This is a genomic window from Spongiimicrobium sp. 3-5 (assembly GCF_046557915.1).
GTDB lineage: Bacteria > Bacteroidota > Bacteroidia > Flavobacteriales > Flavobacteriaceae > JBHEBG01.
The window spans coordinates 403,701-603,942 of record NZ_JBHEBG010000003.1; the positions used below are offsets into that span (position 1 = coordinate 403,701).

At 40.1% G+C, this 200,242-nt stretch carries 190 protein-coding genes, 1 tRNA gene and 1 other RNA gene (1 of these 192 running past the window's edge); 74 read left to right on the plus strand and 118 right to left on the minus strand.

Features of this window, described 5'->3' with window-relative positions; translation table 11 throughout:
- The 4 genes in view from ACEQ81_RS13315 to ACEQ81_RS13330 are tightly spaced (at most 11 nt apart) and all read left to right on the plus strand, a layout consistent with a single transcriptional unit that may run on beyond the window.
- On the plus strand, positions 1-427 hold the end of the coding sequence (locus ACEQ81_RS13315; RefSeq protein WP_411031396.1) for an ABC transporter permease. Its footprint begins 908 nt before the window's first position; 427 of the gene's 1,335 nt are visible here — the last part of the coding sequence; its start codon lies off the left edge, out of view; its stop codon occupies positions 425-427.
- Between the two features lies 1 nt (position 428).
- Positions 429-1,307: a mechanosensitive ion channel family protein gene (locus ACEQ81_RS13320; RefSeq protein ID WP_411031397.1), complete on the plus strand. Its 879-nt coding sequence runs from the start codon at positions 429-431 to the stop codon at positions 1,305-1,307.
- A 10-nt stretch (positions 1,308-1,317) separates the two neighbouring features.
- Positions 1,318-2,187 carry a DUF6268 family outer membrane beta-barrel protein gene (locus tag ACEQ81_RS13325; protein ID WP_411031398.1) on the plus strand — a complete coding sequence of 290 codons (870 nt, stop codon included), beginning with the start codon at positions 1,318-1,320 and terminating at the stop codon, positions 2,185-2,187.
- Positions 2,188-2,198: 11 nt separating this feature from the next.
- Complete coding sequence (locus tag ACEQ81_RS13330; RefSeq protein ID WP_411031399.1) at positions 2,199-3,362, plus strand: sigma-54-dependent transcriptional regulator; 1,164 nt, start codon at positions 2,199-2,201, stop codon at positions 3,360-3,362.
- Positions 3,363-3,366: 4 nt separating this feature from the next.
- On the opposite strand, the gene ACEQ81_RS13335 is transcribed toward ACEQ81_RS13330, so the two are convergent.
- A complete protein-coding gene (locus tag ACEQ81_RS13335) occupies positions 3,367-4,056 on the minus strand; it encodes a hypothetical protein (protein ID WP_411031400.1) in 690 nt (229 codons plus the stop codon).
- A gap of 198 nt (positions 4,057-4,254) precedes the next feature.
- Here ACEQ81_RS13335 and ACEQ81_RS13340 point away from each other — a divergent pair, with 198 nt between their 5' ends.
- The 4 genes from ACEQ81_RS13340 (at position 4,255) to ACEQ81_RS13355 (ending at position 8,681) form a co-directional block, all read left to right on the plus strand.
- A complete protein-coding gene (locus ACEQ81_RS13340) occupies positions 4,255-5,148 on the plus strand; it encodes a PPK2 family polyphosphate kinase (RefSeq protein ID WP_411031401.1) in 894 nt (297 codons plus the stop codon).
- Positions 5,145-6,539 (plus strand): M20/M25/M40 family metallo-hydrolase, encoded by a 1,395-nt coding sequence (locus ACEQ81_RS13345; protein WP_411031402.1) that lies wholly within the window; start codon positions 5,145-5,147, stop codon positions 6,537-6,539. The genes ACEQ81_RS13340 and ACEQ81_RS13345 overlap by 4 nt, the downstream gene beginning before the upstream one ends.
- A 152-nt stretch (positions 6,540-6,691) precedes the next feature.
- A complete protein-coding gene (locus ACEQ81_RS13350) occupies positions 6,692-7,612 on the plus strand; it encodes a M23 family metallopeptidase (RefSeq protein ID WP_411031403.1) in 921 nt (306 codons plus the stop codon).
- Between the two features lie 136 nt (positions 7,613-7,748).
- Entirely contained in the window at positions 7,749-8,681 is a 933-nt protein-coding gene (locus ACEQ81_RS13355) for a peptidylprolyl isomerase (protein ID WP_411031404.1), read from the plus strand.
- Positions 8,682-9,323: 642 nt separating this feature from the next.
- Here ACEQ81_RS13355 and ACEQ81_RS13360 read toward each other — a convergent pair.
- Both ACEQ81_RS13360 and ACEQ81_RS13365 read right to left on the minus strand, forming a co-directional pair.
- A complete protein-coding gene (locus ACEQ81_RS13360) occupies positions 9,324-9,518 on the minus strand; it encodes a cold-shock protein (RefSeq protein ID WP_411031405.1) in 195 nt (64 codons plus the stop codon).
- A 272-nt stretch (positions 9,519-9,790) separates the two neighbouring features.
- A complete protein-coding gene (locus tag ACEQ81_RS13365) occupies positions 9,791-10,429 on the minus strand; it encodes a peroxiredoxin (protein ID WP_411031406.1) in 639 nt (212 codons plus the stop codon).
- A 311-nt stretch (positions 10,430-10,740) separates the two neighbouring features.
- On the opposite strand from ACEQ81_RS13365, the gene ACEQ81_RS13370 reads away from it, so the two are divergent.
- Entirely contained in the window at positions 10,741-11,286 is a 546-nt protein-coding gene (locus ACEQ81_RS13370; RefSeq protein WP_411031407.1) for a YfiT family bacillithiol transferase, read from the plus strand.
- 35 nt (positions 11,287-11,321) lie between these two features.
- On the opposite strand, the gene ACEQ81_RS13375 is transcribed toward ACEQ81_RS13370, so the two are convergent.
- From ACEQ81_RS13375 to ACEQ81_RS13405, 7 genes are all read right to left on the minus strand, one after another.
- Entirely contained in the window at positions 11,322-11,849 is a 528-nt protein-coding gene (locus ACEQ81_RS13375; RefSeq protein WP_411031408.1) for a GNAT family N-acetyltransferase, read from the minus strand.
- 5 nt (positions 11,850-11,854) lie between these two features.
- Positions 11,855-12,175 (minus strand): cupin domain-containing protein, encoded by a 321-nt coding sequence (locus tag ACEQ81_RS13380; protein WP_411031409.1) that lies wholly within the window; start codon positions 12,173-12,175, stop codon positions 11,855-11,857.
- Positions 12,176-12,185: 10 nt separating this feature from the next.
- Entirely contained in the window at positions 12,186-12,545 is a 360-nt protein-coding gene (locus ACEQ81_RS13385) for a nuclear transport factor 2 family protein (RefSeq protein ID WP_411031410.1), read from the minus strand.
- Between the two features lie 22 nt (positions 12,546-12,567).
- Entirely contained in the window at positions 12,568-13,128 is a 561-nt protein-coding gene (locus ACEQ81_RS13390; RefSeq protein WP_411031411.1) for a thioredoxin family protein, read from the minus strand.
- A gap of 130 nt (positions 13,129-13,258) precedes the next feature.
- Positions 13,259-15,784: a M14 family zinc carboxypeptidase gene (locus tag ACEQ81_RS13395; protein ID WP_411031412.1), complete on the minus strand. Its 2,526-nt coding sequence runs from the start codon at positions 15,782-15,784 to the stop codon at positions 13,259-13,261.
- 83 nt (positions 15,785-15,867) lie between these two features.
- The gene (locus tag ACEQ81_RS13400) at positions 15,868-16,239 is read right to left on the minus strand and encodes a PUR family DNA/RNA-binding protein (protein ID WP_411031413.1); all 372 of its coding nucleotides are present in this window, start codon (positions 16,237-16,239) and stop codon (positions 15,868-15,870) included.
- A gap of 79 nt (positions 16,240-16,318) precedes the next feature.
- A complete protein-coding gene (locus tag ACEQ81_RS13405; protein ID WP_411031414.1) occupies positions 16,319-18,073 on the minus strand; it encodes an ABC transporter ATP-binding protein in 1,755 nt (584 codons plus the stop codon).
- 178 nt (positions 18,074-18,251) lie between these two features.
- On the opposite strand from ACEQ81_RS13405, the gene nusB reads away from it, so the two are divergent.
- From nusB to ACEQ81_RS13425, 4 genes are all read left to right on the plus strand, one after another.
- Positions 18,252-19,199, plus strand: coding sequence for a transcription antitermination factor NusB (gene nusB / locus ACEQ81_RS13410; RefSeq protein WP_411031415.1), 948 nt, complete (start codon positions 18,252-18,254; stop codon positions 19,197-19,199).
- A 131-nt stretch (positions 19,200-19,330) separates the two neighbouring features.
- Positions 19,331-19,804 (plus strand): DUF1573 domain-containing protein, encoded by a 474-nt coding sequence (locus ACEQ81_RS13415; protein ID WP_411031582.1) that lies wholly within the window; start codon positions 19,331-19,333, stop codon positions 19,802-19,804.
- 5 nt (positions 19,805-19,809) lie between these two features.
- Positions 19,810-20,100 (plus strand): preprotein translocase subunit YajC, encoded by a 291-nt coding sequence (gene yajC / locus ACEQ81_RS13420; RefSeq protein WP_411031416.1) that lies wholly within the window; start codon positions 19,810-19,812, stop codon positions 20,098-20,100.
- A 106-nt stretch (positions 20,101-20,206) separates the two neighbouring features.
- Positions 20,207-21,559, plus strand: coding sequence for a Gfo/Idh/MocA family protein (locus tag ACEQ81_RS13425; RefSeq protein ID WP_411031417.1), 1,353 nt, complete (start codon positions 20,207-20,209; stop codon positions 21,557-21,559).
- Here the strand turns inward: ACEQ81_RS13425 and ACEQ81_RS13430 are convergent.
- Positions 21,556-22,149 carry a YdeI/OmpD-associated family protein gene (locus ACEQ81_RS13430; RefSeq protein ID WP_411031418.1) on the minus strand — a complete coding sequence of 198 codons (594 nt, stop codon included), beginning with the start codon at positions 22,147-22,149 and terminating at the stop codon, positions 21,556-21,558. The genes ACEQ81_RS13425 and ACEQ81_RS13430 overlap by 4 nt on opposite strands.
- Before the next feature lie 4 nt (positions 22,150-22,153).
- Entirely contained in the window at positions 22,154-23,383 is a 1,230-nt protein-coding gene (pepT, locus tag ACEQ81_RS13435; protein ID WP_411031419.1) for a peptidase T, read from the minus strand.
- Positions 23,384-23,553: 170 nt separating this feature from the next.
- Here pepT and ACEQ81_RS13440 point away from each other — a divergent pair, with 170 nt between their 5' ends.
- From ACEQ81_RS13440 to ACEQ81_RS13460, 5 genes are all read left to right on the plus strand, one after another.
- A complete protein-coding gene (locus tag ACEQ81_RS13440; RefSeq protein WP_411031583.1) occupies positions 23,554-24,105 on the plus strand; it encodes an RNA polymerase sigma factor in 552 nt (183 codons plus the stop codon).
- Between the two features lie 90 nt (positions 24,106-24,195).
- The gene (locus tag ACEQ81_RS13445) at positions 24,196-25,212 is read left to right on the plus strand and encodes a FecR family protein (RefSeq protein ID WP_411031420.1); all 1,017 of its coding nucleotides are present in this window, start codon (positions 24,196-24,198) and stop codon (positions 25,210-25,212) included.
- Between the two features lie 409 nt (positions 25,213-25,621).
- On the plus strand, positions 25,622-28,459 hold the full coding sequence (locus ACEQ81_RS13450) for a TonB-dependent receptor (protein WP_411031584.1): 2,838 nt from the start codon (positions 25,622-25,624) through the stop codon (positions 28,457-28,459).
- 151 nt (positions 28,460-28,610) lie between these two features.
- Positions 28,611-29,027: a hypothetical protein gene (locus ACEQ81_RS13455; protein WP_411031421.1), complete on the plus strand. Its 417-nt coding sequence runs from the start codon at positions 28,611-28,613 to the stop codon at positions 29,025-29,027.
- Positions 29,028-29,110: 83 nt separating this feature from the next.
- Positions 29,111-30,163 carry a quinone-dependent dihydroorotate dehydrogenase gene (locus ACEQ81_RS13460; protein ID WP_411031422.1) on the plus strand — a complete coding sequence of 351 codons (1,053 nt, stop codon included), beginning with the start codon at positions 29,111-29,113 and terminating at the stop codon, positions 30,161-30,163.
- Here ACEQ81_RS13460 and ACEQ81_RS13465 read toward each other — a convergent pair.
- On the minus strand, positions 30,160-30,576 hold the full coding sequence (locus tag ACEQ81_RS13465) for a Dabb family protein (RefSeq protein WP_411031423.1): 417 nt from the start codon (positions 30,574-30,576) through the stop codon (positions 30,160-30,162). The two genes, ACEQ81_RS13460 and ACEQ81_RS13465, sit on opposite strands and share 4 nt — an antisense overlap.
- Positions 30,577-30,649: 73 nt before the next feature.
- Between ACEQ81_RS13465 and ACEQ81_RS13470 the strand changes: the two genes are divergently transcribed.
- From ACEQ81_RS13470 to guaB, 6 genes are all read left to right on the plus strand, one after another.
- Positions 30,650-31,276, plus strand: coding sequence for a LysE family translocator (locus ACEQ81_RS13470; RefSeq protein ID WP_411031424.1), 627 nt, complete (start codon positions 30,650-30,652; stop codon positions 31,274-31,276).
- A 30-nt stretch (positions 31,277-31,306) separates the two neighbouring features.
- On the plus strand, positions 31,307-32,173 hold the full coding sequence (locus ACEQ81_RS13475) for a hydroxymethylglutaryl-CoA lyase (protein ID WP_411031585.1): 867 nt from the start codon (positions 31,307-31,309) through the stop codon (positions 32,171-32,173).
- A gap of 164 nt (positions 32,174-32,337) precedes the next feature.
- The gene (locus ACEQ81_RS13480; RefSeq protein ID WP_411031425.1) at positions 32,338-33,516 is read left to right on the plus strand and encodes a hypothetical protein; all 1,179 of its coding nucleotides are present in this window, start codon (positions 32,338-32,340) and stop codon (positions 33,514-33,516) included.
- Between the two features lie 97 nt (positions 33,517-33,613).
- On the plus strand, positions 33,614-34,150 hold the full coding sequence (locus ACEQ81_RS13485) for an FMN-binding protein (protein ID WP_411031426.1): 537 nt from the start codon (positions 33,614-33,616) through the stop codon (positions 34,148-34,150).
- The gene (locus ACEQ81_RS13490; protein ID WP_411031427.1) at positions 34,150-34,650 is read left to right on the plus strand and encodes a hypothetical protein; all 501 of its coding nucleotides are present in this window, start codon (positions 34,150-34,152) and stop codon (positions 34,648-34,650) included. The genes ACEQ81_RS13485 and ACEQ81_RS13490 overlap by 1 nt, the downstream gene beginning before the upstream one ends.
- Positions 34,651-34,717: 67 nt before the next feature.
- Positions 34,718-36,190 carry an IMP dehydrogenase gene (gene guaB, locus ACEQ81_RS13495; protein WP_411031428.1) on the plus strand — a complete coding sequence of 491 codons (1,473 nt, stop codon included), beginning with the start codon at positions 34,718-34,720 and terminating at the stop codon, positions 36,188-36,190.
- A 38-nt stretch (positions 36,191-36,228) separates the two neighbouring features.
- Here the strand turns inward: guaB and ACEQ81_RS13500 are convergent, their stop codons facing one another.
- Positions 36,229-36,753 carry a thioredoxin family protein gene (locus tag ACEQ81_RS13500; protein WP_411031429.1) on the minus strand — a complete coding sequence of 175 codons (525 nt, stop codon included), beginning with the start codon at positions 36,751-36,753 and terminating at the stop codon, positions 36,229-36,231.
- 58 nt (positions 36,754-36,811) lie between these two features.
- Positions 36,812-38,053 carry a diaminopimelate decarboxylase gene (gene lysA, locus ACEQ81_RS13505; protein WP_411031430.1) on the minus strand — a complete coding sequence of 414 codons (1,242 nt, stop codon included), beginning with the start codon at positions 38,051-38,053 and terminating at the stop codon, positions 36,812-36,814.
- A 159-nt stretch (positions 38,054-38,212) separates the two neighbouring features.
- Here lysA and ACEQ81_RS13510 point away from each other — a divergent pair, with 159 nt between their 5' ends.
- Positions 38,213-38,851 (plus strand): LON peptidase substrate-binding domain-containing protein, encoded by a 639-nt coding sequence (locus tag ACEQ81_RS13510; RefSeq protein ID WP_411031431.1) that lies wholly within the window; start codon positions 38,213-38,215, stop codon positions 38,849-38,851.
- A gap of 109 nt (positions 38,852-38,960) precedes the next feature.
- Positions 38,961-40,154 (plus strand): ADP-forming succinate--CoA ligase subunit beta, encoded by a 1,194-nt coding sequence (gene sucC / locus ACEQ81_RS13515; RefSeq protein WP_411031432.1) that lies wholly within the window; start codon positions 38,961-38,963, stop codon positions 40,152-40,154.
- A gap of 152 nt (positions 40,155-40,306) precedes the next feature.
- Here the strand turns inward: sucC and ACEQ81_RS13520 are convergent, their stop codons facing one another.
- The gene (locus ACEQ81_RS13520; protein ID WP_411031433.1) at positions 40,307-40,672 is read right to left on the minus strand and encodes a DUF1456 family protein; all 366 of its coding nucleotides are present in this window, start codon (positions 40,670-40,672) and stop codon (positions 40,307-40,309) included.
- A 141-nt stretch (positions 40,673-40,813) separates the two neighbouring features.
- On the opposite strand from ACEQ81_RS13520, the gene ACEQ81_RS13525 reads away from it, so the two are divergent.
- Positions 40,814-41,215: a TerB family tellurite resistance protein gene (locus tag ACEQ81_RS13525; protein WP_411031434.1), complete on the plus strand. Its 402-nt coding sequence runs from the start codon at positions 40,814-40,816 to the stop codon at positions 41,213-41,215.
- 131 nt (positions 41,216-41,346) lie between these two features.
- Positions 41,347-41,772, plus strand: coding sequence for an Hsp20/alpha crystallin family protein (locus ACEQ81_RS13530; RefSeq protein ID WP_411031435.1), 426 nt, complete (start codon positions 41,347-41,349; stop codon positions 41,770-41,772).
- Between the two features lie 100 nt (positions 41,773-41,872).
- On the opposite strand, the gene uvrB is transcribed toward ACEQ81_RS13530, so the two are convergent.
- The 5 genes from uvrB to ACEQ81_RS13555 all read right to left on the minus strand — a co-directional run bounded on the left by uvrB (position 41,873) and on the right by ACEQ81_RS13555 (position 50,285).
- Entirely contained in the window at positions 41,873-43,861 is a 1,989-nt protein-coding gene (uvrB, locus tag ACEQ81_RS13535) for an excinuclease ABC subunit UvrB (protein ID WP_411031436.1), read from the minus strand.
- Between the two features lie 61 nt (positions 43,862-43,922).
- Positions 43,923-45,659, minus strand: a complete 1,737-nt coding sequence (locus tag ACEQ81_RS13540) for a T9SS type B sorting domain-containing protein (RefSeq protein ID WP_411031437.1) — start codon at positions 45,657-45,659, stop codon at positions 43,923-43,925.
- Between the two features lie 124 nt (positions 45,660-45,783).
- Positions 45,784-48,501 carry a T9SS type B sorting domain-containing protein gene (locus tag ACEQ81_RS13545; protein WP_411031438.1) on the minus strand — a complete coding sequence of 906 codons (2,718 nt, stop codon included), beginning with the start codon at positions 48,499-48,501 and terminating at the stop codon, positions 45,784-45,786.
- A 29-nt stretch (positions 48,502-48,530) separates the two neighbouring features.
- The gene (locus ACEQ81_RS13550) at positions 48,531-49,364 is read right to left on the minus strand and encodes an ABC transporter permease (RefSeq protein ID WP_411031439.1); all 834 of its coding nucleotides are present in this window, start codon (positions 49,362-49,364) and stop codon (positions 48,531-48,533) included.
- Between the two features lie 12 nt (positions 49,365-49,376).
- Positions 49,377-50,285: an ABC transporter ATP-binding protein gene (locus ACEQ81_RS13555; protein WP_411031440.1), complete on the minus strand. Its 909-nt coding sequence runs from the start codon at positions 50,283-50,285 to the stop codon at positions 49,377-49,379.
- Between the two features lie 88 nt (positions 50,286-50,373).
- Here ACEQ81_RS13555 and ACEQ81_RS13560 point away from each other — a divergent pair, with 88 nt between their 5' ends.
- A complete protein-coding gene (locus tag ACEQ81_RS13560; protein ID WP_411031441.1) occupies positions 50,374-51,456 on the plus strand; it encodes a hypothetical protein in 1,083 nt (360 codons plus the stop codon).
- Positions 51,457-51,490: 34 nt separating this feature from the next.
- Here the strand turns inward: ACEQ81_RS13560 and ACEQ81_RS13565 are convergent, their stop codons facing one another.
- The 6 genes from ACEQ81_RS13565 to ACEQ81_RS13590 form a co-directional block, all read right to left on the minus strand.
- A complete protein-coding gene (locus ACEQ81_RS13565; protein WP_411031442.1) occupies positions 51,491-52,549 on the minus strand; it encodes a nucleoid-associated protein in 1,059 nt (352 codons plus the stop codon).
- A gap of 82 nt (positions 52,550-52,631) precedes the next feature.
- Positions 52,632-53,126 (minus strand): IS1096 element passenger TnpR family protein, encoded by a 495-nt coding sequence (locus ACEQ81_RS13570; protein WP_411031443.1) that lies wholly within the window; start codon positions 53,124-53,126, stop codon positions 52,632-52,634.
- Positions 53,127-53,154: 28 nt separating this feature from the next.
- Positions 53,155-54,189: a COX15/CtaA family protein gene (locus ACEQ81_RS13575; protein ID WP_411031444.1), complete on the minus strand. Its 1,035-nt coding sequence runs from the start codon at positions 54,187-54,189 to the stop codon at positions 53,155-53,157.
- A gap of 56 nt (positions 54,190-54,245) precedes the next feature.
- Positions 54,246-55,679 carry a CCA tRNA nucleotidyltransferase gene (locus tag ACEQ81_RS13580; protein WP_411031445.1) on the minus strand — a complete coding sequence of 478 codons (1,434 nt, stop codon included), beginning with the start codon at positions 55,677-55,679 and terminating at the stop codon, positions 54,246-54,248.
- A gap of 1 nt (position 55,680) precedes the next feature.
- Positions 55,681-56,241 (minus strand): L-threonylcarbamoyladenylate synthase, encoded by a 561-nt coding sequence (locus tag ACEQ81_RS13585; protein ID WP_411031446.1) that lies wholly within the window; start codon positions 56,239-56,241, stop codon positions 55,681-55,683.
- 48 nt (positions 56,242-56,289) lie between these two features.
- A complete protein-coding gene (locus ACEQ81_RS13590; protein ID WP_411031447.1) occupies positions 56,290-57,108 on the minus strand; it encodes a hypothetical protein in 819 nt (272 codons plus the stop codon).
- A 119-nt stretch (positions 57,109-57,227) separates the two neighbouring features.
- Between ACEQ81_RS13590 and ACEQ81_RS13595 the strand changes: the two genes are divergently transcribed.
- Positions 57,228-58,046 carry a glycosyltransferase family 2 protein gene (locus ACEQ81_RS13595; RefSeq protein ID WP_411031448.1) on the plus strand — a complete coding sequence of 273 codons (819 nt, stop codon included), beginning with the start codon at positions 57,228-57,230 and terminating at the stop codon, positions 58,044-58,046.
- Here the strand turns inward: ACEQ81_RS13595 and ACEQ81_RS13600 are convergent.
- Together ACEQ81_RS13600 and ACEQ81_RS13605 are read right to left on the minus strand one after the other, a co-directional pair.
- A complete protein-coding gene (locus tag ACEQ81_RS13600; RefSeq protein WP_411031449.1) occupies positions 58,028-58,822 on the minus strand; it encodes a glycosyltransferase family 2 protein in 795 nt (264 codons plus the stop codon). The genes ACEQ81_RS13595 and ACEQ81_RS13600 overlap by 19 nt on opposite strands.
- 279 nt (positions 58,823-59,101) lie before the next feature.
- Positions 59,102-59,917, minus strand: a complete 816-nt coding sequence (locus tag ACEQ81_RS13605; protein WP_411031450.1) for a 2,3,4,5-tetrahydropyridine-2,6-dicarboxylate N-succinyltransferase — start codon at positions 59,915-59,917, stop codon at positions 59,102-59,104.
- A 102-nt stretch (positions 59,918-60,019) separates the two neighbouring features.
- On the opposite strand from ACEQ81_RS13605, the gene ruvX reads away from it, so the two are divergent.
- Genes ruvX through ACEQ81_RS13620 form a run of 3 tightly spaced genes read left to right on the plus strand, consistent with a single transcriptional unit; the run spans position 60,020 to position 61,505 of the window.
- On the plus strand, positions 60,020-60,430 hold the full coding sequence (gene ruvX / locus ACEQ81_RS13610; RefSeq protein WP_411031451.1) for a Holliday junction resolvase RuvX: 411 nt from the start codon (positions 60,020-60,022) through the stop codon (positions 60,428-60,430).
- Between the two features lie 4 nt (positions 60,431-60,434).
- Positions 60,435-61,025, plus strand: a complete 591-nt coding sequence (gene def, locus ACEQ81_RS13615) for a peptide deformylase (RefSeq protein ID WP_411031452.1) — start codon at positions 60,435-60,437, stop codon at positions 61,023-61,025.
- A 57-nt stretch (positions 61,026-61,082) separates the two neighbouring features.
- Positions 61,083-61,505, plus strand: a complete 423-nt coding sequence (locus ACEQ81_RS13620) for a DUF5606 domain-containing protein (protein ID WP_411031453.1) — start codon at positions 61,083-61,085, stop codon at positions 61,503-61,505.
- A gap of 30 nt (positions 61,506-61,535) precedes the next feature.
- On the opposite strand, the gene ACEQ81_RS13625 is transcribed toward ACEQ81_RS13620, so the two are convergent.
- From ACEQ81_RS13625 to ACEQ81_RS13640, 4 genes are all read right to left on the minus strand, one after another.
- Positions 61,536-63,152: a family 20 glycosylhydrolase gene (locus ACEQ81_RS13625; protein WP_411031454.1), complete on the minus strand. Its 1,617-nt coding sequence runs from the start codon at positions 63,150-63,152 to the stop codon at positions 61,536-61,538.
- Positions 63,153-63,160: 8 nt separating this feature from the next.
- Positions 63,161-63,805 (minus strand): GDSL-type esterase/lipase family protein, encoded by a 645-nt coding sequence (locus tag ACEQ81_RS13630; RefSeq protein WP_411031455.1) that lies wholly within the window; start codon positions 63,803-63,805, stop codon positions 63,161-63,163.
- Positions 63,806-63,994: 189 nt separating this feature from the next.
- Positions 63,995-64,879 (minus strand): alpha/beta hydrolase, encoded by an 885-nt coding sequence (locus ACEQ81_RS13635; RefSeq protein WP_411031456.1) that lies wholly within the window; start codon positions 64,877-64,879, stop codon positions 63,995-63,997.
- 21 nt (positions 64,880-64,900) lie between these two features.
- Positions 64,901-65,506, minus strand: coding sequence for a carboxymuconolactone decarboxylase family protein (locus ACEQ81_RS13640; protein WP_411031457.1), 606 nt, complete (start codon positions 65,504-65,506; stop codon positions 64,901-64,903).
- Positions 65,507-65,580: 74 nt separating this feature from the next.
- On the opposite strand from ACEQ81_RS13640, the gene mazG reads away from it, so the two are divergent.
- From mazG to ACEQ81_RS13665, 5 genes are all read left to right on the plus strand, one after another.
- Positions 65,581-66,354, plus strand: coding sequence for a nucleoside triphosphate pyrophosphohydrolase (gene mazG, locus ACEQ81_RS13645; protein WP_411031458.1), 774 nt, complete (start codon positions 65,581-65,583; stop codon positions 66,352-66,354).
- A 140-nt stretch (positions 66,355-66,494) separates the two neighbouring features.
- The gene (locus ACEQ81_RS13650; RefSeq protein WP_411031459.1) at positions 66,495-67,865 is read left to right on the plus strand and encodes an MATE family efflux transporter; all 1,371 of its coding nucleotides are present in this window, start codon (positions 66,495-66,497) and stop codon (positions 67,863-67,865) included.
- 8 nt (positions 67,866-67,873) lie between these two features.
- The gene (locus tag ACEQ81_RS13655) at positions 67,874-68,101 is read left to right on the plus strand and encodes a hypothetical protein (RefSeq protein WP_411031460.1); all 228 of its coding nucleotides are present in this window, start codon (positions 67,874-67,876) and stop codon (positions 68,099-68,101) included.
- Positions 68,102-68,106: 5 nt separating this feature from the next.
- Positions 68,107-68,676, plus strand: a complete 570-nt coding sequence (locus ACEQ81_RS13660) for a phosphatase PAP2 family protein (protein WP_411031461.1) — start codon at positions 68,107-68,109, stop codon at positions 68,674-68,676.
- Positions 68,673-70,331: an ArnT family glycosyltransferase gene (locus tag ACEQ81_RS13665; protein WP_411031462.1), complete on the plus strand. Its 1,659-nt coding sequence runs from the start codon at positions 68,673-68,675 to the stop codon at positions 70,329-70,331. Before ACEQ81_RS13660 ends, ACEQ81_RS13665 begins: the two co-directional genes overlap by 4 nt.
- Positions 70,332-70,333: 2 nt before the next feature.
- On the opposite strand, the gene ACEQ81_RS13670 is transcribed toward ACEQ81_RS13665, so the two are convergent.
- The 5 genes from ACEQ81_RS13670 to ACEQ81_RS13690 form a co-directional block, all read right to left on the minus strand.
- A complete protein-coding gene (locus tag ACEQ81_RS13670) occupies positions 70,334-71,197 on the minus strand; it encodes a lysylphosphatidylglycerol synthase transmembrane domain-containing protein (protein ID WP_411031463.1) in 864 nt (287 codons plus the stop codon).
- Positions 71,184-72,140 carry a glycosyltransferase family 2 protein gene (locus tag ACEQ81_RS13675; protein WP_411031464.1) on the minus strand — a complete coding sequence of 319 codons (957 nt, stop codon included), beginning with the start codon at positions 72,138-72,140 and terminating at the stop codon, positions 71,184-71,186. Before ACEQ81_RS13675 ends, ACEQ81_RS13670 begins: the two co-directional genes overlap by 14 nt.
- A 103-nt stretch (positions 72,141-72,243) precedes the next feature.
- The gene (gene meaB, locus ACEQ81_RS13680; protein ID WP_411031465.1) at positions 72,244-73,302 is read right to left on the minus strand and encodes a methylmalonyl Co-A mutase-associated GTPase MeaB; all 1,059 of its coding nucleotides are present in this window, start codon (positions 73,300-73,302) and stop codon (positions 72,244-72,246) included.
- A gap of 2 nt (positions 73,303-73,304) precedes the next feature.
- A complete protein-coding gene (locus ACEQ81_RS13685) occupies positions 73,305-73,865 on the minus strand; it encodes a DUF2911 domain-containing protein (RefSeq protein WP_411031466.1) in 561 nt (186 codons plus the stop codon).
- Between the two features lie 27 nt (positions 73,866-73,892).
- Positions 73,893-74,801, minus strand: coding sequence for an aldose epimerase family protein (locus ACEQ81_RS13690; RefSeq protein WP_411031467.1), 909 nt, complete (start codon positions 74,799-74,801; stop codon positions 73,893-73,895).
- A 108-nt stretch (positions 74,802-74,909) separates the two neighbouring features.
- Here ACEQ81_RS13690 and ACEQ81_RS13695 point away from each other — a divergent pair, with 108 nt between their 5' ends.
- The 3 genes from ACEQ81_RS13695 to ACEQ81_RS13705 are packed head-to-tail and all read left to right on the plus strand — an operon-like array spanning position 74,910 to position 77,443.
- Entirely contained in the window at positions 74,910-75,452 is a 543-nt protein-coding gene (locus ACEQ81_RS13695; protein WP_411031468.1) for an RNA polymerase sigma factor, read from the plus strand.
- Positions 75,436-76,014: a hypothetical protein gene (locus ACEQ81_RS13700; protein ID WP_411031469.1), complete on the plus strand. Its 579-nt coding sequence runs from the start codon at positions 75,436-75,438 to the stop codon at positions 76,012-76,014. The genes ACEQ81_RS13695 and ACEQ81_RS13700 overlap by 17 nt, the downstream gene beginning before the upstream one ends.
- A complete protein-coding gene (locus tag ACEQ81_RS13705; RefSeq protein WP_411031470.1) occupies positions 75,998-77,443 on the plus strand; it encodes a hypothetical protein in 1,446 nt (481 codons plus the stop codon). Before ACEQ81_RS13700 ends, ACEQ81_RS13705 begins: the two co-directional genes overlap by 17 nt.
- Here the strand turns inward: ACEQ81_RS13705 and ACEQ81_RS13710 are convergent, their stop codons facing one another.
- Positions 77,444-78,172: a sugar-binding protein gene (locus tag ACEQ81_RS13710; RefSeq protein ID WP_411031471.1), complete on the minus strand. Its 729-nt coding sequence runs from the start codon at positions 78,170-78,172 to the stop codon at positions 77,444-77,446.
- Positions 78,173-78,209: 37 nt separating this feature from the next.
- On the minus strand, positions 78,210-78,896 hold the full coding sequence (gene msrA / locus ACEQ81_RS13715; RefSeq protein ID WP_411031472.1) for a peptide-methionine (S)-S-oxide reductase MsrA: 687 nt from the start codon (positions 78,894-78,896) through the stop codon (positions 78,210-78,212).
- A gap of 130 nt (positions 78,897-79,026) precedes the next feature.
- Between msrA and ACEQ81_RS13720 the strand changes: the two genes are divergently transcribed.
- The 3 genes from ACEQ81_RS13720 (at position 79,027) to ACEQ81_RS13730 (ending at position 80,809) form a co-directional block, all read left to right on the plus strand.
- A complete protein-coding gene (locus tag ACEQ81_RS13720; RefSeq protein WP_411031473.1) occupies positions 79,027-79,707 on the plus strand; it encodes a peptidoglycan DD-metalloendopeptidase family protein in 681 nt (226 codons plus the stop codon).
- Between the two features lie 187 nt (positions 79,708-79,894).
- Positions 79,895-80,113, plus strand: a complete 219-nt coding sequence (locus tag ACEQ81_RS13725; RefSeq protein ID WP_411031474.1) for a hypothetical protein — start codon at positions 79,895-79,897, stop codon at positions 80,111-80,113.
- 477 nt (positions 80,114-80,590) lie between these two features.
- The gene (locus ACEQ81_RS13730; protein ID WP_411031475.1) at positions 80,591-80,809 is read left to right on the plus strand and encodes a hypothetical protein; all 219 of its coding nucleotides are present in this window, start codon (positions 80,591-80,593) and stop codon (positions 80,807-80,809) included.
- A gap of 92 nt (positions 80,810-80,901) precedes the next feature.
- On the opposite strand, the gene ACEQ81_RS13735 is transcribed toward ACEQ81_RS13730, so the two are convergent.
- On the minus strand, positions 80,902-81,594 hold the full coding sequence (locus ACEQ81_RS13735; protein WP_411031476.1) for an arylesterase: 693 nt from the start codon (positions 81,592-81,594) through the stop codon (positions 80,902-80,904).
- A gap of 75 nt (positions 81,595-81,669) precedes the next feature.
- Between ACEQ81_RS13735 and ACEQ81_RS13740 the strand changes: the two genes are divergently transcribed.
- Both ACEQ81_RS13740 and ACEQ81_RS13745 read left to right on the plus strand, forming a co-directional pair.
- Positions 81,670-82,359, plus strand: a complete 690-nt coding sequence (locus ACEQ81_RS13740; RefSeq protein ID WP_411031477.1) for an ABC transporter ATP-binding protein — start codon at positions 81,670-81,672, stop codon at positions 82,357-82,359.
- Positions 82,360-82,409: 50 nt separating this feature from the next.
- Positions 82,410-84,911: an ABC transporter permease gene (locus ACEQ81_RS13745; protein WP_411031586.1), complete on the plus strand. Its 2,502-nt coding sequence runs from the start codon at positions 82,410-82,412 to the stop codon at positions 84,909-84,911.
- A gap of 19 nt (positions 84,912-84,930) precedes the next feature.
- Here ACEQ81_RS13745 and ACEQ81_RS13750 read toward each other — a convergent pair whose 3' ends face one another.
- The 3 genes from ACEQ81_RS13750 to ACEQ81_RS13760 all read right to left on the minus strand — a co-directional run bounded on the left by ACEQ81_RS13750 (position 84,931) and on the right by ACEQ81_RS13760 (position 86,503).
- Positions 84,931-85,329, minus strand: coding sequence for a DoxX family protein (locus tag ACEQ81_RS13750; RefSeq protein ID WP_411031478.1), 399 nt, complete (start codon positions 85,327-85,329; stop codon positions 84,931-84,933).
- 15 nt (positions 85,330-85,344) lie between these two features.
- Positions 85,345-85,797, minus strand: a complete 453-nt coding sequence (locus ACEQ81_RS13755; RefSeq protein WP_411031479.1) for a carboxymuconolactone decarboxylase family protein — start codon at positions 85,795-85,797, stop codon at positions 85,345-85,347.
- 136 nt (positions 85,798-85,933) lie between these two features.
- On the minus strand, positions 85,934-86,503 hold the full coding sequence (locus ACEQ81_RS13760) for a Crp/Fnr family transcriptional regulator (protein ID WP_411031480.1): 570 nt from the start codon (positions 86,501-86,503) through the stop codon (positions 85,934-85,936).
- Positions 86,504-86,866: 363 nt separating this feature from the next.
- Between ACEQ81_RS13760 and ACEQ81_RS13765 the strand changes: the two genes are divergently transcribed.
- Positions 86,867-87,085 (plus strand): hypothetical protein, encoded by a 219-nt coding sequence (locus tag ACEQ81_RS13765; protein ID WP_411031475.1) that lies wholly within the window; start codon positions 86,867-86,869, stop codon positions 87,083-87,085.
- Positions 87,086-87,097: 12 nt separating this feature from the next.
- On the opposite strand, the gene ACEQ81_RS13770 is transcribed toward ACEQ81_RS13765, so the two are convergent.
- From ACEQ81_RS13770 to ACEQ81_RS13815, 10 genes are all read right to left on the minus strand, one after another.
- Positions 87,098-88,687 (minus strand): amidohydrolase family protein, encoded by a 1,590-nt coding sequence (locus ACEQ81_RS13770; RefSeq protein WP_411031481.1) that lies wholly within the window; start codon positions 88,685-88,687, stop codon positions 87,098-87,100.
- 53 nt (positions 88,688-88,740) lie between these two features.
- On the minus strand, positions 88,741-91,254 hold the full coding sequence (locus tag ACEQ81_RS13775) for a M14 family zinc carboxypeptidase (RefSeq protein ID WP_411031482.1): 2,514 nt from the start codon (positions 91,252-91,254) through the stop codon (positions 88,741-88,743).
- A gap of 126 nt (positions 91,255-91,380) precedes the next feature.
- Positions 91,381-92,601: a sensor histidine kinase gene (locus tag ACEQ81_RS13780; protein ID WP_411031483.1), complete on the minus strand. Its 1,221-nt coding sequence runs from the start codon at positions 92,599-92,601 to the stop codon at positions 91,381-91,383.
- A 172-nt stretch (positions 92,602-92,773) separates the two neighbouring features.
- Positions 92,774-96,136 (minus strand): preprotein translocase subunit SecA, encoded by a 3,363-nt coding sequence (secA, locus tag ACEQ81_RS13785; RefSeq protein ID WP_411031484.1) that lies wholly within the window; start codon positions 96,134-96,136, stop codon positions 92,774-92,776.
- A gap of 225 nt (positions 96,137-96,361) precedes the next feature.
- Positions 96,362-96,586, minus strand: a complete 225-nt coding sequence (locus ACEQ81_RS13790) for a DUF2795 domain-containing protein (RefSeq protein ID WP_013551418.1) — start codon at positions 96,584-96,586, stop codon at positions 96,362-96,364.
- A gap of 137 nt (positions 96,587-96,723) precedes the next feature.
- On the minus strand, positions 96,724-97,299 hold the full coding sequence (locus ACEQ81_RS13795) for a cob(I)yrinic acid a,c-diamide adenosyltransferase (protein WP_411031485.1): 576 nt from the start codon (positions 97,297-97,299) through the stop codon (positions 96,724-96,726).
- Positions 97,296-97,448, minus strand: coding sequence for a hypothetical protein (locus ACEQ81_RS13800; protein ID WP_411031486.1), 153 nt, complete (start codon positions 97,446-97,448; stop codon positions 97,296-97,298). The genes ACEQ81_RS13795 and ACEQ81_RS13800 overlap by 4 nt, the downstream gene beginning before the upstream one ends.
- Before the next feature lie 30 nt (positions 97,449-97,478).
- Positions 97,479-97,982 (minus strand): hypothetical protein, encoded by a 504-nt coding sequence (locus ACEQ81_RS13805; RefSeq protein ID WP_411031487.1) that lies wholly within the window; start codon positions 97,980-97,982, stop codon positions 97,479-97,481.
- Positions 97,983-97,992: 10 nt separating this feature from the next.
- Positions 97,993-99,873: an ABC-F family ATP-binding cassette domain-containing protein gene (locus ACEQ81_RS13810; RefSeq protein ID WP_411031488.1), complete on the minus strand. Its 1,881-nt coding sequence runs from the start codon at positions 99,871-99,873 to the stop codon at positions 97,993-97,995.
- A gap of 17 nt (positions 99,874-99,890) precedes the next feature.
- A complete protein-coding gene (locus ACEQ81_RS13815; protein WP_411031489.1) occupies positions 99,891-101,072 on the minus strand; it encodes a DUF4105 domain-containing protein in 1,182 nt (393 codons plus the stop codon).
- 109 nt (positions 101,073-101,181) lie between these two features.
- Between ACEQ81_RS13815 and ACEQ81_RS13820 the strand changes: the two genes are divergently transcribed.
- Both ACEQ81_RS13820 and ACEQ81_RS13825 read left to right on the plus strand, forming a co-directional pair.
- Positions 101,182-101,934 (plus strand): CDP-alcohol phosphatidyltransferase family protein, encoded by a 753-nt coding sequence (locus ACEQ81_RS13820; protein ID WP_411031490.1) that lies wholly within the window; start codon positions 101,182-101,184, stop codon positions 101,932-101,934.
- 30 nt (positions 101,935-101,964) lie between these two features.
- Positions 101,965-103,362 (plus strand): short-chain fatty acid transporter, encoded by a 1,398-nt coding sequence (locus tag ACEQ81_RS13825; RefSeq protein ID WP_411031491.1) that lies wholly within the window; start codon positions 101,965-101,967, stop codon positions 103,360-103,362.
- A 21-nt stretch (positions 103,363-103,383) separates the two neighbouring features.
- Here the strand turns inward: ACEQ81_RS13825 and lptB are convergent, their stop codons facing one another.
- The 4 genes from lptB to ACEQ81_RS13845 form a co-directional block, all read right to left on the minus strand.
- Entirely contained in the window at positions 103,384-104,124 is a 741-nt protein-coding gene (gene lptB, locus ACEQ81_RS13830) for an LPS export ABC transporter ATP-binding protein (RefSeq protein WP_411031492.1), read from the minus strand.
- Between the two features lie 64 nt (positions 104,125-104,188).
- Positions 104,189-104,539, minus strand: a complete 351-nt coding sequence (locus ACEQ81_RS13835) for a carboxymuconolactone decarboxylase family protein (RefSeq protein WP_411031493.1) — start codon at positions 104,537-104,539, stop codon at positions 104,189-104,191.
- On the minus strand, positions 104,523-105,359 hold the full coding sequence (gene tatC, locus ACEQ81_RS13840; protein WP_411031494.1) for a twin-arginine translocase subunit TatC: 837 nt from the start codon (positions 105,357-105,359) through the stop codon (positions 104,523-104,525). Before tatC ends, ACEQ81_RS13835 begins: the two co-directional genes overlap by 17 nt.
- A complete protein-coding gene (locus tag ACEQ81_RS13845; RefSeq protein WP_411031495.1) occupies positions 105,359-106,324 on the minus strand; it encodes an SIS domain-containing protein in 966 nt (321 codons plus the stop codon). The genes tatC and ACEQ81_RS13845 overlap by 1 nt, the downstream gene beginning before the upstream one ends.
- 209 nt (positions 106,325-106,533) lie before the next feature.
- Between ACEQ81_RS13845 and ACEQ81_RS13850 the strand changes: the two genes are divergently transcribed.
- On the plus strand, positions 106,534-108,735 hold the full coding sequence (locus ACEQ81_RS13850) for a RecQ family ATP-dependent DNA helicase (protein WP_411031496.1): 2,202 nt from the start codon (positions 106,534-106,536) through the stop codon (positions 108,733-108,735).
- Positions 108,736-108,813: 78 nt separating this feature from the next.
- Here the strand turns inward: ACEQ81_RS13850 and ACEQ81_RS13855 are convergent, their stop codons facing one another.
- The 3 genes from ACEQ81_RS13855 to ACEQ81_RS13865 are packed head-to-tail and all read right to left on the minus strand — an operon-like array spanning position 108,814 to position 109,795.
- Positions 108,814-109,116 carry a CCC motif membrane protein gene (locus ACEQ81_RS13855; RefSeq protein WP_411031497.1) on the minus strand — a complete coding sequence of 101 codons (303 nt, stop codon included), beginning with the start codon at positions 109,114-109,116 and terminating at the stop codon, positions 108,814-108,816.
- 29 nt (positions 109,117-109,145) lie between these two features.
- Positions 109,146-109,481 carry a CCC motif membrane protein gene (locus tag ACEQ81_RS13860; RefSeq protein WP_411031498.1) on the minus strand — a complete coding sequence of 112 codons (336 nt, stop codon included), beginning with the start codon at positions 109,479-109,481 and terminating at the stop codon, positions 109,146-109,148.
- A 14-nt stretch (positions 109,482-109,495) separates the two neighbouring features.
- Positions 109,496-109,795, minus strand: coding sequence for a DUF2752 domain-containing protein (locus ACEQ81_RS13865; RefSeq protein WP_411031499.1), 300 nt, complete (start codon positions 109,793-109,795; stop codon positions 109,496-109,498).
- Positions 109,796-109,844: 49 nt separating this feature from the next.
- Between ACEQ81_RS13865 and ACEQ81_RS13870 the strand changes: the two genes are divergently transcribed.
- Positions 109,845-110,033: a hypothetical protein gene (locus ACEQ81_RS13870; RefSeq protein WP_411031500.1), complete on the plus strand. Its 189-nt coding sequence runs from the start codon at positions 109,845-109,847 to the stop codon at positions 110,031-110,033.
- On the plus strand, positions 110,026-110,574 hold the full coding sequence (locus tag ACEQ81_RS13875; protein WP_411031587.1) for a Smr/MutS family protein: 549 nt from the start codon (positions 110,026-110,028) through the stop codon (positions 110,572-110,574). The genes ACEQ81_RS13870 and ACEQ81_RS13875 overlap by 8 nt, the downstream gene beginning before the upstream one ends.
- Here ACEQ81_RS13875 and ACEQ81_RS13880 read toward each other — a convergent pair.
- The gene (locus ACEQ81_RS13880; protein ID WP_411031501.1) at positions 110,571-111,086 is read right to left on the minus strand and encodes a hypothetical protein; all 516 of its coding nucleotides are present in this window, start codon (positions 111,084-111,086) and stop codon (positions 110,571-110,573) included. The two genes, ACEQ81_RS13875 and ACEQ81_RS13880, sit on opposite strands and share 4 nt — an antisense overlap.
- A gap of 114 nt (positions 111,087-111,200) precedes the next feature.
- On the opposite strand from ACEQ81_RS13880, the gene ACEQ81_RS13885 reads away from it, so the two are divergent.
- Positions 111,201-112,349 (plus strand): cysteine desulfurase family protein, encoded by a 1,149-nt coding sequence (locus ACEQ81_RS13885; RefSeq protein WP_411031502.1) that lies wholly within the window; start codon positions 111,201-111,203, stop codon positions 112,347-112,349.
- Here the strand turns inward: ACEQ81_RS13885 and ACEQ81_RS13890 are convergent.
- The 3 genes from ACEQ81_RS13890 to ACEQ81_RS13900 are packed head-to-tail and all read right to left on the minus strand — an operon-like array spanning position 112,346 to position 117,174.
- A complete protein-coding gene (locus ACEQ81_RS13890) occupies positions 112,346-112,999 on the minus strand; it encodes a hypothetical protein (protein ID WP_411031503.1) in 654 nt (217 codons plus the stop codon). The genes ACEQ81_RS13885 and ACEQ81_RS13890 overlap by 4 nt on opposite strands.
- A gap of 10 nt (positions 113,000-113,009) precedes the next feature.
- Complete coding sequence (locus ACEQ81_RS13895) at positions 113,010-115,478, minus strand: carboxypeptidase-like regulatory domain-containing protein (RefSeq protein ID WP_411031504.1); 2,469 nt, start codon at positions 115,476-115,478, stop codon at positions 113,010-113,012.
- Between the two features lie 4 nt (positions 115,479-115,482).
- A complete protein-coding gene (locus ACEQ81_RS13900) occupies positions 115,483-117,174 on the minus strand; it encodes a M23 family metallopeptidase (protein ID WP_411031505.1) in 1,692 nt (563 codons plus the stop codon).
- Between the two features lie 191 nt (positions 117,175-117,365).
- On the opposite strand from ACEQ81_RS13900, the gene ACEQ81_RS13905 reads away from it, so the two are divergent.
- The 4 genes from ACEQ81_RS13905 (at position 117,366) to rny (ending at position 119,749) form a co-directional block, all read left to right on the plus strand.
- Positions 117,366-117,656, plus strand: coding sequence for a hypothetical protein (locus ACEQ81_RS13905; protein ID WP_411031506.1), 291 nt, complete (start codon positions 117,366-117,368; stop codon positions 117,654-117,656).
- 14 nt (positions 117,657-117,670) lie between these two features.
- Positions 117,671-117,967 carry a cell division protein ZapA gene (locus ACEQ81_RS13910; protein WP_411031507.1) on the plus strand — a complete coding sequence of 99 codons (297 nt, stop codon included), beginning with the start codon at positions 117,671-117,673 and terminating at the stop codon, positions 117,965-117,967.
- Between the two features lie 53 nt (positions 117,968-118,020).
- Positions 118,021-118,130, plus strand: a non-coding RNA gene (ssrS, locus tag ACEQ81_RS13915) — 6S RNA.
- 50 nt (positions 118,131-118,180) lie between these two features.
- On the plus strand, positions 118,181-119,749 hold the full coding sequence (rny, locus tag ACEQ81_RS13920) for a ribonuclease Y (RefSeq protein ID WP_411031508.1): 1,569 nt from the start codon (positions 118,181-118,183) through the stop codon (positions 119,747-119,749).
- A 13-nt stretch (positions 119,750-119,762) separates the two neighbouring features.
- Here the strand turns inward: rny and ACEQ81_RS13925 are convergent, their stop codons facing one another.
- From ACEQ81_RS13925 to ACEQ81_RS13995, 15 genes are all read right to left on the minus strand, one after another.
- Positions 119,763-121,031 carry a DEAD/DEAH box helicase gene (locus tag ACEQ81_RS13925; protein ID WP_411031509.1) on the minus strand — a complete coding sequence of 423 codons (1,269 nt, stop codon included), beginning with the start codon at positions 121,029-121,031 and terminating at the stop codon, positions 119,763-119,765.
- A 117-nt stretch (positions 121,032-121,148) separates the two neighbouring features.
- Positions 121,149-122,258 (minus strand): Gfo/Idh/MocA family protein, encoded by a 1,110-nt coding sequence (locus ACEQ81_RS13930; protein ID WP_411031510.1) that lies wholly within the window; start codon positions 122,256-122,258, stop codon positions 121,149-121,151.
- A 41-nt stretch (positions 122,259-122,299) separates the two neighbouring features.
- Positions 122,300-124,522, minus strand: a complete 2,223-nt coding sequence (locus ACEQ81_RS13935) for a M1 family metallopeptidase (RefSeq protein ID WP_411031511.1) — start codon at positions 124,520-124,522, stop codon at positions 122,300-122,302.
- A 178-nt stretch (positions 124,523-124,700) separates the two neighbouring features.
- Entirely contained in the window at positions 124,701-126,932 is a 2,232-nt protein-coding gene (locus ACEQ81_RS13940) for a DUF349 domain-containing protein (protein ID WP_411031512.1), read from the minus strand.
- A 153-nt stretch (positions 126,933-127,085) separates the two neighbouring features.
- Positions 127,086-127,838 carry a shikimate dehydrogenase family protein gene (locus tag ACEQ81_RS13945; RefSeq protein ID WP_411031513.1) on the minus strand — a complete coding sequence of 251 codons (753 nt, stop codon included), beginning with the start codon at positions 127,836-127,838 and terminating at the stop codon, positions 127,086-127,088.
- On the minus strand, positions 127,810-128,829 hold the full coding sequence (locus tag ACEQ81_RS13950) for a DUF368 domain-containing protein (RefSeq protein WP_411031514.1): 1,020 nt from the start codon (positions 128,827-128,829) through the stop codon (positions 127,810-127,812). Before ACEQ81_RS13950 ends, ACEQ81_RS13945 begins: the two co-directional genes overlap by 29 nt.
- Positions 128,830-128,841: 12 nt before the next feature.
- A complete protein-coding gene (locus ACEQ81_RS13955) occupies positions 128,842-129,759 on the minus strand; it encodes a DUF368 domain-containing protein (RefSeq protein ID WP_411031515.1) in 918 nt (305 codons plus the stop codon).
- Between the two features lie 162 nt (positions 129,760-129,921).
- The gene (locus ACEQ81_RS13960; protein ID WP_411031516.1) at positions 129,922-131,316 is read right to left on the minus strand and encodes a tetratricopeptide repeat protein; all 1,395 of its coding nucleotides are present in this window, start codon (positions 131,314-131,316) and stop codon (positions 129,922-129,924) included.
- A 96-nt stretch (positions 131,317-131,412) separates the two neighbouring features.
- Entirely contained in the window at positions 131,413-132,594 is a 1,182-nt protein-coding gene (locus tag ACEQ81_RS13965) for an aspartate aminotransferase family protein (protein ID WP_411031517.1), read from the minus strand.
- A 4-nt stretch (positions 132,595-132,598) separates the two neighbouring features.
- Entirely contained in the window at positions 132,599-134,299 is a 1,701-nt protein-coding gene (locus ACEQ81_RS13970; protein WP_411031518.1) for an OstA-like protein, read from the minus strand.
- Positions 134,300-134,406: 107 nt separating this feature from the next.
- Complete coding sequence (locus tag ACEQ81_RS13975) at positions 134,407-135,678, minus strand: adenylosuccinate synthase (RefSeq protein ID WP_411031519.1); 1,272 nt, start codon at positions 135,676-135,678, stop codon at positions 134,407-134,409.
- Positions 135,679-135,691: 13 nt separating this feature from the next.
- Positions 135,692-136,147, minus strand: a complete 456-nt coding sequence (locus ACEQ81_RS13980; RefSeq protein WP_411031520.1) for a Fur family transcriptional regulator — start codon at positions 136,145-136,147, stop codon at positions 135,692-135,694.
- 42 nt (positions 136,148-136,189) lie between these two features.
- Positions 136,190-138,394, minus strand: coding sequence for a RelA/SpoT family protein (locus tag ACEQ81_RS13985; protein ID WP_411031521.1), 2,205 nt, complete (start codon positions 138,392-138,394; stop codon positions 136,190-136,192).
- A 44-nt stretch (positions 138,395-138,438) separates the two neighbouring features.
- Positions 138,439-139,671: a M48 family metallopeptidase gene (locus ACEQ81_RS13990; RefSeq protein WP_411031522.1), complete on the minus strand. Its 1,233-nt coding sequence runs from the start codon at positions 139,669-139,671 to the stop codon at positions 138,439-138,441.
- A 127-nt stretch (positions 139,672-139,798) separates the two neighbouring features.
- Entirely contained in the window at positions 139,799-140,608 is an 810-nt protein-coding gene (locus ACEQ81_RS13995; protein ID WP_411031523.1) for a TrmH family RNA methyltransferase, read from the minus strand.
- A 77-nt stretch (positions 140,609-140,685) separates the two neighbouring features.
- On the opposite strand from ACEQ81_RS13995, the gene ACEQ81_RS14000 reads away from it, so the two are divergent.
- A complete protein-coding gene (locus tag ACEQ81_RS14000; protein ID WP_411031524.1) occupies positions 140,686-141,492 on the plus strand; it encodes a hypothetical protein in 807 nt (268 codons plus the stop codon).
- 88 nt (positions 141,493-141,580) lie between these two features.
- Here the strand turns inward: ACEQ81_RS14000 and ACEQ81_RS14005 are convergent, their stop codons facing one another.
- Complete coding sequence (locus ACEQ81_RS14005; RefSeq protein ID WP_411031525.1) at positions 141,581-142,648, minus strand: DUF3810 domain-containing protein; 1,068 nt, start codon at positions 142,646-142,648, stop codon at positions 141,581-141,583.
- Positions 142,649-142,814: 166 nt separating this feature from the next.
- Here ACEQ81_RS14005 and ACEQ81_RS14010 point away from each other — a divergent pair, with 166 nt between their 5' ends.
- The gene (locus ACEQ81_RS14010) at positions 142,815-144,275 is read left to right on the plus strand and encodes an aminoacyl-histidine dipeptidase (protein ID WP_411031526.1); all 1,461 of its coding nucleotides are present in this window, start codon (positions 142,815-142,817) and stop codon (positions 144,273-144,275) included.
- 43 nt (positions 144,276-144,318) lie between these two features.
- Here the strand turns inward: ACEQ81_RS14010 and ACEQ81_RS14015 are convergent, their stop codons facing one another.
- The 3 genes from ACEQ81_RS14015 to ACEQ81_RS14025 are packed head-to-tail and all read right to left on the minus strand — an operon-like array spanning position 144,319 to position 147,025.
- Entirely contained in the window at positions 144,319-145,440 is a 1,122-nt protein-coding gene (locus ACEQ81_RS14015; protein WP_411031527.1) for a peptidylprolyl isomerase, read from the minus strand.
- Positions 145,441-145,466: 26 nt separating this feature from the next.
- Positions 145,467-146,012, minus strand: a complete 546-nt coding sequence (gene gldI / locus ACEQ81_RS14020) for a gliding motility-associated peptidyl-prolyl isomerase GldI (protein WP_411031528.1) — start codon at positions 146,010-146,012, stop codon at positions 145,467-145,469.
- A 5-nt stretch (positions 146,013-146,017) separates the two neighbouring features.
- The gene (locus tag ACEQ81_RS14025; RefSeq protein ID WP_411031529.1) at positions 146,018-147,025 is read right to left on the minus strand and encodes a DHH family phosphoesterase; all 1,008 of its coding nucleotides are present in this window, start codon (positions 147,023-147,025) and stop codon (positions 146,018-146,020) included.
- A 214-nt stretch (positions 147,026-147,239) separates the two neighbouring features.
- Here ACEQ81_RS14025 and ACEQ81_RS14030 point away from each other — a divergent pair, with 214 nt between their 5' ends.
- Positions 147,240-147,659: a nucleoside-diphosphate kinase gene (locus ACEQ81_RS14030; RefSeq protein ID WP_411031530.1), complete on the plus strand. Its 420-nt coding sequence runs from the start codon at positions 147,240-147,242 to the stop codon at positions 147,657-147,659.
- A gap of 52 nt (positions 147,660-147,711) precedes the next feature.
- Here ACEQ81_RS14030 and ACEQ81_RS14035 read toward each other — a convergent pair whose 3' ends face one another.
- From ACEQ81_RS14035 to recF, 3 genes are read right to left on the minus strand one after another with little or no spacing between them, the layout of a single operon-like run.
- Complete coding sequence (locus tag ACEQ81_RS14035) at positions 147,712-148,008, minus strand: DUF721 domain-containing protein (protein WP_411031531.1); 297 nt, start codon at positions 148,006-148,008, stop codon at positions 147,712-147,714.
- Positions 148,008-148,427, minus strand: a complete 420-nt coding sequence (locus tag ACEQ81_RS14040; protein ID WP_411031532.1) for a hypothetical protein — start codon at positions 148,425-148,427, stop codon at positions 148,008-148,010. The genes ACEQ81_RS14035 and ACEQ81_RS14040 overlap by 1 nt, the downstream gene beginning before the upstream one ends.
- 1 nt (position 148,428) lies before the next feature.
- Positions 148,429-149,508, minus strand: coding sequence for a DNA replication/repair protein RecF (gene recF, locus ACEQ81_RS14045; RefSeq protein ID WP_411031533.1), 1,080 nt, complete (start codon positions 149,506-149,508; stop codon positions 148,429-148,431).
- A 124-nt stretch (positions 149,509-149,632) separates the two neighbouring features.
- Here recF and ACEQ81_RS14050 point away from each other — a divergent pair, with 124 nt between their 5' ends.
- The 7 genes from ACEQ81_RS14050 (at position 149,633) to ACEQ81_RS14080 (ending at position 155,828) form a co-directional block, all read left to right on the plus strand.
- Positions 149,633-150,400, plus strand: a complete 768-nt coding sequence (locus tag ACEQ81_RS14050; RefSeq protein WP_411031534.1) for a tetratricopeptide repeat protein — start codon at positions 149,633-149,635, stop codon at positions 150,398-150,400.
- A complete protein-coding gene (gene ribH, locus ACEQ81_RS14055) occupies positions 150,400-150,882 on the plus strand; it encodes a 6,7-dimethyl-8-ribityllumazine synthase (RefSeq protein WP_411031535.1) in 483 nt (160 codons plus the stop codon). Before ACEQ81_RS14050 ends, ribH begins: the two co-directional genes overlap by 1 nt.
- 164 nt (positions 150,883-151,046) lie before the next feature.
- Positions 151,047-151,340 carry a hypothetical protein gene (locus ACEQ81_RS14060; protein WP_411031536.1) on the plus strand — a complete coding sequence of 98 codons (294 nt, stop codon included), beginning with the start codon at positions 151,047-151,049 and terminating at the stop codon, positions 151,338-151,340.
- Positions 151,340-153,190, plus strand: a complete 1,851-nt coding sequence (gene mutL / locus ACEQ81_RS14065; protein ID WP_411031537.1) for a DNA mismatch repair endonuclease MutL — start codon at positions 151,340-151,342, stop codon at positions 153,188-153,190. Before ACEQ81_RS14060 ends, mutL begins: the two co-directional genes overlap by 1 nt.
- Entirely contained in the window at positions 153,191-153,934 is a 744-nt protein-coding gene (locus ACEQ81_RS14070) for a rhomboid family intramembrane serine protease (protein WP_411031538.1), read from the plus strand.
- A 1-nt stretch (position 153,935) separates the two neighbouring features.
- Positions 153,936-154,799: a rhomboid family intramembrane serine protease gene (locus ACEQ81_RS14075; protein ID WP_411031539.1), complete on the plus strand. Its 864-nt coding sequence runs from the start codon at positions 153,936-153,938 to the stop codon at positions 154,797-154,799.
- Between the two features lie 3 nt (positions 154,800-154,802).
- A complete protein-coding gene (locus tag ACEQ81_RS14080) occupies positions 154,803-155,828 on the plus strand; it encodes an endonuclease/exonuclease/phosphatase family protein (RefSeq protein ID WP_411031540.1) in 1,026 nt (341 codons plus the stop codon).
- Here ACEQ81_RS14080 and ACEQ81_RS14085 read toward each other — a convergent pair.
- The 12 genes from ACEQ81_RS14085 to udk all read right to left on the minus strand — a co-directional run bounded on the left by ACEQ81_RS14085 (position 155,814) and on the right by udk (position 166,771).
- Entirely contained in the window at positions 155,814-156,128 is a 315-nt protein-coding gene (locus ACEQ81_RS14085; protein ID WP_411031541.1) for a DUF6122 family protein, read from the minus strand. The two genes, ACEQ81_RS14080 and ACEQ81_RS14085, sit on opposite strands and share 15 nt — an antisense overlap.
- A 59-nt stretch (positions 156,129-156,187) precedes the next feature.
- On the minus strand, positions 156,188-156,823 hold the full coding sequence (locus ACEQ81_RS14090) for a WbqC family protein (RefSeq protein WP_411031542.1): 636 nt from the start codon (positions 156,821-156,823) through the stop codon (positions 156,188-156,190).
- Positions 156,824-156,867: 44 nt separating this feature from the next.
- The gene (gene lepB / locus ACEQ81_RS14095) at positions 156,868-158,568 is read right to left on the minus strand and encodes a signal peptidase I (RefSeq protein ID WP_411031543.1); all 1,701 of its coding nucleotides are present in this window, start codon (positions 158,566-158,568) and stop codon (positions 156,868-156,870) included.
- Between the two features lie 133 nt (positions 158,569-158,701).
- A complete protein-coding gene (dapB, locus tag ACEQ81_RS14100; protein ID WP_411031544.1) occupies positions 158,702-159,403 on the minus strand; it encodes a 4-hydroxy-tetrahydrodipicolinate reductase in 702 nt (233 codons plus the stop codon).
- A gap of 3 nt (positions 159,404-159,406) precedes the next feature.
- On the minus strand, positions 159,407-160,036 hold the full coding sequence (locus ACEQ81_RS14105; RefSeq protein ID WP_411031545.1) for a DUF5683 domain-containing protein: 630 nt from the start codon (positions 160,034-160,036) through the stop codon (positions 159,407-159,409).
- Positions 160,029-160,937, minus strand: a complete 909-nt coding sequence (locus tag ACEQ81_RS14110; protein ID WP_411031546.1) for a ParB/RepB/Spo0J family partition protein — start codon at positions 160,935-160,937, stop codon at positions 160,029-160,031. The genes ACEQ81_RS14105 and ACEQ81_RS14110 overlap by 8 nt, the downstream gene beginning before the upstream one ends.
- Positions 160,937-161,710 carry a ParA family protein gene (locus tag ACEQ81_RS14115; protein WP_411031547.1) on the minus strand — a complete coding sequence of 258 codons (774 nt, stop codon included), beginning with the start codon at positions 161,708-161,710 and terminating at the stop codon, positions 160,937-160,939. The genes ACEQ81_RS14110 and ACEQ81_RS14115 overlap by 1 nt, the downstream gene beginning before the upstream one ends.
- A 221-nt stretch (positions 161,711-161,931) precedes the next feature.
- Positions 161,932-162,273 (minus strand): hypothetical protein, encoded by a 342-nt coding sequence (locus ACEQ81_RS14120; RefSeq protein WP_411031548.1) that lies wholly within the window; start codon positions 162,271-162,273, stop codon positions 161,932-161,934.
- Positions 162,274-162,278: 5 nt separating this feature from the next.
- Positions 162,279-164,459 carry a methylmalonyl-CoA mutase gene (gene scpA, locus ACEQ81_RS14125; RefSeq protein WP_411031549.1) on the minus strand — a complete coding sequence of 727 codons (2,181 nt, stop codon included), beginning with the start codon at positions 164,457-164,459 and terminating at the stop codon, positions 162,279-162,281.
- Complete coding sequence (locus ACEQ81_RS14130) at positions 164,452-165,831, minus strand: methylmalonyl-CoA mutase subunit beta (protein WP_411031550.1); 1,380 nt, start codon at positions 165,829-165,831, stop codon at positions 164,452-164,454. Before ACEQ81_RS14130 ends, scpA begins: the two co-directional genes overlap by 8 nt.
- Complete coding sequence (locus ACEQ81_RS14135) at positions 165,824-166,156, minus strand: FtsB family cell division protein (protein WP_411031551.1); 333 nt, start codon at positions 166,154-166,156, stop codon at positions 165,824-165,826. Before ACEQ81_RS14135 ends, ACEQ81_RS14130 begins: the two co-directional genes overlap by 8 nt.
- Before the next feature lie 6 nt (positions 166,157-166,162).
- Positions 166,163-166,771 (minus strand): uridine kinase, encoded by a 609-nt coding sequence (gene udk, locus ACEQ81_RS14140; protein WP_411031552.1) that lies wholly within the window; start codon positions 166,769-166,771, stop codon positions 166,163-166,165.
- 285 nt (positions 166,772-167,056) lie between these two features.
- Here udk and ACEQ81_RS14145 point away from each other — a divergent pair, with 285 nt between their 5' ends.
- Genes ACEQ81_RS14145 through ACEQ81_RS14155 form a run of 3 tightly spaced genes read left to right on the plus strand, consistent with a single transcriptional unit; the run spans position 167,057 to position 170,537 of the window.
- Entirely contained in the window at positions 167,057-167,542 is a 486-nt protein-coding gene (locus tag ACEQ81_RS14145) for a biotin/lipoyl-containing protein (protein ID WP_411031553.1), read from the plus strand.
- Positions 167,543-167,550: 8 nt separating this feature from the next.
- Positions 167,551-168,993, plus strand: a complete 1,443-nt coding sequence (gene accC, locus ACEQ81_RS14150; protein ID WP_411031554.1) for an acetyl-CoA carboxylase biotin carboxylase subunit — start codon at positions 167,551-167,553, stop codon at positions 168,991-168,993.
- A gap of 2 nt (positions 168,994-168,995) precedes the next feature.
- Positions 168,996-170,537 (plus strand): acyl-CoA carboxylase subunit beta, encoded by a 1,542-nt coding sequence (locus tag ACEQ81_RS14155; RefSeq protein ID WP_411031555.1) that lies wholly within the window; start codon positions 168,996-168,998, stop codon positions 170,535-170,537.
- 28 nt (positions 170,538-170,565) lie between these two features.
- Here the strand turns inward: ACEQ81_RS14155 and ACEQ81_RS14160 are convergent, their stop codons facing one another.
- From ACEQ81_RS14160 to nagB, 7 genes are read right to left on the minus strand one after another with little or no spacing between them, the layout of a single operon-like run.
- Positions 170,566-170,922 (minus strand): GIY-YIG nuclease family protein, encoded by a 357-nt coding sequence (locus tag ACEQ81_RS14160; protein ID WP_411031556.1) that lies wholly within the window; start codon positions 170,920-170,922, stop codon positions 170,566-170,568.
- A gap of 56 nt (positions 170,923-170,978) precedes the next feature.
- Positions 170,979-172,055 carry an anhydro-N-acetylmuramic acid kinase gene (locus tag ACEQ81_RS14165; RefSeq protein WP_411031557.1) on the minus strand — a complete coding sequence of 359 codons (1,077 nt, stop codon included), beginning with the start codon at positions 172,053-172,055 and terminating at the stop codon, positions 170,979-170,981.
- A gap of 3 nt (positions 172,056-172,058) precedes the next feature.
- Complete coding sequence (locus ACEQ81_RS14170) at positions 172,059-172,718, minus strand: class I SAM-dependent methyltransferase (RefSeq protein WP_411031558.1); 660 nt, start codon at positions 172,716-172,718, stop codon at positions 172,059-172,061.
- Positions 172,715-174,310: a glycoside hydrolase family 3 protein gene (locus ACEQ81_RS14175; protein ID WP_411031559.1), complete on the minus strand. Its 1,596-nt coding sequence runs from the start codon at positions 174,308-174,310 to the stop codon at positions 172,715-172,717. Before ACEQ81_RS14175 ends, ACEQ81_RS14170 begins: the two co-directional genes overlap by 4 nt.
- A complete protein-coding gene (locus ACEQ81_RS14180; protein WP_411031560.1) occupies positions 174,303-175,577 on the minus strand; it encodes an MFS transporter in 1,275 nt (424 codons plus the stop codon). The genes ACEQ81_RS14175 and ACEQ81_RS14180 overlap by 8 nt, the downstream gene beginning before the upstream one ends.
- A complete protein-coding gene (locus tag ACEQ81_RS14185; RefSeq protein WP_411031561.1) occupies positions 175,561-177,099 on the minus strand; it encodes a glycoside hydrolase family 10 protein in 1,539 nt (512 codons plus the stop codon). Before ACEQ81_RS14185 ends, ACEQ81_RS14180 begins: the two co-directional genes overlap by 17 nt.
- 60 nt (positions 177,100-177,159) lie before the next feature.
- Positions 177,160-179,103, minus strand: coding sequence for a glucosamine-6-phosphate deaminase (gene nagB, locus ACEQ81_RS14190; protein WP_411031562.1), 1,944 nt, complete (start codon positions 179,101-179,103; stop codon positions 177,160-177,162).
- Positions 179,104-179,281: 178 nt separating this feature from the next.
- Here nagB and ACEQ81_RS14195 point away from each other — a divergent pair, with 178 nt between their 5' ends.
- Positions 179,282-180,031, plus strand: coding sequence for a DeoR/GlpR family DNA-binding transcription regulator (locus ACEQ81_RS14195; RefSeq protein WP_411031563.1), 750 nt, complete (start codon positions 179,282-179,284; stop codon positions 180,029-180,031).
- 2 nt (positions 180,032-180,033) lie between these two features.
- Positions 180,034-180,849: an N-acetylmuramic acid 6-phosphate etherase gene (gene murQ, locus ACEQ81_RS14200; protein ID WP_411031564.1), complete on the plus strand. Its 816-nt coding sequence runs from the start codon at positions 180,034-180,036 to the stop codon at positions 180,847-180,849.
- A gap of 1 nt (position 180,850) precedes the next feature.
- Here the strand turns inward: murQ and ACEQ81_RS14205 are convergent, their stop codons facing one another.
- Positions 180,851-181,255, minus strand: coding sequence for a c-type cytochrome (locus ACEQ81_RS14205; protein WP_411031565.1), 405 nt, complete (start codon positions 181,253-181,255; stop codon positions 180,851-180,853).
- A gap of 32 nt (positions 181,256-181,287) precedes the next feature.
- Positions 181,288-182,409 (minus strand): PQQ-dependent sugar dehydrogenase, encoded by a 1,122-nt coding sequence (locus ACEQ81_RS14210; protein ID WP_411031566.1) that lies wholly within the window; start codon positions 182,407-182,409, stop codon positions 181,288-181,290.
- A 137-nt stretch (positions 182,410-182,546) separates the two neighbouring features.
- Between ACEQ81_RS14210 and ACEQ81_RS14215 the strand changes: the two genes are divergently transcribed.
- Entirely contained in the window at positions 182,547-190,907 is an 8,361-nt protein-coding gene (locus ACEQ81_RS14215) for a T9SS type B sorting domain-containing protein (RefSeq protein ID WP_411031567.1), read from the plus strand.
- A gap of 176 nt (positions 190,908-191,083) precedes the next feature.
- Positions 191,084-191,161, plus strand: a tRNA-Pro gene (locus tag ACEQ81_RS14220).
- Positions 191,162-191,379: 218 nt separating this feature from the next.
- Here the strand turns inward: ACEQ81_RS14220 and ACEQ81_RS14225 are convergent.
- The 10 genes from ACEQ81_RS14225 to ACEQ81_RS14270 form a co-directional block, all read right to left on the minus strand.
- Positions 191,380-192,504, minus strand: a complete 1,125-nt coding sequence (locus ACEQ81_RS14225) for a Fic family protein (protein WP_411031568.1) — start codon at positions 192,502-192,504, stop codon at positions 191,380-191,382.
- Between the two features lie 404 nt (positions 192,505-192,908).
- Positions 192,909-194,045, minus strand: a complete 1,137-nt coding sequence (locus tag ACEQ81_RS14230; RefSeq protein ID WP_411031569.1) for a type II secretion system F family protein — start codon at positions 194,043-194,045, stop codon at positions 192,909-192,911.
- Entirely contained in the window at positions 194,045-194,512 is a 468-nt protein-coding gene (locus ACEQ81_RS14235; RefSeq protein ID WP_411031570.1) for a type II secretion system protein J, read from the minus strand. The genes ACEQ81_RS14230 and ACEQ81_RS14235 overlap by 1 nt, the downstream gene beginning before the upstream one ends.
- Positions 194,499-194,840, minus strand: a complete 342-nt coding sequence (locus tag ACEQ81_RS14240) for a hypothetical protein (protein ID WP_411031571.1) — start codon at positions 194,838-194,840, stop codon at positions 194,499-194,501. Before ACEQ81_RS14240 ends, ACEQ81_RS14235 begins: the two co-directional genes overlap by 14 nt.
- Complete coding sequence (locus ACEQ81_RS14245) at positions 194,828-196,108, minus strand: hypothetical protein (RefSeq protein WP_411031572.1); 1,281 nt, start codon at positions 196,106-196,108, stop codon at positions 194,828-194,830. The genes ACEQ81_RS14240 and ACEQ81_RS14245 overlap by 13 nt, the downstream gene beginning before the upstream one ends.
- Entirely contained in the window at positions 196,105-196,569 is a 465-nt protein-coding gene (locus tag ACEQ81_RS14250; protein ID WP_411031573.1) for a hypothetical protein, read from the minus strand. The genes ACEQ81_RS14245 and ACEQ81_RS14250 overlap by 4 nt, the downstream gene beginning before the upstream one ends.
- 78 nt (positions 196,570-196,647) lie before the next feature.
- On the minus strand, positions 196,648-197,340 hold the full coding sequence (locus tag ACEQ81_RS14255) for a hypothetical protein (RefSeq protein WP_411031574.1): 693 nt from the start codon (positions 197,338-197,340) through the stop codon (positions 196,648-196,650).
- 1 nt (position 197,341) lies between these two features.
- Entirely contained in the window at positions 197,342-198,073 is a 732-nt protein-coding gene (locus ACEQ81_RS14260) for a hypothetical protein (RefSeq protein ID WP_411031575.1), read from the minus strand.
- A 326-nt stretch (positions 198,074-198,399) separates the two neighbouring features.
- Positions 198,400-198,837 carry a hypothetical protein gene (locus tag ACEQ81_RS14265; protein ID WP_411031576.1) on the minus strand — a complete coding sequence of 146 codons (438 nt, stop codon included), beginning with the start codon at positions 198,835-198,837 and terminating at the stop codon, positions 198,400-198,402.
- A 1-nt stretch (position 198,838) separates the two neighbouring features.
- The gene (locus ACEQ81_RS14270; protein WP_411031577.1) at positions 198,839-200,197 is read right to left on the minus strand and encodes a M91 family zinc metallopeptidase; all 1,359 of its coding nucleotides are present in this window, start codon (positions 200,195-200,197) and stop codon (positions 198,839-198,841) included.
- Positions 200,198-200,242: the final 45 nt, after the last annotated feature.

A 200,242-nucleotide genomic window follows, 5' to 3' on the forward strand; every position in this document is an offset into this window, starting at 1 on the left:
TATGCTCATTATTTTTTTCATAATCTATTTTATACTTGGCTATCTTATATATAGTTCCATCTATGCGGCCATTGGCGCAGCAGTGGATAATGAAACCGATACCCAACAATTTATATTTCCAATAATTTTACCGCTAATGCTCGCTATTTACGTAGGATTCTTTTCGGTCTTTAGTAACCCACATGGCCCCATAGCTGTTGGTTTCTCGCTGTTTCCGTTAACTTCACCGATTGTGATGCTAATGCGTTTACCAGGAGGTATAGGCGAGGGAGGTGTTCCGCTATGGCAGCTAATAACGTCCATTGCACTATTAATGGGTACTTTTATGGGAATTGTTTGGCTGGCAGCCAAAATTTATAGGGTAGGGATCTTGATGTACGGTAAGAAACCAAGTTATAAGGAGTTGTATAAATGGCTGAAATATTAACATGGAAAAGTTAAAGGGAATTTTTACTGCAATAAAGGAGTTTTTGCTGCTTAAAATATATGATAGCAGTGACATTCATATTACCATTGGCACTTTACTGACCATAATTGTTTCGTTGGTGCTAATTACCTATCTATTGAAACTGGTACGTAAGTTGGTGACGGCCAAACTTCCCGAGGAGGATAAGAACAAGTTTGAGAGTATTTTCGGATTTCTAAAATACCTCTTTTATATACTGGTAGTCATTACCATACTACATTCCTCTGGGGTAAACCTAACCGTACTGCTTACGGCTTCTGCCGCCTTATTTGTTGGGTTGGGTTTTGCCTTGCAATATCTTTTCCAGGACATTATTTCAGGAATTCTGATAATTTTAGACCAATCTTTGCACGTTGGAGATATTATTGAGGTGGAACAAAAGGTAGGGCGTGTTTTTGAAATACGCCTGCGTACCACAAGGGCCCTTACCCGGGACGATAAGGTAATTGTTATCCCAAACCACAAATTTTTAACCGATAGTATTTACAATTATACCCAAAATCATAAGACCACCCGAGAAACTGTTAAGGTAGGTGTGGCCTATGGAAGCGATGTTATGCTGGTAACTAGGATATTGGAGGCTGTTGCTCAAGAGCAAAAAGGCGTTTTAAAGAACCCCAAACCCTTTGTTCTTTTTGATGATTTTGGAGATTCGGCACTACTCTTTTCCTTAAATTTTTATATTTCCGATAGTTTTATCGACCCAAAAATAAAAAGCCAAATTAGATACAAGATCGATGCCCAGTTTAGGGAAGCCGGCGTTACCATACCATTTCCGCAAAGAGATGTGCATTTGTTTCAGCAAACCAATAGTCCTATTGGCCCAGAGGGTAAAAATTGAAAAAGACCATATGATCAAACGTTTTGGGTATTGTATGTTTTTCTTAATGATTGCAGGCAATTGCCTATCCCAAAGCGGTGACATCCTTAGAGCGGAATATACCCTTATCCCAGAAAACGATTCTGGTATACGTACCTCTAGGTATCGTTTTTTGGCCAATGTTCCCATTAAACTTAACGATATAGCCTTTCTGATTGCCGGAGCCGAATACAGCTCCATCAGTTTTGATATTAGCGCGGATTTTCCTTTTGATAGTAGTGTCTTGGAAAAACTAAGAATAATAGATTTAAATGTTGGATATGTTGTAAAATTGCATGAAGATTGGCGTTTTATAGGCATAGTTACACCCAGACTTGCCTCAAATTTTGTTGAAGGATTACAGGGAGACGATTTTAGACTAAACTTTACGGCTACCGTACTGAGTGATAGAAAAGATGTAGAGAAACCATACCGACTGCTGGTTGGCTTAAGTTTCAATAGTGCCACCGGGTTACCGTTTCCGCTCCCCGTTGTTAGCTATCAAAGGAGGTTTCATCCCAATTGGTCCTTTGCCCTAGGGATTCCGCGCACACATATAAGACATCATATTAAAAACCATACGTTTCAATTGGGAGCGTTATTGGACGGTTACTTTGTAAACCTCCAAAATGACATTCTACTTCCCGATGATAACTTTGGGTCGGCCGTTTCCCTTTCTGCAGTTGTTGGCACCCTAGGTTATCAATTTAATTTCACGAAGAATATGTCCCTTTATGGTTTTATGGGATATTCACTTACACAAAAAGGTATTTTGAGGGACGATCAAAGGAATAATGTTTTTTTATTAAATAATGAAGGAAATATCTATTTTAGAACAGGATTTAAAATAGCAATTTTTTAAAGCTAAAGCGCATGTTGAAAATATTGGTGATAGAAGACGAATCCGCAATACGGAGGGTATTGGTAAAAATCCTTAGCGAAGAGAACGATTCCTACGCCGTTAGCGAGGCAGAGGATGGTCTTCGAGGATTGGAAATGATAAAGAAAGAAGATTTTGACCTTGTTTTGTGCGATATAAAAATGCCCAAAATGGACGGGGTAGAGGTATTGGAAGCTGCCAGAGGTTTAAAACCCGAAATTCCCTTTATCATGATTTCCGGTCATGGTGATCTGGATACTGCCGTTAATACCATGCGGTTAGGGGCATTTGATTATATTTCCAAACCTCCGGATTTAAACAGATTATTGACCACAGTTCGCAATGCCTTGGATAGAAAGGAGTTGGTGGTAGAGAACAAGATTTTAAAGAAAAAGGTGAGCAAGAACTATGAAATGGTTGGTGATAGCAAAGAAATATCCAACATTAAGGATATCATAGAAAAGGTTGCCCCAACAGATGCAAGGGTTCTAATAACTGGGGCTAACGGTACCGGAAAAGAACTGGTTGCACATTGGATACATGAAAAAAGTGAACGGAACAAAGCGCCTTTCATAGAAGTAAATTGCGCGGCAATTCCATCCGAACTAATAGAAAGCGAACTGTTTGGCCATGTAAAAGGAGCATTTACTTCTGCGGTAAAGGATAGGGCAGGAAAGTTTGAAGCAGCCAATAGAGGTACTATCTTTTTGGACGAAATTGGTGATATGAGCCTTTCCGCACAGGCGAAGGTCTTAAGGGCCTTACAAGAAAACAAGATATCTCGTGTGGGTACCGACAAGGACATCAAGGTAGATGTACGTGTAGTTGCGGCCACCAATAAGATTTTAAGTACGGAAATAGCCGAGGGCAGGTTCCGCGAAGATTTGTATCACCGCTTGGCCGTAATCCTCATCAAAGTACCTTCGTTAAATGATCGCAGGGACGATATACCTTTGCTTATAGACCATTTTTCCAAAAAAATAGCCACTGAACAAGGTACTGCCCCCAAAGTATTTGCTCCCAAAGCGGTTACACTGCTTAAGGGATATGATTGGACAGGCAACATTAGGGAGTTACGAAACGTTGTAGAACGTTTAATCATCCTTAGTGGAGAAAAGGTCACAGAAGAAGATGTAAAACTTTTTGCCAGCAAATAATGCCTTAATCTGTACAGCCGTTCAGTTTTTTTAATGCTTCGGCAGCAATGGCCTTTGTTCTTAGATTGTAGTATTTTTTTGCTTCGGTAAGGTTGTTTTTTAGCAGTTCTTGCTCACTATTGCCATGTATTTTAGAAGCAAAGCTTAAAGCTTCTTTACAAGGCACCGAGGCAACAACTTCATCCAAGGAATTCTGGAAATTTACCAAGGAATTATCTATTCGTTGATGCAGTGCCTCTAGATTAGGTCGTTTCATGGCCACTTTATCTGCTTTGGAGGCTACCGTATTCATAGCGAGCACATCACTGGCATAATTGCTCTTATGTAGTTCGTGCTCGTCAATGGCCTCTAAACTGCCCAGGGTGTTTTCCAAAGCTCTGTTCAATAAAATTTTACTGCTTTCCAGAGAAGTGGTGCGTGTGGCCTTCTTTAAATTATCCAGTCCTTCGTAGATATTTTTAACGGCATACTCGCAATCGCATGCTTCTAGCTGTTTTCTAGATTTTTCTATGGCATTAAGGGCCTTATAGGCAAAGAATTTAGATGTATTTAAATCATTGGCCTCCAAAGCTCTTATGGTCTGCGATTTTACATAGTCGATGTTAGAACCGGCATAATCACATGCGTTGTTAAACCCAAACAAGGTATGTGAGAAGAAAAGTAGTACGCAAAAAGAGGTGTTTATTATCTTCATGGCATAATGTGTTGATTAAGGACCGTTTGGGTTTTGGGAATAGTAAATATAGCAAGCGAAGTCTAGCGTCCCACATTTTTTCGATAAAATACCGCTAGAATAAGGGTTTATGAGATAAATTGACCGCTTCCAAGGATTAACGGTCAGTTTTTTTTAACAAAAATGCCATAAAACATCAAAATATTATATATTCAACATATGAACAAAATAGATAGTATAGATATAACTCCTTATAAAGTAACGGGTAAAATCAACCTTGCCAAACGCGATACCCTAGAAGATCTGGGCACTTCCGATAAGGACTTAAAAAAATCCTTGGAGAAGATCCGTGAAAATCTAGGAGAATTTCAAAATACCCTGTATGCACATGGCAAATATGCGGTTTTAATCTGTATACAAGGGATGGATACTTCTGGTAAGGATAGTCTTATCCGGGAAATCTTTAAAGATTTTAATGCCCGTGGTACTGTGGTACATAGCTTTAAGGTACCTACCGAACTGGAACTAAAGCACGATTATATTTGGAGGCACTATATTGCCCTACCGGCCAAGGGTAAATTTGGGGTTTTTAACCGCACTCACTATGAAAATGTATTGGTAACCCGGGTACATCCAGAGTATATTTTATCCGAGAATATTCCGGGCGTACATAGCGTAGATGATATTGATCAAAATTTTTGGAATAAGCGCTTTGAACAAATCAATGATTTTGAACGTCAAATCTCCGAAAATGGAACCATTATTTTTAAATTCTTTCTTCATCTATCCAAAGAAGAACAACGACAAAGACTTTTAAGAAGGCTTCATTTAAGGGAAAAACATTGGAAGTTTTCCCCTGCAGACCTTAAGGAACGGAAGTTGTGGAACAAATACTTACAGTGCTATGAGGAAGCCATCAATAATACATCACCGGCACATGCCCCCTGGTATATAATTCCGGCAGATAACAAAAAGGCCTCACGGGTAATAGTTACCTCCATATTGCTAGAAGAGTTAAAAAAATACAAAGATATTAAGGAACCCGAATTGGATGACAAAATAAAAGCTAATTTAGAGGATTATATAGATCAGCTTGAAAAAGAAAAAGAATGAACAAACTATTTTTACTACTGCTGTTGACAGTGGCCCAGGCCTTTCCTCAAACCCAAGATGAAACACAGATAAAAGCTATTTACGATGCTGCCCTTACACAAGGTAAGGCATATGACTGGCTAAATCATCTTTCCAATCAAATAGGAGGTAGACTTTCCGGCTCCGTACAAGCGGAGCAGGCTATAGATTATACCAAGGCCCAATTAGATTCCCTTGGATTGGATCGTGTTTGGTTACAGCCGGTTATGGTGCCAAAATGGGTACGCGGCAACCCAGAATTTGCGTATATAGAAAGTGCACCCGGTATTACCAACAATGTGCCTATCTGCGCTTTGGGAGGCTCCGTGGCAACACCCATAGGAGGCATTAAGGCCAATGTGGTTGAAGTAAGCAGTATTGAGGAACTTAAGTACTTGGGAAAGGATAAGTTAAGCGGAAAGATAGTCTTCTTCAACAGGCCTATGGATCCTAAATTTATAAGCACCTTCGATGCATATTCGGGATGTGTGGACCAACGGTATTCAGGTGCCATGGAAGCTGCCAAATATAATGCCGCAGCAATAATTGTAAGATCTATGAATCTGCGCTTGGATGATTTCCCCCATACGGGTTCCATGTCTTATGGCGACACGCCCGTGACACGGAGGATACCAGCAGCAGCCATTAGTACAAACGCTGCGGAACTACTGAGTACCACTTTAAAATTAAACCCTGAAATCAAATTCTATTTTAAACAAAATTGTCAACAGTTGCCCGATGTAGAATCTTTTAATGTCATCGGTGAAATAAAGGGTAGTACATATCCAAACGAGTATATGACTGTTGGCGGACATTTGGATTCTTGGGACCTTGGAGATGGCTCTCATGATGACGGTGCAGGTTGTGTACAAAGTATGGAAGTGTTACGATTATTAAAAATTACCGGTTATGTGCCCAAGCGTACCATAAGGGTCGTACTTTTTATGAACGAGGAGAATGGCTTACGTGGAGGCAATAAATATGCAGAAGAAGCACTCGCCAAAAATGAAAATCATGTTTTTGCCTTGGAAAGCGACTCTGGAGGCTTTTCGCCAAGAGGTTTTTCGTTAGACTGCTCAGATGCCAATTTTAAGCGGATACAGGAATGGAAGACCTTGTTTGAACCCTATTTGGTACATCTGTTCACCAAGGGTTATAGCGGTGCTGATATTGGGCCACTTAAAAACCCTGATATCGTATTGGCAGGCCTTGTACCGGATTCTCAGCGTTATTTTGATCATCACCATGCTGAGAACGATACGTTTGAACATGTAAATAAAAGAGAATTACAACTAGGTGCCGCTACCATGGCCGGTTTGGTTTACCTCATAGATAATTACGGTGTAGCTCCAACGAAGAAAATTAAGGGATAACATAAATTTTCCTGAGCTGGTTGCGACGGTTTAATTTCTGGAGTGTTGCTCGCCTCTGAATGCAATTTCGTTTGATAATACCCGTATTTTTCTTTCTAACTGTAACAAAATAGATAGCTACGCTTCTTTATTAAAAGCACAACTCTTTTAATATGGAGCAACTTCTTTTTGTTTTTGTACATATTGGGTTACCCATTCTAATAGGTATCTCTATATTTTGGGATAAACCTAGATCGAAAACCGGACTTTTTGCAGCAGCTTTTTTCTACATTGCCTATTTATGGTTTATATACTTATGGGGACAATGGCCAATAGCGATAAGCTATTATTTTAAATACATTGTTCTTGCAATTTTGTCTTCGGCAGTGGTTATAACAATTATGAACTACAAGTATGCGAGACGTACTTTTCCCAAAGGTGTGTTTAAAAACACAAAAAATACAATTCTTTTTCTGTTGGGTCTTTTTTTCTTGGTGCTTGTCGTGGATCTTTATAAAGGACGAAACTACAAGGGCGTGTCTGTGTCTTTAGAGTTTCCATTAAAGAATGGTAGTTACTACATTGCATCGGGCGGTTCAAATAAGGTCATCAACAATCATTATGGCACTTCCGTAACTTCTCAGCATTACGCGCTGGATATCAACAAGATCGGTGCGGCAGGGAAAATATTTCAGGGAATGGAATCCGATAAAAATGAAGGACATTATATTTTTGCGGAACCTTTGTATAGTCCATGTGCAGGTAAAGTGATAGCGCTTAAAACTTCTGTTGAGGATAACATGGGAAGCTCCATGGATGTTAGTGCAGAGAATGGACAAGGAAATTTCATCGCATTGAATTGTGACAATACCATAGTTACCATGGTTCATTTAAAGAAGAAAAGTATTGTGGTTACCTTGGGAGAACAGGTAAAAAAAGGGCAATTGTTGGGCAAAGTAGGGAACTCCGGATTTTCCCAAGAACCCCATCTTCACATACAGGCCGCCCAATACAACATCGATTCCATATTGGTGGGCGTCCCCATGGCATTTAATGAAAGGTTGTTATATAGAAACGAAATCTTTCGAAATTGATCGGAATTCCGCGGATTTTTAGAGCAATGGCAAAACAGGGAAGTTAATTGGATGCCATAACAAAACACAAACTGCTAAATCCTTGGTACTGACAAACAAACCTTTTACCTTTGCGCCTCATTAAAAAAGATACAGTATGCAAGAAGGAATATATGCAAAGTTCCATACGGCCAAAGGGGAGATTTTGGTTAAACTTACCCACGATAAGACGCCTGGAACGGTAGGCAATTTTGTTGCTTTGGCGGAAGGGAATTTGGAGAATGGAAGTAAATCACCAGGAAAACCTTATTATGATGGACTAAATTTTCATCGTGTAATCCCGGATTTTATGGTGCAGGGAGGGTGTCCCCAAGGCACAGGTACAGGAGATCCTGGCTATAAGTTCGATGATGAGTTTCACCCAGAACTAACACATAATGGCCCTGGAGTACTTTCTATGGCCAATGCAGGCCCAGGTACCAATGGAAGTCAATTTTTTATAACCCATATTGCCACGCCTTGGTTAGATAATAAACATACTGTTTTTGGTCATGTAGAAGCAGGTCAAGAGGTAGTGGATGCCATTGTACAGGGCGATGCCTTGGAAACTTTGGAAATTGTTCGTGTTGGTTCAGATGCTGAAGTTTGGGACGCGGTACAGGCTTTTAGAACTTTTGAAAGTTCTAGGGAAAAAAGAATGGCCAAAGAACGCGAGGAACAGGCAAAGGAATTGGATAAAGTAGCTGCTGGTTTTGAAGAAACGGAAAGTGGACTACGTTTTAAGGTTATTCAAAAAGGGGATGGTGCCAAGGCTGGTAAAGGACAGACCGTATCAGTACATTATGCGGGTTCTTTAATTAATGGACAGGAGTTCGATTCTTCTTATAAACGTAACCAACCTATTGATTTTCAGCTTGGGGTAGGGCAAGTAATCCCAGGTTGGGACGAGGGAATAGGCTTACTTCAGGTAGGGGATAAGGCGCGTTTTGTAATTCCTTCGCATTTGGGCTACGGAAGTGCTGGTGCCGGTGGTGTAATCCCTCCAAATGCTACCCTTATTTTTGATGTGGAATTGATGGATGTAAAGTAAATAGGCCAATTAAATAAACCTATACCTTATTAAAAATTAAAAATCGTCTGCAACTTCCCCCTCGCCCCCTGCTAAGGGAGAGTTGCAATTAGACGATTTTTAAATAATTAAGCGACCCCAATTTATGGGGTCGCTTAATATTATCTAGACCTATTGGTACTGGCCAGCAATAAAAATGCATTGAACGCCAATAGAATAAGTAGTATGCTTAAGAAAGTAGTCATAGTAAGTATATAGTCGTTTCCGTGGGGTAGAAACCGGTTCTTTTACTATGTAACAACTGAAAGATTAAAAACCCTACTTTTTTTAACGTTTGGCATTGGATCCGTTTACACTTACCAATAGTAACAAAACATTAAACACCAATAAAATTGCGAGAATACCTAAAAAAGTAATCATGGTCGTCGTTAATTATTTGGGGGAATTATTATGTTTAACCTTTAGATTATATCTGGGAAAAAGGTTGCGTCAAAATTAAACAAAAAGCTAATATCTTATATATTGACAGCTTTGATTTTATTTTTCACGAAGGTAAGACATTTCTTTCAATGCTTCTTTATGTGCAATTGTTTTTTTGAATTAAAAAAGCCCTGACAATAATGTCAAGGCTCTGTTCTATAAAAAAAATTAAAACGTATCTACCTAGTCAACAACTTTCACATTAACGGCGTTCAATCCTTTTTTTCCTTGTTGTAGTTCAAATTCTACAACGTCACCTTCACGTACTTCGTCAATTAAGCCAGAAATGTGTACAAAGTGATCTTCTTCTGAACCTTCTTCTGTGATAAAACCATAACCTTTGGAATCGTTGAAGAATTTTACTGTTCCTTTACTCATAATACTAAAATTAAAATAATTAAATTAAGCGTCAAAGATACTGTTAAAATATTGGAAACAAGGAGTTTTACGTTTTTTTTATTTTAAGCTCCTATTCTCTTGGTTTTATCTTTGGTGGGCCTTTTAACTTATTTAGGGCATCCAAATCTTATTTTTAACCTTTGCCGCTTGGTTTATTGGATAGCATCATCGATTATAAACTGCCGTTTAGTACAGATAAAACCTCCCAATTTCTTGAGAGGTTTTATTATTTAATTTTAAAGATTGCAGCCTTATGCCGTAGGGTCTGGGGTCATACGTAGATAAGGTTTTATCTCCTCCACACCTTTTGTAAAAATCTCTTTGGCTTCGTTGGTGGGGATGGCCGGACTCACCACTACATCTTGCCCATGTTCCCAATTGGCGGGTGTGGCTACCTTATGGTACGCAGTTAACTGCAAGGAATCCACAACGCGCAATAATTCGTAAAAATTACGACCTGTAGAGGCAGGGTAGGTGAGTATTAATTTCACGGTTTTGTCCGGTGCTACAATATATACAGAGCGTACCGTTAGGTTATTGTCGGCGTTAGGATGTATCATATCGTACAGGTTGGCAACTCTTTTGTCCTCATCGGCAATGATTGGAAAGTTTACCGTGGTATGCTGTGTTTCGTTGATATCCTTAATCCATTCTGCGTGGGAAGCGGCACCGTCCACACTTAAAGCGATCATTTTAACATTGCGCTTTGCAAACTCGTCCTTAAACTTTGCAGCGGTTCCAAGTTCCGTGGTACAAACGGGGGTGAAATCGGCCGGATGCGAGAAAAGGATACCCCATCCATCACCTAAATAATCATAAAAATTGAGTGCTCCCATGGAAGTTTCAGCAGTAAAATCAGGCGCTGCGTCGCCCAAGCGTATTGTAGCCATATCTTTTGTTTTTAATTGAAAAATTGTTGTGTTACAAAATTAATCCATTACCTAGGAATCGCACTTTTTTTAGGTTAAAACTCTATTAAAGTTTATCCGTGCTAACACTTATATGGTAATGACTAACTAGCCAAGTCTCTTTTGTGAACCTAAAGCTACCGGGGGAGTTTGTTAACCAGCAGAAGATACGATTTTTTTTATATTTCCTAAGAGTTATGTAACGCAAGCTGCTATTTTGGTGCATGCCCAAAACCACTTACTTTTATAAACTTTATAAGGACATTAAATCTAAACTTTATTATTTTTAGACCATGGAAGACAAAATTTTAGAACAACTACGTTACCCCATAGGGAAGTTTTCGGGGCCATCGGTAATTTCGGAGGACGATATTGTAAAGTGGACCGACGCCTTAGAGGCCTTGCCTGCTCGATTGGAGAAATTGGTGACAGGTCTTTCCCCTGCCCAGCTAGAAACTCCATTTAGACCTGGTGGTTGGACAGTAAGACAACTAGTCCATCATATCTCTGATAGTCATCATAATAGCTATATTAGGTTTAAATGGGCGCTAACGGAAGATACCCCGGTAATAAAGGCTTATGATGAAAAAGCTTGGTCTTCCTTGTTCGACGCCAATATCGCCCCCATAGGTATGTCTCTAGACCATCTTAAGGCTGTACATGCTAAATTGGTATACCTGCTTAGAGGATTGTCCCCGGAGCAGATGGAACGAGAATTTATACACCCAGAGAACAACGAACGTACCTCGTTAAAAGAAAATATCGGCAGATACGCTTGGCATGGAAACCATCACTTTGCCCACATCGAAAATTTGCTTAAGCGCGAAGGTTGGGTATAGCCGAAATTTGTTTTTGAGGTTTTGTCTGGTACAGCTCACAGTACTTTGGAGAGTACAAACATTTTTCTTTCCTCGTCCTTAACATTCAAAAAATGAAGCTCCTTAGCCCCTATTTTTTTAAATCCTATTTTTTGATAGACTTTTAGGGCAGGGCTAGTGGCCATTACATCTAGCCAAAGTGCTTTTTTACCTAATTCCCTGGCGTAATCAAAAACAAAGTCAAAAGCGATCTTACCAATCCCTTGTCCGGAATACGCTTTAAGCAGATATATTTTTTCTAGAAGCAAAGCTTCACCAGAAGAATAGCTGCCTGCGGCACTGTTTTTTATAATCTTAAGTATACCCACGGGCAGATTTGCCTTTTGAATAATAAAATGATCAATATTATCGTCCATATTTTCTTTATGGAGCACTTCCGTGGTAAAACTACTTTCAATATAAGGAGAAGGATCTTGTCTTTTCCAAAGATGTAGGTAATGCTCCCTATATGACCTAGAGCCCACATCAATATACGTGCAAAAGGTTTTTTTTGTTAAAGGTGCAATGGTAATCAAATGTTTCATATTTATTACCGTTTTTCACCACCTTCCGGGCCATAAAAAATGACCCAAGTGGCAAAGTCATCGGTGAAGTTTTCAAACCGATGTTCAACCCCGGCGGGCACAAAGAGAAAATCTCCAGGAGCAAAGGTACAGCGCACACCTCCATTTATAAACTCACCAGTACCAGATACCACAATATAAACCTCATCGCGTGTATGCGGTTGCTGCAGGTCTACCTTAGCGGGTTGGTACATTTCAACCAACAAGGTGCCATGTTCAAAAAGGGTCTTAAAGGGCGATGCAATCTTCGCTAGCCGTAAAAGAGCATCTTTTTTACTTACCTTCATGTTAAGAGTTTTAATTGGTTGGTATCGGTAGATTGTGTAATCTTAAAAAAGAAAGCTTATCCCAATAACCTCTCTGAAATGCTATTTTCCCTTTTGTTACATGGAAGAATCCGCATCCTCTTAATCCTGATGGATCTTTCCATTCCAGTATGGCCCATTCCTTATCTTCAAAGATGTGCTCAACAATGCATGTCATCTCTGCCTGTTCAAACTCTTTTTTAAACATTTCATGTATGGCCTCTTTGCCCTCAACAGGTGTTGTATTTACCTGATGGTTTATGGCATCTTCGTGATAAAGCTCGGCCAACCCTTGGAAGTCGGCTTTATTGAATAGTGAAACCCAGATCTTAATTAACTCTTTTGGTTGCATACCCTCTAAATATAACTAGTTTTTAAAGCTGCGCCCATTTAATATTACAACCAATACTTGGTTTCTGCACCTCATTTATGGGTTGTCCATCCAATAGGGCATTCATTGCATTGCGTAAGTCTTTCCCAGTAACTGGTATTCCATTACCCGGTCTGGAGTCATCTAGTTGGCCTCTATAAACCAAGCTTAAATTGGCGTCGAACAAATAAATATCCGGCGTGCAAGCGGCGTCATAAGCCTTGGCCGTTTCTTGGGTCTCATCATATAAATACGGAAAGGAATATCCCTCCCTTTCTGCAACTACCTTCATTAATTTGGGAGAGTCCTGGGGATAATTTTGAACGTCATTACTAGAAATAGCAATAAAGCCAATGCCTTTCTTCTGGTATTCCTTACCCAATTTTACAATTTCACTGTTTACGTGGATAACAAATGGGCAATGGTTGCAAATAAATAGGATCACGGTGCCTTTGTCTCCTCTTTTTGACTGTAGATTCATTATTTCACCAGAAATTGTATCCAAAAGACTAAAATCTGGAGCTAAAGTGCCCAAGGGCATCATATTACTTGGAGTCATTGCCATTTAAACGCGTTTTATCCCATAAAGTTAGAAAATGTAATGGTGATTAGAAAAATATAAACCTTAAGGGTTTATTAAAAGAAATGGAAAAAACGTTTTACTTCAGAACCTTTCAATGTCAATTTAAAAAGGGTTACATCATTTTGCCAAAAAAAATAGCATTCATCAGCAGTTTGTTGGTGCCGTACCAAAAAGCCCTAAAATTAGTGTTGTCGGTAAAAATTACAACCTTGCCCTTGCCCGATTTTTTTACCTGAAATGGCACGCTGTTTTTAATGAGTTCTAAATTCTCTTCGGATATATAACCGCTCAATAGTGGATTGTTGGTGTATTGAATAGGGTTTTCAAAACTATTTTTCGATGGTTTAATATAAGTGTTGGTATTTCTGAACAAAGCTAGGGTGTTGTCTTTATAACCGTAGTTGATAGGGTGAGAACGGTCTATTTTTGTTTGGAAGATTGCTCCTCCGGTAACCTGCGCCCCTTTAAAATCTTGTTTCTGACCGAAAGAAATGTTTTTGGCGACCAAAGTATCCTTTTTAAACTCTAGTTTCATTATTTCTTCCTTGTTAAACCATTCGGCTACAGTTCTATACCCAATTAAGGTGCCACCGTTTTTTATCCATTGCTTTAGTTTGTCCGTGTTTTTTTTGTTTAAGTCAGTGGTGCCAAAAGAACTGGGAAGTATTATATCGGAATACGACGCCAAATCTACCTCATTCAAATAGCTAACATCTATTTTCGTGATTTTCATATCGTATCTTGTATCGAAAAGGTGCCATATTTCACCGGCGTCATAAGAACGTATACCCTTTCCAACAAGTATAGCGACCTTTTGTTTTTCCACAGGATCAAAATCATTGCTACCCAGATCAATACCCGAGGTAAGCCCAGTCCCAACGGCGGTAATTTGTATTTTGCTGCCATGTGCTACCTGGTTAAGAAATCCATATAGTTTTTCAGGGTCTAATTTTTGGTTTTGAACAGGAATCATAATGGTGCCGTAATCGTACTTCTTTCCCTCCAGGGTAAAGGGCTCCTTGGCTACTTTGGCACGCAACCCCTTGTTAACAATCTTATTAAGGGCTTTTGGGGTATAATACTCATGCCACTCAAAAAGGTAGGCATAATTGCTCTGGCGGTCTACTTTTCCAGAAAGTTCCTTAAATTGAGTTACCTCCTCACCGGCATTGGAAAGGGAGCCTACTTCGGAGTAGTCCATATTAAAGGCTAAGGGAAAGGCCCATGCGGAAATATCATAGAACAAACTATCTGTAAATGTGGTTCTTTTTTCGAACATGGCCTTTATCAATCTATGATTCTTCTGATTGGTGGGCACCACATAGCTACCTCCTTTTACGTATTCTTTTCCTTGGATGATGACGTCATTGGCCAGTTCGTGAAACTTAATTTTATGACGATTCAAAATTTCGGCCAGATGCCACGTTTTGGCTGCGTCTTTCTTATCCCCAAAAACGATGGCCTTGGTTTTGCTTTTGGCGGCCTCGTTGCGCATTTGCGCAAAAAAGTTGTGTTGGTACTCCAATATTTTAGTGCGCATTTGCTTGGCGGCCTCCACAGTAGAGAGTGCCGTTGTAAACTGATTGCGAATGGTAAAGGGAAAAGTTAAGATACCGTTTTCACTCTCTTGGATATGTCCGCGAGAACTCCCCTGTTCGAACAATATGCCAATACCTCCATTAACGTCCGGAAAGGTAGAACCTTTGCCATAGTAATAGTCATCATAATTTTCTTCGGAATAGTACAAAGAGCCAATTTTGTCTAGAGCCGCTGCATGGTATGTAGCAATTTCCTTGGTAAGTTCCTGATTGAGCTTGGGAGTTAACGGATGTACCCGTGTAGGTTCTCCAGGCTGAAAAAAGAAGGAAGAGTTTGTACCCATCTCATGATGGTCCGTTAAGATGTTGGGAAGCCATTTATGAAACGAAGCAATACGTGCCCTACTTTCTGGCAATTGTACGGGTAACCAATCTCTATTCATATCAAACCAATAGTGGTTGGTGCGCCCTCCTGGCCATACTTCGTGATATTCCCTTTCATTTTTATCCGGATTCAAATGAATACTTCTATTGGTATTGGCCCAATAGGCAAAACGCTGTAGTCCATCTGGGTTAAAAGAAGGATCTATCAGAATTATCAGATTATCCAATAACTCTTCAATTTCTGGACCCTCTGCAGCTGCCAAGTAGTAAGCATAGGCCAATGCGGCATTTGCTCCACTGGGTTCGTTACCATGGATGGAAAACCCCTGATAAACCACTAATGGCATAGTGTCTACAGATAAAGAACTACCTGTATTTTCCGTAAGGGCTATATGGCTTTGTCTAAGTTCTTCCAAATTGGCATGATTCTTTGGAGCCGTAACGGTAAGTAGTAATATAGGTCTACCTTCAAAGGTAGCGCCTCTATTTTCTATGATTATCCTATTACTAACCTTGGCCAACGTATGCATATAGAACATCAGCTTATCATGGGTTACATGCCATTCACCAACTTCATGCCCTATTACATCAACTGGTTTCGGAATGTTTTCGTTATACGTAACACCTTCGGGAAGATAATAGCTCAAATCTAAAGTTTCTTGGCCATTGGCCAGATAGGACAAGATTGTAAATGCAAGGAATAGGATATTTCTCATTGTATTGAATTAGTCTAGGGATAAAAATAAAAAACGACCTTTAATTCTAAAGGCCGTTGTAACAATTTTATTTAAAAAAAATTCTAAATGTCGTCAAAATCAACATCGGTAAAACTTTCTGTAGATTTTATCTCACCATTTTCGCTTGGCTCTTCCTTTTTAAAATCTTTTTGGTGTCTTTCGGATATTACTTCCATACCTTTCTCATCGATGATGTAATCCATCATTTCTTCCATAATCTCTTTAAAGGAAACAAAATCCTCTTTGTATAGGTAAATCTTGTGTTTTTTGTAATGGAACGAACCATCATCATGGGTAAATTTTTTGCTTTCCGTAATGGTTAGATAATAATCACCGGCTTTGGTGCTTCTTACATCAAAAAAATAGGTTCTTCTCCCTGCTCGTAAAACTTTGGAGTAAATTTCTTCCTGGTCCCTCGAATCTTTTTCGCTCATGTTGTATAGTGTGTAGTTAGTTTGTTCCTAGTTAATTCCATCAAAAATGTAAAAAAAAAGCGTATCCGGCAACATTTTTCTAGTTTTCTTTCTCAGACAGCTGGTTGATATATAGCTCTTTGTAATAGCCATCAACATTAATTAAATCGTCATGAGAGCCTTCCTGAAGCAAAGTTCCATCCTTCAAAACCAGAATTCTATCGGCGTTTTTTGCCGAGGATACCCGATGGCTGACGATGAGCGTGGTTTTGTTATGCGAAGCGTTTTTAAGGTTGTTCAATATTTCCTCTTCAGTTTCCGTATCTACCGCAGATAGGCAATCATCGAACAAATATATTTGTGGTTCCTTTAGCAGTGCCCTTGCTATGGAAACCCTTTGCTTTTGACCTCCGCTAAGTGTAATGCCCCTTTCTCCCAAAACGGTATCATAGGATTTACTGAACTCTACAATATTGTTGTGTACAGCAGCCTGTTCTGCGGTTGCAAAAATTTCTTCATCGGTGGCATCGGCCTTGCCAAATTTAATATTGTTTTTAATGGTGTCCGAAAACAAGAAAGCATCTTGCGGAACGGCCCCGATACTTTTTCGAAGATCTAAAAGGTTGAGCTTTTTTATGGGAACGTCGTCAATCAGAATAGATCCCGAGTTTATATCATAAAGGCGTGCTATGAGGTCTAGGATTGTGGATTTGCCTGCCCCCGTTTTTCCCAGTATAGCTACCGTTTCCCCTTTCTCTATGGCAAAAGATATGTCGTTTAATGCCGTAATATTGGTGTCTTCGTAGGTAAAAGTTACATTATTGAAGACTATTTTTCCATGGATGGGGGTAGGTTCCTCTGTTTCGTTCTTAATTTCTGGCTGTTCCAACAAAAACTCATTGATCCTTTTTTGTGAAGCTTCGGCCCGTTGAACAATGGAGGTTAACCACCCTACAATAGCTACCGGCCATGTTAACATGTTAACGTATAGTATAAACTCGGCAATAATACCCACGGAGGCTATTTCCCCATCAATATATTGTTTTCCGCCTACATAGATTACAAAGATATTGCTTACCCCTATCAAGAGAATCATGAGTGGAAAGAACCAAGCGTTTACCTTGGCAAGATCCATACTTTTGTCCTTCCCTTCATTCGCCAGAGCTCGTAATTCGGTATTTATCTTTGGTTCTAGATTATAGGCCTTTATTACCGATACTCCCGAGAATGACTCTTGGGTAAAAGTGGATAGGGTAGATAAATATTCTTGCACCTTGGTGCTACGTTTATGGATAATTTTGCTAATCTGGTATATTAAAATAGAAAGTACCGGTAGGGGTAAAAGGGCATAAAAAGCTATGGTGGGTGCTTTTATGAACATTAACGGAATAAGACATGCAAAGAGGGTAAGGGTCTGTATACCGTACATAATGGCTGGGCCGGCATACATACGGACCTGATTTATATCTTCACTTATCCTATTCATTAAGTCTCCCGTCCTATTACGTTTATAAAAATTAAGGCTCAGAAATTGATAGTGGTCAAATACTTCATTCTTTAGGTCGTATTCTATGTAACGCGAGACGTTGATTATTGTTTGTCTCATCAAAAAAGTAAAGAACCCAGAGATTAACGCAGCGCCAACAATAATCAGAATAAACTCCAACAGCATTTCCTTGGCCATGGCCTCAGGGATTTTATCCGCCGCATAGTTTTCTACCACCTCAATCGATTTTTTCACATATGAGGGCATAACCAGCTGAAAAACGCGGGCTATGATGGTGATAATGACCCCAATAAGTAATTTAAACCAATATTTTTTGAAGTACTTGTTTAGATGTTTCAGTTCCCTCATTCGGTCGGATGCTTGTGCTTTTAAACTTTGCGGACAATTTCGCAAAGATATAGGTTTGGGTCCAAACCAAATGTTATAAAACTTATAAGATAAAACTGTCTTGCGGATGAAAGATTGAAAATAGATTACTATTTTTGCGCCTTTAAGTTTAATATAACTAAACTAAAGTTCTTTAAAAATGCTTACAAGAAGGCATATTCGGGTAAAGGTGATGCAATGTATTTATGCACTGACCCAATCGCATGATGACGCTTTGGAAAAACAGGAGAAATTTTTAAAAGTAAGCATCGAGAACATGTATACCCTGTATCTGTTAATGCTTAGCCTATTTAGAGAGTTACATCTAAAGGCCGAAAACCATATAAAGCTCTCTACCAATAAATATATGGCTACGGCTGCCGACAATTATCCCGATGCAGAAAAATTTGTAAATAACCGAGTTCTACTGCAGATATCATCCAATACATTACTTTCCAATCAACTGGCAAAAAGAAAACTTAAGAACTGGTATCTTAATGAAGAGTATGTTAAAATCCTCTACAAGGACATGTTAGATAGCCCTATTTATGACAGTTATATGACGAAACCGGGCAGTTCTTATGAAGAGGATAGAAACTTGGTAATAGACCTTTTTAGAGAAATAATTGCGCCTAACGAAAAATTATACGATTATTTTGAAGATGATAAATTAACATGGATAGACGATATTCCTATCGTTAACACCTATATCTTAAAACAACTTAGAAAAGTAACGGAAAAGGAAAGGGAATCATTTTTTGTCCCAAACCTGCTTAAAGATGAGGAGGACTTGGATTTTGCCAAAAAATTACTGGTAAAAACCCTGTTGAACAACGCCGAGTGGGAAAAAGAAATAGAGGGTAAGACTCCCAATTGGGATAAAGACCGCATTGCCGATATGGACGCCATACTTCTTAAAATGGCAATCTGCGAGTTATTAAACTTTTCCTCAATTCCCGAGAAGGTAACAATTAACGAGTATTTAGAGATTGCAAAAGAGTATTCTACCCCAAAAAGCAGCATTTTTATAAACGGAATTTTAGACAAACTGGTGAAGGAGTACAAAAGTGAAGGAAAACTTAAAAAAGTGGGGAGGGGATTATTATAAACAAATATTCCTTAATTTTACCTGCAATAATGATTTGACGGTTGTAACAAACCATTTCAAATGGCTATTAGATCAACGAAAAAATCGTTCTACTTAGCCACCAATATTGTAAAACAAATAAAACTTTAATGATGAAAAAAGTATTTTTAACCTTAAGTCTAGTTTCTTTAATGGCGTTTGTTTCTTGCAAGGAAAATGCTTCGAGCAAGGTAAATGCATCCAATGTTGAAGTGGCTGCCGAAAGGGACCAAGCCGCAAAAAGCCTTCCTGTAATGAGTTTTGAAAAATCTGAACACGATTTTGGAACCATTGATGCCGGCGATGCCCAAGAAACAATTTTTAAGTTTACCAATACAGGGGATGCCCCGTTGATTATTACAGATGCCAAAAGTAGCTGTGGATGTACTGTACCGGAGTATCCTAAGAACTCACCAGTAGCTCCGGGAGAATCAGGAGAATTAAAAGTAAGATTCAATGGTTCCGGTCAAAATCAGGTGACCAAGACCATTACTGTTACTGCAAACACGGAAAAAGGTTCCGAACTTTTGCGAATAAAAGCTTTTGTAACCCCAAAGAACGCGCAAGCAGCGGGACCCGTAAAATAATTTAAATGCAAGATTTAGGATCGTTCCTTCCATTACTTTTGATATTTGTAGTGGCGTATATGTTTATGATTCGCCCCCAGATGAAACGTCAAAAGGACGAGAAAAAATTCTCTCAGGAACTAAAAAAAGGTGACAGGATTGTAACCAAAAGCGGTATGTACGGAAAAGTGGTTGATCTCAACGACAAAGATTTTTCGTGCATTGTGGAAACCATGGCCGGTAAAATAAAGTTCGATAGATCGGCCATATCCATGGAGCTTAGTAAAAAGATCAATGCACCTGAGAAGAAGAAGTAGGTGATAAATAAATATCCCTCATAAAGCATCGACCCACGTCGATGCTTTTTTTATGGCTTGTTTTCTAGGGAATCAGTATATTTAAGTTCATCTTAACTATCGCCAAATGAAGACCACTAGAAGAAACTTTGTAAAACGCGGTACCACCTTGGTCATGGGTACAGGAGCCTCATTTTTGTTCCCAATGGAACTGCTTGCCACCTTTCGTAAGACGGTAAGCCCCAATGATCGTATCCAAGTTGGACTGGTAGGTTGCAAAGGAATGGGCTTTGCCAATCTAAGTTCCATGCTTAAAATCAGTGAGGTTGAGGTTGTTGCCCTATGTGATGTGGATAGAAATATACTGGAACAACGCACGGCAGACCTTGAAAAAGCAGGATTTAAAAAACCTAAATGGTATTCGGATTATAGAAAGTTGTTGGAGGATTCCGATGTTGATATAGTTATTATTGGCACTCCGGATCATTGGCATTGCTTACAATTAACCGATGCACTGCGGGCAGGCAAAGATGTATACTGCGAAAAACCGATAGCAAATTCAATTCAGGAATCCAATATTATGTTGAAGACGGTCACCAATAGTGATCGTGTTGTGCAAATTGGACAGTGGCAAAGAAGTCAGCCTCATTTTGTAGATGCCATAAACTATGTGCATTCTGGTAAATTGGGGCAAATACGTTTGGCTAAAGCTTGGGCCTACCAGGGTTGGATGTCGTCTATCCCCGTACTCCCCAACGGCCCGGTACCACAGGGAGTGGATTATGATATGTGGTTGGGCCCGGCACCTAAAAGACCTTTTAACCCCCATCGCTTTCATTTTAACTTTAGATGGTTTTGGGATTATGCGGGTGGACTAATGACGGACTGGGGTGTACATCTAATAGATTATGCATTATATGGAATGCAGGCTTCAACACCTAAATCAGTGATGGCCATAGGTGGTAAATTTGCCTACCCAGATGATGCCCAGGAAGCGCCGGACACTTTACAGACCGTTTACGAATTTGATGGTTTTTCAATACTTTGGGAGCATGCAACGGGTATAGACGGTGGTAACTACGGTAGGGATCACGGTATTGCTTTTATTGGAAATAATGGTACATTGGTATTAGATCGTAGTGGTTGGCAAGTAATTTCCGAGGTAGCGCATGATGGCTTTAGAAAAATCCCCGAAAATAAGTTGATCGAAGAACTGCCACTTCAAGAAAATGAAGGAAATGGACTGGATCTACACACCCAAAATTTTATAGATGTGGTAAAAAGTAGAGATACAAGCGCCCTAAAAGCACCGATAAAGGTGGGTTATGATGCGGCTTTTGTATGCCATATGGGGAATGTAGCTTATAAAACAGGAAATCGTATCTATTGGGATGCCACCGCTGGTAAATTTACAGATAGCAAAGCCAATGAGTTTATAAATACCAGCTATAAGAATGGTTGGAAACTCCCAAAAATCTAATTTCTATAGGCATCATGGAGTCCAATACCTTTCTCAATAAAGGGAAGTATCTTTTGGAGCCGGGAGGTTTTGGTCTTTTCTTGTTTTGCCATTGTAATATACTCACAATATTCACGCTGTTTGTAAGGCGATAATGTGCCAAAGGCTTTTTCCAGTCCCTGCTTTTGTTGTAATGCGTTCCGAAGCAAGGGAGGAATGTCCATGGCTTTTTTTCGCTGGGGTTTTAGCTCAATACCTTTTTTCTGGTTAGCAATGGCCTCTGCAATGTATACAGGGATGTTTTTATGGTCTATTTCATTCATGGCCCTAAACTTCCAATGACGCATAGCCTTGGTCTTACCTTTCTGGGCATTTTCCAAAACCTTTTCTGAATCTTTTAGAAAGACCCCATTATAGAACCAAAGTGCAAAATGGTGTTTAAAAGCCAAAATACCGAGAACGTTTTTACCTTCCAAGGTGTAAACAGGTACACCCCATTTGTATTCCTCTTTTAGGGCAGTTTTAAGGACCAATTCCCTTAACACGGAAATTTCTTCCTTAAAAGGTCGGTTTAAGGCAAAATAGGCTTCTATTTTATCGATATTATCCATACTATCAGGCTTTTGTAGCCGTAAGTTCGCAAATTTTTACGATAACGTCAACCGCTTTTTCCATACTTTCTACGGGAACATATTCATATTTACCGTGAAAATTATGTCCTCCTGCAAAAATATTAGGACAAGGTAATCCCATAAAGCTTAGCTGCGAGCCGTCCGTGCCTCCCCGGATGGGCTTAATAATCGGTGGTATGCCCAAGGCCAACATGGCTTCTTTGGCAATTTCTACAATATGCAGTACCGGCGATATCTTTTCTTTCATGTTATAATATTGGTCGTTGATATTTGTAACCACTGTACCATCACCATAGATAGAGTTAAGGTGGTTTGTTATATCAACCAACAATTGCTTACGTTTTTCAAATTTTTGCTTGTTATGGTCCCTTACAATCAGTGAAATGACGGCATTTTCAATTTCACCCTCTATATGATGCACATGATAGAAACCTTCTCTGTCTTCCGTTTCCTGTGGTGTTTCGCCTTTTGGAAGTTGAGTTAAAAAATCATTGGCAATCCCAATGGCGTTGATCATTTTTCCCTTGGCATAGCCCGGATGTACACTTTTTCCTTTTATCGTTATTTTGGCGCCGGCGGCATTAAAATTTTCATATTCCAGCTCCCCAATTTGACTTCCGTCCATGGTATAGGCCCAATCCGCGCCAAATTTTTGAACATCAAATTTGTGTGCTCCCTTCCCAATTTCTTCATCTGGTGTAAATGCAATCCTGATTTTCCCGTGTTTAACTTCCGGGTGTTGCACCAAATACTCCATGGCTGTTATTATTTCTGTAATACCCGCCTTATCATCGGCACCCAACAAGGTAGTGCCATCCGTGGTTATAAGGGTCTGGCCTTTATAAAGTAATAGATCCTCAAAATAATCTGGCGAGAGTACAATATTATGCTCCGTATTTAATACGATATCCTTGCCATCGTAATTGTGTATTAGTTGAGGTTTAACATTGGCACCTGTAAAATCTGGGGTAGTATCGAAATGAGCGATAAACCCAATTACCGGTACTTGCTTTTCCATATTACTGGGCAAGGTGGCCATAATGTAGGCATGTTCGTCAATGGAAACCTCTGCCATACCAATGGCGTTTAATTCGTCTACAAGTTTATGGGCCAAGTGCCATTGCTTTGCGGTACTGGGAGTTGTGTCGGAATCTGGATCGCTCTGCGTATCAATGGAAACATAGCTGATAAACCGATCAATAATTTGTTGCATGCATAGATTGTTTCGTCAAAAATACAACTTAATCCAAAAGCTCCTGTAACCGATAATTTTGGACTATATATTTGGTATTCAGCAGCTTCAAAATAGCCTAGTTAAGAATATTCCCTATATTTGGTTGTAAGCAATCGTACAAAAACCTTATTATTCAGCCTATTAAAGTCATATGGCATCTTTTTGTTGGAGGCGATTTAAATGCCTTCTCCGCTCTTTTTAAGGAGTACTACCCCTTGTTTCACAATTATGGTTTTAAGATTTGCGGAAATCGTACGTTTACCGAGGATTGTCTTCAGGATTTTTTTATTTACTTGTACGAAAACCGCGAGAATCTGGGGGAGGTAAACAGCGTTAGGGCATATCTTTTCATATCATTTCGAAGGGCCATGTTTAAGGCCATAAAAAAGGAAAGAGTATTCACCGATTTTGATGAATATGTAGATTCCTTGTCTAGATTTGAATTTTCCGTAGAGGAAATTGCCATTGAACAAGAGTTTATGGCAATACAGACCAAGATGGTGGCCAAAATTTTGAACAATCTTTCCAAGCGCGAGAGAGAAGTGATTTATTTAAAATATTACAGTGGCCTTCGTACCAAGGAAATCAGTGAAGTAATGGATATTTCCTATCAAAGTGTGCTCAACACCCTTCAAAAGGCCTTTGTAAAACTCCGAAAAACGGTAGAATCAGAGGCAATCCGCAATATATTACGGGGATAAATCATTTTTTTCAAAAAAAGAGGGTATATAATATTCCTTTCCTACTCTTTAAATACGAACAGCAGTTTAAATTTTTATTTAGAATAACGAATGAAAGATAATTCAAAACCTTTTTTGGATAAGCTTTTGAACGATTCCTCCTTTAGGAATTGGGCCAATAACGGCAATAGGAACGATGTTGCTTTTTGGAATGCTTGGATTAAAAATAATCCCGATAAAATAGCCGTTGTTAACAACGCCAAGGACATTTTGCTAGGGATTACTTTTAAGAAAAATGACTTAGGCGATGACTTTGTTCATCAAAAACTGGAGGATGTTTTAGATAAAATCCAAGAAAAGGACCAAAAAAGGGCAAGTGCTTCCGTACTAAACTTAAAATCAGGTATATCAAGACTTCATAAGGTAGCTGCTATAGCCGCGATCGGACTCGTTTTCATAGTAGTTGGTGTCTTGGTAACGAGCAATTCACAGCAGGTACTCCACAAAACCGGTTACGGAGAGGTTATGAACCTTAAACTACCAGACGGCACATCGGTTGTCTTAAATGGCAATTCGGAAATTAGCTATACTAAAAAGAACACCAGGGATGTATCCCTGAAAGGGGAAGCTTATTTTAAGGTAAAACCAAAATATGCCTCCAAAGCCAAGTTTTGGGTAAATACGAAAGACTTAAGAGTAGAAGTGTATGGCACGCAATTCCACGTAAACACAAGGGATGAAAAGACCGATGTGGCACTAGATGAGGGATCTATCAATCTCCTTCTGAACAATGGGGTGTACAAGGAAATGGTACCAGGGGAATTTGTCTCCTACTCGGACGAAACCAAGGTAATATTCCATGAAAAAGTCAGTCAGGAACAATCCTATTCCTTATGGCGAGAGGGTACTTACATCTTTAATAATATAAAACTAAAAGAAGTAATGAAGCATTTGGAATATGCCTATGGCATACCGGCCGAATTTACGGACCAAACCATTGCAGATCGTGTGCTTTCTGGTGGTATTCCCAATGAGAACTTACAAATTTGCCTGTTTGCCATTGAAAAATCCACAGGAACAAAAATTGTTAGAAAAGACAATAAACTAATAATACTCAACAATCAATAAGTTTAACTAAAACTCAAAGAACATGAATGGAAAACGACTCTTTAAACTACTGCTATTCCTACTTCTCTTTTCGGGAGTCACGGAATTAAAAGCTACAACTACAGCGGATGATTTTGTTGCTTACAAGACCATTGCGCTTACCGACTTCTTAACGGATTTAAGCGAAAAACACGAAGTGTTTTTTACGTATAACCCCGGATTGCTTTCAGGAACGGAACTGAATCCTGAGGAATATCGCTATCCTATTCTGGACAAAATCATCAACAAGCTGGAAAAAAAGACCAGTTTCGATTTTGAATATTTGGGGAACAAATATTATGTGGTTTATCATAAAAAAGTAGACAGACCAGAATTGTTGAAGGTAGGTACCGTTAGCAGGCTTGGTTTTGCAATTCCATATAAAATTGAAATGGTACAGCAGGCGATTTCCGGACAAGTAACCGATCAAGACGGAGCGCCCTTACCGGGAGCTTCCATTGTGGTAAAAGGAACAACCAATGGTACCACAACCGATTTTGATGGCAATTATACCATCGATGCCTCCATAGGAGATACTTTGGTGGTTTCCTATATCGGTTTTGAAGCCAAAGAAGTTACTGTTACAGGTAGCACGGCCAACGTATCCTTGGTGTCTGGACTAGAACTTTCAGAAGTAATTATAGTAGGATCTCGTAACCCCAACAGAACGGCTACGGAAAGTACGGTGCCTGTTGATGTAATCGATGTTAAGGAATTACAGAGCGTTGCACCTCAGGTAAACTTAAATCAGATTTTAAATTACGTGGCCCCTTCATTTACTTCCAATACCCAAACGATATCAGATGGTACAGACCATATTGATCCGGCTTCTTTAAGAGGTTTGGGACCAGATCAAGTATTGGTGCTCATAAATGGTAAAAGACGGCATACTTCTTCTTTGGTAAACGTTAATGGAACCTTTGGTAGGGGAAGCGTAGGAACGGATTTGAATGCTATTCCGGCTGCGGCTATTCAACGAATAGAGGTATTACGGGATGGTGCCGCCGCCCAATATGGTTCTGATGCAATTGCAGGTGTAATCAATATAGTTTTGAATACCACGGTAAACGAACTTAATGCCACAGTGACCACAGGAGCCAATTTCTCCAAGAATGCCAACGGGCAAACAGGTGGGTCAGATGGAGAGACTACCAATATTGCAGCAAGCTATGGTCTTTCTTTAGGTGATAATGGAGGATTCCTTACTTTTTCAGGTGATTTTGATGTACGGGACGATTATAGCCGTATGTTCGAATGGGACGGTGAAGTATTTAATCTTTATAACACAGTTGAACGTTTTGCAGGGGCTGATGGTGCCGATCTGTCTGATTTGTTGGATGATGATGTAGCCGATGTAATCCAATATGCCAATGCAGCAGGTATCAATTTAAATGGTGCCACTACCAAAGAAGAACTTAGAACTGTATTGTCCGCTGACAATACAGACGCAGAATTGGCTGCTAGAGGCCAACAACGAAGCGACTATAATATGAGAGTAGGGCAATCCGCTTTGCGCGGTGGTCGTCTGTTTGCCAATTTATCCCTACCCTTGGATGATAACGGTACCGAATTGTATTCTTTTGCCGGGATCAGTTCCAGAACAGGTAATTCTGCCGGTTTCTACAGACTTCCAAATCAGAGTAGAACTTTTACTCCTGCATATTTTAACGGATTTTTGCCAGAAATAAATTCCAATATCAAGGACGAGTCCATCTCTATAGGTATTAAAGGAATGATCGGTGATTGGAGCGTGGACTTTAGCAACACCTATGGTCAAAACTCGTTTTTATATACCATTGGAAATACCTTTAATGCTTCCTTGCAAAGTTCTTCTCCAACTACATTCGATGCCGGTGGGTTTTCATTTCTACAAAACACGGCCAATTTGGACGTAACCCAGTTTTTTGATGATGTAATGTCTGGCCTTAACATTGCTTTTGGTGCTGAATATAGGGTAGAAAACTACGAAATCGTTGCAGGCGAAGAAGCTTCATATGCACAATACACCGATGATGGAGAAGTAATTACCTTGGCATCTCAGCAGCCTTCGGAGGATTTTTTTGGAAGCCCAAGACCGGGAGGTTCACAAGTATTTCCAGGCTTTAGTCCAAGCAATGAACTGTCTAGGGGACGTAGCAGTGTTGCTGGGTATTTTGATGTTGAAGCCGACTTTTCTGAGCAATTTTTGGCCAGTTTTGCCACTCGTTTCGAAAACTACAGCGATTTTGGCTCTACCATAAACTTCAAACTGGCTTCGCGTTATAAGGTATCGGATAACCTAAACATAAGGGGTGCGGTAAATACCGGTTTTAGGGCGCCATCCTTACATCAAATAAACTTTAACTCTACCTCTACCATTTTCGATCAAAATGGAGATCCACAAGAGGTGGGTACTTTTGCCAATGATAGCAGACCTGCCCAACTTCTCGGGATTCCCCAACTAAAAGAAGAAACATCCCAGAGTGTTAGTCTTGGTTTTACCGCTAAGATCCCAAGTGCCAACCTTACCGTTACCTTGGATGGTTACTTTGTAAAAATTGATGATAGAGTTGTTTACACTGGGCAATTTAGCGCTCCAGAAGGAACCGAGGGAGATGAGTTAAGGTTTTTACTTTCGCAAGCGAATGCAACAGCAGCTTCCTTTTTTGCCAATGCGATCGATACGGAATCCAAAGGTTTGGATATTGTGGTTACACATAAGGCCAATTTAGGTGATAGCTGGCGTTTAAAATCCGATCTGGCCGGTACTTTTTCAAAAACCAAAAAAGTTGGAGCAACAAATGCTTCTCAAGTCTTATTAGATGCTGGCCTAGAAGAAACTTATTTCCCAGAAGATAGTAGGGTATATTTGGAAGAGGCCGTGCCAAGAACCAAAATAAACCTATCTAACAGTCTAACTTCAGAAAAGTTGATTTTCTTTTTACGCAATGTATACTTTGGCGAAGTTACCGAAGCTACAACTAATATAGACCGGCAACAAGTGTTTGGCACTAAATTGGTAACGGACTTATCTATTGGTTATAAGGCAACGGATGCCCTTACCTTTACTATAGGAGCCAACAACTTGTTCGATATATTTCCGGATCGAGCAATCGAAGATTTTGATCCGAATACAACTGGAGCCCAAACCAACCGTAGTTCTGGTCGTTTTGACTGGTCTAGAAGGGCACAACAGTTTGGTATTGGCGGAAGGTTTTTGTTCGCTCGTTTAAATTTTAAATTGAAATAATCCGTTTAAGTTAGTTTATTGAAAAGACCGCCTTTGTGGGCGGTCTTTTTTTGTTTTTGATCTTAAACCGGGGTCTTTTGCATACTTTTTCGGTAAAAATGCTGTTTATATATTTATTGTTTTAATAAGTTGAATACGTAAGAATTGGACAATGAGGGTAAAAGCGTTTTATTCGATACTAATATTTGGCCTTCTATGTTGTTTTGGAAGGGCGCAAGATTGTACTTTGAACATTGGGGGCAAAGATGCGGGTACTATAGTTGAAATATTTCAACTTAATGAGGAACAGCAAAGTCAGATGCAGACATGGCAGGTAGCTTTGGAGACAGAGACAGCTTCGATCGAAGCCGAAATAAAGGAACTAATGGACAAACACCCACAAGAAACCAATGAAGAGTTGGCAGATTTGGCAAAAAAGTACAACGTACTCAAGCACAAAATGGTGAATACTTCCAAAATGTACGACAAGAAGCTCCTTGGTCTTTTTAATGAACGACAGTACCAGCGCTACGTAGACCTTTGCAAGGCAGCAATTAGAGATCCTTTGGTAGGGGTTAGGAATGATTAATCATTTTACTCAATAAAAAAAGGTGATTAGGGGATATGTACTCCAAAGGAGTTTGTATTTTTGCCCAAAGCAGTTATACCTTCATGTACAAGTTTCTAGTTCGCCCCATTTTTTTTCTTTTAGACCCAGAAAAGGTGCATCACCTTTCCTTCTCATTAATTAGATTTTTTTCGAAGATTGGTTTTTCGGGACTTTTCAGAACCCTCTATCAAATCAATGATAAACGGTTGGAACGTGAGGTTTTTGGACTTACTTTTAAGAACCCTGTAGGCTTGGCCGCTGGTTTTGACAAGGATGCCAAACTATATAACGAACTTTCCAATTTTGGTTTTGGATTCATAGAAATAGGGACACTTACCCCAAAACCGCAAAAAGGCAATCCCAAGACCAGATTGTTTAGGCTTAAGGCAGATGAAGGTATAATTAACAGAATGGGTTTTAATAATCTAGGAGTTTTTGATGCCGTAGAGCAGCTAAAAAAAGACCATAAAGTACTCATTGGCGGAAACATCGGAAAGAACAAGGCCACACCTAACAATATGGCTGTCAAGGATTATCTTATTTGCTTCGATGCCCTGTTTGATCATGTAGATTACTTTGTAGTGAATGTTAGCTCGCCCAATACCCCCGGACTAAGGGAGTTGCAAGATAAGGAACCGTTAACCGCGCTGTTGCAGGAAATAAAGAAGGAAAATTATAAGTATGCCCTAAAGAGTAAGACCAAAGAAAAACCAATATTATTAAAGATAGCGCCAGACCTTTCGGACAATCAGTTATTGGACATCATTAAAATTGTGAATAAAACAAAAATAGATGGTGTTATTGCCACAAATACTACTATAGCTAGGGACAAGAACCTAAAATCCGATTATATGCTAATAGAGGAACCTGGCGGGTTAAGTGGTAAACCGCTGGCTAATAGGAGTACGGCCGTTATTCGATTTTTATCGGAAAAAAGTAACAAAGCATTTCCCATTATAGGGGTAGGGGGCATTCATTCCGCAGAAGATGCGCTGGAAAAGTTGGAAGCCGGGGCAGATTTGGTACAACTATGGACCGGATTTGTGTATGAAGGACCTTCGTTGATAAAAAAAATAAATAAGGCAATCCTCCAAAAAATGGAATCCAAGGGTTAGTGAGTCCAGTAATCAACAACCAATACATCCTCCAGATGCGGGGTTAACAATGCCCCGAATGCCTTATGGTCTGCGTGAGGCAGATAAACGGTTCTATCTTGTTCGCTATTGAATGTAAGCAAAAAGCAATGCGTGAAACCTTTTTCCAAACCTTCTGGGCTATTGTTAAGGCCCCATTCTAATGATGCTATTTCCGGAATTTTTGCAGGTAACGATCGGAAAGCCGTTTCTATTTCAGATATTTTGTTTGCCGGAGTGCCCTCTTTAAATTTAAAGAGCACCACATGCCTAAGAACACTGTCCTTATTTTTTTCTAGATCTGTTTCGGAAATTTTAGTATTGGATAAGTCTGGCATGGGACAAAAGTATAGTGCCAGACTTGCAGTAACCAATGTTATTAGAAGAACCTTCATGTTTTTTTGGGTTAAGATATAAAAAGAATGGCTACACTTGTAGAATTTGTAATTTGTACTTTTAAAAAAACTTGTGGATTACGAAATTATTTATGCATTTATGTTGGCTTCAACGGCCCTGGCCATAGCACCTGGCCCAGATAATATTTACGTATTGGTACAAAGTGTTGCAAGTGGTAAAAAATATGGTATAGCCACGGTGGCGGGGCTGGTATCGGGCTGTTTGGTGCATACTACATTACTTGCTTTTGGATTATCCGCAATCATAAAGGAAAGTGACGGCCTATTTCTTTTAATAAAATTATTAGGGGCTGCTTACCTTGTTTATTTGGCATATTCGGTCTATAGAGCAGAATCTTCTATTATACTTACCAATACGGAGGTTTCTCAAAAAAATCTATGGCAAATGTTCAAAAAGGGCTTCATAATGAATGTTCTAAACCCTAAAGTCACCATTTTCTTTTTGGCTTTTTTTCCAAGCTTTCTTTTTAGCGATACCCTAAATACGGCTCTTCAGTTCTATGTCCTCGGAGCGCTTTTTATGCTAATTGCGTTCACTGTCTTTAGCCTCATAGCTATTTTGGCGAGTAGTATAACCTCATATATAAGGAGAAACAGCAAAATAGGTGTTGTTATGAAATGGTTACAGATTTCAGTTTTCTTGGGCATCGCTGTATTTATTCTTTTATCGGATAAATAATGCTAATTTTGAATGGATGTAATGAGTACCATGGCGGAAAAAGTAAAGTTGATAGAATGCCCTAGGGATGCCATGCAAGGTATAAAGATGTTTATTCCTACAGAGCACAAAGTAAGGTATATTCAGTCCTTGTTGGGGTGTGGGTTTGATACTATCGATTTTGGGAGTTTTGTCTCCCCAAAGGCCATTCCGCAGATGGTAGATACTGCGGAAGTCTTGTCCCAGCTCGATTTATCAGCTACTTCCAGTAAACTTTTGGCAATTGTAGCTAACGTACGCGGGGCAAAAGAAGCAAGTACGCATATGGCTATAGACTATTTGGGATATCCCTTCTCTATTTCCGAGAATTTTCAAATGAGGAACACCCATAAGACCATAAATCAATCCATAACTACATTACAGGAAATTTTGGAAATAGCAAAAAACTCGGGCAAAGAGGTGGTTACTTATATTTCCATGGGATTTGGCAACCCCTATGGCGACCCGTGGAATGTTGCTATAGTAGGGGAGTGGACAGAAAAATTAGCGGCAATGGGCGTTAAGATATTGTCTTTGTCCGATACGGTAGGAAGCTCAACCCCAGAAGTTATAGACTATCTTTTTGCCAACCTAATTCCCAAATATCCCGAAATTGAATTTGGCGCACACCTACATACTGTGCCCAATAGATGGCACGAAAAAGTTGATGCTGCCTATATGGCCGGTTGTCGTAGATTCGACGGCGCGGTTCAAGGATTTGGCGGTTGTCCTATGGCCAAGGACGAACTTACAGGGAATATGCCCACCGAAAAAATGCTCTCTTATTTCACTTCATCCAAAGTAGATAGCAACGTAAACGCAATGGCTTTTGAGGCATCTTATAACAAGGCTTCGGAACTTTTTTCTACTTATCACTGATCTTTTTTTGGATGTTACGACTCTACAGATTGCCTAATTGTTAAATATTTAAATTTATTTAGATTTAATTTAAATAAAATTTTTTTGTTTGGTTTGATGCAGTATATTTGCCCTCTACAAGAACACTATTTAAAACCAGTCTAAATAAATTTAATATACCAGAGATGAGAAATACCGCATTGGGCCTTGCCCTATTTTTAACTTCAATGTTAAGTGCACAAACAGTAACAGATTCCATAACCTTAGACCCTCAAAAGCAATTGAACGCGGCGCAGCGAATACTTTCGGGTAACTATGCTTCTGCAGTTACCGTAGGGGCGTACGGGGAAATGCTTTACAATCAGCCCGAAGGTGATAACGGGGAATTGGATATACAGCGCTTGGTGCTGTTGTTCGGTTATCGATTTGATGAAAGAACGCAGTTTGTTACGGAATTGGAAGTAGAGCACGTAGAGGAAATATTTGTGGAACAGGCATTTGTAAATTATAATGTGGCGGACAATGTAAACCTTAGAGGTGGACTTATGTTGGTACCCATGGGAATCGTTAATGAATTTCACGAACCTACCACCTTTAATGGAACGGAACGTCCCACACTAGATAATGTAATTGTACCTACTACTTGGAGAGAACTTGGAATTGGTGTATCCGGAAGGTTCAACAATCTTTCCTTGGGATATCAGGCCTACTTATTTAACGGCTTTAAGTCTACCGAAGCCGATGGTGAAGGGGGTATCTCTGGCATCTTAAGAGGTTCTAACGGGCTTAGAAGTGGGCGTCAAAAGGGAATACGATCCACGATCGATAGTCCAAATTTTTCCACCAAGTTTGATTATTACGGAATTCCAGGACTACGATTGGGGCTCTCGGGTTATTTTGGTAAAACGCAGGCAGCCGATGACGTAGAGGAATTGGATGGTGCCAATATTGGTATTACCATGATTGGTCTGGACGCCCGATATGCATATCAAAAGTTTACAGCACGAGCTCAGTTTATAAATGCTTCCCTTTCCGATACCGAAGAGTACAACGCCCTAACGGGCAGAGACCTAGGTAGCCAGTTGCAAGGTTGGTATTTGGAAGGCGCATATAACCTGCTACCCAGGGGCAACAAGCAAAAATTGTTTGCTTTTGCACGTTACGAGACGTACGATACGCACGCCGATACCGAAGGAACTCTGGCACAAAACCCTGCTTATGACAGGTCGGATATCACTACTGGTCTTACCTACCATATAGCCCCAGGGGTTGTGGTAAAAGGAGATTATCAGTTTAGGGAAAATAACGACGATGCAAGTGATGTAAAAGACAGGTTGAATTTTGGAATAGGTGTTTGGTTCTAACAATAAAACCTTGGCTCTAAGGGGGCGTTTCCGTAAAATTATCATTAAATCGGCAAGTTTGTTATTAATATTAAGTCTAAATTAATACATTTGCAACATGTTGCATGGTAAACGCATAGTCGGTTGTTTTTTGATTTTGGCTTCGCTCCTGGTTGGGTTCGGATTACCTAAAAACATTCAGAAAAAAGTTGAAAAAGAAGTAAACAAAGTATTTGAGGTTTCTACTTTTTCAATGACTCCTGTTGAGGTCCCGGCGTCCTTGAATGCCAAACTTCCTGCCAAGATATCAGAGGACAACTTCTTTAAACTTCTTAATCAGGATAACTTGTTGGGTTATGTATTCGTGGATCAGGCACCCAGTAAAACTGCAAAATTTGATTATTTGGTGGTTTTTGACCAGCAACTTAAAGTTGTACATTCCAAAGTGCTGATATATAGGGAAGAATATGGCGGTGAAATAGGGAGTAAAAGATGGTTGAAACAATTTTTGGGAAAGACAGGGAAAGACCGTGTCAATTATGAAACCAATATAGATGCCATATCTGGCGCTACAATTTCCGTACGTTCTATGACCATGTCCATGGACAAACTACTGCAGACCATAGGGATATTACAAGAAAACGAGGTGTTGTAATGAACTACAACGGCCTATTGTCTACATTCCCGAAGGAGATCAAACTTTTTATTGGCGTTTTTGTTCTGGTTCTTTCCATTGGTTTCTATACCGGACTTTTGTTCGTAAACGAAACAAGCACCACGGCACCCAGCGGTATCGAGGAAAATTATTTGGGCAACGAAGAGGACGAAGATGCCAAGGTGATGAAATTTAAAAAAAGCAAACGCGAAATACTTACAATTGTACATACCCATATTTTATCTATGTCCCTTATTTTTTTCTTACTGGGCGGAATCGTTTGGCTTACCAACTTACCCAAAAAGTTTAAATTGTTCTTAACCATTGAGCCATTTGCCTCGGTGGTTCTTACTTTTGGAGGTATTTACCTGCTGTGGTTGGGGGTGCTCTGGATGAAATACGTAATCATTTTTTCGGGCATCTTAATGACCCTTACCTTTCTAGTTTCTTCCCTATTGGTTTTGTATCAATTAATACAGAAAGGACCATCGCAAAAGTAAAAAACGCAAGTGTGCATCCATTGCCTTAAAATGTAGTATATTTGCACGCAATTAATCTCTAATTGCCATGCAAGCTCATCTAAATAAAATTGTTGGTGAAGGTCTTACTTATGACGACGTTCTTCTGGTGCCAGCATATTCCGAAGTACTTCCTAGAGAAGTGAACATCCAGACAAAATTCACAAAAAATATTACCATAAACGTGCCTATTGTATCCGCAGCCATGGATACGGTTACCGAGTCCCGAATGGCCATAGCAATGGCCCAAGAAGGTGGTATCGGGGTCTTGCACAAGAATATGTCCATAGAGCGGCAAGCGCTTAAGGTACGTAAGGTTAAAAGGGCAGAAAGCGGTATGATCATGGATCCGGTTACCTTGCCTTTGGAATCCTTGGTGCGAGATGCCAAAGCAAATATGCAAGAATATAGTATTGGCGGTATTCCTATAGTAGATGGTGATGGTAAATTATTAGGGATAGTAACCAATAGGGATCTTCGTTTTGAGAAAAACGATGATAGGCCCATTGCTGAGGTAATGACCTCTAAAAATTTGGTTACGGTTGGGGAAGGGACTTCACTGACTGAGGCAGAAGATATTTTACAAGAGAATAAGATTGAAAAATTGCCTGTGGTTAACAAGAACAACAAATTGGTTGGGCTAATCACTTTTCGTGATATTACGAAACTCACCCAAAAGCCCAGCGCCAACAAAGATAAATATGGGCGACTTAGAGTAGCCGCGGCACTTGGTGTTACGCCAGATGCCTTGGATAGGGCAGAAGCACTTGTAAATGCGGGGGTTGATGCCGTTGTAATAGACACCGCCCATGGACATACAAAAGGAGTGGTTGCCGTCTTAAAAGAAGTGAAAAAGAAATTTCCCCAATTAGACGTAATCGTAGGCAATATAGCCACTGGTGAAGCTGCTAAATATTTGGTGGCTGCTGGTGCAGATGCCGTAAAAGTGGGCATAGGCCCGGGCTCAATATGTACCACGCGGGTTGTGGCCGGTGTGGGTTTCCCACAATTTTCTGCAGTTTTAGAAGTAGCTGCTGCCATAAAAGGCAGTGGAGTCCCTGTGATTGCCGATGGTGGCATTAGGTATACAGGCGACATTCCTAAAGCAATTGCCGCAGGAGCAGATACTGTAATGCTTGGTTCACTCTTGGCAGGTACAAAAGAGTCTCCAGGAGAAACCATAATCTATGAAGGCAGGAAGTTTAAGTCGTACCGCGGTATGGGTTCTGTGGAAGCCATGAAAGAAGGTAGCAAGGATCGCTATTTTCAAGATGTGGAAGACGATATAAAAAAGTTGGTACCAGAAGGCATTGTTGGCAGGGTTCCTTACAAAGGCGACTTGTTTGAGAGTGTACACCAATTCGTTGGGGGTATCCGTGCCGGAATGGGATATTGTGGATCCAAAGATATAGCCACCTTAAAGGAAACCGGACGTTTTGTGAAAATTACGGCAAGTGGTATTAATGAAAGTCATCCGCACGATGTTACCATTACCAAAGAATCTCCCAATTATAGCCGTTAGATTTAGTTTTGGTGTTGGAGTAAACCACAAATAACAGATTACTTTCCGTTAGCATCGTAGGTTTTCCAATCCTTTTCCTTGTAGATATTGTCTCCAAAGTATCTGGCAATCTTGAGAAAAGGAACCGGTTTTTGGTATCCCGGAACAGGAGAGAGCATTTGCTGGGCTTCATCTAAGAATATTACCGTAGGATAACTCATTCTTCCTTGCATCAAGGCAGCGGCAAATTCGTGATAACCCCTTCTACCCGATGCCACAAAATTATAAGTCTTTCCTTTGTAGACTATAGGTTCTTTTCCTTCACCATCCATCTTCACCATATAAAAGTTATTGCGCATATAGTCTGCAACCTCGGCATTTTGAAAGGTGTCCTTATCCATTTTTTTACACCATCCACACCAATCCGTGTATACATCAATGAAAATTTTCTTGGGAGAGGCGTCAGATTCTGATCGGGACACAGCCTCATTCCAACTAAGCCATTCTACCTCTTGTGCGGTTGTATTGATAGCTAAGAAGGCAAAAAAGGGTAATAACAGCGATTTTGGGGAAAGAAACTTCATGATCTTTTTCTTGTATTAGTACAATTTCTATACCAAAACTAACGAAAATTTCCGTGCTTTATTTTACGGTAAGCTGCTCCTTCTTTGGAGCGAACAGATCCTGAAGGTCTACCTGGTTTTTTATAAGGTCGTCAAAAGTCTCTCTTTCCCGTATCAAGATCGCTTTGCCCTGATGCCATAACACCTCTGCAGGTCTAAATCTAGAATTGTAGTTACTGGCCATGGTAAAGCAATAGGCACCAGCATTCTTAAAACAAAGAATATCGCCCTCGGAAACTTCGTTTATTCTACGATTGGTGCCAAAAGTATCGGTCTCACAGATGTATCCTACAACAGAATAATACCTTTCCCTGCCCTTGGGATTGGATATGTTTGTGATCTGGTGTGTTGCATTATACAACATAGGCCTTATCAGATGGTTAAAACCAGAATCTACACTTGCAAATACTGTAGAGGTGGTTTGTTTTACCACGTTTACCTTGGCAAGAAAATAACCCGCTTCACTTACCAAAAACTTACCGGGCTCAAAAGCAAGGGTAAGTTCCTTACCGTATTCTTTGCAAAATTCGTTGAAACGGGTACTGAGTTTTTTTCCAAGCTCCTCAACATTGGTTTCTATATCGCCCTCCTTATAAGGTACTTTAAATCCACTACCGAAATCGATAAAATCTAAATTTTTGAAATTTTTAGCCGTTTCAAAAAGAATTTCGGAGGCATATAAAAATACGTCAATATCCAAAATATCGCTACCCGTATGCATATGGATACCGTTGATTTTCATTTGTGTAAGCTCAACAATTCGCAATAAATGGGGAATTTGATGGATGCTAATACCAAATTTGGAATCGATATGCCCAACGGAAATGTTAGAATTCCCACCGGCCATTACATGTGGGTTTATCCGGATACACACCGGAATATCCGGATGTTTACTGCCAAATTGTTCCAAAATGGAAAGATTGTCTATATTGATCCTAACACCAAGGGAAGCAGCAGATTCAATCTCTTCCAAGGAGACGCCATTAGGTGTAAATATTATGGTTTCTGGTTTAAAACCGGCAAGTAAACCCAATTTTACCTCTTGGACGGATACTGTGTCTAGACCGCTGCCCAAACTGTTCATTAGGCGCAATATATTTATATTGGACAATGCCTTGGCGGCATAATTAAGTTTTAGTTTTCGTACGCCCTTAAAAGCATTGGTAAGTCTTTTAAACTGGGCTGTAATTTTTTCCGAATCGTATACATAAACGGGATTGCCGTAGGTTTTGGCCACCTTAAGTAAGTCGGTATTGTTCATTCGAGAAGTTTTTTGGCAAATCTATACTTCTTAATACTTTCATGCAAGAATTTTCAGGCATTGATTAAAAATACAACAAATAGTTATAAATGTAACAATAGCGATGTAATTTCTGTTTGTGAGCTTTCATCGGCTATTGTACATTTGAAAAAAACTGCTATGAAACTTTCTTTTTTTCCTTTACCATCCGTTTTTTTTCCTGGTGAACGCGTGCCATTACATGTATTCGAAGAGCGTTATAAGCAGCTTATAGCAGATTGCAGGGAGTACGCTTATACCTTTGGCATGCCGGTTTACATTGACAATGTGCTGGCATACGGTACTGAAATGCAGTTAGAGGAAATTATGAACACTTACGATAATGGGGAAATGGACATTATTTGCAGTGCTAAACGGGTATTTAAAATGGTTACTTTCGAAAACCAATTGGCAAACAAACTGTATGCTGGAGGAGTGGTGGAATTTTTGGAAAATGTGGACGACGGCACTGCGGAACAAAAGCAGTCGGTATTAGGACTAATAGGGCAGCTGTATGCCTTAATGGGGGTCCCCCTTGCTGCATTGGATAAGGATAGGTTCACTAGTTTTAGTCTTGCTCACAAAGTAGGACTTACCCTTGGCCAAGAGCACCATCTATTACAGATTAGTCATGAAAGTGGGCGTTTAGCATTTTTAGAACAACATTTAAGGACTACCATACCTGTTTTAAGGGCCGTTAACAGAACCAAGGAAACTATAGAGTTAAATGGTCATTTTAGAAATTTCGATCCTTTGGATTTTGAGGATTTTAAAATCTAATCTCGGGTTAACCTCTAAAAACAAACATTAAATTTCTTAATATACCTTTCATTAGGGTAAATCCCTTTGGTTTGCTATTTTTGTTTTCAAATACAAAGTCACTTCTTATATGAATCTTCACGAATATCAAGGAAAGGAAATTTTAGCAAGTTTTGGGGTACGTATCCAACGTGGAATAGTAGCTCATAATGCCAAGGAAGCGGTAGACGCTGCAAAACAACTCACCCAGGAAACGGGTACCGGTTGGCACGTAATAAAAGCTCAGGTACATGCAGGTGGCCGTGGAAAAGGCGGTGGTGTTAAATTGGCCAAAAATCTCAAAGAAGTGGAAAGTTTGGCCGGAAGCATCATAGGAATGAACTTAATCACCCCGCAGACCTCGGCCGAAGGAAAAAAAGTGCATAAAGTGTTGATTGCAGAAGATGTGTATTACCCCGGTGATAGTGAAACCAACGAATTTTATATGTCAGTGCTGCTAAATAGGGGAACAGGTAGAAATATGATTATGTATTCTACCGAAGGGGGTATGGATATAGAGGCGGTAGCCGAAAAAACGCCACATTTGATATTTACAGAAGAAATAGACCCGGCTACAGGTCTTTTACCCTTTCAAGCTCGGAGAATAGCTTTTAACCTCGGACTGTCGGGTATGGCTTTTAAGGAAATGACAAAATTTGTAGCTGCGTTGTACAGGGCATATGAGCAGAGCGATGCCAGTCTGTTTGAGATCAATCCTGTGCTTAAGACTTCGGATGATAAAATTATGGCCGTGGATGCAAAGGTCTCTATAGACGATAACGCCTTGTTTCGAAGGAAGCAGTATGCGGAAATGAGAGATTTAAGAGAAGAAAACCCTATTGAAGTAGAAGCTAGGGCAGTAGGCCTTAATTATGTGGATTTGGATGGTAATGTAGGGTGTATGGTAAACGGTGCCGGTTTGGCAATGGCTACCATGGATCTTATTAAGATGGCTGGTGGCGAACCCGCAAACTTTTTGGATGTAGGGGGTACCGCCGATGCCAAACGTGTAGAGGAAGCATTTAGAATTATATTAAAAGACCCAGAGGTTAAAGCCATACTTATCAATATATTTGGAGGTATTGTCCGTTGTGATCGTGTGGCCCAAGGTGTTGTAGATGCCTATAAGAATATGGGAGATGCCATTAAGGTGCCCATTATTGTACGGTTACAAGGTACCAATGCAGAACTGGCGAAAGAAATTATAGATAATTCCGGACTGGCCGTGCATTCTGCGGTACAGTTCCAAGAAGCGGCAGATAAAGTCAAGGCCGTTCTTAATTAATTATTGAAAATTTAAAACTTCAACAAAAAGGGCAATGGTAATACATTGCCCTTTTTTTATGCCCAAATTGGTTTAGATAAACCTATTTCACAAATTTTAAGATTTTCTGAAGCATAACCCCGTATATTTACAAAAACGAACGGCGTTTAAGACTACTTTTTTTTGTTTTTATACTTTACATAGCTGATATCCGAAACGGGTTTCTTTTTTCCGTAAGGCTTGGTTTTTGGCTTTGAACTTTTTGCCATATCGGGTTTTGTCTTGTCTTTGTACAGTACCTCCTTCGGATTTTTTGGATGCTCTTTTGTACCTCGGAGATGGATTACCAGACCATTTAAGAAATTACGAAGAACTTGGTCTCCGCATGCCACATAATTGGGGTGGTCTTCCCGTCTAAAAAATGCACTCAATTCGCCCTTAGAGATCTTAAAATCAGCTAATTTCAGGATTTCCACTATTTCGTCATCCCTAAGCATAAGGGCAACCCTAAGCTTTTTAAATATATCGTTGTTGGTCATCGCCATGTTTTTGGCAAAATAGCACAAAAATCCCATTAAGGATCAATTTCCCGGGCATTTTGTTTTTCATATACGAAATCTCGCTTTTTAGAGTTATCTTAGTTGGCCATGCCTAGTATTAATAGGCAAATTGTACTTTGTATGAGCAGTCGAGAAGAAAAATTGAGCATCCTATCCGAAATGATCGCCTTTGCCAAGGTCGATGATAGTTTTAAGGAGGCCGAATTTAACTTTCTTCTGGGTGTAGCTACCCAATTAGGCATAGATAGGGAAACTTTTGAGTCTTTATTGGAGCAGGAAGCCGAGATTTTAATGCCCAAATCCCAAGCGGACCGAATCCTTCAGTTTCATAGGCTGGTTCTTTTAATGAACGTAGACCAAGTACAAAGCGAACAAGAAGTAAGCAAACTCCACAATATTGGTTTAGGCATGGGATTACCGCCTTCGGCCATAGAGCAAGTACTATCGGTTATGCACAAATATCCTAATAAAGTGATACCGCCAGATGTGCTAATAAACATCTTCAAAGCATATTACAACTAAAATCTTCTTTTGAAAATGCCATTATGGCATTAACGACACCTAAAAACAAGACAAAAAGGCAGTAAATTGTACTTGGTATATCATTTGACTATACAGTTACGAAATTGATGAGTAATAAAAAAATTATAATCATGAGTATAGTTAAAAGACACAATTTAATGTTTCCTGCTTTGATGAATGAAGTTTTTAAACCAGATTGGTTTGGAGGAATGGAGACGTTTCGAGGTAATTTCCCAGCCGTAAATATTAGGGAAAATGAAACGGATTTTGAGTTGGAACTTGTAGTTCCCGGAAGAAAAAAAGAAGACTTTAATATTGAGATCGATAAGAAAGTACTTGAAATCTCGACTGAATTAAAGGAAGAGGACGCACAGATAGAAGATAAGTACACCCGAAGGGAATTTAGGCTTTCGTCATTTAAAAGGGCTTTTACCCTTCCGGAATCGGTAAATGAAGATGGTATACAAGCTTCTTATGAAGGTGGGGTTTTACGACTTTCACTTCCCAAAAAGGAAGAAGCGTTGCCAAAACCCAAAAGATTGATAGATATTGCTTAACGGCATTTATGATATTATGTAGGTCCTGTCAGGATTTTTCATAATGGTTGGTTTAGTTGGTTAGTTAGGAAAAGCGTTCGGTATAAACCGGGCGCTTTTTTTATTCCTGAACTTGTAACATCTTAATTTCATCGCGTAGTTTGGCCGCTTGCATAAAATCCAAGTCCTTTGCCGCTTTTTCCATGGCTTTACGTTTTTCCCTGATCATTTTTTCACGCTGCTCGGGAGTCAGGTACTTTGCATCGGGTTCAGCTGCACGCATGGTCTCCTTTTCAAAATGGTAGGTCGAAACCGAGTTCTTGGACAATACACTGTCAAGGCTTTTGTTGAGTGCCTTAGGGATAACATTGTTAGCTACGTTATAGGCAATTTGTTTTTCCCTTCGGTAATTGGTCTCGTCGATGGTCATTTGCATGCTCTTCGTTATTTTATCCGCATACATAATGGCCCTACCATTAAGGTTTCTTGCGGCCCTACCCACGGTTTGTGTTAAAGACCTGTTATTCCGTAAAAAGCCTTCTTTATCCGCGTCTAAAATGGCTACCAACGAAACCTCGGGTAAATCTAATCCCTCCCGGAGTAGATTTACGCCTATAAGGACATCGAAAATACCTTTTCTAAGATCTTGCATTATTTCTACCCTTTCCAAGGTATCTACATCGCTATGGATGTATCGGCAGCGGACATCTATTCTGGCTAGGTATTTAGCCAATTCCTCTGCCATTCTTTTGGTAAGTGTAGTAACCAGTACACGCTCGTCCTTTTCTACCCGTTTTTGTATTTCCTCTACCAAGTCGTCTATTTGGTTTAGACTTGGCCTGACCTCAATTTCGGGATCCAATAATCCCGTGGGCCTAATTACCTGTTCCACATAAACTCCCTGACTATGCTCCAGCTCATAATCGGCCGGGGTAGCGCTTACATAGATTACCTGATTTTGCATGGCCTCAAATTCCTCAAACTTTAAGGGCCTATTGTCCATAGCGGCAGGCAATCTAAAACCAAATTCGACCAGATTCTCCTTTCTAGATCGGTCACCACCATACATAGCATGTACTTGCGGAATGGTCACATGGCTTTCATCGATTACCATTAAATAATCGTCCGGAAAATAATCGAGAAGGCAAAAGGGTCGGGTTCCAGGATCCCGCCCATCCAAATAGCGGGAATAGTTTTCAATACCCGAACAATATCCAAGTTCTCGTATCATTTCTAAATCAAAACTAGTGCGTTCTTCTAGACGTTTGGCTTCTAGTGGCTTACCAATTTCTTTAAAATAAGCCACCTGACTGACCATATCTTCCTGAATGAGGTGAATGGCGTTTTGGAGAATATCCGGAGAGGTAACGAACATATTGGCCGGATAAATATTTAGATTCTCATAGACCTCCAATACCGTATTCTTAAAAGGGTCGAAGGCCTCTATTTCCTCAATTTCATCACCAAAGAAATGAATTCTAAAAGCATGATCCGCATAGCTTGGAAAAACATCCACAACATCACCCTTTACCCTGAAATTACCGTTTCTAAAATCATCTGTAGTCCTAGAATACAAACTTTGAACCAATTGATGTAAAAATTTGGTTCTTGCAATGACCTGATCCTTGTGTATGTTTATCACATTCTTTTGAAATTCAACAGGATTGCCAATCCCGTAAAGACAAGAGACCGAAGCCACAACCAATACGTCTCTTCTCCCGGAGAGGAGGGAAGATGTGGCACTTAACCGTAGCTTTTCTATATCCTCGTTAATGGAAAGGTCCTTTTCTATGTAAGTCCCGGTGGTCGGCAGATAGGCTTCCGGTTGGTAATAGTCGTAATAGGATACAAAATACTCTATGGCGTTGTTCGGAAAAAATTGCTTAAACTCCGAGTATAATTGAGCTGCCAAGGTTTTATTGTGCGCTAGGACCAGTGTTGGCCTTTGTATTTCTTCTATGAGATTGGCCACAGTAAATGTCTTGCCAGACCCGGTGACCCCCAATAGCGTCTGATACCTTTCGTTAGATGAAATACCGTCTGCCAATTGACTAATGGCCTGTGGTTGGTCACCTGTTGGTTTGAATTCCGAAAAAACCTTAAATTTCATGAGTTAAAATTACAAAAACAGTGATGATTATTTCTTGGTGAAGCCTATGTTTTACGTTAAATCAACGTTTTAATGCAAAATGGCCTGTGAACTTTTGATTTTCAGACGATATGGCCCTGAACCAATAGTCCGAAGCGGGCAGTGGCCTGCCATTAAGAGTACCGTTCCAACCAGGGGAATCCGGGTCTATTTGTGTTATCAACTGTCCAAACCGATTAAAGATAAAAATTGCCTCGAGATCAAGGGGCGTTGTGTTTGGTAAGGGCACAAACTGCCAGAAATCGTTAATTCCATCCCCATTGGGCGTAAAAAAATTCGGGAACCCTTCGGATACAAGATCTTGTTCCACCAGCTCCGAAACCACACAATTGATGTCGTTTTTATCCCGGACGTACACCGTGCTATTACCTCTAGGCACATTGTTGAAAACATTGCTGTCTTGGAAGGGGCCGTTTGCATTGTTCACTGCATACTCGTACGTCCCTGTTCCCGTAGCATTTATAACCAATTGAAGATTATCTCCTTGACCTTGTACATCGATGGAATTGATTGTAGGTCCCTCAAAAATATCCACCGTAAAATCTTGAGCGGTAATACAGGGGAAGTTACTGCCCCCGGGATCGGCAAAATTGAAAACTTCCAAACGATAAAAACCCGCTTCGGTAATAGCGGCATCCCTTGTATCCGATAATTCTTCTATAACGGTGCCAGATTGGGTCTGTCTTATCCATCTAAACCCCTCTGCAACCGCATCTGTGGAAACAGTTACGGGAGTTGCATTTTCGCAAATAGATAAGTTACCGGTAAAATTAAGTTCTGGAAATAAGTCTACTAAAGCACCTGTTACCGGATCAAAGAAAGGACCACATCCTTCAATGGTAGAAAATGACTGTTGCGCACACCCAAGTGCTTCACCGGCATCATTAAAAGGCACTATGGTGACAAAAATTGTTCTGTTGGCCTCAAATTCTATAACAAAAGTGGAGTTTCTGGTAAAAGTACCTCTATTTAAAATGTTATTGTCAAAGGGATTGGTGCCAATGGACACACGATATCCTATGGCCCCAGGAACATCTACCCATTCTAACAAAGGTGTCAGCGGAACGTTTGTCTGTCCATTTATGGGGAAGGTCAATGACGTACATCCTGGTAGCACTGTAATGCTTCCTGTGGTAAAGATTTCCTCAATACAGCCCACTGCATTACCAATACCATTTACCGGAGTAATTTCAACGTATATATCGGTATTGGGGGGTAGATCCGCAGGTGGATTAAAAAAAAGTACATTGCCCACATCCAAATTGGAAACAATATCCCCAGATCCGGGTGAAGTACCCAAAGTCAAAAGATAACTTGTGGCCCTAGGGGCATACCCCCAACTTATATTGGTACCCACATTTACGTCAACATCTGTATTCCGTGGGTTTCCAATAGTTGTACACTGAGGTACATTAGAAACGGTCTCCGTAAAAAATGAGGTACTCGAGCAGACTATATTGGGTCTATTAAAAAAGAATAGGGTTATGGTTACAAAAACTTCTGTGTTGGACGGTAGCCCCAAGGGAGGCGTCAAAAAAGTGGCACTACCCACAAACTGTTCAAAAATATCGTTTGCCCCCGGACTGGTACCGAGTGCCACATCATACCCAGGGACACCAACTACTTCTTGCCAAGAAATTACGGTTTCTACCGGTACATTGGTAGCCCCACTGGCAGGACTGATTAAGCTAGGACAACTTTGGGAATACCCCATCGAACCCACCACAAGAAGTAACAGATAGCCTATTTTCTTTTTCATCTCAGTTTCAACGCAAGTCTTTCAAGATACTAAATGTCCTTCGTATTTTTACTAAAAAGCCGTTAAATTGACGGTTTCACGGGCATATACCCATAAATAAAGAGGCGACGAAGTTTGGCGCACCCTATCTTTTTAATGAGAAATGCCCTCTAAATTCCCTACCATCTTCTAGCACTACTTTAAACCAATAATCGGCCGAAGGTAAGGCCCTATTGTCTACCATTCCGTTCCATCCCGGGCTTTGAGGATTTAAATTTGTAAGAAGTTTTCCGTAACGATCAAATATGGATATGGAACTGTCGGACTGAAATGATGCATCGGCACCAATAATTTGCCAGGAATCGTTTATACCATCACCATTGGGTGTAAAAAATTTGGGATAACCAATGACGGATATTAACTCTTCGGTAATTCCACATCCATTTTTATCCCGAACAAAAACTGTTATAAAACCTGGTAGCACATCATCAAAAAAGTTATCATCTTGGTATGTTTCTCCGTCTATGGAAAACTCGTAAATACCGTCCCCTGCAACTTCGATTTGTATCGTATTGTTATCCGATATATCCTCGATCAAGATTTCGTTTATTACCGCCCTGTTAGATGGGTTTACCACGAAGCTCTTTCTATTTGTGCATCTCAGGGTCTCCCCGTTTAAATCATAGATATAACCAATTTCCAATTCATAATCGCCCAACATTGAAATTGAGGTATTTTGTGTGGCAGCTATTTCTACCTCTGAACCGCCGTCCAATTTTAACCATCTGTAGCTATCAAAGCCTGCCGGAGCAACAAGTTCCAAAGGCGGGCCATCCGTGCACCAAAGCCAGGAATCTTTAAAATCAAAGATCGGTACCGGGTTTACGGTAAGGGTTACTTGTTCTATTCCCTGACATTGATTTAGGCGCTCCAATCGTGCATATACTATGGTAGATTCTGAGTTGTAATTATCTGGCAGTGAATTTTGCTCTAGTGCCGCATCTAGGGCACTTGCGTAAAAAACGGCTTCGAAAGCGGGATAGTGCCGTTGTCTAAAAAAATCCAAGTCAAAAGTTCCGCTCAGTACATTGTCCGAAAGATCCTCATCACATATATCATAGGTTTTGGGCGGTGTTGCAATAACATCGGTGGGCGCTACTTGCAGCTCTAATATTCCGAAATTTTCACATCCTAAATTATCGGTAACCTTATAATAAATGGTCTGATTAAAAGGTTGCGTGTTGGTATATCCCACGGGATTGGTTATTGGAATATCATTGTCCCTATCCAAAATGGTTTCATAAAACTTAAAATCATAATCATTAAAGAAAACCTGTTCCAGATTTAACTGTGTTATACCATCACTTGGGTCGTTTACATCCACATCGCACTGCAACAATGTTAAGGTATTTGCCTCCGGAATGGGGTTTACCGAGACAAAAGACTCACCAATAATAGGGCATTCCGTAGGATCTGCGGGAATAATTTCTACTCGATATCGGCCAGAATCTATATCCTGCGCTGAATTTACCTGAAAAATGTTCCCCGGATTGCTCAAGGGAATATCGTCTTTTTCCCAATGATAGGTTGCTCCGGGAACAATATCGGCCTCTAGGGTAAACGGATCTCCGTTGCAAACTTCCAAAGTAGCTTCGGTAGTACCATCACTATTTCTAATGAGGCTTATTTTATTGAAAAAAGACTGTACGAAAGGGGGTAGGCCCTGAGTGGCGAGATTGCTTCCCAAGAACACGGCATTGTGCTGATAGTCAGCCGCCAACCCTGGTTCATCCGGGTTGTTTATTACCCCTAAGTAGGGGGTTCCAAGAAGGTAACTTTGTGCCAAAGTACGGTATATTTTTCCGTTTTGCCCTAGTTGAAGCGATCCCCGATAGATAGATCGGGTTTCCAATACTATCTGTGAGCCAGAGATATCCGGTGCGTTTAAATCATATTGTATAAGTGATGAGGAATGCCCAGTTTCGCTTATGGGGATATTGTTATTGAAGGAGTGGACATATAGAAATTGCTGACTGGGAGAAAATTCTATACCATAGGAGTTTTTGTTGTTTGCATCTATGGTAAGCCGTTCCTGATTGGACACTATTCCAGTTACCGGATCAAAATCGTAAATGAAAAGCCCTGAAAAAGCATTTGCACTTACCATTTTAGTACCGTCCGAAGAAAGTTTTAAATTTCCGCGGGGATCCTGTATTTTAAGGTCCGGAAAGGTAGATTTTACAGAGGTACCAATAACTCCGGTTGTGTTTACTTCAAAGGCATGATAGGTGTCAAAAAAATCGGTGACGGGCGCTCCATCGGGGGTCGAAAGCGTAATTACCCATACAGATTCTTCAAAACAATTTTTGATTACCGCCGTTATTTTTTCGGAGCAATCATCTAACAGTCTTACATTTTTTTGAATTACGGAGCCATTTCCTGCATTCAAAGAAATATCTACGATTGAATAGTTGAGTCCCCTGTCAGGATCATTTTCAAAAGAAGACGTATCCACGGTAAAAATGTAGTAAATATTAGGATCTTGGGGTCTGGGCACTATAATGGCCGATTGGGTACTCGAAGGGTCGCCGTAAAGCCCCGTTCCATTTTGCATTACATTATGGTTGCGATCATAAACGGTAATGCCATCAGTATAAAAAAGCAAGTCACCAAAAGCATCGGAAATCGTTGCGCAGCCTTCAAAAGTATTAAGTCTGCCATCTGCTACGGCATTTACACTACCATCGTTGTTAAAACGTATGCCTCCGCCGTTGCCAAAGTACCAATTGGCAGTTTCCCCTTGCCCACACAGAAGGTACGGAAAGGCGATCCCTAGAAATAAGGATAGTATTTTGTTGGTCATCAGTCAGATAGGTTCTACCTGACAATATACTATAAATCTCGCTTCTTTAATAAAGCGTAGGCTGAATAGATGAATATTGCCGTCCATATGAGCACGATAAGCACTTCGTACCAGTGTACGGCATAGTCAAATTTTAAGTCTTCACCCAATTGTTGTCCAAGGTTTTGTACAGCCGACAGTCTAGTAAATGGTTCGTCTACCAAACGTTGCATGGATTGCAAGGGAAAAAAGCTCTTTATGACTTTGGCGTTTTCCCAACTGGTGACTTTCCAACCCAAAAAACCAAAAAGTAACTGTTCTACGATAGCCCATAAAATAAGAAACCCAATCGCGAAAGCGGATCTTTTTACGAGGATACCTAGAAAGAGGCAAAAAGAAAAGAAACCGACCAGTTTTAAGAAAAAGGCTAGGATAAACTCTAAATCCGAAAAGATAATGCCCAATTCGTTGTAATCGGAATAGGCAAGGCCCAAAGAGAGGGAAACAACAAATATAAACAGTGTGGAGATTGCTGAAAATGCAAGTACAGTCAGGAATTTGGAGTATACAAACTCCCATTTACTAAGACCGTCGATTAAATTTTGTTTTATAGTTTTATTGCTGTATTCGTTTGCCATCATAGATACAATGACAACTGCGAGAAACAATTTGAAAAAAGCAGCTATATAGGCATTGAAGTGCCATATATAGGGAAAATTAAAGATGCCCAGTTCCGCAAGATGAAATTTTATGGGGCCTATATCAAATTTTATGGCCGCAACCAATGAAATTAGTGTTAGCAATATGAAATATGAAATGATCAACACCTTACTGGCACGGTTGTTCCAAAGTTTAATGAACTCTATATGTAGTAGTCTTAACATGTGTTTTGGGCTTTAGTTTTTAACGGCCGTATTATTGGTTAGGGTAAGGAACTGTTCTTCCAGGCTTTCTTTTCGTTTTACCAAATGGGAGAGAATCACCCCTTTATCGAACAGCATTTTGTTTAAATCTATGGCGTTCAATTCTTCCTTTAGGAATGCAGTTATAAGCCCGTTGGCAACGGTTACCTTGCCAAAACTGGCATTACCTTCCAAAAAGGCTAGTAATTTCTCGGTATGCGCAGTTCTTAATTCGAAGAAACCATGGCTGGCCAACATCCCATCTACCCTGCCAGAGTACAATTTTTCGCCCTTCCGAAGAATTACAACATGGGTACACACTTTCTCTACCTCGTCCAACAAATGCGAAGCTAACAAAATGGTGGTTCCCATTGAAGCCACCTTTTTTATGATTTCCCGTATCTGATGAATACCTTGGGGATCTAACCCATTTGTGGGTTCGTCCAAAATAAGGATCTGTGGATCGTTCAAAAGGGCGGAGGCAATGGCAAGGCGCTGTTTCATACCCAATGAATAGGTCCTAAATTTACTGTTTCTTCGATCCCAAAGACCTACCAATTCTAATTTCTCTTGTATTTTTGTAGGAGGTACCTCCTTAATTTTGCAGACCAATTTTAAATTCTGCACGGCGGTCATATAAGGATAGAAATTGGGTCTTTCAATAATGGCCCCTACTTTTTTTAATGCTTCGTGGGTAGAAGTGCTACCGTTAAACCAACTAAAACTACCATGGGTTTTGTTCACTACATTGAGCACAATGCCCAAGGTGGTGGACTTTCCACTGCCATTGGGACCAAGAATACCATAAACATTACCTTTTTCAATGGTGAACGATAGGTCTTTAACAGCGGTGAGGTACCCAAATCTCTTTGTTAGTTTGTCTACGGTAAGTATGGTTTCCAAAATGGGATCGGTTTTTAAATTGTTTATAGTAACTTGACGATGAAATCCTAAATTTGTTACAAATTACAGGTTAATTAAAAAATATACGATGTCCGAGCGATTAATGTCAAAGAAAAAGCCTGCTTATCCAATAAGCCCAAGACTAGATGCCTATTTGCATCATTATAGTCGTAAAATAGAGATTCCCATATTTTATGATGATCTGTTGCGCTTTGCCGGATCTGTGGTGGTTTATGATTCCAAAGATGAAGATACCTTATGGGTAAGGGTTTATTATAGTGATTTTGACAGACAGGAAATAGATTTGAGCCTTAAAAAAGTGTATTCCATCCTTCATTCCGATGGTAGTAATCGTATCATCCAGTACTTAAATGTTGATGCCGTTGACTATTGCACTTTTGGAAATTCCAAACCGTTTAGGATCAAGGTGAGGAACATCCTCAATGACAATTTCACTTATTTTTATGTTAAGAAGACCGATGCCTCCCGTGTTTATGGCCTGGAGCTAGAACATATGTTGTCTCCTTACAACCTTAATTTTTTGGTGTATAAAGATACTTTAATTGAAGAGCATATTGCAGGAATACCGGGCGATGTATTTATTAAGGAAATGCTGCCTAAGTGCACGGAATCTGAAAAAGCACAGCTGGCCAAGGAATTTGTAAAATTCAATGAACGTTGCATGATACGTTTATTAGGAGATATGCGTTCGTACAATTATGTAATAGTTCCTACCCACGATTTTGACCATGTAGTTTACAAAATACGGGCCATAGATTTTGATCAACAGTGTTTTGAGGGCAAGCTAAAGGTGTACAGACCGCAGTTTTTTAAAGAGAATTATTTAATGGTGGAACTCGTACGTGGCAAGTTGCAAAAATATTCGGTAGATCAGTATAAGGTAGAGGAACGGTCTATAGTGGCCAAACGAATCATAAGTTCCGAAAATAGGATTGAAGAATTGGTAGATATATGTAGAGAAGACAATATTTCCATTGAAAACAATATTCAAATGTTAAAAGGGGAAATCTATGACCTTACCATGGACGCAAAGTTTAAAAAATGCAAAACTATGGGAGAAGTATTGACCCTAGCCCTAGATTTTGTAAAAAGAAATTACGAAGATGTAAGTATGAAACAGATTATTGAACAAAAATTTGACAATCAATAACAAAAATAGGAGCATGCTACCTTCCCCAAATGGATCAACTCTTTTGTTCTTTGTTGAAATAAACCAGATAATAATACATCTGTCTTTCCTCGTCCCAGCCTTTCTCCACAAATTTCTCAGCAGATTCTGGATTTATAAAATCTAATTTTATCTGTATGTTGGTATCTAGATTGATTACGTTTTTAATCTTCTTTCTCGCATCGGAAACCGCCTTATTGGCGATATCAAAATTGGAAACGTCCTCTATACTGTATTTGGGCCCCTTTTCTACCTTATAGTGCTTAAACTCTGGAATTAGCTCTGGGTTTTCTATGACCTCGTTTAAAAAGTTAGACTCTTCAAAAGCATCATTTTTGGCAAAATGGTTTACCGCCCGGTTCATAAAAAGTACCTCTTGCTGTTTGTCCTCTGCAGGTAATACTACATCTTTTGCAAAGTTCTGGCAGAATTTTAAATAATTTTTTGTGTAAAAATTCTCGTCTGTCAAAGCATCCAAACCAAGGAAGTTTTCTAACCAGTATTTGGCATCATAACGATTGCTGTCCACGGACAATATTTTGTAACCTTCTTCCTTTTGTACATTGAAAACAATACAACCTTTGTCCAATTTATTTATATTGATGCCTTGTTGTACCAAGATATCCAAATTGTTTCCTTTTTCCTGGAATTGTAGAAAATCTTGTTTTAATTCGCTTTTGAATATCCCTACCGCATCAACCTTTACATTATCTAAAAGCACATTTGTAAAATAACCTACGTATACTTCCCCGCTTTTTATATGTGGATGGTTGGATTGCTCGTAGAGATATGTTGCCAGTTTTTTGGAATTCTCATGGGCACTGGACGGATCATCAAAAATGGCTGTAACTACTTTGTTTACTTCGTTAAACGCTATATCTACCTCATTGGTAAAACGAAAATAGTTCTCTTCTTTCTCTCGGAATGGCCTAAAAAAATATTCCTTTAAGAGCCCTGTAGTCTCATCGTTGAGGGCAAACGGTTCCGAGGATAGGAAAATGGGTTCGTTTTTGTTCTTGTTCCCCACATTATGCAGGGAGATACTCTCTATCTGGGCTGGATATAGGTTTATCATTATCGGTTTTAGCTTTTAAAATTATGGGGTAAGATGTGTTTGTTGTCTTTTGCGCAAGATATGAAAATCCCGAACGTAAATCCTAGTTCCAGTTTTCGTCAAAATCCAAATCGTCATAGTTGTCCAGGGTATTGTCAAAATCAAAGGAAGGATCGGCCTCAAACTTTTTTTCTGGCGGTGCATCGGGCAATTCCCCAAAACTGAAAAGAACGTTGGGATATGATCTGCCATCCTCTTTTTTAACAATATCCGCTAACTCCACAAAGAATGTCCACATACTCAGAAAATCGTACACATATATAAGTTTGGGGGTATCTTTTGACAGTACATCCTGTAAAAATGTTTGGTGCATCAATCTTGCCTCGGAACCATTTTCGCTCATATCGAACAAAGCAATTTCTTCGTCCTGATTCCATCGCTCATCACAGGTATAAAAAGAAGCCATTTCGTTTCCCATAAAGCCGAATGCCTGACTAATTGCATTATGAAAATCCTCCAAATTGGCAATCGCATCCATCTCGATATCCCTAAAAATATCGTCCTCGGCATCCAAGATTACCCTGATTTTGAAAATCATCAATAGTTTATTGTTTGATAGGACAAAGTTACAAAGTTTTGCGACTAGTTCTAGATTTTAATGCTTCCAAAAGCAAATAAAACTGCAAGGCAAATAACACAGAAGCAAGCACTAGGTGCAGTGGCTGGCTGCCAAACGGAAAATCCAAATAGTACATGGCCATACCCGTAATTACCTCTGCAAAAATAAGGATCATAACCCATTTTATTTTGCTGCTGGCAAGTCCTAATTTCCACAATTTAAGGGCCAGATATCCATTTATAAGCACCACAAGGATAGAAAATGACCTATGTATGTAAAATGAAAAGGCAGGGTTTTGAAGTAGGGCACTATGGTTTTCACCTAAAATATCTATTTGATCATCCACAAATTGCCTTACTTGTGTTCCTAGGACAACCTGCACTAGGGTAATACCCATTGTTACCAATAAAAGTAGGGTTATGGGTTTATCGCAATCCGCTTTTGAGGGTTTGGGATCCGTGAGATGGATAAGATATAGGAGTAGGGCCACTATTGCCAACGCCATAACCATATGGATGGTTATTTTTGTAGGCTCTAATACGGAGTATACCACGGTAGCCCCCAACCATGCCTGAAACCCCATGGCAAAGACTACAAGCCAAGAAAGCAAGGGAATACTTTTGTCTTTTTTCCAATGTTTTATGGAGATTATGGCAAGTAAAAGGGTAGCTAGGCCTGCCAAAGCCCCAAAAAGGCGATTAATAAATTCTGTCCATGTGTGGGAAGCATTAAAAACGGCATAATCATGCCGGGTATAGGAATCCCAGTTTTCTGCTTTATAAATGGGCGAAGAGTTAAAATCGGAGTTGGCAACCCATAATTCTTCATTCCTTATAATTACTTGCCCTTGCTTATACGATTTTCCGGGGCGCCATTGTAGTTCAGAAACATCGGTGGGGGGTATGAAATAACCAAAACATTTTGGCCAATCGGGGCATCCCATTCCACTTCCGGTCATTCTAACGACCGCGCCAGCAATGATAACCAGATAGACCAATACTAAGGAAATCTTTGCAACTTTTCTAAACTGTATTTGCATCATGTGGTATAAAACGATTACAAAATTACCACTCTTTTACAGAATAAAACAGCAATGTGCTATGCATTGTTTTTAGCCTGCAGACCAAGTTCTTTTCCCTTGGATAGCATAAAGGCTTGGGCAGCTTTATACTCGTTAGGAATAACTCCTTCCAAAATGGCTTCTTTAATGGCATCTTTAATAAGGCCTATCTCTTTAGACGGTTTCAAATCAAAGGTTTTCATAATTTCTTCTCCGCTTACTGGCGGTTGAAAGTTTCGGACATGATCTCTTTCTTCTACTTCAATTATTTTTTCCCGGACCACTTTAAAATTATTCTTGTATTTTCTCTGTTTTTTAGGATTTTTAGTGGTTATATCCGCTTCGCATAAGGTCATTAGATCATCTACATGTTCACCAGCATCGAATATCAGCCTTCGAACGGCAGAATCGGTAACAAAATCCTCGGAGAGCACAATAGGTCTAGAACTCATCAATACCATTTTTTGTACAAACTTCATTTTATCGTTCAGCGGCATCCGCATTCTTTTGAACAGTTTGTACACCATTTTAGACCCTACAAACTCGTGGGCATGGAAAGTCCATCCAATTTTTTTGTCAAACCTTTTGGTAGGGGCTTTTCCTATGTCGTGCAACAAGGCTGCCCATCTCAGCCAAAGGTTATCCGTATTTTTGGCTATGTTGTCCACAACCTCCAAAGTATGCCAAAAATTGTCTTTGTGGCGCTGCCCTTCAACTTCCTCAATACCTTGTAAAGCCAACAGTTCTGGTAGAAGATGTTTTAGTAGACCCGTTTGGTGCAAGAGTTGAAACCCTATGGACGGTTGTGCACTTGCCAAAATTTTATGTAGCTCATCTACGATACGTTCCTTGGAAACAATGGTAATACGATCTTTGTTTTTACCGATGGCTTCTAAGGATGTGGAATATATAACAAAATTTAACTGGGTAGCAAACCGTATGGCGCGCATCATTCTTAAGGGATCATCAGAAAAGGTAATTTCTGGGGATAGGGGTGTGCGAATCAGTTTTTTTTGTAGATCTTTTACCCCATCAAAAGGATCTAATAAGTCTCCAAAATCATGTTCGTTTAAAGAGAGGGCCAAGGCGTTGATGGTGAAATCCCTTCTTTTTTGGTCATCTTCCAAGGTGCCATCTTCCACAGCTGGTTTACGACTATTATCCCGATAGCTTTCTTTTCTGGCACCCACAAACTCTAGCTCCATCCCCTGATGCTTTATCATTGCCGTACCAAAGTTCTTGAAAATCGTAACTTCTGGTTTGCCTGGGAGCATGCTGGCTACCTTTTTGGCCAGGGCAATTCCACTTCCAATTGCTACAATGTCAATATCTTTGGCATCCCCACGTGCCAACATAAGGTCTCTTACAAAACCTCCAATGACATAACTATCTAGGGAGAGGTTTTTTGCTGCCGATGAGATTATGGAGAATATTGGATCTTGTAGCGCTTCTTGGTAGTTCTTTTGCATCATCTTATTCGCGGATCACTTTTACACTTCCATCGTTACCAAGTTTGATAATGGATGATGGAGCACTTTTTTTAGAATCTCGATTCAAATTTACTATATAGTCCACACCTTTTAAAATCTCCGGATCTATTTCTTTAAAGGAACGTGGCGATGGCCTTCCCGAAAGGTTGGCCGACGTGGATACAATGGGTTTTTTAAATTTGCCAATTAAGTACTGACAAAATTTGTCTTTGGCCACTCTTATGGCTAGTGTGTTGTCCTCGGCTATTAAATTTTTGGCAACTCCTTTGGGGTTGTCATAAACAATGGTTGTGGGTTTGCTGCTTAGGTCCATGATATCATATGCCAGTTCTGGTACTTCCTCAATATACTGTTCCAACATAAAATCATTGTTCACCAAACAGATCATGGTTTTGGTATTGACCCTTTCTTTCAACTGGTAAATCTTGGACACGGCAGTTTCATTGGTGGCATCGCAACCAATACCCCATATAGTGTCCGTAGGGTAGAGGATAAGTCCGCCTTGGGAAAGAACTTCAGTAGTTTTTTGAATCTCGACTTTCATCTTAAATTGGGTGTTTATAATCCATAGGAAATGAGATAAGACAAACTGTTAAAAGTGTATCTCAAAATACTGGGATACCGCATCCCATTGCGTGCGGTTTTTGTCCTTATCCACATTATTCTTTTTTAAGGACTGTTTTTGCGATCCCATGATAGGAATAGGTTTTTTAGGGGCATTTTTGGCCGTAATAGATGGGGTTCCCCTAAGGAAAGACATGGCCTTAAACCATAAGTCGTCCGCTTTTGGGGTAAGGTCCAAAAAAAGTGTTACATCTGTTGTTTTGTGGTACAACCTATCTGGTGGGTATAACACTCCACCCGCACCAATTGGCAACACGGCATTTTGGTTGAAAGAGGTATCCTCTTTATATACCCACTGCTTATAGGGTAAAAGCTTTCCATTGCTGTCATAACTGATATAGCGTGTTTGATTTGCAATGATACACCCTGGCATGTTGGTATGCTCATCGTAAAGGCGAGACAACCAAGTAGGCCTATAAATAAGATCGTCATCACAAGTCACTATAACCGCTTCGGGGAACAACGCTAGCGAATGTATTAGTTTACGGTGCGAACAATTGAGCGCTGAAAACTTTATCTCAAAAATGTCGCCTTCCAATTTCCTCAATGACAAAGGAATGTCATTTTTTAAGTCTTGGTTTAACCAAAGGATTATTTTGGAAGGCATTACGGTTTGATCTAGAATACTCCTAATAACAATGGGAACAATTTTTAGCCTAGAGGGTATGGACGTTAATGAGACAATAACAGGAACTTCCTTTTTGTTCATTGATTTTAACCTACTTGCGGATAGGGATAGTAATCTAAGTGTCTGAAAAATGGATACGGGTATTTCTTTAATTTTCATGCCAAGGCAATTACTAACGTATTTTTGCTATATTTCCATCAGCCATTACAGCAATATTGATGTAAAATCAAAGATATACAATAAGAGTTTCATATTTTTGCTCGGACAATTTAAATAGTATGGAAAAACCCAAAATATCCATTATAGTAAGTACCTACAATTCCGAGGATTGGTTAAGAAAAGTATTATGGGGATTTAATTGCCAGACTTTCAAGGATTTTGAGCTGGTGATAGCGGATGATGGTTCAGGACCCAAAACAAAAGAGCTTTTGGATCTTATGCAAGAAGAGGTGTTTTACAAGATTGTTCATGTTTGGCAAGAAGATGACGGATTTCAGAAATCGAGAATATTGAACAAGGCTATAACCCATTGTAGTGCTGATTATATTATTATGACGGATGGCGATTGTATTCCGCGAGAAGATTTTGTGGAGGTTCACTATATCAACAAAGAAATCGGCTATTTTATTTCTGGAGGGTATTATATGTTACCAATGAACATCTCCAAATTGATTACCAAGGAAGATATAGACGCTCAAAATTGTTTTAATATCAACTGGTTAAAGGATAAGGGTATCCCCAAAACTTTTAAGAATAACAAACTAACGGCGAGAGGTTTTATATCTACATTTTTTAACACATTTACCACTACCAACGCCAGTTGGAACGGACATAATTCTTCGGGTTGGAAAAAAGATATTCTCAATGTAAACGGTTTTGACGAACGCATGCAATATGGTGGGCAAGATCGCGAATTGGGAGAGCGTTTATTTAATTTTGGGATTAAATCCAAGCAATTGAGGTACAGTGCAGTATGTGTACATTTGGATCATAAACGGGGATATAGAACACCCGAGTCCATTTCAAAAAATCTAAAAATAAGAAAGTCGGTAAAACGAGAGCAAATTGTTTGGACCCACTACGGCATTAGCAAGTAATAGACCAATTCGTTTTTCTTCTCCAATTGTTTTAATTCCCTATATCTTTCAAAATCGCCAAGAGCATTAAGATAGCATATGGTAACACCTTTCTTGCCATCTAAAATACCGAAGCGAAGGATATAATGGTTAAAGAATTTCCAAGCCGGTTTCAGGATAAAGTAAAAATAGTTAAATCGTTTCTCTCTATAAAAGTCTTCTTTGGCCTTTAGTCTGCCGTACCGAAGCATTTTACCTTTGTAGTCCTCATAGTTTTTATAACAATAGTGAATCAGTTTTTCTTTCAAAATTCCACACTCGCCATCAACTATCAGTGTTTCATGAACGATTTTCTTATCGGTAAAGTGGGCTTTGCTTTTTCTGAATAACCTATAGTTTTTATCGGTTTGCCATCCACTAAATCGCAGCGGTACGCCAGCAAACATAAACTTTCTATAGAACCAATAGGCTGCGGAAGAGTTGCTGTCCGCCGTGGTCTCCAATATTTCGTTTTTTAAACTTTCCGGAACTACTTCATCCGCATCTGTGAAAAGCACCCAATCATTGGTAGCCTGTTGCAATGCGAAGGACTTTTGTAAGGTGAAGTTCTCAAAGGGATGTTGAATTACTTGTACCTTGGGATGGTCTAAAAGATACTCGTAAGTACCATCTGTACTGTAAGAATCGACCACAATAATCTCATCGGCAAATTCTATGGATTGAATACACTTTTCAATGTATCCCATTTCATTGAAAGTAATTACCAAAGCCGATATTTTTTTATCTGGGTAGTTCATTATATGATTTTATAAGTAGGTGTATAAAATATCTTCCACAAAAGTATAACAAAAAAAATGGGAAAAAATTATAATTCTGATTAAAATTCTTACATTTTTGAAGAATTATTGCTTTATAAAATGTTTGTTTCCCTAGTTGAGAATTGTTTAAGGGAGACCGTTTTTATTTATGTTTTTTTTAACAAATGGATAAATTCCATAATTAATTACACCCTTCCATGGTCTTAAGGTTGGGAGCAATGACTGACAATATGTTCTTATAAAGGAAAAAAGCAGATTTTATACAGCTACATTATACTCTCTAAGAGCGTCATTTAAGGATGTTTTCTTATTGGTACTCTCTTTGCGCACACCAATGATCAAAGCACAGGGAACCTGATAATTACCGGCAGGAAACTCTTTTGTATAACTCCCAGGAATTACCACCGATCTTGCAGGAACCAAACCTTTTCGCTCTATGGGCGTATCCCCGGTAACGTCAATAATTTTGGTTGAGGCCGTAAGCACCACATTGGCACCCAATACGGCTTCTTTTTCGACACGGACACCTTCAACAACAATACATCTAGAGCCAATAAAGGCATTGTCCTCTATAATTACAGGTGCGGCTTGGAGGGGTTCCAATACACCACCAATACCTACACCACCGCTAAGGTGAACGTTTTTTCCTATTTGCGCACAACTTCCTACGGTAGCCCAAGTATCTACCATAGTACCTTCATCCACATAGGCTCCTATATTTACATAACTCGGCATCAAAATGGTGCCTGGTGAGATGTAGGCGCCATGGCGGGCCACAGCATGGGGAACTACCCTAATGCCTTTTTCCTTATATCCCTTTTTTAACGGTATTTTATCGTGATATTCAAAGATGCCAGCTTCCAAAGTTTCCATTTTTTGTATAGGGAAATAAAGAACAACACCCTTTTTAACCCACTCATTGATGAGCCATCCATTGGCTGTTGGTTCGGCACAGCGAAGCTGTCCTTCATCAATAAGGTCGATTACTTTTCGGATAGCCTGCTGCGTTGCGCTTTCTTTTAGCAGTTCCCTATTGTCCCAAGCTTTTTCTATAAGTTCACGTAATTCTGTCATTATACCTTTAAATTTTTCGCAAAGATAAGCGGATAGCCCTAATAAACGTTTCAATTTTACACTTATAACAATTTATACTATATTTTTGCCAAAAATTTAAAGTTGGGAAGAATAGTGGCCTTAGATTATGGAAAAGTTAGGACGGGAATTGCCGTAACGGATGAGTTGCAGTTGATTGCCTCCGGACTTACCACAATTCAAACCAAGGATTTATTGAGTTTTTTAAAATCTTATGTCGCCACAGAGCAGGTAATTCAGTTTGTAGTTGGGGAGCCTAAACAAATGAATTATACACCATCCGAATCCGAGGTTTTGATAAAACCTTTTTTGGAAAAACTATCCATGGCATTTCCTGAAATACCCATAGCAAGACAAGACGAAAGGTTTACTTCCAAAATGGCGTTTCAGAGTATGTTGGACAGTGGTCTAAAGAAAAAACAAAGAAAAAACAAGGCGCTGGTAGATGAAATAAGTGCCACCCTTATATTACAAGCGTATTTAAATAGAAAGTAGAAGAATGATATTACCAATTGTTGCATACGGGGATCCCGTTTTAAGAAAGGTAGGAAAGGAACTGGACAAAGATTATCCTAACCTTAAAGAGTTATTGGCAAATATGTGGGAAACCATGTATAATGCCAACGGTGTTGGACTAGCGGCCCCACAAATTGGACTTCCAATACGACTTTTTTTGGTAGATACCACACCTTTTGCGGATGATGAGGATCTTTCTCCCGAGGAACAGAAAGCGTTGAGCGGTTTTAAAAAGACGTTTATCAATGCCCAAATGGTAGAAGAGACTGGTAAAGAATGGCCTTTTAATGAAGGCTGCCTAAGCATTCCCGACATAAGGGAAGACGTGCAACGAAAAGACACCATTACCATAAGCTATTTGGATGAGAATTTTAAACCCCTTACGGAGACCTACAATGGCCTTCTGGCAAGGGTTATTCAGCACGAATACGATCATATTGAAGGTATTCTGTTCACCGATAAGCTCTCTTCGTTAAAAAAACGTTTGTTAAAGGGAAGGTTAACCAATATATCAAAAGGTAAGATTAACGTAGATTATCGTATGCGCTTCCCCGATATGAAAAAAGGACGTTAAACTAGTGTGTCAATTAAAGTAAAAATGCAATATTTGCCAAGAAATTTATAGCAGTATATGAGTTTGGATAAAATTTTATCGATTGGGGGCAGACCTGGACTTTTTCATCTAAAAACACAAACCCGTTCCGGTTTTGTGGCCGAATCTTTATTGGACGGAAAAAAAATTACGGTGGGTTTTAGAAATAATGTAAGCATACTTTCCGAAATAGCTATTTATACTTTGGACAAAGAAATTCCGTTACGGGAGGTTTTTGAAAAGATCAGTACCAAGGAAAGTGGCGGAAAAACTTCTGTCGGACATAAAGAGGAGAAAATAAAACTAGAGGAATATTTCTTCGAAGTACTTCCAGATTATGATGAGGATCGGGTTTATGCCAGTGACATTAAAAAAATAATCCAATGGTATAATTTACTTCACGACCATGGAATAAAGGATTTTTCTGCCGAGGACGAAACGGTTTCTACCGAAGAGGAATAAAAGAGGTAAACCTTTGGATAAGGGTTGGCCCTAATCTTTATGTATAACTTCGTAGGTGTATTTACTTTTTTTCCAATCTATTAAGTCAGATGGATAGTATTTCACGTCCATTCTGTCTAAAAAGGGAGCTTGGTTTGCCAATCTAACCCTATAATTTTCCCAATCCCTATTTTCTTCAATAGTCCAGCTTAGCTCAGAATAACCTATTACCCTAGGGAAAGCCAAATATTCCAATTCGTCTATATTGGATATGGTTTCTGACCAAAGTGGCGCTTCTATGCCCAAAATATTTTCTAAGGGTACCCCTTTGGCGTATCTTTCCGGTGTCCACACATAGGCTGTATCTACAGGGATGTACGCTGCCCAATTAAGGCCGTATTTAGAGAGTGTATCGTATTTCATATCCAGATAGGCCTTCTTTGCCGGGGACAAAATTACCTGCATTCCTTTAGATACCGCTTCCTTTGCATTTGTTTCACTATGCCAAAACTGGGCTATGGAAGAGGAATCTACATCGGCGATGACAATTTCGTCCCAACCGATCATTCGTTTTCCATATTTACGTACTATTTTTTCCACTCTGTTAACAAAGTACTTATAATCTTCTTTTTTGGTAACATGGCTTTCATCACCTCCAATATGAAAGTAAGGGCCAGGCGTAATTGCCGATATTTCTCGGATCACATCATCCAAGAAAGTGTAGATAGTATCCTTACGGGTTGCAAAAGTGCTAAAACCAACCCGGGTGCCTTCATAAAGTTTAGGAGTTTTACCATTGCCATTAAGGAAGGGGTAAGAGACCGAAGCTGCGTTGGTGTGTCCTGGCATATCCACTTCAGGAATGATGGTCATGTAATTAGCCGCTGCATAATTTACGATATCCGTATAGTCTGCCTGTGTGTAGAAACCGCCTGCTTCACCACCTACTTCCGTACTTCCGCCAACCTCTGTAAGTTTTGGCCAGGACTTAATCTCTATACGCCATCCTTGATCGTCCGTAAGATGAAGGTGTAACACATTTATCTTATAATAGGCGAGCAAATCTATAAATTTTTTAACGTCTTCAACACTAAAGAAATGCCGGGCCACATCTAGCATAGCACCTCGATACCCAAAATTGGGTTGATCCATGATTTTGCCTGTGGGTACGGGCCACATACTGTGTTCTACCAGAGTGTCATTACTGGTATTGGGTATAAGCTGTCTTATGGTTTGTACCCCTCTAAAAGCACCCTCGGCGGTCCTGGAATTAAGAATTATGGAATCTTGGGTTATATAGAGTTGATATGCTTCATCACCCCCTAGGGATAAGCTGTCTACCTGATTGATATAGATAATCCGATCCACGGTTCCTGCATCTGTTTCGTTTACTGCTAAATTAAGCTTGGTATGAGTTTTTATTTCCCGGGAAAGAAATTCTCCCAGCTCGGCAAAACTATTTTCGGCCGGAGAAGTGTAAATGGCAGTAAATTGGTCTAATCCAAAAGCACTATGGGTAGGAATTATTTTTACGGGCCTGGGAATCATGTTTTCAGCAGATAAGTCTGTTTCAGGAAAATTTATGGGTTCCTTGGGTTCTGAACATGCAACTAGACCAATAAAGACTGTTAACACTAAAAATAGTTTTGTAAAGAATGATTTTCCCATTTGGTTGTTTATTTAATGAAGTTATTGATAACAGTATACCAGAGGTCATAGCCCTTGGAATTCATATGCAATGCATCCCCGATAAAAATATCTTGCTTAGGTTTCCGTCTGCTGATCATTATATCCCATACATTGGCGTATTTCATCCAACTATGCTGTTTGCATAGTTTTTCCATTTTTCGGTTTAGTCTCTTGTATTTTCCTTTAAGATTCCAGCGCGAAATGCTGGGTTTGGCTCCTATAAGCACAATTTGGGCATTGCTATTTTCCTTTCTTATCCGCGTTACAATTTCCTGGAGTGTGCTTAAAATCTGTTTTGGTTTTTTTTTGGAAAAAATATCATTATCGCCTTCGTATATAAAGACCTTTTTTGGATTAAAATCTAGGATAAGTTCTTTGGAGAAATGTAAGAGGTCAGAAGCATGGGAGCCTCCGAAGCCCGAGTTTACAATTTGATGCCCCGGAAAAATATCGGCTAAATTTTCCCAAAGCCGAATGCTAGAGCTGCCAGTGAAGACAACGGTTTCTCTGGTGGCATCCCATATGGAATCATACCGCTGTTGAATACTCAATACCTCGCTCTCAAATCTTAATGGATCTTGGGCATGTAAAAACGCGCAGCAGGTTAAAAGCACCAAAAGGAGGTATTTCACGTGGCTTAAATTTATGGTTTCGAATATACCTTTATTTTGTAAGTGGTTCAATTTTTTTCTCCCAACGGCGTAGCATCTTCTACTGAATACATAAAATAGCTCATGACAGCCAATAACTGTACCATGGGATGTTGATATAATGATGCCCGATGTATTCCCTGATTGTGAAAGCCCGAGTTAAATATCGGACTATTCGGTTTGTGGTACGGTAATACCTTCAGCTATGGACCACTCATAAAAGCGGGCAATCCAGTTGTCCGATGGTAATCCTTGCGGTTTCATCCCAAAACCGTGCCCCCCCTTGGCATACATATGCAATCCTACCACCTTACCGTCTTTTTGCCAAGATGAATATAAGGCTGTACTTCCTACAGCTAGCCCCAAAGGGTCGTCTGTAGCGCAAATGACTAACATTGGTGGCGCGTCTTCCGGAGCTTTTTGGATAGGAATAACTGTAGTCCACGGGTATACGGGGACTAAAAAATTAGGTTTATTTTGTGGAGTGTAGTTGTAGGAAACTCCCATGGTCACTGCTCCCCCGGCAGAGAAACCCATGAATCCAATTTTATTGGAATCAACTCCAAAATCTTCAGCATGACTTCGTACATACGAAATGGCTGATAACCCGTCGGAAATTGCAAGAGGTAAAATAGGTTTTACCTTTACCCCAATTTCGGCAGGATTATTTGCACCTGCTTCCGTAATTTCCTTTACCGCATCGCCTTTGGTAGGTACCAGTCGATACTTCAGCACAAAAGCCGTAATACCATTGTCATTAAGCCATTTGGCTACATCGGTACCTTCTTTTTTTATACTATGCGCATATAAGCCTCCACCCGGCGCTATGATGACCGATGTGCCATTTGCTATGGCAGGGTCTGCCCTAAAGACCTCCATCCTAGGTATAGAAACATTACTTACTATTTCGGTATCCCAAATCTTGGAATAATAGTCTTTTTCCTCTCCCTCCCAGACAATGTCCGTAGGTTTTTCATAAGGAATTTCAATTATTTCCTGTGCATGGCAGAAGGCTGCCAATCCAAAGAATAGAATGAGCGTATTAACTTTTTTCATTTTAACTTTTTTTATTAAAATTTATTGATGGTTCCAATTTGTTGGGTCTTCGCTATTATTGGGAGAAAGGCCCAAAATATCGCCCTTGGTATTTACACCAAGACCTACCACTGTTCTATTTACATAGTTGAAATAACTGCTTACCTGATTGATCTCTAGCACTTCTCCATCGGTAAAGCCTTTATTTATTAGGTTTTCTACATCTGTTTTAGATAGCTCTGTTGGGTTTAGGGTAAGTTTTCGGGCGTATGCCAGCCCCTGGTCATATCTATCATTAAAGAAACCATTAAGCGTATCTTTTTCAATGGCATCCATATAAGCATCCACTTTAACATCGTCCTGCAAAAGCCTACGCAAACCGGCCAAATGGTGCTCCACACAATAATTACATTTGTTTAAACGGCTAACATAGACTCCTATGGCTTCTAAATACCATTTTGGAAGGGCGTTGTTGCCATTGTGGAGTACACTTTTATAGAGGGTCATATGCCCAACAAGGGTATGTGGGCGCAAACTGTGTATGCTTAGCACGTTGTCCACAACATTATTTGGGCCTTTTACGCGGTCGTAAACGCGTTTTAAGGTCCGATCTGCCTGTTCGTATCTGATTACTTTTATCCAGCTCATATGCGGTTTTAAAGATATAACTTTTTGGGTTTGTCCAAAACCTTTGTCTTTGTACTTTTACCAAAAGATTTGATATGAATACCAGACAGGCCCAGCTAGATGCATTAGACCGTTTACTTACTATTATGGACGAATTAAGGGCCCAATGTCCTTGGGACAAAAAGCAGACCATGCAAACGCTGCGACACCTCACCATAGAGGAAACCTATGAATTGGGCGATGCTATTTTAGAAAATGATCTGGACGAAGTAAAAAAAGAGCTGGGTGATCTGCTGTTGCATATTATTTTTTATGCAAAAATTGGGTCGGAAACCAAGAATTTTGATATTGCCGATGTGGCCAATGGCATCTGTGAGAAGCTCATAAACCGTCATCCACATATTTATGGTGATGTAAAGGTTGAGAACGAGATGGAGGTGCAGCAAAATTGGGAGAAAATAAAACTTAAAGAGGGAAAAAAAAGTGTTCTGGAAGGGGTGCCAACAAGTTTGCCCGCGCTTGTTAAGGCCAACCGTATACAAGATAAGGTAGCCGGGGTAGGTTTTGATTGGGAAGAGCCCCAACAAGTATTCCAAAAAGTTAGTGAAGAACTCTCAGAACTGCAGCATGAGGTAGAACTTGGCAATAAAGATAGGATGGAATCGGAATTTGGGGATGTTCTTTTTTCGATGATCAACTACGCTCGATTTTTGGAAATCAATCCGGAGAACGCTTTGGAGCGGACCAATAAAAAGTTCATTAAACGCTTTCAATACCTAGAGGGAAAGGCCAAAGAGGCAGGTAAATCCTTGAAAGACATGACACTTGCAGAAATGGACATATTTTGGGAAGAAGCCAAGCAGTTGTAGCCGCTAATCCATAGAATACCCAGCCAATCCCTACATAGTATGTATTCACACAAAATTGATCAAAAGCCAAAAAAATATAATACCGTTGGGCTTCAAGATAAACCTAAGCTGTATCTTTGAGGGTTCAAAAACTACCTTTCTTGCTACAACGGTATACCAAAGAATTTCGATATAATCTTAAGCTGTCTTTCCCAGTAATTTTGGGCATGTTGGGGCATACTTTCGTGGCATTTGCGGATAACATCATGGTGGGTCAACTGGGAACCGCGGAATTGGCCGCCGTATCCTTGGGCAATAGTTTTGTTTTCATTGCAATGTCTTTAGGGATTGGTTTTTCCACGGCAATTACGCCTTTGGTAGCCGAAGCGGACGGAGCCAGCAACAAAAAGGATGCTAAAAGTGCTCTAAAGCACGGTCTTGTACTATGCACATTGTTGGGACTATCTTTATTTGTACTTATCCTCTTGTGCGAACCGGTAATGTATTTTATGAAACAACCGCCAGAGGTAGTAGCCTTGGCCATTCCCTATCTAGAATTGGTGGCCTTTTCATTGGTTCCATTGATTATGTTTCAGGCCTTCAAACAGTTTTCAGAAGGTTTGTCACAGACCAAATACCCCATGTACGCAACAATCATTGCCAATGTGGTGAATATTATACTGAATTACCTGTTGATATTCGGTACGTTTGGCTTTCCCAAGTTGGGAATCATAGGTGCTGCTATAGGTACCTTGGCTTCCCGGATAATTATGGTAATCTTTATTTGGACATTGCTCAAAAAGAAAAAGAAATTCCATGATTATGTTACTGGTTTCAATTTTAGATCCATAGAGAAAAAGGTAATACAAAAGATAGTTTCCCTTGGATTTCCTTCGGCTTTGCAAATGTTTTTCGAAGTTGCCATATTTACGGCAGCAATATGGTTAAGTGGGGTTTTGGGAAAAAACGTCCAGGCCGCAAACCAAATAGCTTTGAACCTTAGTAGTATGACGTTCATGGTAGGTATGGGACTTAGCGTTGCGGCTATGGTTCGTGTAGGTAACCAAAAGGGGTTACGTAATTTTGGGGAGCTACGAAGAATTGCACAATCTATCTTTTTTCTTACCCTTTTGCTTGAAATTGTTTTTGCAGGTCTCTTTTTATTGGGAATGAACTGGTTACCCACAATTTATCTAGATGTTGATGATATTGTGAACAAGGCCGATAATACCGAAGTTATTTATTTGGCCGCCAAACTGATACTTGTGGCTGCTTTTTTCCAAATTTCGGACGGTATTCAGGTAGTGGTCCTTGGCGCGTTACGTGGGTTGCAAGATGTAAAGATACCTACCTTTATCACTTTTATTGCCTATTGGCTTATCGGATTTCCAATCAGCTATTATTTAGGCCTTTATACAGAACTTAAAAGTGTGGGAATATGGATAGGGCTCTTACTGGGCCTTACGGCTTCGGCCATTATGTTGTATATTCGATTTAATTATTTGACCAAGCGTTTGATCGTAAAAATCTAAATGAACTTATGGAATTCCCTAAATTTTTATTGGGTGATAACACGGATTTCCCCACTGCCATCTTTGTTGTCCATACAGAATACCCCAGGTTTATCATAAACCTGGAAAATGATGAGGTAGAGTGGTTGGAAGATTTTACCCAAGAAGACGAAAAGGAATTGGAATCGGAATCTGAAAACCTGATCAATATGGCTACTCAGTTTTACGATAGGGAAGTATCCCGATACGAAGAATAACCGCTATGTGGGAAACGTTGCTACAGTACGATAAAGAATTGTTCCTTTTTCTAAACAGTTTGGGGAACAGTACTTGGGACGGCTTTTGGATGTTTGTTACCGGTAAATGGAGTTCCATTCCGCTATACTTGGGTTTACTTATCTTGTCCTATAAATTTCTAGGCCCCAAGAAATGTATTGTACTTCTTATTGCTCTTGCCTTACTGATTACCAGTACGGATCAGTTGGCTAACTTTTTCAAGTACGGCGTTCAACGTTTAAGACCTTGTCATGATGCTGAGGTAAGTAGCTTAATGCGATTGGTAAAAAGTAGTTGCGGAGGTAGATACGGCTTCTTTTCGGCACACGCGGCCAATTCATTTGCCGCTGCTTTTTTCTTCACTTACCTGTTGCGGCATAAATACCAGTATATAGGAATTTTCCTCATTATATGGGCCATTTTCGTTTCCTATAGTAGGATATATATTGGGGTGCATTATCCCTTGGACATTGTTACCGGAATGTTGATTGGACTGATTTTAAGCTGGTTATTTGCAAAGTTGTATATATTTGCACTGCAGAAATTTCGCATATGATATCTAATACTAGGTATTGGTTTTTATTGTTTCTGGTTATTCTGGTCTATGTTGCCGGGATGTTTGTAACGCTCTTCGAAAATGATTCCGCCCAGTTTGCCGTAATGGCCATGCGGATGTTTCAAGAAAACGATTTCATCAATTTATTCAAAGGTCCCGAGGAGTATTTGGATAAACCCCATATGCATTATTGGCTTGCAGCCTTGTCCTTTAAGATATTTGGCTTGCACGATTGGGCCTACCGTATCCCTGGTATTTTAGCATCTTTGTTAGGGGCATATAGCTGTTTTGGACTTGGAAGACTGCTCTATAACGTGGACGTAGGTAAAATGGCATCGCTCATTTTTATGACCGCTCAAACTATCGTACTGGGAAACATAGATGTGAGAACGGACGCGGTACTTACCGGTTTTACAATCTTTGGTATTTGGCAGTTGGCGGCCTATGTTAACAAGAAATCCTTACATAACATTCTTTTGGGAGCTTTTGCCGCCGGCATGGCGTTCTCCACGAAAGGACAAATAGCTTTGGTGGTCATTGGGCTGCCCCTATTATGCCATTTGGGGTATACAAGAAAATGGCGTGCCTTATTCAGTTGGAAAGTGCTACTGGCACTTTTGGTTTTTGCAATAACCATTTCCCCAATGTTATACGCCTATTACCTACAATTTGATCTACATCCGGAAAAGATTATCCGAGGTAGGGCAGATCGCAGCGGAATACTTTTTATTTTTTGGGAGCAGAGTTTTGAAAGGTTAAGTGGTCAGGGAGTTGGCAAGAACAGTAGTGACTATTTCTTTTTCTTCCATACATTTCTTTGGGTTTTTCTCCCATGGACGATTATTGGGCTAATCGCCTATTGGAGTAGGTTAAGAACTTTTATTAAACTGCGATTTGCCTATAATCACAAATATGAATTTTTAACCTTGGGCGGAATTACACTGATATTTATACTAATTAGCTTTGCACAGTTTAAGCTACCCCACTATTTAAACATAGTTATTCCTTTGTTTGCCGTGCTTACGGCCTCTTGTTTGTACAGCCTCTATCAATTTTCTAAAAGTAAGGTAATAAAAGTTGTTTTGGGGGTGCAGTACTTTATTTTAAGCCTTGTTTTTATTTTTTCCGTACTGATATGCTTCTTCGTATTTAAGTTTAAACAGCCCATAGCTTATGTAGTGTTGATCTCGGTCTTTGCAGTTATCATCTACTTTTGTTTAAAAAGAGAGGCACATTATTTACGGATCATTACCCTATCCGTTTATAGTTCCCTCTTGCTGAATGGAGTACTCAATTTACATTTTTACCCTAACTTACTGCAGTATCAAGCTGGTTCGGCAATGTCAAAAGTGGTGGAAAAAAATAAAATATCTAAGGATAATATTCTGAAAATTTCCAACGGACATACATGGGCATTGGATTTCTACAATAAAAAACCGCTAAGGATATCCTCCGTTGAGAGTATAAAAGGGAAAAAAGATTTTTGGCTCTATGTTACCGATGCTGAGCTTAAACTACTACGCAATTTTGGTTTTGACTGGGACAAACAATATTCTGTTGACCAGTTTCGGATTACCCGACTTCAGGCCAAGTTTTTAGACCCTGCCAAGCGCAAGAAGGTGCTCAATAAAATGCACCTAATCCACATATATTGAGTTTAATCGGCAATTAAACTTGGCTTTTTAAAGTGATAAAAAATACCAAGTAGCGATATAAAAGCCGTTATCAGAAAAAACACCATACTAATACCTACGGATGTGCTTTCGTCCAATCCCAACCACAAAGCACCATAAAAGAAAGTGATTTCCCTACTACCTATACCGCCCAATGTAAGGGGCAAAACGGATACTATCGATGAAATAAGAAAAATTAGTAGATACGCCAAAGTACTGCCTTCCACTCCCAAGGCCTTTAGTATAAAAAGTACGCAAATCAGCTGAGCAAGTTGTACCAAGGCCGAATAACCTATAGATTTCCAAAATATGGCCAGTGTATAGGTAAAAAATCTTTTGATCAAAAACCAGAACACAATTGTGCCAAGTACCATTCCCATCCAAAATAGGAATTGGTAGGGTTTTAGCTTTTCGTTATCTAGCACTAGGGCAATTATACAGGCGTAGATAAACAGTAGCAGTAACCCGCTTAAACGATCTAAAACCAAGACCGACACTACTTTTTTGGTTGGTGCTGCAAACTTTTTTTTAATTACGTAGCCTTTATAAGCATCACCTCCAATACCACCCGGCAAGAACAGGTTGTAGAACATACCCAATAAATACAACTTCAAATTGCTTAGTTGGTTAAGTTTTACTTCCAATCGATGGAAATAAAGATTTAAGCGCAATGCCGCTATACTTTTGGAAACAACGAATAATACAAGTGCCGGCAGCAGGTAAAGCAGACGCGTTCTTTTTAGTGTATTTACTACATCCCCAAGATTTATTTTGGTAAAAATAAAGTAGAGAAGTACAACACTAAATGCAATCTTCAGGGCGGTTATGAGCTTTTTACGCTGTGCCACCGACGGTTATTTTTTTAATTCGGTAGGGTCTTTTTTGTTGCGATTCGTAGTAGGTTCGGATTAAGAGTTCCATAACAATACCAATGGTAAATAACTGTATCCCCGCCAAAATGAACATCATCCCAAAAATGAGGAGCGGACGGGTACCGATATCCTCACCCATGGAGAATTTGACGATCAGCAGGTATATGTTGATAAAAATTCCCAAAATGATAAGCAATACACCCAAAATCCCAAAAAGGTGTATTGGGCGTTGAAAATATTTACGGATAAAAAGTAGCAACATCATATCTGCCACTACCTTAAAAACCCTTTCCAAACCGTATTTGGACACTCCTGCATGCCTTGCATGATGCTTAACGGGTACTTGTTTAATCTGCGCCCCCTCCAAATGAGCCAACAGGGTAATAAAGCGATGCATTTCTCCATATAGGTTAAGGTCTTTGGCGATATCTTTGGTAAATACCTTTAACGCGCAACCATTATCCTTAATATCAAGTTTTGTAACACGGCGTACTAGAAAATTTGCGATTTTTGAAGGTATTTTTTTTAGCAGCGAGTCTTTCCTTTTCTGACGGATACCCGTAACAACATCATAATCCTCAGTAATGGCGTAGGTCAGCATTTGGGGTATATCACTAGGATCGTTTTGCAAATCCCCATCCATTGTAATAATGTAATCGCCCTGTGCATAATCCAAACCTGCCGCTAAAGCCAAGCTCTGGCCGTAGTTTTTTTTAAGGGCTATAAGATGTACCTTATCATCCTTTAATCCTTGGACAACCTTGCGAGTTCTATCTTTAGAAAAATCATCTACATATACAATCTGATAATTGTAACCCTGTAAACTTTCGTGTATTTTTTGGGTGAGCAGGGTAACGTTGTCTTCTTCGTTGTAAAGGGGAACAACAACGGATAACAGCGAATTGGTTACAATATTCATTTAGTGTATAATTTTGCGTCAAATTTAGGCTTTTTATTAATATCTGCCGTTAGTTACCTATACACTCGTTTTTTAATTGGGGATTGAATTCTAGCGCAAAGAATTAGCTTTTAGTCTTGGCAATGTTGTCCCGATATTTACCCAGTAATGCTTCCGCTGCTTTAAAAGGTGATATTTTGCGCTGTTCAACTTGTTTAAGTAATAGATCGAGCTGTCGTTTTACTTCTTTGTTGTTGTAAAAATTTTGTGTTAGCTGATCCTCGATGGTCTGTAACACCCAATATTTGTTTTGCTTTTGTCTTTGGGCGTCTAAATACCCGTTATCAATATTTATGGTTATATACTTATTGATAAGTTCCCAAACTTCATGTATACCGGTTTCTTCCAGAGCAGAGCAAGATAGTACCTTTGGGGTCCAATTGTTTACTTTTGGCGGATACAGGTGTAACGCCCTTGTAAATTCTGCTTTTGCCAAATTGGCCCGTTTTTTATTATCACCGTCTGCCTTGTTGATTACAATGGCATCGGCCATTTCCATGATTCCCCTTTTTATACCCTGCAGCTCGTCACCGGCGCCGGCTAATTTTAGGAGTAAAAAAAAGTCTACCATACTATGTACAACAACTTCGCTTTGGCCCACACCAACGGTTTCTATGAGAATTACATTATAACCCGCTGCTTCGCAAAGCATTACCGTTTCCCGACTTTTACGAGCTACCCCACCTAAGGACTTACCCGATGGCGAAGGACGAATAAAGGCGTTGGGGTCTTTTACCAATTCTTGCATTCGGGTTTTATCGCCTAGAATACTGCCTTTACTTAAAGCACTTGTAGGGTCTATGGTAAGCACTGCTACTTTTTTCCCTAGTCTGGTGAGGGTTTTTCCAAAAGTCTCAATGAAGGTACTTTTGCCAACGCCAGGAACCCCCGTAATACCGATACGAATACTATCGGTTTTAACGGACAGGCATTTTTCAATAACAAAGTCTGCTTGTATGCTGTGTTTGGGATTTGTACTTTCAATTAAGGTAATTGCCCTTGCCAAAGCGGTTTTATCCCCCTGCAATACTCCTTTTGCCAGCGCATCGGCAGAGGGATTTTTTTTTCTAAAAGATATAATTTTAGAAACCCGTTCCGGATTCGTATTTGGATTATCGTTCAAGATCAATTGTTCAAGGGAACGCTAACCTTGGTGTTATCCCAGGCAAGGACAAGGCTAAGCTGCTCTATATCTTCAAAGTCAATTTTAAAACTTTCCTGTACCTGCGATAGTTGCTCTACAGGCACTTCTACCTGTAATACATCAGAATCTGGCTTTCTGGTTGTTTCCCTTCCACCACTGCTAAGTGTTACGGCCCAGTCTGGTACTTCCTTGTTGAAAATTATGATCCAACTGTTTTTATTTGGCTTGGTCCATAGCGAATAGGTTCCTGCAGGCAGACTTTTATCAATTATTTTAATGGCTGTGGCTGAAGTAAAGGTGGTGGGTTCATTGGCGCCGGTTCTCCAGACTACATCGTAGGGAACCAATTCTCCAAAAATTACCCTTCCCTTTTTATATGGACTACTATATTTTACGGACAGGTCCATACCGTTTTTGGTATAAGTTGCGGTTTTTTCCGGGCTATGCTTTTTAGTTTGCTCTTTCATGTATGGCCCTATTACAAAAAAGAACAATAGTGCCAATACACCAACTATAATCAGAAGCCACTTTAGGAATTTCATAGGATTTAATTTTAGGATTAGATAGTTCTAATTTACAAAACCAAATTTAAAAATAGATTTATTACAATAGCTTTCTCCTGGGCGTAGCACACTGGAAGGAAACGAAGGATGGTTGGGTGCGTCCGGGTAATTTTGCGTTTCAAAACAAATTGCCGGGAAAGCGAGGGGCGTATACACTACAACTGCGGGTTGGTTGGTACTCACCGTCATGGAAATCCCAGAACTTTTGGAGCTTACCTTAACAACCTCCTTATCTTTGTCGTTGATTACGTATGGCGTATCTAAGCGGGTATCCCCGATCTTTTTCTCCGATAAAAAATCGTAAATAGAGTCTTTTACGCAAACAATATTTCCGGTAGGCACCAAATTTTTGTTGGTTTCCAACCTGTTAGAACAGTTTAATTGTAGGCTATAGGCATCAATGGTATCTGTATTGTCTAACTTAAAATAGGAATGGTTGGTTAAATTTAAAACGGTAGTCTTGTCGGTGGTGGCCGCATGCAAAATAACCAGGGCGTTATCTTCCAAGGTATAGGTAACGGTAACTTTTAAGTTCCCAGGATACCCTTCTTCCATATCGTTACTGAGGTAGCTTAATCTAACAAAAGGCTTTTCCCCATGATTTTCTTCTTCTACCACCCAATATTTTTTTCCAAACCCTTCTTTACCTCCATGAAGATGGCACCCTTTTTCAGAGCTGAGCGGATAGTTTATACCGTCTAGGCTAAATCCACTATCCGAAATCCTCCCCGCATACCTACCCACACAGGCACCCAAAAAAAAAGTGTCTTGTAGATATTTCGTAGGATCGTCGAAACCTTCAACAACATTTATGGCAGTACCAGTTTGGTCTTTTACTGTTAACTTCTGAATGATTGCCCCATAATCTAGAACCGTTAGGGAAATGAAATTGTTTTTAATTGTAATTTGGTTCAAACCTATAATTTTATAATTAGGATAAAAATAATCGTTTTTTTGCCACATCCTAATTTTTAAATCGTCCTTAAGAATAACAAACCACTGTAACGCGACTAGAGACTGAACATGTTTCAAATAGATTTGGTAGAGCAATGCAAAGCAAACGACCGTAAGGCCCAATTGGCGCTTTACAAACAGTACTGTGATGGCATGTTTTGTGTTGCTATGCGATTTCTTAAAAATAGGGACGATGCAGAAGACGTTCTGCAAGAATCCTTTATTAAGGCCTTTAAAAAAATTGATCAATTTAAAGGGGAGGTAACTTTTGGGGCGTGGTTAAAAAGAATCGTCATTAATAAATGTATCGATTTCTTGAAGTCGCAGCGCGAACGGTTAGTAAGCTTGGATGAAAATTATATGCATGTTTCAGAGGATGAGGACTGGAGCGTTGAAGACGATGTTAATGTGGAAATGGTAAAGCAGGCCATAGATAAACTGCCAGAGAACTATAGGTATGTGGTGCAGTTGTTTTTAGTGGAAGGATATGATCATGGAGAAATATCCCAGATTCTCAATATTTCGGAAACTGCCTGTAGAACCAGATTGTTAAGGGGCAAGGGTTCCGTAAAAAAGATTTTAAAAAAAAATAGATATGTCGCAGGATCTTAGAAAAATGTTCGAAAAAGAGCGGAAAGAGCAAAAATATGTGTTGAAAGACGGACATAAGGGGCGTTTTTTAGAACGTCTGGAAAAGGAAATTCCAAAACAGGGAAAATCGGTCTTTTTTAGGATTAGATTGGCCGCTTCGGTCTTGGTTTTGATTGGAGTAGGGGTATACAGCTATATGCAATATAAAACCAATGATAACACGCCAAAGATCCAGGTGGTAGAGAAAAATACCCAATTACAGGAGGATAATACCATTTCCTTAGGTGATTTATCACCTAATCTAAAAAAAGTAGAAAACTATTATGTGGCCAATATAAACCTAGAACTGTCCCAGTTAGAAGTTTCACAGGATAACAAGGCATTGGTAAATAGTTTTATGGACCGCCTGGCAGAACTTAATGCGGAGTATCAGAAATTGAATGCCGAGCTCAACGAAATAGGCCCCAATGACCAAACCATAACGGCATTGGTTAAAAATCTTCAGTTGCGATTACAGTTGTTACAGCGATTAAAAGAAAAATTAAACGAATTAAAATCATCAAAAAATGAACAGATTATATAATACTTATTGTGGATTTCTTGTCATCTTTTTATGCCTATTGGTGGGTAATGGCTACGGGCAAAAACAGATAAAGAAATACCATGAAAACTTCGATGTTGCGGAGAATACGATCCTTAACATCAATACAAGCCATGCCGATATACAGTTTGAAACTTGGGATAGGGACCGAGTAGAAATTGAAGCGGTCGTAGAATTGGAAGGTGCTACAAAAGAAGAGGCAGATGCTTACTTTAAAAACGATGTTGTAAGGATAGTTGGTAATAGCAAAGAGATATCGGTAAGCACCACCAATTCCTTCTCGTGGGGTTTTAATCATGTAGGAGAAAGTTTCAACGATTTTCACATCGAGATTCCCGATATCCCAAATTTGGAACCGCTATTCTTAGATCTTGAAATTCCCGAACTACCCGAAATTCCGGAAATACCGCCCATGCCACCCATGCCGACATATAATTTTGACTATGATCGGTATAAAGAAGACGGAGACAAGTATTTGGACGAATGGAAGGAAGAATTTGAAGAAAATTTCAATGAGGAATACCGCCAAAGAATCGAAGAATGGAGTGAGCGTGTTGAAGCTAGGGCAGAGGAACGTAAAGAACGAATGAAGGAGCACAAAGAACGGATGGAGGAACGTATTGAAGAACGTGAAGAACGAAATCGCGAACGTAAGGAATTGAGGAAGGAAAGAGAACAAATGATGAAAGAACAACGACAGGTGGTCCGTGAGCAGCGTAACGTACATAGAAATGTCATTATTTCCCATGAAGGTGATGAACCCAACATATTTTATTGGTCTTCAGATGGTGAAAACAAAAATTACAAGGTAAAGAAGACCATTAAGATTAAAATGCCCAAATCCGTGAAACTAAAAATGAACGTTCGTCATGGAGAGGTTAAATTGGCCCAAAACACTAAAAATATAGATGCAACCTTGTCTCACGCAAGGTTGCTCGCTTATACCATAGACGGCGATAGAACAAGTATTATGGCCTCTTATTCTCCGGTAAGCGTACAAAATTGGAACTACGGCAAACTAAGAACGGATTATTCGGATAATGTGGTTTTAAAGCAGGTAAAAAACCTTAGACTTAATGCTATTTCCTCAATGGTCAATATTGAACACCTCACGGACAAGGTGCATATAAATAACAATTTGGGCAGCCTTAATATTAACTCAATTTCCAATAATTTTACGGACCTAAATATCTTGGTGAGCAATGGGGAGCTAAATTGTAATTTACCTACGTCGGATTTTGCCATTATTATAAATAGCAATAACTCGCAAATAGATTATCCGTCTACCTTAACCATGAACGTTAGTAAAAAGCATGCCGGAGTGGTACACACGGGATATCACAATCAAAAGAACCAAAAAAGAGAAATCCTTATAGATGCCGAGTATAGTGAAGTGGTGCTGGAGCGTTAGTTAATCTTGTAATAATAAGGTCCCAAAGGTATCAGCACTTATCCAACCCAGATTCTTATTTTCGCCAGGTACAAATACCGATCCTATAAAATTCTCACGTTCCCTGCTTCCATCATTGTCACAATAAGCCAAGGCAAAACCTATTTTTTTACCTCTCGACAAAACTTTTGCACTATTTTCCTTTCCGTCTTTATAGTCGTCGTCGTATAAGCTAACGGCAACCTCCCAGGTGCTGAGCTTTTCTACTGTAGTCCTATGGGATTTAATATGATGGTTGTAAAGGCGAGGAGCTTTGTCGGGGCCAAGATCTACTACATTGCCGTCCAGGGCTATATGATAGGCAAAGGCGTTGTGGGAGTACTGATGATTGCCTCCAGAATTGTCTTCATCTATAAAAACTTCCAAACAATCATCGTCCCACCAAAATTTCAGGGGGTCCTGATTTTGATCGTACAGTATATCGTCTGTAATTTCAACCAAAATATAAAGGGCATTTGTGTCCCAACACAGTTTATACCTACCATTAAAATCCTCATGGGAAAAGGCATTGCCGAGCCAGTTTTGGTCCAAGGCATGCCACTTGGCGGTATTCCAACAATTATCGGTCGCTTTTCCGTCCAGAACCGGACTTTCCAAGGCCTTCTTTACATCAATGATCTGGTGGTCTTTCTTTTTGGGGTTGCTACAAGCAAAAAAGAAAAATACTAGGGGCAAATATATATTTTTCATACCCCTAAATTACTAAAATTAGGGTATGAACTACAATTTAATGTGCCTCTTCCTTCAAATAATCAGGGAAGTTTTTCTTAAACCGATTCAGCCTAGGAACGGATACATTTCGGATATACCCATTGTTGGGATTGTTGCGTTCATAGTCCTGATGATAATCCTCTGCTTTGTAAAATTTGCTAAATGCCACCACCTCCGTAACAATTGGCCGGTCATAAACATTTTTATCATTTAGTGCTCTTTTGTAGTTCTCTATGATCTTCTTTTCCTCATCGTTCTTATAAAAGGCAATAGAGCGGTATTGCGGCCCGCGGTCTGGCCCTTGCCTATTTAAACTTGTAGGGTCGTGAGAGCCAAAAAACACCTGCACCAATTCGGTAAAGGAGATTACCTTAGGGTCGTAATAAACCTCCACTGCTTCGGCATGTGTGGTGAGTCCACGAGCCACCTTCTCATAAGTGGGATTTTCCTCAGAACCACCCGCATATCCCGATACTACTTCTTTAACCCCTTTTACACTTTCAAAAATTGCCTCTACGCACCAAAAACAGCCACTCGCAAAATATGCGGTCTCATAGGCCTTTAAATCCTCTGCGGACAGGGCAATATGTTCAACAGTTATTTTGTCTTCAGCAATTGCCGTATTTACTTTTTTACTTTTTGATTGACAGTTGGTAGATACCAACACAACTAGTCCCAACAAGGCAATCTTTAAAATTTTCATATTGTTGATTTTTTCTTTTAGTGCAATCAAGATACAAATACTTACATCATAGAGGTTAAAAAGTGTTAATAAAGAGAATAAAGCATTTGCACTGTTTTTAAACCCTATAATTCTGAATTATCTTTACATAATGGACTTTTTATTAAAGTTTTTCAGGGAAGTCTCTGAGGGTCCTATACCTATTTTGGACGATTTTATTGCTATCCAGAAGTATGTACCCTTAGACCTTTCTACCGAGAACCCCGAATTAATGCTTTTTGACATTACCGATTTTAACGCCTGTCAGGCCTATATAGATACGGTATTGGATAAGCATGATGGATTGGTGGCCTATGGCGGGTATTTGGAACAACGAAACCTATATAACAACAAGGACGGCTTTTCCGGAATGCTCGATGGGCAGCGAAATATTCATCTAGGCATGGATTTCTGGGCAGAGGCCAGTACAGCGGTAATGGTCCCAATTTCGGGCAGGGTACACAGCTTTAAAAATAACAACGTAACTGGGGATTATGGACCTACCATTATCTTGGAGCATAACGTGGAGGGAATACAGTTCTACTCGCTTTACGGTCACTTATCCTTAGAATCTCTCGAAAATATTTTTGTTGGCAAGGAATTTTACCAGGGCGATACTTTGGCGACTTTGGGTTCACCAGAAATCAATGTAAACTATGCTCCACACCTACATTTTCAAATCATAAGGAATATTGGGGACTATCAGGGAGACTATCCTGGGGTATGCACAAAAAATGACGCGGACTATTATTCCAAAAACTGTCCAAATCCAAATCTGCTCTTAAAAATATAGCATCAATTTTTCAGATTAAATACCTATTGTTCCGTTAAGCGGTATTTAGGGTTTAAATCGTTCGTCGAACTATTTTAGCACTTAATCCATGATTTTGTCAGATACCGAAAAATAAGGGTATTTGGGCGGTTTGTTAGTGGGGTCAACGCCCATAGGGCGTTAAATTTATATAACAAAACCCCAAGTCATGAAAGCTATTTTAACTATAATTTTTGTTCTTTTTATCGGAGTGGCCGCTCAAGCCCAAGATGCTAAAACGGATGTTAAGGTTGAAACTGTTGAAATGACTATCGAAGTTTCTACTACCAACGAAAACAGTGTTGCCCGTCTTTACAAATTTAAAAATGCTAGGGTAAAGAAAGCTTTGTCTTTCGCTACTAAGAGAAACAGAGCTAAATTGGCTTAATAACCTTCTCAACCGTATTGCACCTTCAATAGATAAACCAGCTTCTTGTTTGTTACTAGCTTGGAATGTATACGCCATATTAAACCGAAACTCTTAGATATCTATTTATACGATTACTTTCTCCATTAGGTCAAAATCATTAAGATGAACTGCCGTCGATATCCCTATTTGCATAGATGATTGCCAGATATACCGGTAACCTTTTATAAAAAAATCACTTATGAAAGAGCTGAAAACCGGTATTTCGGGACCAAAAAAACTGAAAAACGCCTTTTTTACAACCTCGATAACTACCCGTACCATGGATTAAATGCACATACCATCGGTTAAGTGAATTTAGGATGTGTTCCGTTCATCGAGCGTTTTTTGCACTTTAACCCAGTTTTGTCCGATTACCGAGAAATAGGGGTTTTTGAGCGAATTACAACCCCCCGAAATGCACTTGCGCGAGTTATAATAATAAGAAAAACGCAAGTCATGAAAACCATAATCACTTTAATCTTTGTTCTTTTTATCGGAGTAGCAGCTCAGGCTCAGGATGCCCAAACAGATGTTAAGGTTGAAACTGTTGAAATGACTATCGAAGTTTCCACTACCAACGAAAACAGTGTTGCCCGTCTTTACAAGTTTAAAAATGCCAGGGTAAAGAAAGCTTTGTCTTTCACAACTAAAAGAAACAAATCTAAATTGGCTTAATACAGGGTTACCATCCACAGGTTACGAACGCACCTATATATTTAAATACTATCAACCAGCGCCTTCTATCGGCTGTTGTATTGCCCAAAAGATCATTTCCCAATAATGTCTTCCAACACTGCCCACACGTTATCGGCAACAATTTTATGCCCTTCCATGGTAGGGTGTATACCATCGCCTTGGTTTAAATCTGAAATACCGGCCACATTTTCAAGTAAAAAAGGTATTAGCGGAATGTTGTTCTTTTCGGCTAATTCAGGAAAAATAGATTTAAACTCTTGAGTATAGTCCTTACCCATATTTGGTGGAATCTGCATTCCGGCCAATATAATTTGGGTATCGGGGTTTTTAGAACGCACGGCATCTATTATGGCCTGTAAGTTAGTACGGGTTTCGGTAAGAGGTATACCTCGCAATCCATCGTTTGCACCAAGCTCCAATACAAAAATATCAGCTTTTTGATTTAGTACCCAACCCAATCTATTTCTGCCACTGGCTGTAGTTTCGCCACTAAGACCAGAATTAACTGCTATAAACGGCATTTGTAGCGAGTCTAGCCTACGTTGAATGACTGCAGGGAAAGCCTCTTCCGGATCTAACCCGTAACCTGCGGTAAGACTATCCCCGAAGAACAATATTACTTTGGTGCCGTTTGCAGATTCCGTATCGCCTGCGGAGTTTTCTTTTTCGGTCGCAGTAGGGGTGTTTTTGTTGGTTGAAGTCTCTCCACATGAAATAAGTAGCAAGAAGGCCAAAAAATAACGAAACTTTAAGAAGTTGTGCATAGTACTTGGGTGTAAAAGTCCAAATCATTTCCTTATTTTGCTTCTTTTGCGAGATCCAAAATCAAAACGATTCTTATGTCAAAGATATTAAACGTTCACAACCTGGGGAAGAGCTTTACCAGCGGTTCTAAAAAACTTACCGTGTTGGATGATATTTCCTTTCAAATAGAGCAAGGGGATACCTTTGCAATAGTTGGACCTTCTGGCAGTGGAAAGACTACCTTGTTGGGATTATGTGCCGGCTTGGATGTTCCGGATTCTGGCACTGTTGAACTTTGTGGAAGTTCTTTATCGCAATTGAACGAAGATGAACGTGCGCTGCTTCGGAATAGGGAAGTGGGATTTATTTTTCAAAATTTTCAACTATTGCCCACACTTACCGCTTTGGAAAATGTTAGTGTGCCTTTAGAGTTGCAAGGTGTTAAAAGTGCCGGTAAGGCCGCAATGGAATTATTGGACAAGGTAGGGCTGGCAGATCGTTTCCACCACTATCCTTCCCAACTATCCGGTGGGGAGCAGCAACGTGTGGCTCTTGCAAGGGCATTTTCCAATAGACCTTCCATTTTGTTTGCAGATGAACCTACAGGTAATCTGGATGAGGAAACGGGGGAAAAGGTGGTTAAACTACTTTTTGAATTAAATAAAGAAGCAGGTACCACTTTGGTCATTGTTTCCCACGATTTGGATTTGGCGAACCGTACGCAGCATATTCTAAGGCTAAAAGGCGGAAAAATAATTGCGAATGAAAGTACTGTTTTATCGTGAACAAAGATATACGCACTAAATCCGAGGCCTCATGGAAATGGCTATTTAAGATGGCCTGGAGAGATGGTAGGGCAAGTGGCCAAAGGTTGGCACTATTTATGGCTTCTATTGTACTTGGTATAGCTGCTGTGGTTTCCATTCAATCTTTTAGTGATACTTTGGAACAAAACATAGCGGTGCAATCCAAAGCTTTAATGGGGTCCGATTTTATTATAGACAGCAGGCAATTTCCCAATGAGCGTGTACTTGGAATAATAGATTCCTTGGGTGGTGCGGACGCTATGGAGGTCAATTTTTCCTCTATGGCCGCTTTTCCCAAAAGCAATGCCACTAAACTAGTGCAGATTAGAGGTATAGATGGGGGATATCCCTTCTATGGGGAGTTAGAGACCGAGCCTGCTACCGCTGCTTCCGAGTATCAACAAGCTGGTGGCGCCTTGGTAGATGCTACCGTAATGCTTCAATATGGACTTAAGGCAGGGGATTTGGTTAAAATTGGTAATATAACGCTACCCATTTCCGGGGCTTTAAAATCTATTCCCGGAAGTTCGGCCATTTCTACTTCGGTAGCACCACCAGTGCTTATTCCTTATCGGTTGGTAGAAGCTACGGAACTTTTGCAACTTGGTAGCCGTAAAGAGTACCAATATTTTTTTGTGGCCCCGGAAGGAATGGACCTCGATCTGTTGGATGAGACTTTAGACCCTATTCTGGATGCGGAGGATGCGGATTTGGACACCCATACCGTAGGAAGCCGTCAAATGGGCCGTCGTTATGGCAATGTTAGCAAATTTTTAAACTTGGTGGCTTTTATAGCCTTGCTTCTTGGTTGTGTGGGCATTGCAAGTTCTGTTCATATCTATATAAAAGAAAAATTAGCTTCGGTAGCGGTATTAAAATGTATGGGAGCCACCCGCAAACAGACATTTTTAATATTTCTCATTCAGATTGCAGGTATGGGCCTTATAGGTGGCGTTATAGGTACTGTGGCGGGTATAGCCTTGCAACAGTCGTTTCCTCTAATATTACAAGATTTTCTGCCCTTTGAGGTGGCCATATCCCTAACTGCCAAACCTATAGTTATAGGATTACTGCTCGGAGTTTTAATGTCCGTGCTCTTTGCTTTGCTACCTCTGGTAACTACTTGGTATGTTTCGCCATTAGAGGTGCTTAGAATACAAGAAGGGAAAGCACAGAGATCTCGCAAGGCCGAGTTCTTTATTTTGGTGGGCATCTTACTTTTTGTATTCCTATTTTCTTTCTGGCTGTTGGAAGACTGGCAATCTGCCTTGGGTTTTGTGGCGGTAATAATAGTTACTTTTTCCATTTTGGCCGCCGTTGCCACCTTATTCATGAGAGCTGTTAAAAAGTATTTTCCTAGCTCTTGGGGTTTTACAGCGCGGCAGAGTCTGTTAAATTTATTTAGGCCCAATAACCAAACCTTGGTACTAATATTGGCCATTGGAATAGGAACATTTTTGATAAGCACGCTGTATTTTACCAGAGATATGTTACTGGCAAAAGCGTCCTTGGAAGATAGTGTCAGCAGCCCCAATATTATCCTGTTGGACGTGCAAACGGAACAAAAAGATGACGTAGCGAATAGTATTACCCCCAAAGGCCTCCCGATAATCAATAATATTCCGATAATTACCATGCGGATGCATACCATTAAAGGAAGGCCTATCAACGATATACGTGCAGATACTACCTCTATGGTTAATGAATGGGTGTTAAACCATGAATTTAGGGTTACCTATCGCGATTCTCTAATTGCTTCAGAAACACTTACCTCTGGGGAATGGAATAATGAAACCTTTACCGATGGGCTTATTAACATTTCCGTGGCCGAAAATGTTGCCGAAGGTGCACAAGTTTCTGTGGGGGATAAAATCACCTTCAATGTACAAGGTGTATTGATGGAGACCGTGGTTGGGAGTATTAGATCTGTAGATTGGGGTAGAATGCAATTAAATTTCAGTATAATTTTCCCAAAAGGAGTTTTGGAGAATGCCCCACAGTTTCATGTAATGACCACCAATGCGCCCGATGAAGCATCCTCAGCGCAATTACAACGCGAGTTGGTAAGGAAATTTCCCAATGTATCTATTTTAGACCTTAGACAAGTGCTGACCTTAATAGAAGGTATCCTTGATAAGATCGCCTGGGTCATCAATTTTATGGCGTTCTTTAGTATCCTTACCGGTATTATTGTGTTAATCGGATCTGTACGTACCAGTAAGTATCAACGTATCAGGGAAAGCGTACTGCTGCGTACCCTTGGCGCCAAGAGCAAACAAGTGTTGCGCATTACCGCTTTGGAATATCTTTATCTGGGCGTAATAGGTAGCGGAATAGGGGTTTTGATGTCCCTTATAAGTAGTCAATTGCTGGCCTCCTGGGTCTTTGAAGCCAGTTTTAAGCCCTCCTGGGTTCCGTTTTTGGTGCTAATTCCCGGCATCACCATATTGGTTTTACTCATTGGTCTGGGAAATAGTAGAAGTGTTGTTAAAAGCCCTCCATTGGCCGTTTTACGAAAAGAAGGGGTATAATTGGATGTATTTTACCCGATTAGTCGTTTTTAGAGCTTAAGGCACTAATGGCAAAGGCAGCTGCGGCCGCCGTAAACACGGAATAATCCAAAGGTGCCTTAATACCAACGGTAAAAACCATGGATAACCCAAATAATAGCAATAATATGCCGCTAGCCTTGGCCGCCAAATCCAATTTATAACCAACAAGCAATAAAATAGCGAGAACAACTTCGGCAGCGGTGGCAATCCCTGCTAGTATTGGAACCACGGATTCTGGTGCCCATGGACTTAAGATGCCCGTATAGCTCACAAAACTCTCCCAATTGCCCCAAGCCGATATCTCTTTGGGCCAAACTCCAAAACGATCTAACACCGCGGATAAAAACGCGATGGAAATGGAGAATCTTAGAAAATAACCTATCCATTTAGTTTTCATAATAAGAGTTTTAAATTAAGACGAAACTACATAATTTCCGGCTACAAACCCAAAGGCTTTCATTAACCTGTTCCAAGTATTTATCTGCGTAATGGTTAGGCTTAACAAGGCAAGTTCTGTCTTATTAAAATGACTTTCCACACTGTTGAAGGTTGTTTCGGAAAGCGGATGATGGTCTATTCTTGTAAGTGCCTCCGCATAATGCAGTGCCGCTTTTTCCTTGTCGTTAAAATGATCGGTTTCCTCCCAAGCGCTGATTAGGGAAATTCTAAGGTCTGTCTCCCCATGGTGTTTAAGCTCTTTGTAGTGCATATCCAGGCAATAGGCGCATCCATTCAGTTGAGACACACGGAGTCTTATGAGCTCCATTAAATTGGTATCTAATTCAGATTTTTTTAAATAATCCTCTATTTCCCTAAGTGGCGTAAAGAGGCCTTCGGGCAATTCTGCATAATTTATCCGTTCCATAATTGTTTATTGTTCTAATTAACACGTCAAAATTAGGGATCGTAATACTGAAAATGATTAAGATATCTTAAGAAATGAAAGTTTAGACTCTGTAAAACAAATCTACTCCATAGGTCTGGGTATACCGTAGGGCAAATTAGTGTAGTTTTCTTAGTGTGCTTAGGTATTCTGGGGTAATACCCAAATACGAGGCTAGCATATATTGTGGAATACGTTGTGCAAATTGGGGATTGCTCGTTATGAATGTTTCATACATTTGCTCACTATTAAGGCTAAACATATACTCCAATCTTCTTTGGCAGGCAACATAAGTTCTTTCCATGATTACCCGAAACAACCTTTCCAAAGCTGGGATTTTGGCGTACAACTGTATCAATGCGGTTTCCTTAAGCTCTAAGAGCTCTGTTTTTTCTATGGCCTGTATGTTTAAATGCGAGGGTGTTTGGCTCAGTAAGCTATCGTAATCTGTGATCCACCAATGTTCTACACCAAAATGTACGATCTGTTCGCTCCCTTTCTGGTCAATATAGTACAAACGAATACAACCTTGGGAAATGAAGTAACGGCTTTTACAAGTTTCTCCCTGTTGAAGTACATATTCCTTTTTCTTTAGTGTTGCTGGTGTTAGATAAGACTGAAAAAGGGCATCTTCTTCTTCGGTAAGGTCTATATATCTTCTAATGTAGGCCGAGAGATGCGAATTCATAAGTTATGGAAATTATGGGCCAAAGATACAATGATCTAATACATATGTAGTCGATACTTGGGGTTAGGGCCTCTTCCTTTTTTAAGCAGATTAACAAAATAGGGCAGAAAAGGGTCGTAAAAAGTACCCTTTTTTATCGTATGTGGGGGTAAAAATCTTTTTCTGAATAATGGGAACGAACGAAAATACCGATAAAAAACACATACCATCGGTTAACTGAATTTAGGATGTGTTCCGTTCATCGAGCGTTTTTTGCACTTTAACCCAGTTTTGTCCGATTACCGAGAAATAGGGGTTTTTGAGCGAATTACAACCCCCCGAAATGCACTTGCGCGAGTTATAATAATAAGAAAAACGCAAGTCATGAAAACCATAATCACTTTAATCTTTGTTCTTTTTATCGGAGTAGCAGCTCAGGCTCAGGATGCCCAAACAGATGTTAAGGTTGAAACTGTTGAAATGACTATCGAAGTTTCCACTACCAACGAAAACAGTGTTGCCCGTCTTTACAAGTTTAAGAATGCCAGGGTAAAGAAAGCTTTGTCTTTCACAACTAAAAGAAACAAATCTAAATTGGCTTAATCATGATCCTACTTATTCTTTTATTCCCGGTTGTAATATTTTGTAGTTTAAGCGTTGTTTCTCTGAAGCGACCATCCGTTTTACGTCCTGTAAGAGTTCTTGTGCGTCGTAAATAATACCGTCTTTGACGGTATACTTAACGCCGCCAACACGAACAACTTCGTTATCTTCTGTAAGTTTAACCGCCCCGGTGCCGTAAAGCACCTTAAGATTTTTTAGGGGGTTTTCGGCTACCACTACAAAATCTGCAAGTTTACCTATTGCCACAGAACCTATTTGCTTGTCCATGCCAAGGGCTTCGGCCCCGTTTAAGGTAGCAGATCTAATAACTTCCAAAGGATGAAAACCAGCCTCGCGTAAAAGCTCTAATTCTCGGATATAGGCAAAGCCGTACAGTTGGAATATAAAACCGGAATCTGAACCGGCAGTTACCCTTCCTCCTCTGTTTTTGTATTCATTGATAAAGGTCATCCATAACTTAAAGTTCTCCTTCCAGGCAACTTCTTGTTCCGTGCCCCAATCGTGCCAATAAGAACCGTGCGATATTTTACTGGGTTGATAAAAATCCCATAATGATGGCAAGGTATACTCCTCGTGCCATTCGGCTCTTCGTGCCCTTTGTAAATCCCTACTGGCTTCATAGATATTGAAAGTAGGATCTAAGGTAAAATCCAAATCCAATAATTCTCCCATCACGTTGTTCCAGTGTTCGGAGTAGGGTTTGGCGGCCTGTGCCCATAATTTTCCTGCGTTTTCAAAACGATGTTGTTCATTTTGATAGTTGTAGTCCAACGGATAGTCTTGTACCGTTCTATCCGCAAATAGAGCTTCGGGAAGTCCATACCAGTGTTCCATGGAGGTTAATCCGGCCCTTGCCGAATGTAGTACGTTCCACCGGGCAACGCTTAATTGTGCATGGTGACATGCTGATCCAAGGCCCAATTTTTTGTTTTCATCCAAGGCAGCAGCCATAATTTCGGGGGCGGCCCCAAAAAATTTAATACCATCTGCACCTTTTTTGGCATTTGCCCTAACCCATTCTCGGGCCTGATCTGGCGTAGAGATAGGAATATCGTTTAAAGGATTAAAACTCTTACTGGTCTGTCCAAAACCGGTATAGGCCAAAATCCGTGGTGCCACAATTTCGTTTTTGGCACTCTTCCTTTTTAGGTCCATCGTAAAATCAACACCCCTACCACTGGGTTCGCGTACCGTAGTAACACCGTGCCCCATCCATAGTTTAAACACATAATCTGGTTCGGCACCTTGTGCAACACCGCCAATATGACCGTGCATATCTATGAAACCGGGTAAAAGGTACATTCCGTTACAATCCAATTCCTTTCCACCAGCCTTTAGTTGTGGGCGTTTGGCGGGGTCTATTGCCACTCCGGGATAGCCAACAACCTCAATTTTTTTAATGATATTGTTTTCCACCACAATATCGATAGGTCCTTGCGGTGGAGCACCATTGCCATTGATAAGGGTAACTCCACGGATAATCAGTTGGGAAAATGGGCCGTCTCCATCACCGCTTTGGGCAATTGTTACTGAACTCCATAACAGGGCTACGGCTAAAAAAAGGATTGGTTTTGTTTTCATTGGTAGTATATAAATTATTGGATTTTTTTTACGTTTTATCGCGCTGTTTCCGATCATTCGGGTACCTCGATTTTATTCCCCAAAAACAAAGCATTGAGGAAGAGACGGTTAGTACCATACCAAGAACCCCTAAAATTGGGGTTGTCCGCAAAAAGGACGGCTCTTCCCTTGCCTACCTTGCTAATTAGTAAGGAAGCCGATTTTTTAAGAAATTCATCGGTGTTCTTCTTGGTGATAAAGCCATCTATATGTGCATTGTTGGCATATTTGGCTACCGTGGCATATTCGTTTTTACTTGGAGCCAGCCAAACGGTATTATTCTTATATACCGGGATGGTACCATCCCTATATCCAAACCCCAACGGATGCGTTCTGTCCAAATCAACCCTTAAAATAACACCTCCAACACCTTCTTTACCTATGTTTTCCTCTGCGTCTACATAGGGTCTACGAACAACGGTCTTGGTAGAGTCTTTTTCCGATTTTACGAGTTTTTCCTTTACTAGCTTTTTTTCCACGGCCCATTCTGTTGCTGTTCCAATGGTTATTAGCGTATTGCCCTTACTTACCCAATCTTTTATTTTGTTATGTTGTTTTTGGGAAAAATTATAATTCCCGGAGATCATAACTAGGGTATTGTACTTATTCAGCGAAACATTGTCAAAGTTTCGCAAGGGTATTTTGGTTATAGGCATATGCATGCGCTTATCCAGTAAATGCCATACTTCCCCGGCTTCATAGGAGCGCGTGCCATGCCCAATAAGCATAGCCGCCTTGGGCTTTGATAAAGGCTCTACGAGCCTGCTTCCCAAATCGATACCTTTAACGCTGTAGCCAGACGCCACGCCATACATAGGTACCTTGTACTTGTTTTGTGCCTTTTGCAAAAGTTGAAATACTTCCTGGGAGTTTTTCTTCTGTAAGCTAATAGGGAGCACAAGGGTACCATAGTTAAATTCTTTGTTGCCTGCTTTTGTAAGGATCGTAAACGGCTTAAAAGCTGAAGAAACCACCAAACCATTGGATTGCAGATAATAAAGCACTGCAGGGGCATTATAATCGTCCCAATCGATAATATAAGCGTAATCGGATTTTTCTACCGGTGTTACCGATACCAATTCTGTGGTTTCCGTTACTTTTTGTCCCAACCTTATTCTGGATTGAGCCCGGTATTTCATATTATAAAAATTGGCTACGGACCAGGCGGAAGCGTCATAATAAACGCTGTCCCTATATCTTTTATAGGTCTCGAACATGGTCTGCACCATACGGTACTGGGGTTGGGAAGTAGGAACTACGAACGAATTCCCGGATTTGTATACATCTATTTTATGTAATAATAGTTTATCTACAAAGGCCTTTACCCTGTTTTGATCGTATCTATCGCTAAAAGTGTAACCTTTTGTTCTGCTTATGGCAGAATTCATTAAAGCACTTTTAAAGAAATTCTGCTGATACTTTCTAAGATAGGCCTTATTTTCAACAGCAGCCCTCACCGTGGTAATGCTGGAGGTATATTGATTGCGAATGGTGAATGGAAATGTTATTTCCCCAAAAGCAGTGGTTTGCTTGTGCCCTCTAGAGCTTGCCTGCTCAAAAAGCAGTCCCAGTCCACCTTGGAGGTCGGGATAGGAAGATCCGTAACCTGGATAGGTGCCATCGAACACTTCTTTGGTGAAATAGAAAGATCCTATGCTGTCTAGCGCCTTTGCATAGTAATCCCCAAAAAGGTTGTTTAGGTCTTCATAATTCTCTTTGGGCATAATTGGCCTAAGGGAACCATTGGTCTTCATAGGCTCAAAAAAATAGGTGCTATTACTTCCCATTTCATGAAAATCGGTGACCACATTGGGGTACCACTGATGGTACCAAGTCAGTTTTCCGCGACTTTCGGGATTAATACCCAGTAGCCAATCGCGGTTTAGATCAAACCAATAATGATTGGTTCTACCTCTAGGCCAATATTCGTTATGTTCAGCATCCTGGGGATCGGCTACCATAGGGTTTCCCTGGTAGGTATTTGCCCATTGCGTATGCCGATCCCTACCATCTGGATTAATTGTGGGATCTAGGAAGATAACCGCATTGTTGAGGTATTTTAGAATTTCGGGATTGTTAGACGCTGTAAAGGTATACGCTGTAAGCAAGGCAGCCTCCGAGCTAGAAGGTTCGTTTCCGTGTACGTTATATGCCAAATTAATGAAAATGGGCACCTCTCCATAATTGGAAACCGATGCATTGGGATCTGTAAAGGCCAAATGTTGCTCTTTAATGCTTTCTAAATTATTAAGGTTATCTGGCGATGTTATGGTAAGCATAACCAGTTTTCGACCTTCATGCGTTTTTCCATACTGATGAATGGACGCCCTATCCGAAACTTCGGCAAGCTTTTCCAAATAGGCCACGATAAGATCGTGCCGCGTATGATGTTCCCCGATACCGTAACCCAAAAATTGTTGGGGAGATGGTACTTCTTTGTTAAAGGGATGGAATTTCTTAAAAAAATAATCCTGACCGTGAAGTGTGGAACCACAGCACAGCGCTAACAGCAGTAATTTCTTGAGCATCGATAAGTGTTTATAATTAGTCGATTTAAATATATGAATAATATACCTAAACCCTTCGTACTGAATTAAATACTTTTTGGAAGAATCGATTGTAAATGCCCGTCTATCCTTAGGGGTTGAAATTCTTTAGGCCACGGACTGAAATTGTTGACCCACATCCTGAAATTTAACGATATAATTGGTTCCTTTTTTAGAGCCGTCACGGGTAATGGAACCTTTTAGTTGCCTCGCTAAATTATGGATCAGTTTAAGCCCTAGGGATTTTGTATTCTTAAAGTTGATGGCCTCCGGGAAACCAACGCCGTTGTCGCCTATGCTTAAGACATATTCTTGTGTATCTTCTTTTTTGAGCGCAATATGGATCTCCCCTGCCGCATCATCTTTTATACCATATTTTAAAGCATTGGTTATGGCTTCATTTATTAAAAGACCCAAGGGAATTGCGGTATCTATTCCCAATTTAATATCCGGAATGTCAATATTAAGATTGATGTTGTTTTTTACTCCCTTAACCGATCGTACCAGATATTCCGTTAGCTCCTGTACATAGGACTTGTATTCAATTTTGGTAAGGTCATCTCGCATATAGAGCATTTCGTGCACCATGGCCATGGAAATAACCCTATTTTGACTGCTCTTTATAAGGTTTTTTACTTTTTCATCCTTAATACTTCTAGATTGAAGGCTTAGTAGGCTCGACACGGTTTGGAGGTTGTTCTTAACCCTATGATGCACTTCCCTGAGCAAAGTTTCTTTCTCTTTGATCCGCTGTTCTATCTCATTTTTGGATCGATAGAGATTGTGATGTGCCCGCAATAGGTTTTTTCCAAAGACACCGCCCAACAGATATACCGAGAACATAATGCTTAAAAAACTGAACAGATCTTGCGATTCGGCAGGTACAAGATTGGTGGTAAAATTGAAGTTGGTTAGGCTTTGTGAATATATCAGTACAATCAATAGCAGACATAGGTTTAAATACAACTTACCATATATGCGCGTAGTTGAGTACCCTGCAAAAACAACTATTGCCAATACAAAAATGAAAGGGCTATTTATACCACCGCTATACATCGTTACCAAGGTAGTGCCCACAATGGCCATTATGGACGAAATATTATAGGTAAGCGTTAAATTCTTATGATAGTGAAAGAGAAAGGTATTGGCGAGGTTTAAAATACCAAAGCCCAACAAAAGGTAAGGAATTATATGTTGCATCTCTAAAAGATAAAAACATACAGTGGCAAATATCAGTGTAAAGACGGAAGTGAAGTAATTGACTTTCAGAATTAGCCTTGTCTTATTTTTTAATCGTTCCTGGTTCTGGTCTTGGGTGGTTTTTTTCATCGTACGGACTTTTAATATTTTACCTTGGGACGATAATTCTTCCTTAGAATTGTCTTTTGACGGGAAACTATAGTAAATCTGTGATGTAAAGCTAAATATGTTTTACCATATAATCAAAAACGGTAACCAAAAAGGTTACCGTTTTATTAATTACTATTGGGGTAGGGTGTACCTAATCTTCTATTAGTACCCACTCCCCTTTGTCTATGAGGCCTTCTGCCTGTTTATATTTAAGTGTCTTACTTTCGCCCGACATCACATTTTTAATGGTGACCCGGTCGTTTCTTCCAATTTTTGGCCTTTCGCGAACAATGGTTTCGGTAATTTGCGGTCTACCGCCCTGACTTTGCCCGGCCGCCCTGTTTTGTGCAGAAAGCTCATCGCTGTTCGGAATTTCTTCCTTGCTGGTACGCAATTTTTCCTTAGGTCTGCGCACACTCCTCGCTTCTTGTATGTCCTCGGTATTGGAAGAGGGCAATTCCCCTTTGAACAAGAAAGAGACCACTTCTTTGTTTACTTTTTCTATCATGGCCTTAAAAAGCTCAAAAGCTTCAAACTTGTAAATCAAGAGCGGATCTTTTTGCTCGTGGACCGCTAGCTGCACGGATTGCTTCAACTCGTCCATTTTGCGTAAATGGGTCTTCCACGAATCATCTATAATGGCTAGGGTAATATTCTTTTCAAAATCTGTAACTAATTGTTTTCCATTACTTTCGTACGCATTTTTTAGATTAGTGACCACATTCAAAGATTTAATCCCGTCCGTGAATGGAACTACGATACGTTCAAAATTATTGGCACTATCCTCATATACCTTTTTAATTACCGGAAAGGCGGTAGCGGCGCTGCGCTCCATTTTGTCCTTATAAAATTTGTAAGCGGCCTCGTAAATTTTGGTCGCAATTTCCTGTACGTCCCGTTTTGCAAATTCGTCTTCGGAAACCGGAGAGGTAACGGAAAAATATTTGATCAGTTCAAATTCAAAATTCTTATAGTCGCTAGCTGCTTTGTTGGTGTCGGCAATAACTTCGCAGGTATCGTAGATCATGTTGGCAATATCTACCTTTAAACGCTCTCCTTGCAGGGCATGGCGCCTTCTTTTGTATACCACCTCCCTTTGGGCGTTCATTACATCATCATACTCCAACAAACGTTTTCGTACACCAAAATTGTTCTCCTCAACTTTTTTCTGCGCTCTTTCAATAGACTTGGTCATCATGGAGTGTTGTATAACTTCACCCTCTTCCAGTCCCATCCTGTCCATCATTTTGGCAACCCTATCCGAGCCGAACAAGCGCATAAGGTTATCTTCCAAGGAAACATAAAACTGTGAGCTTCCCGGATCTCCCTGACGCCCAGAACGACCCCTTAACTGGCGGTCTACCCTTCTAGAATCGTGTCTTTCTGTACCTACAATGGCCAACCCGCCTGCTTTTTTAACCTCATCGGACAGTTTAATATCCGTACCTCGCCCAGCCATGTTCGTTGCAATGGTAACCACCCCTGCGTTTCCAGCTTCGGCAACTATATCGGCTTCTTTCTTATGTAATTTGGCATTCAAAACGTTGTGCGGAACCTTACGGATGGTTAAGGTTCTAGAAAGTAGTTCCGAAATTTCCACGGAAGTGGTTCCTATAAGAACCGGTCTCCCTGCCTGTGAAAGCTTGGTAACCTCATCAATGACCGCATTGTATTTTTCTCGTTTGGTCTTATAGATTAAATCGTTCCTATCATCACGTGCTATAGGCCTGTTAGTAGGGATTTCCATGACATCCAACTTATAGATTTCCCAAAACTCCCCGGCTTCGGTAATGGCAGTACCCGTCATACCCGCCAATTTTTTGTACATCCTAAAATAATTCTGAAGCGTAACCGTGGCAAAGGTCTGGGTCATGGCCTCGATCTTTACATTCTCCTTGGCTTCTATGGCTTGGTGCAATCCGTCAGAATAGCGGCGACCGTCCATAATACGACCTGTTTGCTCATCCACGATCATCACTTTATTATCCATTACCACATACTCCACATCCTTTTCGAACAGTGTATAGGCCTTAAGGAGTTGGCTCATGGTATGTATACGCTCACTTTTTACCCCAAAATCCTTAAAGAGCGCTTCTTTTAGCTCGGCCTCTTTTTCTATTTCTAAATTCTGATCTTCAATTTTGGCAATTTCCCCGCCTATATCGGGCATTACAAAAAAATCGTTGTCCTGATCTCCAGAAATATAGTCTACCCCTTTATCGGTAAGCTCTATCTGATTATTTTTTTCGTCGATAACAAATAACAGTTCCGCGTCTACCTTGGGCATTTCACGGTTATTGTCTTGCATATAGAAGTTTTCGGTTTTCTGAAGCAGTTGTTTTACGCCTTCTTCACTCAAAAACTTAATTAACGCCTTGTTTTTAGGTAAGCCCCTATGTACTCTAAGTAAAAGGAAACCACCTTCCTTGGTATCTCCTTCGGTGATAAGTTTTTTGGCTTCGGCAAGTACTCCGATGAGGTATTGTCTTTGTTTTTGTACAATATCCCCTACTTTAGGTTTTAGTTCGTTAAACTCGTGGCGATCTCCCTCTGGTACCGGACCTGAAATAATCAATGGCGTACGTGCATCATCTACCAATACGGAATCTACTTCATCCACAATGGCATAATGATGGGGTCTTTGCACTAGGTCATCTGGTGTATGGGCCATATTGTCCCGGAGGTAATCAAAACCAAATTCGTTGTTGGTGCCGTAGGTAATATCCGCATTGTAGGCGGCCCTTCTACCGTCCGAGTTTGGCTGATGCTTATCTATACAGTCTACTGAAAGTCCGTGAAATTCAAATATTGGAGCCATCCAAGCACTATCCCTTTTGGCAAGATAGTCGTTGACGGTAACCAGATGCACCCCGTTCTCGGTAAGGGCATTTAGATAAACCGGTAATGTGGCCACCAAGGTTTTTCCTTCGCCGGTATGCATTTCTGCAATTTTTCCCTGATGCAGTGCAATACCACCAATAAGCTGTACATCGTAATGTACCATATCCCAGGTAACCTCCTTTCCGGCGGCGTCCCAAGAGTTTTTCCAAATGGCATTATCCCCGTCCAAGGTAACATAGTCCTTAGTTCCCGATAACGAGCGGTCATACTCGGAAGCGGTAACAGTAAGTGTTTCATTGTCCACAAAACGTTTTGCTGTCTCTTTTACCACAGCGAAAGCCTCCGGTAATATTTTATTGAGTGTATCTTCCGAAATTTTATACGCTTCTTCCTTAAGCTTGTCTATTTCAGCATAGATGTCCTCATTTCTATCAATATCCGAAGAGTTTGTAACTTCTTTGTGCAAAGATGCAATTTGGTCATCTATAGTTTTGGAGGCATCCTTTATAATAGATTTAAAACCAAGCGTCTTATTGCGAAGCTCATCATGGCTAAGTGCGCCAAAGGCTTCCTCAAAAGATCTTATCTGATTTACTATCGGTTGCAGTTCCTTAACATCTTTCTTGGCCTTATCACCAACAAAAGTTTTAATTACCGAATTTAGGAAACTCATAATATGTGTTCTATTTTAATGTAGTATCTGCAAAACAATATGTTAATGCGGTACTGTATTATCATGTAGCTGCAATTTTTGGATCAAATTGCGATATTTGTCTTAAAGCAAAAGGTGTTCCAACTTACATATTTTATGAAAACCCTCTGGACGACTGCCAAAATTACATAAAAAAAAAGCCTCAAATGAGACTTTTCTGTTGTAATTCCGTTAATATTGTTTTTGTCAATATTCGTCTTCGTTCCATAGATAATCCTCTTCTGTAGGATAGTCTGGCCAAATTTCCTCAATAGATTCATATATTTCCCCGCCTTCTTCCTCCATTGATTGCAGATTTTCAACAACCTCCAAGGGGGCACCGGTTCTAATGGCATAATCTATAAGTTCGTCTTTGGTGGCTGGCCAAGGGGCATCACTAAGGTATGACGCAAGTTCTAATGTCCAATACATGGCTTCGGTTTGATTTTAAAATTTTTGCAAAAGTAAATTTTCTACTGAAAAAGTCAAGTGATTTTATACTTATTTCGACTATTTTATCAACAAAATTTTTACTTTAATAATTTGATAACGAAGAAATAATGAATTTATTAGTCCTTTTTTTCGGGAATCCATTTTATTTCATTCGCTTTAAGGTCGTTGGACAACTTTCGTGCCAATACAAACAGGTAGTCGGAAAGTCTGTTAATATATGACAGCACATTTTCATTAAAAGGCTCATTTTCGTAGAGTAGGGTGGCCAAACGTTCGGCCCTTCGGCATACGGTACGGGCAATATGACAGTATGACACGGTGGTATGTCCGCCAGGTAATACAAAATGGGTCATGGGAGGCAATTTAGTGTTCATCCTATCCATTTCATTCTCTAATAGTTCTATATCCGCTATATCGATTTTTGGAATATTGAGCCGCTCTTTGCCACTTTTCAGTACCGCTTTATCCGGATCAGTGGCCAAAATTGCGCCAACAGTGAACAGTTTGTTCTGTATATGTGTCAGTATTTCCTTGGAGCGTGGGTCTATTTCTTGGTCGCGCACCAAGCCTAACCAAGAGTTCAGTTCATCTATAGTTCCATAACTATCTATCCTCATATGGTGCTTGGGCACCCGGGTACCACCAAAGAGGGCTGTAGTGCCCTTATCTCCGGTCTTGGTGTAAATTTTCATTCGTTGTCTTGTCTTTTTTTATCGCTTCCCGTATAACCGTCCATAAATTTTCTAGATTTCCTCCGTTTAGCATTTTTTCTGTTCTTAATGAGTGTAACAAAAAACACCAAACCAAATACGGCGAGCAATATATAAATGGTATAATTCATGACTTTTTCCGTTGTTCTTAAAATTAAGGATTAAATCCGAATCCTAAAATGTTCTTTAACCTGTTGGGTCCTAAAAAAAACTACCCCGCAATAGAACAGGTCCATGGTAACTGTAACCGAATTATCTTCCTTCAAGGATTTCCATGCATCCGAACTTGCTTTGTTTTGGTGTATATTGTCTACGAGCAATAAAGTATTGTTGTTTCTAAACTCCGGGTTCAACAGGTATTTGGCCGCATACTGTGGGTCATTATTATTAAAATAAATGATGTCATAAGGTCGATTATCAAAATTCAGCAAATGAAACTCCTTTAAAACCTGTTGTTTTAGGACATTATCTTCTTTTTGGACAAAGACCCGTTTACTGCCAAAATAATGGATACTTTTTAACAAAACCGACATGGTTTTAGAGGGTAGCGTATATTGTTTTTGGTATAGGCACTCGGTAATGTAGGCATATACGAAGGGCGAATGCACACCGTGTTGGTTCTTGGCAAAGACAATAAACTTTATGAAAGCTATGATACGATGCACCTTATATGGATCAGTTTTCTAAAAAAGCTGCGAGTTGAAACCAGCGTTCTGTTTTAGTATCTATTTTGGCCATAATTGCCTGTAAGTCCCTCGATAGTTCATCTATCTGCTCCCCGGAAAGCGAGTCGTCCGTAAATTTGTTTTGTACCTCCTCCTTTTTGCATTCCAACTTTTGAATATCCTTTTCCAACTGCTTATACTCTTTTTGCTGTTGAAAAGACATTTTAGTGCCTTTGTCCTCAGATTTCCAACTTTTTTTTACGCTTTTGTTTTCTAAATTTTCCTCCTTGGCTTCCCTTTTGGATTGTATTGCACTGTCTTCATAAAACCTATAGTCGGAGTAATTGCCAGGGAAATCTTCGATGATTCCATCACCTTTAAAAACAAAAAGATGATCTACGATCTTGTCCATAAAGTAGCGATCATGGGAAACTACCAATAAACATCCCGGAAAATCCAAAAGAAAGTTTTCCAATACATTAAGGGTAACAATGTCTAGATCATTGGTGGGTTCATCCAGAATTAAAAAATTTGGATTTTGAATGAGTACGGTGCAGAGATAAAGCCTTTTACGTTCCCCACCACTTAGTTTCTCCACAAAATCGTACTGCTTTTTTCGGTCAAATAAGAAACGTTCCAACAATTGCTGCGCAGAGATCTGCCTTCCCTTTTTTAAAGGAATAAAATCGCCGAACTCTCGGATTACATCAATAACCTTTTGTCCTTCCTTAATCTGGATGCCTTTTTGGGTGTAGTATCCAAATTTAATAGTATCTCCTACCACTACTTTGCCGGTGTCCGGGATGTCTTGCCCCGTAACAATGTTTAAAAAGGTAGATTTTCCGGTACCGTTTTTACCAATAATACCGATACGCTCTCCCTTTACAAAGTTGTAGTCAAATTTGTTCAATATTGTGATTTCCGGGTAGGACTTGGAAATTTTATGTAGCTCAAGTATTTTACTCCCTAGGCGTTCCATGTTAATTTCTAGTTGTACCTCATGGTCTTTGCGCCTTTGGTTTGCTTTTTCCTTTATTATATGGAAGTCGTCTATTCTAGATTTGGATTTTGTAGTTCTTGCTTTTGGCTGTTTACGCATCCATCCCAGTTCTTTTTTGAACAAGATCTTGGATTTGTGCTGTTCTGTGGCTTCCCTCTCCAAACGCGCTTCTTTTTTTTCTAGATAATACGAGTAATTACCTTTGTAGGGATATAGCTTACCATGGTCCAATTCGATAATTTCATTGCAAACGCGTTCTAAAAAATACCGATCGTGGGTAACCATAAAAAGCGTAATGTTCTCTTTGGCAAAGTAGTGTTCCAACCATTCGATCATTTCCAGATCCAAATGGTTCGTTGGTTCGTCCAAGATTAGGAGATCTGGTTTGTTGATCAGTGCATTGGCCAGGGCCAGCCGTTTTTTCTGTCCCCCCGAAAGTGATTTAACTTTAACATCCAGGCGATCTAGTTTCAGCTTAAAAAGTATCTGTTTGTACTGCGTTTCAAAATCCCATGCTTCAAAACGTTCCATAGCCTCAAAGGCCTTTTGGTATGCGTCTTCATCACCAGGGTTTTTTAGCGCTTGTTCGTAGTTTAGAATCACCTGTAAAACCTCATTGTCTGAAGCAAAAATGGTCTGTTCAATGGTTAGTTCGGCGTCCAAGACGGGTTCTTGGGACAAGAAAGAGATACGTATCCCTTTTCTTTGGTTTATTTGTCCGGTATCTGGTGTGTCAAACCCGGAGATTATGTTAAGAATTGCCGTTTTTCCACTTCCGTTTTTAGCAATAAGGGCTATTTTTTGGTCTTTGTTGATGCCAAAGGATAGGTCTTTAAAAAGTACCAATTCGCCATACGACTTTGATATGTGCTCTACGGTAAGTAAGTTCATACGGATTTTATTGGATGTTATTTGGGCACTTTGAATTTTAGAAAAAGAAATGCATACCTCAATGATAACATAATCAGTATGGGTATGAGTATGGGCGAAAATATCTGAACCTTTACCAACCAAAGTATTATCAACAAGAACAATAAACCTAAAGCAGCTAGCAAATACTTTGGTATCCACGGAGGAAGGGGTTTATCCCTAAACAGATAAAACACCATTATCAGATTTAACGGAAAGGCCCATAGTATATTAAAATTACCCGCCGTTGCCGTATGATCTGTTAAAAACCATAGGAAAAAGATGAGTAAGCCTATAAGTCCGGTACTAAAAAACAAAAAGAAATCCAACCACCTACTTCTGGTCTCATTTTTAAAATCGATATAGGTGATGACAATTACAAAAAGCATCAATAATAACAACCAGAACAATGGCCCTGTTAAAAAGTAGGGGTCATTTTTTAGCGGTTTCTTATCCAAGATGGTTCTTTCTCGCTGTACCAAAGGTTTTTGGTCCAGGGAAGTGTAATTTAACTGTCGCAATACGTAATTGGGAAGAAACATGTGTTCTTTGGCGGTTGCTTCCTTATCTATTACTGAACCTAAAGCCAAATCTATCCCAAAGCTAGACCAAGAATTGGTGATCAAATGCTGATGGATAAGTTCCCTAAAGGTATAACGTTCCTTCAAATGATCGGTATTTAAGGTTAGTTGGCCCTTAAAAACCTCGTCCAGCACATCTTGCATTTTAGTGGAACAGTTATCATAGAAAAAATCGTATTTGTATGCTCTGTTTTCGGGTAGGTAGTTATTTTCCAAAAAACTAAGCAATTGGTTTTTTTGCAACGCGTTAAGGTCCAAGAGCTGTTCCTTTACCCATCTGTTTTCCATTTCATAGGTGAACAGAAAACGATCCATTCTTTGTCTACTTAACTTATATAGTAGTTTGCCACGGGCGAATTTTAGATAGAAATTGGGAGTATTAAAATCGAAGGTACCATAATTATAGACCACATCGATACCCTGAGCCGAATCTTGTACCCTAAAGGCACTGTGCCCAAAGGTGCTGTACAAATCCTTGCCAGGGCCGCAGGTAATTACACTTATTTGTGCTTTTGAAGACAGTAAGGGGGCTTGTTGTGAAAAGCCGCTGAGGACAATCCCCAGAGCAAACAAGAATATAACTTTTTTAATCAGTCTCATCAAAGCCTTCAACTATTTTCGTTAAAACTAGATAGCAAATATCTGAATAAAATATCGTTCCAAATCCATTCCTGAAAAATTGTGCTATTTTTACGAAAAACCAACATCCATGAAAAAGCAAATACCCAATATTATTACCATGCTAAACCTTTTTTGCGGATGCGTGGCAGTGGTATTTGCCGCAATGAATCAACTAGAATTTGCCGCTCTTTTTGTTGTCATAGGCATTTTTTTTGATTTTTTTGATGGTTTGGCCGCCCGTTTACTAAATGTACAAAGTCCGTTGGGTGTGCAATTGGATTCTTTGGCAGATATGATTACCAGTGGTTTGGTACCCGGTATAGTTATGTTTCAGTTATTGGCCATGTCGGTGGGTAGCGAGCCCATTATGGCTGGTTCCGAGAGTTCTAACAACATGTTTTCACTAGATATGCGGGTAACCCCAATAGCCTTTTTGGGGTTTTTAATTACTATGGCATCTGCCTACAGATTGGCGAAGTTTAATATTGATGAAAATCAGGTGTCATCATTTATTGGTTTGCCAACACCGGCCAACGCCCTATCGGTCATCTCGCTACCTTTGATAGTATTGTATCACGGAAACGATTTTTTAAACGAGATAATCCTTAATCAATGGTTTTTGATTGGCTTTACATTATTAAGTAGTTATTTATTAAATGCTAGGATTGCCTTATTTGCACTGAAATTTAAGGGTTGGACGTTTAAGGACAATGCCGTGCGATACGTGTTCATTATTGTAAGCTTGGTGCTTTTAATGACCATGAAATTTTTGGCAATCCCGGCGATAATCGCTTTTTATATTTTGAGTTCCTTGGTAAATACTTGGAATACCAACAGTTAATAGAGCCCTTAGGTTCCACAATATGTACGTATGATTACAAAACTTGGTGAAAAATTTACGGATGTTTTTAAAAAAAATATGCCCGATGCCTTTGTTTTTGCACTTATACTGACTTTGTTTACCTCTGTGGCCGCTTTTTTCTGGGTAGGGGCGGAGCCCTTAAAAATTATCAGTTCTTGGTATGAGGGCTTTTGGATGCTTCTAGAATTTGGCATGCAGATGGTATTACTGGTCGTCACCGGTTATAGCATTGCCTTATCTCCTTTGGTAGAAAAGGGTATTGACAAATTAACCTTATACATTAAAACACCGAGGCAGGTTTATTATTTTGTGGTTTTAATTGGGTTTCTGTTATCCATGATAAGTTGGGGTTGGGTAATTATAGCAGCTGTTTTTGCTAGGGAATTGGCCTTAAGAATAAGAGGTATAAATTATCCTTATTTAATTGCTTGTGTATATTTTTCCAGTATTGGATGGGTTACGGGATTGTCTAGCTCCATACCCTTGCTGCTCAACACAGAAAAAAACTATATGATTACCGGAGGTATATTATCCGATACCATCTCTACCTCCTATACCTTGGGGTCTCTTTTAAATTTTGGAATGATTATCCTATTTCTTGTGTTTGGTCCCGTACTGATGCTTTTACTGGAACCAAAAAAGAGCGAAGGAAACCAATTAACGGATTTTTTGGCATTGGACATGGCTCCAAAACCGAAATCCATACCAGAGGAGGCGGCCAGCTTTAAATTGCCCTTTAAGGCACCATCAGATCAGTTGAACAATAGCGTTTTATTGCAATACTGCATCGCTTTAATGGGAGCAGTCTATATTTTTTACCACTTTGCCACCAAGGGCCCGGATCTAAATTTGAACATCATGATTTTCACATTTGTGATCGTGGGGTTGTTTTTGCACAAAACACCGATGCGCTATGGCATTTCTATGAAACGGGCAAGTGGGAACATTGCAGATATTCTTTTCCAGTATCCCTTCTACGCCGGTATCATGGGTATTATGACCTTCACGGGACTTGGTAGGGAGTTGGGACAACTTATAGCATCGGTGGCAACTGCGGATACTTATCCATTTTTTGCATATTTGCTAGGCGGTGTGGTTAACTTTGCAATCCCCTCTGGTGGTGGCGAATACGCAGTTATTGGGCCTAGTGTTATAGAGGCGGTAAACAATATTGGCGCTGGTCTGTCTACTGAGGAACTCACTGTAATGAACGCTAGGGCTTCCATGGCCATAGCCTATGGCGAGGGCCTCACCAATCTTCTACAGCCCTTTTTTCTGTTATTGTTACTGCCGGTAATGGCCAAGGGTATTAAAATTCAGGCACGCGATATTATGGGATATTTGGTAATTCCGTTTCTACTGTTCTTTGTATTGCAAATAACAATGGTGCTCTGGGTACCGTTATAGAGGATTGGTAAAAATAATTGCCTAAAAATCCAGTTTCTTTTTTCGAAGTTCAAAATTTTGGCCCAGGTATACTTTACGGACCATTTCATCTGCTGCCAAGTCTTCTGGTATACCAGACTTTAAAATACCACCTTCAAACATTAGGTAAGAGCGTTCGGTAATGGCCAAAGTCTCCTGAACATTGTGGTCTGTGATGAGGATGCCGATATTTTTATCTTTCAACTGTGCCACAATGCGCTGTATATCCTCTACGGCAACTGGGTCTACACCGGCGAAGGGTTCGTCCAAAAGAATAAATTTAGGGTCGGTGGCCAAAGCCCTGGCAATTTCTGTACGTCTGCGTTCCCCTCCAGAAAGCAAATCTCCCCTGTTTTTGCGAATATGGCCCAAACCAAACTCCTCCAAGAGCGATTCCATTTTCATTTCTTGCTCCTTAGTACTTAGCTTTGTTAGCTGTAATACGCTAAGAATATTTTTTTCTACACTAAGTTTTCTAAAAATGGATGCTTCCTGTGCCAAATAACCAATACCGTTCTGCGCCCTTTTGTACATCGGAAATTTAGTAATTTCCATGTCGTCCAAATAAATTTTGCCCCCATTTGGTTTAATTAGCCCAACAATCATGTAAAAAGAGGTGGTCTTCCCCGCTCCGTTAGGACCCAATAGCCCTACTATTTCGCCTTGGTTCACTTCCAGGGAAATCCCTTTCACAACTTTTCGTCCCCTATAGGACTTCATAATTTTTTCGGCTCTAAGCTTCATGTTGTACGGTTATTTTTCAAAACTAAACGATATTGCCTGTATTATGGGAGGAATTGTAGTTTTTTTAACCTTCTTTGTTCTCCAAAGCTTCCCAGTATTCATAGGCCCTACGTAAATGTGGAATAACAATGGTGCCACCTACCAAAGTGGCAATGCCCAAAGCCTCCATAACTTCTTCCTTGCTTAGGCCTTCCTTAAACGAGTTTTCCAAATGGTATTTTATACAATCGTCGCAGCGCAGTACGGCAGAAGCCACCAAGCCCAACAATTCCTTAGTCCTTGTATCCAACGCCCCGGGCATATAGGCATTGGTATCCAAATTAAATATCCTCTTAATGATCTTGTTATTGTCCGATAACAATTTATCATTCATTTTAGAACGATAGGCATTAAATTCCTCAACTGGATCTGACATTTTTACTGGCTTTTTTAGCTTCTCGTTTAAGAACAACTTTAGAAATGTAAATACTTATTTGGTACAAAATTAATATAGGTACTGCCACAACGATTTGACTGGCTACATCTGGTGGGGTAATAACTGCAGAAAGGATCAGTACAATGACCAATGCTATTTTTCGATATTTTCTAAGAATCTCCGGGGTCACCAATCCAACTTTGGTAAGAAAGAAGATAATAATAGGAAGTTCAAAAATAAGCCCACAAGCAATTACGGAAGCCCTAACGGTAGAAATATAGGAACTAAGGTCTATATCGTTAAAAACTTCTTTACTTACTGTGTAACTTCCTAAAAAGTTAATGGAAAGGGGAGCAACCACATAATATCCGAACAACACACCTAGAAAAAACAGAAAGGACGCCACAAAAATAAATCCACGAGAATTTTTGCGTTCCTTCTCATAGAGTCCAGGGCTTATAAACTTCCACATTTCGTAAAGCACATAGGGAAAACCTACAATAAAACCTGCCCAGATAGAAGTCCAGATATGGGCAGAAAACTGTCCGGCCATTACACGGCTCTGTACTCTGAATATGGGTTCGGTACCACAAAACGCCTCGCTAAAACCGAGCATTTTAGACAACTTGCAAAAAACACCGTAGGTAGGGAAATCTGGTTTTTTTGGGCCAAAAATTACCGTATCGAATATAAAATCTTTCATTAAGAAGGCTACACTACCAATAATTACAACAGCCAGTGTTGACCTTATTAGGTGCCATCGCAATTCTTCCAGGTGGTCCAAAAAGGACATTTCATTAGCTTCACTGCTCTTTGCCATTATAATATCCCTTCGTTGATTAGGTTATGCAAATGCACAACACCTTTATAAGTAGTACCCTTTACCGCCAAAAGCTGGGAAATACCTTTTTCTTGCATTATTTCCAAGGCTTTAACGGCCAGCATGTCCTCATCTATTGTTTTTGGATCTGCTGTCATCATATCTTTAGCCGTAAGCCCGCTTATATTATCATATTTATTCAGCATTCTTCTAATATCCCCATCAGTTACAACACCTACAATTATGTCTTTATCCACAACAGCGGTTACCCCTAGCATCTTTTCGGATATTTCTACAATTACCTTTTTTACGTCCGTATCTGGGGTTACCTGTGGTTTTAAATTGTTTGCAACAATATCAGAAACACGTAAATACAGTCTTTTGCCTAAAGAACCTCCTGGATGGTACTTGGCAAAATCGGCGCTGCTAAATTTTTTAAGTTCCAACAGACAAATCGCCAGAGCGTCTCCCATAACCAATTGTGCCGTGGTACTTGTGGTAGGTGCCAAGTTGTTGGGGCAAGCTTCTTTACCTACGTAGGTGTTAAGAACAAAATCCGATTGGTTTCCAAGAAACGAATCTATGTTGCCCGTCATACCTATTAGCTTGTTTTTTCCACGTTTAATAAGCGGCACCAACATTTTTATTTCCGCTGTATTTCCACTTTTGGATATACAAATTACCACATCATCTTTTTGTATGGTTCCAAGGTCTCCATGAATGGCATCAGCGGCATGCATAAAAATGGAGGGGGTACCTGTAGAATTTAAGGTGGCCACTATTTTAGAGGCTATAATGGCACTTTTGCCAATCCCGGAAACAACAACCCTTCCCTTGGATGCTATAATGCAGTTTACGGCATGGGCAAACTCTTCATTTAAAAGAGAAATCAAATTATGAATGGCATCTCCTTCCGTGTCAATGGTTTTCTTTGCTATGTCTAGAATAGCTTTGGTATTGCTCAAGGTAATATTGAAATTAAGTGATTGATTTCCTAAAAGAATGTATTATATTTAAGATTACAAAATTACACAAACTTATTTTATAGGGTATTTTTAAAACGCAATAAAATATTTGATCGCATTTCCTGCAAAAAGATCAAAAATTCATATCTTAAAGAAATTAAGTTCTAGCTATTGATTGGTTATATGGCTTTAAATAGTAAAATAATGGTATGGGATTAAGTGAAATTGATGTACATGCCGCATTAAAGAAATTTTTTGGGTTTAACAAGTTCAAAGGCCTTCAAGAGGGTGTTATCCAAAGTATCGCAAATGGTAAGAACACCTTTGTAATTATGCCTACCGGGGGCGGTAAATCCCTTTGTTATCAACTTCCTGCCTTAATGCAAGAGGGCACGGCAATAGTTGTGTCCCCATTAATCGCCTTGATGAAAAATCAGGTAGATGCCATTCGAGGTGTCTCCTCCGAAAATGGTATTGCACATGTACTTAATTCTTCCCTTACAAAAACAGAAGTAAAACAAGTAAAGAGCGATATCGTTGAAGGCGTTACAAAACTGTTGTATGTAGCTCCGGAATCATTGACCAAGGAAGAAAATGTAAATTTTCTAAAATCTGTAAAACTTTCCTTTGTCGCCGTAGATGAGGCCCATTGCATTTCGGAATGGGGGCACGACTTTAGACCGGAGTATAGAAACCTAAGAACTATCATAGATCGTTTAGGTGGCCAAATACCCATAATTGGTCTTACCGCCACCGCTACCCCCAAGGTACAAGAAGATATTATAAAGAATCTTGGAATAACCAATGCCAATGTTTTTAAGGCATCTTTTAATAGGCCCAATCTTTTTTATGAGGTACGCCCAAAGACACAGAACGTAGATGCGGATATTATTCGTTTTGTAAAGCAAAATTCAGGAAAATCAGGGATTATATATTGTTTAAGCCGAAAACGGGTTGAAGAACTAGCCCAGGTTTTACAGGTAAACGGCGTTAGCGCAGTTCCCTATCATGCAGGTTTTGATGCTAAAACAAGATCAAAATATCAAGATATGTTCCTTATGGAAGATGTGGATGTGGTAGTGGCCACCATAGCATTTGGTATGGGGATAGACAAACCCGATGTTCGCTTTGTGATCCATCATGATATTCCCAAGAGTATTGAAAGTTATTATCAGGAAACCGGTAGGGCAGGAAGGGATGACGGCGAAGGCCACTGCTTGGCCTTCTATTCCTACAAGGATGTGGAAAAGTTAGAAAAATTCATGGCGGGCAAGCCCATAGCCGAACAAGAGATAGGTAATGCCCTATTGCAAGAAATAGTTGCCTATGCCGAAACATCCATGTCGCGTAGAAAATTTATGTTACATTACTTTGGGGAGGCCTTTGATGAGAAAACGGGAAAAGGCGCTGATATGGACGACAACGCCAGAAATCCAAAACCAAGACACGAAGCCAAGGAAAATGTAATAAAACTTATTAAAGTTGTAAACGGTACCAGCGAAAAATTTAAGTCCAAGGAAATTGTATTGACCCTTATAGGACAGGTAAACGCATTGATTTCTTCGCATAAGACCAATGAGAAAGAATTTTTTGGTATAGGATCAGATAAGGAGAAGGGGTATTGGATGGCCTTAGTAAGGCAGGTGTTAGTGGCAGGCCTGCTCAAAAAAGAAATAGAGCAATACGGAATTCTACGGGTAACACCTAAAGGAAAAGAGTTTTTAGAAAAACCAACTTCCTTCATGATGACCCAGGATCATGTGTATAATAAAGAAACCGATGATGCCATCGTAAGTGCTTCTAAAAGCAGTGGGGGAGCGGCCGATGAAAAATTATTACGATTTTTAAAAGACCTTAGGAAATCTGAGGCATCAAAATTAGAGGTACCCCCCTTTGTTGTTTTTCAGGATCCTTCGTTACAAGATATGGCCCTAAAATACCCCATATCTATGGAAGAACTGCTAAATATCCATGGAGTAGGGGAAGGGAAGGCAAAGAAATATGGTAAACCATTTGTTAGAATGATTGCCAATTATGTTGAGGAGAACGATATATTAAGACCAGATGATCTTGTTGTAAAAAGTACAGGAGCCAACTCGGCACTTAAGTTATACATCATTCAAAATGTGGATAGAAAACTACCCTTGGATGATATAGCCGCGGCAAAGGGACTACAAATTTCGGAGCTGGTAAAGGAGATGGAACAAATTGTATTTAGCGGTACCAAACTTAATTTGGGATATTGGGTGGATGAAATGTTGGACGAAGACCAGCAAGAAGAGATACACGAATATTTTTTAGAGTCCGAGACCGATAATATTGAGGATGCCCTTACAGAATTCGATGGGGAGTACGAGGACGAAGAGTTAAGGCTCTATAGATTAAAATTTATGAGCGAGGTGGCCAATTAAAAACTAACCCAACCCGTATAAAACAAAAACCCGGAATTTTCCGGGTTTTTTTTGAATCTAATCGTACGTTATTGGGCCTTACTCAAAACCACCAGAGGAAATCATAGCAATGATTACTCCAAAATAAAGAATAAGAAACACGAGCATAATTAACGAGAGCCCCAATCCAATATAGGAAAGTATCCTTCCTGTTTTCACATTCTCGTAACCCGTATATGCGCTAGGGTCCTCTTGGTACAATTTTTCAGCTTTTTTGGCACTAGATAGTCCAATAATGCTGAATATGGCCGCAAACGGCCCGCAGCATATCAAGGATCCAACAAGGGATATAATGCCCATGGTCAATGCATTGCTGGCTCCTGGTAATGGTTGTTGATTCATAATAGATTATTGTTTGTAATGTTAAATGGTTATTCTTCTATTCCAAATTGCTCCATCATCTCCTGTACCTGCTCCATATAGGCATCCATGCCGCCCATATTCTGTATGGAATATATGGTCCACAATAAACTTATGACCCCTAACACCAAGCCAATAATAGCTACCACTTTGGCTGTTTTAAGTTGCGAGAAATTGGAATAGTTTTCAGGATTGGCCCGATATAGTTTTTCATCTTTTTTAGTCAGAAAAAAAGCGATTCCCGAAAAAAGAATACCGCCAAGACCGGCACTAAAACAGCAACATAGGAAAGAAACAATTCCCAAAACTATGGCTATCGTTACATTAGGTAATTTTTGTTGTTCCATAAAGCAAAGTTTAATTAAATAAGTTTTAAAATAAAGTTGGTCATTATAAATAGAATGCTCGATATCATTAACGTAATGATAATCTTATTGGCATACTTAATCTTGAACAGTTGATCTACCGCCAAAAAACCAAAAAGTAACATGATCGGATAAATGGCGGGGTACATTTTAAATGCGGCTAGGAAATCTCCCTGAAACAAAAAGGCCACGGATCTTTGAAGTCCGCATCCTGGGCAATCCATACCCAATATTCTTTTGCTAATACAAGGGAGCATATAGTCTTGGGCGACCAAAAAAAAGGTGGCTAGTTGCATTTTATAAAAAACAGCTTCGTTTGGTGAAAATTACCATTATTTTTGCTGAATGAAAACAAAACGTATCATTTATTTTATTTTGATTGTTGTTGGTGCGCTTATCATGGGGTTTGGAGATAGTTTTGTAACAAAGGAATATGCCCTTTCCTTGGGCATAGTTTTCTTAATGCTCGGTATCTATAAGTCTACCCAGGTCTGGAACGAAAGTAGAACAAACGAAGAGGATATTGATTCATAAGTTTAACATAGGAGATAAGGTAGCAGGTTTGGACGATACCATTTCTGGCACGGTGATAGCAGTAAATGATTACGAGATCATCATAGAATCCGATGAGGGTTTCCCTTTAAAATATGCGCCTTCAGAATTGATAAACATTTCGGGGGTCCAAAAGATATCGGTTTCCAACTATGAAGTTGCGCAGATCAAGGCAGAAAAGGAAGCAGGAAAAAAGCGTAAGGCCCAAGCGGTAAAACCAAAAGAACGCAATCTTCCAAAAATGGAAGTGGACCTTCACATTAACCAGTTGGTTAAGTCCAGTAAGGGTATGGGCAACTACGAGATTTTGGAAATACAGCTCCAAACGGCCAAAAGGCAACTAGAATTTGCCATCGCCAAGCGTATCCAAAAAGTAGTCTTTATCCATGGGGTAGGCGAGGGTGTGCTTAAGGAAGAACTTGGTTACCTCTTTGGTAGATACGATTCGTTAAAATATTACGATGCCGATTATCAAAAGTACGGTTTAGGGGCTACCGAAGTATATATTTATCAAAATGCCTAGTTCACCACTTCGGTCGTGGTAATTGTACCAAATTCACTTATTGTAAGGTCGGTTATACGCTCACCTGTAGTGTTTACAAAGGAAATACCGCTTAGGCGAATGGTATGCTCAAACATGGTGGTATCCGTAGCGTTTTGCACGGTGGTTATAATCACCTCTCCATCCTCGGCTTCAATTTCTTCCACAACAGCGGGGAGTGTGGGTGGAATATCGTCGCAGAAATAATTTGTGGTAACATTTTCCGAAAAAATTCTATAAGTAACCTTGGATTGCCCTGGTACAGCGCTGGTAATATCCGTTTCCGTAGCAGCGTTGGCCAGTATACCGCTTTGCAGTTCCAGTATAAGGGCCTCGTCGTTATTAATCTTGAAGAAAATTGTACTTCCAATTGTAGCGGTACTTTCACAGAAATCTATGGAACTACTATCAAAATCTATGGTTTCTATTTGAAGATCTCCGTCGTTACATGAAAATAAGAAGATCAACGCAGATAAAAACAGTGTTTTTTTCATGTCTCAAATTTAAACGAAATAAAAGTGATTATCCTAGAGGTTTGTTCGGATTTTAGGAGAAATTAACTTTATTTGGATTAATTTTGGTGAATTTTCTAAAACGATGTAGTTACAATGCAAAAGGTATATCTAGATAACGCAGCAACCACCCAGGTAAGGACAGAAGTTATTACAAAGATGCAAGAGGCACTTGCCAATTTTTATGGCAATCCATCCTCTACGCATAGTTTTGGAAGATCGGCTAAGACAGCTGTGGAAAGTGCCAGAAAGACGATAGCAAAATATTTAAATGCACATCCTTCGGAAATTATATTTACCTCCGGGGGTACCGAGGCGGATAATATGATTTTGAGAGGGGCCGTAAGGGATTTAGGCGTTAAAACGCTGATTACCTCTAAAATAGAGCATCATGCGGTTTTGCATACTGCTGAGGAACTAGAAAAGGAATATGGAATAGCACTACATTACGTAGCCCTTGACGATTTTGGCAATCCGGACCTTACCGATCTTGAAAATTTACTGCGGCAAGATAGCTCCAAGAAATTGGTAAGTCTAATGCATGTAAATAATGAGATCGGTAACAAAATAGATTTAGACGCGGTTTGCCAGCTCTGTATTGATCATGATGCCCTTTTTCATTCAGATACCGTGCAGTCCATTGGGCATTATGCTTGGGATGTTAGGCAAACACCGGCAGATTTTCTTACGGCAGCGGCCCACAAATTCCATGGGCCCAAAGGAATAGGATTTGCCTACATTAAGAAGAACACAGGATTAAAGGCGCTTATTTTTGGTGGTGCCCAAGAACGCGGATTTAGGGCAGGAACCGAATCTTTTCACAACATTGTTGGCTTGGAGGAATCGTTCATCGCGGCCTATGATAATCTGGAGGAAGAAAAAGATTATGTTACCGGGTTGAAAAGACATTTTATTGAGAACATAAAAAAGGAAATACCTTCTGTAACGTTTAACGGCCATTCCGGAGACTTGGAAAAAAGTACGTATTCGTTAGTAAATGTATGCTTGCCTTTCGATGAGCAAAAAGCGCTAATGTTACTTTTCCATCTAGATATTAAGGGAATTGCCTGTTCTAAGGGCAGCGCGTGTCAATCTGGGAGCAATAAGGGTTCTCATGTGTTGACCGAAATTTTGTCCGAAGAGCATCTTAAGAGACCGTCATTGCGGTTCTCTTTTTCTAAATACAATACCATACAGGAGTTGGATTATACCATTGCAGTTCTTAAGGAATTTGCCGAAAGCTAATTTTTCCTTTTATTCCTTTTGCGTTCCTTGTCATAGGGGAATTTCCGAGTAGCCCTTTTCATCATCCCATCAATAAGGGCCATGGTGTTTTTACCCGATTTTTTATTGATTTCCTTCTCGTATTTCCAAAGTAATTTGCCTGTGTCGCCATCACTTATTTTGATGCCAATACGACCATAGCTGGCATCGCCTAAAATATAATCGATAAAACTGAAATCTGTTTGCACCCCCTTGGAAAGCAACACGTTGAGGTCTATATTGCCGCTGATAATACCATCGACCTTTAAAATCTTGCAAAGATCCTTTATAGTATAGATGTCTATGTTCTGATAAGTGATTTTCTGCTGGGCCAAGATGGCATTGGTGTTTGCAACGTTCTGAAATTCCACAGAGAACTTCTTACGGTTTTTTCTTCTAGAGAAATAGGTTTCCAAGGCATTCTGTACCGCTTTGCCCTCTTTTTCCTCCAGGGTTTTTAGCTCGTTCTTGGATATATCTTCCTCCAAATCCAAGTTGGTAAGGAACGGAATAATGGCCAGGGTTTTATGGTTCTTGCTAAGCGCATCAAACTTACTGCTTTCGTATATGTTTTTCTGAGCAAAGAGGCTAAATGAAGCTAAAGTAAATAATAGTGCTATGTGTTTTTTCATTTTCGATTTTCTAAAATCTAAGGCTGAGTTTTAAATTTAACCTTCGTGCCGTTAAAAAATTTGGAACCGCAAACTGCTGCTTACTGTCCACATCACGCACCCAAGTGTTCGTAATGGAATTTTGATTGTTGAACAGGTTAAATATTTCAATTCCCGCATTTAACTCCTTTAATTTATACAACCAATGGTTTTCAGGAAAGGTTTTCTCCCTGTCGACAAAAATATAGGAAATTCCTAAATCTACCCTTCTATAGTCTCTTAATCTATTCTGAAAAATATACGGATCGGCGTAGTTTGGTGATCCTCCTGGCACCCCAGTATTGTATACCAGATTTAAATACATCTTAAGATCCGGAATGGTTGGCACGTAATCCTGAAATAGGATACCTACCTTCAACCGTTGGTCAGAGGGTCTGGAGATATACCCCCTATCATTGATATTCTCCTTTGTTTGAAGATATCCAAGGCTAATCCAAGATTCAGTTCCCGGAACAAACGCTCCATGCATTCTAAGTTCCGCGCCGTAGGCATAGGCCCGTGCATTATTGTTGGCAACATATCTAATACGTACATCTTCAAGGGTATATGGGTTTACTTGGTTCAATTTCTTATAATAGGCTTCACTTGTTAGCTTAAAAGGTCTGTCCCACAGAATAAAACTGTATTCATTTCCTAAAACCAGATGAATAGACTTTTGTGCCTTTACTTTGGGTCTAATTGTACCATTTTCATCCCTTAGCTCCCTATAAAAAGGTGGCTGTTGGTATAGACCTCCCGAAACCCTAAAAAGCATGTCCTTTTGCCAATTGGGTTTAATGGCAAACTGTAGTCTTGGACTAAAGATGGTATGGTTCTTTTTTTCAATATTTACACCACTTACGGTCCAATGGTGTGCCCGGAACCCAATGTTGTAATAAATGTTATGTTTTTTCCATTGGGTACTTTCGCTGTATTGCGCATATCCGGAGAATCGGTTGGTCTTAACAAAATTCTGGGCCGTTACACCATCAAAGGGCACAATGGGTGCGTTAAAGGGTTCCTGGGGTTGGTTATTTACAAATGGAGGTAGTGGCGGACGTATAGAAAAACCCGCAGAATCTATAAACTCCGATTCTCGTATCTGGTCCCTAATATCTTCATGGGTATATTTAAATCCCCATTCTATTTCCTTTCTATCTTGGATAAATTTTCCGCCGTGAGACAAACTTAAAATTAAGGCGTCCAAATCGTTCCTCGCCCTGTTAAATTGAGATCCCAGCCCCCTTGTTGAGGTTACTTCACCTAAATTATCACTGGCTAGGTCCGTATTTACAGGTCCTAGTTCGTATTGGGCAATAATATCGGAGTACTCTTCCTCTGTAGTATGATAGAGCGATGAAATAAATTTCAACGCTAACTTGTCATTTACAAAATAATCTGCCTTAAAGGCACCCAAGGAAGTTTTATATATGTTTTTCTCTTGTCCTTGATAAAATACCAGCAGCGCCATAGGATTGGTCAATGTGCCAAAATTTGTTTGCCGGGTCAAAGGTTCGTTCTGGTAATCGTTTATGGACAGATTCCCTAAAAACCCAAGTTGAAACTTTTTGGAGAAGTTATAGGTAAGATAGGTCTGCACATCCGCAAAAATGGGATTGAAGTTTGTTTGTGTCTGTAGGCTGTTCACCAAAAGGCTGTTATCCCTAAATCGGACGCCGGTAATAGACGTAAAGTTTTTGTGCTTGGAGGCGGTTTCCAATGTTGCACTGGCACCGAGCAAGCTGGCGTTTACCTGAAGCCCAAATGCAGTGGGCCTTTTGTAGGTAATATCCAATACGGAAGATAACTTGTCGCCATACTTGGATTGAAAACCTCCAGCAGAAAAAATCACGTTCTGAACCATATCGCTATTTACAAAACTTAAGCCTTCTTGTTGGGCCGAGCGTACCAAAAAAGGTCTATACACCTCTATTTCGTTTACATAAACAAGATTTTCATCATAATTTCCACCACGCACGTTGTATTGAGTGCTTAATTCATTGCTAGATGAGACTCCCGGGAGTAATTTTAATATGTTCTCTACACCCGCATTGGCCCCCGGTATACGGCGTATTATTTCTGGTGCAATATTGGTGATCCCCGCCACACTTTTTCTTCCTTCGGAGGTAACAACTACCTCGTCTACCTGCACAATATCGGTCTTCATAACAGGGTTAAATTCAAAGGTCTCATTGGTAGAAAGTATCAAATCCTGTAACACAACGTTTTTATTCCCAAGGTGGGAAAAGGTTATGGTTTTTTTTTCGTCTGCCAGTATAGCAAGGACATAAAACCCGTCTTTATCCGAAAAAGTGCCACCTTCGGGAGTACTTATGTTTACGTTGGAAAGAGGAAGGCTATCCGTGTCCATAACCACCCCTGTAATGATGGCAGATTGGCCCCAACCTATTGCCATGCCACTTAGGGAGATAAGAAAAAAAAGAAGTTGGGGATGCTTCAATGGTTTATTTTCTATAAAAAGTACTGGTAAAGGTGTTGGAATTACCTACATTATCAACAACCACTACTTTAAGTTCACATTGTTTCTTGTCCAGTATATTATCGTCAAAATTATACGTAAGTGTTTTGGTCTTTGGTTCGTACTCCATAAGAATCCAATCCCCGTTTAGCGTGGCCGAGTAAGAATCCACTCCACTAAGATCGTCCCATATTTGCAGACTTAAGTAACTGTAATTGTTAAGCCACTGTTTATCCTTAAAATTCTTAGCCCTTATTTTGGGCGCCAAGGAATCTACGGCCAAGGTGTAGGTACCCAAATAACGGGTTCTGGTGGTAAAGGTATTCCCCCTTTTAAAAGTGGAAACATAATTTGGCTTTAGGTTTTTATCCAAACGGGCAATGAATAGTTGTTTTCGTTCTGTCTCCGAATATTTGGATGTATCAAAAGTAATGGTAAAATTACGATGTGCGGGTACCTGGTTGTTATGTACAGTAACGGTATCGTTCCCTTTTTTTAAGTCGATATAAAAATCTTCATAAAACGTATTGGCAGGAAAATAAACCTTGGCGACCCCTAGGTCGTAGTTGTTTGGCTTTTTGGCTATAACATAGTTATCGGTTTTATTTTCCTCTTTTCTTACTTTTAACGGCTGTCTCTGGCCTTCAACAGGTATTTCTACTTTAGTTAGATTGCCTTCCAAGTCGGTAAGTAAAATTTCCACCTTATAGGTCAACCCTTCCTTGACCACAATTTTACCGTCGTTATGAAGGGTGTTGTAAATTCCCAACCGATTACCCAACGCTTTAAAACATAGCTGGATACGGCGGTTGTATTTACCAAAATAGGCATAATCTATTAGCCTGTTTATATATCGGGTTTCGGTAAAGGAAAAAGCCTCAAAATCATAATCGCTGTATAATTTTCCGTTCACAAATTGCTGCACCCTATGAATCCCATTTTTGTTGGCAGCAAGGTCTTGCCGGTCAAATGCGTTGAATCCAAACCCAATGGTACCCAATGCATAGACCTTATCGGCCAATAGTGTTCCATCTTCTTGCCTGCTAAAATTTATCCGTGATCTCTGCATGCTTTGGTTCAGTTGGGCATCTTTGGACAACGGATATCCGTGTAGTGTTAGCAAAGTGGGGTTAGTGGCATCTCGCACTTCCAAACCATATAACAAGGGGTTTGTGGGTTTCTCCGAAACGCTGTTTCGTATTTCAAAATGCAGGTGCGGGCCAGAAGAACCCCCTGTATTGCCCGTATAAGCCAAAAGTTCCCCTTGTTGCAGTTTAAGTTCCCCGTACTCCGGAAACACCTCTACCTCGTAAGACTTTTTTTTGTATTGCAATTTTTTTATGTAGGTCTCTATTTTTGGTGAAAATTTTTGAAGATGCCCGTATACGGAGGTATACCCATTAGGATGAGCCAAATAAATTACCTTGCCGTAACCCCATAAGGACACCTTAATTCTTGTTACCGTTGCATCACCAATGGCATATACAGGCAATCCTTGCCGCTGCTGGGTCTTTATATCTATTCCGGAATGAAAATGGTTGGATCTGAGCTCGCCAAACGTACCGGCCAAAATTAATGGAATATCCAATGGAGGTATAAAAGCATCTTTGGGGTAATTTTCCTGACCGATTATTTGGATCGAAAAAAATAACAGTAGGCCTAAAACAGTGATTCTCATAATATGCATAAGTTAGTACGAAAGTAACCATTACCGTTGAATTCTAGAAAACCCCAAGGCTTAAAAAGACCGATTTTCCGAATTGGCTCAATTAAAAGGAATTAAAGTATAGCTTCAAGAATAAATAGGAAAAGTATTGCGAAGTCGGTAGATGTATGTTAACTTTGTGTAAAATGCATTGACATTTGCAAATGAGCGAATTGGTTGAAATTGTTGATTCTTTAGAGAACAAAATTAGCAAGTTATTGCACAAGTTAGAGTTGTTGAACAAAACTAACTTGAGATTGGAAGAAGAACTTGGTTCTTTAAGAAATGACAAAGATGCCATACAAAACTCCTTGAACGAATGGGAGGAAAAATACGAAGCGCTCAAAATGGCAAATTCAATGGTAGGCAGTAGTACAAATAAAACAGAAGCTAAGCTTAAAATAAATACTTTGATAAGGGAGTTGGATCATTGCATAGCCCAACTCGCGGAGTAACGTTCAATAAAGGTATGGCAGAAAAGCTCAAAATAAAGCTTTCTATAGCGGACAGAGTATATCCTTTAACTATTGATCCAAGTCAGGAGGAAGGATTGCGCAAAGCCGCCAAAAACATAGAACAGCTTGCAAAAAAGTTTGAGCAGAATTATGCCGTTAGGGACAAACAAGACGTATTGGCCATGTGCGCCCTTCAGTTTGCTTCCAAAATTGAACAGAAAGGCATCGACACTGTTGAAAATACCACAGAGGTCACAGAGCGTTTAAAGGCTTTGGATCAACTGGTAAGTTCTAAGATTAGCGCAAAATAAGTTCTTTTAAATAGATAAAGTTACTGCCCACATTGGTAATTAATTTTTGACAAACTCAACACTAATTTGTTTAAAGAGGGTGAGTTTAGGTTGTAAAAGCAAGCCTTACTTGTATAAGGATCCTTGATCAATCTGGTAGCCCTAAACCTGTTTATTGGAGTTTGTACAGAACCTCCACCAATGTGGGCTTTTTTTATTAAAAATTTTGAAAATATGGAAACTACATATATTATAATTGCAGGGGTCGCAGGTTTAATAATCGGACTGATCATTGCAAAGTTTTTAGAGAAAGGAAAGGCATCAAAAACCATGGTTAATGCCAAAAAAGAAGCCAGTTCCATTATAAGGGATGCCAAAACTGAAGGCGAGAATATTAAAAAGGATAAAATTTTTCAGGCGAAGGAAAAATTCTTGGAATTAAAGGCAGAGCATGAAAAGGTTATTATTAACAAGGATAAGAAGATAGGGGAGGCAGAGAAAAGGACCAGGGACAAAGAAGCACAAATAAGTAATGAACTTGCCAAGACCAAAAAGCTAAACGATCAACTAGAAAATAAGCAAAAAGCGATAGATCATAAGAATGAGTTCTTGGAAAAGAAACAATCCGAACTAGAAAAGCTTCACAAAAACCAGGTACAACAGCTGGAGGTAATTTCCGGACTGTCCGCAGAAGATGCCAAGGCGCAATTGTTGGAATCTTTAAAAGAGACGGCAAAGAGTGATGCCATGGCCTATATGCAGACCACTTTGGAAGAGGCCAAACTTACTGCACAGCAAGAAGCCAGAAAGATTGTAATAAATACCATTCAGCGCATAGGCACAGAGGAGGCGGTAGAAAATTGCGTTTCAGTCTTTAATCTAGAATCCGATGATGTAAAAGGTCGGATTATAGGAAGGGAAGGAAGAAATATTAGGGCGCTGGAGGCTGCAACGGGCGTAGAGATCATTGTAGATGATACCCCAGAGGCCATTATACTTTCTTGTTTTGATTCCGTTAGAAGGGAGGTTGCCCGCCTATCCCTGCACAAGTTGGTCACCGATGGTCGTATACACCCTGCAAGGATAGAGGAAATTGTACGTAAGACCGAAAAACAAATAGAAGAAGAAATAGTTGAAATTGGCAAGCGTACCGTTATAGATCTAGGTATACATGGCTTGCATCCAGAACTCTTAAAAGCCGTAGGTAGAATGAAGTATCGCTCTTCATACGGTCAGAACTTGTTACAGCATTCAAGGGAAGTTGCAAAACTCTGTGGGGTAATGGCGGCCGAACTGGGTATAAATCCTAAATTGGCCAAACGTGCCGGGTTGCTGCACGATATTGGAAAAGTACCCAACACCGAAGTAGAGGTAGAGACACCTCATGCTATCCTTGGAATGCAATGGGCAGAAAAATATGGCGAAAAAGCAGACGTTTGTAATGCTATAGGTGCTCACCACGATGAAGTTGAGATGAAAACCTTAATTTCTCCCATAGTTCAGGTATGTGATGCCATTAGCGGGGCAAGGCCCGGGGCAAGACGTCAAGTGTTGGATTCCTATATTCAACGTTTAAAAGATTTGGAAGATATAGCCTTTGGTTTTGGTGGGGTACAAAAAGCCTACGCAATACAAGCTGGTAGAGAACTTAGGGTTATTGTTGAAAGTGAGAAAGTCAGTGATGACAAAGCAGCAGAATTGTCTTTTGAAATTTCTCAAAAAATTCAGACGGATATGACCTATCCAGGGCAAGTAAAGGTTACGGTAATACGCGAGACCCGTGCCGTAAACGTTGCCAAATAATAACTTAAGCCCCTTAGTAACGTCTTCTTCGAGAATTTTTCCCTTTACCACCACCACCCCTATAGCGATTGTTACGGGGTTTGGATTTGTTATTAGTTGCCTGTGCCCTGTTTTGTTGATTTGCAACTTGCTTGTTGTCCTCATCATTATCCACAAATTGATGCTCTGGCATTAAAGGAACTTTTTGACCTATAAGTTTTTCGATATCCTTTAAATAAGGTCTTTCTTCTTTATCGCAGAAAGAGATGGCAATACCACTTGCTTTTGCCCGCCCCGTGCGTCCAATCCTATGAACATAGGTTTCTGGTACATTAGGAAGGTCGTAGTTTACTACCAATGCCAGATCTTCTACATCGATACCGCGAGCGGCTATATCGGTAGCTATAAGCACCTTGGTGTTTCCATTTTTAAAGTTCCCTAAGGCCTTTTGACGTATATTTTGTGATTTGTTACCATGTATGGCTTCCGATTTTATATCTGCTCGGCCTAAAAGTTTTACAATTTTATTGGCGCCATGCTTGGTACGGGAAAATACCAACACGGAACGGTTGGGTTCTTTTTGAATGAGATGTATTAACAACTTGGTCTTGTTTGGCTTGCTAACAAAGTAAACACCTTGTTCTACACGCTCTGCGGTAGCCTGTTCTGGCTTAACCGTAACTTTTTCGAAGTTCCCTAGGATTTTGCGTGATAGTTCTACAATGGCCTTTGGCATTGTCGCCGAAAAGAACAGGGATTGCCTGTTTCTTGGCAATTCGGCAATGATTTTACGGATGTCATGAATAAAACCCATATCCAACATCTGATCTGCTTCGTCCAATACCGCATATTCAATATCCCTTAAGGAGATAAACCCCTGTTTCATCAAATCTAGAAGTCTACCGGGAGTAGCTACTAAAATATCTACCCCCCTGGCCAAGGCCTGTGTTTGCTTTCCTTGCTTAACCCCACCAAATACAACCGTATTTCTTAAGCCGGTAAATTTTCCATAGGTGGTAAAACTATCGGCGATCTGTATGGCCAATTCCCTAGTAGGGGTTACCACTAAGGCCCTTATTTTTCGTTTCCCTTGATGCTTTTGACGGTCCATATACAGGTGTTGAAGTATAGGAATGGCAAAAGCCGCGGTTTTACCGGTCCCGGTCTGGGCGCAGCCTAAGAGATCTTTTCGCTTTAACAAAATGGGTATTGATTGTTCTTGTATAGGGGTTGGATGGGAGTAGCCTTCTATACTAAGCGATTTAAGGATAGGGGCAATAATTCCTAAGTCTTTGAAAGTCATGTAGTTCCTTTAAACAGCGGCAAAGGTAGGTGAATAGTTCGGATATATTGGATTTTAATCTTCCCAGCTAAGTTTAAAAGACCCGAAACCTATATCTTGTTCAATGTTCAACTTGTCTTAATCTGTGGATAGTTTAACCGTCTTTCCGCTTTGGGCACTTTTAACGGCAGCGTCCAAAATTTCCATCACTACCATATTATTCTCTAGACTGGTAAGGTTATAGGGTTCTAAGGTTACCTTGTTTCTTACTACGGCGGCCAGCAATGTAAAGGGATCGTTGCGGGGAGCTTCCCTTTCCGGAAGATCATAGGATGATTCCTTAAAGCCGTCATAACCTTCTGCGATACGTACACGTAATTGGGTGCGATTATCCGCATATATGGCTCCGGTAAGACCATAGATTTCCATGTCTTTCCTACCAATTGGCCAGTTCCAAGAGGCTTGTATGGTAGCCTTGGCATCGTCATAAGACAAGATTATTGTAGCATCGTCATCTACCTTAGGATTATTTTCTGCTTGTAGTTGATGGGTAACGGCCGTAACAGTGTTTGGTCTTTCGCCTTCTTTTAACCAGGTCATTAGGTTTACCCCATAGCAACCGAAATCCATTATGGCCCCGCCCCCATTATCTTTAGGGTCTGTTAACCAATCTAAAAACTCGCGGTTTATCCCTATTTTCTTAGGACCTCTATGCCCGTCGTGGACGACTACCTTCCTTAAATCACCAACGGTTCCTTTTTTCAGTAATTCATAGGCCTTATGATTACTGGGATACCAGGTGGTTTCGTAGTTGGTAAGTAGGTGAATATTGTGCTTTTTGGCAAGAGCTTCCATTTTCTTTGCATGCTCCAAGCTTACGGCCAGGGGTTTTTCTACCATAACGTGTATACCCTTTGGCGCACAGGTGGCAACTATTTCTAGATGTTCGTAAATGGTACCAAAAGCCGTCACTGCTTCGGGCTGTGTGGCCGTTATCATCTCTTCCATGGTATTATAAACAACACTCATGGGATATCCGTATTGTTGGGAGTAACGTTGTGCAAGCTCCCGATTTGGCTCTACAATACCAACAATTTTAATATCCCCTAAATCTTCCCTTCCAAGAATCCAATGCACATGGGTATGGGTAAGTCCAACCACCCCGACTTTCAGGGGTTCATCTTGGGCAGAAATATTGGGTAGGGCCATAAAAATTAGGCTAAATGCAATTAGTACTTTAGAAATCATGCTATTTAATTTAGGTCGATGGGGTTTTTCGGCGGTAAGTTTTATTGTTTTCCACTCTTCATTTTGTCAAAGTCCGAAGCTTCCTCAACTTTAGGAAACGCATTGTTCTCCATATCAACATCGGCAAATTCAAAATTGGGATCCAATTTTACTGAAACCACCACCTTTTCCTTTACAAAGGTTTGCTGGGTTTGATGTTCGTTATGTCGCCAAATTTCTGCCGGCAATCGATCTATTTCGGTGGTCCCATCTGCATATTCCCATTGGATGGTCACGGGCATTATAAGTCCACCTAAATTTTTAATGGTGAGTTCATAGATGTTCTTATCGGCTAGTTGTCTGCGAACCTCGGTTTCATCAATTCTAGAAAGAAATCCACCATAATTCTGATCAGGAGTGGCAATCATGGTAATATCTCCCGGGCCGTTAGAGAAGTCGGCCGCTTTGCTGCCTGTATTCTCCCCTTGTATCTTAAGCTTTACTTTTTTATTTTGATCTTCAATATTTATTTCCTTTTCCAAGACTTTAAACCATTTCACATGGGTCAGTTCCATATCAACTTGGTCGGTAGTAAAGAACCACCCCCTATAAAACCAGTCCAGATCCGTTGCCGTAGCATCTTCCAGGGTCCTAAAAAAATCGGCCGGATTGGGGTGTTTAAATTTCCAACGGTTTGCGTATTCCTTAAATGCCTCATCAAAAAGAGCAGGTCCCAGCACGGAATTCCTTAAAATCTGTAAGCCCACGGTAGGTTTTTGGTAGAAATTGGCGCCCATTTGTGTTAACAGCTCACTGTCCGAAGATACCATTATGGGCCTCATAATACTTTTATCCCCACTCATATAGGGTACAATGTCCTTTGGCGTAATACTATGGTGTTCCGGATATTTTTCTGCCATGGTTTTCTGGTCCAAAAATGTATTAAGACCTTCATCCATCCACATCCATTGCCTTTCATCGGAACTTACGATCATAGGGAACCAATTGTGCCCCACCTCATGTATAATTACCCTGATCATGCCGGCTTTGGCCTGCTTACTCATTTCACCATTTTTGGGACGGCCACCGTTAAAACTAATCATGGGAAACTCCATCCCAATATTGGAAGTATTTACGGAGATTGCAACCGGATATGGGTACTCAAAAGTAGATTCTGAATAAACCTGTAAAGCGGCAATAACCGCTTTTGTTGATTCCTCTGTCCAAACGGGTAAACCTTCTTTTGGGTAAAAAGACATGGCCATGGTATTATGATCGGAAAACTTTACCGCTTGGGCATCCCAGATGAATTTTCGGGAGGAGGCAAAGGCAAAATCTCGCACGTTTTTTGCTTTAAACTTCCAAGTTTTACTTTTGGAACTTTTAGAATTTTCCTTGGCTGTGGCCTCTTCTGGGGTAATAATCATTACGGGGGCATCAAAAGAGGTACTCGCTATTTCCAACCGTTGTCGTTGTTTGGAGGTAAGCACTTTTTCCGCATTTTGCAATTCTCCCGTAGATGCTACAACATGGTCCGCAGGCACCTTTATTTCTACATCGTAGTCTCCAAATTCCAACGCAAATTCTCCCAGTCTCTGAAATTGTTTGTTTTGCCAACCCTCCGTATCGTTATAAACAGCCATTCTAGGAAACCAATGGGCAATAAGGTAAACAGCATTGCCATCTTCGGGAAAATATTCATAGCCTTCACGGGAAAGCAAAAACTTATCCCGATTGGTGATATGGTAAGACCACCCAATGGAAAAGCTAAGGGATGCACCCGATTTAAGGGGTTCTGCCAACCTAACTTTCATCATCGTATTGTTTACCAGGGTTTGCAAATCTTTTCCTTGTGTATCTTTTACAAATTTTATGGTATATCCGGCAGGAAAATCAATCGCTCTGGTCAGATACTGCATTCTCAGGGCGCTTATAGAGTCTTTTACACCCCCGAATACCGTACCGAAGTCCTCATTCTCCTTTCGGTTTACATTTTGTTCCAATTGCACCCATAAGTAGGTAAGATCGTCCGGTGAGTTGTTATGATAAGTTATGGTTTCTTCTCCGCTTAGGATGTTGTTTGTTTCGTCCAATGAAGCTTTTATGACATAATCGGCACGTTGTTGCCAGTATGCTTTACCGGGTGCTCCACTAGCGGCCCTATATGGGCTGGGAGGAGTTAGCATTTTATCCACGGGTTCAAATTTTCCCTGCCATGGTTGATCTTGGCCGTGTAAACTGAATAAAAACAATAGGGTGAAAAGGAATGAGAAAGACAATCGCATGATGTTCTGTTTAATCGAAATTAGTTAGACTTACAAGATAACAAACTCTTGCCTAAAAATGACTAACTTCTTTAGATTATGAAACAAGGTGAAGTGCTGAAAATGAACATTTTCATCGGGTAAAATCAACCAAAATCCAGACTTTTAGGGTTTGAAAAGAACTTGCATGTTATAAGGACTATTCCTCTTCCGCAGATTTTTCTTCCCCGTTTTCCTCCATTTCCGCTTCCTTGTAGAGGTTGTTTTCCATAATGTTAAGCTTCTTCAGTTTGGATTTCCAGGTTTCCAAAGCTTCTTTATGTTCATTTATATTCTTTATCACATCCTGTACCACGGGACTATCCTCGGAAGCGTTGGAAAAAAATTGCAGGTTGTTTTCCAACTGCCTAATTTCATTTTTACTTTCGTCTATTTTGCGTCTTATATAAGTACGCTCGTTAGAAATTGCCCGTTCATTATCGGCCTTGGCCAACTGCTGTATTTTATTGCCGTATTTAAGGAGTTCGGATTCTTGGCGGCTTACATCCAATTTTTTGAATATGGCATCCAAAATTTTGTTGAACCGGGCATTGATGTTCTTTTTATTAAAAGGTACTCGGCCATAGGACTTCCATTCTTCAATAAACGCCTTAATAGCGGTTAAATCCTTAGAACGGTTTCCAGATAGTTGAAAGGCCTTTAACTTATCCAGACAAGCATTTTTCTTTTCAAAATTTTCCCATTCTTCCTTATGCGCCTCATTTTTTAGGGCATGTAACCGGTCAAAATAGTGGTTACAGGCGCTTTTAAAATCGTTCCAGATCTTATCCGAATATTTTCTTGGAACATGGCCAATTTTTTTCCACTCGTTTTGTACGCGCTTCATTTCCGCAGTGGTCTCTTCCCAATCTTCGCTATCTTTTAGGGTAAGGGCAATCTGTAGCAACGCCCTTTTTTTATCCAAATTTTCTTGTTGGTCTTTTTTAAGACCCTTGTAATAAGCATTTTTGTTGCGATTAAATGTTCTTACGGCCTCTTTAAAGGCGGCCCAAGTCTTCTCATTGGATTTTTGAGGTACTTTGCCAGATTTAAAAAAGGACTCGCGCAAGGCTTCTATTTCCCTTATCTGCTGCTGTATCCCCTTGTGGTTATTGGCTACTTTCGCAGCTATTTCTTCAATATCGGCAATGATTTTATTTTTAACGACCAAGTTTTGTTCAAATACGGCATCCAGGTCCTTATAGTAATCCTGTCTGCGCTGATGCATTGCCTTGGTAGCACTACTGAAACGTTCCCAAATTTCTTCTCGGTGCTCCTTGCCTACAGGACCAATATCTTCTTTCCAAATTTTATGTAGAGTTTGCAGCTCCCTAAAAGCTTTCCCCAGGTCTTCTTCCTTGGTCAATGCTTCTGCCCGCTCAACTATTTTGAGTTTTTCCTCTAGATTGTGCTTAAAGTCTAAATCTCTTAGCTCCCTGTTTAAGTGGAGAAAGTCATAAAAAATTTCAATATGATGGTGATAGGTACGCCAAACGTCATTGTAATTGTTCCTAGGAATTGGCCCGGCATTACGCCATTGCTCCTGGATATCCTTGAAATTTTTATAGGTGGTGTTAATATCTTCTTCAACATTTACAAGACCTTTTAGGTGTTCTATGATCTCTTGACGTTTGGCCAAGTTGGTCTTTAAATTCTGTTCTAACGTTTTATAATGCTGATTCCGCTTTTCCCTGTAGTCCGAGTAGACTTCATTGAACTGTCTTTTGGTAACGGAATTGTATTTAAAGTCGATTTCATTACCACCATTATTTACAAACTCTTCCTTTTTATGCTCCAAGAACTCCTGAAACTTTAAGTCAAATTCGTATTTAATGCCATCCACATGCTTTTTTATCGCCTGGATCTTTTCATTCCTCACCAATTTTTGCAACTCTCCCACCAAGTTTTCCATAGACATGGCGTGGTAGTCCAATAGGGGTATGTGGTGTCTTCTGTGGTTGTGCTCGTCTTCTGCGTCCTCGGCATTGGACTCCTCAATTTCCTCAATAACGTCTTCCTTTTCCTCTTTGGAGGATTCAGACTTACTGGCGTCCTTAGAATTAACGGTATTATTTTCCTGGTGTGTGTTTTCTGTAGTGGTCTCCTCAACATTTTCAGCGGTTTCCTTGTCCACCTCCGGATTTTCGTCTATTGGTTCGGTATTGGCTACCTCTTTGTCCGAAGCTGTTTGCGCTGGTTCTTGTTGCTGCTCGCCATCGGTTTCCTTTTTTAAATTTTCCAATACGTCCTCCTGCACCACGGAACTTTCATCAACGGTGTCTTTGGGTTTAATTTCAGTGCTTTTCTCTGAATCTGATAATGTTTCAGTAGTTTCTGAATTTTCTTCTCCCCCTACATTTTCCTGTAGTTTCTGATCTTTCTCTTCCAACATTTATAGCATGTTTACCGATTGCCAATCGCATATTCATTGTAATATACTAACAACCGTCATAACTGCAAAGGTAATTAATCTTCTTTTTAGGAATCTTTAACGATCACCAAGGTGTATATACTAAATGACGCGGTTTTTAGGTGTGGACAGCTGCTAAACACCCCAAATTTCCCAAGCTTTCTCTGCCTGTAGTTCTAACATGCGCAGCCCATTGCTAATAACAGCTCCCTTTGCCTTACCCTCTTTTAAGAATGCAGTCTGGTCTGGGTTGTAAATAAGATCGAATAGTAGATGGTCCGACCCCAAAAATTGGTAGTGAACAGGTGGTTTCCTGCTTATACCGGGGTGGGTTCCCAAAGGGGTGCAGTTTACTAAAATAGTATGGTCTTCCATAACTTCCCTGGTAAGTTCGCCGTAGGTAATACGGTTTTGGCCCTGTGTTCTGGAAACGAATTTATAATCTACTTTCAAAGTCCCAAATACATAAGCAACGGCCTTTGAGGCTCCTCCAGTTCCCAAAATCAGTGCTTTGCGGTGGTGTTTTTTTAACAAGGGTTCAATAGATTTTTCAAACCCATAAGCATCCGTATTATAACCTACCAGGCCCTTTTTTGTGAATTTTATGGTGTTTACGGCCCCTATTTGCTCGGCTTTGTAGTGCAATTCTGTTAAATAAGGAATTACGGCTTCTTTATAAGGTATTGTTACATTAAGACCTTCCAGATCTTTTGTGTTTTCTATCAAGCCCATAAATTGAGCAATGCTGGGCAAATCAAAATTTTCGTAACTGTGGTTATTTAGACCAAGATCCGAGAATTTTTTTGTAAAATAACCCTTGGAAAAGGAATAGGAAATATCCTTGCCTAAAAGACCAAATCTATGCTGCCCGTTTTCTGTTTTTCCCATACCAATCCAGTCCTAATAAAACGCATATGCCCATGATTATAAAAAAAATGGCCCACCAAGATTCCGGATTTCCAAAATCAGGGAAGTAACGTTCGTAATTTACAATAATCTCATTGTTGTTGGAATCCAATAGTACATTGCCTTCCAAATCTTTTTTGAAAATAGTTCTTTTCCATGGCCATACTACACCTAAAGAGCCGGTAATAAAGCCAATGATTACCGCTGTAGTCATATTCTTGTAGTGTTTAAGCACGTAGCTGAGAATATGTGAAAGGGAGACAAGGCCCACTGCAGAACCGGTGGTAAATACTGCCAAGATAGTTAAAGTATCCATACGCGCTTCGTTTTGGGTAAAACTGAAATCGCCAGCAAATACTTCGGATAAGGTATCGTATAACGCGTTTACAGAATCTACCAAAAGCAAAACGTAATTACCCAATAAAATAAGAATGAAAGACCCTGAAAGACCAGGTAATGTCATTCCCGAGACACTTATCATTCCGCAGAAAAAAATGAAAATTAAATTATCATTTTCCGTGGCCGGACTCAAAAAGCTGATAGCGATACCCACAATAAGTCCAATAAAGCCTATAGGTATTGTCTTTTTGTTCCAATGCCCAAAATCCTTGGAAATGTAATATATAGATCCTAAGATCATCCCAAAAAAGGATGACCAAACCAGGAGTTCATTTCTTTCCAAAAAGAAATCGAGCAATTTGGAAATACTGAAATAACTAACCAGCATACCAAATATGAGCAGTGTTAAAAACTGACCGTTGGCATAGCGATAAAAACTTTTGAACCTACCATTTACAAGCAGTTTAAAGGCCTTTAGGTTTATTTTTTGTAGCGAGTATATAAATTCTTCATAAAACCCCGCCACAAATGCAACAATACCCCCGGAAACTCCTGGGACCTTGTTTGCAGCTCCCATTAATAAACCTTTGATCACCAAAAAAAGTTTATCCAAAAATGTTCTTGGTTTGTGCATATACTGTCGGCGTTATTTTTTATCAGCCAATTTTTCCAGTATAAAAATAAGTGAAAAACCAATAATAGAGAGCCCTAGGGCATACAATACTTGCGGATCCCCATCAAAGGCAAAGGGTGATATGCTCTCTTCCTTTATGGGTATTGTTTTGTCACCAAATACCCTTGTTTCCAACACCTTTTTCCATGGCCATATTTTATTCAAGGAGCCCAAAATAAATCCTGTGAGCATCGCCAAGGTTAGGTTTTTATAATGATTGAACATCCATTTTAATAGCTTGGCAAAACTTAATAGCCCAAAAATTGCACCGATGGCTACTGTAGCCACCACCTGTAAGTCTCTTTGGTGCACAGCATCCAATATGGTCTTGTAAGAACCTAGCAATACTAAAATAAATGCCCCGGAAATACCCGGCAATATCATTGCGCATACCGCTAAAGCCCCCGAAAGGAATAGAAAAGGTAAGCTTGCCGTATTTTCCGTGGGAGGTAATATGGTAATATAATAGGCAATAAGTGCGCCAAGGGTAAAAGCGACTAATGAAGCCAAATTCCATTTTTCAATGGCGTTTCCCACGAGCAGAATGCTTGCCAAAACCAGCCCAAAAAAGAAAGACCACAACAAAATAGGCTCATTTTCGAGTAGCCAACTAACCAATGTGGCTAGAGAAAATAGGCTGATGAAAATACCTAGAAATAGTGCAAGTAAAAAATTTCCGTTCAGCTGAGACCAAAAAACCTTAAACCCGTCTCTCCGTAAGGTTTTAAGAAGGGAAAGATTAATGTTGTTGATAGAGGTGATGAGTTCTTCATAGATACCGGAAATAAATGCAATGGTTCCTCCGGAAACACCAGGAACCACATCCGCGGCCCCCATAGCCATTCCTTTAAGAGTAATTAAAAAATATTGTAAGAAGCTTCGGTTTTCCATATAAAAATAAAATGTAAAAGTAGTTTTTTTATTAGTAAAAAAGCTGGAAAGCGTATTTCACTATAAGTTTGCTTTTTGAGGATGATTTTGAATGAGTTAAGTCGTAAATAAAAGATGCATAATCAGCAGGTATTGCCGCCCCGTTTAAACCAGGTTTTTAACCTAGGATGCATTCTTTACGACGGTAACAATATTCTTTACCCATTCCGTTTCATAAAATTGGGGGAAACTTTGCTCAAACTCGGAAAGTTTTTCAAAATCCAAAGAGAGCGCATTGATTAGGCTTTCTTCGCCTTTAATTTTATTGTTCATCATTAGGTAAGCCCCGGCCATTTTATATTGGATCTCTGCCTTTTCCGGATAGAATTCCAACCCTTGCTTCAAAATTTGCAGGGCAGAATCCATGTCCTTATTTTTTACTACTACATCTGCCCACTCTAGCCAGGTATCCAACTCATAATTTCCAAGGTCCACAGCCTGTTTATAGGCAAAATCTGCTTCGTCGTAGTTATGAAGTGCTGTATGTATTTTACCGCACTTTTTCCAATACAAAGGGTTCTCCCCATCAATGTTTATGGCCTTATTAATGTAATACTGCGCCTTTTTGTAGTTTTCCCTTTTTATATAGAAATCTGTAATGGCGAGCCAGCCTTTATCCAAGAGCGGGTCTTCATGCACCGTATGGTAAAAATAGTATTTGGCAAGGTCATGGTTCTTCAGCTTTTCATGGCACCTGCCAATTCGTAAGTAAGCATGTGAAGTTGGGTCTTCCATGCTAATCGTAGTTTCATAGTTTTCTATGGCCTCGTTATACTTGCCCAATCTTTCCAAGACTTTTCCTTTTTCGAAATAGGCTCCTATGAACGAATCATCGGCAATAATTGCAAAATCGAAAGCGGCAAGGGCTTCGGAGTACATTTCTTTAGTAGTGTATTGCTTGCCCAATTGGTGCCACGCTACTTCGCAATAGGGATTTCTTTCGAGAAAATCGTTTAGATAATGGATTGCCCCATCAAAATCCTCCAAAAATTCAAAACAATAAATAACGTTGTATAAGGATGCGTAATCCTGTTCATCAAAAGAAACACATTTCATGAAACTCTCTTTTGCCATTTCAAAGTTGTCCATGAACAGGTATTCCATACCCAGAAGCGAGTAAATATCGGGGCTTTGAGAGAGGTCTAAAGCTTGTGTTAGTAGCGTAACGGCTGCTGTATGATTATCTTTTTTAGAATAGATATTGGCGCGTTGTATAAAGATTTCTTCGTTGGTGGTGTCCAAAATCTGCAATTGGTCCAACAGTTTTTCCGCGGAATCCAACTTATCCTCAAAAACAAGAACCTCCACATCCAAAAGCTTTAAGGCAATGGAATCTGGATGCTGTTGCAGACCAATTTTAATCGCTTTTTTCGCCAAGGATACCTTTCCATTGTTGAGGTAATAGTGAATAATGTCCTCAAAATCCTCTGCATCGAAAAAATAGACATCGTCCGTTTTTAGCATGGATTCAAACTTTTCTATCGGCTGGTTTGGTCTTTCACTTGGATTTAACGCCATAGGAACGCTTTGGTTAAACTATGGAACTAAAAATAGTGTTTTATGCTATTTTTTGGTTCCGACTTGGGCTATATTATTAACAAATTAGTTAACAAATTATTGCGCGTAACTGTCTAAAACCTGAAGTATTATGCGGCATCCTTCTTCAATTTCCCCTTTAGAAATGGGCAATGGGGGAGTAACCCTAATGGCCTTTGGCTCAAACAATAACCAAAATAAAATCAGCCCCCTGTTTGCACAATTGAGAATAAGATAGTCTGCAACAGACGAATTTTCCATTATCAGTGCAAGCATTAATCCTTTTCCCCTTACTTCCTTAATGTAACGGTGTTTTAACAGTTTCCTGAACAACTTTTCCTTTTCCAAGGTGTCTGGCATGAGGGTACTTTGGGTAATTTCCTTAAGTGTTGCCAAGGCGGCCGATGCAATTAGCGCATTACCTCCAAAAGTGGTTATGTGGCCCAATTTGGGTTGTTCTTGTAGTTTATCCATCATCTTTTTGGATGCTGTAAACGCTCCGATAGGCAAGCCGGAAGCCATGCCCTTGCCCATGACCAGTATATCCGGAACACATTGGTAATATTCAAATGCGAACAGTTTTCCCGTACGCCCAAAACCGGGCTGTATCTCATCGAGAATGAGTAGAGCTCCCACCTCATTGCAGCGTTTTTTAACAAGCTCTAGATAACCGTTTGCGGGCAAGATAAATCCTGCGCCACCCTGTATGGTCTCTAAAACAACCGCAGCGGTTTTTTTGGTAATCCTTTCAAGTTCTTCGGTTATATTGAAAGTAATAAAGTCTACATCTGGCATCAATGGCCGAAATGCGCGTTTACGATCCTCAAAACCCATTATACTTAGGCTGCCCATGGTACTGCCATGATATGCCTTATGGGCCGCAATTATTTGAGATCTTCCCGTAGCCCGCTTTGCCAGTTTTATAGCTCCTTCCATGGCCTCGGTTCCTGAATTTACCAGATAAGTGGTCTCCAAGGGGGCGGGGAGGAGGTTGGATAAGTGTTTGGCATAGTCCACGGCCGGTTTTTGAATGTATTCGCCATAAACCATTACATGCATGTATTTTGCTGCCTGTTCTTGTACTGCTGCCACCACTTTTGGATGGCAATGGCCTAAACTGCAGGCCGATACTCCCGCAACGAAGTCTAAATGGGCATTTCCCTTTGTGTCATAGATATAACTTCCTGTGGCGTGGCTTACTTCCATGGCCAAAGGGTGGGGGGTTGTCTGTGCTTGGTATTTAAAAAAGTCTTCTTTCATCCGATTACTCGACTTTTTTTACCTTAGGCCTTTTTTTGGGTTTCTGGGCCTCATCGTTGGTGCCTGGGATTTTATTTACCGGGTCACCTTCATTGTTACTACGTTCCTCCTCCTCGGCATCAATATCTATAGGATTGTCTATACCTCTAATAACCACTAGTTTGATATTGTTATCGTCCTCATCAAAAATATCGTCCTTAGTATAAATACGTTCGTCCCCACGCCAAATGAAACCTTTTAGCTTGCGTCCGTTTTCGGGAAGCTCTTTTTCCGGAAAAATATCGCCATCGGGGTTGGTAAAAAACGTTATGTCTTCTATATCGTTATTGGCCATGATCAGCCGTATTTCACTACAGATTGTCTTGTCTATTCCAATTAGTTCATTGTCATCATTGTACATATAGTAGATGACTTCCGTATTTTTTATTAAATCGATTATTTTTAACTCATTTTCTACAAACTGTCCAAAGAGATCTTTACCCTTGGCTTGATTGTATCCAGTTTTCCCAATGGTGTCCAATGATATTATAAAAGCGTTGTTCAATACCTTCAGGGAGTCTAATTTTTCGGTTTTTAAATCGGATGTCAGATGTATACTGTCGCCGGTCATTTGGTTTTCCCCATTCCAAATAATGGGTTCTGTGATCAATTGTGTTATCCCGGTTTTTTCATCAAAATGGATAGAATCGCACTTTCCACTAAGGTCTGTCTTATAGAATTTGGCATTGCGGAAAGCTCTTAGTATGCGCGCTTCCGGCTTTCCGGTAACCATTAGCGTATCCCCATGCATATAAAGCGAATCTTGCTGTACCAAACTAATGGAAACAGCACGTTTTGTGGCAAACAATGAATCTTTGGCCTTAAATACTTCGGCATAATGGGCCCGGATAATTCCCTGATTTACGGTATCTGTAACTTTTATATTGTTGGTGGCCGAAGCAAACTCGGTCATTTTATCAAAATAAACACTATCGCCTTCAATAATTCTGTTGTTATAGTCGATTCGAGTATTCTTAATGCCGTATCCACTTTCTATTTTTGTGTCGTAAAACCCTCTTTCGCAATAGATTTTATAGGTTTTACCTGTAATGGTAGATGGTCCGTACATGTAGGCATTCTTAGAAGTGGTATAATAATCCAACTGCTCCGATTGCATGGTATATTCTGGGTTGCGGATAAACACACTGTCCAAAAACTGATATTTTTTTGGTATCATATAATACCTGCCAATTTCACTTGTTAAGGTATTGGCGGAGTCTACCACGGTTCCTGAGTCGTTATAATAAGATTCTTGTTTTTCGCGATCAAAATACAAGGTGTCCGTACGTAACGTCATATCCGTATTTTTTAAAACCACACTTTCCCATGCCTTTGCCAGTTTAACGTTACCGTCGTAATCTATCTTCCCACTGGTCATTTGTATGGAATCTCCTTGTTGCAATCTAATATTGCCCAAGGCCTTTAGCTTGTTTTCTTTTTGGTAGAAAATTGCTATATCGCACCATAGATCGGCGCCTTGATGTTCAAATTGTACCTGTCTGTCGTCTTTGCTAAAAATAGAAGCCCCTGGGTACTGTGCTTCGTCTTTGGTAAAGTTGGCACCATAAACAATGTTGATCTGCTTTGTTTCTTGTGGTTGTTCTTGGGCACTGCCCGAGAATACCAGAAGTAGGATTGTTAGTAAGGTACTAAACTTGTACAACATTGAGAATTTTGTCCAAAAATAGGATTTTTTGGATGATGCGGATAAAGATTAATATAGTTTTAATACCTAGGTTACGGACGTTGCAAAAGATTCTAGGTCCAACTGACTTATCTGTGAATGGTTTGCACCCTGTCCGGTCCTACGGAGACTATTTTAATAGGTACTTGTAATTCTTGCTCCAAGAAGTCTATATAAGCGTTTAAGGCATCGGGCAATTCTTCCGATTTACTTAACTTGGTAAGATCCTTGTCCCATCCTTTCATTTTGGTATATACAGGGGTTACATTTCCTTCTTCTATATTATAGGGTAAATGCTTTATCTCCTTTCCTTTATACTGATAGGCGGTACATACTTTTAAGGTTTTAAACCCGCTGAGGACATCACCTTTCATCATCATCAACTCGGTTACCCCATTGATTTGAACGGCATATTTTAAGGCTACCAAATCTAACCATCCACAACGTCTAGGCCTACCCGTAGTGGCACCAAACTCGTTTCCTACACGACCCATGGTTTCCCCATCGGCATCAAAAAGCTCTGTTGGGAAAGGTCCGCTTCCTACTCTGGTTGTATAGGCCTTAAAAATACCGAAGACCCCACCTATTTTGTTAGGGGCAACACCTAATCCCGTACAGGCGCCGGCGGCTGTGGTATTGGAAGAGGTGACATAGGGGTATGTTCCAAAATCAATATCGAGCAAAGATCCCTGAGCACCTTCGGCCAGTATTTTTTTACCTTCTTTTTGGGCATTGAAAAGGTACTCTTCGCTATCTATGAAAGTTAATTGTTTTAGTTCCTCTATGGCTGCGTAAAACTCGGCTTCCAATTCGTCTAGATCGTACTGGATATCTACGTTATAGAAACCTATCATGGCTTCGTGCTTATCTGCTAATGCCCTATACTTGGTTTTCCAATCGGTAAATTCAAGATCACCCACACGCATACCGTTTCTTCCGGTCTTGTCCATATAGGTTGGCCCAATCCCCTTAAGGGTAGAACCTATTTTTGCCTTTCCTTTTGCTGTTTCGGAAGCGGCGTCCAATAACCTATGTGTAGGCAATATAAGGTGTGCTTTTCGCGAAATGAGCAACTTGGACTTTATATCGATATTGAACTTTTTAAGGTTGTCCAGTTCCTTTTTAAAAATTACCGGGTCTATAACCACCCCATTACCCACAATATTAAGGGCATTTTTATGAAAGATTCCAGAAGGAATGGTATGGAGAACATGTTTTATACCATCAAACTCTAAGGTATGGCCCGCATTTGGACCTCCTTGAAAACGTGCTATTATGTCATAGTTTTTTGTAAGTACGTCAACGATTTTTCCTTTTCCCTCGTCTCCCCACTGTAATCCTAGTAGTAAATCTACTGCCATGTAAGTAATTTGGTTAGTTTTTTGTATCCTCTACTTCGTTTTTGGTGCCGTAGAAATACAATGAATGGTTGCTAATTTTAATATCGAAAACTTCTTCGATCGTTTTTTTGATCGACTGGATTCTTGGGTCACAAAATTCCATTACCTCACCAGTATCGGTCAGGATTACATGATCGTGCTGTCGGTCAAAATACGATTTTTCATACTGCGCTTGGTTTTTGCCAAACTGATGCTTGCGAACCAACTTACAATCCAATAAAAGCTCTATAGTATTGTATAGGGTGGCACGACTTACCCTGTAGTTCTTGTTTTTCATCATAATATAGAGCGACTCTATATCAAAATGGTCATCGTGTTCGTATATTTCCTGTAAAATGGCGTAACGTTCGGGTGTTTTTCTGTGCCCGTTTTCCTCTAAAAAGGTGGTGAAGACATTTTTTACAATTTCCTGATCCTTGTTATTGCCCATGATGACGTTAACTGCATTAAGCTACAAAGGTACAGTTAAAATTTAAATTCTGGTCACTTTATCGATGCCGTTGATGCGCTTTAGATTGTCCATCAATTTTTTAAGTATTGATTTGTTTTTAACCACCACCGTAATTGTTCCTGTGAAGGTACCCCCGTCCGTTCCAAAATTAATATTACGCATATTAACGTGCATATTATCAGATATAATCTCTGTAATTTCATTGATAAGGCCCAGATTGTCTATTCCGGTAAGTTTAATCTCCGAGGTAAATTCTTCTTGGGAAGAATCGATCCATTTGGCACTAATGATCCTGTAGGCGTAATTGGATTGCAGGGATATGGCATTTGGACAATTCTTCTTATGCACTTTTATCCCCTCGTTTACGCTAACGAACCCAAAAACCTCATCTCCCGGGATGGGGTTGCAACATTGGGAGAGTTTGTAGTTTAACTTTTCCTCCTCCTTACCAAAGACTAGCATATCGAACTTGGAAGTGATCTCGTCCTTGTTAATATCTTCGGGTATCGGTTTTCTTCGAATTTTATTCTTGAAAAAACTAATGAATGCGTTGTTATAGGAAGAGGCGAAATCTTTTATCATTTGATTGTCCAAGGCCCCTATGCCTACTCTATAGAACAGATCTAAACTGGTCTTTAACTTAAAGAAAATCACCATTTTATTAATGGTGTCCTCATTAAGGTTTATTTTTTGCGATTTCAGTTTTCGTCGCAACACTTCTTTGCCTTCCATTGCTACGGCCTTCCTCTCCTCTCTCAATGAGGACTTAATTTTGGCACGTGCACGTGCTGTTGAGGCATAATCTAACCAACTCTGATTAGGTCTGGCACTTTCGGAGGTAATAATTTCTACTTGATCGCCGCTATTAAGTACCGAATTGAGGGGCACAAGTTTTCCATTGACCTTTGCGCCCCGGGTACGCATACCCACTTCTGTATGAATGTTAAACGCAAAATCCAAAGGGGTAGCGCCCTTTGGCAACGATTTTAATTCGCCCTTGGGGGTAAAGACAAAGATTTCTTTGGAATAGAGGTTCAATTTAAACTCCTCAACAAAATCTACGGCATTGGCATTTGAATTTTCCAAAGCTTCCTGAAGACGGTTCAGCCATTCTTCTATACCCTGTTCTTTTTGGTCCCCGTGTTTGTATTTAAAATGGGCTGCATATCCTTTTTCGGCAATTTCGTGCATACGCTCACTGCGTATCTGTACTTCTACCCATTTACCCTCCGGCCCCATAACCGTAATGTGCAGGGCTTCATAACCAGTAGATTTAGGAGAGGAGATCCAATCCCTAAGACGAATGGGATTTGGCGTAAAATGATCGGTAACTATGGAATAAATCTTCCAAGCGAGGAACTTTTCATTTTGCCGATCCGACTTGTATATTATCCTAATGGCAAATTTGTCATAAATCTCATCGAAAGCTACGTTTTGCGCCGTCATTTTACGGCGTATGGAATGGATGGATTTAGTACGTCCTTTTATAGTGTAGTTTAATCCTTCCTTGTCCAAGGAATCGTGTATCACTTTGGTGAAATCACTTATGTAATTCTGTTGCTCCTCCTTGGTTTCCTCTATTTTGCTTTGTATATCGCTATAGACTTCAGGCTCGGTATATTTAAGGCTTAGGTCTTCCAATTCGGTCTTTATGTTGTAAAGCCCTATCCTATGTGCCAACGGCGCGTAGATGTAGAGTGTTTCAGATGCTATCTTCACCTGTTTGTGCTCTGGCATGGCGTCCATGGTAAGCATATTGTGGTATCTGTCCGCTATTTTTATGATAATGACCCTAACATCATCGTGCAAGGTGAGCAACATTTTTCTGAAGTTCTCCGCTTGCTGGGAGATGTTCATATCCTTTTTGAGGTGAGCTATCTTGGTAAGACCGTCCACGATCCTGGCAACGGTTTCACCAAACATCCTTTCTATGTCATCTAACGTATAGGGCGTATCTTCAACCACATCGTGGAGTAGGGCAGAGGCTATTGAAACGGCGTCCATACCTATTTCCGAGGCTACTATTTTGGCCACGGCTATGGGATGAAAAATGTACGCTTCCCCAGATTTCCTCCGCTGATTTTTATGGGCATCCACGGCAACGTCGAACGCAGAGCGTATCAGTTTTTTATCGCTATTTGTAAGCGCCTGATAGCTTATACGAAGCAATTCCTTGTATTGCTTGGTAATCTCCTTATTCTCTTTTTCTATCGCAGCTTCCGTCATATTAATTTAAAATTAGCACAATCTTATGTAGTAACCAACAAAAACTATGCCTTTAGGTTCTTTATCCGGGAGATTAACGGAGGATGTGAATAGTGCATAAAAACGTATGCAGGATGTGGGGTAAGATTGCTTAAACTGTTCTTCGACATTTTCTTTAAAGAGGTAATGAGAAGTGCCGCTCCGAAGGTATTTTTGGCGTAATTGTCCGCCTCATATTCGAAGGTTCTGGAGAGGTAGTTCATTACCAGACCGGTAATACCGGAAATTGGACTGTACAAAATACCGAAACCTATTAGTGCCGCATGAAAACTGGGCTGTTGTACCCCAATTGCCAAGGACAATTCCGGGTTGTTGATGAACAGGGATAGTACAAACAGGGTAAATCCTGTAAGCAGTATGGACATGGACAAATTATAAATGATGTGTTTTCTTTTATAATGACCTACTTCATGTGCCAATACCGCTACTATTTCCTCCTCGTCAAGATCATGGATCAAAGTATCATATAAAGTTATCCGCTTTTCCTTACCAAAGCCCGAAAAATAAGCATTGGCCTTTGTAGACCTTTTAGATCCGTCTATTACAAAAATGTTTTTAAGCTCAAAACCTACCTTTCTGGAATAGCTCTCTATTTTTTGTTTTAGACTTCCTTCCTCCAAAGGTGTCTGCTTATTAAAAAGAGGTACAATTAATCGGCTATAGCTTAAATTCATGAGAATGGAGAATACAGCTACCAAGAGCCATGCATATAACCAAAAGTAGGTACCTGCCCATTGAAAAAACCAAATAACCACTGCTAGGATGCTTCCTCCGAGCACGGCGGTCATTATCCAACCTTTAATTTTATCGAGCAAAAAAAGTTTTTTTGTACTCTTGTTAAAGCCAAATCTTTCCTCAATAACAAAAGTTTGATAGTAGGCGAAAGGTGTGCTAAGGATATCGCTGCCTATCATTATGATACCGAAGAAAACAAGCGCTATAAGAATTGGATTGCCCGTTAAGTTTCTGGCAATACCATCTACCCATGCAAATCCATTGAATTGTAAAAAGGCCAACACCAACAATAGCGAAAATGAGGATGTAAGTATGCCAAAACGGTAGTTGGTTTTCTTATATGCCTGTGATTTGTTATAGGCCTCATCATCAAATACATCGTGGAGCTCAGCAGGTACCGAATCTTGGAATCTACTGGCGTTTAGATAATCTAAAAGGGTTTCGATCAAAAATTGAAGAATCAATATCCCGATTATGATATAATACAAGGTGTTACTTTCCATTTTCTATTTTTTTGGTCAAGAGGTTAGATTTGGGATTGGTTGTGCTATTATCAATAAAATTAACTTTTAAGACTTGTAAAGGTAGGTCGATTTAAATTAAAACATTAATGGTGGACAACTACTTTTTTTAGAATGCTCTTTGGCGTTTTGCCTCAAATATAAGTATTGCCGCCGATACCGAAACGTTCATGGAATCTATTTCACCCTCCATGGGTATCAGAATATTATCAGAAGCATTTTTTAGCCATTCTTCGCTTAACCCGGTAGCTTCCGTGCCAACAACAATAGCGTTTGCGCCCCTAAAATCAATGGAAGTATATATTTTGGAGGACGACAGCGCTGCGCAATAGATTGCTATTTCGTTTTCTTTTAGAAAATGTATTATTTCCTCGCTTGTACCTGTAGCTATGTTTACCGTAAAAATACAACCTATGCTAGATCGTACTATGTTTGGGTTGTACAGATCGCCTTTGGGGTTTGCAATAAGGACGCCATCCAAGTTAGCTGCATCCGCCGTACGTAGTAATGCACCAATATTTCCCGGTTTCTCGGGTGCTTCCGCCACTAGTATCAGGGGGTGTTTTCCGTTTAGGGGAAACTCCATCAAGTTGTGCGACTTACTTTTAGCAAGGGCAAGCATACCTTCCGTGGTTTCCCTATGGGCCAACTTTTGATAAACTTCCTTACTTACCTCAATAACGTTGGGAGGTGTTTCTAAATCTTGGATCAGTGTTCTTACTTTTTCTATTGGCATTAGCGGCCCGTGGAAAAAAATAGTTTCTATATGGTATTTTCCTTTTATCGCAAGATTAAACTCTCGTACACCTTCTAAAACAAATAGGCCCGATTTTTTTCGGTCCCTGGACTTTTCTTTAAGCGAAAATATCTTCTTAACCAAAGGGTTTTGTAGGCTACTTATCTGTTTTATTTCGTTCATTTGTACAAAAATAGGCTAATCCCGTAAACAATCTAATCGTTGCCCGACAAATAGGGCGACTTAAAAAACAATATATTATGAGATTTTTATCTATACTCGGTCTGTCGCTGTTACTGCTATCTTGCAAAGAGACTCCAAAAAAGGTGGATACCGACATGAACCAATCAACCAAAGAGGTTGAAGCTGTAAAAAACGATTATCCGGAAGCCTTGCAACAGGTTTTTGATGCCCACGGAGGTCTTGCTTCCTGGAAAGCTAAAAGGAGTCTGGTTTATGAAATGCCAGACCCAGAAAATACCGAGATACATACTACAGATTTATATTCTCGCAAGGATAGGATAGATAGCCCTGGTTTTTCTTTGGGTTTCGACGGTGAGGATGTATGGTTGCTAGACCCGGATGATAACTACAAGGGAGACCCTGTTTTCTACCACAACCTAATGTTCTATTTCTACGCCATGCCCTTTCTTTTGGCCGATGACGGTATTGTTTATAGTGCTACCCCAGCACTAGATTTTGAAGGGATGCAATATCCGGGCATACGCATTAGCTACAATGCCGGTGTAGGCACTTCATATAAGGACGAGTACTTTATCCACTATCACCCAGAAACCAATCAAATGGCCTGGCTGGGATATACGGTAACGTATAGAAGCGGTGAAAAGTCCGATAATGTAAAATGGATACGCTATAACGATTGGATGGAGGTAGGCGATGTAATATTGCCAAAATCCATTACTTGGCATGCTTACGAGGGCCGCAATATAAAGGAAGCCAAAAGTACCGTACAATTCGAAAACGTAAGCTTGGATGAAACCCCCAAACCTGCGGCATTTTTTGCAAAACCCGATGCCTCCAAAGTTGTTGTGGGAAAAGTGCAGTAAATAAATACCTGGAGAAAAGGAATAATTTTAAATGATATCAGAGCGCCTAGGGTAAGCACCTTGGGCGCTTTGGCAATTGATGGCTGATCTATAACGGGTGTTGTTTGTGATAATTTACCAAAAGTGCAACCACTTTGCTATAGCTCTTTATGCCGTCTGCTTGGTCATTGACTTTTAGAAAAACGTTGAAGACCGATTTAAAAACGGGCTCCAGGGGATTTTCGTGTTCCTTCCAAAAATTGGCTAGTTCCTGATAATTTTGCTTAACCCCAGGATGAAGTCCTGTATATAATAGATCAAATGTAGTTTCGTCCTTTCTTTTAATATCACTCAAACAATAGCCCAAAGCGTACGCATAGGCTGAATACTGAAAGTAAATATCGTCACTGCCAACTGTAGCCAGATAGCCAATAAAATTGGTTTCATTCTCTGCGGAATACCCCAACTGATGACCTACTTCGTGAGCAGAGACCACGGGATACCTGAAGTTGGGGATCTTATAGTTTACCTGTGCTTCATTGGTAAAAGGGTTTAGGTATCCACCATAGCCCATATAGGTCAGCGGAGTACTTAGCAACGATTTCTTTAAGCTAGGGGCCTTATACTCCAAAAAAGGCAATTCTTTACCCAATTTCTGATAACTTAAAACGGTTTTCTCAAAGATTTCCGCTTTGGAATATGGTATTTGAACCATTTTTGACGTATCCGATGTAATATAAAACTGTACATCGTTGGTTTTTTTTATGAGTTTTTCTGCTAGTGCTATAAGTTCTTGTTGCGAGTGTGATTCATTTAATCCCAAGTTGTTGGCGATAGGTTGTCGGTAGTAATTAAATCCCCATAACATATGAAACGTAAAGTATATAACGGACAAAACCATGATGGTATTCCTAAAAAAAAGTTTAGGCTTTTGTCTAATGTTGTGGCGCTTCAAAAATAAATACCGGAACAACAAAAATAACAGTATTACATACATTACATCGCCGATAGAAAAAGGAATCCAACCCAAAATATTCCTATAAAAGCCCGATATTACGGGGTACAATCCGTTGCTATAGTAGGCCTCCACCAGTTCAGGGTAGCTTCCTGCCCACTTAACAAGGATAATTTGGGGTATTATCGACCAGGCGATACCATTTTTTAATCGATTGTTCATGAAAACCAAAATTAAACAATTAATATAACGCCCATCTTTCAAACTTTACATTTCTACATTGCATCGATTATAATAACCGGCTGTTTATACGTGCGACCAGTAATTTCTGTTTTATACTTTTTTTACCGATCCAAAGTGTATTTTTGATAATCTTATACGACAGAAAATGAATACGGAAATACGCAACTTATTACCTATCGCCCTTTGGAACAAATTTGCAGATCTTAACGCCGTTCCCCGGGCTTCTAAAAAAGAGGAACAGGTACGGCAGTTTATAATCAATTTTGGAAAATCCCTTGGTTTGGAAACGTTTTCGGATACCGTGGGAAACGTAATTATTAGGAAATTGGCAACAGCGGGGATGGAAGATAGAAAGATGATAACGCTACAGTCTCATTTGGACATGGTACATCAAAAAAACGCGAATACTGATTTCGATTTTGATACCCAGGGAATTGAAATGTTTGTGGAAGAAAATTGGGTAAAGGCAAATGGAACTACCCTGGGGGCAGATAACGGAATTGGTGTTGCTACGATAATGGCGTTGTTGGAAAGTAATACTATCCCACATCCTGCTTTGGAGGCCTTGTTTACCATAGATGAAGAAACAGGTATGACCGGCGCCATGGGTTTGGAGGCCAATGTACTTAAAGGGGATATACTCTTAAATCTGGATACGGAGGAAGATGACGAGATAGACATTGGCTGTGCTGGTGGGGTAGATGTAACCGCCGAAAGATCCTATAACCCCAAACCCGTACCAAGGGGCATACTTGCTTATGAAGTTTTGGTTAAAGGCTTACGTGGGGGCCATAGTGGCATGGATATTCATAAAGGTTTGGGCAATGCAAATAAAATTATGAACCGGATGCTCTATCATGGAACCGAAAATCATAATGTATATATATCTGAAATAGATGGAGGGGGTCTTCGCAACGCCATTCCTAGAGAAAGTTTTGCAAAAATTGTGGTGGACAAGGCCCATAAACAAGATTTTGAAAAGAACTTTGATGAATTGGCAACTACGATTAAAAGTGAGTTATTGGTGCAAGAACCGCAGTTATCTATTACCCTCTCCACGTGCAAGGTGCCGGAAAGTGTTATGGGCTTGGGCGTACAGGAAAAGTTTTTAAAAGCCGTTTACGCCGCACATAATGGGGTTTATGCCATGAGTCCGTCCATGTCGGATTTGGTAGAAACGTCCAATAATATAGCAAGAATATCGGCAAGAAACGGAAGTTTAAAAATAGGTTGCCTCACCCGGTCTTCGGTAAATTCGGCAAAAATAGATTTGGCGCACGCACTTAAATCGGTCTTTGAACTCGCAGGGTTCGAGGTAAGTTTCTCTGGCGACTACCCCGGTTGGAAACCCAATCCGGATTCTTTGATACTTGAAGTTCTAAAGGAACAATATGAGATTTTGTTTAAGGAAAAACCCAAAGTAGTGGCTTGCCATGCAGGACTGGAGTGCGGTATATTGGGACAAAACTATCCGGATATGGATATGATCAGTTTTGGACCCACTATCCACGGCGCACATTCCCCAGACGAAACAGTAAGTGTTGCTTCTGTACAAAAGTATTGGCGTTTCGTATTGGAAATCCTTAAGAACACACCAAAAAAATAAGCCGACCAAAGGCCGGCTTTTATACTTTTAGGGTTAAAGACCCTTACTGGGATACTCCTACAATCTCTAAATCGAAGATTAAATCGGAATTGGGAGGTATAGGACCCGCTCCTTGCGACCCGTAACCCAAATGTGGTGGTATAAAAAGACGAATTTTATCACCCACTTTCATGCTTAACAATCCTTCCCTAAAGCCTGCTACTAATCTAGATTCTGGACTGTAATCCATAGGTGTAGGAGAAAAATCACCACGGTGCATGGCATTTATTTGAGTGAATTTATCAAATTTTTCTGCCACTTCTTTTTCGCTGGTGTCAAACAAAGTTCCATCGGGTAACCAGCCTGCATAATTTACCAAAACCTTTTGTCCTGTTGTAGGTTGTGTCCCTTCTCCCTTTTGGATACTGTAAATTTTAAGTCCAGAAGGCAAGGTTTCCGCAACTGCCTGTTGTTTGGCCAATTCGGCAAGGAAATCTTCTTTTACTTTTTTCATGGCCGCTACTCGGGCTTCCTCTTCCGCAAAATAGTCGGTCATTACCTGAACGGCGTCAAATTTTTTGGCCTCCTTACCATTTCTTATGATTTCTACCTTGTTCATCACCACATCGGTTGTTGGTCTGTCTTTTTTACCCGGATCCTGTGAAGTGGCTACATTGGCAATAGAATCTACCACATCCATACCGGACATTACCTCTCCAAAAACAGTATGTCTTCCGTCTAAAAATGGCGTTTCCTTGTGCGTAATAAAGAACTGGCTTCCGTTGGTAGTGGGCCCTGCATTTGCCATGGATAGAATTCCTGCTTTGTGGTGCGATAGGGAATCATGTATTTCGTCTTTAAACTTATAACCGGGATTACCGCTTCCAGTGCCCGTTGGATCGCCTCCCTGAATCATAAAATCTTTGATTACCCTATGGAAAATAATTCCTTCGTAATACTTTTTGTTTTTGAACTCTTCACTTACAAAGGGATTTTTACCTTCGGCGAGCGAAACAAAATTGGCCACGGTAAGTGGTGTTTTTTGATACTCCAATTTAAGGACAATATCACCACGTGTAGTTTGTATGTCTGCAAAAATACCATCTCCCAAATCTGCTCTTTGACCAGATTTGCATCCGGCAAGGGCCAAGGCGATGGTTAGAATCAGTAGGTGTGCTTTTTTCATGTTTGTAAAATTTATTGCTATTTGTGTTAAATACTATCTCGTTGTTTTTCTATTTTTAAAATGGATAATGTACTCTTTATGGGTACGTTTGGCCCAACCTTGTTTTTATCGCCAAGATAACCATATGCTCTGGACGAAGGAAACAAAAATGTAGCGGTTTCTCCTTCTTTTAGAAGTTTTACACCGCTCCGGAATCCCGGAAAAAACTCTTGTTTATCTACCTTGTAATTGGTAATCCCCAAGGTTTCTTTACTGTAAATGGTATCGTTGCCAAAACTAACAATGTTGTAGGTAAGCGTCACCAGATCATCGGGCCTCGGCATATAGTCTTCATCGTTCCTTTTGTTTTCATAGTAGTACCAAGAACCATCGGCAGTGGCAATATAGTTATGTATTGTATCCAAGGCTATGATATCTTTAATCATTTTTTCTTCCCTTTCAAGCAGTTTTTTATTTCGTTCTGCGGATTCTTTTATAAAACTCCCAGATTTTACTTTCACGGGCCTACGCGGTTCTGGCCCCCCACAGCAGGCTAAACTAAATAATGCCACAAAAAAAAGAAGCAGTCTCATAGGTTTTATTTTATAGACGTAATCTTTAAAAGCGATTCAAAATATTTCACAGTTTCCGACATAGACTTTTCACTTTTACCACCAGCCGCATTGGTATGGCCCCCTCCCTCAAAATAATCCCGGGCAAATTCATTTACAGAAAAATCCCCTTCGGACCGGAACGAGATCTTTATAATTCCTTCGTCTCGGTTTTCAATAAAAATCACCGCAAAATAAATACCTTCCAAGGTAAGTCCGTAATTTACAAAACCTTCGGTGTCTCCTTTTTTGAAATTATTGGTGTCCAATTCATCTTGGGTAAGGGTAATATAAGCGGTACGGTATTCTTGTAAAATGACCATATTTTTAAGCGCGCAACCCAATAAGTGAAGTCTACTAGGCGTATTGGTGTCATAGACCCTATTGTGGATTTCTGTATTGTTTGCCCCATTGTCTATTAGATTTGCCACAACATTGTGTGTTCTACTCGTGGTGGATGCAAATTTAAAAGACCCCGTATCTGTCATAATACCGGTATAAAGGCAATTGGCTATTTCAGGTGTTATTTTATCGGTATCTCCCAAGAACTCTATAAAATTATAAACCATTTCGCAAGTAGAGCTAAGCATTACATCGGAATACATAATTTTAGCATAGTCGCTTGGTGCTTGGTGATGGTCTATCATTATAAAAGTGGCCGTTGCTTCTTCCAAAATGGTTTGCATCTGGCCTACCCTACCCAAATGATTAAAGTCTAACGTAAATATGATAGAGGCACTGTTGATAAGGTCTTTTGCCAGGCTGTTATCCTTTTCAAAATTCACAATTTGATCATTATTGGGCATCCACTTCAGAAATTTGGGATAATCATTGGGCGAAATTACCCATACTTCTTGTCCCTTTTGACGTAAATAATGCCATAGCCCCAATGTGGATCCAATAGCATCACCATCCGGATTTTTATGTGGGATTATTACAATTTTCTGTGGTGTGGAAAGTAGCCTTTCAACGGCCTTGATATCCTCTAAATTCATGCGCCCAAATATACAATTTTATACTAAAGTCTTTTAAGGATGCAAGGGTATTTTAACCTTTGGGGAAGTTATTGGGGCCATTGTGTTATACTTAATGCCGTATGTCAAATCCTACACGCTACGGATGATGTTGGCCTTTTAAAGATTTATACCATTGCATTTATGGCTTGCGGGTTAATATATAAAGCGTATTTTTGCGCAAAATTTTTAAAGCATGAGTACAAACAGAACATTTACTATGATAAAACCAGATGCAGTCGAAAATGGGCATATTGGCGCCATTTTGGAAAAGATCACATCTGCAGGGTTTAAGATAGTAGCAATGAAATATACACAACTTAGTAGAAGGGATGCCAAAGAGTTTTATGCCATACATAGAGAGCGCCCATTTTTTGGGGAACTTGTTGATTTTATGACAAGGGGTCCAATTGTTTCCGCAATTTTACAGAAAGAAAATGCCGTTGAGGACTTTAGGGCACTTATAGGTGCTACAAACCCAGAAGAAGCAGCTGAAGGTACAATACGTAAATTGTTTGCCACATCAATAGGAGAGAACGCCGTTCATGGGTCTGACAGTGATGAGAATGCGGCCATTGAGGGTGCGTTTCATTTTTCTGGACGGGAAATTTACTAGGATTTTAAAATACAGATGTGAAAAGCTACCTTTTTATGGTGGCTTTTTTTTGTTATCGCAACACCAATTTTTTTACTAGATCTTTACCCAATTCTTCATTGAGCATGGCAATGATTTTAGATTTTCCATGACTTAGTTCTTCCCGAAGTACGGAGGAAGAAAGCGATACAAATAGGGTGTCGCTTCGCAGTTCTACGGCCGTAGTATAGTTATTGACCCCATTTCCCATCAACGTTGCCCAAGCATCTCGTACATTAACCCTATCCATACCCTTTTGCAACTTATTTTCGGAGATGAATTGATCTAAGGCCTCATTTAATCGTATACCTGTATTTTTTCGTTTGGCCATTATTCTTTTGCATTTATAGGCACATAGCGAGTATAGCTGTACGTAATATTGTCTTCGTTTATGACCGAGAACCGATCTTCGGACAGGCTTGTGATCCGTTCCGTCCATGCACTAAGTTCGTTTTTATAATACAAAGCAAAGGTTTCATCTTCCCGCAGTATTCGGAAGGGCTCAGCATCATCCGTAGTAATATAGGTGCCATCGAATTTTGGCTGTACTTTTTTCCTAAACCCTACCAAACCATCAATTTTGATATAATCCAAATTGGTGTTTACCTTATATTCCTTTGTATTGCCATCAGGAAATTCTACCTCTTTAATTTCCCAATATCCGTTTAAGTACAATAAACTATCCTGGGATACCTTAGGAGTGCATCCAACATAGAGACATAGTATTAAAAAGGTTGACCAAAAACGCATCTTACAATTTAAAAATTTTATAGGACTGATGAATGGTCTTCACCACTTTTTCAGTTCTTTCCGCATGGGTGTCACTTATAAAAATTTGCCCAAAACTCTCATCATCCACCAAATGTACGATTTGTGCCACCCTATGCTCGTCTAGTTTGTCAAAGATATCATCAAGTAGTAAGATAGGGGTAGTCTTAGCTTCTTTTTTTATGAAATTGAACTGTGCTAGTTTAAGGGCTATCAAAAACGATTTTTGTTGCCCCTGGCTACCAAATTTTTTAATGGGGTGCCCACTGATCTCAAAACTAAGATCATCTTTGTGGATACCTACACTGGTATATTGTAAGGCTTTGTCCTTTTCCAAACTGTTTGTTAACAATTCGCTCAAAGGGGTCTGCAAAAGCTTGCTGTCATAGGTAAGTGAAACTTCCTCCGCTGCCGCGGATATGGCCGTATATTGTTCCTTAAAAATTGGGATAAACGTCTTAAGGAAAGCCTCTCTTTTCTTAAAAACCAAAGAGCCATATTGATCTAGTTGTTCGTTGTACACGGATAAGGTAGTGGCATTGAAGGTATGGTTCACCGCAAAATACTTAAGCAGGGAATTGCGTTGCATCAGTACCTTGTTATAATTGATCAAAGCCTGTAGATACTGTTTATCTGATTGTGAGATTACGCTATCCACAAATTTACGGCGTGCATCGCTACCTTCGGTAATGAGATCCCTATCTGCCGGGGATATGATCACCAGAGGAAGAAAGCCAATATGATCGGAAAAGCGTTCGTAGGTTTTACCATTTCTCTTGATTACTTTTTTAATCCCTCGTTTTAGGCTACAGACAATTTTTTCTTGCCTCCCATCCTTTTCAAATTCACCATCGATCACAAAAAAATCTTCTCCGTGTTTTATATTTTGCGACCCTACCGGATTAAAATAACTCTTCCCAAAAGATAGATGGTAAATGGCATCCAAAATGTTTGTTTTCCCTATACCATTACTCCCTACAAAGCAGTTTATCTTGGGATCGAACGTAAGTTTTAAGGAGTCAAAATTTTTATAATTAATAAGGGATAAATTCTTTAGAAACATGGAGCTTGTTCAAAAATTGTTTTTAGAAGAGCTAGCAAAGCTGCAAAATATCGAAAAATAACGAATAAATAACCCTTAGGTTTTGGATAAAAACTTTATTTTTGCGCGATCAATTAAATTAACGATGGCTACATATAAAAAACGAGGCTATAAACCTAAGAACAAAGCGGAAGGGATAGAATTGGACGAGCAGAACAGCACAACTGCTGAGGTTTTTAGCACTTTGGACCAAAGCGCATCCAAAACCGAAGAGTGGGTTTCTAGGAATCAGAACTACATTCTCGGTGTCATTGGGGTAATTGCTGTGGGAGTACTTGGTTATTTGGCCTATAATCAATTTGTACAGAAACCTAAGGAAACCAATGCGGCCAATGAAATGTACTATCCACAACAATATTTTGATCAGGCGTTGAGCAGTACAACAGCCAAAGACTCTCTTTACACCTTGGCCCTGAACGGGGCAGAAGGAAAATACGGTTTTCTGGATATCATAGATGAGTACAGTGGTACCAAAGCAGCCAATTTGGCCAACTATGCATCAGGGATGGCCTATTTAAATATGCAGAAATATCAGGAAGCCATAAATTATCTGGAGAATTTTTCTTCGGATGATGCCATTCTTGGAGCTCTTGCCAAAGGAAGTATAGGCGATGCATTTATGCAGCTAGATCAGCCAAGTGAGGCATTGGTATATTATGAAAAAGCAGTTGCACATAGTGATAACGATTATACGGCACCTAAATTTCTATATAAAGCAGGTACGGCTGCGTTAGAATTAAATCAGAAAGACAAGGCATTATCTTCTTTTGAGCGTATCAAAGAGGAGTTTTCCGATTCTGATGAGGCCAGGACCATCGATGTCTTTATAGGGATGGCGAAAAGCGGCAACTAATGGCTACGGCAAACAAAAACCTTTCTGTCTACAACAAAGCGGATATCCCCAATGCCAAAGACCTTAGATTTGGTATTGTTGTTGCGGAATGGAACGACCAAATAACCGAAGGACTTTATACAGGGGCTCTGGAGGCACTCTTAGATTGCGGGGCCAAAGAAGAACATATTTTAAGGTGGGACGTTCCCGGCAGTTTTGAGCTTACCTTTGGATGTAAGAAAATGATTTCTACCCAAAAGGTAGACGCTGTTATTGCTATAGGTAGTGTTATTCGGGGAGAAACCCAACATTTTGATTTTGTATGCAGCGCCGCGGCACAAGGAGTGAAGGATTTAAACGTGCAAACAGATGTTCCGGTCATTTTTTGCGTACTTACCGATAATAACTTGCAGCAGGCCATAGATCGCAGTGGAGGTAAGCATGGCAACAAGGGTACGGAAGCAGCCATAGCCGCCATAAAAATGGCCACTTTAGGGGGTTAATCCGTGCTAAAAAAAAGAGGTATACTACCAAATACCATATCGTCACATAAATTTCTGGGTAAAGTAAAAGCATCTGTCACCTTAGGTTTTGTTAACAATTTTTAGCATCTGCATTCAACTAAATTGTCCCATTTTCAGTACTTTTGAGTAATGTAGATATGATTATGAGACTTCCTACGCTGTTTAAGCAAAATAGAAATAAATCTTACAATTATTCTCCTCGTTATTATGATGAGCGCAAAGAGCGTATAGAAAATTTGAGAAAGGCCAAAGCCGCCAAATCGGATTCTGAATATTTTAAAGGGTATCGCAAGAAGAGTTTTCGTGAGGACTGGAAGACGATTAAGAGTATGGACAGAAACAAAAACAGCCGCCTCCGATTTTTAATTATACTAATTTTCCTTTTATTCTTTGCGTATGCCGCAATTAAATATGGCAAACTAGACTTCTTAATTTAATGGCAGATATAATTAAACTTTTGCCAGATCATGTTGCCAATCAAATTGCAGCCGGGGAAGTGGTTCAACGTCCGGCTTCTGTAGTTAAGGAATTGTTGGAAAATGCCATAGATGCCCATGCCACTTCCATAAAATTAATTGTAAAGGATGGGGGAAAGGCCCTAATACAGGTGGTGGACAACGGGGTAGGTATGAGTGCCACCGATGCCCGATTGAGTTTTGAAAGGCACGCTACCTCAAAAATACAAAGCGCCCAAGATCTTTTTAATCTGAACACCAAAGGTTTTAGAGGGGAAGCACTGGCGTCCATTGCGGCCATTGCCCATGTGGATATGCAGACCAGAACGGAAGGTACCGAGGTGGGCACGGCCATTAAGATAGAAGGAAGCAAGGTTGTTTCACAAGAGGTTTCGGTAACTCCTAAAGGAACTTCGTTATCTGTAAAAAATCTTTTTTTCAATATTCCTGCACGACGAAATTTCCTGAAATCAAATCAGGTGGAGCTCCGTCATATTACCGATGAGTTTCATCGGGTAGCCTTGGCCCACCCTTTGGTAGAGTTTCATTTTTACAATAACGGAAATGAATTGTTCAGTCTTCAAAGCACCAATTTAAGGCAGCGCATCGTTAATATTTTAGGACAGCGGACCAATCAAAAACTGGTACCTGTTACGGAAGAAACCCAAATGGTAAAAGTATCGGGTTTTATTTGTAAACCAGAATTTGCCAAAAAGAGCAGGGGAGAGCAGTTTTTCTTTGTAAACAATAGATTTATAAGAAGTCCATATCTTCACCATGCCATTGTTGCCGCTTTTGAGGGCCTTATCAGAAAGGAAACACATCCAGGTTATTTTCTGTACTTAGAAGTAGATCCTGCGGCAATAGACATCAATATTCATCCTACCAAAACCGAGATCAAATTTGATGATGAGCATTCGCTATACGCCATACTGAGGTCTGCCGTAAAACACAGCTTAGGCCAGTTTAACGTAGTTCCGGCCTTGGATTTTGACCATGACCCAAATCTTGAGACACCCTATGACTACAAGGATAAGGGCGTAGAGCAACCTAGGGTAATGGTAGATGCAGCGTTTAATCCTTTTGTGGATACCCCTAAAAAAAGTGGTGTGGTGCAGGGATATCAAAAACAAAGTGCCAAGGGATGGGAGAACATGTACGTGGGTTTAGAATCTAAAGTTGGGAAGGAAGATGATTTTAGCAGCGTAAGTTTTGAATCTGATACTATAACCGGATCTATTTTTGAGGGGCAAAAGGAAAATTGGGAAACCACGGGCACCACATTTCAGCTAAGACGAAAATATATTGTTACAACCATTAAATCGGGTATGGTTATTATAGATCAGAGTAGGGCGCATCAACGAGTACTCTATGAAAAATTCCTAAAGAATATCACCGTTAAAGAAGCTGTTAGCCAGCAGCTGCTTTTTCCTTTGTCATTAAATTATTCCAAAGGCGATATAGGTGTAATACGCGATATTAAAGACAGTTTAACCACTGTAGGGTTTGTGTTCGATAAAATTGAAGATGAAGAAATACAGATCACCGGTGTGCCTTTGTTGGTGCCAGAGAGCGAGGTTGGCATGGTAATAGATCAGTTGATCTCTGACCACCAGCAAGAAATAACCGGAGATAGTTTTTCGCAGACCGATGTCTTGGCGAAGACCTTGAGCAAGACCTTGAGCGTTAAGACCGGTGAGCAATTGGATAACGATTCGCAATTGGCTTTGGTAAATGATTTGTTTGCATGTAAGGAATCTAGGGTAAGTCCGTTTAATAAACCGATATATGTTACCCTTTCCGAAAACGATATTGATAAAAAATTTATTTAGATGGGTAGAATAACGGATGCAGTTAAGCATTTGGTCATAGTTAATGTGCTATTTTTTGTAGCCACCTCCTTGTATGGTGATCAGATGTACCAGTGGTTTTCACTCTGGTTTCCTGAAAATGAGAATTTTGAGCTTTGGCAGGTTATTTCGCATATGTTTATGCACGGTGGGTTTATGCATATTCTTTTTAATATGTATGCTTTGTGGGCCTTTGGATCTCCTTTGGAGCAGATGTGGGGCAAGAATAAGTTCTTTTTCTTTTATTTCTCGGCCGGCCTGGGAGCGGCCCTGATACATACCGGTGTAAACTATTATTATTTTAACGAGGGAATAGACGCACTGGTAAATTCTGGCATTGCAAGAAATCAGATAATGGATCTTGTATCCAATGGAAAATATAACCCTGGATGGTACAACCTGGCCTCCCAGAGTACTATCGATAATTTTTTGAGTGCATATAACGCTCCAGCTGTTGGGGCTTCGGGCGCTATTTACGGTATTTTGGTTGCCTTTGGAATGTCTTACCCCAATAGTGAACTTTTCCTCATATTTTTACCTATTCCAATAAAGGCCAAGTACTTTATACCCGTACTTATAGCACTGGATTTATTCTCTGGCGTAACCGGCTATTCTATTTTTGGAAGTGGCATAGCGCATTTTGCCCATATCGGTGGCGCACTGTTCGGATTTTTGATGATGTGGTACTGGAAGAAAAATCAGTTTAACAAAAACCGATGGGATTAGCATGAGTACCGGATTAAAATATCAATTTGCACGCCTCAGTATAGCAGAAAAACTCATTGCCATAAACGTTCTGGTGTTTATAACGGATGGTCTTTTTCTTGCCTTGGGCGGTACCGCGTTGGTACAGTGGTTTGAACTACCCAAAGACTTTTTGGGTTTTATAGGGCAACCCTGGTCCTTGGTAAGTTACTCTTTTTTCCACGGAGGATTTGGACATGTTTTTTGGAATATGTTAATGCTCTACTTTTCGGGAAGAATATTCCTAAACCTCTTTGGACCACGTAAGTTTATCAACGTTTACTTTCTAGGGGTAATCTTGGGTGGACTCATTTTTTTGCTCAGCTATAACATTTTTCCCACCTTGTTGAACACCAATGCCGCCCTTATAGGTGCTTCCGCAGGGGTTACGGCAGTGTTGATCTTCGTTTGTGCCTATATACCCAATCAGGAAGTAAGAATAATTTTTTTTAACGTAAAGCTTTGGTACATAGGCGTCTTCTTTGTGTTGATAGACCTTATCCAAATACAATATGGGGGTAATATAGGGGGCAGGCTTGCGCATTTGGGCGGGGCCTTCTTAGGTTACGTCTATGCCAGACAATTGCTGAACGGTAAGGATATTGGGGAAGGTTTTTCCAAATTTTTGGATGGCTTGGCAAATTTGTTCAAAAGAAAGGAGAAGAAAGCCCCCCTGAAAACCGTATATCGCAAAGGTAAGGTGCGTACCAAATCTTCTGTTGACTATGATAAGGCAAGCCGTCAACGAAAGATAGATACAATCTTGGATAAAATCAGTAAATCTGGATATGAAAGCCTTTCAAAAGCTGAAAAAGACTTTTTGTTTAAAGCTGGTAAAGAAGACTGATTTGTGAAGCAATTATCGCCGTTAAACAAGTTTTTGTTTGTGCTCAACTTATTGGTAGCGCTATGCCTATTAATTTCTTGCGCTGTACCTTATATCCCTGTGGATTTTTTCCCGTTCATTTCACTTTTTAGTCTAGCCGTACCCTTGTTGGTAGTTATCAACCTTGTTTTTCTAACCTACTGGATTTTTAAGAGAAAGAAACAGTTGATTATTTCAGCGTTGCCCTTGTTATTGGCTTATCTGCTGCTCGGATCTTTCTATAAAATGGGCGCCTCGCACACAGCGATGGACGATGAAGATTTAAGTATTATGAGCTACAATGTACGTGGGTTTAATAAATACGATTGGATTGACGATGATACCATAGGAAAGCAAATCACCGATTTGATAGCAGTAGAGGACCCCGATATTCTGTGCATACAAGAGCACAGCCGGATTAAGTACAAAGAGTTGGAACAATATCCTTATCGATGCGAAACCCCTTATTCTACCAGATGGACCATTCAGGCAATTTTTTCAAAATTTCCCATCATTGCCAACGGCTCATTAAACCTTCCCAACACTGTAAACAACATCATTTATGCAGATATTCTGTATAAAAAGGACACCGTTCGGGTGTATAACATTCATTTTCAGTCGTTCAGTATTGTACCTTCAAAAGAAACCATAACCAATCAGTCTTCCAAAAAACTTTTGGGCAGGATGGGCAATACCGTTTTAAAGCAGCAAGAACAGGCCAACTTATTTAAGGAACATATAGGAAAATCACCCCATAAAAGTATAGTATGCGGAGATTTTAACAATACCGAATTTTCCAATATATACCGTATTGCAAAGGGCGATTTGATAGATACCTATGATGAAAAAGGCACAGGTTACGGACGTACGTTCAATTTTAAATACTTTCCGTTTCGTATAGATTTTATTTTAGTAGATCCCTCCCTAGAGGTGAGATCCCATAACATCCTAAACAAGAAGTTGTCCGATCACTTTCCCATAATGGCCTCGGTTCGTCTACCAGCCGATTAACTGGCAATCCACAAAATCTGCGAAAATATGGATTAGCAGGGCAATACCAATGATACGTGTTTTTCGGAAGGCAAGTAACAATAAGTATAAAGCAATAGCCCAATAAGTATGTAATGGGTGAAAATTAATACTACACCGGTCGGGGTCAAAAATTGGGCTGGCCAGAAGATGGTCTATATCTATTACAATTCCCAGTAGCAATATCAAAATAGCTTTTGTTCTGTATTCTTTGTAAAATGCTAGTCCAATAGCTATAGGGACCAGAATGTGAATGCCATAATGGATAATAAATCGATACATGGAAAATAGTTAAATGTACATGCTTGCTACTATAAATCTCTTTTTTGGGCAATGTACTTTTATTTATTGAACAAAGTGTCAATATTTTGTTGTTGTAGATAGTTTAAGGCATTGCTGCCTTCATTAAAAAGAAGATCTAACACGCTGGTATTTTTTATAAAGCCATGCCTATCCCCAAAAACTTGGGTATAGTGCCCCTGTTCTAACACCGGTTCCTTTTTAGCTTCCGCCAAAAAACGAAGGTCTACCATGGATAGCGGTTCTAAATCGTATTTTTCAGTTTTTTCTGAAGGCATATCAATACCAAGACAACTGCAAATGGTGGCTATGGTCAGCAGGTTAAAATCTAACAAAAATTTGAATTTTTGCTCGTAGAGCGGTATAATATCATCTTCATAAAACTCAAAAAAGGGTGAGGTTCTATAGGCCGTTTCCAAAGTACGCCAATGCTGCCTTTGCCATTGATATTGGTTGTCTACTTTAACATCCTTATAGTTTTGTCTCCCTTGGGAGCCGCCTATATGCCTAATGGGGATGGTAAGCATATGTTTACCAATATCCGTACATATGTAGCATCTATTCCTATAGGTTTGTTTTTGATAGTTGTCTTGCACCTCCCAACAAACATTGTTTTTAACCAAGGCGGTAAAAGTAATGATGTTTGGAAAATAGCATGGATGTAGGAGAACGTTCACTAGTGTCTATTACGATATCGATTTGTATTTATTTACTTTTAAAACTATTTTTTACCCCGTTTTCTTTTTCGGAAGAAGTCAAAAACGAACCATCCGGCCAATAACATCAGAAAGTACTTAAAATAGGATTGTGGTTCACCATCCCCATTGACCGTTGTAAATATACGATCCCATCTTGGTTTCCAATTGGCGACCCCATCGTTAAAATTATCGAAGCTCATCCAAATAAAAACAGGAGTTCCCACGATATGGTTTTCAGGAACGTACCCCCATGCTCTACTGTCTTCGGAATGGTCCCTGTTATCTCCCATCATCCAATAATAATCCTGTTTAAACGTGTACGTATTTACAACCTTGCCATTAAGGCTAATTTGGTTACCATTTACGCTTATGGCGTTACCTTCATAATCTTTGATTATCTTTTTGTAGATGGGTAGCACGTTAAGGTTTAAAGGAACCGTCTTGCCCGCTTCTGGGATATAGATAGGTCCAAAATTGTCATTGTTCCAAGGGTGATCCGGATGTTGGGGAAAAATATTGAATCCCTGCTGCCCCTTTGGTTCTATAACTTTTATTACAGAATCTACGGCAGAATTTCTTTTAAGTTTGGCAACCATGGCATCCGTTAATGTAACTAAACGTTGTCTTCCTGTTTCCTCTTTTAACGAAAGGCCATATTTTTGAATTACTTTGGCCGGGATGCCATTGTTTTTAGTGTATAATTCTATTTGTCCTTTGTCATTTTGATTGGCTCCTAGTAGATATCCCGAGATGCCGCTATATTGACTTTGGCTCAGCGGTCCGGAAATGTACTTTCGATTAAAATCCGTGATGCCCAGTTCCACAAGCATGCGAGAAGAAACACCTTTTTGGGCATACACTTGATAGTCGTACTGAGGTTTTGCCCTATCGGAGAGCTGCAATTGTTTTCCATTAACAAAGACATACCCATCTACTACCGCTAGGGAATCTCCTGGGGTTCCCACACAACGTTTTACATAGTTCGATTTTTTATCGAATGGTTTTTTAACACCTTCTTCCCGCTTAAAAAAGCGTCTTACCGTATCCGCAGGCCAGCTGAAAACTACAATATCATTTTTTTTGACCTTCTTAAAACCAGGTAGCCTAAAATAGGGTAGTTGGGGTTTATTAAGGTAAGACCTTATTCCAAGACCCGGAATAGTATCGTGTACCATGGGAGCCGCTATGGTTGTCATTGGCACCCTTGCACCATAATGAAATTTACTTACAAAGAGAAAATCGCCAATTCTAAGGGTCCGTTCTAAAGAACCTGTAGGGATAACATATGGTTGAATAAAATAGGTATGTACCAAGGTGGCCGCCACAATGGCAAAGACTATGGAACTTACCCATTCTCCCAAACCGGTCTTTGGGTGCAGGCTCCTATTTTCAACATAAGTAACGTCTTGTGTGTAGTTTACGTAGTAAATGTAAAAACCAAGGGTGAGGATTACCAACCAAGTATCTAAAAGCGTATTTTTTCCAAAACTTCTTAAGGTCTCTATCCAAACCACCGGAAACATCAGCAAATTAATGATTGGGATAAAGAGCAGCAGTACCCACCATTTTGGCCGTCTTATTATTTGCATCAATACGATGGCATTGTATACGGGGACCGCCGCTTCCCAGGCTTTTCTACCGGCCTTTACGTATAGTTTCCAAGTTCCCAGAAAATGAATGATCTGTACTATCAGAATAAAAAGAATCCACTGCGTACCGTCCATAATATTTGTATTTGTTGGTCCGTCTTGGTTTTGGAAGCTATATACCTAGCTCCCGTCCCAATGGCCTATGTTTACTGTTGTTTTTTGCTCTGTACTTTCCATAAGTACGTTAATATCAAAAATGTTACATTCCTTAACCAAGGTTTAACACATCTTTCATTGAAAATACGCCCGTTTTATCAATGATCCATTCTGCCGCTATTATGGCTCCCAAAGCAAAACCTTCACGATTATGGGCTGCATGGGTTATTTGTATTTGATCTACTTCACTTGCGTATGTAACGGTATGTGTGCCCGGAACTTCTCCAATGCGCTTGGAAGTGATAGGAATTGTATTTTCTGAAGCATTTTCCAAACGCCAAGCTGTGTAATTGGTATGCTGTATAATATCTTCGGCCAAACTTATAGCAGTGCCACTGGGGGCGTCTAACTTATGGGTATGATGGATTTCTTCCATGGAAACATCATACTGTTTCAGATTTTTCATCATTTTGGCCAAATGTGAATTCAACTCAAAAAAAACGTTTACACCCAAACTGAAGTTGGAAGCATAGATAAACGCGCCCTTTTTCTTTTCGCATAACGCCACGGCCTTATCATAATCCGAAAGCCACCCCGTTGTTCCCGATATAATGGGGATGTTACGTTCTAAACAGCTTTTAATATTATCGAATGCTGCTGTGGGGGTGCTAAAATCTATCGCCACATCGATATTGGAGTAATCTACATCAACGGTGTCCACATCAATTTTTGCAACAATCTTGTGACCTCTTTTCTCTGCTGTAAGTTCTAGCATTTTACCCATTTTCCCGTACCCGAACAAGGCTATATTCATAACTTAAAATTTAATCGTCAGTGCCATCCCATAATTTGGATTGGAAGTGATTGGGTTATATTCTAAATAGGGTTTTATATCTAGACTTAGGTCGTCATCGATATTGTATTGTTTTAGATGCGAATCTACATTGGCATCGATAATATTCAAGGCATACAATCCTATGGTTATCAATAATGCCAAATCACGATCGCGCTGAAAGCGTTCTTGAGCATCCTGAAGGGCTTCGTCCGAAAAATCAGGTGTTGTCGGCGTTTCCCCATCATCCGGGGTAAAATCATAAAACTCATCATCGGTAAACCCAGCTTTTCTTCTCTTAAAAGCATCCCTAAAACGGTTGTATTCATTGTTATTAAAGATATAGGCATATACTCCTGTACCTATAGCTCCGTATACAATTGGAACCTTCCACCATCGTTTATTATAGATTTGTCCCAACCCGGGTAGTACGGCAGAATAGAACGCCGCTTTGCTGGGTGCAAGGGGGTTTATTTTTTTCTTTACTATGGAGTCTACAACAATGCCTTTGCCTTTTAGGTCGGTTTCCAAGCTATCGATCTCTGTACCTTCTTGAGCATAGCTTATGCAGGAACAAAGCAAAAAAGCCCATAAAAAACATAAGTTTTTACTCACCGGTCATCAATTTTTTAAGACGCTGGAACTCTTCTTTTGAGTGAAAAGGGATGGTTATTTTGCCTTTACCGTTAGAGGAAGCTTTTATATCTACTTTGGCAGACAGGAAATTTTTAAAATCATAGATACCCGCTTTTACAAAATCGGGTGTTTCAACCTTCTTATTCGAAGTAGTTTCGTTACCATCATAATGTTTTTCATGATAGTCCTTAACAGCCCTTTCTGTGTCCCTAACGGATAAGTTGTCTTTAACGATGCGCTCGTAAAGTGCAATTTGGTCATCTTTCTTTTCTATGTTCACCAAGGCCCTTCCATGTCCCATGCTTACAAAACCATCTCTGATACCTGTTTGTATTATGGGATCTAACCGTAATAAGCGCATATAATTGGTAATGGTAGATCTTTTTTTGCCTACCCTATCGCTAAGCTTCTCCTGTGTCAACTGAATTTCATCGATAAGTCTTTGGTAAGACAATGCAATTTCAATGGGATCTAAGTCTTGGCGTTGAATATTTTCCACCAAGGCCATCTCCAACGATTCCTGGTCGTTTGCAATTCTGATATAAGATGGTATGGTCTCCAGACCAATAAGTTTTGAAGCCCTGAACCTTCTTTCGCCTGAAACCAGTTGATACTTGTTAAAATCTAGTTTCCTAACGGTTATGGGCTGTATAACACCTAACTCCTTTATTGAAGTTGCCAATTCTTTAAGGGCCTCTTCATTAAAGTTAGATCTGGGCTGAAATGGATTTACCTCAATGGCTTCCACATCTAGCTCAACAATGTTACCGACAACCTTATCGGCATTTTTGTCCGAAACCGATTTTATATCATTGTCAGGATCCTTCAAAAGGGCGGAAAGGCCCCTGCCCAAAGCTTGTTTTTTCGTTGCCTTTGCCATTATACCTTCTCCTTATTTTTCTTAACTATCTCGTTGGCCAAATTTAGATAATTGGCAGCGCCCTTACTGCTTGCATCGTATTTGATAATGCTCTCTCCATAACTTGGCGCTTCACTAAGCCTTACATTTCTTTGAATAATGGTATGGAAGACCATATCCTCAAAGTGTTTCTTTACTTCTTCCACTACCTGATTGGAAAGACGTAATCTAGAGTCGAACATCGTCAATAACAATCCTTCGATATCCAGATCGGCATTGTGGATTTTTTGAACACTTTTTATGGTATTAAGTAGTTTTCCAAGACCTTCCAACGCAAAATATTCACATTGAATGGGTATAATAACGGAATCCGCGGCCGTTAATGCGTTTAAGGTCAATAACCCCAAAGAAGGGGCGCAATCTATTAGTACATAATCATAAATTTCCCTAAGGTGACCAATGGCCTTTTTCATCATATACTCGCGATCATCCTTGTCCACAAGTTCTATTTCAATGGCTACAAGATCTATGTGCGAGGGAATGAGGTCTACATTGGGCGATGAGGTCGCCATTATGGTTTGCTCGGCAGATTTTGTGTGCTCCAATAATTGATAAGTACCCATCTCAACGGCATCTACATCTATTCCTAAACCAGATGTGGCATTTGCTTGGGGATCCGCATCTATCAATAGCACCTTCTTTTCCAGTACTCCTAGCGAGGCTGCTAGGTTTACCGTGGTCGTGGTTTTACCCACACCGCCTTTCTGATTTGCGATAGCAATAATTTTGCCCATTATCATAGTAAGTTAGGGGTTAAAAATACGATTATTTAGCATGCTAAAAAATGTATTTTGTTAACACAAAGTGAATAACTATAGTGTATTGCGTTAAAGTCAGTTAAAGTTATGCCCTTTAGGCAATTAAGATGTCTTGTTTAAACGGAATCTTGCATAATTTCTTGGCTTCCGGGAGCTTCTTGGGCTCATAACGATTCTTTTGGTAAGGGCTAGCTTCCTTAGCGTTTCTTGCTACTCTTTGCCGGTAGTGAATTTACATAGGTATGTGCAATATCCATATAACTAGAAATTGCTTCCAGATTTTCGCAGAGTTCTTTGGGTACCAAAACATACTCTCTCATTACGGCCCCATAAGACATAAACGGACCACTATCATAGTCGTTTAAGAATTGCTGTCGCACATCTTTTGGAAGTCTTATACCCAATTCCCCAGCTTTGTTCAATTGTGAAAACATATGACCGTTTGCCGAAGTATATGGCATGGTCTTGCCTTTTCTTTCAAACCCGGGGTTTAAGGCTATGATCTTATCGTAGTTTGCCAAACTTTCATTCCAAGTCATATTGCTTATGCATCGGGTTCATCTAATAATATTTCCAATATTTGAATGGCGGCTTCGCTAATTTTTGTGCCCGGTCCAAAAACGGCCACTGCACCCGCATCAAACAAAAATTGATAATCTTGCTTTGGGACAACACCACCTATAATGACCATGATATCTTCCCTGCCGTAACTTTTTAGTTCCTCTATCACTTTGGGAACCAACGTTTTATGTCCGCCAGCTAATGATGATACGCCTAAAATATGCACATCATTTTCCACGGCTTGTTTAGCAACTTCTTCCGGAGTTTGGAAAAGAGGACCTATATCCACATCAAAACCAAGATCTGCGTAGCCCGTGGCTACTACTTTAGCGCCTCTATCATGGCCGTCTTGCCCCATTTTGGCGATCATTATCCGTGGTCTCCGACCTTCCTTTTCTGCAAATTGATCTGCAATATCCCTTGCCGTTTTAAAACTCTCATCGTCTTTTATTTCTTTGGAATACACGCCTACAAATGATTTAATTACGGCTTTGTGCCTACCGAAAGCAGTTTCTAAGGCGGTGCTTATCTCACCCAGCGTTGCCCTTGCTTTGGCGGCTTCTACCGCTAAAGCTAACAAATTTTGTGCTTCCCCGCCAGCGGTAGATACCAATTTTGCTTTGGCAGCTTCCCTTAACCTTTGCAAGGTCTTTTCTACGGTATCTGCATCCCGCAGTTTTTTAACGGATGCCAAACGGGCCAATTGCTGGTTTCTAACCATATCATTATCCACTTCCAAAATATGTAACGGATCTTCTTTGTCAAGTTGGTATTTATTGACACCCACAATAACATCCTGGCCACTATCTATTCGCGCTTGTTTTTTGGCCGCTGCCTCCTCTATTCTCATTTTTGGAATTCCGGCTTCAATAGCTTTGGTCATACCACCCAAATCCTCAACTTCCTGAATTAGTTTCCAAGCTTTTTTTGCAATTTCATCGGTTAAATATTCTACATAATAGCTACCTCCCCAAGGATCTACGGTTTTGGTTATTTTGGTCTCTTCTTGTAAGAAAATTTGTGTGTTACGCGCTATTCTGGCCGAAAAATCGGTGGGAAGGGCTATGGCCTCATCCAAGGCATTGGTGTGTAGGCTCTGTGTTCCTCCAAAGGCTGCTGCTGCCGCCTCTATGGTTGTTCTTGCCACATTGTTAAAGGGGTCTTGCTCCGTAAGGCTCCATCCACTGGTTTGGCAATGTGTTCTAAGTATCAATGATTTTTCGTTCTTAGGGTTAAATGGCGCTACAAGTTTGGCCCATAACATCCTACCTGCACGTAGTTTGGCAATTTCTACAAAATGATTCATCCCAATTGCCCAGAAAAAGGAAAGTCGTGGCGCAAAACTGTCTATATCCAAACCGGCTTTTAAACCAGTTCTAATGTACTCTAAACCATCGGCCAGGGTGTAAGCCAATTCTATATCGGCAGTTGCTCCGGCCTCTTGCATATGATACCCAGAAATACTAATGCTGTTAAACTTGGGCATGTATTTACTGGCGTATTCAAAAATATCGGTAACGATCTGCATGGATGGCGCCGGGGGATAAATATAGGTGTTGCGCACCATGAACTCCTTTAGGATATCGTTCTGTATTGTACCCGATAACTGGTCTAGGGAAACCCCTTGTTCTTCTGCTGCGGCTATGTAGAAAGCCATAATGGGCAATACGGCCCCGTTCATTGTCATGGATACGGACATTTTGTCCAGGGGGATACCGTTGAACAAAATTTTCATATCCTCTATAGAATCTATGGCTACACCAGCTTTACCAACGTCTCCCACAACCCGCTCATGATCACTATCGTAACCTCTATGGGTAGGTAGGTCAAAGGCTATGGAAAGTCCTTTTTGGCCTGCTGCCAAATTTCTTCTGTAAAAGGCATTACTCTCTTCTGCGGTTGAAAACCCTGCATATTGTCTAATGGTCCATGGTCTTCTAACATACATTGTAGTATACGGACCTCTTAGGTAAGGAGGTATGCCCGCTCCAAAATGTAAATGGGAAAGTGTTTCAATATCTTTTTCAGAATAAACAGGTTTAATCGGGATGCCTTCGGCAATTTGGAAAGAGGATTTCTGGTCTTCCAATACACTTATTGTTCCTTCCCTGCCGTTTTTGGGCCGGGGTTCCAAGGTAATATGTTGCAGATTTTTTCTACTCATCTTTTAGCCGTTTTTGCTCTAGGTCTTCCGCCAATCGTCTTTCCAAAATAGGCTCTAAAAGTGTTTTGCGGCTGTTCCTTTTCATAAAGGGATAGAGCTCTAGATCTGTTTTCATGGTGTCCGAGGCCAATATATAGCTGTTTGCACCTACTAAAACCTGCTTTTTTTCATTAAAAAGTTGCTGTTCTTTATCTGCACTTTCCTTTATTTTCTTCTGTATGGTATGTTCCTTTAGCTGTTTTAAAAAACCACCATTTTTTTCGATGTCCTTAAACAACTGCAGCGCCTTTTGTGACAATTGAGTGGTTAAAGAGGTAATGTAATACGATCCATCAGCCGGATTGGCAACCTTGTCAAAATAACTTTCGTGCTGCAATATCAGTAATTGATTTTTCGCTATTCGCTCGCCAAACTCATTTTCTTTATGATAAATGGCATCATAGGGCAAATTGCAAACGGTATTGGCGCCACCGATTATGGCCGACATACATTCCATGGTGGTCCTTAGCATATTAACGTTGTAATCGTAAAGCGTTTTGTTTCTCCTGCTAGGTTTGGCAATAATATGGCACTCCTCGTTAACTCCGTACTCCGCGGCCAAGGTACGCCATAGTAGGCGTAAAGCCCTTAGTTTTGCAATTTCAAGGAAATAGTTGCCGCCCACCGAAATGGTGAAGGTAATCTGCTGTGAGGCATCTAATTTATAACGGTTTAGGTACTCGTTGGCATGGGCCAACCCATACGCCAATTCTTGCACACTATTTGCCCCAGCATTTTGATATAGCGAAATATCTACACCAAGCACATTGAGGTAATCTTTATGCGCGGTTTTTTGTAGTATTTTATCAATGACTTCATGGTCCTTGTTTAGATTGAAAAACCAGTTCCCCGTTCTAGCAAGGTTTCCAACAATATCCAGATTAAAAAAAGTAGGAGCGGTACGCACATTTTTAACAGCTATATACTGCTCTAAATATTCGAGATCTAAAAATTGAAATTGAAAATGAATCGGGATATCCCTTAGGCTATCACCTGCTTGCAGATTTTTAATATCGATGTCTTTGGAAGGAACAATGAAAATTAAGCTTTGGGCGCCATCTGCCACAGTTTTGATTGCTTTGGCATTGGCCAGTGCCGCATTACCCGCATAAATAGCTTGGGCAATATGCCATGGAGAGGGTGGTGATACACCCGCCGATGCATCATTTTTTAGGTCTTCATGGTTGTAAAAAGGCTTTACCTTAATGCCTTCCGCAGTTTCCCAAACCAAAGAATCGTTATAATCTTCACCTTTTAGGTCAAATTGGATTTTCTGTTTCCAAGCCTTGGCCGAAACTTCATCGAATTCATCAAACAAGCTATTCTTACTCATTTTTTTCATTCTTAAGGCTATCCTCGTATTCAATCAAATAAATCTCCTCGTTTTTTTTCTTTAGGTAATACTGTTCCCGAGCAAATTTTTCCAACTCTTTTTTATCGGACAGTTTTTCAATTACCTTTTTGTCTTTGGCAATTTCTTCTCGTAAAAATTCGCGTTGTTTTTCCAGGTTTTTAATCTCCTTTTTTAATTCCCAATGGATAAAGACCGAATTTGTATCAAAAAAAACCATCCAGATCACAAAAACGGAAAGAACCAAAACATAGATATTGGTCATTAGCGAAAACCATTTTTTGTTTCTTAAATCTTTCAGTCCCATAGTTGCCTACGCAAGTTTTTCGTTGATTATTGTACGTACAATGTCTACCGCCACAGTGTTGTAGTTATTGTTTGGGATTATGATATCGGCATATTCCTTAGTAGGTTCAATAAACTGATCGTGCATGGGCTTAAGGGTAGTTTGGTATCGGGTTAAAACTTCTTCCAAGTCCCTACCACGTTCATTGATATCTCTTTTTAATCTGCGTATAAGTCGCTCGTCCGAGTCCGCATGCACAAATATTTTTATATCGAACATATCGCGGATTTTTGGGTTGGTCATTATTAGAATCCCTTCCACGATCATTACCTTGGTAGGGTGGGTCCTCAGTGTATTTTTTGTCCGATTGTGTTTTGGAAAGGAGTATACGGGTTGGTCCACAGCCTTCCCTTTTTTTAATAGGGTAAGATGATCTGCCAGTAGGTCAAAATCTATGGCCCTTGGGTGGTCATAATTAATTTTAGTACGTTCCTCATAGGTGAGGTGAGAAAGATCGTTATAGTAAGAATCTTGAGATATAACACCTACCTCCTCGTTCGGAAGTTCGTTAATGATCTGATTTACAACCGTGGTTTTTCCACAACCGGTGCCACCCGCTATCCCGATAATAAGCATGCTTATTTGTTTTGACCCAAAAATACATATTTGAGACGACACTAACTATAACATTCAAAGTCTTGTAAGTTGCATAGATACAAGAATCTAGTGCATTAAAACATGATATATTTCATAACCCGAGGCATTTTTGAGGGCTAACTTTGGAACATAAAACTTCTTTGTACGGTCCAATTATTTTTTAAGGGTTAGCGGTATTTATTGCAATAAAATTTAGGACAGGTATCGTAGAAACCACATTAAGCCCTATTTTTATGTTAGCAACAAATTACAACCGTTTTGTATATGGAAAATTCTTTTAAGGCAATTGTAAACAACGACATGGAATTGGACGTTTCTATGGATGATGTTTCAAAAACAGATGTTTTTAACACCGCTCCAAACAAATATCATATTCTTAAGGACAATAAGCCCTATAATGTGGAAATTATTCATTCCGATTTCAATTCCAAGCGTTATACCGTTAATGTTAATGGTAATCTATATACCGTAAACTTACAAGATGAACTAGATCAGTTGATAAAAGAAATGGGATTTGAAATAGGTACTTCTAAAGATGTAGGTTCCATAGAGGCTCCAATGCCCGGGTTGATATTGGATGTAGCCGTTGACAAGAAACAACAGGTGAAAGAAGGCGATACGTTGCTTATTTTGGAGGCTATGAAAATGGAAAATATTATTACTTCCCCAAGGGATGGAATAATAAAAAGTATAGCTGTGAGCAAGGGCGAAGCAGTAGTTAAAAAACAATTGTTGATAGCTTTTGAATAATAATAGGGATGAAAAAGATATTAATTGCCAATAGGGGAGAAATAGCGGTACGGGTTATGAAAACCGCTCAGAAGATGGGTATTAAAACCGTTGCCATTTATTCCACGGTAGATAGGAATGCACCCCATGTGAGATTTGCGGACGAAGCCGTTCTAATCGGCGAAGCGCCATCTTCCGAATCGTACCTCTTGGGGGATAAAATAATAGAGGTGGCCAAAGAACTGGGGGCAGATGGTATTCATCCTGGTTACGGTTTTTTAAGTGAAAATGCCGATTTCGCGGAAGCTGTAGAAAATAACGGACTCATTTTTATAGGTCCAAAATCTGCGGCAATACGCACTATGGGAAGTAAACTCGCCGCCAAAGAAGCTGTGAAACAATATAAGATCCCGATGGTTCCGGGCATTGACGAAGCCATTTCCGATGTAAAAAAAGCAAAGGCCATTGCCAAGGAAATTGGGTTCCCGATTTTAATAAAAGCCTCCGCTGGGGGTGGCGGAAAGGGTATGCGTATCGTGGAAGAAGAAAAAAATTTAGAATCTCAAATGAATAGGGCCATTAGCGAAGCTACATCGGCATTTGGTGACGGTTCTGTGTTTATAGAAAAGTATGTAAGTTCTCCCCGGCATATAGAGATTCAGATCATGGCAGATACTCATGGCAATATTTTGTACTTCTTTGAACGCGAGTGTAGCATTCAAAGGCGGCACCAAAAAGTTGTGGAAGAGGCACCTTCGGTAATACTAACACCGCAATTACGTGCAAAAATGGGTGAGGCGGCGGTAGATGTGGCGAGGGCTTGCGACTATGTGGGTGCAGGTACCGTAGAATTTCTAATGGATGCATCGCACAACTTCTATTTCCTGGAAATGAATACCAGATTGCAGGTAGAGCACCCGGTGACCGAACTTATTACAGGGGTAGATTTGGTAGCACTACAAATAAAGGTTGCAAGGGGCGAAAAACTTTCCATTACCCAAGAAGAGCTAAAAATAATGGGGCATGCCGTTGAGCTAAGGGTGTATGCAGAGGATCCTTTAAACGAGTTTTTGCCCAGTGTAGGTATGTTGGAGACTTATAAATTGCCAAAAGGCGAAGGCGTACGCGTAGATAATGGTTTTGAGGAAGGAATGGATGTACCCATCTACTACGATCCCATGTTGTCCAAGCTTATCGCTTATGGAGCAAATAGGGAAGAGGCCATACAACGAATGCTTAAGGCCATAGACGATTACAAGATTGAAGGAGTAATGACAACTCTCGGTTTTGGGAAGTTCGTTTTTGATCATGAAGCCTTTCGTTCTGGTAATTTTGATACGCATTTCATAAAAAACTATTATTCGCCCCAAGCCTTGCTCAAAGAAGCCAGGGAAGAGGCAAAAATTGCAGCGATCATTGCACTTAAACAATATAATAAGGACCAAAATAAGGTCCGCATACCAACTACTTGACTATGGATCCAAAATTGCAAAAGCTTAACGATAGAGTAGCCCAGGCAAAGCTTGGTGGTGGCCGGCAGCGTATAGAAAAACAACATCAGAAAAAGAAATTGACCGCACGCGAACGGGTAAATTATTTACTAGATGAAGGCTCCTTTGAGGAAATGGGGATTTTGGTAACCCATCGTACAACCGACTTTGGAATGGAGAAAGAAGTCTATTTCGGAGATGGTGTTATTACAGGGTATGGTACCATAGACGGGCGTTTGGTATATATCTATGCCCAAGATTTTACCGTTTTTGGTGGGGCGTTATCGGAGACACATGCCGAAAAGATCTGTAAAGTAATGGACTTGGCCATGAAAGTTGGGGCACCGATTATTGGATTGAACGATTCTGGGGGTGCACGCATCCAAGAAGGTGTTAGGTCTTTGGGTGGTTATGCCGATATCTTTTATAGAAATGTAAGGGCATCTGGGGTAATTCCACAAATATCGGCCATCATGGGTCCCTGTGCGGGGGGTGCCGTTTATTCGCCAGCCATGACGGATTTTACGTTGATGGTAGAAGGTACCAGCTATATGTTTGTTACAGGTCCAAATGTTGTTAAGACCGTAACCAATGAAGAAGTTACTTCTGAAGAGCTCGGAGGTGCCAGTACCCATGCTTCCAAATCCGGGGTGGCCCACAAAACATCTTCCAACGATATAAGCTGTTTGGAGGATGTAAAAAAACTACTTGGATATTTACCTCAGAGCAATAAAGAGTCTGTAAAAAAATATCCTTATGAATTGGAAGATGAGGTTAGGACCGTACTTTCGGAGATTATTCCGGATAATGCCAATAAGCCTTATGATATGCACGAGGTAATCCATGGAATTATAGATACCGATTCGTTTTACGAAATCCATAAGGATTATGCAGAGAATATTATAGTGGGTTTTGCCAGACTTGGAGGACGAAGTATCGGGATTATTGCAAATCAACCTATGTTCTTGGCAGGTGTTCTTTGTGTGAATAGCTCGGCAAAAGGAGCTAGGTTTACCCGCTTTTGCGATAGTTTTAATATTCCCTTGCTTGTACTTGTAGATGTTCCGGGTTTTTTGCCAGGAACAGATCAGGAGTGGAACGCAATCATTACCAATGGTGCTAAACTGTTATATGCGTTTAGCGAGGCAACAGTACCCAGGGTTACGGTAATAACCAGAAAAGCCTATGGAGGAGCATACGATGTGATGAACTCCAAGCACATAGGGGCAGATTTTAACTACGCATGGCCTACAGCGGAAATAGCCGTTATGGGGGCAAAAGGTGCAAGTGAAATTATCTTTAGGAAAGAAATACTGGCATCTGAAGATCCTGATGGTAAATTGGCGGAAAAGGAAGCGGAATATGCCGAGAAATTTGCAAATCCCTACAGGGCTGCTCGAAGAGGTTTTATAGATGAGGTGATATTACCTCAAAATACAAGAAGAAAGCTTATAAAAACGTTTAGCATGTTGGAAAATAAAAAGATAGAACTTCCTAAAAAGAAGCACGGAAATATTCCTTTATAAGTTTCCGAAATGCTGTTTTTACTATTTTCTACATACTGTATTCTTGGGTATGATTTACGCTTGGGGCACAAATAACGTTCTCCTCGTCCAATTGGGTCACTGCCTTGCATTCGGTCAAAATTTGGAATAGATCGAGCTTGCCGAACGCTAAAGCACGTTTCTTTTTTTCGCTCCAATCTTTAATTTTGTTCTCGAAATAGATGGCCTGTTCAATGGTTTCAAAACTTTGATGAAAAAGCAGTTTTATGGGTCTTCTTTCATATGTAAAAGACCTACTATCAATACCCTGTTGATGGGCAATATAACTAGCTGATAAATTGTCCGTTATACCTGTGTGCGTAAGGTTGTCCGAACAGTGAAGGATGTAAACATAGTAGTACTTCATAATTGATGGTGTTTTAGTTTTAATGGTACTTCACATTATTTAAACGATCTAAATACTTAAGAGGGTAAATAGATTACCCCACTGCAAGAATCGCGTTTAGCCCCAGTGACGGAGCAGAGCACATTTGGCTCCCCTTCTATTCGTAATACACCCATAAGACCAAATACCAAAGCTTCCTTAAACTCAATTAAAGTGTTGGAAGTAACCGCCACTTCGGTTTCTGAACCTAACTTAGCTTGTAAAGTCTGAATCATAAAATCGTTCAAAGCTCCCCCTCCGGCCACAAACAAGCTATTGTTGTTTTTAGGGGCGTTGGCCTTAATTTCCTTGGCTACCTGTTCACAAATATGATGTATACCGGTGCACAAGAGGTTAGGTATGCTATCATGAGTTTCTTCTACAATGGGGACCACCTCTTCCACAAACCACTCGTATCCAATAGATTTTGGAAACGGCAGGCTATAGTAGGGTAGGTCATTAAGCCTTTGTAGCATGGTTTGATTTATTTGCCCGGTGCTGGCTAATTTGCCCCCAGCATCATAGGCAAGATCTATTTTTTGGGTGATGTGGTTTAAAATCATGTTGGCCAGACCAATATCGTACGCTATGCGTTTACCCTGATGCTCAAAAGAAATGTTGCTGATACCGCCTAAATTGAGGCAAAAATCGAAGTTTTCGAAGAATAGACGATCACCAATAGGTACCAGAGGGGCACCTTCGCCGCCTAGGGCAATATCGTTACTCCTAAAGTCGCAGACCACTTTAAGACCACATTCGTTGGCCAGATGTTGTCCAGAACCTATCTGATAGGTTAACCCTTTTTTTGGCTGATGATGTGTAGTATGGCCATGACTTGCTATAAAATCGACCTCCAGATTATTTTCGTTGATGAATTCTTTTGATTTTTGTCCTAACCAGGTTCCATAAGAATTATTAAATAGCAATAGGTCGTCCGCAGCCAAATCGATGGAGTTTTTGAGTTTGTTCCTCATGGCCGCATCATAGGAAATACTCTTTGTATTGAGGATTTCGAACTCCCATTTATGGTCTGTTTTCCATATATGACAATAGGCAAGATCCAGTCCATCCAATGATGTTCCGGACATTAATCCTATAACTTTGTGCTTTTTCATATGTTAGGCTATGGTAAAAATTAATGAAATTGGTTTTCCTTGGCCGTTGATAACTTCTCTTGCAGCAATGATTTTCACATCACACTTTTCAAAAGCGTCTACCCAATCGGCGAAGGTCCGGGCATACCAGGCATGTCCTTCTATAAAGTTACCGGGAAGACCTTTCCAGGAATCTGTTACCCATTGACTCCCGTATGCCAAACCTTGATGAAAAAGAAAGAAAGGATGTAAGGTCTGGATTATGATAGTCCCATTTTCATTGAGTGTTTTTTTGGTTTGTACTAGAAGATCGATGAGGCCATCCTTAAGATAAAGACAAAAATTGAAGACGGCACAGTCATAGGGCCCTTCAGGAATTTCTTGCCCATTTATTATCTCTTCATAGGTTAGCTGATAAAAAGATTCTTGACCTTTTTTCCTGGCACTCTCAATCAAAGGGGCAATGGCATCGATACCAACGGCAGTTTTACCCATTTCTGTAATACTACGGGTAAGCCACCCTTCTCCACAGCCAATATCCAATATTTTGTTGGCATTGCTTTTAGACACCGTTTCTACTATGGCAGCATTGGTAAACTTTCGCGACTGAATTTGATTTTCTTCGATGACACGCACCCATTCCTCCGCATTTTTTTCCCAAGATTCGATTATTTCGCTTTTCATTTTACGTATGAATTAAGTGATATGGGCAGTTGCCCGTTAGCTGTAAATTTACCTGTGAAATGCTGTGCGGCATTTTGTTGAAAGACTTCAAAATTTTGATATGCCACCACAACGGATTTTGCTTTTTCAATGCTAATTCTATCAAGAAAATAGGCATTGCCAAATAAATAAACCACCACATTTTTTGTAGCCATCAGGTGGTTTATAAAAGCAACTTCCCGATCTGTAAAACCAAAATTGCCCGTAGGCTTTACTTCTGGGGGAAAAATTGCCAAAACAATATTTTTACAATCCTCAATTTGGCTTTCGATTTTGTCGCTGTACACACTCTGGTTACCGCCCAAAGCGTTGGTGAGCGTTTCCAAAAAGCAGTTTTTTTCCACTTTTCCTACGGTCACCCCGTCAAATGTGCTTGCCCTAAAATTGGCAATGTCTTGTTCGCTTCCTTTTACCAATGTTAAGCTTTGCCGTGCCAATCGGAGGTTAAGGTCTAGGGGGTTTAAGGAATCTTTGTAGGTCTGGGGGGCATTATCCAACGCCTTTTTCTTTAATCTCCAAACTCTTTCAAAACTTGTTTCGATTTGGTCTTCCGAGGCATTTTTTGAGATTGTTTGAATGCCCTCTTTGATATGTTCCGTAAAACAGAGAACATCGTTACCAGCGTTAAAAGCTACCCATTCCAATTCTCCTTTTACCGGATACATCTTAGACACACTATGCATGTTCAGTGCATCAGAAATTACTACACCTTTAAAGCCAAAATCTGTTCGTAAAATCCCTTTGATGATGGTATCGGAGAGGGTAGCAGGGATTGCCTCACCATTGGTCAATGAAGGTACGGCCAAGTGACCTACCATTACCGAATCTACCCCGCTCTTCACTAGTTGTTCAAAAGGATAGAGTTCATTTTCCATTAAATCTTTTTGAGACTTATCAATTACGGGTAAGCCTAAGTGCGAATCCGTTGCTGTATCCCCATGTCCTGGGAAATGCTTTACGCTTGTTAGTATACCTTCACTTTGTGTTCCTTTTACAAAAGCGGTAGCTTTTTGGGCAACTTCAATCTTGTCCTCACCAAAGGACCGGTATCCAATAACCGGATTATTGGGATTATTATTAATATCCGCTACAGGGGATAAATTCCAATGTATTCCTGAATTTTTACAGTCATGGGCAATGTTTTTACCTACCTCATACAACAATTCGGCCCCATTTTTTATAGCGCCCAACGTCATGGCATATGGGTATTGGGGTGTATTCTCTATGCGCATGGCAAGTCCCCATTCGGCATCGATGCTGATTAGTAATGGGTACTTGGCAATTTTTTGATAGCGATCTATCAATCGTTTAAGCGTATCTAGGCTATTTTCGTTATAGATTACTTCTTTTTTTCCTTCAAAATTGGTGGCGGCACTAGCTCTGCTATGGAAAAAGCATAGACCGCCTACACCTTCAGAGCGGATCAGATCTTCCAATTTTTTTATTTCCTCTTCGGTGTCATTTATGAAAGCCGCGGGCATAAAAAACTGCCCGATCTTTTCTTCTCGGGTAAGCTTTAGCTTTGCTTCGCTATATGTTGGTATATTATTCATTAACACTGACCACTTTTTTTCCGTAATTCGGAGGATATTTAATGTATTTTAAAAGAATTATAGAGGGTAAGGCAGCTATAACTACCCAAATAAAGAATCCGTCATAGCCCAGCCATTCTTGAACATAGCCACTTATTAATCCCGGTAGCATCATGCCCAAGGCCATAAAACCTGTGGCAATGGCGTAATGTGATGTTTTTGATACACCTTCGGCTATATAAATAAGAAAGACCATAAAGCCGGCAATGGCAAATCCATAACCAAATTGTTCCAATACTACGGTAGTGACCACTGCTACAAGACTGGTGGTTTTGGTTATGGCAAGGAACGCGTAGAAAACATTGGGTACATTTAGGGAGAGCACCATGAGTAGCATCCATTTTTTTAATCCATCCCTAGAAATCAATACACCCCCAAGGATTCCACCAACGGTTAGCATAATAACGCCTATAGTGCCATAGATGGTACCTACTTCGGCGGTAGAATAACCCAATCCACCAACTTCTGGAGAGTCTAATAAAAAAGGTGAGGCCATTTTAACCAATTGTGATTCCCCCAACCTAAAGAAGAGGACAAAAGCTAAGGAGAGACCCATACCCGATTTTCTAAAGAACGATGAAAAAACCTCTAAAAAGCCAGTTGGTTTGTCTTGTTCTATGGCCGCAGAGGATTCAAATTTTGGGGTTGTGAAAAAGTTAGCGATGGTTAATACCAACATCATTGCCGCGGCACAAACCATGGTAATGGACCAAGCTTTGGTATTATCGCCATAATGGTTTTCCAAAAAACCTGCGAGGATCACTAAAAGCCCCTGTCCCGTTACGGTTGAAAGCTTATAGAAGGTACTACGAACTCCTACGAAGAAGGACTGCTTTTCTTGCGTAAGGCCTATCATATAATAGCCATCGGCTGCAATATCGTTAGTGGCCGAAGCGAAGGCCGCCATCCAAAAGCAGGCCAAGGAGGTCACAAAAAATATGTTTGTTGGAAGGGAAAGCCCAACTCCTAAAAATGCGATCGCTATCAGCAACTGCATACTTAGAAACCAATTTCTTTTCGTACTCTTTAGATCTAAAAGTGGGCTCCATAATGGTTTTATTACCCAGGGCAGATACAACCAACTGGTATAAAGCCCAATATCCGCGTTGCTGACACCTAGCTTTTTGTACATAATTACCGATACCGTTACAACCATTACATAGGGCAGGCCCTGCGTGAAGTAAAGAATTGGAATCCAAGCCCAAGCCCATTTATTTTTTTGTATCATAATTGGTTGTTTGGTTTAAATTTAGTTCTATGGGTGTGCTTTCGTTTCCATAGCGGTCTAGAAATGTTAAGGCAAGATGTCTTTTGCCTTTCAAATCTTTTTTTGCGATTTGAAAAGAGTCCTCTCCGGAGTGGTATAACTTTCTAAGCAATTGTTTGGTAGTACCTGTGTTTAGTTTGGTGTCTTTTCTTGAGGCATAGATCAGTATGTTTCTAATACTGTTGGTTCCCGAAAAATCCATTGCTATTTTCAATGAATCCCTGTTTTGCCATACCTGTTTTAATTTAGGGATGTTAAGTGACCTATTTTCCATTAATGGAGATGCCGGGGGTAGCGCAACATTTTTGTAGAAATTTCTTTTTAAGTTCCTTACCACTGCCTCGCGTTCTTTCATTAGCGATTTAGCACTAAAAAAAACGTTACCACTTACTGCCGCCGTGTTTCTAGAAAGTTTCAATTGTTGTGGCAGCTCTTTTTTCTTTTCCCATGCGGGATCACTATTGTTATAAATCTTGTAAGCACCGTTTCCAATATATAAATTGGTATTTTCCGAATTTTCTGCCCACCAGGAAACAATTTTTCTGTGCGATGCAACATTCAAGTCCATACTCCAGTATACTTGCGGCACCAAATAATCTATCCAACCCTTTTCCATCCAGAGCAGGGGATCTGCATAAAGATCTTCATAGGTGGTCTGGCCTGCTTGGGTATCTGAGCCTTTTGGATCTGTTGCTTTATTTTTCCATACACCGAACGGACTAATGCCAAATTGTACCCATGGCTTCTTTTTTTTGATGTTTTTATGGATACCCTGTACCAAAGAATCCACATTGCTTCTTCGCCAATCTTCCAATGTTTGTTGGGGTAGGGCATAGCTTACATAAGCTAGTGAATCGTTAAAGACTTCGTCTTTTATTTTATAGGGATAAAAATAATCATCAAAATGTACGGCATCAATATCATAATTTAGGACCACTTCGTCCATAACCTTTAGTAGATGGCTACGAACTTCTGGTATGCCCGGATTATAATAGTGTTTTTCACCATATTTTATCATCCATTCGGGATGCTTATAATAATCGTGAGATTCACTTAAAATTTTGGTATTGGAATCCAATGTTGCCCGATATGGATTTAGCCACGCGTGGAATTCAAATCCCTGTTTATGGGCCTCTTTTATCATCCACGGCAATATATCTTCATTTCCATTTGGAGGTATACCCTCGGTGCCGGTAAGAAAACGGGACCATGGGGCCAATTGGGAAGTGTAGAGCGCGTCTCCTGCTGTTCTTATCTGAACGATTACCGCGTTAAAATTTAAGTCTTTATAAAAGTTAAGTATGGTTAAATAATCGGATTTTTGTTTACTTACGGCATCGGTACCCTTCTTAGGCCAGTCTATGTTGGCCACTGTGGCTATCCAAACACCTCTAAACTCTCTTTTTGGCTGTGGAATATTTGAAGTGAAGACGCCACAAGAGGTAAGGCAAATTATTAGGATAACACAGTATCTTTTGATCATGCTTGGGTTGAAATGGAAAAACCCGATTATGATAAATCGGATTTTTCCATGTTTTTGAGATTAGTTGAACTTGTATCTAACAAAGCCTTCCATGGCTTCATATTCGGCCATGCCGAGGGCGTTGTATTTTTGGGCGGTTTCCATATTCCGTTGTTCGGCTCGCTGCCAAAATTCGCGTTGGTCATTTCCAGGGAACATAGCAGCGTCTTTTTGTGATTGGTGTTTAAATATGGCATTTTTCTTTCGCGTCATATCTTTTGGACCAATTGGGACTGCCATTTCCATGTCGGCGATGTCCCATTCTTGCCAGGCACCTCTATAAAGCCATAAATAGCAATCTTCTATCCAATCTGCCTTTTCCTTTACAAGTAGGGCCAACGCTTCATAAACCACTTGCAAACAAACTCTATGCGTGCCGTGCGGATCCGAAAGATCTCCCGCTGCAAAGATTTGATGAGGTCTTACCTTGTTTAAAAGGTCGTATGTAAGTTGGATATCGGCCTCGGAATGCGGTTTTTTCTTTACGGTTCCCGTTTCGTAAAACGGAAGGTTCTGAAAGTGTGCATTTTCTTCGTCCACTCCACAATATCGGCAGGCTGCAAGCGCTTCGCCCTTTCTAATAAGGCCTTTGAACTTTTGGATTTCGGGGCTATCTACCTGCCCTGGTTTTTTGTTGTTCAAGAACTGTCTTACCTCTTTAAATTGCCTTTGCAGTTCTTCATCGTCATGTTGTACATCCGTAGCAAAATCTAAAAACCGGACAACCTCGTCATCGAAAACAGCTATATTACCTGATGTTTGATACGCAACATGTACTTCGTGCCCCTGATCTACCAACCGCAGTAGGGTGCCTCCCATAGAAATTACGTCGTCATCTGGGTGAGGACTAAATATCAACGATGTTTTTGGGTAGGGATCCTTTCTTTCGGGTCGGCTAGAGTCGTCCGCATTGGGTTTACCTCCGGGCCATCCTGTTATTGTACGCTGCAATTGGTTAAACACTTTTAAGTTTATGTGTTCCGCAGAGCCAATTTCGGCCACCAGGCTTCCCATGCCATATTCATTGTAATCCTCATTGGTCAGTTTTAAGATGGCCTTGCTTAGTTTTTCGGAGAGCCATATAGTTGCCTTTTTAATTAGTTTATCGGTCCAATTACATTCGCTCACCAACCATGGAGTACTTAGACGTGTAAGTGCGGAGGCCGCGGCACTGTCAATGATAAAATCACAATTGTTGTGCTGCTGCAAGAAGGTAGCAGGGACCGATTCTCTTATAGGTCCTTCTACGGACTGGTTTATAACTCCTGCTTTACCCTCTCCCCAGGCCATTAGGATAATCCTTTTGGCGGCCATGATGGTGCCTACCCCCATGGTAATAGCTTTTGCGGGGACGTTTTCCAAACCAAAGAAGTCGCTGGCGGCATCTAAACGGGTAACCCTATCTAAACGAACTAGCCTAGTTTTACTATTAATTGCGGAACCTGGTTCATTAAAACCGATGTGCCCGGTTCTTCCTATTCCCAAAACCTGAATGTCTATACCACCTGCAGCTTCAATTTTACGCTCGTAGGCTTGGCAAAAATCCCGAAGGTCTTCTTTGTCCAATGTACCATCAGGAATATTTACATTGTTTTTTTTGATGTCAATATGATCAAAGAGGTGTTCATTCATAAATCGGACATAACTATGAATGGAATCGGGCTCCATGGGATAGTATTCATCCAAATTAAAAGTGATTACATTTTTAAAGCTAAGCCCTTCCTCTTTATGGAATTTTACCAGAAAGTCATAAACTTTTGTGGGTGTGGAACCTGTGGCCAGGCCTATCACTGCATTTCGCCCGCTTTTTTGGCGTTGCCTAATTAGTTCGGCAATTTCATTTGCTACAAAGAAGGAAGCATCTTCGGAACTTTCGTGGATTATGGTGTTTATTTTTTCAAATTTTCTAGACTCCTCGTCTGTTGGAAAATTAGGGAGTTTTTGTTTTGTTATCGCCGTTGCCATAAAATAGTGTTTAATATTTTGATCAAAGATAATTAAAAAAACCAAATCTTGCTGTTTTTTGCATTATTTTTTGCAGTTTTGTGCATTTTAACAATATAACCTTTTAAAAAACGGTAAAAAATGGCAACAGAATAAATTTACTATCTTTACAACATCTCCAGAGCGATTGTATACTACCATGTTAAAAGAGGAACGGCAACAGACCATATTAAATGAAGTGGAACTGCATAATAGGGTTTTACTTACCGATATTGCGGAAATTCTTGATGTCTCTATCGATACCATACGAAGGGATGTTAAGGAGTTGGATAGCAAGAACAAACTTAGAAAAGTGCATGGGGGCGCGGTTTCCCTTGGTTTTGCGAATCCCACGGTTAGAAATAACAATGTCTACGCATTATCGGAGAAAACTACGATCGCAGAAAAGGCAATAACACTTTTAAAAGACGGGGGTGTAATATTCATAGATGGGGGCACTACTTGCTTGGAATTGGCAAGATTAATACCGGAACATCTGAATTTAACCTGTTTTACCCTAAGCATACCCGTGGCATTGGAGCTGCTCTCCAAACCGCAAGTAGACGTAATTTTGATCGGAGGCCATATATCCAAGGATTCTTTAATTTCTATTGGCGCCAATACCATACACAATCTATCCGAAATACGTGTAGACTATGGTTTTATAGGTACCGGTTATGTAGATTCCCTATACGGTCTTACCGAATTTGATTGGGATATTGTGCAAGTTAAGAAGGCGGTAATCAAAGCTTCTAAAAAAACAATACTTTTATCGATATCCGAAAAATTGAATTCGCAACACCGATACAAAACTTGCGATATCAATGAAATAAATACCCTTATAACGGAGTTAGACCCTAGGAACAATCTATTAAACCTTTTTAGAAATCACGATATTCACATTTTATAAATATGCCGGAGACCAAAAAAATTACCGAAACCCAATCAAATTATAATGATTTGGAGCAAATGGACACCATATCCATCCTAAAGAACATGAATAGAGAGGATAAAAAGGTAGCAGACGCCGTTGCCTTGGTAATTCCTCAGATTACCAAACTAGTGGATGCATTGGAGGACCGTTTTAATAAAGGGGGGCGACTTTTTTACATTGGTGCGGGTACTAGTGGTAGATTGGGCATATTGGATGCTTCGGAGATTCCGCCTACATACGGCATGCCCCATGATAGGGTAATTGGACTTATTGCTGGGGGCGACTCTGCAATTCGCAAGGCCGTGGAGTTTGCAGAAGATGATATTGAACAGGCTTGGAAGGATCTTAGTGCATTTAAAATGAATAAAAATGATACCGTTGTGGGCATAGCCGCTTCGGGTACTACACCTTATGTTATTGGCGGTGTAAGGGATGCCAAGGCGCATGGTCTGCTAACGGCTTGCATTACCAATAACCCACACTCTCCCTTATCAAAAGAGGCGGACATTTCCATGGAAGTAAATGTAGGTCCGGAATTTGTTACGGGTAGTACCCGAATGAAAAGTGGTACTTCGCAGAAGATGGTGTTGAATATGATCTCTACCGCCCTAATGATTAAAATAGGCCGGGTAAAGGGCAACAAAATGGTAAACATGCAACTTAGCAATAACAAGTTGGTGGATCGTGGAGCCCGATATTTGATAGAAGAATTGAATGTCGGTTATGAAGAGGCCGAAGAGCTGTTAAAACTTTACGGCTCCGTAAAGAAAGCCATGGACGCGAAAGGGAAGTAAATTACTTTTTTGTAAGAAGTATCACCTCTTCCGGAGTCACTATTTTATCGTTTTTATTTCCCCAAGAATTTGAAATATAGTTCATTACATCGGCTACTTCATCGTCCGTTAGTCCCATAGGCATCATGGTGTTGTCATAGGCCACGCCGTTGACCGTTATTGGTCCCCGTTGTCCGTTTTTTATACCTATTATACTCTTCTCTCTATTGTTACGGAGGTAGTCGGAATTGGCCAAAGGAGGAAAAACACCTTCTACCCCTTCTCCTTTTGCCAAATGGCACGTAATACAGAAATCGGCATAGATTTCACTTCCCCGCTCCATACTTTCTGCCAGTTGTTTGTCTTGAAAAAGAAACAGGGAAACCCCCGCCATAAGAGATAGGTAAAGGAATACGAATAACTTCATTTTAGCACAGTTTTATTAAATAATGCGGAATCTTAAGATTTAGGAACCAGTTTGTAAATGCCTTTTCCTTCAACGGCAACATAAACAAGTCCGTCCGGGCCCTGGCGTACGTTACGGACCCTACCAATGTCGTCCATTAATTTTTCCCTTCGTACCACTTTGTTGTCTTCCAAGACCTGGCGTTCCAAATATTCGAATACCAATGACCCCACAAGTAAACTTCCTTGCCAGCCTTCATAATTTTCCGTGGTTACGAAAGTCATGCCACTAGGTGCAATGGAAGGTACCCAATAATGCATGGGCTGTTCCATACCATCTTTTTCTGTGATATCGGTAATGGGAGTACCACTGTAGTTGATACCATAGGTAATTACTGGCCAACCGTAATTTTTCCCTTTTTCGAGGATGTTTATTTCATCACCCCCTCTAGGACCATGTTCATGATCCCATAACTTTCCGGTTTCCGGATTTTTTACAAGGCCTTGTGGGTTTCTATGTCCATAGGTAAAAATAGCGGTTTTTGCCCCTGTTTCGTCCACAAAGGGATTATCAGTGGGGATACGGCCATCATCGTGCAGTCTGTATATTTTACCACCATCTAGCGTAATATCCTGGGGGTTTACATCGCGGTTTCCACGGTCTCCAACAGAAAAATACAAATATCCTTCATTATCAAACTCTATTCTAGAACCATAATGCTGTCCCTTTGTGGTATTTGGAGTTGCTTTATATAGTAATTCTTTGTCCGTTAGCGCGTTATCTTTCAATTTTGCCCTAATAATGGCTGTATTTCCACCCTTTTCACCACCTTCTTGCGATGAGTAGGAAAGATAAAGCCATCCATTGTCTTGGTATTGCGGATGTACTTCAATATCTAACAATCCTCCTTGTCCTCTAACGTAAACCTCAGGGACATTGGCAATATTTGTCTTTTTTCCCTCTTTAAAATGAATTAATTCACCACTTTTTTCCGTAATGAGTAAGCTACCGTCGGGTAGGAACGCCATGCCCCATGGAATCTGTAGCTGATCGACGAACAGTTCAGCGATAAAAACATCCTTTGATGGTCTATGTACATCATTATCAGCACTCTGTGCGCAAGCAGAATTGAGTATTACAACGAAAAAATAAAGAAACAACATACTTTTTTTCATAACTTGACGTTAAAATATTAATATAATAGTAGCCTAAAGGCCTAAAGATAAAGAGAAAATATAAGTTTAAACAATTACACTAAAGGATATTATTGACCCCAAATCGAGAATGTTCTTGCTATAATTCGACTTAACCTATGCTCCCAAAAAAAACAAGGCATCTTTTGTATGCCGTGCTGTTGATAGCAATATCGATAGTATCTACCTCGGCAATAGCAAATACCGAAGTTTACGAGCTCATCTCTGAAGTAACAGCTGCTATTGGGGATACTACCTCTAAAGCGGATGGTCTTACCAATACTGAACATACGCTTAAATCTTCGAGTGTTTCAAATGTAAAAAAGACTGATAGATCAGGGGCTTTTAGTGCGCCCATGTTCATGACTATCATTCAAGGTGCGGATGAAGAAGTGATCTGCCCTAATGATGGAAGTACCGTAGCAAAGTTTTTTCTTTGCGGTACAAGCGATGTACGTACAATTTCCCTCAGTCAAAGTGGGGGGTCTTACCAATGGCAGCAATTAGACGGGTCTTGTGCCTCTTCGGTACTGGATGATTGTGCCAATACCGACACCTCGTGTTACAATACAGTGGGTACGGGAGCTACCTACAACCTAAGCTCCGCAGGAGAATTTAGGGTACGTGTAGGTTCTGGCCAATTTTTTTACTTTAAATCGTCCCTAAACCCATTAAACCCACAGCTGATTCATGAGGATATAGAATGTGGTAACCCGGGAAGGGTAGAAATTACCAATGTTCCTGCCGGATACGAATACAGCCTAAACAACTCTGCAGGTCCTTACCAAGACGATCCATACTTTGATATTTCCACCCCCGGAAGCTATATGGTATGGGTACGGTTAAAAAACGTATCGGCCAGTGCATGTTTGTTTCCTTCCAATTCGGTGAATGTATTGGATTTAAATATGTCCGTGTCTGTAGTAGCAAACGATATTCTTTGTAGTGGAGAGTTGGGAAGTATAGATGTAACGGTTTCGGGAGTACCGGGATTCTATACCTATCGACTTATAAAATCTGGAGTAACTGTAGATACATTTGGTCCTGATGCAGCCTCAAACTATTCCTTTCTTAACGTAAGCCCCGGTACCTATAGCATTCGTGTTGAAACAAACAATTGTTCAGAATTGGTAACATTGGACAATCTTGGCGTACCTATCAATATTGGTAACGGTATAAGCCCGCTAGCGGTTTCGGCTACAGCTTCCGATAGTTTTGGATGTGGAGCAACGTCAGTGGATGTAACAATAGACACCTCTGGCGGAACAGGTCCTTACCGATATAGTTTAAATGGTGGAGCTACCTTTAGCACTACCTATGATCCAACAACAACCTTTACGGTAAGCACTTCGGGAACTTATCCAATTTTGGTGGAGGATGCCAACGGTTGTACTAAAGATGCTTCTGTAGATGTTTTGGATATACCACCACCTGTGTTTAACATCATACCCGAAGATGCCAATTGCGGTGGAGCCAATGACGGTAGAATTACCGTTGACGTAACTAGTGGAAATGGTTATAATTTAGAGTTTAGTATTGATAACGGTACTAGTTTTCAGACCAGTAATATTTTCAATGACTTGGCACCTACAACCTATGATGTTGTAGTGCGTTATCAGCAAGGAGCTTTTGTTTGTAGTACAGCACCAATAAACGTTGCCATAGGTACCCCTTCCTTAATTACAGCTACTGCTATTGAGGATAGTGCACCTTCCTGTGCCAATGAAACAGGGGGTCAAATTACAATCTCCGGAACTTCTGGAGGAGTTGGTCCGTATGAGTTTAATATAGGTGCCGGATTTGGGGCTACCAACGTATTTACCAATCTAGGTGTAGGTACTTATATCCCCCAAATTAGGGATGCCAACGATTGTGTGGAAAGTTTGCCACCAATAGTTTTTAATGCTTTGGACAAACCAACCGATTTGGATTTTACCGTATCGAGCATCGATTGTGTCACAAGTACGGCTTCAGTAACCTTGGCTGTAACTGATGGTACCGCTCCTTACACTTACGAAATTATAGCTCCTGCGGGAAGTGCAATCAATAACGCTGGAAACCCTGTATTTACTGGATTAGGTCTAGGTACTTACACTTTTAGGGTTACCGATAATGTTGGTTGCTCCTATGATGAAAACTTTGCAATTACGGATATCAGTTCTATTGGCGCTACAGCACAGCAGACCCAGGTGGTACGTTGTGTGGGCGAAAGTAACGGCGAAGGACGTTTCTTGGTCGATGGATTTGATACGACCTACAGTTATCAAATCGATGCCGGACCTGTTTTTACAGGGGAAACCAATGGGATAATACCGCTTACCAATTTAGCGGCTGGTAGTTATACTATATCAGTTACCGATGAGGGAACTAATTGTACCGATACCGCCACCTTGGTAATACAAGAACCAAGTGTAGCCTTTGCCATTGATAATTTGGCGGTAACACCAATGAGCTGTCAGAACGGAAATATTGGTAGCGTAACCATTAATACCGTTGGTGGTTGGGGAGGTAATAGATATTCACTAACACAACCCGATGGTTCCCCACGAGGGCCGAAGAACGGAAATACCTTTTCCGGTCTTTCCTTAGATGGTTTATACCAAGTAAGTGTTACCGATACCAATGGATGTACCATAACGGATAGTTTTACCCTTACTGTGTTGGAATCGCCGGTATTGGCCTTGGATGCAGCTACAGATTATTGTTATGATAATGTTGATGCGGCCACCATAGTGGTGAATGCAACTTTGGGTGCGCTACCCTATCAGTATCGGGTAAATGGAGGTCCTTTGGGGGCTAGTAATAGCTTTGGTGGACTTACACCAGGAACATACAACGTGGAAGTAGTGGATGCAAACGACTGTAGGGACAATGTTTCGGTAACCATTGCACCGGAAATAACCGCAACAGCCATGATAACAAGAGAGCTTAACTGTGGTGTTCTACCCGCTCAGATACGTGTAGATATTAGCAACGGCTATCCTTCCGGGGGTAACTATGATATATACGAAGTAAGTATAAATGGAGCGCCCTATACTACGGATTCTAATAATATAACCGGTAATTCGTTCGTTTACGACATACCAAATGATGGCTCAATATTGACTCCTACTACTTTTCAATTTGAAGTATATGATAGTAGGGGATGTGTTGCTCAGACTAATGAAGTAACCATTTCCCCTCCAGAGACCATAGCGGGAACGGCTTTGGGAACAGATACCGTATGTGGTGATCTTAATAGTGGTACCGTAACGGTTACCGCTGACACCACGCAAGGTGTACCACCTTATGAGTACAGTAACGATGGAGGTGCCACCTTTGGAACCCAAAATGTATTCTCTGGTTATGCGCCTGGTACCTACACGGACTTTATGGTTAGGGACAGTAGGCAATGTATCAGTCCTCTTCTTTCAGCAACAATTGCTGCAAGCGTACCCGTAGATGCAACCATCGCGGTTACAGATGCTGTCTGTTCTGCGGGAGCTGTACTAGGTACTATTGATGTTACCAACGTTACTAACGGAACCCCTGATTTTACCTATACACTGTTGGATATTAGCGGTGCCGTTATAGGTACGGTTGGTCCTACAGCCGCTACTACGGCTAGTTTTCCAAATGTTCCTACAGGTGTTTACACGGTAGTTACAACAGATGCAGCAGGATGTGAGGACAGGGATACGGTAACTGTAGATCAAAACACCATAGATTTAGTTCCTGTAGCTACCACAACGCCGCCGGATTGTACTACCGCATTTACATACATTGTTGATATCATAGGTGGTACACCTCCTTATCAAATAGGACTGGTCGGTGGTCCTTTGGGCCCGCCTAACGTGGATGTGAATACACACGATTTTACCGGTCAGATTGCTTTTGGTATTACTTATTTCGTAGAAGTGGTAGATGCTTTGGGTTGTAGGTATATAGAAAGGATAGATCCTATAGGAGGGCCAGATCCGGTTGCCATAGTGGCAACAGGAACTACCGCATCCTGTAGTCCTGCGGGTACGGGGGAAATAACATTTACGGTAAGCGGAATATCATCCAACCCTGGTGATTTTACCGTTACCTTAATAGATACCGATACGGGGGCAATAATAGGAGCTCCTATGGTATTCACCAATGAGCCTATACCTTATAATGGAAGCTTTACTGGTCTACCAGCCGGTAATTACCAAATATTGGTGCAAGACAACAATACAAGTTGTAGCGGTAGTGATTTGGTAACCATTATTGAAGATATCCCTACATTGGTAGTAGATAATAACCAACTTGCCAATTGTTTTGTTGGTGCATTGGTTACCGTTAGAGGAAATGGCGGTACAGGACCTTATGGATTTGCCTATGTGCCTTCTGGCGACCCGGCACCCACCGTTTTTACCACGGAGACAACCTATGAAATAGCAGGTCCTTACCCAGCAACGTACGACTTTTACGTTGAGGATGCCAATGGATGTATCAACAGTACCCCAGTTACGGTAGATACTGATCCGGGTGTTCCCCCTCCCACGGTAGACGTTATTAACCAATGTACGGCAGTGGCCAATTATACTATTAATGTTACCGGACCTTTAAGTACAGGAAGCGGACTACCAAATGAAACCTTCGAATATGATATAGGTGGTGGTTTTCAAAGTAGCCCTAATTTTACCGTACCTAATCCGGGAGATTATACCATTGTGGTTAGAAATGGCTATGGATGTCCAAATACTGTGGTGGCTCGCGTTTTCGATTTCTTTGCGATTACTGCCAGTGCAACCTCGGAACCAACATGTAATGCCGGTGATGGCACCATTACTATTAATACAACCGGAGGTAGCGGTAATTTCCAATTTGATTTGGATGACGGTACCAACCCCATTGTAACACAGGTAAACAATCCGATATTCACCAATTTATTTCCTGGTAACTATTCTATTTTGGTTACCGATCTGGATTCCAATACGGCACCTTTGTGTACCGATGTTGCTACTGTGGATGTTACTATAGTAGACAGCCCAGTAATTACGGCCACTCCAAAAAACGATATTACCTGTAACGGAGCAAATGACGGAAATATCTCTGTGGAGCTACAACCTGGCTCAGACACCGATACCCCTTTAACGTATACACTCTATATAGGAGCTAGCACCACACCATTCAGAGGACCGCAAGCTACCGCCATATTCGATAACTTAGGTCCTGGAACTTATCAGGTGGGCGTAGAGTCTAACAGAGGTTGTACTGATCGTTCGGGAGATGTCACCATTATTGAACCTTCCGTATTGCAGATAGCTACCGCAAACACTGTATTCACCTGTGATCCAAGTAACAACAGGTTTAATACGGCTACAATTACCGTCTTTACCGATACAAATGGAGATGGTACCGGGGCAAACACAGGTACCGCACCCTATACATATAGTATGAACGATGGTACCCCAGCTTTTGACGGTACTAATTTTCAGGTAAGCAATACCTTTGAAATAATTGACAATGGGGCTACCCAGAATATTATCATTACTGCTAGGGATCAAAATGGTTGTGAGATAACCGATACGGTTGTTCTTAACCCACCAAACGATCTTACCTTCAGTTTTAACGTTAACTCTATTACTTGTGCTGCAGATGGTATAAGTGTAAACCCAGGTACTATCGATATAATCATTAACGAAGGAGCGGGTAATTACGACGTGGAAATATTACCGTTAGGAACAGAGCCCGCCAGAAATTCTGGAGGTACGGATCGTGTTACCTGGGATATAAGCACTCCAGGAGATTATATATTCGCCGTAACCGATATTGGCAATGGCGGATGTACCTACCTTACCCCAGTGGTAAACATGCCAGAGTACAACAATATAGAAGCTCTTATCGCCGAAGTAAGCCCGGTAACTTGTTTTAATGGAAATGATGGTGAAATTAGCATAACGATCAATAACTACACCGGACGTTACAACTACGAGGTATTCTCTAGGGATAATACCGGGGTGGAAACCACTACAGGAGTATCGGGTAGTTTTGACACCACGGCACCTATAAACACACCAGAAATTATAGGGGGCTTGCCAGCAGGTAATTTAGTGGTACGTGTAGAAGCAATAAGTACACCTTTTTGTGATGTAGTAAGTAATGTTACTACCGTAAGGCAGCCAGACAGGCCCATAACAGTACCTTTACAACAAACCGCTGAGGTTACTTGCGCCATACCTGGGTTAGGGGAAATTACGGCTACCGGTGATGGGGGCTGGGGAAGCTATGAATATCAGTTGATAGCACCAGACGGTACAACCATCCTCCAAGATTTTCCAAGTACAAATAACAACTTTACCGGGTTGGATGCCGGTCTTTATACGGTTAACATTAGGGATGCTCTCGGATGTCCTACCAGCAATACCATTAATCTAGCCTTGCCAACGGCGATCTTTGCCGATATACGCGTGGTTAATCCATTGCAATGTAATAATGACAATGACGGTTCTATAGAGGTTTTCAATGTTTCTGGCGGACAAGGACCTGGAAACTACCTATATCAATTAAATAGAATAACGGAAGGTACAACAAGTGGCTTGCAGACCACTCCAGTATTCACCAATTTATCTGCAGGGGATTATACCATAACTGTATTTGACGGTTGGAATTGTAGTTATCCTACCGCAGTAATCACGATTGAGGATCCTGAAGTTGTAGTAGCCGAGTTAATTGAGGTCTCACCTCCTGGATGTGGAGATGTAGGTGTTATGGAACTCACCATTACTAACCCCGAGGTAGGAGTAAGTTACTTCTATAGAAGAGAAGGTACCGCAGATCCCTTCGTGGCTTTTGACGCAACGGATCCTTTGGCTACGTCGGTACTGATTACTGAGGATATTACCATAGATCCCGGACCTTTCCAGTATGATGTACAGAACTCCAATGGATGTCCATCTGAGAAATCCAACCAAATATCACTAGATCCTGCGGCGCCTTTGGTAATAGCTTTGGATCTTACGAATGCCACGATCAGTTGTGCTGGTGATGCAACAGGGATTATAAGATCGGAAGCTTTTGGTGGAATTGGAAGTTATATTTATGTATTGGTAAATAATGATCTAGGTGGGGTTCCTACGGCACCCACAACGGCAGATATAGTGCGAAGCCCTCAAGCTTCAGGTATTTTTAGGAATTTAGGTCCTGGTACCTATTGGGTGTATGCTCAAAGTGGTGGATGTTCCGCTATATCTACCCCCATTACTATTTCAGACCCACCACCTTTGGTACTGGATTATCTAGAGGCAGTACCCGTAAGCTGTAATGGCGATGTGGACGGGCAGATCATTATAGAGGCCAGTGGTGGTACCGGGGTTATCCGATTTTCCATTTCCGATACCCTAAGTGAGGTTTTTGAGGGTGACGATCCAGCAAACCCCAACAGAAAGACATTTACCGATTTGACCCCAAGAAGTTATGAAATTATTATTCAGGACGATTTGGGTTGTACTATAACCCAAACGGTAACCATAACCGAACCCGCAGAGTTGGTGGCCGGTGTTGCCGATTCCACACCCGAAATATGTCTGGGAGAACAAAACGGAACGGTTACCCTTCAGGTGATGGGAGGAACAGCTCCTTATTTTACAAGTGTTAACTCTTCCGATGATGCAGATTTTGCCCAGGATAGCACCTTTTTCTTTGACAACCTAATAGGAGGTGATACCTATGTGATATTTGTGCGAGATTCCAGAGGTTGTGAAACCAACGTAATTGTACCTGTGGGTATAGGAGTGGAACTTATTCCCGAACCTATTGTTACTTATGGTTGCGATGGTATTTTCCCAAATAGCACGGTTCTTATAGAAATGCAAGATCCTACCCAAATACCACAATTGTTGTTTGCGTTAGACCCTGTGGATCCGACGGATGCAATATCTGCCTTGGCTACAACCGAACGTACGTGGGGCGATTTAACCCCTGGTGACCATACGGCGTACGTGTATCACGAGAATGGCTGTGTTGCTTCCACCGTGTTTACAGTAGATGCTTATGAACCCTTAACATTAACGGCAGAGAAAACAGGTCCTAATGAGATAACAGCTATGGCTCAAGGAGGCTTCGGAGGATATGAATATTTCTTCCAGGGAGAATCAACCGGTGATGTAAATGTGTTTACACTCAATCAAGATGCCAGTATAACCATTATGGTAATAGACCAAAATGGTTGTGTCGCCTCTATAACCATGCCCTTTAATTTTACGGGAATGCTAGAAATACCAAATTTCTTTACCCCCGATGGTGATAACAACAATGATGTTTGGTATCCGGAGAACAGAGATTTCTTTCCAAATATTGAAGTAAAGATCTACGATAGATACGGTAGGGTTGTGGCCGAGCTAAACCAGGTATCTGCTTGGGATGGTACTTATGATGGAAGGGAAGTTCCAACAGGAGATTATTGGTATGTAGTAAACGCCAATGATGAATCCAAACAGCAATACGTTGGCCATTTTACACTTTATCGTTAACCAATCTACATGACTAAAATACTTTAAAAATATAAGGGCGCTGAGGTTTTCAGCGCCCTTTTCATTTATATAGGATATGATGCTTTTTTTAGAAGTATTGTACTATATTTGCAATCCTAAAATCGAATGATGCCTATAGCGCCCCATTCGGTTTTATATATTGATAGCCATACTATCGGGGTGTAGCGTAGCCCGGTTATCGCGCCGCGTTTGGGACGCGGAGGTCGCAGGTTCGAATCCTGCCACCCCGACCAAGAAAATCCGATTATGAAAATGGTCGGATTTTTTGTTTTTTCTATTTTTGTTCGAAAGCAAAACCCCAAAGATTTTGCGACATATTAAATATACAGAGAGACCTTGGCGTATTTACCACAAGTCCGTATTAATTATAGCCATCTTAAGTTTGTTTCTGATTATTTTACTTGTATAAATCAGAAAGAACAAAAGAGAGGAATATGTTGGGATGCGTTTTTTATCTAAACAAATTAAGATATTCATCAAACCAATATTGTTTTCCCCTTTTTGCTCCTGTAATTTCTTTTAGAATCCCGAGTTTCTCAAGTTCATTCACCAGTTTATATGCCGAGGGGAGAGAAAGTTCAGTTAAGTCAGCTACTTTTTGAACATTTATTAAAGGTCTTAAATAAAGTTGACTAACAACCGCTCGTGCGTTACTGGTTCGAGCACCTAATCCTTGAATTTTGAAATCAACTTCCTTTTGAAGTTTCATAATATTATCGAATGTTTCAATACTTTCTTTCGCGGTTTCAATGATTCCTACAAGGAAAAATTTGAACCATTGTTTAATATCATTCGATGTTCTAACCTTCATTAAGTTGTCATAATATAATTGTCTATTTCTTTCAAGAAAATCTGATAAGTAAAGAATTGGTTTTTTCAATATTTCTTTCTCAACTAAGTAAAGAGTTATTAAAAGTCGACCAACCCTACCATTACCATCTAAAAATGGGTGAATCGTTTCAAATTGATAATGTATAAGAGCTACTTTTAGTAAATGAGGTAACAAAATTTCCTCATTATGAGAGAATTTTTCGAGGTCTCCCATTAAACGAGGAACGTCTTTATGAGGAGGTGGAATGAATGTGGCATCAGAAATTGAAGCACCTCCAATCCAATTCTGACTTGTTCTAAACTGACCCGGTATTTTGTGTTTTCCGCGTACTCCTTTAAGCAGAACTTTATGAGCCATTTTGATTAGTCTTGATGATAAAGGTAATTCGTCCAGAGATTTAATAGTTGAATTTAAGGCATCTATGTAATTTTGAACTTCTTCCCAGTCATCTCGTTGCTCTTCTGCGATTTCTTCTTTGTCTTGTAATGCCTCTTCTATATTCGTTTTGGTCCCTTCAATTTTACTTGATTTTGTAGCCTCTTTTAAAACATGCATTGAAATAAATAAATCAATGTTCGGGGTATGTTCAGAGTACATATCAAGTCGTCCAAGCTGTCTGTCAGCTTGACTTAAAAGCTCAATGACTTCCATGTCATCAAGTATCCAGTCTCGATTTATCTCTAGAGGAATGAAACTTTTGAAGGTTCCTTGATTGACGTAGTTACCTGCTTTAAAGTTTTTCACTGTATTTTAATTTATTTTGAATCTAATTTAAGAAAAAAATAGAAAACTTAAATAAGAAGAAGAGTTATTTAATTATAAAGATACAATTCTTTAATAAAGAGGATTGGTTTTTAAATACAACACAACGGTCACGGCTATGATTTCTTTGAGGAATTTCACGCATTGAATGTTCTGCCTAAAACCAACCTTAGCTTAAAAGTAAGGATTTCCGTTTAGGAAATTCTACCACAATGAATTATAGCCCGTGTTAGTCATAGTTTTTTAAAGCAAAGTCCACTAAAAGACTGTTGTAATCAAAAATATTATCATTAAATAAGCAAGTCCACGCGTTTTTTTAACTCCAAAATTTTCATGATTTTAAACTAATTTCATATGAACTCAGACATTTAGAACCTAGGGCTTTATTATCCTAAAACACTACCCAATTTAAACATGGGCAAGTACATGGCAATTAATATGATGCCCACGATTGCACCTACTACAACGATGATCATCGGTTCTAGCAACGTAGAAAGTAATTTTGACTTTTGCTGAACTTCAATATTGTATTGTTCGTTCAATCTTTCAAAAACAAACTCGGTTTGATTTGTTTCCTCCGCAACCTTGACCAAAGAAACCATGCGGTTGTCAAAAATCTTGTTTTGACTTAGGCTTTTGCTAAGGCTTTGACCTTTTAGAATTCCTTTTTCAACATCTGCCAATGCTTCTTTCAATGGAAAAAAATCAATCATTTGCCTTACCAATTCGATGCTATTCAAAACAGGTACCTTAGATGCCGTTAGAAGTGTCACTGCTTGGGTAAACTGGGCCATGTACACGGCCTTTATAAAATTACCGATGTACGGAATCTTAAGTTGTAGATACCCTTTTTTCTTCTTGAAGAGCTCATTGTCACCATATATTTTGCGAAGTACAATTAGGCCAATTATGAACAGTATTACATAATAACCATAATTTTTGATGAAGTCCGAGGCAGCAATAATGAATTCGGTTATGCCTGGCAATTCCACATTGTTCTGCTTAAAAATATCTTGAAACATTGGTACCACCAGACGCAACATGAAGACAACAACCAGGATGGCCGTTATTAATATGATAATTGGGTAGGTCAATGCATTCAACAGATTTCTTCTTTGCTCATTTTTACGGCCAAAAAACTTGCCTAACTCCTTGGCAATTTTGGCGGTAGTACCCGTTTCTTCACCTATTTTTAAGGAATGGTACTCATACTCGCTAAATTCTTTGTTGGCACGTATCACCTCTGAAAACGCTTTTCCGGATACTAAGGCGTTTACCATTTCGGAATAAAAAAACTGTTGCTTTTCCTTCTTTTGATTATCGCGTAAAAGACTCAATGCATCTTTCAAATTTATTCCCGCGTGCAACAAAACACTTATTTCGGTATAAAAATTCTCCTTTTTCTTGTTGGAGAAGGAGGAGGAGAATAGGGTTATTTCTTTTTTGAGAATATCCGTAGCACCCCCTTTATCTATAGAGGTTATGCTCTTTTTCGAAACGGTATTTTCTAATTTAAATCCCATTAATACATATATTCTGAAGCAGGGTTTTCATTATAAATAAACACCGCCTTACTACTGTTTTTTTGTCCTGCCGTTAGTTTTATTGCATCTATAGGGCCATTTGATACTTCTTTTCCGTCAAAATAAAATAATGGGCTAACTAGCTTCAAACTAAATGTATCCTGCTTACAAATAACCCATTCTTCTTCAAAGTGATAGTTGGTGTTTTCAATTTCATTTGATAAGCTAAGCACCTGGGTATTACTATTAAAGCTAATGTTGGGATAGGTTTGGAAGTCTATCCATAACGACTGTCGTAGAAGATTCAATTCCGTATTGCCCTCGTAGTTTTCAGACATACTTTCCATCTGCTTTTGTACCAAATTCAATACGGAGAAAGCAAGACCCACCACAACAATCGTAATCATAAGTACCACAATCATCTCGCTTAGCGTAAAAGATTTTATTTTATGGTTAATTCTTTTCATCTAGTACCATAGCGGTTTTTAATTCCTTTTTGGTTTTGGTATGAATAGCTTCTATTCTTGGTAATTCTCCATTCGGCATATTTTCGAGTTCAAAACTGATTTCCCAGTCATTAAAGGTTTCGAAATAGGGTAAGGCAATAAAACCATTCTGATATTGATATTCCAATTCATTGATTCGAGCCGATACGTTTTGGATATTATTCTTTATAGAAGATGCGAAAACGGAATTCAAGATCATGCTGGCCATTAAGAACAGTATAATGATCAAAACCGTGGCAACCATGGTTTCCATTAGGGTAGAGGCCCTTATTTTTCTCAGTACAACCATTTTACAACTGCTTTAAAAGTTTTGTTTCCCCTTAAGGGCAAGCCTACGTACTGTTGTGGTAACTTACCAATATCAATGGTACCATTGAACAAATGGTTCTGATAAATACTTCCGTTTTCCAAGGCCATAAAACCCGAAGTACTTACGCTTCCGATGACATTACCTTTTAGTTCTAAATTTTTATGGCAATAAATTTCACCCCATACATCCGTATTGTTATCAACTTTAATTTGAGGGGAGAAAGTACGTTCCTCTTCCTTAGGCCCCAAGTACATTAGAAAACCTTTAACCAGCGAATTTGGTCCTAGAATGATATTTGATTTTCGAATGTTTTTTGATGTTTCAGCGGCAGGCGAAGTACTGCTCACGACCAGTGCCGATGGGTATGCCAAATGACAATTTTGGCCTATTTCTATATGCTTGCTGGCAATGGCCTGAAAAGTACCCGAAACCCTATCTTTAATAATAATTTCCGGTGCAATTAATACAACGTCTTTCAAACTACTGGAAGCATCTACCACAATACGCCGGCTTGCATGAACAATGATATTACCCTTCAGGGATACAGCGAATAACATCACATTATCACCCTGAATTACTTTAGTGGGATGTTTAAACGAGTTATGGACTATCGTATTTCGGGATAATTTTAAGGTTTCCATATGTTGCTGTGGAACCCAGTTTTTGGACATTTTTTGAACCCGATCCTGAAATTCAGAATCCAATTCGGGCAATCTTGCGTTGCTTTCGAGCTGCCGGCCAGATACCAGTGAAGCACCATAAAATGAATTCCCAGAAATATTCCCAGGTCTTATGCCTTGTTTTGGCAGAAAAACATTCCCTCTTATTTTAGCCTTACCTACAATAATCATGGGGCGTTCATTGTCTTGAAGGTATAGCGCTGGCAACTCGGTTGTGCTTTTGGAACCCACCAAAACAGACTTTGTAAAATGATTTTTTTTAGCGGTTGCCACTACAGTATACTTTTCTAAAACACCCCAATATTCTCGAATCGCACGTACTCGGATTTGGTTTTCGAAAGGGATTTCTATTTCCGTAGAGTCATTGAATGACATCTGGGTTTTCAGGGCAGTTGCAAGGCCAAAATCTGCCGCTTTTACGGTATTTACGAAGCGCACGGTTTTTTTGCCAAAAAATGAATGGGAGTGGGCCAAGGTTACAAAAGTGAGCAAGAGTAGGGCTATTACGACCCCGATAAAGAGAACGAATTGTAAGGATCCGGCCGTTATTTTTTGACACCATTTCACTCTGTTAGGGGTATGGTTCTCGTTTTACCATTAATGCGAATGCTAATCGAATTGGCGTTACCACTCACCAATTTTACCTTGTTGATTTCATCCTTCGGACCCATCAAGTGTTGTTGCCCGTCAATGGTCACAAAAAATATGTTTCGTTTGCCGTCTTTGTCCGTCACCAGTCCGGTGAATTGAACCTTGATTTCTGGCATTGGTGGTTTTTTGCTTTTTAAAGTACGCTTCACTTTCTTAACCTGTTTTTTAGGAAAGGTTCCTAAAAAAGGGTCCCGGTAATCGGCAAGAATTGAAAAAGTGTCTTTTTCTTTCACGGTTAGGGTTCTTACCATCGGTTTTTCGTAACTACCCCCATCCTCGCTATTGCTAGAGTTTCCTGAAAACACTTTATATCCAATGAGCCCCCAAATGAGTAGTACAAGTGTTAACAAAAGATATGTTTTGGTATTCTTATTCATGAAATACAATCTATGGTAACAATATTTTGGTTGCCTAACGCCATTGATCAGGCCCTTAGATGAAACGCTGATATTATGTTAATTAATGATTAGTCTAAATACTTCGGAGTCTGCACTTTTATTGCCAGCAGCATCAAATGCCTGAACTAGCCAGAAGTATGTATTGGTGGTCAAATCAGCCTCATAAGATTTGTTTGCCCCCAAACCTTTTGCTTCCAGATTCTGTAAATCAACGTCGGTATAGATATAAATGCTATCTATTTCTGTACTTCCAGAAACATCTTCGCGAGTCCAACTAAAGGAAACATTGGTCTCGTCTTGCGTTGCTCCATCTGAAGGTGCAATGAGTACAGGGGTATTGGGGGGCGTTAGATCAATATTCTCATCACCATTTACGGTAAAGGAGTTTGTATTGAAAGCTGTTTCTATTCCCCCGTTTTGCCCCTTCACCCGCCATTCGTAGTTGCCGTTCAGTAAAGTCTTTTGAATCTTCGTAAGGATAATCCCCAATGAATCTTCTTGTATAAGACTGTCCAATATTATCTGGGCCGCGTTTGTAAAATTAGGTTGTGCCACCTCTACCTTATAAGAACGTGCATCTTCCAATGCATTCCAGTTAAAATTTACTTCATTACCGTTGATAACCGTTCCATCCAAAGGAGCAAGTACGGTAATTTGTTCTTTGTCTATTTCGGGGACCTCCAAGATGTCGTCGCAGGCAGAGAGGCCCAATACCATTAAGAACAATCCTATTGTTTTTTTTAATTGCATCCTAAAACTTTAAATACGATTTATCCGACTCAACCTTATCGGCTTTTTTAAAAGTACCTTTGGGACAGTTTGTCCCTTCGGGTAATAAAGCCTTTATTTTTTTACGATGGTAGCGGTCTTCACCCCAACAGAAAGTTGCCGTTTCATAATCGAAAACCTGAATTTCAGAAAAAGGTAGCCGCTCTTCTTGTTTCCCTGTGGTGAAAAGAAAGTGCTTGCCCCATCGGCTATCCTCACATAAAGTAACTTGGGTTGCAGACAACAGTTTTGCTATCAAAGCATCGGGTAGGGTAATGTTCCAAGAAGTCACCAATTTGTGCATACTATTGGTTGCCAGGTAGTTGCGTACGTTATTATTTTCAGAGGAATTCAAAAGGTCCACTAACTCCATTTTATCGGCGATTTCCAAGCGCAAATACTTGGGTTTGTATGGCAATGAATCTACAAAGGCAATACTATTGATCTTACCGGCATTGGCCATGTACTTTGCATAAATGCCATAGCTCCTGATATTAAATGGCAGTTCTTGTACGGTAATGGTTAGTGGGTCTGCCCATTTTGGGGTACCTACTTGAGAAGTATTCTTGTGCCATAAAACGTCTTTTTGACTTATTACAGACCCAATTTCTGGAAAACTCAGTGCATTGCGCTGTTTTTGGTCTTTATATGATGCGCAACCGAGGAACAATATTGCTATCAATACCGACAAAAATGGGGACAGGCTTCTTTTCATATTGGGTTTTCTACACGAACACAAAAAGCGATAAAGTACCTTTTTGGTTCTTTGGTATCGCCCTTATGTATTAATGTCCGGTGTGTAGAAAATGTTACCGTAAGCTAACCTGAAAAAGAGCTGGTGTGCGAAGTTTATTAAACTAATGCCCAATAGCTTTTACCTACGCCGTACGGCACGAGCAAAATGCTTATGCTTGTGGGGGAGGCACTAGAAATGTACTTTTTGATGTAATCCTTACTTTTCTATACAATGCCAAAGCTCGTAATACTTACGCATAAAAAAACCGCTCATTTCGAGCGGTTTCTAATTGAAAACTTTGTTTATTAATTTTTTGGCTTTCGCTCCATTGTTGAGATAGCATTATCAAAAGACTCTTTACGTCCTTTTGTGGCATTTACATAGCCTACAACGATGCCAGTTTCTTTTTTCTCACGCCAATACTTTTCATCTTGACTTGAGCCACTTATATCAATTGTATCATTAACAGCTATTTTCACTAAAATATCATTACCATATTTTTTGATTTTCTCCTTGTTAACTGCACCTCCTGATTCATCATCGTCCGTAAAATAAAATATTGAACCGTCTGGATATGCAAAATGATATTCTTTATAAACTTCTCCTTGTTTTTTTTGTAAATCATACCCATCTGGTAAGTCCAAAAAATAATTGGTCTTTTTAGCTTCCAACTTAACGCCTTTTGTTGTACCGCAAGATGTTAGAAGCATTAGAACGGTATATATTGCTATATAATTTTTCATCTTATAATCTTATAAAATTAAGCCAAGTAATTGAAGGTGGTGCTACCTGTATTGGCTTATTGTTATTGTCTAAAATCCTATAGTTTGTGCCTCCTGTTCTATAAAACTCCCTGGATGGATAACCTAACTGACTTCTGATTTGATTTTCAAAAAATGATGCACGACCCTCCATACGCTTTAATCCTGTGCTTGTAGGTCGGTTATCGGTTAAACCAAAATTGGCATCATATCCGTGGAATAATTCGTGTGCCAGATTAGAAGTAGGTCTTGTTCCTTGCCCACCACCTAATTCAAGTACACTACCACCCGAAGGGTTCCAATAAACGGTACCACCTGAACCACCAGCTTTTGGTGTGCCTTGTCCAGAATCTAAAATAGCAATGTTATAAGACGCACTTCTATCATCTGCTTTAAATTCATTTATTCCAGCGCCTCTCGGGTTCTTACTTGCATTGGTAATTACAAAGTTATTATCAGATGATTGTAGAGTTGATATTACATCAGTTCCCGTATTGGTTTCAGCATTAGCGATATCATTCAATGCTCCAACAGCTTTCCCAACAAAACTACCAGATGATTTCCCATTAGCAATTCTGTTTGTCAATCCTTTTCTAACTTCTTTCCCTTTTTTATTATAGAGCTTCCCATTTTCGTAACGCAATTTCCTAAATCCTGTATTTACCCAAATACTATCTCCTTTGACCTCTGTAAAGACCATAGGACTGTTCTTGGTAAAGTTATAAGGCGATTGGTCATAGTACTTTTCAGCAAACCTATCGATTTTGTTGAAGCGTGCAATAGCTGGGTCGTAGTCCCTCCATTGGAACGCATAGGTATTTTTACCGAGCTCTTTTTCCTCTTCCTGCCCTTGGAACGTCTGGTAGTTATTTTCCTGACCGTTTATGACATTATTGTATCCCTTGTGCTGTAACCCAAAAGGATAATAATTGTTCTCTTCCTGTATCTCTAAATCAACAGAAGCAGTACCAACATTCTTATAAGATAGTCTGATATTTCCGAGATGGTCTTTGTACTGATAGATATAGTCATACCCTAAACCTAGATTGTTTGGGTCTTTAGGTTCTACATACCCTTCCGGCGTACTGAAGAAAGCCAAACTGCCGTTCTCATAGATATAATTCCCAGTATAGTCAGTGTTCTTAGTAATCCCATTTTCGGTTTTCACCTTACTGAGTTTCCTTCCATAGGCATCGTAGATATAATCTATGATGCCATCATTAGCACCACTTACCGTAATCTTTGTTGGTTTGTTCAGGTGGTTATAATCAATATCCGTTATCCCCTTATTCAGGTCGGATATCATGTTGCCGTTATCGTCGTACTCTATGTAAAAAACCAAGTTGCGGCACCGTTTTTTGACCTAATAGGCCGCTAAAATTGTTAA

Bases quoted from the DNA above. Each gene is read 5' to 3' on its own strand.
- ACEQ81_RS13500 (WP_411031429.1), bottom strand. From the start codon at position 36,753: ATGAAGTTTCTTTCCCCAAAATCGCTGTTATTACCCTTTTTTGCCTTC.
- ACEQ81_RS13760 (WP_411031480.1), bottom strand. From the start codon at position 86,503: ATGAATTCGCATCTCTCGGCCTACATTAGAAGATATATAGACCTTACC.
- ACEQ81_RS14120 (WP_411031548.1), bottom strand. From the start codon at position 162,273: ATGACTTGGAATGAAAGTTTGGCAAACTACGATAAGATCATAGCCTTA.
- ACEQ81_RS14215 (WP_411031567.1), top strand. From the start codon at position 182,547: ATGCTCCCAAAAAAAACAAGGCATCTTTTGTATGCCGTGCTGTTGATA.
- ACEQ81_RS13490 (WP_411031427.1), top strand. From the start codon at position 34,150: ATGAACTACAACGGCCTATTGTCTACATTCCCGAAGGAGATCAAACTT.
- ACEQ81_RS13980 (WP_411031520.1), bottom strand. From the start codon at position 136,147: ATGGGCAATAACAAGGATCAGGAAATTGTAAAAAATGTCTTCACCACC.
- ACEQ81_RS13940 (WP_411031512.1), bottom strand. From the start codon at position 126,932: ATGTTGGAAGAGAAAGATCAGAAACTACAGGAAAATGTAGGGGGAGAA.
- ACEQ81_RS13475 (WP_411031585.1), top strand. From the start codon at position 31,307: ATGGCGGAAAAAGTAAAGTTGATAGAATGCCCTAGGGATGCCATGCAA.
- ACEQ81_RS14185 (WP_411031561.1), bottom strand. From the start codon at position 177,099: ATGATCAAAAGATACTGTGTTATCCTAATAATTTGCCTTACCTCTTGT.
- secA (WP_411031484.1), bottom strand. From the start codon at position 96,136: ATGAGTTTCCTAAATTCGGTAATTAAAACTTTTGTTGGTGATAAGGCC.
- ACEQ81_RS14000 (WP_411031524.1), top strand. From the start codon at position 140,686: ATGAGATTTTTATCTATACTCGGTCTGTCGCTGTTACTGCTATCTTGC.
- ACEQ81_RS13905 (WP_411031506.1), top strand. From the start codon at position 117,366: ATGAGCGAATTGGTTGAAATTGTTGATTCTTTAGAGAACAAAATTAGC.
- ACEQ81_RS13560 (WP_411031441.1), top strand. From the start codon at position 50,374: ATGTCCGAGCGATTAATGTCAAAGAAAAAGCCTGCTTATCCAATAAGC.
- ACEQ81_RS14005 (WP_411031525.1), bottom strand. From the start codon at position 142,648: ATGAACAATCGATTAAAAAATGGTATCGCCTGGTCGATAATACCCCAA.
- ACEQ81_RS14205 (WP_411031565.1), bottom strand. From the start codon at position 181,255: ATGAAGTTATTCGTATTCCTTTACCTATCTCTTATGGCGGGGGTTTCC.
- rny (WP_411031508.1), top strand. From the start codon at position 118,181: ATGGAAACTACATATATTATAATTGCAGGGGTCGCAGGTTTAATAATC.
- ACEQ81_RS13820 (WP_411031490.1), top strand. From the start codon at position 101,182: ATGAAAAAGCAAATACCCAATATTATTACCATGCTAAACCTTTTTTGC.
- lepB (WP_411031543.1), bottom strand. From the start codon at position 158,568: ATGGACGGTACGCAGTGGATTCTTTTTATTCTGATAGTACAGATCATT.
- ACEQ81_RS14170 (WP_411031558.1), bottom strand. From the start codon at position 172,718: ATGAAAAGCGAAATAATCGAATCTTGGGAAAAAAATGCGGAGGAATGG.
- ACEQ81_RS13365 (WP_411031406.1), bottom strand. From the start codon at position 10,429: ATGGCTACAATACGCTTGGGCGACGCAGCGCCTGATTTTACTGCTGAA.
- ACEQ81_RS13485 (WP_411031426.1), top strand. From the start codon at position 33,614: ATGTTGCATGGTAAACGCATAGTCGGTTGTTTTTTGATTTTGGCTTCG.
- ACEQ81_RS13695 (WP_411031468.1), top strand. From the start codon at position 74,910: ATGTTTCAAATAGATTTGGTAGAGCAATGCAAAGCAAACGACCGTAAG.
- ACEQ81_RS13355 (WP_411031404.1), top strand. From the start codon at position 7,749: ATGCAAGAAGGAATATATGCAAAGTTCCATACGGCCAAAGGGGAGATT.
- ACEQ81_RS13890 (WP_411031503.1), bottom strand. From the start codon at position 112,999: ATGAAAAAACACATAGCACTATTATTTACTTTAGCTTCATTTAGCCTC.
- ACEQ81_RS13550 (WP_411031439.1), bottom strand. From the start codon at position 49,364: ATGTTAAGACTACTACATATAGAGTTCATTAAACTTTGGAACAACCGT.
- ACEQ81_RS13990 (WP_411031522.1), bottom strand. From the start codon at position 139,671: ATGGAAAGTAACACCTTGTATTATATCATAATCGGGATATTGATTCTT.
- ACEQ81_RS13465 (WP_411031423.1), bottom strand. From the start codon at position 30,576: ATGAAGGTTCTTCTAATAACATTGGTTACTGCAAGTCTGGCACTATAC.
- ACEQ81_RS13835 (WP_411031493.1), bottom strand. From the start codon at position 104,539: ATGTCAGATCCAGTTGAGGAATTTAATGCCTATCGTTCTAAAATGAAT.
- ACEQ81_RS13370 (WP_411031407.1), top strand. From the start codon at position 10,741: ATGGAAGACAAAATTTTAGAACAACTACGTTACCCCATAGGGAAGTTT.
- ACEQ81_RS13530 (WP_411031435.1), top strand. From the start codon at position 41,347: ATGAGTATAGTTAAAAGACACAATTTAATGTTTCCTGCTTTGATGAAT.
- ACEQ81_RS13545 (WP_411031438.1), bottom strand. From the start codon at position 48,501: ATGACCAACAAAATACTATCCTTATTTCTAGGGATCGCCTTTCCGTAC.
- ACEQ81_RS13880 (WP_411031501.1), bottom strand. From the start codon at position 111,086: ATGAAAAAAACACTGTTTTTATCTGCGTTGATCTTCTTATTTTCATGT.
- ACEQ81_RS13740 (WP_411031477.1), top strand. From the start codon at position 81,670: ATGTCAAAGATATTAAACGTTCACAACCTGGGGAAGAGCTTTACCAGC.
- nagB (WP_411031562.1), bottom strand. From the start codon at position 179,103: ATGGCAACGGCGATAACAAAACAAAAACTCCCTAATTTTCCAACAGAC.
- mazG (WP_411031458.1), top strand. From the start codon at position 65,581: ATGAATACCAGACAGGCCCAGCTAGATGCATTAGACCGTTTACTTACT.
- ACEQ81_RS13735 (WP_411031476.1), bottom strand. From the start codon at position 81,594: ATGCACAACTTCTTAAAGTTTCGTTATTTTTTGGCCTTCTTGCTACTT.
- ACEQ81_RS13390 (WP_411031411.1), bottom strand. From the start codon at position 13,128: ATGGCAATGACTCCAAGTAATATGATGCCCTTGGGCACTTTAGCTCCA.
- ACEQ81_RS13320 (WP_411031397.1), top strand. From the start codon at position 429: ATGGAAAAGTTAAAGGGAATTTTTACTGCAATAAAGGAGTTTTTGCTG.
- ACEQ81_RS14180 (WP_411031560.1), bottom strand. From the start codon at position 175,577: ATGATACAAAAAAATAAATGGGCTTGGGCTTGGATTCCAATTCTTTAC.
- ACEQ81_RS13975 (WP_411031519.1), bottom strand. From the start codon at position 135,678: ATGGCAGTAGATTTACTACTAGGATTACAGTGGGGAGACGAGGGAAAA.
- lptB (WP_411031492.1), bottom strand. From the start codon at position 104,124: ATGAAGCTTAGAGCCGAAAAAATTATGAAGTCCTATAGGGGACGAAAA.
- tatC (WP_411031494.1), bottom strand. From the start codon at position 105,359: ATGGCAAAGAGCAGTGAAGCTAATGAAATGTCCTTTTTGGACCACCTG.
- ACEQ81_RS13480 (WP_411031425.1), top strand. From the start codon at position 32,338: ATGAGAAATACCGCATTGGGCCTTGCCCTATTTTTAACTTCAATGTTA.
- ACEQ81_RS13565 (WP_411031442.1), bottom strand. From the start codon at position 52,549: ATGATAAACCTATATCCAGCCCAGATAGAGAGTATCTCCCTGCATAAT.
- ACEQ81_RS13360 (WP_411031405.1), bottom strand. From the start codon at position 9,518: ATGAGTAAAGGAACAGTAAAATTCTTCAACGATTCCAAAGGTTATGGT.
- def (WP_411031452.1), top strand. From the start codon at position 60,435: ATGATATTACCAATTGTTGCATACGGGGATCCCGTTTTAAGAAAGGTA.
- ACEQ81_RS13600 (WP_411031449.1), bottom strand. From the start codon at position 58,822: ATGAACTACCCAGATAAAAAAATATCGGCTTTGGTAATTACTTTCAAT.
- guaB (WP_411031428.1), top strand. From the start codon at position 34,718: ATGCAAGCTCATCTAAATAAAATTGTTGGTGAAGGTCTTACTTATGAC.
- ACEQ81_RS14145 (WP_411031553.1), top strand. From the start codon at position 167,057: ATGGAAAATTCTTTTAAGGCAATTGTAAACAACGACATGGAATTGGAC.
- ACEQ81_RS13885 (WP_411031502.1), top strand. From the start codon at position 111,201: ATGCAAAAGGTATATCTAGATAACGCAGCAACCACCCAGGTAAGGACA.
- ACEQ81_RS13345 (WP_411031402.1), top strand. From the start codon at position 5,145: ATGAACAAACTATTTTTACTACTGCTGTTGACAGTGGCCCAGGCCTTT.
- ACEQ81_RS13460 (WP_411031422.1), top strand. From the start codon at position 29,111: ATGTACAAGTTTCTAGTTCGCCCCATTTTTTTTCTTTTAGACCCAGAA.
- nusB (WP_411031415.1), top strand. From the start codon at position 18,252: ATGCTTACAAGAAGGCATATTCGGGTAAAGGTGATGCAATGTATTTAT.
- ACEQ81_RS13525 (WP_411031434.1), top strand. From the start codon at position 40,814: ATGAGCAGTCGAGAAGAAAAATTGAGCATCCTATCCGAAATGATCGCC.
- ACEQ81_RS14155 (WP_411031555.1), top strand. From the start codon at position 168,996: ATGGATCCAAAATTGCAAAAGCTTAACGATAGAGTAGCCCAGGCAAAG.
- ACEQ81_RS14130 (WP_411031550.1), bottom strand. From the start codon at position 165,831: ATGAGTAAGAATAGCTTGTTTGATGAATTCGATGAAGTTTCGGCCAAG.
- ACEQ81_RS14070 (WP_411031538.1), top strand. From the start codon at position 153,191: ATGGGTAGAATAACGGATGCAGTTAAGCATTTGGTCATAGTTAATGTG.
- ACEQ81_RS13665 (WP_411031462.1), top strand. From the start codon at position 68,673: ATGATATCTAATACTAGGTATTGGTTTTTATTGTTTCTGGTTATTCTG.
- ACEQ81_RS14035 (WP_411031531.1), bottom strand. From the start codon at position 148,008: ATGGCCAAACGAAAAAATACAGGTATACGATTAAATGAGGCCTTAGAT.
- ACEQ81_RS13335 (WP_411031400.1), bottom strand. From the start codon at position 4,056: ATGAAGATAATAAACACCTCTTTTTGCGTACTACTTTTCTTCTCACAT.
- ACEQ81_RS14010 (WP_411031526.1), top strand. From the start codon at position 142,815: ATGAATACGGAAATACGCAACTTATTACCTATCGCCCTTTGGAACAAA.
- ACEQ81_RS13985 (WP_411031521.1), bottom strand. From the start codon at position 138,394: ATGACGGAAGCTGCGATAGAAAAAGAGAATAAGGAGATTACCAAGCAA.
- ACEQ81_RS14230 (WP_411031569.1), bottom strand. From the start codon at position 194,045: ATGGGATTTAAATTAGAAAATACCGTTTCGAAAAAGAGCATAACCTCT.
- murQ (WP_411031564.1), top strand. From the start codon at position 180,034: ATGCCGGAGACCAAAAAAATTACCGAAACCCAATCAAATTATAATGAT.
- lysA (WP_411031430.1), bottom strand. From the start codon at position 38,053: ATGAACAATACCGACTTACTTAAGGTGGCCAAAACCTACGGCAATCCC.
- ACEQ81_RS13955 (WP_411031515.1), bottom strand. From the start codon at position 129,759: ATGGAAAACCGAAGCTTCTTACAATATTTTTTAATTACTCTTAAAGGA.
- scpA (WP_411031549.1), bottom strand. From the start codon at position 164,459: ATGAGTAGAAAAAATCTGCAACATATTACCTTGGAACCCCGGCCCAAA.
- ACEQ81_RS14175 (WP_411031559.1), bottom strand. From the start codon at position 174,310: ATGAATAATATACCAACATATAGCGAAGCAAAGCTAAAGCTTACCCGA.
- ACEQ81_RS13850 (WP_411031496.1), top strand. From the start codon at position 106,534: ATGGGATTAAGTGAAATTGATGTACATGCCGCATTAAAGAAATTTTTT.
- ACEQ81_RS13625 (WP_411031454.1), bottom strand. From the start codon at position 63,152: ATGGGAAAATCATTCTTTACAAAACTATTTTTAGTGTTAACAGTCTTT.
- ACEQ81_RS13425 (WP_411031417.1), top strand. From the start codon at position 20,207: ATGAAGACCACTAGAAGAAACTTTGTAAAACGCGGTACCACCTTGGTC.
- ACEQ81_RS13935 (WP_411031511.1), bottom strand. From the start codon at position 124,522: ATGCGATTGTCTTTCTCATTCCTTTTCACCCTATTGTTTTTATTCAGT.
- ACEQ81_RS13795 (WP_411031485.1), bottom strand. From the start codon at position 97,299: ATGAAAATTTACACCAAGACCGGAGATAAGGGCACTACAGCCCTCTTT.
- ACEQ81_RS13745 (WP_411031586.1), top strand. From the start codon at position 82,410: ATGGCCTGGAGAGATGGTAGGGCAAGTGGCCAAAGGTTGGCACTATTT.
- pepT (WP_411031419.1), bottom strand. From the start codon at position 23,383: ATGCAACAAATTATTGATCGGTTTATCAGCTATGTTTCCATTGATACG.
- ACEQ81_RS13400 (WP_411031413.1), bottom strand. From the start codon at position 16,239: ATGAGCGAAAAAGATTCGAGGGACCAGGAAGAAATTTACTCCAAAGTT.
- ACEQ81_RS13520 (WP_411031433.1), bottom strand. From the start codon at position 40,672: ATGACCAACAACGATATATTTAAAAAGCTTAGGGTTGCCCTTATGCTT.
- ACEQ81_RS13995 (WP_411031523.1), bottom strand. From the start codon at position 140,608: ATGAACGAAATAAAACAGATAAGTAGCCTACAAAACCCTTTGGTTAAG.
- ACEQ81_RS13825 (WP_411031491.1), top strand. From the start codon at position 101,965: ATGATTACAAAACTTGGTGAAAAATTTACGGATGTTTTTAAAAAAAAT.
- ACEQ81_RS13325 (WP_411031398.1), top strand. From the start codon at position 1,318: ATGATCAAACGTTTTGGGTATTGTATGTTTTTCTTAATGATTGCAGGC.
- accC (WP_411031554.1), top strand. From the start codon at position 167,551: ATGAAAAAGATATTAATTGCCAATAGGGGAGAAATAGCGGTACGGGTT.
- ACEQ81_RS14210 (WP_411031566.1), bottom strand. From the start codon at position 182,409: ATGAAAAAAAGTATGTTGTTTCTTTATTTTTTCGTTGTAATACTCAAT.
- ACEQ81_RS13590 (WP_411031447.1), bottom strand. From the start codon at position 57,108: ATGAAAATTAAAGAAATACCCGTATCCATTTTTCAGACACTTAGATTA.
- ACEQ81_RS14260 (WP_411031575.1), bottom strand. From the start codon at position 198,073: ATGAAAAGAAGCCTGTCCCCATTTTTGTCGGTATTGATAGCAATATTG.
- gldI (WP_411031528.1), bottom strand. From the start codon at position 146,012: ATGAGACTGCTTCTTTTTTTTGTGGCATTATTTAGTTTAGCCTGCTGT.
- ACEQ81_RS13810 (WP_411031488.1), bottom strand. From the start codon at position 99,873: ATGAACTTACTTACCGTAGAGCACATATCAAAGTCGTATGGCGAATTG.
- ACEQ81_RS13445 (WP_411031420.1), top strand. From the start codon at position 24,196: ATGAAAGATAATTCAAAACCTTTTTTGGATAAGCTTTTGAACGATTCC.
- yajC (WP_411031416.1), top strand. From the start codon at position 19,810: ATGCAAGATTTAGGATCGTTCCTTCCATTACTTTTGATATTTGTAGTG.
- sucC (WP_411031432.1), top strand. From the start codon at position 38,961: ATGAATCTTCACGAATATCAAGGAAAGGAAATTTTAGCAAGTTTTGGG.
- ACEQ81_RS13870 (WP_411031500.1), top strand. From the start codon at position 109,845: ATGAAAACAAAACGTATCATTTATTTTATTTTGATTGTTGTTGGTGCG.
- ACEQ81_RS13380 (WP_411031409.1), bottom strand. From the start codon at position 12,175: ATGAAGGTAAGTAAAAAAGATGCTCTTTTACGGCTAGCGAAGATTGCA.
- ACEQ81_RS13705 (WP_411031470.1), top strand. From the start codon at position 75,998: ATGAACAGATTATATAATACTTATTGTGGATTTCTTGTCATCTTTTTA.
- ACEQ81_RS14060 (WP_411031536.1), top strand. From the start codon at position 151,047: ATGAGACTTCCTACGCTGTTTAAGCAAAATAGAAATAAATCTTACAAT.
- ACEQ81_RS14075 (WP_411031539.1), top strand. From the start codon at position 153,936: ATGAGTACCGGATTAAAATATCAATTTGCACGCCTCAGTATAGCAGAA.
- ACEQ81_RS13540 (WP_411031437.1), bottom strand. From the start codon at position 45,659: ATGAAAAAGAAAATAGGCTATCTGTTACTTCTTGTGGTGGGTTCGATG.
- dapB (WP_411031544.1), bottom strand. From the start codon at position 159,403: ATGAATATAGCCTTGTTCGGGTACGGGAAAATGGGTAAAATGCTAGAA.
- ACEQ81_RS13945 (WP_411031513.1), bottom strand. From the start codon at position 127,838: ATGGGAAAAACAGAAAACGGGCAGCATAGATTTGGTCTTTTAGGCAAG.
- ACEQ81_RS14115 (WP_411031547.1), bottom strand. From the start codon at position 161,710: ATGGGCAAAATTATTGCTATCGCAAATCAGAAAGGCGGTGTGGGTAAA.
- ACEQ81_RS14015 (WP_411031527.1), bottom strand. From the start codon at position 145,440: ATGAAAAAAGCACACCTACTGATTCTAACCATCGCCTTGGCCCTTGCC.
- ACEQ81_RS13580 (WP_411031445.1), bottom strand. From the start codon at position 55,679: ATGATGCAAAAGAACTACCAAGAAGCGCTACAAGATCCAATATTCTCC.
- ACEQ81_RS13620 (WP_411031453.1), top strand. From the start codon at position 61,083: ATGAGTTTGGATAAAATTTTATCGATTGGGGGCAGACCTGGACTTTTT.
- ACEQ81_RS13700 (WP_411031469.1), top strand. From the start codon at position 75,436: ATGTCGCAGGATCTTAGAAAAATGTTCGAAAAAGAGCGGAAAGAGCAA.
- ACEQ81_RS13510 (WP_411031431.1), top strand. From the start codon at position 38,213: ATGAAACTTTCTTTTTTTCCTTTACCATCCGTTTTTTTTCCTGGTGAA.
- ACEQ81_RS13585 (WP_411031446.1), bottom strand. From the start codon at position 56,241: ATGAAAGTCGAGATTCAAAAAACTACTGAAGTTCTTTCCCAAGGCGGA.
- ACEQ81_RS14085 (WP_411031541.1), bottom strand. From the start codon at position 156,128: ATGTATCGATTTATTATCCATTATGGCATTCACATTCTGGTCCCTATA.
- ACEQ81_RS14160 (WP_411031556.1), bottom strand. From the start codon at position 170,922: ATGAAGTACTACTATGTTTACATCCTTCACTGTTCGGACAACCTTACG.
- ACEQ81_RS13855 (WP_411031497.1), bottom strand. From the start codon at position 109,116: ATGAATCAACAACCATTACCAGGAGCCAGCAATGCATTGACCATGGGC.
- ACEQ81_RS13725 (WP_411031474.1), top strand. From the start codon at position 79,895: ATGAAAGCTATTTTAACTATAATTTTTGTTCTTTTTATCGGAGTGGCC.
- ACEQ81_RS13965 (WP_411031517.1), bottom strand. From the start codon at position 132,594: ATGAAAGAAGACTTTTTTAAATACCAAGCACAGACAACCCCCCACCCT.
- ACEQ81_RS14195 (WP_411031563.1), top strand. From the start codon at position 179,282: ATGTTAAAAGAGGAACGGCAACAGACCATATTAAATGAAGTGGAACTG.
- ACEQ81_RS14050 (WP_411031534.1), top strand. From the start codon at position 149,633: ATGGCTACATATAAAAAACGAGGCTATAAACCTAAGAACAAAGCGGAA.
- ACEQ81_RS13960 (WP_411031516.1), bottom strand. From the start codon at position 131,316: ATGGCGTTAAATCCAAGTGAAAGACCAAACCAGCCGATAGAAAAGTTT.
- ACEQ81_RS13395 (WP_411031412.1), bottom strand. From the start codon at position 15,784: ATGAGAAATATCCTATTCCTTGCATTTACAATCTTGTCCTATCTGGCC.
- ACEQ81_RS13455 (WP_411031421.1), top strand. From the start codon at position 28,611: ATGAGGGTAAAAGCGTTTTATTCGATACTAATATTTGGCCTTCTATGT.
- ACEQ81_RS14030 (WP_411031530.1), top strand. From the start codon at position 147,240: ATGAGTACAAACAGAACATTTACTATGATAAAACCAGATGCAGTCGAA.
- ACEQ81_RS13720 (WP_411031473.1), top strand. From the start codon at position 79,027: ATGGACTTTTTATTAAAGTTTTTCAGGGAAGTCTCTGAGGGTCCTATA.
- ACEQ81_RS13685 (WP_411031466.1), bottom strand. From the start codon at position 73,865: ATGAAATTCCTAAAGTGGCTTCTGATTATAGTTGGTGTATTGGCACTA.
- ACEQ81_RS13765 (WP_411031475.1), top strand. From the start codon at position 86,867: ATGAAAACCATAATCACTTTAATCTTTGTTCTTTTTATCGGAGTAGCA.
- ACEQ81_RS13570 (WP_411031443.1), bottom strand. From the start codon at position 53,126: ATGATTTTCAAAATCAGGGTAATCTTGGATGCCGAGGACGATATTTTT.
- ACEQ81_RS14240 (WP_411031571.1), bottom strand. From the start codon at position 194,840: ATGGTTGTACTGAGAAAAATAAGGGCCTCTACCCTAATGGAAACCATG.
- ACEQ81_RS14265 (WP_411031576.1), bottom strand. From the start codon at position 198,837: ATGAAAAATTATATAGCAATATATACCGTTCTAATGCTTCTAACATCT.
- ACEQ81_RS14250 (WP_411031573.1), bottom strand. From the start codon at position 196,569: ATGAATAAGAATACCAAAACATATCTTTTGTTAACACTTGTACTACTC.
- ACEQ81_RS13910 (WP_411031507.1), top strand. From the start codon at position 117,671: ATGGCAGAAAAGCTCAAAATAAAGCTTTCTATAGCGGACAGAGTATAT.
- ACEQ81_RS13605 (WP_411031450.1), bottom strand. From the start codon at position 59,917: ATGACAGAATTACGTGAACTTATAGAAAAAGCTTGGGACAATAGGGAA.
- ACEQ81_RS13385 (WP_411031410.1), bottom strand. From the start codon at position 12,545: ATGCAACCAAAAGAGTTAATTAAGATCTGGGTTTCACTATTCAATAAA.
- ACEQ81_RS13970 (WP_411031518.1), bottom strand. From the start codon at position 134,299: ATGTTGTACAAGTTTAGTACCTTACTAACAATCCTACTTCTGGTATTC.
- ACEQ81_RS13925 (WP_411031509.1), bottom strand. From the start codon at position 121,031: ATGACTTTCAAAGACTTAGGAATTATTGCCCCTATCCTTAAATCGCTT.
- ACEQ81_RS13415 (WP_411031582.1), top strand. From the start codon at position 19,331: ATGAAAAAAGTATTTTTAACCTTAAGTCTAGTTTCTTTAATGGCGTTT.
- msrA (WP_411031472.1), bottom strand. From the start codon at position 78,896: ATGAAAATTTTAAAGATTGCCTTGTTGGGACTAGTTGTGTTGGTATCT.
- ACEQ81_RS13950 (WP_411031514.1), bottom strand. From the start codon at position 128,829: ATGCACAAACCAAGAACATTTTTGGATAAACTTTTTTTGGTGATCAAA.
- ACEQ81_RS13375 (WP_411031408.1), bottom strand. From the start codon at position 11,849: ATGAAACATTTGATTACCATTGCACCTTTAACAAAAAAAACCTTTTGC.
- ACEQ81_RS13730 (WP_411031475.1), top strand. From the start codon at position 80,591: ATGAAAACCATAATCACTTTAATCTTTGTTCTTTTTATCGGAGTAGCA.
- ACEQ81_RS13405 (WP_411031414.1), bottom strand. From the start codon at position 18,073: ATGAGGGAACTGAAACATCTAAACAAGTACTTCAAAAAATATTGGTTT.
- ACEQ81_RS13350 (WP_411031403.1), top strand. From the start codon at position 6,692: ATGGAGCAACTTCTTTTTGTTTTTGTACATATTGGGTTACCCATTCTA.
- ACEQ81_RS14110 (WP_411031546.1), bottom strand. From the start codon at position 160,937: ATGGCAAAGGCAACGAAAAAACAAGCTTTGGGCAGGGGCCTTTCCGCC.
- mutL (WP_411031537.1), top strand. From the start codon at position 151,340: ATGGCAGATATAATTAAACTTTTGCCAGATCATGTTGCCAATCAAATT.
- ACEQ81_RS13865 (WP_411031499.1), bottom strand. From the start codon at position 109,795: ATGCAACTAGCCACCTTTTTTTTGGTCGCCCAAGACTATATGCTCCCT.
- ACEQ81_RS13770 (WP_411031481.1), bottom strand. From the start codon at position 88,687: ATGAAAACAAAACCAATCCTTTTTTTAGCCGTAGCCCTGTTATGGAGT.
- ACEQ81_RS14040 (WP_411031532.1), bottom strand. From the start codon at position 148,427: ATGCGTTTTTGGTCAACCTTTTTAATACTATGTCTCTATGTTGGATGC.
- ACEQ81_RS13430 (WP_411031418.1), bottom strand. From the start codon at position 22,149: ATGGATAATATCGATAAAATAGAAGCCTATTTTGCCTTAAACCGACCT.
- uvrB (WP_411031436.1), bottom strand. From the start codon at position 43,861: ATGAAATTTAAGGTTTTTTCGGAATTCAAACCAACAGGTGACCAACCA.
- ACEQ81_RS13815 (WP_411031489.1), bottom strand. From the start codon at position 101,072: ATGAGACTGATTAAAAAAGTTATATTCTTGTTTGCTCTGGGGATTGTC.
- ribH (WP_411031535.1), top strand. From the start codon at position 150,400: ATGGCTACGGCAAACAAAAACCTTTCTGTCTACAACAAAGCGGATATC.
- ACEQ81_RS13575 (WP_411031444.1), bottom strand. From the start codon at position 54,189: ATGATGCAAATACAGTTTAGAAAAGTTGCAAAGATTTCCTTAGTATTG.
- ACEQ81_RS13640 (WP_411031457.1), bottom strand. From the start codon at position 65,506: ATGAGCTGGATAAAAGTAATCAGATACGAACAGGCAGATCGGACCTTA.
- udk (WP_411031552.1), bottom strand. From the start codon at position 166,771: ATGCTTATTATCGGGATAGCGGGTGGCACCGGTTGTGGAAAAACCACG.
- ACEQ81_RS14235 (WP_411031570.1), bottom strand. From the start codon at position 194,512: ATGAAAAGAATTAACCATAAAATAAAATCTTTTACGCTAAGCGAGATG.
- ACEQ81_RS13750 (WP_411031478.1), bottom strand. From the start codon at position 85,329: ATGAAAACTAAATGGATAGGTTATTTTCTAAGATTCTCCATTTCCATC.
- recF (WP_411031533.1), bottom strand. From the start codon at position 149,508: ATGTTTCTAAAGAATTTATCCCTTATTAATTATAAAAATTTTGACTCC.
- ACEQ81_RS13930 (WP_411031510.1), bottom strand. From the start codon at position 122,258: ATGATTTCTAAAGTACTAATTGCATTTAGCCTAATTTTTATGGCCCTA.
- ACEQ81_RS13675 (WP_411031464.1), bottom strand. From the start codon at position 72,140: ATGAATATTGTAACCAATTCGCTGTTATCCGTTGTTGTTCCCCTTTAC.
- ACEQ81_RS14025 (WP_411031529.1), bottom strand. From the start codon at position 147,025: ATGAATTTAGAGGATATCAAGGCCGTTGAAAGGCTACTTTCCACACCA.
- ACEQ81_RS13775 (WP_411031482.1), bottom strand. From the start codon at position 91,254: ATGCTCAAGAAATTACTGCTGTTAGCGCTGTGCTGTGGTTCCACACTT.
- ACEQ81_RS13595 (WP_411031448.1), top strand. From the start codon at position 57,228: ATGGAAAAACCCAAAATATCCATTATAGTAAGTACCTACAATTCCGAG.
- ACEQ81_RS13800 (WP_411031486.1), bottom strand. From the start codon at position 97,448: ATGAATTATACCATTTATATATTGCTCGCCGTATTTGGTTTGGTGTTT.
- ACEQ81_RS13655 (WP_411031460.1), top strand. From the start codon at position 67,874: ATGGAATTCCCTAAATTTTTATTGGGTGATAACACGGATTTCCCCACT.
- ACEQ81_RS14165 (WP_411031557.1), bottom strand. From the start codon at position 172,055: ATGAAAAAGCACAAAGTTATAGGATTAATGTCCGGAACATCATTGGAT.
- ACEQ81_RS13900 (WP_411031505.1), bottom strand. From the start codon at position 117,174: ATGAGAATCACTGTTTTAGGCCTACTGTTATTTTTTTCGATCCAAATA.
- ACEQ81_RS13635 (WP_411031456.1), bottom strand. From the start codon at position 64,879: ATGAAAAAAGTTAATACGCTCATTCTATTCTTTGGATTGGCAGCCTTC.
- ACEQ81_RS14135 (WP_411031551.1), bottom strand. From the start codon at position 166,156: ATGGGACTGAAAGATTTAAGAAACAAAAAATGGTTTTCGCTAATGACC.
- ACEQ81_RS13755 (WP_411031479.1), bottom strand. From the start codon at position 85,797: ATGGAACGGATAAATTATGCAGAATTGCCCGAAGGCCTCTTTACGCCA.
- ACEQ81_RS13330 (WP_411031399.1), top strand. From the start codon at position 2,199: ATGTTGAAAATATTGGTGATAGAAGACGAATCCGCAATACGGAGGGTA.
- ACEQ81_RS13710 (WP_411031471.1), bottom strand. From the start codon at position 78,172: ATGAAAAATATATATTTGCCCCTAGTATTTTTCTTTTTTGCTTGTAGC.
- ACEQ81_RS13340 (WP_411031401.1), top strand. From the start codon at position 4,255: ATGAACAAAATAGATAGTATAGATATAACTCCTTATAAAGTAACGGGT.
- ACEQ81_RS13660 (WP_411031461.1), top strand. From the start codon at position 68,107: ATGTGGGAAACGTTGCTACAGTACGATAAAGAATTGTTCCTTTTTCTA.
- ACEQ81_RS14255 (WP_411031574.1), bottom strand. From the start codon at position 197,340: ATGCAATTAAAAAAAACAATAGGATTGTTCTTAATGGTATTGGGCCTC.
- ACEQ81_RS13780 (WP_411031483.1), bottom strand. From the start codon at position 92,601: ATGAAAAAAACCACCCAAGACCAGAACCAGGAACGATTAAAAAATAAG.
- ACEQ81_RS13790 (WP_013551418.1), bottom strand. From the start codon at position 96,586: ATGTATTGGACATTAGAACTTGCGTCATACCTTAGTGATGCCCCTTGG.
- ACEQ81_RS13450 (WP_411031584.1), top strand. From the start codon at position 25,622: ATGGTACAGCAGGCGATTTCCGGACAAGTAACCGATCAAGACGGAGCG.
- ACEQ81_RS13860 (WP_411031498.1), bottom strand. From the start codon at position 109,481: ATGGAACAACAAAAATTACCTAATGTAACGATAGCCATAGTTTTGGGA.